Consider the following 230,686-nt stretch of genomic DNA (forward strand, 5'->3'; position numbering starts at 1 on the left):
TCAAAAAATCGAAAAGGCTTATTTTGAAGATTTTGTGGTTTTTCAGGCTAAAGTCGAACCTTTGAACGTGATGCTTGTAAATGTTACAGAAGGAGGATCTGTAAAAGAAATTTTTGTCGAAAATGGTGCAATAGTTACAAAAGGGCAATCGCTGGCACGTTTGTACAACCCGAATACCGAATTGAATTATCTGACTCAGGAAACGGCGATTATTGAACAAATCAACAATTTGAATACCGGAAAACTGAATATCAGAAATCAGGAATTGAGCTTAAATAAAGATTTGGTTTTGATCGAACACGATTATAATGACGCGAAAAGATTATACGATATGAATGCGAAATTATATGAAAAAGATGTGATTTCGAAAAATGACTGGAATACTTTTAAAGAAGGTTTGCGTTTTCAGGATGAACGCAAAAAAACGATTCAGCAAAGTATCCAGAAAGAAAAACAAACGAATCAGGTTCAGATTTCTCAAATCAACCGTTCGATTCAGACTATGGAAAAAAGTTTGGATATTTTGAGAAACAACAAAAAGAACTTTTTGATTACAGCTCCGGAAACTGGTCGATTAACATCATTTGAACCGGTTTTAGGAAAAACATTTCAGGCCGGAGAAAGCATAGGAAAAATCGATTCGAAAAAAGGATATAAACTTGCTGCCGAAGTAGATGAATTTTATTTGGAAAAACTTCGCGAAGGTTTAAAAGGTCAGGTAGAATTTAAAGGAAAAACACTTGAAGTTTTGGTTACCAAAGTAATTCCGGAAGTAAAAGGGGGACATTTTACAGTAGAACTGGCTTTTACATCTAAAGAAGAAATCGTTTTGCAAGATGGTTTAAGTTTTGGAGTAAAACTGATTTTATCTGAAAAAAATAAAACGCTGGTTGTACCAAAAGGAAGCTTTAATCAGGAAACAGCAGGAAAATGGATTTTTGTAATAAAAGGAAATAAAGCAGAAAGAAGAAACATAAAATTAGGAAGAGAAAATCCTTCGTATTATGAAGTTCTTGAAGGATTAAAAGAAGGCGAATCTGTAATTACCTCATCCTATTCTGACTATAAAGATGTTGAAGAGTTGTCGATTAGTTCAGAGTAGCAGTTTTCAGTAGCAGTTTTCAGTTAAAAAAGTTCGCCACGAATTCCACGAATTAGCACGAATTTTTTATTCTTGAAGTGAGAAAATTAAAAAATTAATTCGTGGAAATTAGTGTAATTCGTGGCAAAAAATAAAAAATTTTCACACAATCAAAATTAACAATTCATAATTTATAATTTATAATTAACAATTATCAACGTTTCAATCATCAATCAAAAAACGTAATTATTAACAACTAAAACTTTTAAAAAAATGATCACAATACAAAATTTAACCAAAGTTTTTAGAACTGAAGAAGTAGAAACATCAGCTTTAAGCGGCATTAATTTAGAAATAAAAAAAGGAGATTTCCTGACCATTATGGGACCTTCCGGCTGCGGAAAATCTACTTTATTGAATATTATAGGTCTTTTGGACAGTGCATCTGACGGAAGTTATAAATTATTAGACCAGGAAATGATTGGCCTGAAAGAAAAAGGAAGAGCCAATGTGAGAAAAGAAAATATTGGATTCATTTTTCAGAATTTTAACTTAATCGATGAACTTTCTGTTTATGATAATATCGAATTGCCTTTGCTTTACAACAATGTGAAATCATCGGACAGAAAACAAAAAATTGAAGCTATTGCCGAAAAATTGAATATTTCTCACCGATTAAAACATTATCCGCAACAACTTTCGGGAGGACAACAGCAAAGGGTTGCCGTTGCAAGAGCTTTGGTTAACGACCCAAAAATTATTCTTGCTGATGAGCCAACCGGAAATCTGGACAGTAAAAACGGTAATGAAGTAATGGAACTTTTGACTGATTTGCACGCAAAAGGTGCTACAATTTTGATGGTTACCCACTCTGATTATGATGCTTCGTTTTCGCAAAAAACGATTCACATGAAAGACGGTGTTATATTTTCTGAAAGATTAAATCAGAGAAATGTGGATGTTTTTATGGACGCTAAATAATTTAAAAATGATCAATTTTATTATAACTGCAATTACAATCCTGGTGGGATTTGTTTGTAAAGTATTGACTATTATCTAAAAACGAATCAAAGAACTATAAAAAAATAAGCAATGATTTTCAACTGGTTTAAAATATTTATTTATCATTTAAAGCAAAGCAAATTGTTTTCGTTTTTGAATGTTTTGGGCTTAAGCATTGGTGTTGCCGGTGTTATTTTTGCCATCTTATATTGGAATAACGAAAACTCATACGATCAATGGAATCCTGAAAAAGAAAACTCTTATCAGGTCCTGAATAAAATTGGAGGAACGGCAGACATTTGGGCTTCAAGCTCAATTCCGTTTGGAGAAACCTGCAAAGCGACAATACCAGAAATCGAATCTATTTCTTTCTTTAATACCTGGTATGATAATGCGCCTGTTAAATATCAGAACCAAAAAGTGATGGATGAAAAGATCATGGTTTCTGACAATAGTTTTTTTGATATTTTTCCGTTTCCAATCGTTAAAGGAGCTAAAACCAATATCTTAAAAGAAAACAACAGCGTTGCCATATCTGAAGATGCTGCCAAATTATTGTTTAAAGAGGAAGATCCAATAGGGAAATCAATTAATTACGGAAGCAAATTTTACACTGTAAAAGCTGTTTACAAATTAATGAAGCCTTCTTCTATAGAACCACATTATGTTTTTGGCGGCGTACAGCGGGAAGGCGACAAAACCAGCTGGGGAAATTTTAATTATGGTTTATTAATTAAGATTAAAAAAGGCGCTGATCCTGTTGCTGTTTTAAAGAAAATGCAAAATGTAAATTTTGTAAACAGAACTGTAAAAGACGCTAAAGAAAGTGGTCAGACTGTAGCACAATATGTAAAAGAAAACGGCGAAACGACTGTTATTATCGATCAAATAAAAACAGCCCGTTTACACGGAACAAAATCTTCGCAAGGGCGCAATATGCCTGAAGGAAAAGGTAATTTGCAATTGCTTTATATCATGGCCGGTTTATCTCTTTTAATTTTGGTTTTATCGTTGGTAAACTATGTTAATCTGGCAACGGCTTCGGCTATAAAACGCGCTAAAGAAGTTGGTGTCCGTAAAATTGTAGGTGCTACTAAAAATCAAATTATCGCTCAGTTTATATTTGAAACTGCGATAATTGTAATCTTGTCGATTTTATTTGCCCTTGCAATTGTAGAACTTTCATTACCATACTACAATAATTTTTTGAAGAAAGATTTGACTATGAATGGCAGTGAATTTTACCTGCAGCTCATTTTTATATTTGGATTAGTAATCATTCTTGCGGGTATTTTCCCTGCCATTTATATCTCAAATTTTGAAACTTTAAAGGTTTTAAAAGGAAATTTTTCAAGAAGTAAAAGCGGTATCTGGATCCGAAATTCAATGCTTATTTTTCAGTTTGGTATTGCGGCATTTTTTATCATTGGTGCATTAATCGTGAATTCGCAGGTTAATTATATGATGAATAAAGAACTTGGTTTTAGTGGCGATCAGGTCATTAGAATCGCCTATAATACTCCGGACAGAACTAAAAGAACTGATAAATATTTAGCTGCAAAACAAGAAATCAGCAAAATTCCGGGAGTTCAGGGAGTTTCTACTTTTGCAGGTTCTTTTGGAAACAGCACCAATTCGAGTTCAGGATTTACTCATAATGGTATTTTTGTTCAGCCAAGAAACGTCGAAATGGATTTTGGTTTTCTGGAACTAATGAAAATTAAAATCGTACAAGGACGCGATTTATCACCTCAATATGCTTCTGACACGATAAGCAATATGTTGATGAATGAAACGCTGGTGAAAACTTTAAATCTTAAAAACCCTATAAACACGATTATTACATCTGGCTGGGGAAATGAAAAAGGAAACCTGAAATTTAAAGTCGTAGGTGTTGTAAAAGATTTTCATATTACAGGATTACAAGACAAGGTGCCGCCAATGGTTTTTATTAATCTTTCGACCGTAAAATGGAATAATTTCAATAACGTTTACATCAAAGTTTCTCCTGATAATTTAACCGAAACTCTGGAAAAACTAAAAGCATATTGGGAGAAAAACGTAAATCCGGATTATCCTTTTGATTATGAATTTGTAAACAAAGGATTTGCCAAAACGTATCAGGAACAAGTAAAACAAAAAGACTTGTTTTTTATTCTTAATCTTGTTGTAATTATAATTGCCATTTTTGGATTGTTTGCTTTGGCTTCTTTCTCTATGGAAAGACGATTAAAAGAAATTGCGATCAGAAAAACTTTGGGTGCAGAAACTGATATTTTATTAAAAGAATTATCAAAACAGTATGTTATTTTCTGTTTAATGGGATTTGCAATCGGGATTGTTCCGGCTTATATTTTATTGCAAAAATGGCTGGAAGATTTTGCTTTCAGAATTGGAATTTCTGTTATTCCGTTTGGTATTGCACTAGTTTCTTTATTGGTTTTAACTTTAATGATTGTTTTGGCAAAAGCATATCAGGTAACTAAAATCGATATCTTAAAATATTTAAAATACGAATAAACTTGTAGGCCATTTTTTTTAAGAAACCCGCCAAATTTTAATAATCTGGCGGGTTTCTTTTTTATTTTGCAACAACAGAATCTGAGTAAAGCAATTTATCTAAACGTGAATCCCGATCATAAACATCCGGATAAAAACCAATTTCTCCGTCCTCATTTACCCAAGCCGTAAAATAACCAATGTATATTGGAATTTTGTTTTTTAGCATACATGTAGTTTCTTTTTCGCCGCTCATTGCCTTATCTATTTTATCAACCGGCCAATCCGGATTGTCTTTTAACATTTCAAGCGCAAGTCCTTTGGCTTCTTTTACATTAATACAGCCGTGGCTAAAAATTCGTTTTTCAAACTCAAATAAACTTTTGGCAGGCGTATCGTGCAAATAAATATCATTCGGATTTGGGAACATGAATTTCACCAATCCAAGAGAGTTTTTGGGCCCGGGTTTTTGTCTTACGTTTCCACCGTTCCATTCCATATTATGATCCGCTAAATAATTTTTATCTTCAGCCATTTTGAGTTTCAATTCATTTTTAATAATACTCTGCGGCACATACCAATACGGACTAAATACAATTCGGTCTATATTTCCGCTAAAGATTACGGTTTCTGTCATTCTCGTGCCCACAAAAACATCCGAAACCAATGCATATTTTCCGTTTTTAACATAAGCCAGTCTAAACGATGGAATATTGACCATTACATATTCATTTGCTTTTGCGAGTTTTGTAGGTATCCATCGGCAGCGTTCCATATTGAGCATTATGGTTTTGATTCTCTTGCTAATGGGTTCGTTCAGCTGGTCGATATGTTCTTTTGTCAAAGTATAATTTAATTTAAGACCGTATCTTTTTTTATATTTTAAAATTCCGGCCATCATTTCTTCATCATAAACATCTCGTTTAGAATCCTGTGCCAAATCTCCAATTACAAACAAACGCGCTCTAATTTGTTTTACTGCAACACCGCTGTCAAAAGGTTTTAGATCTTTATAATTTATACTATCAATATCGATCTTTTTCCATTGGTTATTTTTTTCGATAGTTCGATATTGTTTTAATACGGCCTCAAGTTTATAATATTGATCGTATAAAAGCTGATCATCTTTGTTTAAACGTTCCGGATCTCCCATAAGTGAATCTAATATTCTGGTGTACGAGATATTTTTTGCAGGCAAATACCAGCCAATTTTTTTTAAAGTTGCTGCGTCAACGCCCGAATATACATTGCTGGCGTAAAACACATACATATTCGACAAGAGAAGTTCAGTATCTGTTCGAGGAAGTTTATCCGATACATTTTCGTTAAAAACATCGTCTACCAAATCCATATACGGCATTTTGGCGTCAATTCCCTGTTCATTTAACAGGCTGACTTTTTGATATAATAACGCTCCAAATTCGCTGACGCTTTTATCATCATACCAAATCAAATTGTATTCTTTCTTTTTATAAAGATCCTCAACATCTTTTTGGTATTTTTTTAGTTTGGGATATTTTTTATAGAAATTATTTATTGATTCAGCATCAATTAGAATTTTAGAACTGACGTTTTTAATTTCAAAAACAGCTTTAAAATCTGCCAATCCGGTTTTTATTTTTCTTTCATTATGAAAAGAATCAAAAGAAAATAGAACAAAACTACAGGCAATTATTACAGACAAGAAGGTAAAATTTCGCATATACTTATTTTTTAAATTTTTTAGCAATTAACCTGATTTAAAAAATAGCGAAAACTTATCATACACCTCAAAAACAAGCTCACGCATATTTTTTCAAACATTTGGGAATCATAATTTGGGTACTCAAATATAAGCAATATTGTGCACAATTAAATTATTAACCTTCTTACATTTATCTTAAAATTTCGAATATTTTGACATTATAAAAAAATGTCAGAAGTTGTTTTTTATTAGAAATGTCAATTTATCTGCAACAAGAAATCAAACTGGTAAGATGAGAATCATTTTGACTAATTTTTATATCAATAAATACAATTTAAAAGGGTTTGAATACGAACAGAATCTGTTATCTTTGTAGCCTGAAATCAGTTTAAATAAACATAATAGCTAAATTGATTTCTATCAATTGATAATCGTACATTAAAATGAAATTAGATAGAAAAGAAATTCTTAAAGCTTTAGAGACAATTACTATAGCCGGAGAAGGAAAAAATATGGTTGAAAGCGGAGCCGTTTCCAATGTAATTACTTTTGGTGATGAGGTGGTTGTAGATTTACTTTTGCACACGCCTGCCATGCACATAAAAAAAAGAGCTGAAGACGATATCAGGAAAACAATTCACGATTTGGTATCTCCTGAAGCAAAAGTTAAAGTAAACATTAAGGTTGAAGCAAAAGAAAATCCTAACGAAATAAAAGGAAAAGCGATTCCCGGAATCAAAAATATTATTGCTGTTGCTTCTGGTAAAGGCGGAGTTGGAAAATCTACTGTTACGGCAAATCTTGCGGTAACACTTGCAAAAATGGGTTTTAATGTTGGCGTTCTTGATGCCGATATTTATGGGCCATCGATGCCAATTATGTTTGATGTTGAAAACGAAAAACCAGTTTCGATTACCGTTGACGGAAAATCAAAAATGAAACCAATTGAAAGTTATGATATCAAAATACTTTCTATCGGTTTCTTTACAGCGCCAAGTCAGGCTGTAATCTGGAGAGGTCCAATGGCTGCAAAAGCGTTAAACCAAATGATTTTTGATGCTGATTGGGGAGAATTAGATTTCATGTTAATCGATTTGCCTCCAGGAACCGGAGACATTCACCTTTCTATCATGCAATCGCTGCCAATTACAGGCGCTGTTGTAGTAAGTACTCCTCAGGCTGTGGCTCTTGCCGATGCTAAAAAAGGAGTTGCAATGTTCATGCAGGACAATATCAATGTTCCGGTTTTGGGAATTATAGAAAATATGGCGTACTTTACACCAGAAGAATTACCTGACAATAAATATTATATCTTTGGTCAGGAAGGAGCTAAAAATCTTGCTGAAGATTTAAATGTTCCATTCTTGGGAGAAGTACCAATTGTACAATCAATTCGTGAAGCGGGAGATTATGGCCGTCCGGCAGCAATGCAGACAGCATCGCCAATTGAAGCTGTTTTTGAAGAAATCACCAGAAATGTTGTGCAGGAAACAGTAAACAGAAATGATAATTTACCTGCAACAGAAGCCATTAAAATTACAACTATGGCAGGTTGTTCGGCAGTAAAGAAATAATTAGATAATTGAGATGATAAGACTAATGAGATAATTTGATAATTAGATAATTTGATATTTTTTACGCAAAGTAAATTTTCTAATTTTCTAATTGACACATTTTCTAATTGATAAAAATTATGACAACAGAAGAATTAACAAGCAACGTATTATTGGCTTTAGACGAAATCAGACCTTTTTTAAATTCTGATGGAGGAGATATAACGCTAATTTCTATAGACGATGACAAACATGTCAAAGTTCGTCTTGAAGGAGCATGTATTAGCTGCAGCGTAAACCAAATGACCCTAAAAGCAGGGGTTGAAACAACAATAAAAAAATATGCACCGCAAATAGAAACTGTGGTAAATATAATGTAATTGAAAGGCCGTCATTTTTCCGCTTTTTATTCTTACAAATTAACAGGAATAATACGCCCTATAGCCATTTGATTCGGAAAATTTCAAAAAAGGATTCAAAATAAAGTACTTTATTGCGGATTTAACAAAAAACAATACAAAGATTTAGGAGTTTTAGTTAAGTAATTGTTACATATTTAACTTAAATTTGTAACATAACCCTAAATCTTAAATTTATGAAGAATTATTACGCTCTTTTATTATTGCTATTTGTATCTGTGAATTATGCCCAACAAGCCCAAACGCTGGTTGCTGATAAGGCATGGGTAAACGAAGCAGAAGAATGGTCTGATTTTCAATATTCAGGAAAAGTAGTTTTTTCGACTAATACAAATACTGAAGAAGGTACGCTGAGAGTTGGAAATTATGATTTTTTATATGACTTTTGCGAAGGAAAAGCAAAATTCTCTAATAAAGCCACTTACAGTTCAGCTGAATTTGCGCACCCAAGAAAAATCTCTGCTCAAACAGACAAACAAGGTGTTTTAAATTCAACTTACGAAGGAACATTAATCTTTCAATCCGATAAAGATTATTATTCTGTTATGGCAATTGTTACCATATTAGAAAAAGGCGGCAATATTCTGGGTGTAAAAATGCGCCTTAAAGAAGGAAACAAAAAAGAATACGCGTTTAGCTTGAAATCGGCTAGCTAAACATAATTAATTTAGGATTTTTTCACGTTATCAGATCCTAAATCAGCAAAATTCCAAATAATTAAAATGGATGTATTAATAAAGATTAAAGATCGAGAAGGAGTTATACACGAGTTACAAGCTCCAACTGATATGGCAATGAATATAATGGAGTTATGCAAAGCATACGAACTTCCTGTTGAAGGAACCTGTGGAGGAATGGCCATGTGTGCCTCTTGCCAGTGTTATGTTCTTAATGATGTTGCATTACCTGAAATGGGAGATGAAGAAGAAGCCATGCTTTCGGAGGCGTTTTATGTTAAATCTAATAGTCGTTTAGGCTGTCAGATCCCAATTACTACAGAATTAGAAGGCTTAGAATTAGAATTAGCCCCAGAATATTAAATAAAAATATCAATATTTTAAAATTCCAAATTCCAATGAAGCAAGACGCTGATTGGAATTTGGAATTTTTTATTTGGAGTTGATACAAAAACACTGGATCATAAGTATCCAATCTTTTCTTATCTAATCGTATTTATTTATTAGTTCTTCTAAATCAAATTCTTTTAGCAGCTTATCCAGGTATTTGCCTCTGCTGCTGGTTTCACGCTGATAGGGCGCAAAAAGGCTTGTTACAGTATTAAATTCTTCGTTAAGTTCTTTTAGGCGATTTATATCTTCCTCAGTTATGGCTGAACCTTTCGTTTCAATAAAATTTAAAATTCTTTTTATTGCGATTTCTTTCTCAATAATAGCTTCTTCATTACTTTCTAAAGTACAGATACCATAAATTCCTTTACAAAAATAATCCCATTCTTCTTCGAATGCTTTATCTGCTTTTTCCGAATCTATTGCTCCATTTTCATCAAAAATATTTCCGTAAGCGAATGTTTTATACTTGTGGTTTTTCAAATTAGACAAAAGATTTTCTCTAAAATCCTTTTTGAATTTTCCGGGATTATGATGCAAAATATTATCTGCAATAAGTGTCAATATATTTTTTGGAAAATATTTTTTAGAAGAAATAACCTTATAACTATCATTTAAGGAAGAACTTATCGTTCTCTCCGAATTAATGGTATAAGAGGGTTCCGGTGCAAGCTTATATTCAATAAGCTGATTTAATTTATCAGAAGTAAGATTCATTATACTTACAATTTCTTCAAATTCCAGATAATTTTCTTCTATATATTTTATGTTTATGTCTTTCATTTTTGAATTTGGATTACAAACAAATATACTATTAAAAACCACAAAAAAACCGTAATTGCATTGCTGCAATTACGGTCTTTTCTTTATAACAATTTTCTTTAATCTCTAAACTATACCAAACCTGCCTGAATTAAATATTCAGCGATTTGAATTGTGTTTGTCGCAGCACCTTTTCTCAGGTTATCAGCAACGATCCACATGTTTAATGTATTGGGCTGGCTTTCGTCACGACGGATTCTTCCAACAAAAACATCATTTTTACCTTCGGCATATAATGGCATTGGGTATGTAAAAGTATCTAAATTATCCTGAACCACTACTCCATCAGTATGGTGTAGAATTTCGCGAACTTCATTTACATCAAAATCATTTGTAAACTCAACATTTACCGCTTCGCTATGTCCGCCAACAACAGGCACACGAACAGCAGTAGCCGTAACTCTGATGGTATTATCACCAAGGATTTTTTGAGTTTCGCGAACTAATTTCATTTCTTCTTTCGTGTATCCGTTTTCTTCAAAACTATCGCAGTGTGGAATCGCATTTCTATGAATTGGATATTTATACGCCATTTCGCCCTGAATTCCAGCGTACTCGTTTTCTAATTGTCTCACCGCTTTTACACCAGTTCCGGTAATCGATTGGTAAGTAGAAACGATGATTCTTTTAATATTGTATTTTTTATGCAATGGCGCCAAAGTCAAAACCATTTGAATAGTCGAGCAATTTGGGTTTGCAATAATTTTATCTTCTTTCGTTAAAGTATTCGCATTGATTTCCGGAACGATTAACTTTTTTGTAGGATCCATTCTCCATGCCGATGAATTATCAATAACTGTTGTTCCGGCTGCAGCAAATTTTGGCGCCCATTCTAATGAAGTATCTCCACCTGCTGAAAAAACAGCAATATCAGCTTTCATATCAACCGCCGTTTGCAATCCTACAACTTTATATTTTTGACCTTTATATTCAATTTCTTTTCCAACTGATTTTTCAGATGCAACAGGAATCAATTCTGTAACAGGGAAATTTCTTTCCGCCAGAACTTTTAGCATTACTTCGCCAACCATACCAGTGGCACCTACAACGGCTATTCTCATTTTTATATTTTTATAGTATGAATTAATCTAAATTGTACTGCAAAAGTATACAATATAAAAGTCAAAACAAGACGCTTCACAAAAAATAACAAAATGTTATAAATCAAACAAAATAAAAAAACCGCCCCAATTAAGGAACGGTTAAGTTAGAATTAGTGTAGCGGTATAGTGTATTATTGTTTATTTTTTAATAGATCTCTAATTTGCGTCAATAGTTCTTCTTGAGTTGGTCCGGCTGGCGGAGCAACAACTTCCTCTTTCTTTTTAGAATGGTTAATTGCCTTGATAATAAGGAACAATACAAAAGCAACAATTATAAAGTTAATTACTGCAGACAGAAACAAACCATATTTTACACCTCCAAAAGCCGTTAGCTCTTCAATTGTAGATAAATGTGCGGCGTCTAAAGCCGGTTTTAATAACAACGGCGTAATTACATTCTCAATAAATGAGCTTACAATTTTCCCAAACGCAGCTCCAATGATAACCCCCACAGCAAGATCAACCACATTGCCTTTCACTGCAAATTCCTTAAATTCAGAAAAAAATCCCATACTTTGTTTTGTTTAAATTTATATCAATATCGAAATTACATAATTTTCTTTAAATATTGTCTGAAATTACCTAAAAAACACCCGTTTTACACGCTGCGAGATACTGGTCATGATTTCGTACGGAATCGTTTTTAAGGCTTCTGCCATTTCCATAACGGTTGGGCTTTCGCCGAAAATAATAACCGAATCCCCTTCTTTGCAATCAATATGACTTACATCGACCATTAACATATCCATACAAACGCTGCCAACAATTGAAGCTTTTTGATTTTTAATAACCACATAACCAACCTGATTCCCCCATAATCTCGAAATTCCGTCCGCATAACCAATTGGAATTGTCGCAATTTTAGTTTCTTTTTCTGCCATAAAACGACGGCCGTAACCAACGCTGTCGCCTCTTGGAATTATACGAACCTGAGAAATAATGGATTTTAATGTTCCTACGTTTTCTAAATATTTTTGTTCGGCTGGATCATTCGAAACTCCGTATAAACCAATTCCCAAACGTACCATATTATATTGTGCCGAAGGAAAATTGCTAATTCCGGAAGTATTCAGAATATGACGAATTGGATTTATATTTAATTCAGTCATAAATCTTGAAGACAATTTTTCGAATAAATTAATCTGCGAAATCACAAAATCATAATGATTCAGATCATCGCTTGTTGCCAAATGCGACAAAACGCTTTTGACTTTTACTGTCGAATTTCCTTTTAAAGTCTGAATTAATTCATCCAGCGTATTTTCTTCAAAACCCAAACGATGCATTCCCGTATCGAGTTTTATATGAATTGGGAAATCTTTCAAATTCTTTTCTCTCGCAATTTTCAAAAAGGCATTTAATCCTTTTATACTATAAATTTCAGGCTCTAATTTATACTGAATAATCGACGGAAAACTGGTCGATTCAGGATTCAAAACCATAATTGGCAATTTTATTCCGCCGTTTTTAAGCGAGATTCCTTCATCGGCGAAAGCCACACCAAGATAATCTGCTTTATGATGCTCGAGTAATTTTGCTATTTCCAAACCTCCGTTTCCATAACCAAAAGCTTTCACCATCACCATGATTTTTACATCATCGGCCAGTTTTGATTTGTAGTAATTTAAATTATGACTAATAGAATCGAGGTTGATTTCAAGAACGGTTTCATGCGTTTTTTCTTCGAGCAGCGAAACAATTTGTTCGAACTGAAATGATCTTGCACCTTTTATTAAAATCGTTTCATTATTAAAATTCAAACATTCGATTTGAGCAATAAATTCGGCAGTATTTTGAAAAGTAATACAATTCGAAAATTTAGCCGAAAAAGAAGAAATCGTAGCACCAATTCCTATAACCCGATTTATTTTATTGTCTGAAATAAGCTGTGCAACTTTGGTATATAATTCTTCATTTGAAAATCCGCTCTGGAAAATATCCGATAAAATGATGGTTTTTGAAGCATTTTTCTTCTGACTTTCTAAGAAATCCAATGCAATTTTAAGCGACTGAAAATCGGAACTGTAACTATCATCGATAATGCTGCAATTGTTGATTCCGTTTTTAACCTCTAATCGCATTTGTACCGGATACAGCATTTGCATTCGGTTTTGAATCGCATCAGAATCGTATTTAAAATAAAGCAAAACCAACAAACACGAAATAGCATTTTTTATAGAAGCCGAATCGCTAAACGGAATTTCCAGATTAAAAGTTTTGTCTTTATATTGATATTGAATAAGGGTTGAATCGCTTTTATTTTCTTTTTTCAGAATAAAAACATCGGCAGAATGATCGGTAAAACTCCATGAAAAAATTTCCCTTTCACTTAAATAATACTCCTTCAAAAATCGATCTAAACACAAATCAACAATTTCATTTTTTTGATAAATGATGACTTTTGAATTTCTGAAAAGCAATAATTTCTCGTTGATTTTTTGTTCCAGATTTAGAAAACCTTCATCGTGCGCAGAACCAATATTGGTTAAAACGCCAATATTAGGTTTAATAATTTTTTCGAGATTGATCATTTCGTTAACCGTCGAAATTCCGGCCTCGAAAATGCCTAAATTATGTTTCTCATTAATGGCAACCACAGACAACGGAACTCCAACCTGCGAGTTATAACTTTTAGGGCTTCTGATGATATTATAATCCGGGCTCAGTAAAAAGTTAAGCCATTCTTTTACAATCGTTTTTCCGTTACTTCCGGTCAGGCCGATGACAGGTAAATCGAAAAGATCACGATAATAACCTGCAAATTCCTGAAGAGCATCCAACGTATTTTTTACAACTAAAAAATTCGCTTTTCCCAAATAATTATCCGGAATATATTGCACGACAAAATTCTGAACACCTTTTTCTATCAGTTCCGGAATATACAAATGAGCATCGTTATTAACGCCTGATAAGGCAAAAAACAGAGTTTGAGATCCGTTTTGCAGCGAGCGGCTGTCAATCGAAATATGATCAACAAAAATAGCAGTGTCTGAACCAATCCATTCGGCATTAAGAACCGAAATAAGGCTTTTTAAGTTTATGCTCATTTAGAAAGTTTCTTTTGTCAAATTTAAAAAAAGGTTTGCCACGAATTACACCAATTTTCATGAATTATTTTTGATTTACGACAGATGAAAAAGATTCTGACAGATTCATAAAAAAGGTTTGCAACAAATTTCACGAATTAGCATGAATTATTTTTTCACGCAGATTTAAAAGATTTAAGCAGATTCACACAGATTCTTATATATTAAATCTGTAAAAATCTTTGTGAAACAAAACTCAAGCAGATTTTAAAAATAAAAATTCGTGATAATTCGTGAAATTGGCGGTAAAACAAACAAGTTTTCGCTCCATTAAAATTTGTGAAAATTTGTGTAATTTGTGGCAAAAAACATTATTATATTTGTTCAATACCACAATATAAAGCATTTTGAAAAAAATACTCCCGCTATTTTCCTATATATTACATCCGATTTTTATCTCGATGTATGCCACTTTGTTTTATCTGTTTTGCAAAAATGACATTTTTACGAATCAGGAAAAATATTATGTTTTATTTCAAATCCTAATTATTACTATTCTTGTTCCAATATTGTTTTTTTTATTATTGAAATCAACAGGACATGTAAAATCAGTAATGGTTCCTGAAACTTCGCAACGCTTAATTCCTCTTGTTTTGCAATGTTTTTTGTATATTTTATTGGTAAAACGAAGCATCGTTATCACGCGTTATCCTGAACTGCATTTCTTTTTTCTCGGCGCTTTGTTCAGTACAATTTTGGCTTTGGTTTGTTCGCTTTTTAAAATAAAAGCAAGCTTGCACATGATGGCCATTAGCGGATTATCGATTTTTGTTATTGGATTATCGATTCATCTTCAAATGCAAAACCCGTATTGGGCTGCTTTTTTAATTTTAATGACTGGCGTTGTAGCTTCATCACGATTAGAAATGGAAGCGCACTCGCCTAACGAATTGCTAATTGGGACGTTTATCGGAATCTTACCGCAGTTATTATTTTTGTATTTGTGGTTATAAAATGTAGAATATCAATCCTGCATTCAGCGTTTGCACAGCGATATTTTGTCCGGAAGTGGTTTTTAAATCTTTTTTAAACAATGTATTTAAGCCATAATTAACATACACATTCCAGGTATTATAACCCGCAGCCAGATAAACGCCGTATTGAAATTTATTAATATCCGGGTTATTGTTGACTACATAAGTTTCTTCCCCATTGTCTAATACGGATTTATTTGAGATCACATAACTGAATTTTATTCCGGTATAAATCCTCCAGAATTTATAGCTTTCATAAGTCGAATTTCTCCATCGAAACTCTATTGGAAGATCGACCAAATATTGACGGTATTTATTTGATGTAATATCATTATAATCACTTACTGCATACGCCCGTGTTCCGTCCGGGACTTTAGAAATCGTCAGATTCTGAAAATAATTCTGATAACTCAATCCCAAACCGGCTGCAATTGCAATAGTTCTTTTTTTATTGATGGGCATATCACGCAGAAATCCGGCAGAAAGTCCGGCAGAAAATTTATTTTGCTTAAGCCCTTGCGGAATCTGGGTCAAAAGATTATAGGTAACCGAAAGATAAAACTGATCTTCACGGTACAAAGAATCGATTTTTACGATTGGTGCAATTTTTGGCTTTGTCTCTTCTTGCGAAAAAACATTGAAAAACGATACTAAAAACAAACAACTAAAAAGAAATCGCATATCGTATTTTGGTTTTAAAGAGTTTTTCAAGTAAACGTTTTTTAGGGTAGATTTATTTCACTTACAAATATAATATAATGCTAGTTCAGGAGACGATTAGAAACTAATTATTCTCTTTTTCGCCACAAATAAAACCATTCGTTGAACTTTTTTCAATAAAATAGCAATAGATTCTAAAAAACAGCGCATTTTTTCATTGCTCTTTTATACCTTTGTCTTGCATGAAAAAAAAGCAGCTCATATTAAGTGTTTCTTTCGCACTGACAATATTGTTCTCGATATTGTTTCAGTCGATACACAGTTATGAGCATATTGTAAAGCAGCTTTCAGAAAAACAATGTCATCACGATTATAGTGATCCAAGCGGCGAAATAACGCATCAGCATCATAATTATGATTTGTGTTATGTATGTCATTTTGCTTTTGGAAGTTATATTGTTCCTGAAAATTTTTCATTTCAGTTTCGTACTTTTCATAAAGAAATCCCTTATTTCTTTACCCTTCCTGAAAAAATATATTCGGTTTCAGAAAGTGCTTATTTATTACGCGGTCCCCCACAAACTATAGTTTCTTAAATTTCGAAATATTCGAAATAAAATCAAATTCTTTTTACAATCTAATTCAAAAGTTAGTTATTTCCCCTATTCCGAAACTTTCAGGATTGGCAATTTTACTATTCTTTTTAGTTTTTATTTAAAAGAAAAAATCAATTAACTATAGCATCATTTTCAAATGAAAAAAATAATATTAGCCCTTATTTTAGGGTTTTCGGGCCTGCTTTCGGCTCAAAATTCTATTTCAGGAACCGTAACAAATCTTGAAAACAAACCTATGCCGGGTGTTTCTGTTTATGCAGCAGAATTACACAAAGGAACTACAACTGATGAAAACGGAAAATACGAATTTAAAAACCTGCCAAACGGAAGTTTGCGACTGGCTTTTACTTTTGTTGGATATACCACTCAAAATAAAACGATTAATAAATTATTAAAAGAAAACTCACTTGATGTAACACTGACAGAATCTATTTTTGAAATGGATGAAGTGGTAGTTTCAACACCTTTTAACAAATTGCAATCGCAAAACGTAATGAAAGTTGAGCATGAAAGCATCAAAACTTTACAGCAAAAAGGAACTTCGACTTTGATTGAAGGTTTGGCTACGATTCCAGGAGTTTCGCAAATTTCTACCGGAACTTCTATCGGGAAACCGGTAATTCGCGGACTGAGCGGAAATCGCGTTTTGGTTTATTCACAAGGCGTTCGTATCGAAAATCAACAATTTGGAGACGAACATGGTTTAGGTTTAAACGATGCGGGAATCGAAAGTGTCGAAGTTATAAAAGGACCGGCTTCGTTATTATATGGTTCTGATGCTCTTGGTGGAGTTTTGTATTTTAATCCTGAAAAATTTGCTGATGCGAATACGTTTAAGGCAAATTTCAGTCAAAAATATTTTACGAATACGCAAGGAAGCAATTCTTCTATTGGATTAAAAACCTCTACAGATAACTGGAAATTTCTGGCTCGCGGAAGTTTCAACACGCATTCTGATTATAAAATTGCTGATGGTGAACGCGTAACGAATACACGTTATAACGAAACCGATTTTAAAACCGGAGTTGGATACAGCAATTCTAGTTTTTCTAGTGTTTTGAGATACAATTACAATAAACTCGATCTTGGAATGCCGGATAACGGAATTGGAGAACAATCAACAAGCAAAAACACAGAATTTCCAAGACAAGGAATCTTCAATCATTTATTGAGTTTAAACAACGTGGTTTTCTTCGAAAATTCAAAATTAGATCTTGATTTGGGTTATATCTCAAATGACAGAAGCGAATTTGAAGACAGCAACAACGCTTCTCTTCATATGAAACTGAAGACTTTTAATTACAATGCAAAATATCATTTTCCGAAATTTGGAAAAATCGAAACTATTTTAGGCGTTCAGGGAATGCATCAAACGAACGCGAATTCTGGAGAAGAATATTTAATTCCGGATGCAACGACTAATGATATTGGTGCTTTTGGAACTGCAAATTACGAATGGGGAAGTAATGTGTTGCAAGCCGGATTACGTTTTGACAACCGCAACATTACCTCACAAGCGCACGGAACGGAAGACGAAGAAGGTTACTTTTTACCTCTTGACCGATCTTTTGACAGTTTCAATGCTTCTCTTGGCTATAAAACAAAATTGGCTGAACCTTTAACGCTTCGACTGAATGTTGCTTCTGGATTTAGAGCACCAAATTTAGCCGAATTGACTTCTAACGGAGTGCACGAAGGAACAAACCGATATGAAATTGGAAATGCTGCCTTAAAAACAGAACAAAACGTTCAGACTGATTTGAATCTTGAATTCAAAAGCACGCATTTCGAGTTCTTTATCAACGGATTTTACAATCATGTAAACAATTATATTTACACTTCGCCAACCGGAGAAACCCGCGATGATAATGACGTTTTTGCTTATATCCAGAATAATGCAAATTTATACGGAGGAGAAGTTGGTTTGCACTTTCACCCGCATCCGCTTGATTGGCTGCATTTTGAAACCAGTTTTGAAACCGTTACCGGTAAAAAACAAAACGGTGATTATTTGCCTTTGATTCCTGCAAACAATTGGAATAATACTTTAAGAACGGAGTTTAAAATTAAAAACTGGTTCGAAGAAGGATATGCTTCTTTAAACGTTTCTTCGACTTTTAATCAAAATAATGTAAGTGGTTTTGAAACGGCTTCAAACGGATATACGTTAGTAAATCTAGGCTTTGGCGGAACCGTTAAACTAGGTAAACATGCTTTTGATGTGAACCTGAACGGAAACAATTTATTCGATAAAAAATACATTGCACACCTTTCAAGATTAAAAACAGACGGTATCCCGAATATTGGCAGAAATATCGTTTTGGGAGTTAACTTCAATATCTAAACTTTTTAAATTAAACCATGTAAGCCTGATATCAGTTTATTTTGTTTTTGGTTAAACTTGTATCTCTTACGTGGTTTATTTAATTAAAAAGCTTTAATTCTTTATTAAACCATATAAGTTATAAGTAAATATTAGCCAGATGCTAAATTAAATGAACTTATATAACTTATATGGTTTAGTTTTTTACCACTTTTCTTTTCACAACAAAAAACGCTATTTTTGTTACAACTGTTAAACTTAAACTATGAAAAAAACATTTTTAATAATGGCTATTACAACTGCAGGAATTTCATTTGGTCAAAACAAAATTCAATATCCCGAAACTAAAAAAGGCGAAACTATAGATACTTATTTTGATACCAAAGTAAATGATCCGTATCGCTGGCTTGAAGATGATAAATCTACTGAAACAGCTGCGTGGGTAAAAGCTGAAAATGAAGTAACATATAGTTATTTGGATAAAATTCCGTTTCGTGAAGAATTAAAAAAACGAATGGAAACACTTTGGAACTACGAAAAAATTGGAGCTCCATCTATTGAAGGAAAATTTACATATTATTCAAAAAATAACGGTTTACAAAACCAATCTGTGATTTACAGAAAAGGGCAAGACGGGAAAGAAGAAGTTTTTCTTGATCCGAACAAATTTTCTAAAGACGGAACTTCATCACTTGGCGGATTGGATTTTTCGAAAGATGGTTCTAAAGCTGCCTATTCAATTTCTGAAGGCGGAAGCGATTGGAGAAAAGTAATTATTATAGATGCTTTGTCTAAAAAAGTTTTAGAAGATACTTTGGTAGATGTAAAATTTAGCGGAATTTCCTGGCGAGATAATGACGGTTTTTATTATTCTAGTTATGAAAAACCAAAAGGAAGCGAATTGTCTGCGAAAACTGATGAGCATAAATTGTATTTTCATAAGTTGGGAACTGCTCAAAAAGACGATCAGGTTATTTTTGGGGCAGATAAAAAACGCAGATATGTTGGTGGTTATGTTACCGAAGACAATCATTATTTGGTAATTAGTGCGGCTAATTCAACTTATGGAAATGAATTGTATATTAAAGATTTAACAGTTGCAAACAGTCCAATTATTACTATTGTAGACAATTTTAATACTAACAATTCGATTATTGAAAATGAAGGAACTAAACTATTTATAGAAACAGATTTAAATGCGCCAAACGGTCGTGTAGTTACTGTTGATTTTAGCAATCCGAAACCGGAAAACTGGAAGGATTTTATTGCTGAAACCAAGGATATTTTATCGCCTTCGACTGGTGCCGGTTTCTTTTTTGCCAATTATACTAAAGATGCTGTTTCGTTTGTACAGCAATACGATTATAACGGAAAGTTAGTTCGCGAAATCAAACTTCCTGCGGTAGGAACTGCGGGCGGATTTGGAGGAAAAAAACACGATAAAACATTGTATTATAGTTTTACAAATTATACAACTCCGGGATCGATATTTTCGTTTGAACCAAAATCAGGTAAATCAGAAGTATATCAAAAACCTAAAGTTGATTTTAAAAGCGAAGATTACGAATCTAAACAAGTTTTTTATACTTCTAAAGACGGAACAAAAATCCCGATGATTATCACGTATAAAAAAGGATTAAAATTAAACGGGAAAAACCCAACGATTCTTTACGGTTACGGTGGATTCAACATTAGTTTAACGCCTGCTTTTAGTATTTCGAATGCGGTTTGGATGGAAAACGGCGGCGTTTATGCTGTTGCCAATTTAAGAGGCGGCGGTGAATATGGTAAAAAATGGCACGACGCAGGAACGAAACTGCAAAAGCAAAATGTATTTGACGATTTTATTGCTGCAGGCGAATATTTAATTGCTCAAAAATATACTTCATCTGATTTCTTAGCGATTCGCGGAGGTTCTAACGGTGGTTTATTGGTTGGTGCAACAATGACGCAACGTCCTGATTTAATGAAAGTAGCGTTGCCGGCAGTTGGTGTTATGGATATGTTGCGTTATCATACTTTTACAGCCGGTGCCGGTTGGGCTTATGATTACGGAACTGCGCAGGACAGTAAAGAAATGTTTGATTATCTTAAAGGATATTCGCCAGTTCAAAACGTAAAAGCTGGTGTTCATTATCCTGCAACTATGGTTACAACGGGAGATCACGATGACCGTGTTGTTCCTGCACATAGTTTTAAATTTGCTGCTGAATTACAGGAAAAACAAACGGGGGATAATCCGGTTTTGATTCGTATTGATGTAAAAGCGGGTCACGGAGCAGGAAAATCTGTTGCGGCTACGATTCAGGAGAATGTAGATATTCAGGCGTTCACACTTTATAATATGGGATTTAAAGCTTTGCCTAAAAAGTAAACTTTAGTCTATAGTTTTTTAATAGCCACGAATTCACGAATTATTTTTGTGAGTTTGTGGCTTTTGCTTTTTGCCACGAATTGCACAAATTTTCACTAATTATTTTTTTAAGTCTGCTTAATTGTTTCATGCAGATTCTGCAGATTAACCAGATTCTATGTGGAAAAAATCTGCTTAATCTGCAAAATCTGTGTGAAAAAATAATTCGTGAATTCGTGGCTAACTTTTTTCTCTTAAATTTGAGAAACTAAAATACCAAAAAATGAAAATTGTAAAATGGGGAATTATAGGCTGTGGTAATGTAACCGAAGTTAAAAGTGGTCCGGCTTTTCAGAAAACACCTAACTCAGCTTTAGTTGCAGTTATGAGAAGAGATGCGGCTCTTGCCGAAGATTATGCCAAACGCCACAATGTTCCTAAATGGTATTCGAACGCTGTTGATTTAATCAATGATCCGGAAGTTGATGCTGTTTATATTGCTACTCCTCCATCCTCTCATAAAGAATACACTATTTTATGTGCGAAAGCGGGAAAACCGGTTTATGTAGAAAAACCAATGGCTTTAAATTTCGAAGAATGCAACGAAATGATAAGTACCTGCAAAGAACATAATGTTCCCCTATTTGTGGCGTATTACAGAAGAAGTTTGCCTAGATTCTTAAAAATAAAAGAACTAATCGATCAGAATAAAATAGGAAAAGTGAGGCATGTAAATTGTGTTTTGTATCATCCTTTTGAAGCAAGATATGACGATGATATCAATCTTCCGTGGACGGTTTTACCACACATTTCCGGCGGTGGAATTTTTGTTGATTTGGCTTGTCATACTTTAGATTTTCTTGATTTTGTTTTGGGTCCGATTAAATCTGTTCGCGGTCATGCGAGTTCACAGCTTCTTGCTTATCCTGCGGAAGATTCGGTTTCGATGTCATTTTTATTCGAAAACGGAATTCATGGATCCGGTTTATGGAATTTTGCCAGTTTTGAGCGCTATGATAATACCGATATTGTAGGTGATAAAGGAAAAATCTCTTTTTCAACTTTCGGAAATGATCCAATACATGTTCAATATACAAATGGTGAAAAAGAAAGTATTACTATCGAAAATCCGCTTCATATTCAGCAGCCTTTTATTGAAACTGTTGTTGAAGAGCTTTTAGGCAAAGAAGGATTTTCGCCTTCAAAAGGAAATTCTGCTGCCAGAACAACCTGGGTTATTGATGAAGTTTTGAAGGAGTTTAGGAATTCTAAAATAAATTAAGGTTTTGAATTTCGAGACGGATTATCACATAATCTTGTCATTTCGACCGAAGGGAGAAATCGCACTCGTTGATCGACAAAGATTGACTTTCTTTGTCGAGTTTCTTGTGTGTCCTTCGACTTTTCGCTCAGGATGACAATATTGCGCAAAAAAAAGAGGATATTCATATGAATATCCTCTTTTTTTATAAAGTATAATTTTGTTTAGAATTATAGGCTGTATTTAAGACCTAAAGTCAAACCTAAACCTGAGATTCCAACGTAAGAACTTAACTCGTCCATTTTATCATTAGGACGTGTAGTGTCTTTTGTATCTGAAGTAGCAGTATTAGGATTAAATAAAGGATTATTTGAATTAACATCTAATCTATCTCTATAAGTTGTATATCTTTGAGAAGTTGTTCTAGAAGCTAACATATCATTACCATTAACTGTGAATTCTGTAGTTTCTTTAGTTTTTCCATGTACTGTAAAGTTACGGTACTCTAATTCAGCAAAAGCAGAAATATGTTTTCCTAATTTATAAGAAGTTCCTAAAGCAGCAGAAAATCCTAATGTAGGGTTTGGTTTTACTTTATCAACACTGTGAACATTTCCAAAACAGGAGCTCCAGTACCTGGGTTAACTCCAACTGGTGCTACGGCATCAGAAGTAATTTCTAAATCTCCATGAATTGGAACTAAAACCCCAACTTTAGTATATGGTTCAAAACCATGAGATTCTCCTAAAAACATTACCAATGCAGGAGCAATATCAAAAGCAGTAATTTCACCTACTGATTTAAAATTATAAGTTCCACTCGCTGGAATATAAGGCACATCAGTTGTTGTTTGCGCCATTGTTTTAGAATTACTAGAATAGTAATTAGCTCCTAACTCAACTCCTAAACGTGCAGAGAAACGGTAACCAGCAGTAATTCCAGTTCTAAATCCTTGTCCGAATGAACCAGTAATACTTTTTTCAGAAACTAATTTTCCTCCTACATAAGTTCTATCTAATGCTGGATTTCCTCCAACTGTTGGAAATTCTGTCGAAGCAGTCTGGTTGAAATAAGATCCACCCAATTTAAAATACCAGCTTTCTGGTTTATCTGCTTTTTCTGTTTGTGCCATAGTGGCCATAGAACAAACTAATAGCCCTAATAAAAATAGGTTCTTTTTCATAATTCTGATTTTAATTGTTTTTTACAAACTTATAATATTTTAACATATGTCTAAAGTTTGGTTTGTTATACTTAGAACGAAATCGTTGTAATTTTGAGCAATATTACTAAAAAAGTATTATGCATGCATATTTTTAACTAAAAAAAAATGCATTCTTTCAAATTTTAACTGTTAAAATTTAATTTAGCTTAAAATTGACCTGCATTTTCTCTAATTCGAGCAGTAATTCCGTCGAAATTTTGACTTTTAGTCTTCGGCTCGGCATTGTCAATTTGGTCACTACTTTTATCTCTTCTACTTCATTTACCTCCTGAATTTTAGTTTCTTCAAGTGGCGCATCATTATCTTCGCTTTCGTTTTCTTCCACAAAGACGGCATCGTCGGATTCCTCAAAATCAGTAGGCGTTTCGACCGCTACCAGTCGTTTTACCTTTTCTAACTCCATGATTTCAAAAGCGACGGTATTATCTCCTTTGTTCTCATTAAACAAATGACTCAATCTATGAATAAATTCGGTTTGTAAATCTTTTATATTTAATAAGAGGATCAGCTTTTTGGCGAAAGCTTCTAAAATATCCTGCAATTGCCTTACTTCAACAAACTGCATTCTTGGTTCAGATTTTTTACCTGTATCGTGATTTACCCAACCGTCTTTTATTAAAATTTTCAGGAAGGCAAAATTATTCTGAATCAGGAAATGGCGGAATTTTAAATATTCTTCTCCAAAGATTTTAAATTCAAAACTTTCGTCATAACCTTCTAAATTAAATACTGCCCATCCTTTTCCGTTTTTGGCCACGCGATGCTGAACGTTATTGATGATTCCGGCAAAATTTAGATTTTTACCCACATATAATTCCATGCTTTTTAGGGCTTCCAAACGGGCATTGCAGAAATATTTCATTTCAAATCTAAAATCGTCAAGCGGATGTCCTGAAATATAAATTCCTACTACTTCTTTCTCTTTTGCCAGTTTTTCCATTGTGCTCCAGTCTTCGCATGGCGGCACAACAGGTTCTGCAATTTGTACTTCGCTTGCTTCTCCAAACAAACTTACCTGAGACGAGTTTTCGTTTTCCTGATACTTCGATCCGTAACGCATTGCTTTTTCGTAAAACGTAATTCCATCGCCATCATCATGAAAATATTGTGCTCTTGTTGTTCCTTCAAACGAATCAAAACCTCCGGCAAGCGCCAGATTTTCGATTGCCTTTTTATTGGCTGCACGCAAATCAATTCGCTTAGCCAAATCAAAAATTGATTTATATCTTCCGTCTTTTCTGTTTTCTACAATTGTGGCAACGGCTCCGGAACCAACACCTTTAATTGCACCCATCCCAAAACGAACGGCGTAATTATCGTTTACCGTAAATTTATAGTACGATTCGTTTACACAAGGCCCTAAAACTTCAAGTCCCATACGTTTGCATTCTTCCATAAAAAACGATACTTGTTTGATATCATTCATATTATTCGAAAGAACCGCCGCCATATATTCTGCAGGATAATGCGCTTTTAAATAAGCAGTTTGGTACGCAATCCAGGCATAACAAGTCGAGTGCGATTTGTTGAAGGCGTAACTCGCAAATGCTTCCCAGTCTTTCCAGATTTTCTCTAAAATTTTGGCATCATGACCTTTTTTCGCCGCTTGTTCGACAAATTTAGGCTTCATTTTATCCAGAACGTCTTTTTGTTTTTTACCCATCGCTTTACGCAAAACGTCGGCCTCACCTTTTGTAAAGTCAGCCAGCGATTGCGACAAAAGCATTACCTGCTCCTGATAAACCGTAATTCCGTAGGTCTCTCCTAAATATTCCTCACAGGCATCTAAATCGTATTTGATTTCTTCTTCTCCGTTTTTTCTTCGAACGAAAGACGGAATATATTCCAAAGGTCCCGGACGATAAAGTGCATTCATGGCAATTAAATCTCCAAAAACCGTTGGTTTCAGATCCTTCATGTATTTCTGCATTCCGGGTGACTCGTATTGGAAAATTCCAACCGTTTCTCCTCTCTGGAAAAGCGCATAAGTTTCCTGATCGTCAATTGGGAAAGTATCCGGATCCAGATCAATATTTGTTCTGTATTTTACCAGTTTTACGGTATCTTTTATAAGCGTAAGGGTTTTCAAACCCAAAAAGTCCATTTTAAGCAATCCGGCGCTTTCTGCAACCGAGTTATCAAACTGGGTTACATATAAGTCTGAATCTTTTGCGGTGGTAACGGGCACGAAATTCGTAATATCCGATGGCGTAATAATGACACCACAGGCGTGAATTCCGGTATTACGCATTGATCCTTCCAGGATTTTTGCCTGCTGAATTGTTTCTCCCGCCAAATCATCTTCATTGGCAATGGCAATTAATTCTTTTACATTGTCAAATTCATCAGAACGAAGGGCTTTTTTAACCTCATCTTCGTTTTCAGAAATAAAACGCGCCAGATTCCATTTTGAAGGCATCATCGCCGGAATCAATTTTGCAATTCTATCGGCTTCAAATAAAGGTAAATCCAATACACGAGCCGTATCACGAATCGCTGATTTGGTTGCCATTTTACCATAAGTAATAATTTGCGCAACCTGATTTTTACCGTATTTATTGATTACATAATCCATTACACGACCACGACCCTCGTCATCAAAGTCAATATCAATATCGGGCATGGATACACGATCCGGATTCAGGAAACGCTCAAAAAGCAAATCATACTTAATAGGGTCAATATTGGTAATTCCTAAACAATAAGCAACGGCAGAACCCGCTGCAGATCCACGTCCCGGCCCTACGGAAACGTCCATATTTCGGGCTTCGGCAATGAAATCCTGTACGATCAAAAAGTAACCCGGATATCCTGAATTTGAAATCGTTAATAATTCAAAATCCAGACGTTCCTGAATCGATTCGGTAATTTCACCATATCGTTTTTTTGCACCAACCATTGTAAGGTGGCGCAAATATTTATTTTCACCACGAACGCCGCCATCTGCTTCATCTTCGGCAACAACAAATTCTTCCGGAATATCAAATTTAGGAAGCAATACATCACGGTAAAGCGAGTAAATTTCGACCTTATCGACAATTTCCTGAATGTTGATAATCGCATCAGGCAAATCAGCAAAGAGTTTTTTCATCTCTTCTGATGACTTATAATAATATTCCTGATTGGGTAATCCGTAACGATATCCGCGGCCGCGGCCAATTGGCGTGGCTTGTTTTTCACCATCTTTTACACACAATAAAATATCGTGTGCATTGGCATCTTCCTTATTTAAATAATAAGTATTATTGGTCGCAATTAATTTGACATTGTGTTTCTGAGAAAACTCAATCAGGGTTTTGTTGACACGATTTTCATCTTCCTGATTGTGGCGCATAATCTCAAGATAAAAATCATCTCCAAATTGTTCTTTCCACCAAATCAAAGCTTCTTCTGCCTGGTTTTCACCTATGTTCAGAATTTTACTCGGAATTTCTCCGTATAAATTTCCGGACAAAACCATGATATCTTCCTTGTATTTTTCGACAATTTTTCGGTCAATTCTTGGAACATAATAAAAACCGTCTGTAAAAGCAATCGACGACATTTTTGCCAGATTGTGATACCCGTTTTTGTTTTTGGCCAATAATACAACCTGATTTCCGTTGTCTTTTTTGCTTTTGTCCAAATGGTTGTCGCAAACATTAAATTCGCAGCCTACAATTGGTTTCATTTCGGTTTCAGTTGGTTCTTCTCCAGCTTCGACCAAAGCTTTATTTTTCCCAGAAGCCGCTTTATTATGATTCATTACGGCGCTCACAAAATGGAAAGCTCCCATCATATTTCCGGTATCTGTCATCGCAACAGCGGGCATTCCGTTTTTGGCTGTAGCCGAAACAATATTTGCAATTCCTATCGTAGACTGAAGAACTGAAAATTGTGTATGATTGTGTAAATGCGCGTATTTTGCGGCTTTAAAATCTGCTCTGTCAGAATGTGAAACCGTAGCTCCCTTGTCAATAGATTCTAAAGCTTTTAATTGCTCTCTGATCTTATCAGAAGCCGCTTTTAAATTGATGTGTTTTAAACCAATTAAAGGAAATTCTTGTGGATTTCTATCCTGAAATTCTTTAAAATAATCCTTCGGAACATCAAGTTCTTCTTTGGTAAAAACTTCTCTTCTGATTAACTCCAAAAAACAACGCGTCGTTGCCTCAACGTCGGCAGTTGCGTTGTGCGCTTCTGCGAAAGGTTTATTGAAAAGATAACTGTGTAATTCTGTTAAGGTTGGCAGTTTAAATTTTCCTCCACGACCTCCGGGAAGCTGCAATAATGAAGCAGTAACTTCGGTACAAGTATCTAAAACCGGCATTGAACTCATAGGAGAATCAACACCCAATCTATGGAATTCGGCTCCCATAATATTAACGTCGAAACCTAAATTCTGACCAACAATAAACTTGGTTTTGCTTAAAGCGATATTGAATTTCTCTAAAACTTCGGCTAAAGTAATTCCATCGGCTTCAGCCAATTCAGTCGAAATTCCGTGAATACGTTCGGCATCATACGGAATATTAAATCCGTCAGGTTTAACTAAATAATCCTGATGCTCGATCAATTGCCCCATTTCGTCATGGAGCTGCCACGCAATCTGAATACAGCGAGGCCAGTTATCAGAATCGGTAATTGGAGCATCCCAGCGTTTTGGTAATCCGGTTGTTTCGGTATCGAATATTAAATACATAAGTTTGAATAGCAAAAATTAAAGCTCCAAATTCTAATTTCACCAATATAAATCTCTGATTACATGGATTATAAAAAATTGCTTTATAGAAAATGGAGGAAGTTCAAATTTACGCTTTTTTTAGAGAAATAACGAAGTGAAAGTTGTTAACAAAAGCATTAAATAAACTCGTTAGCTATAATTCGTAAAAAAAATAAACACATAGAAACATAGGGCTTAGTTTTATAAAAAAGAAAATAAAAAAAATCTAGATTTTTACACATAGCTATGCGTGTTTAAATAAGTGAAACGCCATTTTACAGTCATAAATCTATGTTTTTATGTGTTAAAAAACATAAGCAAAGTTTTCTAGCTGTTATATAAAATAGTCATATTCTCTTTTTTTAACCCTCAAAACTTCGATTATTCATTTTGGATACTCATTGCACCAAAATGAACACTTTTAAACGCGGCTCCTGCCTGAACTTTGCTTCATCAAATTAAAACAAATTATTATGAAAACAATTTTTATCACAGGCGCTTCTTCAGGATTAGGAAAAGCAACAGCAAAATTATTCCACAACCAAGGATGGAATGTAATCGCTACAATGAGAAATCCTGAAAAGGAAACAGAACTTTCTACTTTAAAAAATGTAACGCTATTGCCATTGGATGTTACCAATTATGACCAAATACAAAGCACTGTTCAAAAGGCTATTGCATTGGGCGATATTGATGTTGTTTTTAACAACGCAGGATATGGGTTGATTGGTCCTTTGGAAAGTTTTAGTGACGATCAAATTACTAAACAACTTAACACTAATTTGTTGGGCGTGATTCGTGTTACGAATGCGTTTATTCCGTATTTCAGAGAACGAAAAAGCGGATTATTTATCTCCACTACTTCCATTGGCGGATTGATTGCTTTTCCTTTAGGGTCTGTTTATCATGCAACCAAATGGGCATTGGAAGGCTGGAGCGAAAGTATGGCTTTTGAATTAAATTCATTTGGAGTACATATTAAAACAGTTTCTCCGGGCGGTATCAAAACCGAATTCCTGCACGGCTCGCTTGATTCAGGAACTAAACCTGAATACGAAGCCATGACAAACAGCTTGTTTGCAAGTGTTGACACTATGTTTGAAATGGCATCGACTGCTGAACAAATTGCCGATGTTGTATTTGAAGCTGCTACGGATGGAAAAACCAAACTGAGATATGTCGCCGGAGAAGATGCCAAAGCACTTTACAAACAAAGACTTGAACAAGGAGACGAAGTTTTTCGTGCTGCATTGGGAAAACAATTTTTGGGAGCCTAATTTATTCTAATACCGTTCAGGTTTTGATAATCTGTGCGGTATTCGTTTTTGATTTTTTATATCTTTATATCATGGAAAAGAAAAACAATAATCCGTCAAAACTTTCTTCTATATCGCAATTTCATAGTTTATTTAACTTATCAAAACCACTTCATCCGCTTATTACTTTGGTTGATAATACTAAACTGGTTATAGATGCTGACTTAACGAATAACCATTTCCTGCTCGATTTCTATAAAATATCTTATAAATATTCGACCAACGGAAAAATGGGCTACGGTCAGGGTTATTATGATTTTAATGAAGGCGGACTAATGTTCACTTCACCCAATCAATTGATTTTTACCGATAATCAGGAAGGAGTTGAATATTTTGGGTACACATTGCTTTTTCATCCTGACTTTATTAGAAACTATCCTTTAGGGAAAAACATCAAAAAATACGGTTTCTTCTCCTACGATACTAATGAAGCTCTGCACCTTTCTGATAGCGAAAAAACAACGATTACAGGATTATTAACCAGTATTGATAATGAGCTTCATACCGCGATAGACGAGATGAGCCAGGATGTAATCGTTTCCTATATTGACGTTTTACTTAATTACAGTAATCGCTTTTACAAACGCCAATTCATTACCCGAAAAACCGTTAGTAGTGATTTATTACTTAAAGTAGAAGACACTCTCGACAATTATTTCAATAATGCCGAAACCTTAAAAAACGGATTACCAACAGTCGATTTTCTGGCTTCGCAAATTAACGTTTCCACTCATTACCTGAGCGATATGCTCCGAAATCTAACCGGACAAAATGCACAACAGCATATTCACTCTAAACTTATTGAAAAATCAAAAGACTTCCTGATTTCTACCAATCTATCGGTGGCAGAAATAGCCTATCAATTGGGTTTTGAATATCCTCAATCGTTCAGTAAATTATTTAAAAAGAAAACTAATCTAACTCCATTAGAATTTAAAAATTCACTGAATTAATCTGGAAAATTATTCTGAAAACATCCTCATCAAAAACTTAGTTTTTATTTTAAAAACATAAAATTTCATAAAAATACACTTCTTGGATGTCGTAGTATTTACATCATTTATTTACTATAAATAATGATTCGAAAAGCACTTTAAAAGTCTTCAAAAACCAAGAAGAAATCATTTCAAAAACCAAATCAAAACTAACAATTATTACTATTTTAATTCATTTTGTTACATTTTTTTAAATAAAAACCTATATTTTATAGTGATTTTGAGATAAATTTGCCAACTATTAAAAATAAGGCAATTAAATCAAAATTGACGTAAAAAGGAAAAAGAAAATCAATTTATATTCATTCTGCAGCCAAATCTGATATCAAAAAAGCCAATCATAATTTGTATTTTGCTTTGGGTATCGTATATAATGAAATATTGAAATTGACGCCCTTATATCTTTTTTTAATTTTGTTTTCCTATTATAATAAGCAGGAATTGCTGTGGTTATAGAATTACAATTAAAAAAAATAAAAAATGAGTAAGACATTATTTGACAAAGTATGGGATTCACATGTAGTGCGTAAAATTGAAGATGGACCAGATGTGTTTTTTATTGATCGCCATTTCATTCACGAAGTGACGAGTCCTGTTGCTTTTCTAGGATTAAAAGCCAGAGGCGTTACCGTTTTATACCCGGAACGTACTTTTGCAACTGCAGATCACAATACACCAACCATAAACCAACATTTACCAGTTGAAGATGCTTTATCTGCCAATCAGCTTAAAGCGCTTGAGGATAATGCTGCCGAATACGGAATTTCGCACTGGGGTTTAGGTCACATTAAAAATGGAATTGTACACGTAGTTGGTCCTGAAAACGGCATTACTTTGCCAGGTGCTACTATTGTTTGTGGTGATTCACATACGTCTACTCACGGTGCCTTTGGAGCGATTGCTTTTGGTATCGGAACTTCTGAGGTTGAAATGGTGCTTTCTACGCAATGTATTATGCAGCCAAAACCAAAGAAAATGCGTATCAACGTAAACGGTCAATTAAGCAAAGGTGTTGGTCCAAAAGACGTTGCACTTTATATTATTGCCCAATTGACTACTTCTGGAGGAACAGGTTATTTTGTTGAATACGCCGGAGATGTTTTCGAAAATATGAGTATGGAAGGTCGTATGACCGTTTGTAACTTAAGTATCGAAATGGGTGCTCGTGGTGGAATGATCGCGCCTGACCAAAAAACTTTTGATTTCCTTGAAGGAAGATTATATGCTCCAAAAGGTGAAGCCTGGACTAAAGCAGTTGAATACTGGAAAACGCTAAAAACGGATGATGATGCTGTTTTTGATGCTGAATTAAATATCAAAGCTTCAGACATTGAACCAATGATTACTTACGGTACTAACCCTGGAATGGGAATTGGTATCTCAAAACATATTCCGAACGCCAATCAAGTTGAAGGCGGCGAGGAAACTTATAAAAAATCGCTTGCTTACATGGGCTTCCACGAAGATGATGTGATGATTGGAAAACCAATTGATTACGTTTTCTTAGGAAGTTGTACAAACGGACGTATTGAAGATTTTAGGGCTTTCGCCGAAATTGTAAAAGGTAGAAAAAAAGCAGATAATGTTACCGCTTGGTTAGTTCCGGGTTCTCACGTTGTTGAAGCTCAGATTAAAGAAGAAGGTATTTTGGATATTTTGACAGAAGCTGGTTTTGTATTACGTCAGCCTGGATGTTCAGCGTGTTTGGCCATGAACGATGATAAAGTTCCAGCCGGAAAATATGCTGTTAGTACATCAAACAGAAACTTTGAAGGTCGTCAGGGTCCTGGTTCAAGAACGCTTTTAGCAAGTCCAATTATGGCTGCCGCTGCTGCTGTTACAGGAAAACTAACGGATCCAAGGGAATTATTTTAATTCCTGCTGTAAGCTTTAAGCAATAGGCTTTAAGCTAAAATTCAATACTAAAATAAACGCTGTAGAAAAGCTTAAAGCTTATTGCCTACAGCCTAAAGCAAAAACAAAAATGGCATACGATAAATTTAATATACTTACCAGCAGTGCAGTGCCGCTGCCAATTGAGAACGTAGATACAGACCAAATTATTCCGGCTCGTTTCCTGAAAGCTACAAAACGTGAAGGTTTTGGAGACAATCTTTTTAGAGACTGGAGATATAACGGTGACGATTCTCCAAAAGCTGATTTCGTTTTGAACGATTCAACTTATAGCGGAAAAATCCTTGTTGGAGGAAAAAACTTCGGTTCAGGATCTTCAAGAGAACATGCTGCGTGGGCAGTTTACGATTACGGTTTTAGAGCTGTGGTTTCAAGTTTCTTTGCCGATATCTTCAAAGGAAACTGTTTAAATATTGGTGTTCTTCCAGTTCAGGTTAGTCCAGAATTTGCCGACACAATCTTTAAAGCAATCGAAGCTGATCCTAAAACAGAATTGGAAATCAATCTTCCAAACCAAACAATTACTTTATTGGCAACTGGACAATCAGAATCTTTTGCGATTAACGGATACAAAAAAAACAACATGATTAATGGCTTTGATGACATTGATTATTTACAAAATATTAAAGAAGATATTGTGGCTTTCGCCGATAAACTTCCTTACTAAAAGATCAGGTTCAGTCCTATGAGACCCGGCAGGTTTTTGAAATCTGCCGGGTTTTTATAAGTTAAACCAAAACAACACAACTAAAATTTACTTCTAAAGAAATTTAGAATATCAATATGGAAAAAAGAAAAATTGAAATAATGGATACAACACTCCGTGATGGTGAACAAACCTCGGGAGTATCTTTTTCTGCTGCAGAAAAACTAACCATTGCACAATTGTTGTTGGAAGAATTAAATATTGATAGAATCGAAATTGCTTCTGCACGCGTAAGCGAAGGCGAATTTCAGGCCGTAAAAGGCATTACATCCTGGGCAACCGAAAAAGGGTACATTAATCGGATCGAAGTGCTGTCATTTGTTGACGGTGGCGTTTCAATCGACTGGATGAAAAAAGCCGGGGCAAAAGTGCAAAATTTATTGACCAAAGGTTCAATGAATCATTTAACGCATCAATTGAAAAAAACGCCGGAACAGCATTTTTCTGAAATTGCACAAATTATTGCTTTAGCAAAAGAAAATGATATTGAAACCAATGTTTATCTGGAAGATTGGAGCAACGGAATGCGAAATTCACCAGAATATGTTTTTCAATTTCTGGATTTCTTAGCCACGCAGCCTGTTAAAAGAATTTTACTTCCGGATACTTTAGGCGTTTTAATTCCGTCTTTAACTTTTGAATTTCTTTCAAAAATAAGAGCTAAATATCCACAGATTCATTTTGATTTCCACGCACATAACGATTACGATTTAAGCGTTGCCAATGTCATGGAAGCTGTAAAAGCCGGTATAAACGGACTTCACGTAACTGTAAACGGAATGGGGGAACGCGCCGGAAACGCGCCACTAGAAAGTACGGTTGCCGTAATAAATGATTATTTACCGGAAGTTAGCATCAACATCAAAGAAACTTCTCTTTATACAGTAAGTAAACTGGTGGAAACTTTTACAGGATATAGAATCCCCGCAAATAAACCTATTGTTGGCGATAATGTTTTTACGCAAACTGCCGGAATTCATGCTGATGGTGACAATAAAAACAATTTATATTTTAATGATTTGCTTCCGGAACGCTTCGGAAGAAAAAGAAAATACGCTCTTGGAAAAACTTCGGGCAAAGCCAATATCGAAAAAAATCTTCAGGAATTAGGGTTGAAATTAAACAATGAAGATTTAAAGCTGGTTACCCAAAGAATTATCGAACTGGGCGATAAAAAAGAAACCGTTACCAAAGAAGATCTTCCGTACATTATATCCGATGTTTTGGACAGTCATACTTACGAAGATAAAATTACAATTGAATCCTATATATTAGTACATTCAAAAGGAATGCGCCCGTCGACTACTTTATGTTTAAAAATTGATGGAGAAATTATTGAAGAACATGCACAAGGCGACGGTCAGTTTGATGCTTTTATGAATGCTTTGTCTAAAATTTACAAAAGCAAAAAATTAACGCTTCCAAAATTGATTGATTACGCCGTGAGAATTCCTCCGGGAAGTAGTTCTGATGCATTGTGCGAAACCATAATCACCTGGACAAACAACGGAAAAGAATTTAAAACCCGAGGATTGGATTCTGACCAAACCGTTGCAGCGATTATCGCAACGCAAAAGATGTTGAATGTGATTCCATAAGATTCTAAGTTGCTAAGATTCTAAGGTTCTGAGATAAAAAACTTAGAATCTCAGCAACTCAAACTTTAGAAACTTAAAACCTAAAAACAATTATAAATTAAAATTCTGGCTTACTAAGAAAAAAACTTAGAACCTTAGAAACTCAGAATCTTAGAAACTTTAAAAAAAACATGAAATTTAACATAGCCCTTTTAGCAGGAGACGGAATTGGACCTGAGGTAATTAATGAAGCCGTAAAAGTATCTGATGCTATTGCAAAAAAATTCAATCACGAAATAACATGGACACCAGCTCTTACCGGAGCTTGTGCAATTGACGCCGTTGGAGTTCCTTATCCTGATGAAACGCATGAAATTTGTATGGCTGCTGATGCTGTTTTATTCGGAGCAATTGGTCATCCAAAATATGATAATAATCCAAGCGCGCCAGTTCGTCCAGAACAGGGATTATTGTTGATGCGTAAGAAATTAGGGTTGTTTGCAAACGTACGCCCTACATTTACTTTCCCTTCTTTAATCGATAATTCTCCTTTAAAAAGAGAAAGAATCGAAGGAACTGATTTGGTTTTCTTAAGAGAACTGACAGGCGGAATTTATTTTGGAGAAAAAGGAAGAAGAGACGATGGAGAAACTGCTTTCGACAACTGTGTTTACACAAGAGCAGAAGTGCAGCGTTTGGCTAAAAAAGGTTTTGAACTTGCCATGACACGTAGCAAAAAATTATGTTGTGTTGATAAAGCAAATGTTTTAGAAACTTCTCGTTTATGGAGAGAAACGGTTCAGGCAATGGAAAAAGATTATCCTGAAGTTACGGTTTCTTATGAGTTTGTTGATGCTGTTGCAATGCGTTTGGTTCAATGGCCAAATTCTTATGACGTATTAATTACAGAGAATTTATTCGGAGATATCTTAACTGATGAAGCATCTGTAATTTCAGGTTCTATGGGATTAATGCCTTCTGCTTCTGTTGGAGAGCATACTTCATTATACGAGCCAATTCACGGATCTTATCCACAAGCAACAGGATTAAATATTGCAAATCCGTTAGCGACTATTTTATCAGCAGCAATGATGTTCGAAGATGCTTTTGGATTAAAAGACGAAGCCGAAGCGATCAGAGCCGTTGTAAACAAATCATTAGAACAAGGAATTGTTACGGAAGATTTAGCTTCAAAAGGATCAAAAGCTTACAAAACCAGCGAAGTTGGAGACTGGCTTGTTGCTAACTTATAGTTTTATTTTGTTTCAGGTTTCAGGTTTCAAGTTATTGTTGGAACCTAAAACCTGAACTTATAGTTAATTTCGTTTCATTTAGAGTCGCACTAAATGCGTCTTCGCTTTGTGTTAGATGCACTGCTGTGCATCTCTACGGAAGAATATCCTTAAAAATGGCAAACAAAAGTGTCAGGTTTTCCAACTTGAAACCTGAAACAAAATAAACCTGAAACAAAATAAACTTCAAACCTGAAACAAAATTTTACATAAAAAAAGGGATCAACTTTCGTTGATCCCTTTTATATATTTAGAAAAAAATATTAATATCCTCCTCTGTTACCACCACGGTCATTTCCACCACGGCTGTTTCCTCCACCATAACCTCCGCGTGAATCTCCACCACGGCTGTTATTGTTGAAGCTTCTTCTTTCACCTTCAGGTTTCGGTTCAGATTTATTAACTACAATTGCACGACCTTGAACAGTAGCTCCGTTCAATTCATCAATTGCTTTTTGAGCTTCCGCATCGTTTGGCATCTCAACAAAACCAAAACCTTTGCTTCTTCCAGTAAATTTATCTGTAATAATTTTAACTGAATCTACTGCTCCGTAAGCCTCGAAAGACTCTCTTAAATCTGCTTCCTCAATACTGAATGGAAGGCTTCCAACAAAAATGTTCATATGTACTTATTTATAATAATGTAGCAAATGTAGTCTTATTTTTCTCTAATCTACTATATATTAGTTTATTTATGTTTTTATTTTGATTTAAAAAATCAAATTGCAACAAAACCTACCCATCTCAAATGAAATTTTTACTGAAGTATTATATTGTTTGGTGTAACCGGAACTTTATAAAACACCCCTTCTGTAAAAGTGATTTTTGGATTTTCAGTATCACTTGTGTTCTCGTTTATGGCATTAAATTTAAATGTTCCTGAAATAGTATTGCTTTCTGTGTTATATTCCGTAATAACAATTTGTCCGTTTAGACCTTGAGTGCCTGTAGAATAAACAACAGACTCACTCGGAAAAGTATTTGAAAAAGACGCTTTTGAAGCATTATTAACCCCCAGAATATAAGTCCCTTTTGTTGGAGATGCTGTTTGCAGCATTACTTTTTCATATCCCAAAGAGCCTTCAATAATCATACTGGCATTGGGTCCGCCGTATGCTTTATAACTGTTTGCCCTCCAAAAAACATTATTCTTTAAGGTTTGAAATGCCGGATTATTGAATTTTACATCTTCAGTACATGATGTAACAAGAAAGATAACGAATAAAAAACAGAGGTATTTTTTCATGCAGATTAAATTTGGGGCAAAAGTACCGCATTTAAGATAAATAATTAAAAAATTGAAGTCAAAAACAACAAGGAATCGTAAAAATCCAACTCAAATACATTTAATATTGTTTTAAACGCATAATTCATAAAAAAATTATATCTTTGCGCCCTTAATTAACAGAGGTCGAGTACCTCAAAATTTAATCATACGATTATGTCAGTAAAAATTAGATTACAAAGACACGGTAAAAAACAAAAACCTTTTTACTGGGTTGTAGCTGCGGATGCACGCTCAAAAAGAGATGGTAAATACTTAGAGAAAATCGGTACTTACAATCCAAACACAAACCCTGCAACTATCGAATTAAACATTGATAGCGCGGTAAAATGGTTGCACAATGGTGCACAGCCAACTGATACGGCTAGAGCTATTCTTTCTTACAAAGGAGCTTTATTGAAACACCACCTTGATGGAGGTATCCGTAAAGGTGCTTTAACTCAAGAGCAAGCTGATGCTAAATTAGCTGATTGGTTAGATGCTAAAGCTGGAAAAGTTGATGCTAAAAAAGACGGTTTAACAAAAGCGCAAGCTGATGCTAAAGCTAAAGCTTTTAAAGCAGAACAAGAAGTTAATGCTAAACGTTTAGCTGCTGCAGCTCAGGCTGAAGCTGATGCTATCGCTGCTGCAACTCCTGCAGTTGAAGAAGAAGTTGCTGAAGTTGAAGAATCAACTGAAGAAGCTCCTGCTGCTGAAGAAAATAACGAAACAACTGAAGCATAATTTTAGCTAGCGAGAATGCGTAAAGAAGAATGTTTTTATTTAGGTAAAATCGCTAAAAAATTTAGTTTCAAAGGTGAAGTTCTGGCTTATTTAGACACGGACGAACCTGAGTTATACGAAAATCTGGAATCAGTGTTTATTGAATGCAATAAACACCTGGTTCCTTTTTTTATTGAAAAAAGTTCATTGCATAAAAACGACTTTCTTAGAATCCGTTTTGAAGATATGAATACCGAAGAAGATGCAGATGCCATTATGGGCAATGCTATTTATCTTCCTTTAAGTATGTTGCCAAAACTTTCCGGCAACAAGTTTTATTTCCATGAAGTTATTGGTTTCGAAATTGAAGATCAGCGTTTAGGTGTTTTCGGAAAAATTGTTGCCGTAAACGATACTACTGCCCAGCCTCTTTTTGAAGTATTGAATGGCGAAGTCGAAATGCTAATTCCGATGATCGATCATTTCCTTGTAAAAATTGACCGTGAAAACAAAAAAGTCATCATGAACCTTCCGGAAGGATTGGTGGAGATGTACCTTTAATTAGACCTTTAGACTTCTTAGATTGTTGGATTTTTAGATTATATTTAATCTTTAAAAAATCCAATTGCAAACCTATTAATCATAAATCAAAATGTTCCAGTTTAAACAATTTTCTGTTAAGCAAGACAAAACCGCGATGAAAGTAGGTACAGATGGTGTTTTATTAGGCTCTTGGGCTCCAATAAACCATAATCCGTTTAGTGTATTGGATATTGGTGCCGGAACTGGAATTATTGCTTTGATGCTTGCGCAACGCACTCACGCCGAACAAATTGATGCGCTTGAAATTGATGAAGAAGCTTACGAACAAGCCGTTGATAATTTCGAAAACTCACCTTGGGGCGATCGTTTATTTTGTTTTCATGCCGGATTAGATGAATTTATTGAAGAGCCGGAAGACGAATATGATTTGATTGTTTCAAATCCGCCTTTTTATTCAGAAGACTATAAAACAGAAAACGAACAACGTGATTTAGCGCGTTTTCAGGATGCAATGCCTTTTGAAGAATTAATCGAGGCTGCCGATTTATTACTTTCGGAAAACGGAATATTTTCTGTAATTCTTCCTTATAAAGAAGAGGAAAATTTTATTGGTTTAGCGAAAGAATCAGAATTGTATCCCATAAAAATTACCCGCGTAAAAGGAACTCCTAAGTCTGAAATCAAGCGTAGTTTATTGGCTTTTAGCCGAAATAAAAATTCAAAAATTGAAATCGATGAATTAATTATCGAAATCGACAGACACGTTTATACTCCTGAATATATTGAATTGACTAAAGAATTTTATTTGAAGATGTAAAAAACATCTTTGTCAAAGTTTTGAACTTTGACAAAGATTATAAAAAATTACTCTTTTTGAAGACATAAACCTCTTTGAAAATCCATTCCGTCAGGATGCTCTTCATCATAATAAAGTATCGATAAAGTAACACAGGTATCATCAGTATATGTTATTTCAGAGATACTCCTATCTCCAACTTTAACATATTCTGATCCGAAATTTTTAATACAAACTTTTTCTAGTTTACAATCACTAAGCCATTTTACACTCCAAACCGTTTCTAGTTTTCCATCCATATAACAATCTTCAACAGAATCTTTTCTGATCATATATTCATTTGGAAAAGCAGGAGCAGCGAATTTTCCGTTTTTAAATTTAGTACAATCTAATTTTTGCGAGTAGGCAAAACTTCCCAAAAGCAACAAGCTCATAAAGAGTATTTTTTTCATGCTATTTTTCTATAAATAATTATTTCCCGTTTTTAGCAAAAAGAATTGCTCGGTCCAGAATCTCATCTTTTCCTTGCTGAATTCCTAAAATAGTAGGTTTTATTTCAATATCAGGAACAATTCCGATACGTTGGGTTTCTTTTCCATTTGGATAAAAGATGCCAAAACCAGTAAATACCGTATTGTAACCTTTTATAATTTCATATTTACAAACTCCGCCATCAGCACCTGCTGTTTGACTTCCAATAATTTTAGCATTTGGAGCAGCCTGCAAACACATTACTAGATGTTCTCCGTGACTTTGAGTAAATTCATTTTCTAAAATAATTACCTTTCCTTTATAGTAATCCGGATTTGTTTTTCCGGTTTTTTGATCCTCTCTCCAAATAAAACGTCCGGGATAAGTTAGATCCACATCGATAAATTTTGCATAAGCTTTATTTTCCGGATATAAATATTCTGCAAGTGCTTCTTCAATATTAGGTTCCTGAGGATAATGCCTGGCATCATAAATAATAGCTGTTGTGTTCTTAAATTGTTCCATAACACCTGGAAGTTCTTTTTCATTAATTGACTCAACATCAATATATCCAATGTTATTTTCCAAAAGTTTCCATTTTTCCTTATCCGGAAATTGAATCCTTAAATCACGATATTTATATCTTTTAATTGTTTTGTTTGAAGTTTTATTTTCCCTAGTAAATTCAATTTCAATTGATTCAGTTTTTCCATTAAAAACGGCCCAATAAATATTTTTTAAAATTGCTGGTTCGTTTGATCCTTCCGCGTATTTCAGATTTTCATTAATTAAATCCGCAACCGTTTTTCCATCTACTTTTGTGATGACATCTCCAACTCTCACATCATCATTTTTAGACAATGAATCATTCTTAAACTTAACAACAACAGCCTTGTTGTCAATAAATGCAACATCAAAAGCAACGAATTTATCTCCAAAATAATCATAAAGCTTATTTGTAGAAGTAGAAGCATGGGTGTCGTCTAATTTTATTGAAATTTCACGCATTGCCAAAACAAAATTCATCTCTGATTCTGACGTTATAAATTTTGGCAGCATTTCAATTAAAACAGCATCCCATTTTTGATCCATTTTATATTTGTATGGAAAAAAATATTCCATTTGATTCCAATATCTAAACAAAGCTAATAATCGAAGGTTTTTATCTGTCCATTTGAAATCAGGATATTTAACTTCGTTTTGAACTTTTATATAAGGATCTGATGTATAATAATATTGCTTTCCCTGAATTCTGTTTTCTTCAATAAATTTTAATTTTTTTGAAAGTGATTTAGAAAACAAATCATTTTTTGAGAACCAGGATAAATCGAAGTTTTTATCAAAATATTCAACTTTTGAAGTTGGTTTTACAGCTTTATAGGCTTTCACTTCTCCTAATGAAGTAATCCAGTTTTCGATTACTAAAGAAAATGCTTCTGCTGATTGTGCCTCTTCAATTTTTGGCAAAACCTGAAACAATTGTTCATCCCAATTTTTACTTCCATCAGCTACATTTGGATGATAATATTTCAAAAATCCCCAGACTTTGCAGGTTGCAGCAAGTTTTTGAGTTTGGGTTATAGGTTTTGAAAATGCATTTTGAAATAATAAAACAAGAGCAATCAGTACAATTTTTTTCATTTGAATAAAAGTCGGTTTAGTTCTTCTAAAGAAAAACAAACATATCATTATTTTTAGAAATTCACCTTATTTAATCGAAATAAATTAAGAAGAAAAGTAATAATAATTTACACAATTAGTAAAATTAATTACTTAAACCTGCTCAAAAACACTTTTAAACTGATATAATATTCTCTCGATTAATCGCAAATCTTCGGTTACGATTTCGGCACTTCCTTTCATTTCCTGCTGAAATATGATTCGCTTTTTATAAGAAGTCCGTAATCCGTTTGGAAGCGCAACATCCAATAGTAAATTCCCGTCTTTGTCCGGAACCAATGATATGTTTTGGATTTTTCCTCGCAGGACACCAAATTCCCTGTCCGGGAAATTCGCCAGTCGGATGTTTACTTTTTGCCCTACTTTTATTTTTCCTGAATTCAATGCCGGTGCTTTTACCTTTCCGATAAAACCATTTCTGGCATCAGGAATAATAGAAAAAACATTATCTCCCGCATTTATGGTCTGATTTTCTGTCCAAACCTGCAAAAAAGTAACCACACCGCTAACGGATGTTTTTAAGGTATAAGCCAGTTCCCAGTCTTTTATCACTTTTTTGAGCTGATAAAAAGACTGTGCCATGTTTCTTCCCAGGTTAACTTCCTCTTTAGTGCTGTTTACATGCGAATTCTGGCTTGATTTTGTATTGTCGATCAAAGAGGACTTTAATTGAGAAATTGATGATAAAAGGCTCTTGTAATTCTTCTGTGCCTGAAGGTAAGTCAGTTTCTTGTTTTCCATCTCCTGGGTCGAAACAATTCCTTTGTTGAATAAAGTTTCAAAACGGGCAATTTCATTTTTTTGAAGCTGTAATTCGCTTTCGTTGATTATTTTTTGCTGCTGCAGAATTTCCAGCCTTTCCTTTATCTGGATTTTTTCAGAATTCTGTGCCCGGTTTTCAATCTCAAAAGGCTGTAAATCCTTGTTTAATTCCTGCGCCTGATAATCTTTCTGAAAAACAGCATAAGCGCTTTCAATCTCTCCCAATTGCGTGTTTTTCAATAAAGCAAATGGAAAATCTTTTTTGGAATCATTGACATTATAGGCATCAACAATGCTTTTTAACAGAAATACATCTTTATAATTAGCCGTGTTTTCGATAATGGCAAGGGTTGTGTTTTTTGGGACTATTTCCTTGTTTTTTACCAAAATGGCCTCGATACGGCCCGAGGTTTTCGAAACTATTTTCTCGGGCGGAATATTGGTTGTAATGACAATTTCAGTATTTACAACATCCGGATATTTGATAAACCAGGACACGAAAAAGAGCATAAATATGATGGTAAAGATCACAACGGTTCCCCAGCGTATCATCCAGTGTGGTACTTTGGTCAGAATGTCCTGAACTTCTTCGCTTCTTAATTCAAATGTATCTTCGGCCATGACTAATTTCCTAATTGTAATTGATTTTTAACCAGCTCAAAATAATTTCCTTTTTGTTCTACCAATGCCGAATGGTTTCCGATTTCGATGATTTTTCCTTTATCCAAAACCACAATCTGGTCCGCATTCATAACCGTACTCAATCGATGGGCAATAACCACAACGGTTTTATCCTTGAAGAAAATATCTAGTTTCTGCATAATTTCTTTTTCATTATTGGCATCCAAAGCAGAAGTTGCTTCATCAAAAAATAATATTTCAGGATTTTTGTAAACGGCCCTGGCAATCAACAAACGCTGTTTTTGTCCGGTACTCATTCCTGTTCCTTCGGCGCCAATTTTTGTGTTATAACCTAATGGCAAACCACTGATATATTCTTTTATATTGGCTACGTCTGCCGCGTAAACCAAACGTTCCTTGTCGACTTTATCTACGCCAATGGCAATATTATTGGCAATGGTATCGCTAAAAATAAAACCTTCCTGCATAACCGCGCCAATATTGGACCTCCAGGCTTTTTGCGAAATGTTTTTTAGCTGTGCGTTCCCAATATTGATTTCCCCTTTTTCGGGTTCATAGAATTTGAGCAGCAATTTCATCAGTGTTGTTTTTCCGCTTCCGCTAACGCCTACTATCGCCGTTACCTTATTGGCGGGAATGGACAAATTCAAATCAACTAAAACCGGAATATCCGATCCCAGATAACGATACGAAAGATTTTTTATCTCAATATCGGCATCATACGGAACTTCATTGGTTTGATGTGCCTCCTGCTCGGTTTCATCTTCTTTTTCATGAATTTCAGATAATCTGGCCAATGATATTTTGGCATCCTGAAGTTCTCTTACAAACTCTATAAGCTGTGTGATGGGTCCGTTTAAACTTCCTACAATCGAACTGATGGCGAGCATCATACCCAGAGTTATGGAGCCGTCGATTACCAGTTTTGCCGATAAAAATATGATAAAAATATTCTTGAGTTCGTTAATTACAGAAGAACCTATGGTTTGTGTCTGCTCTAAAACCAATCCTTTTATCGAAACCCTGAAAAGTCTTGCCTGAACATATTCCCAACCCCAGCGTTTTTGCTTTTCGGCATTGTGGAGCTTGATTTCCTGCATGCCGTTAATGAGTTCCATTACTTTGCTCTGTTCCTGGGAAACCTCAGCGAATCGTTTGTAATCCAGGATTTCCCTTCTTTTTAAAAACAAAGTAATCCACCCGAAATAAAGCACGCTTCCGGCAAAAAAAACAAAGAATATCTGAAGATTAAAATACGCCAGAACACCTCCCATAACAAACATATTGATCACGGAAAACAATACGTTTAACGATGAAGTGGTCAGGATTTTTTCGATCCTGCGATGATCGTTGATGCGCTGCATGATATCGCCGGTCATTCGGACATCGAAAAACGAAATGGGCAGGTTCATCAATTTAATGAAGAAATCTGAAATAAGCGAAATGTTGATTCGTGTAGAAAGATGCAGCAAGATCCAGCTTCTGATAAGTTCCAGACCTGTTCGTCCGGCAAAAAGAAATAGCTGTGCAAAAAGAATCAGATAAATAAAATGGATGTTTTGATTCTGGATTCCGACATCAACAATACTCTGGGTCAGAAACGGAAAAATCAACTGCAGTAAACTACTGGCCAATAAACCAATACTTAACTGAACCAGAAATGATTTGTATCGAAGGACATATTGCGATAACAGTTTAAATCCTAATCCCTTATTTTCTTCCTTATCAAATTCTGACTGAAAAAATTTTGGTGTGGCTTCCATTAACAGCGCTATTCCCTCTTCTGTCGATTCGTCTGCGTTATTTCCGATCCAAAATTTTAGAAAATCTTCTTTGTTATATTCAATTAGCCCAAAAGCCGGGTCAGAGATATAATAGATTCCTCTTTTAATGTTATAAAGAACCACATAATGATTTTTATTCCAATGCAAAATGCAAGGCAAGGGTGCTTCCGTTAATCTTTCCAGATTTAATTTTACCCCTAAAGTCCTAAAACCAATTTTCTCTGCTGCATCGCTTAAAAAAAGCAAATTGCTTCCCTCACGAGTTGTTTCGCTAATGTCCCGCAACTCCTGAATGTTGATTGTCTTGCCGTAATGTTTAGCTATTATTTTTAAACATGTTGGTCCACAATCTTTGTAATCAGCTTGTTTATAATTGATGAATTTTTTCAAATTTAATTAGAAATTAAATCATTAACATTTATATAGTTTTATTCTCTGTCTTACAAAAATATGATATTTACTCCCTATAAATTTTAATTTACTTATTTTTCCCATTAAAATTTTTCACTTTGAAATATCATGACAACGAACAAAACTAAGTACATGAAAATCAAAAATTTATAGATTAAAAATCTTCTGCCTTAGAAATTTAGAATAAAAGCAAAATGTTTATAATTTAATTTCCCCCTTTATTAACCATTTTTGAACATCATTAAAAACGCGATCCCAATGGTAACTGCTCTCAATTTCATTACCTTTCTTATCAATCTCTTTTTTATTATAATTATGGTCTAAGTCTGGATAGACAAACATTGTTAAATTTGTTTTTCTTAACAAAAAAGGAAGTAAATCATTATTTAATGAACCTATATCCTCTGTTCCATAGCTAATAAGAATAGGATTTTTAAACTTTAGTAAACTTTCAAAAGACAATACGCTATTGTAACTCATCCAATTATATTCGTTGTAATCATTTTTATATACTTCTATATTTTTTGGAATATTTTTAAAATCGCTAATTTCTTTTTCAATTTCTTTTTGAAGCAAACTATCTGAGGATGTAGATAAACTCTCGATCCTGGATTTTAAGACGTACTCAGCAATTCTATTAAATGGATTGGCAGACATACAAACCAATTTTGATATTTTTTTATTATTTTCTGAAAGTTTTGCTGCTACTCTATAACCTTCTGAATGACCGATAACAAATATAGAATCTTTTTGTACCCATTTTTGTTGATATAGATAGTCAATAACGGATTTTGCCTGAAATACTCTATATTTTAAATTATCGTTTTTAATATATTCCGTTGGGACTTTACCAATTTTATTTAAATAACCATTAGTGTCTTTTTCATAAGATCCAACTAATGGAATTCCATGTCGAGCAATTACAACGAAATTAAATTTCTTTAAATATTTTTCAATTTCAAATGGAAAAGCAGTAACACTTGCTCCTGTTGAATCATGAAAAATTATTGGTTTGGCTAATGAACCTTGTAAAAAAACAATGGTTGGTCTAGGTTCTTTTTTGTTCGCATTTGTTGTTAAAAAAGAGATTGTGTCGTTTTTTGAGATTATGTTTATCTTAAAAAATCCATTTTGTCTGATATATTTACTTTCTTCTGTTTGTGAAAATAAATTCAAATTAATTAACAAAAAGGTCGTAAATAATATTTTTGTTTTAAAAAGCATATTCATTTTTTAAATCGTTGAATGTTTTACTTTCCAAAATTGGCAAGAATATTTTACAAAAAATAATATTTTGTAGGATTATTTCAGATTATTTTTATAAAGTGAAAAATAATTTTTAAATATTATTAAGAAATAACTGCATATTAATTTTTTAATAATTTGCAGATGGAACACGGAAATTTAATAAAAGCCAGAAAAGAAAAAGGATTAACACAAAAAGAAATGGCAGACTTGCTTGCTATGGAACAAACGACGTATTCTAAAAAAGAAAGAGGAATATCCAGAATACGTGAAAACGAATGGACACGTTTCGCTGAAATTTTAGATAAAGATGTTGACGAACTTAAAAGGGAAAATGAAACGAACCAGTATAATGAAAACATAGATCATGAAATGTATTTAAATATTATCGAAACAATTATTAAATACAACCAAAAATTGGAAGAAGAAAATTTTCTTTTAAAAGAACAATTAAAAAAGTAAAGCAAAAATTAATAGGCATAAAAAAACAGAGAGGAAATATTTTTCCACTCTGTTTTTACTATTTAAAAACTTTATTAACAGTAATACAAATTTCTGTAGGACATGGCACTGGTTAACCCTAACCAAATAAAATCAACTCAGTGACCAATTCTCCTAAAGAATCCCTAAACACCAATCATCAATGTCGGGAATTTGCTCAATGTTCCACGATCGAGCGCCTACAAATTAAAAAAAACATGACTAAATTCTAAAAAAGGCTATACCGTATTACTTTCCTAAAAAAGTTTAAAAATTAACAACAAAGACGACCTGTGTCACAAATACCCGGCAATGTATCAAGAGGACAATTCCCCCCAACCGGAATCAAAACACAACCTGCTTCGATTGCATATATCCAACATTCAGGAATTCCTCCCTGCATGGTTTTTTGCTCACTTTTGGTTATTTCCTGAGCATTTTCCAGATTCAAAATTTTCTTTAACATTTTTTAATTTTAAATGTTATCTGTCTAGCATGCGTCTCCTACAATTGAGCATCTATTATTGCCTAAATAAACAGGTCTGTAATAGGGGTCATAATTCAGGCATACTGTTTCGTTTGCATACCAGGTAACGTAACCACAAATTGGCTCTACGGGATAAGCACCACCATGAATGGTTTTTTTCTCAATAACACTTAATTCTTGAGATCCTTCCAGGTTTAAAATTTCTTTCAACATAGTTGTTCTTTTTTGGGTTAATACTACTTTCAATTGTTTTCAAAACATTTAAAATTTCTGTCAAATGTCAATTAGGCTATTTTTTCGAAAACTTCAACTTCTTCAACAAAATCGTTTAAGAAATATTTTAGTTCATTTAATTCATATTCATTGGGAAATATCTTTTCATTTACAATTTTGATTGGCGTATAATTAAAATTATTTTTAGAACACCACTCATATTGTTTATTTATTTCCTGCGTAATCATCATACTAACAGTATCTACATGCCATTTTTTTAACCATTTTTTCAGATTCATTTTTTTAATATGCCAGTCTGAAATGGCTTCAACTGTTTTTCCCGGTGTTGATCTGTTTATTGTTAAAAGTCTTTCGACAACTACTTTATATTGATTGTCATTGTTTTCAGGATTTATATTGAACAAAACATTCAAAAATATTCTGTCAGGAAATCTCAAAACCAAATCAAATGCTTCCTGAAACGCTTTATGACAATGCTCACAGCTTGGACTTATAATTACTGAAAGTTTTACTGCTGCATTTCTGTTTCCGAAGTTCAGGCCTCTTAAATCTTCAAATCCATTTGTGTTTGGAACTTTTTTTGATAAAAAATTCAACAATGAATAGTTTCTTTTGAATTTTTTCAATTCTTTAAGGGAGCTTTCACTATTCAGAATATTTTTGATCATTGGCTGTACAATTAACCAGATTGAAGTAATCAGAATCAGCGAAAATAAAAATGGAAACACACTTGTAAAATTAAAATCCAGCGTAAACAAATCTGATGAAAACCATATAATACTCTGCGTAAAAATCAAAAATGAAACGGCTAAGCACATTACACACCATTTTTGAATTTCAAATTTTTGAATCCAAATTGATGATACAATAATTGGAATGCTTAACAAACTTAAAAATCCTATGAAAATGGCTGAATTTAAAGGCTGAACTAAAATAGCAATGAAACTTGATGCAAAGAAAATCAAAGGTAAATCTGAAAAGTTAAACCATTTTTTTTCATCTTTTCCGTTAGGATCAATAACAGAACTGCAAGAAGAATTAGTACTAAGGTTGCAAAACTTTGAAATAATGCTGTTTTTGAAACCTAATTTTTGCTGTAGTATAAAAATGCTAACAATTAAGCCTAAAATTGATGTTGTTAAAAAAACTAGGCTAAATACATCATAAGTATTATAAAAAAATGACAGACCTATTAACAATATAAAAGGTAAACTATATTTTAACCAATTAAATTCTATTTTTAAATTTTCTCTGGCAATAACATTGTTGGGTTCGATTGCAACAATTACGCCGTTCCAGTCTAAAAGGAATTTTTCATATGACAATTTTTGACTTCCTTTTTTCATCGTATTAATACGAACAAAATTTTTAGCTCTTTCAACCAGTATAAGTTCTTCTTTAAAATAAGCCAGAAAATTTGATGGTAAATCAACGATTTGCTCTTTCGGAACTCTTACTGCGGCATTCTCAATAGACAAGATATCAAACGAATCCGTGATCGCAAATAAACTCGGATAATTAGGATGAGAAAGGAATAAATCCTTAAACTCATTTTTAATTTCTGAGTATTTGTTTATTTGAAGAAATTTTTGGACTAATTTTAACATCTTTTTGGATTGCTTTAATCGTAATTGCAATACAAATATTGGTGTTTTTATTCGAAATATAATCTTAAAAGCAGACATTTTATCAATTATACTACATACAATTTATAAATTATACCAGGCAACATGAATCATTCAAGTTATTGATTTTAAACACATTACAATGAAACAAAGATCGCTAAAATCCTCAAAACCCCATTCTCGATTAAGCGTTTTGCTTTTTGTCTAGTTTTGATAAAACAATAACCCTAATACGTAAAAACATGGCAAATCAGAAATTAAAATTCGAAGATTTTAAAGTAGAAAAATTATCTAAAGCGCAACAAAAAACTGTTCGCGGTGGTGACGAAGTAGTATGTACACCTCCTCCACCAGTTGTACCCGAAATAGATCCTGGAAAATCAGGTGGACAGGTTGGATAAATTGTCTCTTCTTTAATTAATATTATTCGCAAACTGAACCGGAGATACTCCGGTTCTTTTGCGAAATGATTTAGCAAAAGAACCTGCATTTTTAAAACCTACACTCTCTGCAATAAACTGAGTCGATTTTTTGCGATATGCCTCATCGGCAATCATTTCGTTAATAGCGTAGTTAATTTTTAATTCATTAGAGTATTCTCCAAAAGATTTTCCGAATCGCTTATTGACCACATACGATAAGTAGGTTGTATTTGTTTTGATTCTTTTGGCCGCATACGACAATGTAAAATCTGTATTAAGATATTCAAGATTGTTTTCGAGATCTAGCAGTTTTTCAATAATTCTATTCTCTTTAGATTCATCAATACTAAAATTGATATTTTCTTTTTTTAATGAAAGCTTTTCTTCATCAACTAATACATCCTTGATTTCAATGTTGTTTCTCTTTCCAACATTTGTTTTAAATTCTTGTATTAAGAAATTTATCTTGTTATCCGCCTTGTTTTTGTCTCTGCTGTTTTTTATCAATAGTATGATAATTGCTATTAACAAAAGTAAATACAGCACTTTGAGACAGCTATTAAAAAAAACTTCTTTTTCATAGTTTTTCCCAACAGAAACCATTTCTCTAGTGAAATTATCGATTTCCTGTTTATTATTTATTTCTAAAGCCTCTTTGCTTAATTTTGCATCATATTTCTTTTTATTATCCAAATAAATCCGTGAATGCTTGTAGGCCAATTCCGGTTGTTGAAGAATGGTGTAAATCTTAGACTGGTTATAATTCGACTTTAAGTAATCTAGCTGATTTAAATTGCTTAAAAGTGCAATAGAATCACATTTTTTATAAAACACCAATGCTTTATCGTATTTTTTAAATGTAAAATAAACATCTGCTAAATTATAATAGATGAGGCATAATAAACCTTTTTGATGATGCTGTTGAGATAAAATCAGAACTTCCTGATATGTTTTTTCAGCTCTTTTATACTCGTGTTTCCAATTGTAAATATTTCCTAAGCTTAATGTTGCTGAGATTTTAGTATCTACAAAATCATCAGAATATGCTATTGTTTTTTTATAAAAATATTCGGCTGAATCTAAAAGGTATCTTTTATTTTTATTTGCTATAAAATAACGTTCGTATTCACTTCCTAAATTAATATTAATGGAGCTTTTTCTGTTTAAAAATTCTTCTTTAGAAAACAAATCTTCATTCTCATAGAGAAAACTACTAAGTTCTTTATCATTTTTAATCGCTGTTTCATAATTGCCAATTGCTTCATTAACCCTCCCGATATTCATTTTGAATTTAACAAGCTGACTAATATCATTTATTTCTTTAGAAATTTTCATTCCCTTTTGATAGTGATCCAGTGCAGCAGTAAAATTTCCCCTCTTCAAATCTGCTGTTCCGGCAAAATTTAATATGTAAGTGTTTAGCTGTCTCTTTTTGCGGGATTCAGGTAGATTATTTAGATAATAGATTGCTTTTTTATAGGTGCTTTTAGATAGTTTCGTGTTTCCTTTATTTTGCCATAATGTAGACATGGCTGCATTTGCAAAAGCCAAATGCTCATAATTATTTGATTTCGCCATTTGATGGGCATATACAAATGCACTATCGGCATTTGAATTAAAATTTGATCGGATTTTATATCTTAAAACTACATACTCTTCTTCCGTAATTGCCTTTGTAAGCTGAGCAAATGAGGTATTCAACATAAAAAAGAACAGAAAACAGCTGATTAACCTCATTTAGTTTGTTTTTGGAATCTCAAAAATAGTTTATTCCTGTTTCTAAACTAAATATTATTTGCAAATTGAGATGGCGATACTCCGGTTCTTTTACGAAATGATTTTGCAAAAGAATCTGCATTTTTAAAACCCACACTCTCAGCAATAATCTGGGTAGAATTTTTACGATAGCTTTCATTGGTAATCATTTCATTTATCACATAATTTATCTTTAACTCATTGGCATATTCTCCAAAAGGTTTTTCAAATCGTTTGCTGACTATGTAGGATAAATAAGTCGTATTTGTTTTAATTTTTTTGGCTACATAACTAAGCGTAAAATCCGTATTTAAATATTCCTGATTTCTTTCCAATTCTAATAATTTCTCTACAATTTCGTTTTCTTTCGCCTGGTCGATACATAAGCTGGAGTTTTCTTTTTTCGATTTAATCTTCTCAGATTCGCACAAAACTGCCTCAACTTGAGAACGATTTTCTTTGTCTACATTTAATTTAAATTCTTTAATTAAAGCATTCATTTTTTCATTTGCCTTTTTCTTATTTCGTATATAATTTATCAAAACAGCAATAATTACAGCCAATAAAAGTGCATACAAAACTTTTACACATCTTTGATAAAAAACTTCTTTTTCATAATTTTTCTTAACAGAAATCATTTCTCTCGTCAAATTATCTACTCCTTGCAGGTAATTTACTTTTGATGTTTCCTTGTTTAAGCTTGCTTCATATTTTTGTTTAATATCCAAATAAATTTTAGAATGCTTGTATGCCAGCTCAGGTTTTTTGAGGAACTCATAAATTTTGGATTGATGATAATTAGACTTTAAAAAAGCGTATTGATTTTGGTTTGTTATATATGCAACTGAATCGCTTTTTTTATAAAGCAATAGTGCTTTATCATACTTTTTATTTGTGTTATAAACATCTGCTAAATCATAATAAGCAATGCACATCGAAAATTTATTGTTGTTTTGTTTCGACAAAATCAAAACCTCATGATAGGTTTTTATAGCATTTTTATAGTCATTTCTTAAATTATAGATATTGCCTAAACTTAATTTTGAATCGACTATATTAGAAAGAAACTTGCCAGAATAAGCAATAGATTTTTTATAAAAATATTCTGCCGAATCCAGCAAATACCATTTTTTTTGATTTGCCATAAAGTAAGCTTCGTAAGAATTACCCAAACTAAAATTGACATTGCTCTTTCTATTTATAAATTCTTCTTTAGGAAACAAATCCTTGTTTTCATGAAGAAAATTACTAAGTTCCCGTGCATTTTTAATCGATAGTTTATAGTTGCCTACTCTTTCATTGACTAAAGTAATATTGGCCTTAAATTTACATATCTGATTAATATCTTTTATTTTTTCTGAAAGCTTAATCCCCTGCTGAAAATTTTCAAGAGCCGCACCATAATTTCTTCTGCCCATCTCTGCTAATCCGCCATAATTATAAATATAAGTTCTTACTTGTAATTTATCATGCGAATCAGGTATCTTACTCCAGTAATAAAGCGCTTTTTTATATTTTTCCTGAGATAATGCTGTTTTACAATTTATTTGCAGCAAACTGGACATTGCCGCATTTGCAAAAGCCAAATGTTTATTATTATTGGATTTAGCCATTTGATTGGCATATATAAGTGAGCTATCAGTATTTGAATTATAATGCAAACTGATTTTATATTTTAGAATTAGATATTCCTCTTCGGTCAACTTTTTTTTATCTTGAGAAAACGTATTATTAAAGGTGAAAAAAAATAGGAAACAGATGATTAGCCTCATTTAATTTGTTTTTGGAATCTCAAAAATAGTTTATTCCTGTTTCTAAACTAAATATTATTTGCAAACTGAGCCGGAGAAACCCCTGTTCTTTTTCGAAATAACTTTGCAAAAGAATATGCGTCTTTAAAACCTACACTTTCAGCAATAATCTGAGTAGATTTTTTACGATATATTTCATTAAAAATCATTTCATTAATGGCGTAGTTAATTTTAAGTTCGTTAGAATATTCTTCAAATGATTTTCCAAATCGCTTATTGACAACATAAGATAAATAAGTAGTATTTGTTTCTGTTTTTTGAGCGACATAAGCTAATGTAAAATCTGTTTTTAAATATTCAAGATTGTTTTCAAGGTCTAATAACTTATGAATTATATTAGTTTCTTTAGCCTGATCGATATTTAAATTGATATTTTCTTTTTTCAATGAAAATTTTTCACTTTCCAGGGATATCTCTTTCTTGTCAGAATGATTTTTCTTTTCTGTGTCTTTTTTAAATTCTTGTATGAAAGCGTTTGTTTTTTTTCTGACCTTATTTTTATCTTTTTTGTTTTTGATTAAAAAAACAATACTTATGATAAATAAAAACAAGTAGAAAAAATTTAGAATTTTATTTATAAAAGCCTTTTCTTCATAATTTTTCTCAACAGAAATCATTTCTTTGGTCAAATTGTCTACTCCTTGTAAATAATTGGCCTTTAATGTTTCTTTATTTAATTTTGCTTCATATTTTGTTTTAATATTCAAATAAACTTTAGAATGCTTATACGCCAGTTCAGGTTTTTTGAGGAACTCATAAATTTTGGATTGATGATAATTAGACCTCAAAAAACTGTATTCGTTTACATTTGATAAAAGCGCAATTGAATCACATTTTTTATAAAACAACAATGCCGTATCATACTTTTTAACTATTCTATAGACATCTGCTAAATTATAATTAACAATACACAATATCTCTTTATTATTATTTTTTTGGGATAAAAGCAAAACTTCATGATAGGTTTTTATAGTATTTGCATAATCATCCTTCAAATAATATATATTGCCCAAACTTAATTTTGAGCTGATTTTATTTGAAATAAAGTTACTTGAATAATCAATACATTTCTTGTAAAAATATGCTGCTGAATCCAGTAGATATTTTTTACTCTGATTGGCCATAAAATATCCCTCATAAGAATGCCCTAAACTAAGATTGATACTACTTTTTCTATTTACAAATTCCTCTCTACCAAACAATTCTTTATTCTCATGGAGAAAATCGTTAATTTCTCTTGCATTTTTAATCGCTAGTTTATAATTGCCAACTGCTTCATTTAGTAACGTAATATTTGATTTAAATTTAAGGATTTGGTTAATGTCGCCTATTTTTTCAGAAATTTTAAGTCCTTGTTGATAGTTTTCAATGGCCGCACCATAATTTTTTCGCTGAAATTCAACTATTCCTCCATAATTATAGATGTAAGATTTCAATTGTAATTTATCTTTAGAGTCCGGTATTTTACCACAATAATAAAGGGCATTTTTATATTTTGCTTTAGATAATGCTGTTTTACCTTTTATTTGCAACAAACCGGACATTGCTGCATTTGCAAAAGCCAAATGTTTATTGTTGTTGGATTTTGCCATTTGATTGGCATATACAAGTCCGCTATCGATATTTGAATTAAAGCTAAAGCTAATTTTATATTTTAGAATTAGATATTCCTCTTCGGTCAACTTTTTTTTATCTTGAGAAAACGTATTATTAAAGTTGAAAAAAATTAGGAAACAGATGATTAGCCTCATTTAATTTGTTTTTGGAATCTCAAAAATAGTTTATTCCTGTTTCTAAACTAAATATTATTTGCAAACTGAGCCGGAGAAACCCCTGTTCTTTTTCGAAATAACTTTGCAAAAGAATCTGCGTTTTTAAAACCTACACTTTCAGCAATAATCTGAGTAGATCTTTTACGATATATTTCATTAAAAATCATTTCATTAATGGCGTAGTTAATTTTAAGTTCGTTAGAATATTCTTCAAATGATTTTCCAAATCGCTTATTGACAACATAAGATAAATAAGTAGTATTTGTTTCAGTTTTTTGAGCGACATAAGCTAATGTAAAATCTGTTTTTAAATATTCAAGATTGTTTTCAAGATCTAATAATTTATGAATTATATTCGTTTCTTTAGCCTGATCGATATTTAAATTGCTATCTTCTTTTTTCAATGAAAATTTTTCACTTTCCAGGGATATCTCTTTCTTGTCAGAATGATTTTTCTTTCCTTTGACTTTTTTAAATTCTTGTATAAAAGTGCTTGTTTTTTCTCTGACCTTATTTTTATCTCTTTTGTATTTAATAAAAAAACCAATACTCATAATAAATAAAAGCAGATAGAAAAAATTTAGAATTTTATTTATAAAAGCCTTTTCTTCATAATTTTTCTCAACAGAAATCATTTCTTTGGTCAAATTGTCTATACCCTGAAGATCATTTGCTTGTGAAGTTTCCTTCTTTAATTTTGCATCATACTTTTTTTTACTAGACAAATAAATTTGAGAATGTTTATAAGCCAGTTCAGGTTTATTAAGGATAGTGTAGATTATAGATTGATGATGATTCGATTTCAAATAATCCAAATCATTTAAATTTGTTAAACGTGAAATTGAATCACTTTTCTTATAAAAAAGCAATGCCTTATCATACTTTTTCATGGTATGATTAACATCCCCTAAATCATAATACGCAGTACACCATAAATTCTTCTGATTGTTTTGTTGCGCCAGAAGTGCAACCTCATAATATACTTTTTCAGCTTTTTTATAGTCATTTTTCCAATTGTATATATTGCCTAAACTTAATTTTGAAGTGATTCTATTGTCAATAAAGTTCTCGGAATAATCAATACATTTCTTATAAAAATATTCGGCTGAATCAAGTAAATATCTTTTACTAGTATTTGCCATAAAATAGCCTTCGTAAGAATTGCCTAAACTATAATTGATGTTGCTTTTTCTCATTAATAATTCCTCTCTGGAAAATAAATCTTTATTTTCATGAAGAAATTTATTAACTTCTCTTCCACTTTTAATTGCTAGTTGGTAATTACCAACTGCTTCATTCACCAAAGCAATATTGGCTTTGAATTTTACAATTTGCTTTATGTCATTAACTTGTGTAGATAATTTGATTCCCTGTTGAAATTTTTCAATCGCTCCTCCATATTTTTTACCAGCCCAATCTGTTAATCCCCCCAAATTATAAATGTCTGCTTTTAAATATATTTTATCCAGAGAATCAGGTACTTTGTCCAGATAATAAAGTGCTGTTTTATATTTTTCTTTAGATAATGGTGAGTTGCCCTTCAATTGTAAAAAAAAAGATATTGCTGCATTTGCAAAGGCCAAATGCTTATTGTTATTAGATTTTGCCATTTGGCTGGCATATACAAAAGCACTATCAGTATTTGAATTAAAATATAATCGGATTTTATATTTCAGAAGAATATATTCTTCTTCACTCATTTCTTTTTTATTCTGAGCAAAAGAGGTATTTATGGTAAATAAGAGTAGAAAACAGATTATAAGTCTCATTTAATTTACTGTTGAAAAATCAAAATGCTTCATTTTCTAAATTAAATATTGCTTGCAAACTGAGCTGGAGAAACCCCTGTTCTTTTTCGAAATGATTTTGCAAAAGAGACTGCATTTTTAAAACCTACACTTTCTGCAATAGCTTGAGTAGAATATTTACGATACATATGATTGGTAATCATTTCGTTGATTACGTAGTTAATTTTAAGCTCGTTAGAATATTCTCCAAATGATTTACCAAATCGTTTATTGACAACATAAGATAAGTAAGTCGTATTCGTTTTGATTTTTTTGGCTACGTAAGGCAATGTAAAATCAGCATTTAAATATTCATGCTTGCTTTCGAGAGCCAATAATTTTTCGACTATTTTATTCTCTTTCGCTTCATCAATACTTAAATTGATATTTTCTTTTTTAAGCAGAATTTCCTCTTCCGGTTCTAATATTTCTTCTTTTTCTTCGGGTACAAATTCAGGATTATTTTTCTTCTCTATATTTGCTTTAAACTCTTCAATTAAAGCATTCATCTTTTTATGTGCTTTGTTTTTATCCCGAATATTTTTGATTAGGAAAAAGACAATGGTAACAACCAGTAAAACGTAGAAAATTTTGAGCCCTCTGTTCAGAAAAACATCATATTTATATTTTTTTTCGATAAGAACCATTTCATCCGTCAAATTACCAACTCCTTGTTTGTAATTTACTTCCAGGGCTTCCTTATTTAATTTTGTTTCGAATTTTTCGTAATTATCAAGATAGATTTTAGAATGTTTATACGCCAATTCAGGCTGTTTAAGAATATTATAAATTTTGGCCTGATAATAATTAGACTTCAAATAATCTAATTGATTGATATTTGTTAAGGCAGCAATCGAATCACATTTTTTAAAAAATACCAGTGCCTTATCATACTTTTTGGTCGTAAAATAAATGTCGGCTAAATTATAATTAGCAATGCAAAGTAAATCTTTTTTGTCATTTTGCTGAGACAGAAATACAACATCATAATACGTTTTCTCTGCATTTGTATAATCAGCTTTCCAGTTGTAGACATTTCCTAAACTTAATTCTGAACTAATTTTAGCATAAGGATTGTTTTTAGAATACGTAATGGCTCTTTTATAAAAATATTCTGCAGAATCAAGCAGGTATTTTTTACTTTGATTTTTCATGAAGTAGCCCTCATAGGAACTGCCTAAATTAAAATTGATGCTGCTTTTTCTATTTAAGAAATCTTCTTTTGTAAATAAATTTTCATTTTTATCAACAAAATCATTAAGCTGTCTGTTATTTTTAATAGACAATTGGTAGTTACCAACGGCTTCATTAATAACTGCCATGTTAGTTTTAATTTTAACAATTTGTGGCAGATCGCCTATTTCTAAAGAAAGTTTTAGGCTTTTCTGGTAATATTCAATTGCTTCACTAAAATTACCTCTCTTCCATTCTGCATTTCCGGCAAAATTTTGAATATAAGATTCTAATTGAGTTTTATCTTTTGATGGTTGTATTTTGCTTAAATAATTAACCGCTAAATTATACTTTTCTCTGGATGCTTTGGTATTTCCTTTTAATTGTAGTATAAACGATAATGATCCATTTGCAAAAGCTAAATGTCTATAATTATTCGATTTTGCCATCTGATTAGCATATACAGCCGCACTATCGACGTTTCCATTAAAATTTAGTCGAATTTTGTCCTGCAATATCAAAAACTCCTGTTCTGTTAAGACCTTTTTTTGTGCAAATGAGGTATTCAGAACAAAAAAGAGTAAAAAAGAGATGATCAGCCTCATTAATTTATTTTTTGGAATCTCAAAAATAGCTTATAAATTATCAATAAACTACAATTAATTTGAGTTATTACTATTTTTCTTCTTTATGTTGTAAAAAAATATAACAATTTAACTTTGTTTTGTTATATTTTTATTACGTAAATTTGTTTTTGTAAAACTAACAAAAATGAAACCAGACTTATTTCAGGCTCCAGATTATTACAACCTTGACGATTTATTGACAGACGAACACAAATTAGTTCGCGAATCTGCTCGTGCGTGGGTTAAAAGAGAAGTTTCTCCTATTATTGAGGAATATGCTCAAAAAGCAGAATTTCCAAAACAAATTATAAAAGGACTTGGAGAAATTGGTGGTTTCGGACCTTATATTCCTGTTGAATACGGCGGTGCAGGATTAGACCAAATTTCCTACGGTTTAATTATGCAGGAAATCGAACGTGGCGATTCTGGTGTAAGATCTACTTCATCTGTTCAGTCTTCATTAGTAATGTATCCAATTTGGAAATACGGAAACGAAGAACAACGCATGAAATATTTGCCAAAACTGGCAACTGGAGAATTCATGGGCTGTTTTGGTTTAACGGAGCCCGATCATGGTTCTGATCCGGGAAGCATGATTACCAATTTTAAAGATATGGGCGATCATTATCTTTTAAATGGTGCAAAAATGTGGATTTCGAATGCGCCTTTTGCTGATATTGCCGTTGTTTGGGCAAAAAATGAAGAAGGCAGAATTCACGGATTAATCGTTGAACGCGGAATGGAGGGTTTTACAACTCCTGAAACTCATAATAAATGGTCGCTTCGTGCATCATCAACCGGAGAATTGATTTTTGATAATGTAAAAGTTCCTAAAGAAAATCTTTTGCCAAATAAATCAGGTTTAGGCGCGCCGCTTGGCTGTTTAGATTCGGCTCGTTACGGAATTGCCTGGGGCGCAATTGGTGCTGCAATGGATTGTTATGATACTGCTTTAAGATATGCCAAAGAAAGAATTCAGTTTGGAAAACCAATTGGAGGAACCCAATTACAGCAGAAAAAACTGGCAGAAATGATTACCGAAATCACAAAAGCACAATTATTAACCTGGCGTTTAGGTGTTTTGAGAAATGAAGGAAAAGCCACAACATCTCAAATTTCGATGGCAAAACGTAATAATGTAGACATGGCGATTCATATTGCACGCGAAGCCAGACAAATGTTGGGCGGAATGGGAATTACGGGCGAATATTCGATTATGCGCCATATGATGAATCTTGAAAGTGTGATTACTTATGAAGGAACCCACGACATTCATTTATTGATAACCGGAATGGATGTTACTGGTATTCCAGCTTTTAAATAATCAATAACTATTAAAATATATACAAAAACAATACGAAAAGCTTCTTGATAACAAGAAGCTTTTTATATTTGCACAAAAATTACAAAAATGAATATTGAAACTATACACAATAGCATTCAACCTCAAAAAGATCAACTTTTACAACATTCTTTATACAATAAAATCCAAAATATTGATGACTTACATATTTTTCTTGAAAGTCATATTTTTGCCGTTTGGGATTTTATGTCATTATTAAAAGCGCTCCAAGCCAAACTTACTTGTACGACAACACCTTGGTTTGCTACAAAAAATCCTGAAACAAGATATTTAATCAATGAAATTGTTCTTGCCGAAGAAACGGATTTAAGCATCGACGGAAGAAGACAAAGCCATTACGAAATGTATATTGAAGCAATGGAAGATTGTGGTGCTGATACAACCGGAATCAACACCTTTTTATCTGAAGTAAATTCGCTGCACAATATTTTTGTTGCCATAAAACAAAGTTCATTACACCCAAATGTAAAAGCTTTCTTAGATTTTACTTTTAGAGTTATCGAAGAAGGAAAACCACATCAAATTGCCGCTGCATTTACTTTTGGACGAGAAGATTTGATTCCGAGTATGTTTACCGCGATCTTAAAAAACTTTCAGGAAAACTTACCGGAAATCGATTTAAGCAAATTACTTTATTATTTTGAAAGACATATTGAATTAGACGCTGACGAACACGGGCCAATGGCAATGCAGATGATTGCTGATTTATGCGAAGATGATGCTCAAAAATGGAAAGAAGTTGAAGAAATTTCGATTCTGGCATTAGAAAAACGAATCGGACTTTGGAATGCAATTGAAGAAGAAATCATCATGAAAGCCGAAATGGTGTAAAAAACCAAAACAAGTTATTTACCGTAACTATTTGTTTAAAATGACCCGAAACTTAATTTATCAAAATTATGAAACCACATTTCAAACAAGTAGTTACCATTATACTTTCTATATTTCTTTTGAGCTGCAGTTCTGAAGAAATGGCAGAAAATCCAGTTACGCCAACATTACCGGTTACTCCTCCTGTAACGCAAGTTCCCACAACTCCTACAACTCCTCTTCCAAACACTATAAATTATCTGGCTTTAGGCGACAGTTATACTATTGGTCAAAGTGTTTGCGAAACTTGCCGTTATCCTGAACAGTTAAAAGCCAGCCTAAAAGCAATTTACCCTCAAACTAACTTTTCATTAAAAGTAATTGCTACTACTGGGTGGACAACTTCCAATTTAATTTCGGCAATAAACACACAAAATCCGGATTCTAATTATGATTTGGTTACCCTTTTAATTGGTGTCAATAATCAATATCAGCATAAAGATTTTTCTATTTATGAAAAAGAATTCCCTGAATTAGTAAAAAAAGCCATTATGCTGGCAAAAGGTGATAAGAAAAATGTAATTGTTATTTCAATTCCTGATTATGCCTATACGCCTTTTGGCACAACTCAAATGCAAGGTGACGGTCCCAAAATTTCAAGTGAAATAAATCAATACAATACTTTTGCTGAGAATTATTGCATGACAAATGAAGTAGCCTATATTTCAATAACCGATATTACTCGTCAGGGTCTTATCAATCCTAATTTAGTCGCTCAGGATGGTCTGCATCCTTCTGCAGCAGCTTATACTTTATTTACAGAACGTATTTTACCTAAAGTAAAAATGATTTTGCAGGATTAATATTCTTTAAATTTCCGGATAAATCATAAGATAAAAAGTTAAAACTAATACAATTCATCAGGCTTTAAACCGATGAAAATTTATCTTTGAAAATTCATTAATCTACAGAATAACCTCAATAATGGAATTTTTCAAAACCAAAAATGAAGATATCGATGCCGTTTTCGATATTTATAATGCTGCTACGTCTTATCAAAAAACAGTCAATAATAAAAGCTGGAGAGGTTTTGAAAGAGCACTTATAGAAAAAGAAATCGATGAAAATCGTCATTTTATAATCAAAGAAGGAGCTGAGGTTGCCTGTACATTTGTATTAACTTTTGATGATTTGATTATCTGGAAGGAAGCCAGCGCAGATCCTGCCGTTTATTTGCATCGTATTGCAACGAATCCAAAATTTAGAGGACAATCGTATGTCAAAAAAATCATAGAATGGACGAAAGTTTATGCTAAAGAAAACCACAAATCATACATTAGACTTGACACACATAGCGGAAACGAAAGAATAAACAAATACTACACAAGCTGCGGTTTTGACTACAAAGGAATCAGCACTATCGAATGGACAAATGAATTACCGGAACATTATAAAGAAGGTTCTTTTAGCTTGTTTGAGATTAAACTTTAGGTTTTTATCTATCTAAATACAAAAACACAGATTTATGATCAAAAGTAAAATTGGTTTTTATTATTTATAAGAAAAAGCTTATATAAAAAGATTGCGAATTTTGAGTGTTTTCTTTATTTCTGAATTATAATTTCATTTATTATATTTAAAATAAAGACATTAAATTCAGTTAGATTACATTTGGATAAATGCGCAAGAAATCTATGAGTCCAAAAAAATTATTCCGCCTGAAATTACCACTTTTCCAGAACGGAATAAAGCGAATCATAACGACGAATTATTGATTCTCAATAAAAAACTTACACGACAAATAGAAGAACGAAAAAAACGCGCCGCTGAACTTGTTATTGCAAATGCTGAACTCGCTTTTCAAAACGACGAAAAAGAAAAACGTGCCGCTGAATTGGTTATTGCAAATGCAGAACTGGCTTTTCAGAATAACGAAAAAGAAAAACGTGCCGCTGAATTGGTTATTGCAAATGCAGAATTGGCTTTTCAGAATAATGAAAAAGAAAAACGTGCTGCTGAACTTGTTATTGCAAATGCAGAACTCGCTTTTCAGAATACTGAAAAAGAAAAACGTGCCGCCGAATTGGTTATTGCGAATACAGAACTGATTTTTCAGAATAACGAAAAAGAAAAACGTGCCGCCGAATTGGTTATTGCAAATACAGAACTGATTTTTCAGAATACTGAAAAAGAAAAACGTGCCGCCGAATTGGTTATTGCAAATGTAGAACTCGCTTTTCAGAATACTGAAAAAGAAAAACGCGCCGCCGAATTGGTTATTGCGAATACAGAGCTGATTTTTCAGAATAATGAAAAAGAAAAACGCGCCTCTGAACTCGTCATAGCAAATACAGAGCTTACTTTTCAAAATCAGGAAAAAGAAAAACGTGCTGCTGAATTGGTTATTGCAAATACAGAATTGGCTTTTCAGAATAATGAAAAAGAAAAACGCGCCGCTGAACTCGTTATAGCAAATAATGAACTTACTTTCCAAAATCAGGAAAAAGAAAAACGTGCTGCTGAACTAATTCTTGCAAATAATGAACTTGAAGCCTTTACTTATATTTCAAGTCATCATTTACAAGAACCTTTGCGAAAAATACAGGTTTTTTCAGATCGTATTTCAACCGATGAACATGAAAATTTAACAGATAAAGGAAAATATTATTTTGAACGCATCGGAGTTTCTGCTTCTCATATGCAAACACTAATAAATAATTTATTGACTTATTCCCGTACTAATGTTACTAAAAAGATATTCGAAAATTTGAGTCTTAATGACATTATAAATAAGGTATTGGAAGATTTAAAAGACGAAATAACAGCTAAAAAAGCAGTTATCGAAATATTTGGAGATTGTAAAGCTTATATAATTCCGTCACAATTTGATCAGCTAATATGCAATTTAATCAGTAATTCTCTTAAATTTTCGAAACCAGATATAGCGCCGCATATTACAATAGAAACTTATTATACAAAACCTTATTCTAAAAGTCCGTCTTTAACAAACGATTATTGTCATATTACAATTAGTGATAATGGTATTGGGTTTGATCCTGAATTTGAATATCGTGTTTTCGAAATGTTTCAACAACTTCACAGTAAATCAGATTATAAAGGAACCGGAATTGGTCTTACACTCGTAAAAAAAATTGTAGAAAACCACAAAGGAATTATTACTGCGACGGCAAAATTAGATCAGGGAGCAAAATTTGACATTTATATTCCTATAGCACAATAATGAAAACCGTATCTTACAAAAACAAGTCTGTTTTTTACTAAAATCTATTTTTCTCAAAAAATTTTAAATATCTTTGATTTATGAGCGAAATAACCAAACCATATCATATAGGGCGAAAAATAAGCCGTATTCGTGAACTTAAAGACATGAAACAGGAAGCACTTGCACAGGCTTTGGGAACAAATCAGCAAGCAATCTCGGCAATGGAAAACAGCGAAAACATAGACGAAGAGAAACTGAAAGAAGTGGCAAAAGTCCTTGGAATGACTGTTGAAGCAATTAAAAATTTTTCAGAAGAAGCTGTTATCAATTATTTTAACAACATTTACGATCATGGAGCTTTTAACAAGCATTATAATGATTGTACTTTTAATCCTCTTGACAAAGTTGTTGAACTTTATGAACGTTTAGTTCAGGCTGAAAAAGATAAAAATGAATATCTGGAAAAATTATTAAAAGAGAAATAAGTCCTTTTATAAAATAATAACAAAAACAAAAAACCCGCAACTTCAAAAATGAAATTGCGGGTTTTAATTTTGCAGAGAGGAAGGGATTTTATTTCCCCCAAATCTAAAAATTAACTATCTAAATGTCAGTTATTTAAATTTTAAAAAACACTCGCTTTTGGTTATTTTTGACACAAATTTGACACAGGATAAAACCTGAAAACGTTATATAATACAAGGCTTAACACCTGCTTACAATAGTGAAACGGTTGTATAAAAACTCATTTTAAATAAATAGTCCAGTGGTTTTATGATGTATTTGCGACAGCAAATAAGGAATAAAATTACTGGACTATTTATTTAAAATAACCTTATTAAACACCCTTGTACTGTAATTATTCAACAGTTCTATTTTTACACCTCGGACAGTAATTATTCAAAAGCTTTATTTTAATACCCTTCAAAAAAGATCGTGGAACACATTGTATGTACGCCTTTGTACGGTGATATTTTACCCCCGCCCCCTTTTTCAGCCTCCTAAATTCCCGATTTTTGCTTCTTCCTTTTTTTCCTTTATATCCTATATTCTTTCTTTTATAAAAAAAATATAAACATTATAAACAATTGTAAAATAAGCAACAAAAACAAGGCTTCAAGCCTGTTTATAAATTTGTTTACATATTTTAATGTTTACAAAAAAAATGTAAACATTAAAAAGATAAAAAATAAACTGAATTAATAGTTAGTGCATAGAATTTATTCTAACACTTGCCTTTATTAGTGCTAGTCCTTTTATATTTTTAATATGAAATTCTGTTGGTTGGTGGTGTCGATTTTCTGAAACAAGTTTAACAAAATCTTTTCCCTGTTCTGATCTTTGTAGCCACTTAATCATGATGAATTCATCACCATAGTCATTTATTATTGATACTAAATACATCTCGCCCCAAAAAATTGACTCCAATACATTTTCTACCTTTTTATACATTATTATATCTCCGGATTTCAATAACGGATACATACTATCTCCACTAACATAAATAGCACCGTCACATTTTGGAAGGTTTGGGATTGTAATGTGGTCTATAGGCTGTTGACTATTGTGATCTCGAAACAAAGCTATTACAGAAGCTGATGCTTGAACGTCATAGAGTGGAACAGATTGTTTTTGTAATAGACCATCTGTTTTCATTTTAAAAACTTTTGTTTGATCTTCATTTTTTTGATTATCGTCTTCAAAAGTCATTGAATCATGCAATAATTTCCCTTTTCCAGTTAATAAATAATCAGCAGAAACATCTTCAAAGGTTATTAGAATTTTGCTTAGAATTGCGCCTGAAACATTAGAATTTCTATTGATAATAGTTCCTATAGAATTATTTCCTGCACCTATTTTTTTTTCAAAAGAAGAAATATTCATTTTTTTAATATCTATTAATTCTTTGATTCTCAATGGTATACTGTTCATATTTATAAATACCTCTAAAATAATTAGAAATTTGCTTGTTATTTAGAAAAATGCTTATATATTTGTTCTCGAAAGCGGATGTAAAACCACTTAAAAACGACTTAAAAGCAACCTGCAATATACACAAAAAATGTGTTGCAGTATAATTGCAATTTTTGTTGCAATTCATAAGGATTAAGTATTCAAAAGGAGTGCCAAACTTTAAGAATATTGGCTTTGTTCATAGAAATATTGAACCCTTATAAAAAAAGCGGCGCAATGCCCCGCCTCGTTTTGTTACAAGCCAATCAAAATGAATATAAGGGTTTCTTTTTCTAAGAAGTAGATTTATTTCGATTCCTGGACAAAGCGCCGGCGCAGATCTAAGCAAAATAAGTCTACAATTTTATAAGGTCAAACAACTATAAAGTATGGATGTAGATAAAAAGAAGGAATGTCGAAGATATAGATTGCATCAGAAAATAAAAGGTTTTTACCGCTTTGACAAAAAGGATAAAATAATTTATGTGTCTGCTTTTGACAATTTAACCAACAAGTATTTAATAGAATTATCCGAAAAATTTAATTATTCAATTCAATTTGAAATCCCGTCCTAATGATAAACTGCAACCAAAAGAACACAATAATTTTAGTACTGGGAAAACAGTATTCGCCAAAGATTATTGCGCATTTGAACCAAAAGAAACTTTTCAATTCAAACGGTAATTCTTATTCGAGTGCATCCATTCAAAAAATAGTTTCGGGAATTCAAAAAAATGATATTGTCGAATTGGAAATTGTAAGTCTGGTAAATGCCACAAAAAAGCGTAATGAAAAAACCGCAAAAAAACTTCAAACCTTACTCTAGTTGATTACAAACCATTTCATAAAAACACTTTAATTATGGCAATTTTTACCACAATAGAATTAATCGCTTACACACAAAGAATGGAGTTGCAAAAAGATATTCTACCACTTGCAACAGTTTTTACACCTAACCAAAAAACCGAATTAGATAGCCTTTACGATAAAATATTAGAAATCTGTTACGCAACAGTTGTTAAAGAAAAAGAAGTAATTGACCCCATTTGTTTATAACGAATAAATTACTGCTTACCTACACCAAACCGACAAAACCTAATAATGGCTAACTATAAATTTAACGTTGAAACCCTTTACGAAAAAACTGATAACGGTCTTGATATCCTAAAAAAATATCTTGACAATTGTGACGGTTTCAGCAAAGCGTTAGAAAACGACAAAAACGCATTTAGATACAGGGATACAGATAAATCTGCGTCCTGCTATTTAGTAAAAAATGACAAAGGTCTTAAAGGTGGTATCGGGGTTAATTATTGGCGTGTAAAGGATTTTGGAGGCGATTTTTTCACACCTATAGGAATTGCAATGGAGCAAAGCGGTTTAGATTTCTACCCTTGTTTAAAAATGTTGTACGAATGGTTTAACCTTGACGGAAACAATACTTTTTTTACTGCTACAGTTGAAATAACAACCATTGACGATAAAGACAAACGCCCGTTAGACTGGTTTAACGTTGTGACCAAAAAACACACACAGCTTGATATAATTGGCACTTACGTGACCCCTGAACTAGCCAAAGAATATGATTTTTTAAGTGTCGAATACTACGAAAAAATCTTCATCAACAAAAAAACAAACCAAAAAAATCACATCAAAGTTTCGGCAACTGAAAGCTTCCCGATTTTTTGCTATATGCCTGAAAAAACATGGTGTAAAACCTATGCGCCTTTTTCAAAAGATAAAAGCTTTAAACATGGATATTTAGGCAAAAAGCCAGTTCGACACGTGTACGGACTGCAAAAAATCATCAATAAATACAATTCCAAAATTGATGATTTCAACAAGCAAATAAAAAAGTCAAAAGACGATGCAACAACCAATAAATTAATTGACGAACGTGACGCTTATAAAGTGCCCAATTGCATTGTTGCTTCGGGCGGTTCTGATGGGTTAAACGTTGCGAGTTTAGAATATGACGTGATTTGGTACAATTCAGAAAGTGAACAAATCAACTATGCAGAATACAGCCAATTAAAGGAAATATGTAAAAACATATACAACCTTCCTGATGTTGACGAATCGGGCATTAAGTACGGATATGAAGTTGCTGAAAAATTTTGGAACATGAAAAGTATTTGGTTGCCAAAAGAAAAAATCGGTAACAACGGAAAAGATTTCAGGGACTGGATGAAATTTTATAAAAAATCTGATCTAAGTGCAGTAAAGTTCCAGTTCGGAAACCTTCTAACGGGCGCGCTGAAAATGAAATTTTTCGAAAAAAACGAAAAATCAAAACGATGGTCTGTAAAAACGTCTTATCTGCATTATTTCCTTAAAATTAAAGGTTTCAATTTGTATTATCCTGAAAAGAAATACACCGAAAAAACAGGAGTACAAGAATTTATTTTCATCAGGATAAACGAGCATATTGTAGAGCAATATTTTCCTAATGATATTAGAAAATTTACTGAAATGTACCTGATTGAAAAAGGGCAACCGATTGAAGTTATTGACCTTATTAAAAATACGGAGCAATTTAATGAACCAAAGCTTTTATCGATGGATAAAATAGTTTTGGATTTTAAAAATTTTACAGAGGAAACACAAACATTCTATTACAAAAATCAATTTGCAACCATTTCAAAAGACGGTATAGAATTGAAACCGTACAAGGATTTGAAAAATTATGTTTGGGATTACAGAATAGTCAATAAAACCATTTTTGCAGAGAAACCAAGCTTTAGACACTTCAAAGACGAAAATTGCAATGATCGTGTTGAAATACTGCAAAACGATTGCGATTTTATGAATTATTTAATCAATGGCTCTCGTATGTCTTGGCGAAAAGAGTTAGAAGAACCTTTCGGAGATTTTACAAATAACAAAGAACTAAAAGAAGCAAAACAAAAATACCACAACGAGAACCGTTTTAATTTATCGGCTGAATGTTTGACGGAAAATGAGCGATTAATACAGGAAAAACATTTCTTAAATAAATGCTTTGGAATTGGCTATTTATTGCACCGTTACAAAATAGAATCTTTTGCAAAATTTATTTATATAATGGATGATGCGCCCAAAGAAAGCGAAGAGGACAGTAACGGGCGTTCCGGTAAATCAGTCCTGTTAAATGGCATAGATAAACTATTGAATAATCATTATTACATCAATGGAAAATCTAAAAACATCACTACAAATTCGCACTTACTGGACGGCTTTACAAAGGAAAACGATTATTTGAGAATTGAAGATATTGACCAATATTTAGGAGTTGAATTTTTCTATAACTGGGTAACGGGTCCGATTTCTGTAAATCCAAAAACAAAGAAGCCTTACAACGTTGAGTTTCACGATGCGGGAAAAATGGCTGCAACTTCAAATTTTGGTATTGGTAAAATTAATCAATCCACATTAGGGCGTTTATTTTTTATTTCATTTTCAGATTACTATCACGTAAAAACCGATAAGTACAATGAAGAGCGTAAAATCTCGCACGACTTCAATAATAAAGATTTGTTTTCAAGCTACTGGGATGAAAAGCAATGGAATAAGTTTTATTATTTTTTAATGGAGTGTTGCCAGTTGTATTTGTCAAACAGAGACAACGAAATTCAAGCCCCGCAAACGAATATTCATTTAACCAATATACAGGCTTCTATGGGTGAAAACTTTATGAATTGGTGTGATAGTTATTTTACTCATTCAATGGTTGATGAAGACAGCGAGACAAAAGAGATTGTAAACGGTACGCTCAATCAATTTCTATTGCGTGATGATGTGCAAAAAGCCTACACGGTTCATGCAGGGGAGAAATACAAAAAAACAGCCACTAACTTTAAAAAGAGTTTGGGAGAATATTGCAAAATGAAAGGATGGACTTTCAACCCTGTTGAGTATTTAAGTGCCGATAAAAAAACCATCAAAAAACCACACACCAACGAAAAAGGCAAGCGTAATATTCTGGAATTTTTCTATGTGCGAACTAATGAAATTGAAGTTGCAACACCGGAACAAAAAAAATTGAATTTAGGCAACCGCCTTGATGATTTACCATTTTAAAAACTATCACTATGAAACGATATGTATTTATGAAAATTCGAGTAGCCCAAAAAGAAGACTTTGCTGACCAATGGGGACGAAAAAGAATTGGCGCAATTTATTTCACTCAATCGGTATCGGGTGCAATTTGTAGCCAGCCGTTCTATTTTACAGAAGAAACCGATTTATCGACATTCAGGGAATTGTACACGCATAATCAAATATACGTACCTCTAAATCTTTTTGATGATGTTGAAATAGCAGAAGAAAAACAGGAACTAACACGATAAAAATTGCAACCATGAAAACATCGAGACTACGCAGGTTATCAATTTGCATCACCGATTTAGAAAACATACCGCCTGAGAAAATAACAGTTGCAGGAAATGGCAAAAAATATACAAGTCTGACTACATGGGATTACGGAGACGAAAATATAAACGACCATGATTTCAGCGTGTCGGTTACACGATCACCACAGGAAAAGCAGGACGACATTGCGGTTATGTATGTCGGAGGCGGTCTTATAATTGGATATTAAAACATAAACTAACCTCTAAAAAGTAGATTTTTTTGCGAACCTGGAAAAACTGCAGCTGCGAATCCGGACAAAAAAAATCTACAAATTCAAAACAACATGATAAAGAAAAGTACTTACATCCGAAGTTTTACGCCCGATCAACAAAAGCAACTTGAAAAGGTTGCAAAGGAGCAAAATTTTAAAACTACACCTGAAATATTGTTTTTTGGTCTGGATAAATATTTACAGCAAAAAAAGGAAATCGAAAAATTGAATTCGACAATTCAGTCGAAAAGAGACGAAATTTTTCAACTGAATCTAAAAATTGATTTTTATAAATCAGCTTCTAAAAGAATACATGAATTAAGTGATTTCCTGAAAAAGGAAAAAAATAAAATATCAATCATCAATCAATTATCGAGCAGTAAATCAAATTTATAAACCTATCAAAACCTAAATTATATGAATCTCAAAACTTTAAATTATATCAGAAACAAAGCCCAATTACAAGACTTGTTTATAAGCCAATTTACAGCCGATTATATTCGAAAAGAAATACACGAAATTTTAAAAGAGACCAGAAAAAATGCAACCGAAGGAGCAAGACTTTTTGCAAAAAACATTTCCACAAAAGAGCTAATCATTTTTATAGATAGAAATGGAAAACCTGATGGCTATATACTTTCAGCTGAACTAAAAATTATGCTTCAAGATCACAGAGAAGAAGAATTTAATACTAGAAAATTTCAAAATCAACTATAAAAACTCATGGCAAAGAAATCAAACAATCCGACAAACGCAGTAATAAATCAAAATTTTATCATTCGTGTTTTGGAAAACCCAAAAGAAAACCCAGTTAAGAACACCAAACTAACTTCTGCAAATAAGCTTTCTAACTATATTAATGATGAAGAAATCAAAATAAAGCTATTTAAAAAGGTTTTAGAAGATGGTAAGGACAAATATACTTTCCTGATAAGAAGTAGGCTTAAAATTGATTTTCAGTCAAAATAGCAATAATTCCAATTAGAATTGGAATTATTGCAGATATTTAATTATTACTTTTGCTTTTTGCGCTGGAATCAAATCTAATTCTTTTTCTAATTTTTTAATTTTTTTCTCAATGTTTTCAATCTCTACAATTAATTTTTTTTGATCATTTAGCGAAAAAAATGGAACTTGATAAGTTTCGATAAAAGATTTAGGAACTCTTCTGTGACCTGAAGCTCCAGTCATTTCTTTTTCAGCATTTGTTCTAAATTCAAAAGATTGAGTAAAATAAAATAATATTTTTGGTAATAACATTTCTTTATTAACTCTTAAAACAAAAAACTCAGTACTTCCAAAACCAATATTATTTTCAAGATCAGAAACTAGAGCCCCTTTCCCATTTTCCATACATGGTGTTATTTTAGCAAAAAGAACATCATCTTTTTGAAAGAAAGTAAAACCCGTTTTAACATCTTTAAGAGCTCTTCTTTGTAAATTTATTATTTCCCCATCATTACTAACATCTGCCATGCTTAAAAAAGAAACATCAACAAGATCTTCTAAATTTGAAATACTGTCGGTTTTATTTGGATTAATATCTTCTAATAAATTTTTTAGAATAGTTCTATTGTTCGTAGAATTTAAAATAGTATAAATGTTTTCTTTTGACTTTTGAATTTGATCAAGTAGTATATTTTCTTGTTTTTCAATAGCATCTATTTCTTTTACAATATTTTCTTGAACATTTTTTGGGGGAATTGGAATTTTAATCTCATTTACAACAGCCGAAAGATTATTTATATTTGATCCACTTCCTATATCTCTAATAGTTTGTCTTAACAAAGTATTTAGTAATTGATAAATGTATTTTGGCTCATTTTCATTATTTACCCGAATTATCCCCATAAATCCACCTGCATATAAATTTGTATTTTCAGTTATAAATGCAACTTTGCCTAAATGCTGTTTACTTCCACTTGAAAAGCAAATAAAAATATCATTCTTTTTTAATTTCTTTTCCTCGTTAATTTGATAATCATTATATAAATAAACTTTTTTAACTATTTCTAATTCTAACTTACCTGCTAATGTAATGTTATCGGCTGTTAAAATTATAGTATCCGTTTTTTCATTAGACTGATCTCCTTTTGAATAAGTAACACCTTTTACGATTTCAGCTACTTTATCAAATCTTTGATCTGGCCATTTGCTTTCAATCTTTACTTTTTTTTTAACAGATAATGAAATGTTTTTTTCAAAAACAATTCTATTAAATGTTAGCATATCTACCAAATTATGGTAACTGATGTTCTTTTTTAAACTTTCAGGGACATCTAGATCAAATTCGCCCTTAAATGCTTTGTAGATATATGTACTTGCTTTGTCTGGATTAATAGATGAATCAGCATCATATAGATGTGTGCATTCATCAATTGCCTTACCTCTTTTAATAGGATGTATGCCTTCACTTCCTCTACGATTACTAAATTCGTAACCCAAAAATCTTTTTTCTTCCTTTTTTTCACCTGTTTTTAATAGTACTAATCTTTGCGGCAACGAAATAATAAAGTATAATAGTTTGTCCTGTTCTAAAGCAAGAATTGAATTCCATTTATCTAAATCATTTTTTGATTTTATTTTACTCTGATATTCTAAATAGATTTCATGCTCTTTTATTACTGAATTTGGTTCTTTTTTCAATAGAGAAATATAATCTTCAAAATTTATATCATTCCAAACATGAGCAATGAATTTTTGAATTGGTTTTTCAATCCCATTTATTGTTACATCTAGTAAATTTGTAAAAAACTTTTTAATAGCCTCCTCGATGTTGAATACATCTGCATTGTTTCGTCTCCTTAAAAATAATGTCACAGTATTAGTACCTGTAGCCATAAATGTTCCTGAACCAAGCTCTGCAATACCTAAAATATCAAAGTATCTCAAGATAATCTCTCGTGTTTGCGTATATATTCCTGTATTACTTAAGATGCTACTCGGCAAAATAATACCTGCCACTCCTCCATCTTTTAAAAGTTGTTTTGTTCTTTCAATAAATAAACATTCGATTTCACTGCTTTGATCAGTTAATCTAGAGTATAAATCAAAGGCTTTCTTTGCTTTTTCTTCGGTTACCATTGAACCTTTAAATGCAGAAACAGAATACGGCGGATTTGAAATAATGACATCAAATTGTTTATTGTCTTGTGGGTAAGTTTTATCTGTTTCTTTTAATAGATCTTTAAATTCAGTAGAAGTTGAAAAATCTCCGAGACCATCACCATGAATTACTTTAGCTAAACCATCACCGTGCAAGTAACAGCTCACTTTCGCAGTTTTCACTAAACGATAGTCCTTTTCAATTCCATATACGTATGTTTCAGCCCAGTCAAACTGATCTTCTTTCCATTTTTTTATAGATTTTTTTGTAGTTGGATTAAATTTATTCTCGTCTAAACCATCAATGTAATTCTGAATTACTTCCATTGATTCGGTTATAAAATGCCCACTACCTGCTGCGTAATCAATTATAGTTGGTAATAAATCATTTTTATTACCTGCCTCAATCTTTTGTTCGGTTATTTCTTCAAAAGGTAAACTTTTTATTATAAAACGAGCTATAGGAACCGGTGTGAAAAATTGTCCTGATTCTTGTTTTAGACCAGTAGTTAATAATAATTCAAAAAAATCACTTAAAAACTGCTGACGATAATTATATCTAATTTGGTAAACTTGAAGAAGCTCTACAACTTCCTTAACAACTTTTGCATTTTCTTCAAATGACTCATCGTCATATACTTCTTTAATTGCAAATTCATTATTTTTTTTAAGTCTTATCTCTGTTAGAATTTCTTTGAATTTATCTTTGTATTGGTCTTCTACTTGTAGAAACTGCTTATCAAATTCACTGTCACTAACATCTGTTACCTTTTTCTCTAAAAGCTCCAGCATGCCTCTATTATAAAGATCGGTTAACCTTTTTTGAAAAGAAATGTGACTGTCTTCTCCTTCTAACCATTGAAAATGTAACTGGTCATCAGCATTTCTATTTTCATCAACTATTTTACATAGAAAAAGTGTGAATATTTTATTAAAAGCATTCGGTTTGTCTGAAACCACATTGTGTCGAAGTATTTCTAAAAAACGATTAAATATAAAACTACTATCTTCTTGTTTCAAAACTTTTAAATCATCTTTCGTAAGTGCTTTACTCTGGAATTCATAAACAGATGCCCAAGTATCGAAAACACCATTTGATTTTGGAAGTTTGTTCCAACGTTCGTAAAAATCTTTGACATTACCTGCTTGTCTATAATCCTCTTCAATTTTAATTATTTCATTTCTATATTTTAAATCTGAACCATCTAAATCAGATGAGTATAGCATTAAAATTTCAGCATTCTTATCTTGTTGAAAATATGTAAAAAGTTGTCCTCCGTTTTTTTCTAGATTTTTAAATTCTTTATCAAACTCAGTTCCCCATGTTTTGCATTCAATCATTAAATAAGCTGAATTGTTCTCACGACTAACTAATATATCTAATCGTCCACTAGTGCCATGTCCGGTTTTCCATGTTTTTTCTAAAGTGATATACTGAGGTTGATATCCTTTTTCTAATAATCTATCAACACATTCTAAGATAACCCAATTTTCAGCTTGCGAAAAATTTTGAGTTGATCTACTTTCCCCTTTTATTTTTTCTCCAAAATTGATTACTTCTTTTTCAAAATCAATTTCAATAGAATAATTATTTGATTTAGTATATTTCTTTTGAAATATACCAGATGTTTTTTCTTTAGGTGTAAATCCTAATTTCTGTATGAGGTTTTTGTATTTCATAATAATTAGAACTTAAGTTTTCCTTGTTTTACATTCATTTCCCTTAGGTAATTAGCTTGAATTTCTGCAACAGCAAAAACACTTTCAGAACAATTGTATTGAAAGGCTTCTTTTGCAAATTTATCAGCAAAATAAAGATCTTTTACAGTTTTATAATCAATTTCAAAAAGTGATGAAAGAAATTCTAGCTTATTAACTGTAATTTGTTTTTTATCGTTTTCAATACGACTAACAGCCGGAGTATTGATTTTAATCAATGCCCCAAATTCAGTTTGACTCCAACCTTTTTTCTCTCGTTGAGTTTTTATAAACTTGCCAAAACTTGCCATTTGATGGTTTTACTTAAAATTATTTTACCCAATTTTAGCAAAAGTACAAATTTCAATAGATTATTAGCATTTTTTTTATTTAAACAAGAAAATAAAAATCATAACAATCTATTGTTTAATTTCAAACATAAATTCAAATGTTTTCATAAAAGCTTTGCAAAACCTTTGCAAAGCCTTTGCAATCATAAGAAATGTTTCTGCAATCCTCCGCAATCCTTAAACGCTTCTTTTCTTCTGTTTCATATTTGTAATCGAAAAGCCTAACAACCTAACACAAGACGAAATGAAATAAATGGATATTGATAACTTGTTACAGAGGAAAATCTTAGGCGGACAGGAGTACGAACCGTTGTTTCCACGTGTTAGCTGTGATAAGACTACACTGGGCAACGGTAATACTTTTGATACCGTTAGAATGATTAAAGACATGGTTGTAAAATACAATCATCAGACAAAGGAAGTTGCAAAGCTTTTGCAACAAAGTTCATTGAAAGAAACGTGTGATAGGATTTACTGGTTTTTATACAATCATATCCAGTATAAGGCAGATGGCAGGGAACAATTACTTAGAAGTCCCGCATGCGCTTTTAAACAGCGTATAACGGGTGTTGATTGTAAAACTTATTCCATCTTCGCAAGCTGTTTATTGGCTAATATGGGTATCAAACATTACATCAGGCAGATAAAGCAACCAAGCTTTCGCCCTGATTTATACACCCATGTTTATGTGATAGTGCCACTTAATCAACAAACTGGAGATATTAAGGACGGCTATTTTATAATAGACGGTACAACAAGTAATAACAGAGAACCTATATACACTATGGCACACGACACACTGGTCAATTTACCACATTATGGACTTAATGCCCCTGCAAAGGGCAATCGCAAAATTGTTGCAACAAAATCCCAAAACGTTGCAAAGCAATCTAACAAACCCGTGCTTCTGACAATAGGGGCGGTTATAGCAGGTTTGTTTTTATTTGGAAAATCTAATAACTAATTTAAAAAAGAGAAGAGGATGACGTACGATGAATTATATGCTGACCCCGAGGGGCTGAATGGTTTTTCATTAAAGAAAATCAGGCTTAAAGATGTAAGTCTTAAAAATGCGGTAAAAGTTGCAAAAGTGGCTATACCCATAGCAACGAGTTTTATTCCTGCGGGTGGCGGGTTAATCTCAGGTGTAGCTTCAAAAGTGCTTAAAAATAAAGCGGGCGGTGCAAATTTGGTCGGCAGGATTGCCAATTCTGCAACTGCAATTTCCAAAACAAAAGTAGGGGCTTTGGTTACTACTCAGGCAAAAAAGGTAATCAACAATACCGTAAAGCCACAAAGCCAACCACAAGTACAGGCAGTTAACCAAATCACGCCCGCTTCGTTTAGCTATAGTGAAAGTGAAAGTTCACAAAGCGAAACATTAGAGCCAGTCGGGGAATTAACACCCGTAAAGCCTGCTATGACAGCTAAAACGGCAATTGCTCCGGTAGCAGAAAAGAACAATACAATGCTGTGGGTCTTAGGAGCGGCAGTCGTTGGAGGAGGAATTTATTTAGCAACAAAAGACGATAGTAAAAAGTAAAAAGTATGAATAAAGAAGTAGTAGTTTTTGGAGGTGCTGTCATTGGTGGAATGACGGCTAATGGTGTAACGTCATTACTTCCTCAGTCTGAAAGTCCAATTATAAACATCGCATTTGCAGGGGCATCCTTATTTGGAGCAACAAAAGTAAACGGAGCAACAAACAAATCCAACCTTTTAAGAGGTGCTTTACTGGGTAGCGCACTGGTGCACAGTTTTATCGCTGTCAAAAAAGTAGCCGATAAATATTTAGCCCCAAAATTACAGGGCACAGGAAAAGCGACCTTGTTTGCAAAATCAGCCGTTGGATTGGCGTGTCCTTGTGACGAAGGCTTAAACGGTCAGTTTATGGGTGGCGATGGTCATATTTATGAACTTGACGAACATGGCTTAAACGGTCAGTTTATGGACGAATCGGGAAATGTTTTTGAGATTGCCGATAACGGATTGAATGGTCAGTTTACAGATGGTCAGGGCAATATTTACGAGATTGAAGAAAACGCCCTTAACGGTTCTGTATCGGATGCCTACGGCGAAGAAGACGAAGGCTTAAACGGAGCAGAAGAAGCGGAGTTCGAACAATTATACCATTAACAAGATAACAAGCCCGCTTAGGGCTTTACAAAATCAATCATCAATTAAAAAACAATCAAAAATGAACAGAAAAAGTCAATTATTAGGAGCAGTTGCAACACTAAAAGGAAAAGCACAGGCGGGAATTCCAAAAGTAGATGGTGTAGCCATAACTGACAGAACATTATACATTGCCGTTCCGATTAAAGGACAAGGCGGGACAATAGATGTTGTGGACGCAAACACAAAAAGAGAAGTTGGGGTGACCAATCTGGATGGGAACAAATTAAATGCAGGGCGTGATTACGTAATCGACGGAATCAGGGTTTTAATTGATACCGCAGACAGTGAGAATCTTGGTTCAGGACGTTGGGAAGCATCAGAAATTAATGGTTTTCCACCGGCTTTCCAAAATGCAGAATTGCAGATTGAGCAGGATGGAAATGTGTTGGTAGATATGCCAATGACTGATATTGTAGACAGCAAAGGTTTTGAAAAATTCAGAGAAATTTCTACTACTCCACTGATTCGTTCAAACTTAGAGTTTACAATTAAAATTGTCTATCCTAAAGGGGTTTCAGTAAGTTCTGCAGCTGTTTCAAATGTTCGTTTTGAATTTAGAGCACATCAGGCAAAAAGATAAGCAGTAAACACTTTTTATACAATCAAAAAGCCGTAATACGTAAAGGTTACGGCTTTTTTTAAACAATCAATAAAATGGCAGTAAAAGAGAAAGTGATTAATTTAATTATTCCCTTAGGCGAAAAAGAAGTTTCGTTTACAACAGCACTAGACAATGGTTTTGTTCTTGGTGCTGAATTACACACCAATCATGCAGATATTGACAACTTTGCAGATTTTGGCATTTTTGATGATAGTGGCGCATCGTTTTCAAAACCTACCCACATCAATCATTGGAAAAGAAGAGATGGATCAGGCTTTGATGATAGCTACAAACCGTTATTATTTTCAACGGATTCAAAAACATTTACATTTCAGGCGAGAACAAAAGCAGTTGTAACCAAAGAAACCTATTTTTCTTTGATCCTGATGTACAAACTTGATCCTGACCACTGCTCTTAAAATCTAATCAAATGCCACAAGAAATCATATTATTACAAACAGGAGTTGTTTTTTTAAAGATAAAGGACGACAAAGAAATTTCAATCGATCAGGTCACAACACTTCAAGTTGTCAATAGTGGTTTTGTGAGTGTGTTTGTGAATGAATTTGAAGTTGCAAGCGGTCAGAATTTCACCTTAGTACCACCGGACAATACACTCTCTAAAGTTGATCTTTCAGTACGTTTTGCCCAGATTGATACAGGAGTTGAAAAGGATTTTGCAAAGTTCAGTTGGAACAAAAAAGAGTTAACTATTATTTACAAAAAATTAATCAAATGCAAGAATTAGAAAACTTAATGGAAAAATTAAACAGCGATGTGTATTCGGCTGTATCGGTTTTTGACAAGAGTACTAATCGATTTGTTTTTCGTAATAAATCCCACTCTGAAATTATAGGGGAATTTGGAAACTCCGAAGATTTCTTCGAAGACCTTTTCGCCAAAGGGCATCGTCATTTAACCCTGACCCTAAAGCGAAAAAACGGAAGCACCCATAAGATCGACGGGCAATCTTTTGATGTTAATTTCTCGGCTTCCAATACCCCTGAGGCGATACCTGTTCAGCACGTACAGCAACAACCATCACCGCCACAACATCAGGACGTTTTTTCAAACTCTTTCGGCTTGGGAGCACTTGATGTTATGAATTTAATGGTTGCAAAAAATGATGCTTCAAGGCTTCATACAGAATGTGAAGTTCTAAAAGCTGAAAACAAGGAACTTAAAACCAAGTATGAAACCATCAGGGAAGAACAATTGTTATCCAAATACAATGCGGATAAGGAAAGCGGGCTTTGGGGCGCGGTTCAGGGGGCACTTGCAAACGCTCCCGCGCTTATTTCAACTTTCAGAGGTGTTGCACCCGTAGGGCTTGCCTCACCAGTTGAAGCCTTTGCAAGCGAAGCCAAACAACACTTTGCAACAACTTTGCAACACATTGACGATAGTGTTGTAAATGTTTTGGATAGCATCAACAACGGACTAAATACAAACCAACAGTTCTCGGGTGAATTAGCAGAACTTTTAAAAAAATACCAACTATGGGAGGCGTAAACACAACAATAGAAATTGAGATTAAAGCGATTAATCCTTTTGAAGTAAAATCAAAAACAACCGCAATAAAAGATTTGGCAAAACTGGACAATGATGTTTTGTCAAAACTGGCTGAACTATCCAAAAGCCCAAAAGCCATTGAGCAATTGAAAGTCAATTTTCCAATGATTAAAGGTTTTTTGTCTAACTAAAAACCAAGGACATGAAAAAAAAAGGATTAGGAAATCCCGCAGTAATAGCCAGTGTCCTGACCAGTCCACAGGGGCAGGCTGTGATTAAAAAAACACAGGAAGACTCTCAAAAAGCTGTCAAAACAGGATTTACAATTTTAAAAGTTTTATTGGTGGCTGGTGTTCTTGGATTTGTGTATATTAAATTTTTCAGCTTTAAAAAACTAACAGAAGATACACGCTACAAACCCAGTAATATAAACATTACACAAGCCAAAGCAAGGGCGGAAGCGATTTACACCGCTTTACTGGGTTTTGGCGCAAATTACCAAGCCGTTGAGAATAATTTAATAGGTCTAAATCATAACGGATTTATCAGGGTTTACAACGAATTTGGAGAAAGAAGAAGCGCAACACTCAGTAAAATGAATTTAGTAGAATGGTTGCAGGATCAATTTAGCGTTGATGATATTGTAAAACTGAGATTCATAATAAAAGGATTTTTCTAATGATGACAACAAAGAAAAAAGTAATTATAGTAAGTGCATCGGTAGTTCTTTTAGGACTGGGAGTTTATTTTTTAACCAAGACCAATAAAAACGGAAATTCTGTTTTAGGCGGTAATAAAAAATACATCGATGAAGGTGACGTAAACCTGATTCCGACATTTTCCGCTACTCAAAAAGTAGCTTTGTTGTATGATGCCATGAACCGCTACACGGGTACAGATGAAAATTTAATTTTTGAAACCTTAACAGGGGTAAGTCAGGCACAATTTGGCTTGATTCAAAAAGCCTTCGGACTTAAAAACTACAATCGAATTTTAGGTTACAACACTATTGGCGGAACAAAATTACCTCTTAAAACGTGGTTAAAAGAAGAGTTAAACGATCAGGATTATAATTTGCTCAGAAAGCGATATCCGGCGTATTTATAAATCTAAAAGTAGATTTTTTAGCGAGCCTGGACAAACTGCAGCTGCGGATCTGATCAAAAAAAATCTACAATTAAAAAAGGAACTATGAAATTGAAAAATGAAGATAAGGTAATTATTGGCTTAGGTGTACTGGGACTTGGAACAATTGGCTTTTTTTATTGGAGAAACAAAAACAAGCAAAAAGAACAAGACGAACTAACAGCAGATATTTCCGAGCCACCGACGATACTAGCAACGCCAATCCTTACGGATAATGTACCTGTAGCAGGCGCAACTTTAAATAAAAACAAAGTTTTAGCCAAAGGAAGCAAAGGGCTTGAAGTTAGGGAACTTCAAAGGGTTTTAGGCGTTGCAGTTGATGGGGATTTTGGTTCTGCAACACTCAAAGCTTTGCAAGCCAAAAAAGGTGTTTCTTCCATCAGTTTAAACGCATACCTGACAAACAGCGTTAAGACCAAAGTAACCATAAAAGCAAATCCGACGGCTTTGGTAACACCAAAGGCAGGGCAAAAACTTATGGCAAACGCCAACGACGTAAGCCTTTTCAATGCCAAGAAAACAGCTAGCGGAACTTACTTTAATGATGGTTCAAAACCACTTATAGGAGGCTCTTTCGATTATGGTGAACATATCGGAACCTTTGAAGCTGTGAAAACTGGAAACCAGTATTTAATCAAGCGTGACGGGGTTTATTATTTTGTAAATGGCAATCAGGTAAAAGCCTATTAGCATGACACAAAACACCCAAACAACACTCGCAATCGGGGCAATAGCAGTACTGGCAATCCTGTTGCTATTGCCAAAAGAACAACCTAAAAAAGTGATATTATGAGTTTTATATTTGATAACAGCGGTTTGTTTTTAAAAACATTCCAGAAATACGGGATTACTTCCCCGCTCAGGATAGCACACTTTTTGGCTCAGGTTTCCCACGAATCGGGAAACTTTACAAGGCTTTTGGAAAGCCTTAATTATACGCCTCATGGGCTTTCCGAGACAGTGCCTTTTAACTCGCGTCTGACTACAGCCCAAAAAAACCTTTACGGGCGCACCAGTGTGCACGTTGCCAATCAAAGTATGATCGCTAACATTGCTTATGCCAATTCAAACGGCAACGGAAATGCAGCGAGTGGCGACGGATGGAAATACAGAGGGCGTGGCTATATGCAGTTGACAGGACGGGCAAATTATCAAGCCTATAAAAAGTATTCGGGCTATGATGTTGTGAGTAATCCTGACCTGCTTTTGCAAAATGACATTGCCATAGATTGTGCGGGTTGGTTTTTTGCAGTGTATAAAAACCTTAATTCTTTGGCTGATGCCAATTTAATTACCAAAATAACAGAAAAGATCAACGGGAAGCAAAACGGTTTAAGTGACCGGATAGCGAAGTTTAATTTCTATAAAAGTCAAAACATAACCCTTGACTTATTAAAAAAAAAGCGAAGCCCCTACCTAATTTTAGCAGTATCAGCAGTTACGCTTTTAATTGGCTATCACCTTTTAACACAAAAACCACATGAGAGAATTATTATTTGAAATTAAAATTTGGAGAGATTATTTTTTACTAGGGCTTATTATCATTGCGGGGATTTTTACAAAAATTTACAATGCAAGCCAAAAAGGTAAAAAGCCAACATTGAGTTTTGTTCTTGCCGAGGCAATCGTAAGCATTTTTGTAGCGGTTTCGGTTTATGCCTTTACAAGTGAGTTCCTGCATTTAAGCAAGTTAGTGACTTATGTTTTTTGCGCTTGGGGCGGTTCGCTTTCGACCCTTATTCATAGTGAAGTTGAAAAATTAATAAGCAGTTTTTTCGATGCCCTGAAAGGTTTCATCAAAACAAAATTAAGATAATGACATGAGTGTAAAAAAAGTAGTTATAGGTGTTGGAATATTAGCCATAGCAGGTTATTTATTTCTGGATTATAAAGTTAAAAAAATCATTGAAAAATTTCAGTTTGTAAAGATTTATCCGACCTCGATTAAGAACTTCAACGTAAAATGGAATGACGGACAGCCGTTAATTTCTTTTAATTTGGATATAAAGTTTACCAATCCCACAACAGAGGTTTTTTCGGCAAAAATAATAGCGGTAAAGCTTAAAAGAATCATTTTTTATGATAAGAGCAATGTTCAGTTAGGTACTGCAACGGTGAACGCTGATGCGCTTACTATTCCGGCTAATGGGAGCACAACTCTATATAATATCCCGATTCAATTGCAATTACAAACCGTTGCTACTGCTATTGCCTCAGCGATTCAAAAAGATTTCGGTTTGAAAGACATTAGAATTGAAACTATAGTAAGCGTTTTAGGTACTGAATATAAAATATAATCAAATGACTTTAGCACAAGAATTCAATAGCTTAAACGGTCTGATTGTTTCCCGCAAGACGTTGGAGGATTTACTTTTGAGAGCCGAAAAGCAAAAGGACACCATTATTTCAAAAAGGGTTATCAAGGTATTAGAGGCGTTTGCTGATGATACCTTTTTAATCGAAATAAAAAATCTGGTCGAGCCTTATGGCTTAAATGGTGCTAAAAAATCCAATTCGAAAGTAAGGGCGAAAAGACCGATCATTAAAAAAGCAATAGCCGTAAAACCAAAGGCTAAAACAGTAAAGATCATTAAAAAAAGTAGTTTGTCTCAAGTGGTTACAAAGCCGATAATCAAAAAAAAGGAAATCAAAAAAAATGTTGCAAAACCCGTTGCAAAGGAAAAAACAATTGTTGCAAAACCAAACCTTAACAAAAATTCCTTAGCCTATAAAATGGCGAACAAACCCAAAAATGTCACTTATTTTAAAATTGCGAATAGGGATATTGCTGATTTTTTAGGCAAAATTGAGCGTCAGGAAAAAGAAAGTGTCGTTATCACTTTAACGGGTGGTCAGGGTTCAATGAAAACACGAATGTGTTTCCAGTTCATAAATACCTTTGCGCAAAATTACAAAGTCGGTCATGCCAGTATCGAAGAACATCCCGAGAGTTCTTTATATTATGATAAGGCAAATGAATACCTGAACAATCAGGCTTTGATTGATACCGAAGCACCCGAAATAAAAAGTGTATCCGATTTAGACAAGCTAATAAGAAACAATGATGTTATTGTAATAGACAGTTTTTCGAAAATGCAGGAAATGCAAAAAGGTTTTGAAGTTGATAAAGACCTTAGAAAAAAATACGATGGAAAATTATTCATTGTAATTTTTCAGCAGACCACAGACGGGAAAATGCGAGGCGGTTCCAAAAGTCAATTTGATGCCGACATTGTACTGTACACCGAGAAGAAATCCAACTATCGCGACAATTACATTTTTGCCGATAAAAACAGGTATCAGGATAAGCCTCTGGATGAATTGAAATTTAATATTTATAGTAAAAGACTTGTGAAGATAATACCTGAGAATATCACAGAATCAAAACCAATTAAAAAATTATCGTTTACGGTAAACTAATAAATCCAAAAGTAGATTTTTTTAATCGCCGGCGCTTGATTTCTCCAGGAAAAAAGGCATCAAAAATCTACAATTTATTCATCAATCTAAATCAATCAAAAAATGGCAACAACAAGAAAAACAGCAGTAAAGAAACCAACCGTTAGAGGATTAAAGAAAATTTGCAGCGGAGTTGTAAAGGCAACAGGACTAAAAGCCGACGGAACATTAAAGAAAGGATTCAAATATGTTGCAGGTGGCAAAATTGTAAAAGTAGCACCCAAAGCACCCATAAAAAAGAAAGTGGTTAAAAAGAAGCCAGTAGCAAAAAAGAAACCCGCTAAAAAATCTAAAAAATAATTATGGCTGTTTCTGTTTTTTACTTTGTAAAGGAGGTTAACGGTACTGTATCGGTTATCGATAATCAGGGTGTTGAACAGGATATATTTTTCCTGTCCAACCAAGATGTAATTCAGCAAGGCGGTGGCATGTTTTCACTTGCCAACGGTGTGGATTTTTCGGGTAATACAGTTTTGGAGAAGTCTTATTTTATAGGGGATTTTCAAAATAATTTGTGCGTACCACCTATTGAAGCCAACAATGACAATGAATTTTTTGCAGAACTTGCCTTGAAATTCTTCTCATCTGCACCCATTGTTGAACCGATAGACCGCAGAATCATAAAATTTGTAAAAGATGAAAAAGGAAACGTATTGCTTAAAAAGCTCGACGATACCTTAATTACTTCGTTTAATCCCGCTCAAAATTTGCTTAGAATCCCCGAAGAGGCAAACAGGTTTAAAATCCAGTCCCTTTCAGCATTCGCAGGCAATGCCTTTGTTTTGGATTATACGCAGGTTAATTGTGATCTGTGCGAGCCTGCTATTGGAGCGCAAAACTTTAATGATTTTTTGGTTGAATTATCAAAGAAGTTTTTTTTTTTAGAAAGTGATTCTGATTCAGGTACTATTGTAATCCCTAACAGATTTGTGGCAAACTCCGGCTATTCACCAAGAAACAACGGAGGAAGGCGTTTGTTTGATTATATTACCGGAAACGGAGACAGACAAATATTTGTATCAGACCCTAACGGCAATATCAATAGCGTCCTTGGAATGATTGACACCGATGGTCAGTACAAATATTTGTTTAATCTTCAAGCGCAACTTTATGTTTTTGAATACAGTACAGTAAATTTTGATTTGGAAACCGGATTGAATCTCGTTTCCCTGCCTAACGGTACGCAAGGCGAAGTAATAGAAGTTTTAAACATCAGGGATAGTCAGGGCGAAAATATTCCCTTTAGATTTAAAGGTGTAGAATATTGGCGTAGTGCACGTATAGATATGGATAATTCCTTGTATAATGCATCAATTACGCTTATATCTAAAACTTACAAATACGTTCCCGTAGCAATCCAGTAGGCTATGAAAGTATTATATACCTATGTTGCAACCGATATAAGCAGGGAATGGGTAAAGCCTGATTTTCAGGATTTATTTTTACGAAAATCTATTGCAGATGCAAAGCGGTATTATGCTGAAATTGAATTTTATACCGATGCCGTATTTGCTAATAAAATAAAAGACATAAAAGGCATTCATATTGTTATTCAGCAAAGTAAATCCTTCAACATTGAATTGTGGTCATTGCCTAAAATAGTTACTTACGAGGCGCAAAAAGCGCCTTTTTTGCATCTCGATTTAGATGTAATCCTAAACCACAAACCAAGTTTTGATAAAGTACTGGTCGAATCGATTGACAAAGGCGAAGCTTTTAAACAGATATATCCTTTGGCAGAGGCAAAATATACAAAAGCCTATAATATGGGCGTGTATGGTTGCAATGATTTAGAATTTAATACCCTTTATTGCAAAAATGCTCATGCCTTTATTGCTGATAATTACCAAAGCTTCAAAGCAAAAGGAATTTTGCGTTTTATGCCTGTTTATTTTGAACAATTGATGCTCGCTGAGACTTTGGAGCAATTCAAAATCACGCCCGATTTAATTCAAAGTCCGGATTATGTCCATTTAAAAGATCAGAAGTTTGATTTGGAAATTTATAAAAAACATTTTAGGTAAGAAAATACCTCATATTATTTTTTTTTTAATATCTTTGTGTTTATTATAAGTTTTGCAAAAGTATTACAGTGATTTTGCAAACTGGAAAAGCCACTCGAAAGAGTGGCTTTTTGATTATTAGGCTTTTAAGAATGTTGACTGGCAAGTATATTATATAGTTTTCTTTATCTGTTTATTTTTTACGAGATAAAAAATAGTACCGATAATCAGAATTGGTAAAACAAAATAATAATAACTCACAAAATGAAAAGTGCCATTATAGGTTGCTAAATAAAAAGAACCAGTAAGATAAAGATAGGCAAACAACGAAATACAGATTCCCACAAAAATGATATAGTTTTTAGTAACTGATTTAATGTTCAGGTATGAAAACGGTGATAGAAATATCAATAAATATTTTCCGGATTTTCTTTCCGGATATTCTTCTAAACTCTTTATTAAAAGTTTTCTCAAATAAAAAACAGAACCGATTATAAAAGCAATGGCTACGAAGAAGAAATAATTTATAAGATAATAAGTGTCATACAAATTAATTGTATAGTAATATTGGCTAAAGTAAAAATAGACAAACAACAAAATGCAGATTAACGCAAAAATCAAATAATTCCTAGTTAATGTTTTCATTGCTGTTTTTCTTTTATAAATCTGAATATTCCCAATCTACTTGATATTTAATTAATTTGTCATTGCCGATTTTTTCTAATACGTAAACTTTAAAATACGGATGAATGGCAGTAACTGGGAACGGAGCAACAAATCCCGACTTCTTATAAGCATCAGTTTTTTTAATTTCTTTTTGGTAATACAAAACTTCATTTTCTCTGAGTTTAGCACTGTCATTTAATTTTATCTTCTTTAAAAGGCTAACAGCGGAAGTTTCCGATTTATTTTTGTCTTTATCAAAAACAAATCTTTCAGACTTTATTTTGAAATATATTTTCCCGTCCTTTTGAGTTTTTGTATCCTCTTTTGGGTTAAATAGTACGTATTTTAAAGGTTTTAAGTGTTTGTCTCCTCCTTTAGAGAAAGTATAATAATCACTTTCTTTTGTTTGTCCACTTATCAAATTTACTAGCAGAAAAAATAGTATAGTTATATTTGTTTTCATAATTAGTTACTACAGGTTGATGGTCCTTTATATAAGTTCTCATTTATTAAATTAGTAATTGCTGTCTGTTCAGCAGGAGACAAATTATCCCACGCAACAGTGGTTAAGGCACCTCCTAATTTCCCTAAACCAAGCCACGTTACAGATTCGTATGTCGAGCGAGGGAGGCGATTATTATCAAATTGTTGTATAACATCCGCAATAGTTCCTCGATAATGACTTGCTATCATATCATGATTCCAATTAGGGTGATTTCTGTTGTAATAATAATCCATCAAGCCCGGATAATTATTTTTTAAAGAATTCACATAGGCAACTTGTTGTTGAGTAGTCATTGTAGCGGGGTCTAAACTTCCATTTTGTGCAGCTGACAACATTTTTCTAAAAATCTCTGCGTGAATAACTTCATGAGCAAATACGACTGCATTTCCTAAATCTGATAAAAGTGCTAATTTAGTATTGTCAAATTGAATTTCCGTTATATAATTTACAGGAGCGACTGTAATAGCAAAAACATTTGCGTCCAAATTATTATTAATAGTCAATTTAAGATGACTTACAGCAAAATCACCGTCAAACTTTTTTATAGCAGTACTAAATATAGTAGAAGCCATTAATCTTTCATAAATACATTTGGCTTTTCCTGTTAGCTGATCGAATATTTTTTTATCTAAAATACATTGATTCAATTTTTTAACATAACCGTCTGGACAACTGGTTTCCGATGGTGTAGTTGTACTACCACCGCCACCACCGCCATAACCCGGACCCGGTGTTCCACTTCCAGGTGAAGGGGGTACGTTTGATCCGCCACCATAACAACCAACTTCGTACAGTGCTTCAAAATGTCCATCTTCATACCAATAGCCATAATAAACACAAACTTCTTCATCATATCTTGAAGTTATTGAACGTTGCATTTTTTTTCCATTCTTAAACTCGAGTTTGCTTCCTATGTCTGTTGCTAACTCCTGTACAAGAATCTTGCCATCAAAATTATCCTTAATGCTGTAGTAGTTGAAATCTTTATCAATTACAGTATTTTTTTTATCTGTAGTGAAAATTTGAACATTGAAAAGTTTGAAACCCTTATTTTCATCTTTCACAAACATTAAGCGATGATGGTCATTATATAGGTCGGTTTCTTTATTAGTTGCGCTTAGGTTCGCTAAAAGGGTGAAGGGTACCTCTATTACTTCCCCAATCTCTCCATTGGAAATAATAGCATCTTGCCATTGAAGTTCTTTTACATATTCGAAAACGTTTGTATTATAATTACTTTTATTGGCATCAAACCAAATTTTAGCTTCAGTTGAAGACTGACTTACGGTTTGCAGAGTGGTTTCCTCTGTGGCACAATTTGTCATTAACAAAAGAAAAGCTGATAAAAACAAGCTTTTAAATACTGTTGTAATTTTTCTCATATAATTAATTTCTTACAACGAAAGTAAAAAATAAAAATTATAATCAAAGAAAAAACCTATAAAAATGTTAATATTTAATATTGGAATGTAGATTTATTTCAATTCCGGAATAAACTGCAGATCCGGATCTGATTAAATAAAATCTACAATTAGTTTTTGCGATAAGTAGATTTATTTAAGAACCTGGATAAAGCGCCGGCACAGATCTGAGCAAATAAAATCTACTTTTTTATCGTTTAATGATTTTTTTTAATTCAAAAAAATTAATGTTTATAAATTTTACAGAATGTGTTTATAAACAAAAAGAGTCAAAATACAAGTTTATAAACGTTTTATAAACACATTAAAATACTGATTAATAGTGCTTTGTGTAAATAAATTTAATTGTTTACAATGTTTACGTTTTTTTTGTATACCCTATCTTGCTGTGTTGCTAAATAATTTAAAAAGTAACATTTGCACCTTGAATTGTTGTATCACAACCCTTATTTCTAGGTGTATATAATTCTGTAATTTTAATATCATAATGGCGTGCCTGATCTCTAACTTTTATTGCGGGCACACCACTATTTAATAAGTCTGTGATTCCAGTATCTTTAAAAGAATAAAATTGATATTTGTTTTCCAGTTCAAGTTCTTTTCTAACTTTTTCCCAAGCTGTTGCAATTTTACGAACCGGCATTTGTATTGTACCAATCTTAAAATTATCGCCAGAAAATAAATAATCTTGTGATTTTGCATTTCCGATATGGCTTTTTAATATTTCTAGAAATTGAGAAGGAATTGTGACAAACTCATTTTTTTTGTTTTTCGAAACATCTTCCGGCAAAAAAATAGAACTCTCTTTGAGGTTAACCATACCAACTCTAAGTTTTCCCAACTCCTTATTTCTTATAAAACAAAAATAAGTTGCCATACACAGGCAGTAAAAACTATTATCATAAGATTGTAATTTCTCACTTATTGTCTTTTTCATGTTTTCGGGGAAAACCTGCCTAATTTTAGGTGTTGTTCTCATTGGTTTAATAGCAGTTGTCGGATTCTCTTTTAAAACTCCTTTATCTACTAGAAAAGAACAAAATAATTTTATAAATATTAGGTGATTGTTTCTAGTTCTTGGAGAATTACCTCTATCGATATATACCCAGTCTAAATATTTTTTACAAAGGTTTTGATTTATTTCAACTGCAAATGTGATTTTTATATTTTTCTCGACTAAAAACTGTTGAAATAAATTCAAATTTGAATTATAAGTTCTAAGTGTATCAGGACGAAGAACATTATCCTTCAGTTGTTTTTTTAAATTATTTAAAAAGGCATTAACAACTTCTTTGAAGGTTTTGTAATTTTTTCCTGTCTGCTCCATATAGGGAGACCAACCATCTGCTAATTTATTATTAATCTCTAAGACAATTCTTTTAGCATGAATGGTTCTGTCAGTAAGACTATTCAAACAAGGCACACGTAACCTTTGACGTTCGAGCGCTCCGGTTGCTGGATGTTTTGCATAATAAACAATCATCCATTCTTTGTTTTTTTTAAGCTCTGCGGGTTTATAATCTATAAAAGCAATGCTTTTATTACGTGAGAGAGTAGATTTTTCAGAATTTTGCATTTTTTTTTATTGCTTAAAAAACTCACATTTTTTAAACTATAAATATTTGACACAAATTTGACACAGTAATTTTTATAAAAACCTGCTATCCCTTTATTTTCAAGGGATAACAGCATTTTAGCAGAGAGGAAGGGATTCGAACCCTCGATACAGTTACCCATATACTAGCTTTCCAGGCTAGCTCCTTAAACCACTCGGACACCTCTCTTTATTGGTCTGCAAAGAACACAAAAAAAATTGAGTTACAAAAACAAAATCATACATAGTTTACATGCTTTTTCTAAATTCTTCCATAAACAGTTTTACAGCCTTTTTTTGGTATGCGCCTTCTATCGTTAACATAAACGAATCTCTTTGTGTAGCAACTCCGGTAATATTAATTGCTTTTATAGTATTCCAGCCTTGTAAAGCCTTCTCTGTTACTATTGTAGCCCAATAATCGCTGTCGCCAACCAATCGCAATAAAGCATGAACGGCGTTTAATTCAATCGAAACTTTTGGTTTCATATTATTTTTTAAAAACAATTCGTCTAAAAACTCTCTCGAATTAAATCCTTTTACGGGTAAAATAAGCGGAAGATCTTCTATTTTTTTAAAAGAAATTTTATCCAAAACCGCTAAAGGATGCATATTTGAAACCGCCAAAACCAATTTTGACCGAAACAATGGCTCTTTTTGAAAAGGAAGTTCGATTTCGTTAGAAGAAATTACTAAAACCAAGTCTAATTCGTTGTTTAATAGTTTTTGTTCCAAAGGTTCTGTTGTGCCATATTCAACAACAATTTTTAAATTAGGATATGTTTTAGCGAACAAATTGACAACCGGCAAAACCAAAAGTCCAAAAATATACGTGACGCCAATTCGCAATTCACCGCCAATCATTTGATTCAAATCATCAATTGCCTGTTTCCCGCTTTGCACATTTTCAATAATTTGTTTCGCATGCGTAAGAAAAACAGAACCTGCTTCGGTAAGTTGAACTTTTTTGCCAATCCTTACAAATAAAGGCATACCGAGTTCTTCTTCCAGCTTTTTTATTTGCTGAGATAATCCGGATTGTGTGACAAAACACAATTCGGCTGCTTTTGTAAAGTGAAGAATTTCAGCAGTTTTAATGAAATATTCTAATTGATAAATTTCCATATCGATAAGTTTTAATACTTGTTATCAGTAAAATTATTAATTTTTCTAATGAAATCATAATTCCGACCTTTGTAAAAAAGATTTAGAATCATGTTTAAAGCGCTAAAATCAAAAAACTTCAAATTATTCTTTTACGGACAATCGGTTTCTGTAATAGGAACCTGGATGCAAAAAACAGCTGTAAGCTGGATGGTTTACAGCATTACAGGATCTGTTTTCTTACTGGGATTAGCTACTTTTTTAAGTATGATTCCGTCTTTATTCCTGGCTCCTTTGGCCGGAAGTATTATTGGGCGTTACGACAGACATAAGGCTATGATGGTATTGCAGTCTCTTGCAATGCTTCAGGCCGGAGCTTTGGCTTTGCTGATTTATTTAAAAATATACAATATCAATTATATTTTGGCTTTAAGCCTTATTCAGGGAATTATAAATTCTTTCGACATGACATGCCGACAAACCATGATGATCGATATTGTAAACCATAAAGAAGATTTGCCAAATGCCGTTGCGCTAAACTCAACCTTAAATAATTTTGCCCGAATTGCCGGACCTGCTTTAGCCGGAATTATTCTGCACAATTATGGTGAAGACATTTGTTTTATTGGAAATTTTCTGAGCTATATTCCGGTTTTGATTTCTTTATTGATGATGAAAATTACGCCGCATATTAAAGCAACTGATAAGTTTAAAATGCTTGAAGATTTTATCGAAGGTTTAGATTACGTTAAAAAAGAAACCGAAATGGCAAAAATGCTTTTGATGTTAATGTGCAGCAGTTTATTCGTGATTTCTTTTAATACTTTGATGCCTGTTTTTGCAAAAGATATTTTTAGCGGAAACGCCCAGACTTTTAGCTGGTTCGAAAGCGCTGCCGGAATTGGATCGATTCTATCCGCTATTTATCTGGCTAATCTAAAAAAAGCAGATAATATGGGCAAAATCATGATTGCTGCGAGCTTATTACTAGGTTTTAGCATCATCATATTAGCGTATTCAAATAGTCTGAGTATTGCCCTTATTTGTATGGCTTTGAGCGGTGTAGGAATGATGGCACAAACATCGGCAATAAACATTTATGTTCAGACGCAAAGTACCGTAAATATGCGTTCAAGAAGCATTAGTTATTATATGATGGCGTATCAGGGAATGATTCCTGTGGGAAGTTTGATTATTGGTTATGTTTCGCACATTATAGGAACCAGAAATACGGTTGCGATTCAGGGAATTATTTGTATTATTTCGGTAATTGTTTATGTTTATTATAAAAGACATAGTGCCGAAGAAGATTTGGAAACTTGTCCGGTTCCGTATAGAAATCCCAAAATTTAAATTCCAATTATCCCCAATCTTGTCATTTCGAGGAACGAGAAATCTCCACGAGAAACTCGACAAGGACTGAAACATTAGGAAGGGAGCTACTTGCGGAGAATTCTCGTTCCTCGAAATGACAAACTAAGCTAATTTTGAGTTGGGCCTGTCAGTTCGAGCGGAGTCGAGAACCTTTGCGGCATCTCGACTCCGCTCGATGTGACAAACTAAATCAAATTCATTTTAAACTTTCTTCTAAAATGAACTTATATCACTTATATGGTGAAAAAACTATAAAGAAATTTCCCCGCGTAAAGCTGTCTCAAAGACATTTTTAAACTCAGCTTGCGGAATATTATGACCTAATAAATACATTAGTTTTGTAATGGCAGCTTCGGTAGTAATATCTTTTCCTGAGATAACGCCAAGAGATTTTAGTTTTGTGCTGGTTTCGTATTGTCCCATATTTACACTTCCGCCAGAACATTGCGTAACGTTAACGATGTATAAACCAGATTGAATTGCTTTCTGAATCAAGTTCAAAAACCAATCTTCTGTTGGAGCATTTCCGGAACCATATGTTTCCAGAACAATTCCTTTTAAATCTTTAATGGCTAAAATTGAGGATAAAACAATTTCGCTCATTCCCGGAAACATTTTTATAATCGCAACATGATTGTCTAAATTCTTATGAACGATCAGTTTAGCGTCTTTCTTTACAGGAAGAAATAAATGCGAATTCAATTTTAGATGAACGCCTGATTCTACCAATTCAGGATAATTTGGTGCTGTAAAAGCTTTAAAATGTTCCGCATTTACTTTTGAAGTTCGGTTTCCGCGGTACAATTTATATTCAAAATACAAACAAACTTCGTTAATAACCGGTTTTCCGTTTTCCTGAAGAGACGCAATCTGAATGGCTGTAATCAGGTTTTCTTTTGCATCAGTTCGCAAATCACCAATTGGCAATTGAGAACCTGTAAACACGACTGGTTTTGCTAAATTCTCCAGCATAAAACTTAATGCTGAAGCCGAATATGACATCGTATCTGAACCGTGAAGTACTACAAAACCATCATAAGAAATGTAGTTTTCTTCGATAATTTCAGCAATTTTCGTCCACATTTCAGGATTCATATTGGATGAATCTATCGGATTTTCAAATGAAACCGTTTCAATCTCACAATCTAATTGTTTGATTTCAGGGATTTTTTGCAATAATTTACCAAAGTTGAACGCTTTGAGAGCGCCAGTTTCAAAATCTTTACTCATACCAATAGTTCCACCGGTATAAATCAAGAGTATTTTAGGTTTAGATGACATCTTGGTATTTTAATTTATTGACAACCGGATTTGCATACATCGCCAAGAATCCTTGTCTTGTAACAGGATTATCGCAGCCAATACGCATTTCTAAACGACGCTCAAACAACGATTTTTCATTCTCTTTATACAAATGAGAAAATTTATCAGTTTCATTTAAAATATCGTACGCAATAAAATTAGTTGGCCACAATTGGTAATTCTTCAAAATCGAATCGTCAATTACTTGTGCCAAAGCCTGAACTTGTTTGTTCGAATTGTCGTTTTCAGCAACAATCTGGTCAATTTCAGTATCTAAAACATCTCCAACAGAAATGTGTATTCTTTTTTTAGTTCCCATAATACCACTTATGATGGTCATGAAATCTTCATTTTTATCTTTAACGTAAACTTCGTTGTTTGCTTCTGCCATTAATTGTGGCATTTTCAAGACATCTGTAGGATCATATTCGTATGAAATTGAAACGGGAACGATTCTTAATTTCTTAAAATAATCCATTAAATTGGCTTCGTCAGAACCCATCCCGATCATTTTTAAAACGCCTGGATTGGTTTCGTCATTTCCGTCTTTTGTGCGTCCTTCTCTTTGTGCAATCCAAACCGAACGATTTTCGCGAAGCAATAATTGCCCCATATATTCGGCCAGTAATTTAGAACTTTGCAGCATTTCTCTTGGCGTTAAACCTCTTAAAACCAAAAAGTTTCTGTTTAGTTTTGCCAAAGTACTCAGGAATGCTTTTTTAACCAAATTATCTCCAATTGCAGATGCGGTCATCACCAAACCATGTTCGAAAAGGCAAACATTTAATAAGGTTGTATCTAAAAGAATATCTCTATGATTCGAAATAAATAAATAAGAGGTGTTTTTTTCCAGTTTCTCAAATCCTGAAGTTGTAAGGCCTTCAGAGCTTTTCTCTAAAACCTTTTGTATGGTATTATAAATAAAGTTGCACTGAAAATCACGAATCGAATGTGTTTTCTTTAGCTGCTCTTTCCAAACCTCATCTTCTACTTCCGGAAAAGTAAAGTTCATCATGGTTTTCATCATCGGATGATTGACAACATCATGAAGTGCTTCATTTATTTCAGAATCATAAAACGGTCGAATGGCATCAAATTTCTGCATTATAAATATTTATTTAAGGTGGGCAAAAGAACAAAAAAAAAATTAAACTATTGTAAGGTATAAATTAAATCCCAAAAACGTTTATAGAATTTTGTGTTGTTCGTTGTGCAATTTCTTCTTCAGAAACATCATAAATATCGGCTAATTTGGCTACAACATTTACTAAATAACTGCTTTCATTTCGTTTTCCTCTGTACGGAATTGGCGCTAAATAAGGAGAATCTGTCTCCAAAACAATATGTTTTAAATCAATTTGATTCAGAAATTGGTCTATTTTTCCGTTTTTAAAAGTCACAACTCCTCCAATTCCTAACTTCATATTATAAGAAATCGCCTGAAGAGCTTGTTCGTGAGTTCCGGTAAAACAATGAAAAATCCCAAATAAATCAGCTGATTTTTCTTCTTCCAGGATTTCGAAAATTTCATCAAAAGCTTCTCTGCAATGAATTACGATTGGTAATTTATATTGTTTGGCTAACTGAATTTGTCTCTTAAAAGCAATTTGCTGTTCTTTAAGATGGGTTTTATCCCAATATAAATCAATTCCGATTTCGCCAACGGCATAAAACTTTCGTTTTGCCAGTTCGGTTTCTACATGTTTTAACTCGTCTTCGTAATTATCTTTCACGTAAGTGGGATGCAAACCCATCATTAAAAACACATAATCCGGATAATTTTGTTCTAAATCATACATAGATTGCGTTGCAGCGGCATCTATAGCAGGAATAAAAAAACGGGTTACTCCGGCGTTTATAGCGCGTTGCATCATTTCGTCACGATCCTGATCAAATTCTTCTGAATATAAATGTGTGTGCGTGTCGGTAATTATTGGTGTTGAATTCAATTTTGTAATTTTTAAAGGTTCAAAATTACGATAATATTAAAAACTTTCCCAATTTGAATGTGATGGCACGCGGATGACACGGATTCACTTCGTGAAACGCGGATAAAAACGGATTTTTTCTATCATTTTTGTTGGACTGAGTGTAGTTGTATGGCGGAAAATGTGACGCGGATGACACGGATTCACTTTGTGAAAACGCGGATAAAAACGGATTTTTTCTTGTCTTGCTTTTATTTATAAATGAAAACCTTTGTCAACATTTAAAACTTTGACAAAGGTTTTCGCAATCTTATCATTTCAATGAAACGACAAATTTGTACTATTTTCCGGTTTCAATAAACAATAAAGCGCGATCTAAAACCTCGTCTTTTCCTTCCTGGATTCCTTTTATGGTTGGTTTAATTTCAATGTCCGGAACAATTCCTATTCTTTGGGTTTCTTTTCTATTTGGATAAAAAACGCCTAATCCGGTAAATCTTGAATAAAATTCTTTTATGGTATCAAAATCACTAACATTGCCATCTGCACCAGCGGTTTGGCTTCCAATAATAGTTGTGTTTGGAGCAGTTTGAAAACACATTGCGGTCCATTCTGATTGACTTATGGACTCTTCGTTTAATAAAACTATCACCTTGCCTTTGTAATTATCCTTATTGTTTTCTGTTCCTGAACTTGTTCCTCCGTCCCATTTGTATTTTCCCGGATACTTATAATCTGGCCGTATATAAATGGCAAATTCTTTTTCCTGAGCATTTAAAAAATTTGATATTTCTCTAAAAGTTCCGTTTGGATAATTTCTCATATCAAAAACAATAGCTTTAGACGATTTTAGCTCATCAATCATGGGTTGCACATTAAACGGTTTTAAATTTCCCATATTTACGTAACCAATATTATTATCCAGCATTTTAAAACGTACTTTTTTTACCGTACTTTTTTTAAACTCGTTTCTGCGAGAATCATGATAACCGTACCATTTCATAGTTTGTGAAGTGTACTTGCCATCTTTTAGAAATTCTAATTTAATAGTATCTTCATATCCCGACTCAATTTGTTTGACGACATTTCGTAAATAAATTGCCTCGTTTGAAGCGCTCACTAAATCTCTGTTTTCTACAAGAATTTCACGAATTGTTTTATCATTTACTTTTGTAATTACATCTCCTATTTTAATACCATCTGCTTCAGCAAGACTATCTGCCAGTATTTCTGTAACGATTATTTTTTCGTCGATTATTTTAGATTTAAAGGGTAAAAATCTTCTTTCTTTATTAAGGTCAGCCTCTTTTTTGGTATATCTAAAAAATACAACATGACTGTCATTAAGCCTGACTGTCAATTTTTCCATCGCAGTATAAAATTCATCATCATTTTTAGCGGCAACAAAATCCGGCAGCAATTCTTCTAAACTTTTATCCCATTTTTTATCCATTAGATATTTATACGGATAAAAATATTCGATTAAATTCCAATACATAAACATGCCAACAAGTCTTGAATTCTTCTGATTATAATTAAGAACATTTAAATTTTCATTTTTCACAAAAACATTTTCAACATGATCAAATCCAGACACATAATATTGTTCTCCCTGAAATCTGTTATCTTCTATAAATTTCAATTTCTTCGAAAGTTTCTTCGAAAACAACTTATTATTAAACCAGCTTAAATCGAAGTTTTTATCAAAAAACTCAACATCTTTTGGCGTTGCGATTGGTGCTATTTCCTTTACCGGACCAAGATCATCAATCCAGTTTTCGAGAATCAGCGAAAACTCTTCTTTGGTTTGTGCTTTTTCTATTTTTGGTAGTTTTTCTAAAAGCTGATTGTCCCAATTTACTTCTCCATTGGCAACTTTTGGATGATAATATTTTAAGAAACCCCAGACTTTGCAAGTGGCGGCAAGTTTTTCGGTTTCGGTAATTTTGGTGCTGCCAAAAATGATTTGTGAAAAAATAATAAAGAGAAGCAGAATAATTTTTTGCATGCAGTAAAGGTTAGAATTGTAAATAGTTTTGGCTGTTTTGGCATAAAATAAAAACCGAATTTAGAACTAAAATTCCAGACTCGATTACGGCTTTACGTAAAATTGAATTTTGGTGAGAAATGGGAACGCGGATGAAACGGATTCACTTTCGTGAAAACGCGGATGAAAACGGATTTTTTTCTTTTTGTCTGGCTGAGCCAAAATCATGTTGACTAGAAATGGAACGCGGATGACACAGATTCACTTTCGTGAAAACGCAGATGAAAACGGATTTTTTTCTTTTTGTCTGACTGAGCCAAAATCATGTTGACTGGAAATTGAACGCGGATGACACAGATTCACTTTCGTGAAAACGCAGATGAAAACGGATTTTTTTTTCTTTTATTCGTGATTTTTGTCTGACTGAGCGAAGTCGAAGTCTACGCACAGTAATTCAACTTGTTTATGTTAGCTTCTTTCGAGACTTCTACTTCGCTCAGTCTGACAAATTGGACGCAAAAAAAATTCGCAAAGCTTTTAAAAACTTTGCGAATCTCTGTGTAATTTCAGTGCATCTCTGCGAAATAAACTATCCCAATTCGTCCAGAAGTTCCTGAACATCATCGTAGTTTTCGTAATCCTGCGAAATAGTCTGCAGGATTTCTTTGCATTCCTTGTATTTTTTCTGTTTTAGTTTTGATAACGCTAAATTCCACTTTGCTTTTTCTTTATATACAGAAGTTCCTGATTTTAATTCATTAAAAACCGTTTCAGCTTTTACATATTTACTTTCTTCTAATAATGAAACGCCATAAAAATATTGAATTTCAGGTGTGTTTTTTTCTTTTAAAATTTCTTCAAAAAGCGGAATTGCAGCTTCATATTTTCTTTCGTTAAATGCTTTTTCTGCTTGTTTTAAAGTGGCATTTACATCACCTCTTTCGGTAAAAGATGCTGTTTCGGGATGATTAAAATCGTTAAAAGTTGGGTTCTGATTATAATCAAAAAAGAACAATCCAAATAAAATCGCAACGGATGCCGCTGCCGCATAATACCACGGTTTTAGCAATACCACTTTTGGTTTGTTTTTATTAAAATGGCTGTCTGAAATCTTCGTCAGATTTTCTTTGAACGCTTCTCTTTCTTCTTCATATCCAAATTTATTTTCTAATTGAGCATGAATATTTTTGAACGTTTCAAATTCCGAAGCAAATTCTGGATCTTCAGCTATTTGGTTTTCAAAACTATTTTTTTCCTCAATATTCAGTTCGCCTTGAAGATATTGATCAAATAATATGTAGCGTTCTTCATTCATGACTAATTGTTTTTTAGAGATTTAAAATTTTTGGCTTCCTGAATCCACTGCGTTAACTGGCCAATACATAACGATTTCTTTTTACGAACATAGCCATAAGTTACGTTTAGTTTTTCGGCAACTTCTTCCATCGATTTAATGGTAAAACTCAGCTTTAATAATTCCTGGCATTTCTCTCCTAATTTCTGAAACATGGTGTCAAAAAGCTGCTGTTTTTCATCAAATTCTTCTGTATGTGCAATCAATTCCAGTGCAGATTCATTCATAGATACTGCATCTTCATTAATTGTTACCCCTTTATTTGATGTTTTTTTAAACTCATTAAGCCATTTTCTTTTACACAATAAAAAAAAGTAAGCATCAAACGGGCAAGTCAATTTTAATGTATTGGCTTTGGCTTGGTTAAAAAGCAAAATCATGACTTCCTGGACCACATCCTGTGCTTGTTCCTTATCGCCGGAATTGTTCATGACGAACATAACCACTTTGGGAACGAACTTTTTATAAATAGACTGAATGATTGCCGAGTCATTTGCAGCAAGTCCTTCAATATACATTTGGTCAGGATGAATTTTAGTTTGGCCCATAAAAACTTTTTGTAGCTAATTTAGAAAACAATTGTAAATAAATTTCACAAAATGGGGTAACAATTAACAAATCAAGTTGATATAGTATTAAATAATATGTTTTTCGCAAAATTATTTATTGCAGAAATAGCCCACAGATTAAACGGATCAACGGATTGACACTGATATTTTTTGATTCTTTAATTTAAAATTCGTGCTCATTTGTGCAATTCGTGGCGAAAATCAATTAAAAATTAAGAGCAATGGAAACGTATCAATTTATAAACAAAAAAATCTAGTTCAGTTTAACCAAATGATTTCGGCCAGAACCCGAAATGGTTTTGTAATCGTGGAGCACAACGAGAAATTACCGTATATCGTTTTATCCAAAGAAAAAAAAGCCATTAATCACACTCTACATCTCTTTCTTACCTGCCTTACACTCGGGTTTTGGTCAATCGTTTGGATTTGCTTAATAGTTACGCTTTCGCGGAAAACAAACATTCTCGTTGCCGTAGATGAAGACGGAAATTTGTTTGAAGACAAATGCCTTTCAGCCTAACAAAAAATAAAAACAGGGTAACAATTTTATAAGCCAGTTGATATAACATCAGCATACAAGTTGAAAAATAAATTTTAAAAACAAGGGTAACAATATCAAACCCAAATTGATATAAGAATATAAAACTAACCAGAATCTGAAAAACCGCTTGAAACAAATCAAGACAGATTTATAAAAACTAGAAATCATGAACACAAATTTTAAAAAATTAGCCCTTTTATCTTTATTGTTAATCACTTTAGTAAGTTGCGACGACAACACAGATGGTGATGGAAACAATATTGTTCTTCCGCCAACCGGAGCTGCCTTTAAAGGCATTAGTGAAAAAGGTGTATCTGCAAATACACAAAGATTTACCGTTAATGCAGGAAATGGTGTTGTAACTGTTACCTCTAAAAAAGGAGTAAAATTAAACATCAACGGAGACTGTTTAACTAAAAACGGAGTTGCCGTTACCGGAGCAATTGACATTGAATACATCGAACTTTTTGATAAAGGAACGATGTTAATTACCAACAAACCAACAATGGGAATTACTGCTGACGGAAAGAAAAATTTATTAATTTCAGGTGGAGAATTCTTTATCAAAGCCACTCAGGGCGGTGTTGAACTTAAAACTTCTTGTACGATGAGTTTGGTAGTTCCTGCAGCTTTGACTGATGCTGTAGACAACACCATGACGTTATGGAACGGTACTATTGATGACAACGGAGAATTGGCCTGGAGAGAAAATAAACCAGATGCTACAGGAGCAAATGGCGGCGGAAAAGGCGGTGTACAAGGCGAAGGAACTAATTATTATGTAACTTTTGGAAACTTTGGATGGACAAACGTTGACCGTTTTTACAGCGATCCAAGACCTAAAACCACTATTCTTGCAGACGCTCCTGATGGTTACGACAACAACAATAGCGCAATTTATTTATCATACGATGGCGAAGGAACAAATGCATTGGCTAAACTAGACACTTACACTGCCGCAGGATTATTCAGCGAGCACTATGGTCAAATCCCGATTGGTTTAGCTTGTCACGTGATTTTCGTTACCGAATCAAATGGTCAATGGCGTTATGCGATCAAAGCTGTAACCGTTGCTGCCAACGATGTTTACACCTTTACTTTAGCCGAAACAACAGTTGGTACAGAAGCTCAACTGGTAGCAGCAATCAATGCTATTCAGTAACTTACAAAATACTTTTAAGAAAAAGTGATGATTTGCTCATCACTTTTTTTTACATTTAATCCTGTTTTAAAATTAACGCTGATGATTTTAAAACCCAAAACTGTCTAGTTATGAAACCACTATCGTCTATTTTCTTTATTCTATTTTCTATTTTCGCAATAGGACAAACCAAAGTAAAAGACACCATAACCCGAAAAGCCAATATTGTTTTTATCCAAAACGGAAATGCTGTTACCTATAAACCGGAAACGCCGCCATTAATACCAATTGCGGGCGCACCAAAACCAAGTTATTCTTATCTATGGGAACTGGGCGACGGACATTATAGCAAGGAAGCCGAACCCAAACACGTTTATAAAAACAAAGGAACTTATACCGCAAGACTTGCCGTAACCAACAATTATGACAACGGAAAACCTCCTGCAACCCGACCAAAAAAAGTAGCTGTAAACGATATTACCGATACAAATTATAAAGACATTGCTTCAATTGCAGATCAAAATGGATTTGCTATTATAAAAAACTGTGATCCCATTCCGGATCAGGAAATGGTAGTCGTAGTGGGTTATCAAAATTTGGAGAATTATGTCGCAAGCGGAAAATTGTATTTGTTTTATAATGAGAAACAATTCAAAAGCAATAATTTCGAATTGGTCGATTTTAGGACTTATGCAAACGAACGTGAAATAAAGGAAAATACAGTCGCATCTGTAAATGATCTTGATGATACAAAGTCTTATTTGGCTTCCGCCGAAAGTAATTTCAAAACTAAAAAATACAGAAACACAACTACTGAAGAAGATCTTGACGCTTCGTTATTAGACGCTCATAAAACCTATCATAATGTTTCGGTTTTAGAATTTGATGATGTAAATCCGAATGAAACACACAATGTTTTTTATACGTTTAAAACTACTCCGGAAATGATCAAGGATACAAGCGCAACCGTTACCATGCGCGGGATTTTTGTTCCGAACAGAAGTTATAAAAACCATAAAATAAAAAACCTGGAAATGGAAATCGTGACGTCTCACGATCCAAACAAAATGGGTTCTAACGGAAGTTTTATTAATTATAGATTGGTGCGTTTTAAACGAGTAAATTTTAAAACCCGTTTCCAAAACAATGGCGAAGGTCCGGCAAGAATGATCCGACTTGAAACTGATATTCCGGATATGTTCGACAAGAAAACATTTCAGGTTGTAGATATGTATCCAAAATGTCCGATTTGTCCAAAAGGTGAAGAACCAACCGTAAGTTGTCTTGATACGATTATCAAACAAAAACAGATTTTCTTTACCTTCAAAAACATTTATTTACCCGGAAGCGAGCAAAAAAATGTTCATGAAAAAGACAGTACAAAAGGATTTGTAAAATACTCCATGAAATTTACTGAAGACTTTCATAAAGTAAAAACCAAAAGCAGAACCGCGATTATTTTTGACAAAAACGAACCAATTATTACCAATTATGCCACTACCCGATTTCTTCCCGGAATTTCGATTGGTGCCAAAGCGGGTTATAATTTTTATCCTGATCTGGAAAAATCGACGAGTTATTTTGTGGGCGCGACGATTTCGCCTTTTAAATCGTATCGTTTTTATTGGCAGGCAGAATGGGTTAATGCTTTGAATAAATACGAAAGTGCTGCAACAGTTGTCGAAGATAATGTAGTAAGTCCGAATGGCGTAAAACAGTTTCAACGTACCACAACCACAATCGAAAACAAAAATGTAAACTGGGAAATTCCCATTTTGATTCGATACAACATTAACAATTATATTGGCGTTGGAGCCGGAATTCAGGCTAATTTTGATGTTTCATCTGAACAAAACACAAACAAAAAAATTGAAAGTTTTGAAGGCGGAACAGATCAGTTTTTAATGGATACAAGAACTGAATCCAGTTCGGTCACCAACTCTTTTGTCCATCTTAAAACGGGAGTTTTATTTGATTTAACGGCTGGTTTTGCCAGAATTGGACCGAGTTTGGGCGCGCGTTATGTGATTAACTTTGAACAGAATTTCAACTATTTTCAGCTTTACGGAATTTGGAAGTTTTAGATATCATTAATTATAAAAAGTTAGCCACGAATTCACGAATTTTTTTCTCAATCATTCGTGAATTCGTGGCGAAAAAACTTTAATATGATAAAACTATATTGTTACATTTTCTTCTTCTTCACTCTGATTTCATTCGGACAGAAATCCATATCTCCGGAAGATCAGATATATAATGCAATTGATGTTTTTGTCGCGAATCCTTCGGCGAAAGCCATAGAAAATTTAAACCATATTGAAGCTGATTTTTGGAGAAATCCTAAAGTCAAAACTAAAGATGAATTACTGGCCATTGTGGTTTTAAATTGCAATAAAGCCTATTATGAAAACCAATTCGGGCAAACCGAAAAAGCCATTTCGAGTTATGAAAAAGCCTGGCAAATTTATCAGAAAAAGAAACTCAGTAATTATGATATAATTGAATATTGCCTGAAACCTTTGGGCAATTTATATACGGTTTTGGGCGATTATGACAGCGCCGAAAACACGATTAAACAATACTTTTTTATTGTAAATACTGCTAAAAATTATCCTGACGCGGCAAAACAAAAATTTGCAGCGATTTTGAATTTATCGAATGTTTATCAGAGTTCCGGTAAAATTACTTTAGCAATTGAATTATTAGAAACTACTTTAAAAACAGAGCAATTATCGAATTCTCAGAAAGGAATTTTACTGAATAATTTGGGAAATAATTATCTGTTAAGTTCCGGAATGAATTTATTGCCTCCAGAATTTTATCAAAAAGCCGAGAATGCTTTTATGTTGGCCTTAAATTATCTTAAAAATGAGAAGGAACAATCAGAAACTTTGTCTAATTCTTATCGAAATTTGGCAATGCTAAATCGTCAATGGCATCAGTCTGACATTGCTGCTTCTTATTTAGAAAAAGCAGAAAAGCTCTTTTTTGCAACACCAAATCAACAACCCAGAAAACTTGCAAAACTATATTATGAAAAGGCATTGTTACTTTTTGATGAAAGAAAATATGATGAAAGTGCGAAACAGATTCAAGCTATTTTTAAAGTTTTAATTTCTAATTACAATTCAAAAAATATGCTGCCTAATCAAAATCAATTGTATGCAGAAACAGTTTTAATTGATGTTTTAGATTTACAGTCCGAATTATTTTTCAAACAAAATCAACTCAAAAAAGCGCTTGAAGCATTTAACCTTTCATTTCATATCGAAGATTTATTGATGAATGGTTTGGTTTATGAAAACTCTAAAATCATAACCCAAATTAGAGCGAGAAATCGAACTGAAGAATGTATTTCTATTTATGATCGTTTGTATAAAGGAGAAGGCAAAATTGAGTATTTAGAAAAAGCATTTCAATTAGCTGAAAGAACAAAATCCGGAATTCTAAAAAGTTATCGTTCGAATATTAAAAGCGCTTCCGCGAAAGAAAAACAGCTTTTACACGAACTTCAAACTTTAAATAATAACATTGCGAAAGAACAGCAAAAAGGAGATTTGGCAAATATTTCGAATATCAATTCTGCCATAAAAAAGCAAAATGAATTGATGATTTCTTTAAAGAAAATCCAAATTGAAAATCCAAATTATATTCCTGAGAATTGTGATCTAAAAGCATTATTATCAAAACTTCAAAAAGATAAAGCTATTATGCTTTATTATTTTATGGGTTCAGAAAGACTTTATTATTTCGTTTTGCAAAATAATCGGATTATATTAAATCAAGTACCAATTGGAGATGGGAAAATTTATAATATTATCCATTTCATAGATTACTTTAACGATGCAAATTCAATTATAAACGACATTTCTGGTTATAATGATTCCGGAAAAGCAGCTTACGATTTATTAAACTTACCAACTAATTTTGTCTACAAAAACCTCATCATTGTTCCGGATGGTATTTTGAATTTTCTGCCTTTTGAAGCTTTAATTACGCAGAAATCATCAACAACAAATTTTGCTAAAATACATTATTTATTAAATGATTTCAGGATTGCGTATAATACTTCTGCTAGTTTTTATTTGAATTCAAAACCGGTTTCAAAATCAAAGAAAACAGTTTTAGGTGTTTTTCCAGTTTTCGAAAAAACGGCTTATGAATTGAGTTATTCAAAGAAGGAACTGGAATTTATTAGAAGTAATTTCAAAGGAAAATATTTAGAAAATTCAGACGCTAGTTTTTCTAATTTTAAAAGTAATGCTGCCAATTATTCGATTTTGCATTTGAGTACGCATGCTTCTTCGGGCGATATTGAAACTCCGGCAAGTATTAAATTTTATGATCAGGAAATTTTATATTCTGAATTGTATAACCTCAACATCAATCCGGATCTGGTAGTTTTAAGCGCGTGCGAAACCGGAATTGGAAAACTCTACAAAGCCGAAGGCGCTATGAGTGTTGCAAGGGGTTTTCAGTTTGCGGGAGCTCAGAATCTATTATTTTCTTTATGGAAGGTAAACGATTATACGACATCGGTTTTTATGGCTGATTTTTATAAAAATATTAAAAATGATGTTCCTTATTTTGAAGCAAATGCTAACGCCAAAATTGATTTTCTGAATAATAAATCGATTCCGAATGCCAAGAAATCGCCTTATTACTGGAGTTCATTTGTGTATTACGGTTCAATTTCTGTTGAAGAAAAATCAGGAAATTATATCTATTATGTAATTAGTTTATTGATTGTAATTGGCTTATTTTTGGTTTTCAATCCTTATCGAAAATGGAAAATCTTCACGCTATTCTCAAAAAAGAGAATTACAAAAAAATAAAATTCAAAGTTACCAAAACCCAGCATCTATTAGTAAAAGCTAAAATCAATGGCATTTCAGGGAATTTCATTTTAGATACGGGAGCATCAAATTCTTGTGTTGGATTTGAAAGTATCGAACGTTTTGAATTGACTGCAAAAAAATCTAAAACAAAAGCTTCCGGAGCTGGAGGAACGGGAATGAGAACACAAATTTCAGCACATAATCATTTACAACTTGGAAGCTGGAAAAATACTGATTTGAGTATTGTTATTTTTGATCTTTCGCATGTAAATGAAGCATTGGAATCTTTTAAAACAAAACCCGTTGATGGGATTATTGGCGCTGATGTTTTGCTTGACGGGAAGGCAATTATAGATTATTATAATCATTATTTGTATTTAAAATGAAAGTTTCATTTTAGGTTCAAATTTTATGCATTTACGGGAAGCCGTAACTTTAACAATATTTATTGTGTTACATTTGTTAAGTCCATTTTAACAAATCTAATACTATGAAAAAAACATTACTTTGTTTTCTTTTTTTATTTACAACTACTTTTTATGCCCAGTTAAGCTACGTCAATATGTGTAGCGGGGAGCCTTTTAATCTGACTTCGATGAATTCAGTTTTTATTGGCAGTTTAGACCCGGCTACACCTGTAATTTATTTTTTAAGTCTGGACGACGCACTTAATAATACAAATGAAATTACAAACCCAACCAATTATTACGGTCCTGTAGGTACTACAAAAATTTACGGGAAGCTTAATAATAATGGGACTTATGCGATAAACTTTTTTAATTTAACTGTATTTCAGCCTTTAACGGTAACAACTTCTCTTATCCCGGTAACATGCAAAGGTGGGCTGGCTACACTAACTGTTAATGTCGTTCCTGGGGCTAGTTATAATTATTCATTAAATGGTGGTGCTTTTACCAATAAGAATATTTATACGAACATACCAGCCGGAGTTTACAATATAAGAATACAAAGTCCTAATGCGATTTGTCCGGATACTGTGATTAATTACACAATAACAGAACCAAATGCGATAACTGCAGTCTCAACGATTTCAGGTCAATCTGTAACGGTTACTGCTGCCGGAGGAACTGCTCCTTATCAATATTCTAAGGACGGAACCACTTATCAGAGCAGTACTGTTTTTAATGGTTTAGCTTCAGGAAATTATAATTTCAGAGTAAAAGATTCTCGAGGTTGTACCTATGTTATGCCTGTCACTACTATTGTTGTTCCAGGCAGTTTAGCTGCTACGGCAGTTATTACTAAACAATTAGATTGTATTAGCGGCGCTACAATAGTCGCGAATGCTACAGGTGGGCAAGCCCCATACACCTATTCAGTAAATAATGGATCGACATATCAAACCAGCAATACTTTTGCTAATATACTTACCGGAACTTTTACAATAAGAGTAAAGGATGCTGTAAATACGATTTCAATTTCAAATCCAGTTACGATAACTCCGCCTACAGCGGTAAACGTAACTACGGCCGTTACACTACCGGATTGTAATAATAGCAATGCTACCATAACGGTCCTTGCAACAGGAGGGCAAGCGCCTTACATTTATTCTAAGGATAATGGGGGAACTTATACCGCTAGCAATGTTTTTACTAATGTTATACCCGGTACTTATAGAATTGTTGTAAAAGACAGCAAAGGTTGTCTTTCGCCATATCTAAATACAGCAATACAGCCTTACAGCCCTTTAATTGTAAGTGCTTCAAGTACTTCGATACTATGTAATGGAGAAACTGCTTCTTTAACAATTAATGCTACTGGAGGAAGATCCCCTTATCAATACTCTATAAACAATGGCAGTTCCTATACAAGCAGCAATACTTATAGCGGACTTAGCGCTGGAACTTATACAATCAAAGTAAAAGATGCTCTTGGTTGTATATCAACAATTGATCAAGTCATCAATCAGCCAACTGCTTTAATTGCAACCTTATCTACTTCAGGTGCGAATGTAACGGTGACTACATCTGGAGGAACTGCTCCTTATCAATATTCTTTAGATGGAGGCCCTTCTCAGAGTAATAATATTTTTACCGTTTTAACTTCAGGAAATTATACGGTACAAGTAAGAGATTTAAACGGTTGTGTAAAAACATTTGTGACATCTATCGTGGTTCCTGCACCTTTAACCTGTTCAGCAATTATCACTAAAGAAACGGATTGTATTAGTGGTGCTACAGTAGCTGTTAATGCTTCTGGTGGTCAAGCTCCATACCTATATTCAATAAATGGAGGAATATCTTATCAGACATTTAATACTTTTACTAATATTCCGGCCGGAACATATACTATAAAAGTAAAAGACCTTGCAAATACAATCTCAAATTCATATACAATTACGGTAAGTACACCTAGTCCTGTAAGTGCAACTACGGTTGTTACACCAGTTGATTGTACAAATAAGGGAACCATAAGAGTGCAGGCAATAGGCGGACAAGCTCCTTATGTTTATTCTCTTAATGGCGGAGCTTATACATCTGGCAATACTTTTAATAATGTTTCTCCCGGCACTTATACCATATCTGTAAGAGATAGCAAAAATTGCGTTTCCTCATTTTTAAGTGTAACAGTACAACCTCTTGTGCCTTTGAATGTAACGGGTTCAAATACACCAATATTATGTATCGGCGGAACTGCATCGTTAACAATGAATATGAATGGCGGGCAAGCTCCGTATCTATATGCTATAAATAATGGTCTTTATACAAGCAGCAATACTTTTACCGGACTTAACGCCGGTACCTATACTATTAAAGGAAAAGATGCTCTTGGGTGTTCATCAGAACTATATTATACTATAACTGAACCAACTGCTTTAACTGCTGTTTTAAATGTTGAAGGTCAAACTTTAAATATTATTGGTGTTGGAGGAACTACTCCTATTTTATATTCTGTAGATGGCGGAAGTTTTCAGCCTGGGAATGTTTTTACAAATTTAAGTCCTGGAGAGCATCATATATTACTAAAAGATGTAAATGGATGTGAGTCTAATGCTTTTTCAGCTACAATCGAAGAACCATATTCGCCTTTAATTGTTACTGCAAATATTTCCAAACAAATAGATTGCACGAGTAATGCATCTATTCATATAAATGGATTGGGAGGAAAAAATCCTTATACCTATTCTATAGATGGAGGAGGAACTTACGGAGCAGATAATATTCTTGATAATTTGACGGCAGGAATATATAATATAGCTGTTAAAGACGCTGCAAATACGATTGCCAATACAACAATCGTAATAAATCCGTTCGTTCCAATAAGCGCAACTGCTCTTGTGACTCCTACAGATTGTACAAACAATACAATAACTGTTCAGGCAACAGGAGGACAAGCTCCTTATATTTATTCTTTTGATGGTGGATCAACTTATAGTTCTGACAATGTTTTTACCAATGCTAATGCTTTTTTTGGTACTTATAATATAGTTGTCAAAGATAACAATGGTTGTGATTCACCAATGCTATCGACAATAGTTCAATCTCCTTCGCCGTTATTTATAACCGCGTCAAATACTTCAGTATCCTGTAATGGCGGTACTGATGGCTCATTAACTATTAATACTGTTGGCGGACAAGGTCCTTATCAATACTCTATAAATAACGGTGCTTATAGTTTTAGCAATATTTTCACTGCACTAAATGCCGGAAATTATACGATTAAAGTAAAAGATGCTCTTGGCTGTTTATCAGAACTGGAATATGAGATAAATCAACCACCTGTTTTAACTGCTACTTCAACTACATTTGGTCAAAATATAGTACTTACTACTACTGGCGGAAAAGCACCTTATCAATATTCTTTAGATGGTGTTAATTATCAGGATAGCAATGTTTTTCTGGATGCAACTAGCGGTACTTATTCTGTAACTATACTAGATTCTCAAGGATGCAGTTTTACACTTATGGTGAAACTTGAACCATCTGAACAGCCTTTAAGTTCAGGAGCAATGATTGTTAAAGCAGTAGACTGCAGAGGCAATGGTGCTCTTCGTGTTATTGGTTACGGAGGACAACCTCCATATGAATATTCAATAAATGGCGGATCAACTTTTCAGGCAAATGATACTTTTGATGATCTAGTTGGCGGAATCTATCCTGTAGCTGTAAAAGATAGCCAGAACACTATTGTTAATAATCTTTCAATGGGATTAAACCCATTTATTCCCGTAACCGGAAGTGTAATAGTCACGAATTCTTCTGCTTGTGGAAACAATGGTAAAATAGAGATTGCTGCAAATGGAGGCCAAATATCTTATTACTATTCAATTGACGGAGGAAAATCATATAGCGCAAATAATACTTTTTCTAATTTACCAGCCGGTGATTATACTGTATTTGTAAAAGACAGTTATGATTGCATTTCTCCAGCTATATCTGCAACAATACAAGCTTCTTCGCCTTTAGTTATAACTGCCTCAAATGCTTCGGTATTATGTAATGGTGGTACTGACGGCTCATTAACTATTAATGCTGTTGGCGGACAAGCTCCGTATCTATATGCTATAAATAATGGTATTTACACAGACAGCAATACTTTCACCGGACTTAACGCTGGAAATTACACGATTAAAGTAAAAGATGCTCTTGGCTGTTCATCAGAAACACCGTATGTAATTACAGAACCAACTGCTTTATCTGCTAATTTAAATGTTGAAGGCCAAACTGTGACAATTCATGGTTTTGGAGGAACTCCACCTTATCAATCTTCTATAAATCATACTGATTTTGTGTATGATAATGCTTTTACAAATTTGAGCCCCGGAGAACATACGGTATTCTTAAAAGATGCAAATGGATGTGAGTCTTCATACAATGTAACGATTCCAGATCCAACACCTTTAAGTTCTACAGCAGCTATTACCAAGCCGCTAAATTGTGGTGTTAAAGCAACAATAACGGTTACTGCTGCCGGAGGAACAGCACCTTATCAATATTCAATTGATGGCGGATTAACATACAAAACGACCAATGTTTTTACTACTCTAAATGCCGGAACGTATAATGCAGTCGTAAAAGATGCTGCCAATACAATTTCGAACACAACTGTTATAGTAATCGATCCGCTTATACCATTAGTTGTTGATGTTGCTATAATTAGACCTCTCGATTGTACCGGTAGTGCTACTATTAAAGCTACTGTAACTGGCGGAGTTGCTCCATACCTATATTCGATAGATAATGGTCCTAACAGCCTTGCAAATACATTTAATGTATATGCAGCCCGTAATTATACCATAAATATTTTGGATAATGCTGGCTGTATTGTTAGAAAAGTAATTACTATTGCGCCATATACTCCAATGGCTGTGAGTACTGCAATTACAAATGTTTCCTGTAATGGTACTGTTAACGGATCAATAAGAATTACTGCAACTAACGGAATTGCTCCTTATACGTATTCAATTGGTGCAGGATATCAGTCCGGCAGTATCTTTAGTAATTTAGCTCCGGGCAATTATACTGTTTCAGTAAAAGACAACCAAGGATGTATTATTACTAAATCTGCGGTGATTACTCAGCCTACAGCCCTGACATCTACTATTGATATTACAAATGCAACCTGCTTTAATTCGGCTACCGGAACAATTACTATAAATGCTTCTGGTGGTACAGTTCCTTACAGCTATTCTATAAATGGTGCTGCTTATTTTTCAAATAAAACTTTTACTAATTTAAGTGCTGGAATTTATAATGTATCTGTGAAAGACAGTAAAGGATGTTCTATGTCATTTTATACGACAATTTCTCAACCTAATGCTTTAGCGATTAATTTAACTAAAACGGATATTAATTGTAACGGATCTCAAGATGGATCCATAACTGCAACAGCAACCGGAGGAAATGCGCCTTATACGTATTCTATAGGAACGGTATATACTACATCGAATGTCTTTAGTAATTTAGCTCCCGGGCAATATAATGTGAGTGTAAAAGATGTTTTTGGATGTATCACTACATCTTCGATAACAATAGCGCAGCCAACTGTTTTATTATCTTCGGTGAGCGTTATAAATCCTACATCTTCAAATAATAGTGACGGAAGAATAACTGTTACTGCTTCCGGTGGAATTCAGCCTTATTATTATGCTCTTCAAAATAGTAATGGAATGGAAGTAGTTCCTTCACAAAATTTTAATGTTTTTAATAATATTGTGGCAGGATCTTATGTTGTAAAGGTTACAGATTCACGTGGATGTACATTTTTACAGCCAGGAATTACCATCGTATCTCCGCCAGCACTTGTTGCCACGACGAGTGTAATCCCTTTAACGTGCAATTCTAATGGAGTTATAACGGTAAGTGCAATTGGAGGAACTGCTCCGTATCAATATTCATTTGACAACGGAATTACTTATACAACTTCTAATGTATTTACTACCGCTACACCCGGAAATTATACGATAAGAGTGCGCGACTACCAATATAATACGACTACACTTGTTGTAACAATCGATCCTGTAAATCCTTTACTAGTAATGGCAACTATTGTTTCGCCGATAACTTGTACGCAAAATGGATCATTTATAGCTAATGTTGTTGGCGGGCAGCCACCTTATGTTTATTCATTAAATGGTGGTCCATTTCAAAATAACAGCTTTTTTAATGTACCTGCAGGCACTTACACCGTATCAGTTAGAGATAGTTATGGATGTACAGCTATTTCGATTGTAGATATGACTGCGCCAGAACCTATTGTTGCCTCTGTAACTGTAGAAAATCAAAGCGTAACAATTACCGCAGTTGGTGGTTCAGGTAATTATACATATGCTGTTTCAACTAATCTGGATGTTTTTACAACAAATAATACGTTTACAAATTTAGAAGCCGGCGACTATAGTATAATTGTTATGGATGCAAGCGGATGTTATGTAATCATATATTTTGTTATCGATCCGCCGGCTCCATTGATGGAAGGTAAAGATGCAGTAACAGTTGAATTTAAACCTGGACAAACTCTGGCAGATTTAATTGTTGAAGGAGAAAATATCAAATGGTATGATACTCATCAAAATCCTGTAGAAGGAAAAACGAGTAAAGCAAATGAAACTCCATTGCCATTAACTACTGTTCTTGTTGACGGAAAAACGTATTATGCGTCACAAACTATAAACGGAATCGAAAGTAAGGATCGTCTTGCGGTTACTGCTAAATCAAACGGAACGCTTTCGACATCTGATTTTGTTTTGCCGAATTTTAAATTTTATCCAAATCCGGTACTTCATAATTTAACGATAAGCAATACTGCTGTTATTGATGAGGTTGAAATATACTCAGCTTCGGGAACCACTATTTTATCTAAAAAAATAGATAGTGATCATTCTGAAATTGATTTATCGAATGTTTCTTCAGGGTTTTATTTCTTAAGAGTAAAATCTGAAGGAAAAGTGAAAATTGTCAAACTTGTGAAAAAATAAGGAACTAAAATTCCAATCCCGTTTTGATCCCGAAATTTCGGGACTGGATTGGAATTAATCAATAAAAAATCCAAACTCTAATTCCGAATCGTCGGCAAGGAGTTTGGATTTTTTTTGATTGTTTAAAAGAAGCCGAATGTTTTAGGATTAGCCCCGATAAAGGCGGTATCCTTTTTTGAGGCGTCCCGAGACTTCGGGATCTTCGTCTCAAAAAAGATATAGCCGAAAGCGGGAACGATGTTTATTAAAAAGCGAATTGTATGGCTCCTAAACTTTATAAATTCTAATGTAAAATTAAATTCCAATTGTGAAGTTTTATAAAAAATCAAAAAAAATCCCAAACTCCGTGAGGAATTTGGGATTTCTTCAATCTAAATTAAATCAAAAATTAATGGTTATGTTTAGGATTAAAACCGTCTTCACTAACTTCGGTTGGCGTATAATCAGCAACCATTTCAGCTTCGTAATCGATTTTATCTCCTTTAGAGAATTTATGAATAATTTTCTCCATGATATTATAAATTACAGGAACTACGATCAGGGTTAGGAATAAAGAAGAAATTAATCCTCCGATGATTACCCAAGCCAATCCGTTTTTCCACTCAGCTCCTGCTCCGGATGCTAATGCAATTGGGAACATACCAAATACCATCGCAATAGTTGTCATCAAAATCGGACGTAAACGAGCATGATTCGCCTGAATTAATGCCGTTCTGATTGATTCTCCTGCTGCTCTTCGCTGGTTGGTGTAATCGACAAGCATGATCGCATTCTTACACACCAGACCAATCAACATGATGATACCTAAAATCGTAAAGATGTTTAATGAGTTATTAGTCAAAGCTAATGCTAACATCGCACCAATAAACGAAAGTGGAATTGCAAACAATACGACAAACGGGTGAACGAAACTGTCATAAAGTCCAACCATTACAAGGTAAACCAAGATAATAGCGGCTAATAAAGCGATTCCTAAAGTACCAAAACCTTCACTTTGGTTCTCTTGTTGACCACCCCAAATATAATTTACACCTGCTGGTTTTTTTATTTTTTCTAATTTAGGTTCCCATTGCGTAACTACTGTACCGGCCGGAACCCCAACATTTTGTCCCTGAACTGTAACCGAAGCAGATTTATCTCTACGCTCTAACTGGCTAGGTCCTGAACCTTCTGTAATTGTTGCAAATTGAGATAACTTAATTTGTTGACCAGCAGCATTGATAAAAATCAAATTACTAACATCAGTAATACTTTTTCTATCAAAAGCATTATATCTAATGTTGATGTCATATTCGTATTCACCTGCTCTGTATTTACCATCTGTGTTTCCGCTAAAAGCAGTTTGCATGGTTAAACCAACTGTTTGAAGTGTTAAACCTAAAGCAGCCATTTTATCACGATCAACTTTAACGTTGATCTCAGGATTTCCGTCTTCAACTGTTAATTTAATCTCTGTTGTTCCGGGAATTGTACGTAATTCAGCTTCAGCCTGTTTAGCAAAAGCCATCGCCGCTTCTGTAGAAGGACCTGTTACAATTAAGGCTATAGGAGCCTCTTCTGCTGTTCCTAAAATACCAACCGGAACTGTTTTAACTTTTGCTCCAACTAATACTTTTTCTAACTTAAGCTTGATTTTTGCTGCATAAACAGACGCATCATCAGTACGGTCTTTCTGTTCGATCATTTTAACATCAATCTCAGCTTTGTATGCTGTAGCTTGCGTTCCGCTAAAACCTTCAGAAGTTTGTCCCACAGTTGTAATTTGACTGTGAACATATTCTTGTGTTTTCAAGAAAGCTTCTGCTTTTTGCGTCATGAAGTTCGTTTGTTCTAACGAAGCATCTTTCGGCATTTCAATTTGAACTAAAAACTCTCCACTATCAGAAGAAGCAAAAAACTCTCCACCAATGAAACCACCAGCCATTAATCCTATTGTTGATCCAAAGAATAATACAAGTACAACCAAAATGGTTTTAACATAATGATCTAAACACCATGTCAATAATTCAGAAATCCAGTTTGTAAAACGTGTTAAATAATTTTCGAAACCAAGAATGATTCTTCCAAATAAATTTTTTCCTTCAATATGCTCTAGTTTACCATAACGAGATGATAACCAAGGGATAATTGTAAATGAAGCTAAAAGCGACAATAAAGTTGAAATAATTACCGTAACACAAAATTGTGTAATGATATTAGAAACCAAACCAGAACTCATCGCGATTGGCAAGAACACTACCACAATTACCAATGTAATCGAAGTTACCGTTCCACCAATTTCGGCAGTACCGTCGTATGATGCACGAATTCGGCTTTTACCCATTTCCATATGCCTGTAAATATTCTCGAGGACCACAATCGCGTCATCGACCAGAATACCAACCACCAGAGATAATCCTAATAAACTCATTAAGTTTAAGGTATACCCCATTAAATAAATACCAATAAATGTCGCAATCAAAGATGCCGGAATCGAAACCATTACAATCAATGAGTTTCTAATACTGTGCAGGAAGAACAACATTACAAATGCTACCAGAATTACCGCAATCAATAAATCGTGAACAACAGAATCTGCTGCTTCAAGCGTAAAGATTGTACTGTCTTTTGCAACTTCCAATTTTAATTGCGTATTTGCATAATCCTTTTCAAGAGTAGCAATTGTTTTCAATAATTGCTCACTTACCGCAACCGCATTTGCGTCAGATTGTTTAATAATTTGTAAAACAATCGCGCTTTTTTGATCTACACGAGATATTTTCTCTGCTACTTTTTGAGTATCCTGAACATCGGCAATATCACTTAAACGAACCTGAATTCCGTTTTGAGAAGAAACTACTAAATTTCTTAATTCTTCGACACTTTTATATTTACCCGCTAAACGAATTAATATTTTTTGATTACGAGTCTGAATATTTCCTGTTGGGAAATCTAAATTCGAAGTCAAAATATTTTGCTGTACCTGTGGAATAGATAATCCATAACCCTGCATTTTTAATGCATCAAGATTTACCTGAATCTCACGTTCAGAACCACCGATAATATTTACCTGAGCAACACCTTGTACACGGGATAAAATAGGAGCGATTTTTTTGTCAATTAAGTCATAAAATGCTGCTTCGTCCATTTTTCCGTTAGCACCAAGTGTCATAATTGGCAAATCACTCAACGAGAATTTGGTCAATGCCGGTGTTTTAACATCGTCTGGTAAATCACTTATGATCGCATTGATTTTTCGTTGTGCGTCATTCATAGAGTAATCGACCTTTGCATTTGATGTCAGGGTAATTGAAACGATGGATAAACTTTCGTATGATTTCGAGTCAATTTTTTTAACGTTCTCTAAGGATGCAATCGCATCTTCAATTTTCTTGGTTACGGTATTTTCTACCTCACTTGGAGAAGCTCCAGGATAAATAGTAGAAATTGTAATAACGTTTTGTTCAAATTTCGGGATCAGCTCATAACCTAATTGGCTGTAACTGAACAATCCACCAAGTGTCAGAATTGTAAACAATACAATTACTAACGACGGACGTTTTATGGATATTTCGGCTAATTTCATATATTTTGCTTTAGGCTGTAGGCTTTAGGCAATAAGCTTATGGCTTATGGCGTATAGCTTAATGCTGTAAATTATTTAATAATTTCTACTGTATTACCGTCTTGTAAGTTAATTTGACCTGTAGTAATTACAACTTCTCCGTCAGATAATCCGTTGATGATTTCTACCTGATCTCCTAAAATTCTTCCGGCAGTTACTTTTTTCAATTTCGCAATACCGTTTTGAACCACAAAGATTTCATTACTGCTTACACTTCCTACAAAAGCATTTCTAGGTACAACCATCAAGTTTTGTTTTTGTTGGTTTGATGCAAAATTTGCAGTTCCGTACATACCCGCTTTTAAGTCGTTATTTGTATTATTTGCGATTTCAATTTCAACAGGAAAATTTAAAGACTCATCCGCTTTTGCAGCAATAAAAGTAATTTTTCCGGAAAAATTTTTATCAGGATAAACACTAGCCGTAACATTAATAGTATTGCCTACTTTTAAACTCGCCACTTGGTTTTCGTTTACTGTAACTACTAATTTTAATTTAGAAACATTTACAATATCAAACAAAGCAGTTGCAGGCATTCCGGTTAAAATAGATCCCGGCTCAATATATTTTTTATTGATAAATCCGCTTATTGGTGCTTTTACTCTTGTATCACCAACATTAATATTTGCTTGTTTCAAACTAGATTCAGCATTAGTTAACGCTAATTTTGCCTGATCTAATTGTTGTTTAGTAACGCCGCCCGTTTTAAAAGCATTTTCATATCTCGCATAATCAGATTTTGCGTTTGCGTATACAGCCTGAGCTTGTTGTGCATTTACATTAATTACATCTCCTCTTACTGTCAATAAAGTTTGACCAACTTTTACGTAATCTCCTTCTTTAGCCAAAACGCTGATTACTTTTCCTGATTTTTCAGCAGAGAAAGTCAATTGTTGAATGGGTTGGAAATTTCCGTTTGCAACGAAATCCAATGAAATTTCTTCTGTTTTTACAGGAGTTACTTTTACTGAAACGGCTGCATTTTTCTCTGCAACGATATCTGTTTTTGCTTTATTCTCCTTCTTATTATTATTTAAGACATATCCAATCACGCCTAAAGCTGCGATTATGATTACGATAGTTATAATAGTTTTCTTCATTTTGTTCTAGTTATTTAATAAGAGTTTTAAGTTCGCCTTTTGATTTGATTAGTGCTACTTCGGCAATTTTGTAATTCAAGACTGCTCTGGTATAGTTATTTTGAGCTTCAAGTGATGCATTTTCAGCATCTAACAAATCTGTTAATGATGCTAATCCCTGAAGGTAATTGTTTTTTGTATTGCTTAAGATTTCACTCGCTAAGCGCATATTTTCTTTTTGATTCTCGATAGTTACAAGGTTGTTCTCGATTTGAGCCATTGCATTTCTATAATCTAAATCAAGCGAAAGTTTTGTGTCTTTGATATCTTCCTGAAGTGATCTGATGTCAACATCAGCTTGTCTTACTCTGGCACGCGTTCCGAAACCGGTAAAAATTGGCACTCTTAAATTCAATCCAATTCCTGAATAATCTGACCAGTAAACACCAGAAGATGGTTTTTCGAACCAAGGAAATTCAGGACCCTGACCAATATAGTTGTAACCAGCAGTTAAAGAAAGTGTTGGATAATATTCTGCCTGAACCGCTTTCTTTTGAAACACCAATAATTCTTCTTGTTTTTTCAAAAGCAAATATTCTGTTCTGTTTTCAATATTTGGCAATTCTGTTAAAGCAGCAGGAACAACTTCAAATTCTTCTTTTGGGATCTCGATTACAGTTTCAATAGGCATTCCCATATAAAACTTCAAAGCATTTTCCTGTAAAGTAATTTGATTTTTAATTTGTTGACGTTCTGTATCAATGTTAGACATTTTAACGATAATACGGTCTAAGTCAATTTTTTTGGCCAGACCATTATCAAATTGTCCTTTTACGATATCACGAACTTTAGTTGTATTTACATAATTACTGTCTAATAATATCAATCTTTCGCGTTGTACGTAAACAGAATAATAATTATTGGCAACTCTTTCAATTACATTTTCCTCTGTTAACTGATCGTTTATCTGGTAAAATTCACGAGTAGATTTTGCAGCTCTCAATCCTGTAAAAACAGCCTGATCAAACAAAGCCTGAGTCAATGAAATTCCGGCTGTAGAAGTCCATTTTTGACCAAAAGTTGCCTGAATACTTGTTCCTGGCTGTCCAAAACTTGCTCCGTCAATTACACTTGTCTGTAAAATTGGGTTATAACTCAAGTTTCCATTTGCAGTAATTTGAGGCAATGCTCTTGAACGTATTTCCTGAATTTGATATTCACTGTTTTCAACCTGCAATTTTGCTTTTTTAGCGTCGGCTTTGTTTTCAAGCGCGTACGTAAGAGCGTCCTTTAAGGTTAAAGTCTTGACTTGTGCGTTGGCCGACAAGCCAATTGAACACAAAAATATAAGAATTATTCTTTTCATATAGATTGATGATTAAATAGTAATTTTTTTAAGTTGTTTTTCTAATTCGATTATTCCTTTTTCCGTTGCCATAGCTCTGGTGTGATATTCCAGCGCTTCCAACTCTATTTTTTGTGCTTCTCTTTCTGAAATCGTAGTTTCATTTATATGAAAAATCAAAGTGTAATAAAACTTTACATACAAATCTATATTCAAATCTGCTCTGTATAAATCTTCGCTGATCCCTTTCATTATATTATCTTTAAAATAATGATTGCACTGATCAATTTCATGCGTCATTACGTTTTGGTAGATTTCCGGATAATGCTTTTTTAACTGATAAAGAGGCGAAGTATCGGTTGCATTTTTAAACATATCACGAAACATTTCCCTAATCTCAAAATTCTCGTGAATGGCATTATAATTTTTTGCTACAATAGTATCAATCACTTCATGCACTTGTTTATGAACCGTTGATGTACTCTCTTCTATCAGTACTTCTTTATTACAGAAATATTTGTAAATCGTTTTTTTAGAAATACACATTTCACCTGCAATATCATCCATTGTAACACTTTTAAAACCGAGTTTTAAAAATAATTCACTCGCTTTTGATATAATTTTCTCTTTCATCTTGATTTTCAATTGCATTACAAATATACTTAGGAAACTAAAATCAGAAAAATAGTTTCCAATATATTTGTAATAATTTTACATTAATTTATTCATTATGTAAGATTTATATACTGAATTCTAAGTTGGCAATAAGTTTAATATCTTTTCCTAAAGCCAAACCACCATTATGATTGTATGAGTTATAATCTAAACCAAAATCCTGACGCTTGATGTCTCCTTTAATTTCAAAAGCAACTTTTTTCTCGCCGTTGTACGTATTGATTCCGATAAATTCGGCATCCAGTTCAACCACTTTTGTAACATCTTTTATGGTTAAATCACCTTTAAAGAAATTAATATTATTGTTTACTTTTTGAAATGAAGTCGATTTGAAACTGATAATCGGATGTTCGTTTACATCAAAAAGATCCTGAAGTTGTAAATACGTATCAATTTGCTGAAAACTATCATTTTTATTATTGATGTCCAGAGAAAATTCTACAGATGCATTTTCAATTTCATTGTCTTCAATGTCTACAAAGCCATCAAATTTATTTGTCGTTCCTCCCATATAGGCAATTATCGAGTGTCTCATTTTAATCAAAACGTCTGATTGACTAGAATCTAAGGTCCATGTTGTTTTCATAATTGTTTGGTTTTGTTTAGTTTATAAATCATCTAAACGTTCTATGGAAACTTTTACAGTGTTTCGAGTTTCCGATTAACGGTGCAAATATAGACAGGAAACTCTAAACACCAAAAGAGTTTCCAAGTTTTTTTAAAAATAATTTTAAAAGATTAAAAAGCGCACCATTTCGTTTGGTTTTAAATCTTAATTAGCATTTACTATTTTGAAAGGGATAATTCATATTTGAATTGTATCTTTGAGCCTCGCAAATCAGATTATTCATTTTATGCACGATATTAGTCAGTACCAGGATTTTTTTATTAGTTATTTAAAAGACCAAAACATCAATAAAGAGCCTAAAAACCTTTATGAACCTATTGAATATATTTTAGGCCTTGGCGGAAAACGCATGCGTCCCGTTTTGACTTTGATGGCTGCAGAAGTTTTTAATACTGATTATAAAACAGCACTTCCGGCTGCAATGGCGGTTGAAGTTTTTCATAATTTTTCATTGGTTCATGATGATATTATGGATGATGCGCCTTTGCGAAGAGGTCAGGAAACGGTGCATGAAAAATGGAATATCAATACCGGGATTCTTTCCGGTGATGCAATGCTGATCCTTGCTTATCAATATTTTGAACAATACGAACCAACCGTTTTTAGGGATTTAGCAAAATTATTCAGCAAAACTGCTCTTGAAGTTTGTGAAGGTCAACAATGGGATGTTGATTTTGAGGAACGAAATGATGTTACGATTCCCGAATATCTAAAAATGATTGAATATAAAACGGCTGTTTTAGTTGCTGCTGCCATGAAAATGGGCGCTATTGTAGCTAAAACTTCTGAAAAAGAAGCGGATTTAATTTATGATTTCGGACTGAATTTAGGATTAGCTTTCCAGCTTCAGGATGATTATCTGGATGCTTTTGGAGATCCTGAAACCTTTGGAAAACAAGTTGGTGGAGATATTATCGAAAATAAAAAAACGTATTTATACCTAAAAGCTATTGAATTTTCTTCGGAAGAAAAAGCAGCAGAATTGCAACAATTATTCAGTTTGCAGCTTGAAGATAATAGAGAAAAAATAGAAATTGCCAAAACAATTTTTAATGAATCCGGCGCTTCAAAAGAAACGCAGCAAGCCATAGAAAAATACACTTTTAAAGCTTTCGAAACATTAGAAAAAATGGATATCAATGACGAAAAGAAAAATATCCTGAGAACTTTTGGCGAGAATTTAATGGGACGTAAAGTATAAAAACAATAGCAATAACAATTTCAAAAATCAATTATAAAAATATTGAAAATTGCAATTGACATTGAATTTTGAAATTGATAAAATATGTTTGTAGCACCAATAAATACAGAATCGTTATTTGCCGAAGCTCAGGCAGAAACTTTATATCTCAGCTTGATTGAACAAATCAATAAGGATTTTAATCTGGCAAACGAAGGAATCGATTTTCCGCTCAGTATTTCTCCCGACGAATTAAAAATCCAGCTTCACGAAAAAATATACCGAATGATTCAGTACAAATTTGCTGAATATTTGAACCTGCTTTATATTATTGACGTTTCTGAAATTGAAATAAAAAAACTTGACGGCTCAGATTTGGTTATTCTGGCCGAACAAGTTTCGTTTTTAATTCTAAAAAGGGAATGGCAAAAGGTTTGGTTTAGAAAAAACTTTTAAACTTTTTCCCCTGATTCTTATATTACAAGATTAACTCGCTTATTTTGAGTTGTTTGCTTTTCCCGGTATGCAGTTGTTTGCTGTAATATTTATATAAATAATCGTAAACAACCATTTCGTGGATTCTGTGTTTGGTTAGAAAAATCCTGTTGCAAATCATGTGTATATAACTCAACATTATATTGTCAAGATACGTTGGCAAACGATGATCGCCGGCCATTTCTTTTATTGCTTTTACGGCAGGAGCATTTTTTTGGGAACGTTCTTCAAGAATTTCCATCAAAGGCTCATACATTTCATCCATCTCTGCAGGATTTAAAAACGATTCAATATCAGATTCATGACCCGCAAACATTTCATTAATTTGTTTGTTTAGTCTTCCCGAACGGTTAAATTCTTTTCCGAAACTTGTTTTTGCTGCATTAAACAATTTGATTTTTCCTTCGAGTTTTACATCAAAATCATTTAAAAAATGGTCTATGGACAATAAACAAAACAGCCATCTTATTTTTTCGCCTGAATCTCCTTCGATCATGTCAGTAAATTTTAACGTGCTTTCGCTATCATTAAAAAACAAGGTTTCTGTTTCTTCGATAGCTTCATAGCCATATCGCTGCAATTCACGAAGATAATTGTCGGTTTGTGTCTTCCAGATAATTCGCATTTGCTCGAGAGGTTCAATATGCTGTTTTATAATTTGAATACAATCTGTAAACAAATTGCTGTTTTTTAGCAAAATGCGAAATCTAATGTGATGTCCCTGCGCATCATAATAGCGAATAAAAAACCATTTGTCTATTAATCCTTTTGCTTTTAATTCTTCAACAACAGGATTAATGGCTGTTTTTAATACCTCTTCTCCGGCTCTTTCTCCGCAATAAAATTTATAATAAAGCCATTTTTCGCCAATTGAAAATGAAGTTGTTACGCCTTCTTTATTTTCTTTTGAAACAAATTGATTTTCAACACTAACCTCAACTTTTTTCTCTACATTTTTATGTGCTGTAAAGATCACTTCGTTACAATAATTGTCTGTAATTGTATCTTCTGAAAATAAAAACTCTTTTAGCTGAATAAAGCTTTCGCCTTTCATCATATAATAAAAAACATTACAGCTTAGTTCATTATTGAAGTTTATAAGCACTTCATTGTCGCCTTGAGAAATGTATACAACATCAGGAATGTTTCTTTTTTCTCTGAAATTACGAACAAATTCAACTCTTTTTGATTCATCAACAGCAAGAATGCTGTCAATTTCTGTTTTATTGATATTCCAGGTAGCTCTGCTTAAAACCGTGTCTTTGTAATTTACTCTTGGCAAATAATCAAACTCATTTTGAAGTCCGCCCCAGCCAAATCCAAATCCGAAAGAATTTTGATTTTGCAGATCACAAAGAAAATGATAGATTGGCAGCGCATTCGAAGCAAAATTATGTGCGTTACTCAACCGCGGAATTATCTCTTTATTGAGTCTTTTGGAACGTAAAACCACTTTTCCGCCTTTTACAGAAACATATAAATCATCGATCATGATTTGATGTTCTCTGTCTACAGATGCATTTCCCAAATAAGGAATTTCATATGCTCTCTGAAAGTTTCGGTATAAAATATTTCCGGTTCTTGCTTGTGGCAAATGCACGATTTCTGCAATAATTTTAGTTGGATTTAGTTGATTTTCTATATCCGTGATTTCATTGCATAAATCTAGAATTTTAGTATCTAAATGACTAAATCTTCCAATTAAACCGTTTGCAGAAGGACCGCTTGCTGTTTTTAGATTGATTTTTTCAACTCCGTTTTCATGAAATACATTTACAAATGCTGAGAATGTATCCGGATACGAAGCTTCATTTTCTTCGAATTTGTTGATTTCTTCATCTAGTAATTCAATAGTCTGCAAATTGTTTTTTGTGGCATGAAGCAGTTTTTTAAACAAAAATGACTTTTTAGCGTCCATTGCAATTTGCGTTACATCTGAATGACCACTATTAATTAATAAATCGTCAACCAAGATAGCTTTTGCTCCTGTTGATTTTGCATAACCAATTCCTATATCCGGATCAAGAACGCTTACTAAAGGCTGTTCAAATTCTTCAAATCGCTCCAGGAATTTTCTCTTAAATTCTTTTAAATTACCATTTTCAGAACCAGAATGTAATTTATTTAAAACCGATAACGCCGGACGTAAATTTTTTAATGTTTTAAAACTGATTGAGCCGTTATCAATTTTTCTAAAACTATCTACCTGAAATAATTTTGAAATATCGACATGGTTTAACTCTTCGTTCACTAATTCATGAATCTGAGTATATAAAGCAGGATCGTTACTATTATTTTTATCAAGGAAATTTATTTTTGTTTTTAAATTTGTGATTAGTTCTTTAATGACTTCGGCTTCATAAAAGTCGAATCTTTCTTCTGAGAATATTTTGAGCAGTTTTTCAAAATAATCTTCTCCGGTAATGGTAAATTCTAATTCGCTTACAATAAACTGACTTTCTATAAGTGTGTCAATAAATTCATTGGCATCTTTTAAAGAAATTTCATCTGAAACCAGTAAACCGGCCAATTCACTTAATAAAACCCCATTTTTTGCTTTTTCGAATATCAGCGTTAAATACTCGCTTATTTCAACTTCTGAAATTTTATGAAACCTGACATTGTCTTTAAAGTAATATTCGACATAACGGTATTTATCAAAAACGGTATAAATTGAGTTGTTGCTGTAGTATTTTAAAGCTTCTCTTATGGCGTCATTTTTTACGATAACAGGCAAAAAACTTCCCAGGAAATACATGTCAAATTTGGTGAATCTTCCAAAAGTGCTTTCCGCAATATTAAGATTGGTTTCGGCATTTAAATCTACTGCAGCAACGGTAGAGAACATCCCAAAAGGCGTGCTTCTGTTAGACAATCTTGAAGCATATTTGTACAAAGATCCTTTTAGGTTTTTAAGTTCTTCTTCGGTCTGAAAACCTTCACCTGTTTCCCACATTACAAGTGCTTTGTAAATGTTTGGAGAACCGATAAATAATGCTTCCCTATTTTCTTCTTTTGAAAAAATTGCTTTAATTTTTTCCCACGTAAGATCCATTTGTTTTTCTTCAATTGGAGTTCTCACAATTGCCGTTTTTGTAAAAGAGTAATTTTTCATTTTTGTTAAATTTCCTTATTAAACAATTATATTATTCCACATTTTATAATAGTATTCTTTTTTATCCAAAAGCTCATCGTGCGAGCCTGACTCAATAACTTCTCCTTTTTTGAAGGCATAAATAACATCTGCTTTTTTAATATACTGAAGCTTATGCGCAATCACAATTATCGTTTTGCCTTGTTCGTTTAGTTCTTCTACTAACTTTTTGATCACCAATTCAGATTCAGAATCCAGTGCCGAAGTTGCTTCGTCCAGAATAAGGACTTCCGGATCTTTATAAAGCGCTCTTGCAAAGGCAATTCGCTGTTTTTCTCCTCCGGATAAATTCGCACCAAATTCTCCTAAATAGGTGTTGAAACCGTTTGGCAGAGATTCAATAAAGTCGTAAGCGCCTACTTTTTTACTTACTTCAATTATTTTTTCCATATCAGGATTTGAATCTCCAATAGAAATATTAAAAGCAATCGTTCCGTCAAAAAGTTCCACATTTTGTGGTACCGTGGTAATAAGCGAATTAATACTGTCTTTTGATATGTAATTCAGGTCGTATTCGCCAATTAATATTTTACCTTCTTTTGGACTGTATATATTTTGAATGAGTGACGCAATCGTACTTTTTCCGCTTCCGCTTTCTCCAACAAATGCTGTAAATTGCCCTTTTTTAATCGTAAGATTTAAATCTTTAAAGATATATCGGCCTAATTCATAAGAGAAATCAATGTTTTTGAATTTTATATCATCAAAGTTATTCTTCGTTAAATTTACCTTAGATTCCATTTCTTCCCTGTCAAGATCCATAATCCCAAACAATCTGTCTGAAGCAATCATCGCATTCTGAACCGCCTGGTTTGTACCTATTAATTGTGATGCAGGTCCGGTAAAATATCCTATTATGGAGTAAAATGAAAACAATTCGCCAGGCGTAATATTTCCGTCAATTACATAATAAGTTCCTGCCCATAAAAGGATAATGGTAAATAATCTGGAAATAAAATCAGAAGAAGTTCTTGCGAAAATTCCATTTATTCCTGATGTATAAATGCTTTTAAGTAAATCTACAAATTTTAGCTCTGTTCTGGTTTTGCAGAAATCTTCTAAAGACAATCTTTTTACTGTCCCGATATTTTTTATAGATTCTACCAATTGTGATTCCAGAAGCGCATTTTTTTCCATTATTGAACGTTCTGCTTTTTTATTCAATTTATTGGTTATCAAATAAATAATAACATAAAACGGAATAATCAAAGAAATAATTAAGGCCAGTTTCCAATAGAAAGAAAACATAAAAATGAACGAAAATATTACGATCAATATATTTACCGAAATACTTAAAGCGGTTTCGTTTATCAAGGCACGTATTTTTACAGCATCCCCAATTCTTGACATGATTTCACCAATTCGCATGGTATCAAAAAACTTTTGAGGCATCGTAAAAAGATGTTTGTAATAACCCAAAATCAATCGGGAATCAATTTGCTGGCTTGTTTTTAAAATAAACACATCTTTTAAAACGCTGTATAATATTTGAAGCAGCAAACATCCAATAACAATAATACTCATTAAGTTTAATAAACTTTTATTACCGCTTACGAGTACAAAATCTGTAATCTTACCTACATATATTGAAACCGAAAAACCCAGTAAAGTGTATAAAACAGCGCCAATAATTGCCTGTAACAAGATGTATTTATGCGGTTTTAGCAAAAATAATATTCTTCTGAGATTTGATATTTTTTCGTTTTTTTCTTTAAAAATATCATCGTCCGGAACGAGTATTAAGGCATAACCTGTAAATATTTGTTCAAAATCGGCAAGTGGTCTTTTATCCAGTTTACCGGTAGAAGGATCCATTACCTGAATGTATTTTTTGGTTATTTTGTAAGCGACAACATAATGCGGGAACTCATGCCCGTCTTGTTTTATCATAACATGCAAAAGCGCTGGCATAGGGACATCTATTAATCCTTCAAAATCTACTTTTACTCCTTTTGCAAGAAAGCCTAATTTTACGGCTGCCTCTCTTAACCCTAATAATGTTGTTCCTTTTTGGTTTGTGCTTGCATATTGTCTGATTCTCGAAATAGGCAGGCTTAAATTATAATGTTCTGAAATTGAAGCTAAACAAGCTGCACCACAATCTGAAAAATCATGTTGTTTTATTTCTATTTTACTCATTTTTGCTGTTGTAAGGATTAAACCAATCTTCTACTTTGTCAAATAATAACTGAAATGCTGTTCTTTTAGTCAGGAAAAAACGACTTGTTAAACTCATTCCTTTTTTTAGATTGCCTTTGGCGCCGTTTTTTAAGGTTAAACTATCCGTATGAAGGTTGCTTTTTATTTTATAGTAAGGTGCATTATTCACAATAAGAACATCTTTGCTTATTTCGAAGATTCTCCCTTTTGCAAATCCCCATTGATTCGAATTAAAGGCATCTATTTGATAAATAGCATCGCCGCCTTCTTTTAAATATCCTATTTCGGATGGGTTTACAAAAGTCTCTACAATAATATCCTTATCGGGAGAGATTTCTACAATTGAATTTCCTGTTGCGATTCCGCTTCCTTTATGAAATCCCTGCATGTTGACTAATTCACCATCGATAGGAGAAATTATGATGTAATTATTCTCTTCTTCCTTAAGCTGTTTTTGATTCGAATGAATGCTTTTATTGGATTGGCTTAACTGCGTATATTCTTTTTGCCAGGATAATTCTGTTTGTTTGATTAGGTTAGTTCGGTCATTTTTGATTTTATTCAGTTCTAATTCTATTGCTTCAAATTCTGATTTTGAGATTACTTCTTTTTTATAAAGCCGTTCTTTTCGATCAAAGTCTGACTGCGTATTTTTAATTATAATATCCAGATTATACAAATCCTGCTGGTGTTTTAAAAGCTCTTTTTTATACTGATCTGATTGTATCTGGCTATAATTTCGCTGAATTAAATTCTTTAGATCATTTAAATAAACCGAATTTTCTGAGCTCTGGATCGTGTTTAAATTCTCTTTTTCTTTTAAGATGTTATGATCTATTATAAGGAGCGTATCTCCTTTTTTGATCTTTTTGTTTTCCTCAATATTAAAGAATGATATTTTACCGCTAATAGGAGAATAAAGTGTAAGCTTCTTTTCCTGCGGAATTATAGTTCCTCTGCTTGTCGTATAAATATCTATATATATAAAAGGAAGCGAGATAAAAGCAATTAACAGCGCCAAAAAAGTAATCACAAATAAGCGTGATGTTTTTTTATTGTGTTTAATAATATGACTTTCAACAGTGTTGTTTAAAATCTCTTCTGGGAAAATTTCTTTATCGTTCATCTTTATCAGTATTAATTTCAGTGACAAATGAACCTATTATTTAAGGAATAAAAAAATGAAAAATACCGATTTTTATAAAAAATCGTGGTCTATTTTACATTTTAAAACACTAATTATCAGGTATATATGATTGATTTTCCAATATTTAAAACCAAAACTTCCTACAACTCGTTTTTATGATTTTTAAGCATAAAAAAAGCACTATCAGCCTAAACTGATAATGCTTTTTTTGAGAGAACATGTACGGGAATTAAATTAAATGTATCGTTTATGATACAATTCGAATGCAAGAAGGCTGAGCTTCCACCATCAACATTATGGCATTTGATTGAAATTTAATTTCGTAACAGCTATTTATTTAAATACAGCTTGTGTGTTCACGTTTTTGTTTTGCAAATTATTTGGCAGCAATTGTAATGGTTAGACCAATGATCACTCCGATACAAAGTGGGCTTGTTCCGCCGTCTACATCATGCATTTGTTTGTCGTTCAATTCTGTAACAACTGCTTTGTTGAAAGCAAGTTTGTTGCTTGGGTTTTGTTTTTTCATGATTTAAAATTTTAAGGTTTAGTTAATTATTTGGCTGCAATTGTAATGGTTAAACCAATGATCACTCCGATACAAAGAGGGCTTGTTCCACCGTCTACATCGTGCATTTGTTTGTCGTTTAATTCTGTAACAACTGCTTTGTTGAAAGCAAGTTTGTTGCTTGGGTTTTGTTTTTTCATAATTTTAATTTTTAAGGTTGGTTGAATTAATTATCTGCGTAGATTGTAATGGTTAAACCAATGATTACTCCGATACAAAGAGGGCTTGTTCCACCGTCTACATCATGCATTTGTTTGTCGTTTAATTCTGTAACAACTGCTTTATTGAAAGCAAGTTTGTTGCTTGGGTTTTGTTTTTTCATAATTTTAATTTTTAAGGTTTAGTTAATTATTTGGCAGCAATTGTAATGGTTAAACCAATGATTACTCCGATACAAAGTGGGCTTGTTCCACCGTCTACGTCATGCATTTGTTTGTCGTTTAATTCTGTAACAACTGCTTTATTGAAAGCCAGTTTGTTGCTTGGGTTTTGTTTTTTCATGATTTTTAATTTTTAAGGTTTAGTTAATTATTTGGCTGCAATTGTAATAGTTAGACCAATGATCACTCCGATACAAAGAGGGCTTGTTCCACCGTCTACATCATGCATTTGTTTGTCGTTCAATTCTGTAACAACTGCTTTGTTGAAAGCAAGTTTGTTGCTTGGGTTTTGTTTTTTCATAATTTTAATTTTTAAGGTTTAGTTAATTATTTGGCAGCAATTGTAATGGTTAAACCAATAATTACTCCGATACAAAGAGGGCTTGTTCCGCCATCTACGTCATGCATTTGTTTGTCGTTTAATTCTGTAACAACTGCTTTATTGAAAGCAAGTTTGTTGCTTGGGTTTTGTTTTTTCATAATTTTAATTTTTAAGGTTTAGTTAATTATTTGGCAGCAATTGTAATGGTTAAACCAATAATTACTCCGATACAAAGAGGGCTTGTTCCGCCATCTACATCATGCATTTGTTTGTCGTTTAATTCTGTAACAACTGCTTTGTTGAAAGCCAGTTTGTTGCCTGGGTTTTGTTTTTTCATGATTTAAAATTTTTAAAGTTTAGTTAATTATTTGGCTGCAAGTGTGATTGTTATACCAATGATCACTCCGATACAAAGAGGGCTTGTTCCGCCGTCTACGTCGTGCATTTGTTTGTCGTTTAATTCTGTAACAACTGCTTTGTTGAAAGCAAGTTTGTTGCTTGGGTTTTGTTTTTTCATAATTTTAATTTTTAAAGGTTGGTTGATTAATTATTATCTGCGTAGATTGTAATGGTTAGACCAATAATTACTCCGATACAAAGTGGGCTTGTTCCGCCATCTACGTCATGCATTTGTTTGTCGTTCAATTCTGTAACAACTGCTTTATTGAAAGCTAGTTTGTTGCCTGGGTTTTGTTTTTTCATAATTTTAAAATTTAAAGGTTGATTGATTAATTATCTGCGTAGATTGTAATGGTTAAACCAATGATTACTCCGATACAAAGAGGGCTTGTTCCACCGTCTACATCATGCATTTGTTTGTCGTTTAATTCTGTAACAACTGCTTTGTTGAAAGCAAGTTTGTTGCTTGGGTTTTGTTTTTTCATAATTTTAAAATTTAAAGGTTGATTGATTAATTATCTGCGTAGATTGTAATGGTAAGACCAATGATCACTCCGATACAAAGTGGGCTTGTTCCGCCATCTACGTCATGCATTTGTTTGTCGTTCAATTCTGTAACAACTGCTTTGTTGAAAGCAAGTTTGTTGCTTGGGTTTTGTTTTTTCATGATTTTAATTTTTAAAGGTTGGTTGATTAATTATCTGCGTAGATTGTAATAGTTAAACCAATGATCACTCCGATACAAAGTGGACTTGTTCCACCGTCTACATCGTGCATTTGTTTGTCGTTTAATTCTGTAACAACTGCTTTGTTGAAAGCAAGTTTGTTGCTTGGATTTTGTTTTTTCATAATTTTAAAATTTAAATGTTGATTGATTAATTATCTGCGTAGATTGTAATAGTTAGACCAATGATTACTCCGATACAAAGAGGGCTTGTTCCACCGTCTACATCATGCATTTGTTTGTCGTTTAATTCTGTAACAACTGCTTTGTTGAAAGCAAGTTTGTTGCTTGGATTTTGTTTTTTCATAATTTTAATTTTTAAGGTTGGTTGATTAATTATTATCTGCGTAGATTGTAATAGTTAGACCAATGATTACTCCGATACAAAGCGGGCTTGTTCCACCGTCTACGTCGTGCATTTGTTTGTCGTTCAATTCTGTAACAACTGCTTTGTTGAAAGCAAGTTTGTTGCTTGGGTTTTGTTTTTTCATGATTTTAATTTTTAAGGTTGGTTGATTAATTATTATCTGCGTAGATTGTAATAGTTAGACCAATGATTACTCCGATACAAAGTGGGCTTGTTCCACCGTCTACGTCGTGCATTTGTTTGTCGTTCAATTCTGTAACAACTGCTTTGTTGAAAGCAAGTTTGTTGCTTGGGTTTTGTTTTTTCATCTTAAATTAAACTCAAGTCTATTATTGAGTAAACGATACTAGTAATAACAGTACCTCCATTTACGTCTTGTAATTGTCTTTCATTCAATTCTGTAACAGCTGCTTTATTGAAAGCGAGCTTGTTATTTGGGTTTTGTTTTTTCATAATTATTAATTTTAATAGTTTTTAGTTATTTTCTGCAAGTGTTAAAATTGTTACCATAACAAGGCTGGTAGTACCGACTGTAAATGCTGATGTTCCACCATTTATATTTTGCAATTGGTTTTCATTCAATTCTGCAACAGCCACTTTATTAAAAGTTAGCTTGTTGTTTGGATTTTGTTTTTTCATATTTCTAAAAAATTAAGGGTTAGTAGATTAATATTCTTCCGGGAAAAATGTGATTATGATAGTTGGTAAAAGCGTAGTGTTTGAACCACCACCGCCATTTATCTCTTTTAACTGAGTTTCATTCAATTCTGCAACAGCTGCTTTATTAAAAGCAAGCTTGTTGTTTGGGTTTTGTTTTTTCATATTTTAAAATTTAATAGTTGTTGATAATTACATTAAATCGAATGTTACTTTAAGACAGCAGCAGCCTGTGCAAGTGTCTTCACCACCAATTATTGATGTTCCGCCTTTAACTTCGTTCAATTGAGTTTCGTTTAATTCTGCAACAGCTGCTTTACTAAAAGCAAGCTTGTTAGGATTTTGTTTTTTCATGTTATTTGTTTTTTAGTTGTTTGTTATTAAAATCAATTCTTCAACACAATTTGCAGCTAAACAATATTTAGCGCATTTTGATCTGTTTTTTAAGCATACTTGTGCTTCATGTTAGTACCTGAACTACATACATAGCCAGATAGCAACAAATTTTGGTTTAACCATCTGATTCAAAATCAGTGATCCATTTAATTGAAGCCGGGTGAAGTGTCTAAAAAGTACTTTAGAAAGTGTAAAAAAACTGAATAGAAAATGTTTTTTTACTTTTGCAGAAGCAATTTGCAGATAACTTACGGCATTACGTTTTTGTTAAATTCTATTATAAAAAGAGTCTCCACACTCTGTTTTATATTTGTACCGAATACTTATGATTTTAATCACATATAAGTCGGTTTTAAAGGCCAAATCATTAAGAAACCATTAACCAGGTACCATATCCGGTAGCAATAACAATAGCTCTTATTATTTCATTTGTGCCCCCATTGATGTCGTTTAACTGATCATCATTCAATTCTGCAATAGCGACTTTATTAAAAGCCAGCTTATTGTTTCGATTTTGCTTTTTCATATTACCAATGTTATAATTACATCTCTTGTAATATCGTGCTTATTTGCAAACAGCAGCATCCCGTGCAGGTTTCACCGCCTATTATTGTCGATCCGCCATTGATTTCTCTAAGAAAACTATCGTTTAATTCTGTAACATCTGCTTTTTTAAAATACAGTTTGTTATTTAGGTTTATACTTTTCATTAGAATTGATTGGCTTTAATTACAGTTATTTTTGTGAAGAAAGGGTCGCACACACAACCAGAGTTTGGGTTGGTATCACCGTCAATTCCTTTTGTTCCGCCATTAACATTTTTTAATTGTTGGCCATTTAATTCTGTAACAGCAGCTTTGTTGAAAGCTAATTTGTTTTGGTTTTGCTTTTTCATTTTTGTTTAGATTTAATTATTAATATTTATTGCAAATAGTTATCATTTTAATCGTTGATTCAAAAAATAAGGCATAAGTCGGACAGGCTAAAAAACTTTAGTGGAATTAAATCATTACATGAATTTTGAAATAGGGAATTCAATTTTAATTTTTGACAATGACCCAAAAAAAGAGCGTCAGAAATTAGTTCAGAAAAAAATCCGGACCTATTTAAAAAGTTTTGTAATGCGTTTTTTGATTTTATAAAACAAAGATTTTGATTGTTTTGCACCATCATGATCTTCAATTTTAAAAATTGAATTTTTGCTGAGCCTTTTTTGGCCTGATTGATTACTGTTAGTCATAATTCTTTTTTTAAGCTAACAAGTGGTGCTTTGGAAGTACTTTTAGAAATAGTAAAAAAAAGTTTTATTACACACATTTTTTTTTACTTTTGTAGAAGTAATTTCTGGCAACTTGTTAGGTATTACGTTTTTGTTAAAACACCTTATAAAACAGAGTCTCCACACTCTGTTTTATTTTTTTGGTTGAAGTGGCTACTCATTTTCATTTTCGCCACCCTTCAAAACCAAAGTTGAAACTAATCTGATATTCGGATTAATTCTGAGACAAAGTAAAATCTTTTTTTCCTGTAAAAAAAATAGAAAACCCCCATATTTATAAAATAAGGGGGTTATTTTTTAGGTATAAAATATTGATTTTTAATTAGTTACGACAAAACTAACTGTTTTCGCTTTCCTTCATTTGATTTATCTTTTTTATATAAATTGAGGGGCTAATTCCAGTTGCAATCTTAAAATATTTGGTAAAAGATTCAGGACTTTTATATCCAATTTCTTCTGCAATTGCATTAATTGAATACGATCTTAGTTTGGCATTATTCTTTAATTCAATAATAATATAATTAATTCTCAGCTCATTTACATACGAACTAAAGTTCTTATCCAACTCACTATTCACAATTTTAGATAAATAGGCCGTATTTGTTTTTAGTCTTTTCGCAACATTATGCAGCGTAAAGTCCTGCTTTAAGAACAGTTTCTTCTCTTCTAACTTGATTAGCTTGTCTAAAATTTCTGTTCTCGTAGCATCTTTTATAATAAAGTTGGTATTATTTGTTTCTTCAACCTCACCGCTATTATGCTCATGAAGTGTATCATCCTGAAGTATTTCATCCTGAATTTCGTCATTGAGTATTTCATCATTACCCGCAGTATTAATGCTTACAAAACTGTTTTGAGTAAGTTCAGATTCAAATTCTTCTTCTAATTCTGCAGGTTTAGTACTTTCATCATTATTTGCCGAAATATTATTTTGCTGAGTTTCATCAGAGGTTTTTGTGTTTTGGTTTTCAAAATTTTGAATTTTGAGTAGTAATTCCTCAAATTTTTCCTGATTTTGCCTGCCTTCTTTTTTTCTTTTAATATAAAAACCAATAAACAAAAGAATTAAAAAACTTGTTGAACCAAGCAATATCCATTTTTGGTTCTCCTGTTCTGTTTCTCTTTCTTTACTTTCATTAATATCAATTTTATGCAGGTGATCGATGGCTTCGATCCTTTTTTCGCCAATTTTCTTTGATTTTTCGATAAACTGTCCATAATAATAGTTTGATTCAGAGTAGTTTTCTATCGATTTATAGTTTTCGGCAAGTAAATAATAGATTTCAGATAAATTCTCTGCCGGTATATTTGATTGTGTTTCGTCTTTAATAATAGACTTTAAAAGCGTAATAGCTTTATTATAATCTTTTTGAAGAGAATAGAGTTTAGAGATCTTAATATTGATTTCTGTAATCAAATTATTGCTTTCAATTTTTTGCGCAATAACCAGGGCTTTATCAAAGGTAAATTTTGCCTTCGAAAACTCCTTTTTATCAATATAAATTAAGCCCAATTGTGACAAAAAGTGAATTTCATGCTCTTTTAGGTTGTTTTTTTGTGATTCGGCTATACCACTTTTTATAAAAACATAGGCGGAGTCCTGTTTATTTAGATTAATATATGTTTTTACCAGACCCAATTTTATATCCAGTTTGCTCACATTATCAAAACCTTTTTTAGACAGGTTCTCTTTGTAAATTTTTAATGCTTCCTGATAGCGTTCTAATTCATAAGCAATACTTCCTTTTTTTATCGAAATATAGTTGTAAGCACTGATATCATTGAGTTTTTTAGACAAAATGGTACATTCTTCATAAAGCGTTAAAGCTTCCTGAAAATCAAATTCATTAAATAAATAATTGGCTTTATTGATTTTGAAAACCATTTCGAGCTTTTCATTATCGGTAGAGTTTGCTTTTTGAATTGCTTTATCAAAATAATAAAAAGCACTGTCTTTTTGAGTTAAAGCGCCACTTAAATCGGCCAGAAAACAATATGATTTTGCCTCTTCTACCACTAAATCATTGGCCTTAGCGTATTTTAATAATTTATGACAATAGTATTTTGCTTTAGTGGGATTATTGTACAATAAACTTTTAACCGAATCTTTATAAGTTTCAATTTTATTCTGACAAAAAGTAAAATTTATCGTCAACAATAAAATTACGCTGGATACCTTCGTTAATGCCTTCATTTGATTTGTTTTTGAAAATAAAATACTGATAATCAGTTATTTATACGTGGTATAATATAGGCTATTTTTATAAATCTGGGGATTTATGAGTTTTTTTGATGGTTTTTTTGAAATAAATTCACATTATAATTTTTCAACCAATTCAAAATCAATTCAAAACAACTTCAAAACCCAAAGATTATGAAAAAAATTAACTTAAAAAAATTAGTGTTAAAAAAAACTAACATTATAGAACTTAATTCTGAGCAGGCAAAATTAATTGTAGGAGGAAGTCTTAATATCGCAGCTCCGGAACAAACAGATCCAAGAAGTATGTTTTCGATGTTTTGCGTTTAAAATGTAAACTTTAAGAAAACAAAAAGAGCGGCTCAATGAGCCGCTCTTTTCATTTATAGCTTTTTTTAATTAAAAATAAACCCTTACAAAAGGCATAAAACCTGATCCATATAAACTAGTTTCTGCGTTATACAAAATATCATAACGCGCACCAATAGTTACACTTCCGGTTCTGTAACCTGCTCCGAGATATAAAGCGGTATTCCAATAATTATCTGAATATGAAGGCCTGTAAGGCGTCGCATCGTAATCTGTATTTACACGAACTTGTTCTAACTCTGCTGACAATTGAATTTGCGGAATTGGATTTACAAGTCCAACCAGACTTCCTCCGTAAACAAACGAATCATAATAATCTTTTGATGATAAATAGCCAAATTGAAGCCCAACTCCAACCGCCACAATTTCATTGATATTATAGATTGCACTTGGCATAACGGAGATATCTGTGTAACCAGAACCAATTCCAAGACCAAGGCCTCCACCAAACTGAACCTTATCCCAAAAATGATTACTGTTATCTATAACATAATTTTGTTGGGCAATTGCAAAATTAGAAAATAAGACTGCCAAAATCACAAAAAAAGGTTTGAAAACGATTGAAATTTGATTTTTATTCATAGTTGAGTCTACTTTTAACAAATTTTTACGTAAAAGTACGTAAAAAAAGGATTTAAATAAATGCGATTGTTGTACTTTTGCCATTCTATTTAACAAAAAGTATATTCACTAATATTATGGATAGGTTTTCATTTTTAAATGCAGCGCATACAGAGTTTTTCGCACAATTATATGATCAGTATTTAGTAAATCCAGACAGCGTTGAGCCTAGCTGGAGAAGTTTTTTTCAAGGTTTTGACTTTGGACAAACGACTTATAATGACGAAAATCCAGTTCAACGGATTGTTGAATATGTGACTAACGACAACGCAGATTGTAGTCTGGTTTCTGATAAACTACAAAAAGAATTCAATGTATTAAAGTTAATCGATGCTTACCGTACACGCGGACATTTGTTTACAAAAACAAATCCGGTTCGTGATCGCAGAACATCTTCTCCAACTTTAGATATCGAAAATTTCGGGTTAACAACTGCTGATCTTTCAACGGTTTTTGATGCTGCTCAGGCTATCGGAGTAGGACCTTCATCTTTACAGGACATTGTAACGCGTCTTAAATCTATTTATTGCCAGCATATTGGTATTGAATATATGTACATCAGAAATCCTGGTGTTGTAAAATGGATTCAGGATAAACTGGCTATCAATGTTAATCAGCCAAATTTCTCTTCTGAAGAAAAGAAAACGATCTTAAATAAATTAAATCAGGCGGTTTCTTTCGAGAATTTCCTTCATACCAAATATGTAGGTCAAAAAAGATTCTCATTAGAAGGTGGAGAATCTATCATTCCGGCTTTAGATGCTTTGATCGAACAAGCTGCTGAAAAAGGTGTTGAACAATTCGTAATGGGAATGGCTCACCGTGGCCGTTTGAACGTTTTGGCAAACATCTTTGGCAAATCTACTCAGGATATTTTTGGTGAGTTTGATGGTAAAGATTACGATCAGGAATATTTTGATGGTGACGTAAAATACCACTTAGGTCTTACTGCCGACAAAAAAACAAGAACAGGAAAAAATATCAATATCAATTTAGCACCAAACCCTTCGCACTTAGAAACGGTTGGAGCTGTAATTGAAGGAATCACAAGAGCAAAACAAGAGAAATATTATCCAAATGATTTTTCTAAAGTATTGCCAATTGCCGTTCACGGAGATGCTGCAATCGCAGGTCAGGGAATTTTGTATGAAATTATTCAAATGTCATTGCTTGACGGATACAAAACCGGCGGAACAATTCATATTGTAATTAATAATCAGGTTGGTTTTACAACTAACTATTTAGATGCTCGTTCCTCTACTTATTGTACAGATGTTGCCAAAGTAACACTTTCGCCAGTATTACACGTAAATGCTGATGACGCTGAAGCTGTTGTACACGCAGTATCTTTTGCATTAGACTACAGAATGCAATTTGGCCGTGACGTATTTATTGATTTATTAGGATATAGAAAATACGGTCATAACGAAGGTGATGAGCCTCGTTTTACACAGCCAGTTTTATATAAAATCATCGCAAAACATAAAAATCCAAGAGATATTTATGCTGAAAAATTATTGTCAGACGGCGTAATTGATGCATCTTATGTAAATGCTTTAGAAAAAGAATACAAATCTACAATGGAGGAGAATTTAGAAGCTTCCCGTAAAAAAGATTTGACTATTATAACGCCATTCATGAAAAACGAATGGGACGGATTTGTTCAGGTAACTGATAAGCAAATGTTGGAAAACGTAGATACTTCTTATCCTAAAGAAGGTCTTACTCAAATTGCAACTGCGATTTCTAACTTACCGGAAGACAAACAATTTATTAGTAAAATTCAAAAATTAATCAACGACAGAAAAACAATGTTCTTCGATACCAATTTATTAGATTGGGGAATGGCAGAACATTTGGCTTACGGATCATTACTGCAAGAAGGATATGATATTCGTATTTCAGGACAAGATGTTGAGCGTGGTACTTTCTCTCACCGTCATGCTGTTGTAAAAGTGGAAGATTCTGAAGAAGAAGTAATCCTTATTAATAACCTTGAAGGCAAAAAAGGTAATTTCAATATCTACAACTCATTATTATCAGAATACGGAGTTTTAGGTTTTGATTACGGATATGCATTAGCGTCTCCAAATGCCTTAACAATCTGGGAAGCCCAATTTGGAGATTTCTCTAATGGAGCTCAAATTATGCTTGACCAATATATTTCATGTGGAGAAGATAAATGGAACAACCAAAATGGTATTGTTTTATTATTGCCTCACGGATATGAAGGACAAGGTGCTGAACACTCATCTGCAAGAATGGAACGTTACTTACAACTTTGTGCAAGACAAAATATGTATGTTGCAGATTGTACAACGCCGGCAAACTTCTTCCACTTGTTGAGAAGACAAATGAAAACGAAGTTCCGTAAACCACTTATTGTATTTACTCCAAAAAGTTTATTACGTGATCCAAGATGTGTATCTACAGTTGAAGAACTTGAAAAAGGAAGCTTCCAGGAAACTATCGATGACAATGCAGTAGACAAAAAAGCAGTAAAAACATTAGTTTTCGTTACTGGTAAATTCTATTATGATATCGTTGCAGAAAGAGAAAACAACGGAAGAAAAGACGTTGCGGTTGTTCGTATTGAGCAATTATTCCCTTTTCCAGTAGAGCAATTAAAAGCAATTATCGCACAATATCCAAATGCTGATGATTATGTTTGGGCTCAGGAAGAACCTAAGAACATGGGAGCTTACAGCTTTATGTTAATGAACTTTGATCTTGTAAAATGGAGATTAGCTTCGTTAAAAGCTTATGCTGCACCTGCATCAGGAAGTTACACACGTGCAAAACGCCGTCATGCAGATGCAATTAGAATGGTTTTCGATAAAAATTTATTCAGATAAAAAAAAATGTTTCAAGTTTGAAGTTTCAGGTTTAACCAATGAAACTTTAAACCATACAAACCTTAAACAAAAACAAAGATGATTTTAGAAATGAAAGTCCCATCACCAGGGGAATCAATAAAAGAAGTTGAAATTGCAACTTGGTTAGTAAAAGACGGAGATTATGTAGAAAAAGATCAAGCTATTGCTGAAGTTGATTCAGACAAAGCAACTCTTGAATTACCAGCAGAAGCAAGCGGAACAATTACGCTAAAAGCAGAAGAAGGTGATGCAGTAGCAGTAGGAGCTGTAGTTTGTTTAATTGATACAAGTGCAGCAAAACCTTCAGGGTCTGCTCCGGCAGCACCTGCAGCTGAAGCGCCAAAAGCAGAAGCACCTAAGGCAGAAGTAAAAGCTGAGGCTCCAAAAGCAGCACCAGCTCCGGTTGCAGCGCCTGCAGCAACATCTTATGCATCTGGAACTCCATCTCCTGCAGCAAGAAAAATATTAGACGAAAAAAATATAGCACCAGCAACTATTTCAGGAACTGGTAAAGACGGAAGAATCACGAAAGAAGATGCTGTAAATGCAGTACCTTCAATGGGAACTCCAACTGGTGGAAGCCGTGGAACTGAGCGTACAAAATTATCAATGTTACGTCGTAAAGTAGCAGAGAGATTAGTAGCTGCTAAAAACGAAACTGCAATGTTAACGACTTTTAATGAAGTTAACATGACGCCAATCAACTTGATTCGTAACGAATATAAAGATGCTTTCAAAGCAAAACATGGTGGTCTTGGTTTAGGTTACATGTCTTTCTTTACAAAAGCAGTTACAAGAGCTTTACAATTATATCCAGATGTTAACTCAATGATGGATGGTGATTATAAAATAGCATACGATTTCGCAGATATCTCAATCGCGGTTTCAGGACCAAAAGGTTTGATGGTTCCTGTAGTTCGTAATGCTGAACTTTTAACTTTCCGCGGAATTGAAGCTGAAATTAAAAGATTAGCACTTAGAGCTCGTGACGGTCAAATTACTGTAGATGATATGACTGGTGGAACTTTTACAATTACGAATGGTGGTGTTTTTGGAAGTATGTTAAGTACGCCAATTATCAATCCTCCTCAATCAGGAATTTTAGGAATGCACAATATTATTGAGCGTCCAATTGCTGTAAACGGTAAAGTTGAAATTCACCCAATGATGTATGTTGCGCTTTCTTACGATCACAGAATTATCGACGGACGTGAGTCTGTTGGTTTCCTGGTTGCTGTAAAAGAAGCTTTAGAAAATCCGGTAGAATTATTGATGAACGGCGATGCTAAACGTGCTTTAGAATTGTAACTGTAATCATTTTCGCATTAATACAAAACCTGTTCATTAGTTTGAACAGGTTTTTTTATGCAAAATTTGCTTAAGATTTGCTTAAGATGTTAATTTTTTAAAGAAATGTGAATTTTACCTTTTAAAAAATATTTTATTTAGAATAAATAAGAATAGCTTGTTTTGTTATTGTTCAAAACTTAAATTTGCACTATTAAAATCAATTCTAAATAAGATGAAATATAAAATTACAATTTCTTTTTTAAGTTTTTGCTTTTTTCTGTTAGCGAGTATCTCAATTTCTGCACAAGAAAAAGCAACCCTGAAAGGTAAAATAACTTTAAACAACAATGAATCACCTGAAGGTATTTCTATTGCTTTAAAAGGAACACGATTTGGAACAATAACAGATCAGGACGGTAACTACAAAATTAAAAATATTAAACCGGGAACTTATACTTTAAAAGTTACTGCTGTTGGTTATACAACTACTGAGAAAAAAATAACGCTTACTGAAGGTCAGGAGTTAACTGAAAATTCAAATCTTATTTCAAATTCAGAAGAATTAACTGAAATCGTGGTGAATGGTCGTAAAAACCACTTTGTTCGTAAAGAAACCCGACAAGTGGCAAAATTACCGCTTAAAAATCTTGAAAACCCACAATCTTATACTACCATTACAGGAGAATTACTAAAAGAACAAGTAGTTACTAATTTTGATGATGCTTTAAAAAATGCATCTGGTATTACACCACTTTGGGCTGCAACAGGACGTGCCGGAGACGGAGCTGCCTACTATTCCTTAAGAGGATTTCCAGTTCAGCCAACAATGGTGAATGGTTTGCCTGGTTTAACAAACGGAAGTCTGGATCCGGCAAATATTGAAAGAATTGAAATCATCAGAGGTCCATCCGGAACTTTATTTGGAAGCAGCTTAATCTCTTACGGAGGATTAATCAATACCACTACAAAAAGACCTTACAAATCATTTGGAGGTGAATTAAATTACACGGTTGGAAGCTACGGTTTACAAAGAGTTACTGCAGATCTTAACCTGCCATTAAACGATCAAAAAACGTTAAACTTTAGAGTTAATTCCGCATACAACAAACAAGATAGTTTTCAGGATGCTGGTTTTAGAGAATCATTTTTTATTGCTCCCTCATTATCTTATGAAGTAAACGACAGATTATCATTTTTAGTGAATACTGAGTTTATGAGCAACGAATCTACAAACCCAACGATGTTGTTTTTGGATAGAGGTGCTCCATTAAGAGTTCATAATATTAATGAGTTAAAATATGATAACGAACGTTCTTATACCAGTAATGAACTTACTATGAAGACACCTTCTTATAATATTCAGGCTCAAATGTTTTATAAACTTTCAGAACAATGGACTTCACAAACTATATTTTCTACAAGTTCAGCAAAATCTAAAGGAAACTATACGTATCTGTATGAAGGAACACAATATACTCCAATTACAAACGGAATCGTATTGTCCCGATATTTTACAGATCAGGACAATCAAAATCTAACGACTGATATTCAACAAAATTTTAATGGCGATTTTAAAATTGGAAGTTTAAGAAACAGAATCGTTGTAGGTTTTGATTATTTCAAAAGAACTGCTACAGATCATAGTTCAGGATACTTTGGAAATGGCGCTATTTATATAGGAGATGATTTGGCCTCTTTCAACGCCTATGTTGGAAAAAATACAAACGGTGATACCGGAAATTTAACAAAAGCCGGATCTGATGCAATTGTTGCAGGTACACCAAGAAATAACAATAATACGAAACAAGAAACTTATAGCGCTTACGCTTCTGATGTAATCAACTTTACTCCAGGATTATCTGCTATGTTAAGTTTGCGTGCTGACCGTTTTATGAATGCTAAAAATGACGGATATAACCAAACTGCTTTTTCTCCAAAATTTGGTTTAGTGTATCAGCCAATTCTGGATAAAGTTTCGATTTTCGCCAATTACATGAACGGATTCGTTAACGTTGCTCCGGGACAAAACCGTACCGCAACTATTGTAACACCGGTAATACTTAGTCCTGAACATGCAGATCAGTTTGAGGTAGGAACAAAATTGAATCTTTTTAAAGACAAACTTTACGCTACTTTTAGCTATTATGATATTAAGGTTTCTGACCAGACTTATGTGGTAGAAACTCCTTATGTAGATCCTGCAAACCCAACTGTTCCTCAGCCAAATAATCAGACTACTTATCAGGATGGAGCTCAAAAAAATAAAGGTTTTGAAGCAGAATTTGTTGCAAACCCAATTAGCGGTTTAAACATTGTTTTGGGATACAGTTATAATGATGCCGTTTTAACAAAAGGAGATCCTGACTTTGTAAACCACAGATCTGAAAATGCAGGACCTAGAAACCTTGCAAACCTTTGGGCTAGCTACAAAGTTACCGACGGTTTATTAAGAGGTTTTGGTTTAGGTTTTGGAGGAAATTATGTTGGTGATAATATGATCATGAACAGAACGGTTGCGGGAACTTTTACAATTCCTGAATACACAGTTCTTAACTCATCTTTGTTTTACAGTGCTGAAAAATTTACAGTTACACTTAAATTAAACAACATTGCAAATAAGGAAATCTACGATGGCTGGTCAACAATTCATCCAAAAGATCCAAGATCTTTAATAGCAAGTTTCTCTTATAGATTCTAATAAAAATAACAAAAACACCTTTCTCTAATGTATTGAAAGGTGTTTTTTAAATTCTATTAAATTATGATAACAATAGCCAGTCTCATCGTTTTTTTAGCATTTTATACTTTGTATTATACGTCAAAAAGAGCTGCTTTATCTTATGATTTAGGTTTTGAAAAATGGATGAAAAAAAATCCAAAACAAACCAAAATTACCGGATTAGGTCTTTTGCTGACAGCATATACTTTATGGCTTTTTACACAATCATTAGGTTGCGGCACGCTGATGTTTTTTATTCAGCTAATGACTATTGGCAGTTTGATTATCATTTTAAAACCATTAAAAAAAATAAGCAATAAAGCCATTATTGCCCTTTTTATAATCGTTGCCTTATTAGAATTTTATTACAACTACTAACTTATTTCTAACCAAAATATGCCAGCAAATCCTAAATATTTAACCCAATCAAAATGGCAGCGTTTTGCCAAAATTACTGCGGCTATTCTTGGCGGCTATTTTGTTTCTGTTACTTTTCATCTGGCATTGGCTTCGTGGTTGAATCGTGCAAATGTATTAATGACGATGGCTTTTAGTGGTTTTATTCTTTGGGTTGCACTTATGGTTGTTGCATTTTTAGCAAAAAGCGGATGGAAAATCTGGGGTTTTTATATCCTTCTCACATTACTTTTTTGCCTCTTTATTTATCTTGGCCAAACCTATAATCAAACGGCGCAATAACGAACCTATGAATAACCGTAATTATAATATCTATTTTCACACACATACCGTTAGCGGAATTGTGATTAGTGTAGTGCTTTTTGTGATTTTTTTTGCAGGATCTTTTTCTTTTTTCAGAGATGAAATCATCAATTGGGAAAGAAGTGAATCCGCTCCTGTTTCAAAAGAAATACAATTAGACTATAATTCGACATTAAAGAAACTGGATAAAGAATACGTTTTACACGGAAGAAATATTACGATTTCTAAACCCGGTAATGAAAGAAGAGTTGCCGTTTATCTTGAAGCTACAAAAGATACTTTGGCTCAGGCCAAACAAAAAGAAGGAACATTTTTTTATTTAGATACTAAAAACTTCAAAACCTTTACTTATGAAGAATCGTATTCGTTAGGTGAATTTTTATACCGCTTGCATTTCCTGGCTCAAATCCCTTATCCTGTTGGTTATTATCTTTCCGGGTTTACAGCCTTATTCTTTTTATTTGCGATTGTAACCGGACTTTTACTGCATTGGAAAAAAATTGTTTCTAATTTTTATGTTTTCCGTCCAAAGGAAAAATTAAAAACATTGTGGACAGATGCCCACACGTCATTAGGAATGATTGGTTTGCCTTTTCAGTTTGTTTATGCGGTAACCGGAGCATTTTTTATGATTAAACTGTTAATTGTTGCTCCAGCTGTAATGGCATTATATAAAGGCGATCAGGATAAATTGTACAAGGAATTAGAATACAACGATCCCGATTATAAATTTGATAATAAAAAATTAGCAACACCTTTTAATATCGATCAATTGGTTGCAAAAGCAAAAAGCAATTGGTCAGATTTTGAAATTACACGCGTTTTTATCCAAAATTATGGCGATACGAATATGCACGTTTTGGTTGAAGGAGAATTATTGAGCGACAAAAAATTTACCGGAATTGGAAAAATCGTTTACCGAATTGCTGACGGAAAAGAAATCGCAAGAAAAAACCCCGTTACGCAAAATAATTATTTGGACATTGTTAAAAATGTGCTTTACAGAATACACTTTGGAGATTACGGCGGATATGCTTTAAAAATCGTGAGTTTTATTTTAGGAATTATTACTTGTTTTGTCATCATTTCGGGTGTTATGATTTGGCTTGTCGCCAGACAAAAAAATAATATGCCCGAAAAGAAAAGACGTTTTAATGCAGCAGTTGTTCGTATTTATTTAGCCATTTGCTTAAGCATGTATCCTGTTACGGCACTTGCTTTTATTGCTGTTAAAATATTTTATCCGCTAACTCAGGATAATCTATATCTGGTTTATTTTGGTGTTTGGCTCTTATTAATACTATTCTTTATCATCAAAAAGAATGACAATTTCACGAACAAATTCTGTTTAATATCCGGAAGCATTCTAGGGTTTTTGATTCCGGTTACAAACGGAATAATTTCCGGAAATTGGTTTTGGAGTTCGTTTATGCAAAACAAAACTCAGGTATTTTTTATTGATGTTTTCTGGATTGCTTTGGCTTCGATAACACTTTATGTTGCGTATTCCTTAAAATCTAAAAAAGTGATTACTTCTTAAAAATAATTTAAATAATTTGCCCCCTCTTGATTAAAGGTTACTTTTGCCTTTTATTCGAAAATGAGGTTCAAAAAAAAAATACGTTTTCTACATAAATGGCTCGGATTAATTTCCGGGCTTATTGTTTTTATAATCAGTATCACGGGTTGCATTTTTTGTTTTCATGACGAAATAAAAGACATTACCCGAAAAGAATGGCGTTTGGTCGAACCTCAAAACAAACCCTTCATTTTACCATCCGTTTTACAGGAAAAAGCCAAAGAAATTGCTCCAAAAAATAAAGCAAGCATGGTTTCGTATTACGGAAAAAATCGATCTGCAATAGTTTACACCTATTCTGACACAGAAAATTTATACCTCTATTTTAATCCGTACACGGGAAAATATTTAAAAACTGAAAATCCCGAAACTGACTTTTTTATCATTGTTGAATACATTCATTTGTATTTGCTTCTTCCGGATTATATTGGAAAACATATTATTGGCGGCGCCACAATCATTTTTATTTTGTTGCTTATTTCGGGAATTATTCAGTGGTGGCCAAAACGAAAGCATGATATCAAAAGAAGTTTCACCGTAAAATGGTCTGCAAAATGGCGTCGCGTAAATTATGACTGGCACAATACCTCAGGATTTTACATTTCGATTATTGCTCTTATTTTTGCAATTACTGGTCTGACTTTTACTTATGAATGGGTTGGAGACGGGATCTACAAAACCTTCAACTTTGGAGGAGATAAAACTGCCGAAACAAAAGCGCCTGTAATCGATACTACGAAATTCACGAATAATTCAGTTGTTGCTATTGATCGTGCTTTTATCGAAACCATGAAACTTCAGCCAAAAGCCGAAATGATTTTTGTGACTTATCCACAGCAAAAAGGCGATATTATTAACACCGGAGCATATCCGCACACTTTAAGATACGATCATCAAAGCAATTATTATTTTCATCCAAAAGACGGAAAATTAATTCAGAGCCAGACTTTTGATAAAAAAAGTTTAGGCTTGCAGGTTGTCGAAATGAATTATGGAATTCATACTGGACAAATTCTGGATTTACCCGGAAAAATTATTGCCTTTATCGTCAGTTTAATTGCGGCAGCTTTGCCCGTAACAGGTTTCTTAATTTGGTATGGAAGAAGAAAAAAGGCCTGCAAAAAAATAAAGACATAAAAAAACCGCTCAATAAAAAGCGGTTCTTTTAATTAACTGAAATTGTATTAATTTCTATTTGCTAAAGCATTTTTTTGTAAATTTTTAACTGAGGCAATTTTGCTGTTTTCATAAGCAACTTCGCAAAGATTTTTTTCATTGAAGAAAACCCATTTACCAGTTTTCAATCCGTCTGTGTACTCTCCTACGGCAACTTTATTTCCTTTTTCATCATACGATACCCAAACGCCGTCTAGTTTACCATCTTTAAAAAAGCCTTCTTGCTGTACATTACCATTTGCATAGTAATAAGTAGCTTTTACTTTGTTTCCAACAGCTTCTAATTCAGGATTTACTTCTTGTGCAACTAAAATTCCAGAGAACAATATTGCAACTAAAATTACACACTTTTTCATATTTTTGGTTTTAATGTTATCAAATCGTTATCAAATATAGTTAAATGTTTACATTAAACAAACTTTTACTTAACAATTTGGTAACATTGAATAAAAACTTAACATTGGAAATGTATCTAAAACAAAAAAACCAACGCCGAAGCATTGGTTTTACTGGTATTATATAAAAAAATTAATTTACGATAACGTTGTAAATTTCGTAAATAATTTAGTTCAATAACGAATCTAATTGTGTTTGAAGTTCTGGATATGAAGGTCTTGCTGCATCAGCATTAACAACATTTCCTTTTGGATCAATTAAAATAAAACGCGGAATTCCGGTTACACCATAACTGGTTACAAACTCAGATTCCCAATCTTTATCAGCGAATAATTGCGTTCCGCCCAAGTTTTTATCAGTCACAAATTTTTTCCATTTTTCGTTGTCCTTTAGTTTATCAATAGAAATACTTACGAACTCAATGTTTTTGCCGTGATATTTTTCTTCAATTTTTTGCAGGTAAGGAATCTCTGCTCTACAAGGCGCGCACCATGTTGCCCAAAGATCGATATAAACATATTTACCTTTTAAGTCCGCCAGTTTAGTTTTGCCGCCTTTAAAGTTTTCATAATCAAATTCAGGCGAAGCTTTACCAACCAGTTTATTAGCTTTTACAGCTCTCTCATATTCTTCTGCAGCATATTGATTCGCACTTTCAAAATTACGTGTAATAGCTGCTTTAAATTCTGGATCAAAATCTCCTTTTGCTAAACTTTCAGCATCTGATTTTTTCTTTTGTTCTAATAAACTTGCAAACTCAGCCGGTTCTTTTGTAAAAGCTTCGTTTTGAAATTTTTCATCTTTTAAAGCTTGTTGGGCAAGAAAATTACTTTCATTCACCCCTTTTCCTTTATAGACAATAGTTTCATCAAACTCTTTGGCATTCATGGTTAAGTTTACATCAGAATCTGGTTTTAAATATAAACGAGAAGATTCAGTACCATCAGAAAAAACATAAAATCCTTTTGGCGCATCAAAATTAGCAGCAAAAATCTCTTTTTTATTAATTGGAATAACCTGTTTAAAATTATCCTTTCCTTTAATGACTAAAGTATCGCTATTTCTATTTTCGATTTTAGCCGTAAATTTAATTTGATTTTTGGCTTGACCTATGACATTCAAAGCGCTAAAAATCAACAGACCAGTTACAAAAAGTTTGTTCATATAAATTATAATTTGTTTTTAGTGATTCAAATCTAAAGAAATTAGAGCTGCAAAATTTAAGAATTAACAAAATATTTCAATTTGTTAAATAGAATATTGCCACTTTGTAATCCGTATTGCATTTAAAGTCAGAATTTGATGCCATAAAACGATATTTTTCTTTTACAGTAAATTCTAACTTTAAATGGTATAATTTGAATTTTGTGTTTACTTTTGCAGTCTAAAATTTTGATCATGTATAGAAGTCATAATTGTGGCGAATTGAACGCCTCAAATATTAATACGGAAGTTACACTAGCGGGTTGGGTTCAAAAATCACGCGATAAAGGATTTATGAATTGGGTTGATTTACGCGACCGTTACGGAATTACACAACTTATTTTCGACGAAAGCCGTACTGATAAAACTGTTTTTGAATTAGCAAAAACGCTTGGTAGAGAATTCGTAATTCAGGTAAAAGGAACTGTAATTGAGCGTGAAGCCAAAAACAAAAATATTCCAACTGGTGAAATCGAAATTTTAGTTACTGAATTAACGATTTTAAATGCTGCATTAACGCCTCCTTTTACTATAGAAGATGAAACGGATGGTGGAGAAGATATCCGAATGAAATACCGTTATTTAGATATTAGAAGAAATCCTGTAAAAAACAGCTTGCTTTTTCGTCATAAAGTCGCAATGGAAGTTCGTAAATATTTATCTGATTTAGATTTTTGCGAAGTTGAAACACCTTATTTAATCAAATCGACTCCGGAAGGCGCAAGGGATTTCGTTGTACCAAGCCGTATGAACGAAGGACAATTTTATGCGTTGCCACAATCGCCACAAACTTTCAAACAATTATTGATGGTGGGCGGAATGGATAAATATTTTCAGATTGTAAAATGTTTCCGTGACGAAGATTTACGTGCAGACCGTCAGCCTGAGTTTACACAAATCGATTGTGAAATGGCATTTGTGGAACAAGAAGATATTTTGAATGTTTTTGAAGGACTGACCAGACATTTACTAAAAGAAATTAAAGGTGTAGAAGTAGACAAATTCCCTAGAATTACCTACGATTATGCCATGAAAACATACGGAAATGACAAACCGGACATTCGTTTTGGAATGGAATTTGGCGAGTTGAACGAATTTGCACAACACAAAGATTTTCCGGTATTCAATGCTGCTGAATTAGTAGTAGGAATTGCTGTTCCGGGAGCAGGAAATTATACCCGTAAAGAAATTGACGGATTAATTGACTGGGTAAAACGTCCGCAAGTTGGCGCATCAGGAATGGTGTATTCAAAATGTAATGACGACGGAACTTTTAAATCATCTGTAGATAAATTCTACGATCAGGACGATTTAGCACAATGGGCAAAAATTACAGGAGCAAAACCTGGCGATATGATTTTTGTACTTTCTGGTCCTGCTAATAAAACACGCGCGCAGCTTTCTGCACTTCGTATGGAATTGGCAACCCGATTAGGATTGCGTAAACCGGAAGAATTTGCTCCGTTATGGGTTGTAGATTTTCCTTTATTAGAACTTGACGAAGAAACAGGCCGTTATCATGCCATGCACCACCCATTTACATCTCCAAAACCGGAAGACATGCAATTATTGGAAACAGAACCTGGAAAAGTTCGTGCCAATGCTTATGATATGGTCCTTAACGGAAATGAAATTGGCGGAGGTTCTATTCGTATTCACGATAAGGCAACACAACAACTAATGTTTAAATATTTAGGCTTTACGGAAGAAGAAGCAAAAGCACAATTTGGTTTCTTAATGGATGCTTTTCAGTTTGGGGCACCACCTCATGGAGGTTTAGCTTTTGGTCTGGACAGATTGGTTGCTATTTTAGGAGGTCAGGAAACAATTAGAGATTTTATTGCATTTCCTAAAAATAATTCAGGACGTGATGTTATGATCGATGCTCCTGCAAAAATTGATGATGCACAATTAAAAGAATTACACATCAAATTAGATACGATATAATTCTTATAAATTAAAAACATAAAACGGCAGCTAATAAGATTTAGCTGCCGTTTTTTTATACTTTTTCTTCTGGTCTGAATGTTAAAAAAATGAGACCTAAAAATGCGAAGCCAGTAAACACAAGTATTCTCTCACAGAAACTCATATTTACAGAACAGGTTTGGCATAATATACAAATTTTTTGTAAACTATAAGCTACTTTTTTAACTTTTTATTCTTACAATTAATGATTCTCAAATAAAGTACTTCTGTATCAAAATTGATGCAATATAAATAGCGAAAACACTGTGAATCAATAATTTTTACAAAAAATTAACACCTTATTGTCTTTTGTATGAATTTATATATTACATTTGCTTCATTATAAATTATTATTACAATTACAATGCGTACAGGTACAGTAAAATTTTTCAATGAGTCTAAAGGTTATGGATTCATTACAGACGAAGAAACAGGAAAAGATATCTTCGTTCACGCTTCAGGAATTAACGCGGAAGAATTACGCGAAGGTGACCGTGTAAGCTACGAAGAAGAAGAAGGAAGAAAAGGGAAAGTTGCTGCTAAAGTAGCAGTAATCTAAGAAAAATATAGCAATTTATTTTTTTTGCCTCTGAATGGTTTAAAAACGTTTCGATTTATTTCGAAACGTTTTTTTTTGCTCAAATCTTAAAAAAATATTAAAATATCACAATCTTATTTATAATCAATAAAAATTAGACACAAACGCCGTTTCATAGTCCACTTAAATCATTTTTTAGCTTGTGATTTACAGAGTTGAAAGTTATCTTTGTGGCTTATTCTTTAAGTAAAAAACCTAAGTTTATGCAATCTGATCAATACAGTTACATTCCTATTTTAATGCAAGCAATTTTAGCTATTGGTTTTGTGGTAGGAACAATCATTATTTCCGGAAAATTAGGACCAAAAAGAAACTCTGAAGTTAAAGACAAAAACTTTGAGTGTGGTATCGAATCTGTTGGTAATGCCCGTATTCCTTTTTCAGTAAAATACTTTTTAGTGGCGATCTTATTTGTATTGTTTGATGTAGAGGTTATTTTCCTCTATCCTTGGGCAGTAAACTTTAAAGAACTGGGAATAGAAGGAATGCTAAAGATGATTGTATTTATGGCATTGCTTTTAGTTGGCTTTTTCTACATCATCAAGAAAAAAGCATTAGACTGGGAATAACAATTTATGATTTGAGATTTCAGTTTTTAGATTTCTCAAATTCAAAAAAGATTTAATGATATTAAATTGATTTTACTTTTTTACGATTTACCCAAATCTAAAATCTAGAATCTAAAATCTAAAATAAAATGAGCGATTCAAATGTAAATATGGTTGCGCCGCCGGAAGGAGTTGTAGGAGAAGGTTTCTTCGCTACAAAACTTAATGATGTTGTAGGTTTAGCAAGAGCTAATTCCTTATGGCCATTGCCGTTTGCAACTTCATGCTGTGGTATCGAATTCATGGCAACAATGGCTTCACATTACGATTTAGCACGATTTGGTTCTGAGCGTGTGAGTTTCTCTCCTCGTCAGGCAGATATGTTGATGGTAATGGGAACTATTTCTAAAAAAATGGCCCCTATTTTAAGACAGGTTTATGAACAAATGTCTGAGCCTCGCTGGGTAATAGCAGTTGGAGCTTGTGCTTCATCAGGAGGAATCTTCGATACTTATTCCGTTTTACAAGGAATTGACAAAGTAATTCCTGTTGATGTTTATGTACCAGGATGCCCGCCAAGACCAGAACAGATTGTCGATGGAGTAATGAAACTTCAAGAATTGGTAAGAAGCGAATCTGTTAGACGCAGAAGTTCTCCAGAATACCAAGAATTATTGGCTTCATATAATATTTCATAAGATGGCATTAGAAAATACCCTGATTCAGGATAAACTTACAGAAACATTTGACGCAAGTGTTTTTAACTTTCAACAAGAAAGAGATATTTTTTCACTGGAAACTACAGCTGACAAAATCACAGCTTTGATTCTTTTTCTGAAAAACGATTCTGATCTTCGTTTTCATTTTTTAACTGATTTATGCGGAGTTCACTATCCGGATAACGAAACAGAACGTCAGTTTGCAATAGTGTATCATTTACACAACTGGTACGAAAACAAACGTATAAAAATCAAAGTTTTTCTTAATGGCGAAAAACCAGAGATAAAAACCATTTCAAACATTTTCTTAAGTTCAAACTGGATGGAAAGAGAAACTTACGATTTCTTCGGAGTTAACTTTATAGGACATCCTCAGTTGAAACGTATTTTGAATATGGATGAAATGATATCGTTCCCAATGCGAAAAGAATTCCCAATGGAAGACAGCGGAAGAACTGATAAAGATGACAGATTCTTTGGAAGAACAACAACAAATTGCTAAAAAATAAATAATTCAACATTATAAAATGTCAGAACTATTATTACCACCAGAGCATCGCTATGCTAAAATAATTAAGGAGAAACTAAACGAAGACGGAAGCGAGCTTTCAGTACTAAATTTAGGTCCAACACACCCAGCTACCCACGGTATTTTTCAAAATATCTTATTGATGGATGGTGAAAGAATTCTGGAAGCTGAACCAACTATTGGTTACATCCACAGAGCTTTCGAAAAAATTGCCGAAAATCGTCCATTTTACCAAATTACGCCACTTACAGATCGTATGAACTATTGCTCCTCTCCTATTAATAATATGGGATGGTGGATGACTTTAGAAAAACTATTAAACATTGAAGTTCCTAAAAGAGCTCAGTATTTAAGAGTTATCATAATGGAATTGGCCCGTATTACAGATCACTTAATCTGTAACTCGATTTTGGGGGTTGATACTGGTGCGTATACTGGTTTCCTTTACGTTTTTCAATTTAGAGAAAAAATCTACGAAATCTACGAAGAAATTTGTGGAGCTCGTTTGACAACAAATATGGGAAGAATTGGTGGTTTTGAAAGAGATTGGTCTCCAGCCGCTTTCGAAAAACTAGACACTTTCCTTAAAGATTTTCCAGTTGCCTGGAAAGAATTCGAAAACTTATTCGAAAGAAACAGAATTTTCCTTGACAGAACTGTTGATGTAGGTGCTATTTCAGCTGAACAAGCAATGGCTTACGGATTTACAGGTCCAAACTTACGTGCTGCCGGAGTTGATTACGACGTTCGTGTTGCACAGCCTTATTCTTCTTACGAAGATTTCGATTTTATTGTTCCTGTTGGAAAATCAGGTGATACTTATGATCGTTTCTGTGTTCGTAATGCTGAAGTTTGGGAAAGTTTAAGCATTATCCGCCAAGCATTGGAAAAAATGCCAGCAGGAAACGAATATCATGCAGAAGTTCCTGATTACTACCTTCCTCCAAAAGAAGATGTTTACACTTCTATGGAATCTTTAATTTATCACTTTAAGATCGTAATGGGAGAAGTTCCTGTACCAGTTGCAGAAATTTACCACCCGGTAGAAGGAGGAAACGGAGAATTAGGATTCTATTTAGTCACAGACGGAAGCAGAACTCCATATAGATTACATTTCAGAAGACCTTGTTTTATTTATTACCAGGCATATCCTGAAATGATTAAAGGTTCTCTATTATCTGATGCAATTGTTATTCTATCAAGTTTAAATGTTATTGCCGGAGAATTAGATGCCTAAAAAATTTAGATTTTAGTCCCGAAGTCTCGGGATAGATTAAAAATTTGTGACTTTGCGCCTTAGTGGCAAAAAAAGAATAAAATGGAAAGAAAACATTACAAACAAGAAATAAACATGACTGAAGCATTGATGACTCGCATCAATGAATTAATCAGTCATTATCCTGAAGACAAAAGAAAATCAGCTTTACTGCCTGTTTTGCACGAAGTGCAGGATGCGCACGATAACTGGTTAAGTATCGAGTTACAGGATAAAGTTGCCGAAATTTTGCATATAAAACCAATTGAGGTTTACGAAGTGGTTACTTTTTATACCATGTATAACCAAAAACCAATTGGAAAATACATGTTCGAATTTTGCCAGACATCTTGTTGTTGTTTAAATGGTGCTGAAAATTTAATGGATTATACTTCTGAAAAATTAGGCATTAAGATGGGAGAAACAACTCCAGACGGAATGTTTACAATTGCCGGAGTAGAATGTTTAGGTGCTTGCGGATATGCTCCGATGATGCAATTAGGCGATTTTTACAAAGAAAAATTGACAGAAGAAAAAATCGATCAGTTAATCGCTGATTGTAGAGATGATAAAATAATATTACACGATAAATAAGATGTCACAGAAAATATTATTAGATAAAATCAACGTTCCGGGTATTAAAACCTACGAAGTATATCGCCAAAATGGTGGTTACGCTTCTGTAGAAAAAGCTTTGAAAACACTTACACCGGACGAAGTTGTTGAAGAAGTAAAAAAATCAGGTCTTCGTGGTCGTGGAGGTGCAGGTTTCCCTGCCGGAATGAAATGGAGTTTTATTGATAAAAAATCAGGCAAACCAAGACATTTAGTTTGCAACGCCGATGAGTCTGAACCAGGAACTTTCAAAGATCGTTATTTGATGGAATATATTCCTCACTTATTGATCGAAGGAATGATTACTTCAAGTTTTGCCTTGGGCGCTAACTTATCCTATATCTACATTCGTGGAGAATATATGTGGGTTTTTAAAATTTTAGAAAGAGCAATCGCCGAAGCAAAAGCTGCCGGTTGGTTAGGAAAAAATATATTAGGAACAGGTTACGATTTAGAATTACATGTTCACTGTGGAGCTGGTGCTTATATCTGTGGAGAAGAAACTGCACTTATAGAATCACTGGAAGGTAAAAGAGGAAATCCTCGTATTAAACCACCTTTTCCTGCGGTTTCAGGACTTTGGGCAAATCCAACAGTAGTAAATAATGTTGAAACTATTGCAACTGTGCCTTGGATCATCAACAATTCTGGTGATGATTATGCAAAAATTGGAATTGGACGTTCAACGGGAACTAAATTGATTTCTGCTTCAGGACATATCAAAAATCCAGGAGTCTACGAAATTGAATTAGGCTTAAGTGTTGATGAATTCATGAATTCTGATGAATATTTAGGAGGAATGTCTTCTAGCAGACCTTTGAAAGCATTTGTACCAGGAGGATCTTCAGTGCCAATTTTGCCTGCTGAATTGATTTTTAAAACAGCAAACGGCGAAGACAGATTAATGACTTACGAATCGTTAAGTGATGGTGGTTTCGCTACCGGATCGATGTTAGGTTCAGGAGGATTTATCGTTTACAATGATACTGCTTGTGTGGTAAGAAATACTTGGAATTTTGCTCGTTTTTATCACCACGAATCTTGCGGACAATGTACACCGTGCCGTGAAGGAACTGGATGGCTGGAAAAAATATTGTGGAGAATCGAAAACGGTCAGGGCCGTGAAGAAGATATCGAATTATTGTGGAGTATTCAAAGTAAAATTGAGGGTAACACAATTTGCCCGCTTGGTGACGCAGCTTCATGGCCAGTAGCCGCAGCGATTCGTCACTTTAGAGATGAGTTTGAATATCACGTTCGTTTCCCTGAAAAAATAAAAAACAGAGATCATTTTGTTGCTGAACCTTTCTCGCAAGTGAAACATTTAGTAGGCGGTAAAGTAATAATATAGTTTAAAATAGTTTCAAGTTTCACTTTATTTAGTTTCAGGTCTAACAGCATGGAACTTTAAACCTGAAACTAAAAAAACAAAGCAAAGAGATGAAAGTAACCATAGACGGTCAAAGTATAGACGTAGAACCAGGAACAACTATCCTGCAGGCTGCACGTATGATTGGTGGAGATTTAGTTCCGCCAGCCATGTGCTATTACTCAAAATTAAAAGGCAGCGGCGGTAAATGTCGTTGTTGTTTAGTTGAAGTTTCTAAAGGAAGTGAAGCCGACCCAAGACCAATGCCGAAACTTATGGCATCTTGTGTAACAGGATGTATGGACGGAATGGAAGTGAACAGCAAATCTTCTGATCGTGTGACAGAAGCCCGAAAATCTGTAACGGAATTTCTATTGATCAACCACCCGTTAGATTGCCCAATTTGTGATCAGGCTGGTGAATGTGATTTGCAAAATTTAAGTTTTGAGCACGGAAACCCGAAATCACGTTTTATTGAAGAAAAAAGAACATTTGAACCGGAAGATATTGGTCCAAATATTCAACTACATATGAACCGTTGTATCTTATGTCAAAGATGTGTACAAGTTGCAGATCAATTGACAGACAACAGAGTTCACGGCGTATTAGATCGTGGAGATCACGCTAATATTTCAACTTGCATTTCAAAAGCAATCGACAACGAGTTCTCAGGAAATATGATTGACGTTTGTCCGGTTGGTGCCTTAACGGATAAAACTTTCCGTTTTAAATCAAGAGTTTGGTTTAATAAACCTTACAACGCTCACAGAGAATGTACAACTCCGGGATGTTGTGGAAAAACAACCGTTTGGATGTTTGGTGGTGAAATTCAACGTGTGACTGGTCGTAAAGATGAGTACCATGAAGTGGAAGAATTCATTTGCAACTCTTGTCGTTTTGATCACAAAAATGTAAATGACTGGGTTATTGAAGGACCAAGAGAATTTGAAAAAGATTCTGTTATCAATCAAAATAACTACACTCAAAAATTAGAGAAAGTAGAAATCGATACTGAGAAAAATATCCTTTTAGGAAGAGATATCGACCGTAAAAAAATTAGTATGGCTGAAATTCCATTAAACACTAACAACAAAAATTCTTAATGATGGTAGATGGTGCGTTTGTTATAGAAAAGAGTGTTGTAATTGTTGTGGTTTTTGCCGTAACAATGATTATGGCAATGTATTCTACCTGGGCTGAACGTAAAGTTGCGGCTTTTCTTCAGGATCGTGTAGGTCCAAACCGTGCAGGTTGGGGTGGATTATTACAGCCTCTTGCAGATGGTATGAAATTATTTTCGAAAGAAGAATTTTTCCCAAATACGCCTAATAAATTTTTATTTATTGTAGGTCCGGCAATTGCCATGAGTACAGCTTTGATGACTAGTGCTGTTATTCCGTGGGGAGACAGATTGCATGTTTTTGGACGTGATGTTCTCTTGCAGGCTACAGATGTAAATATTGCTTTATTATATGTTTTTGGAGTAATCTCTGTTGGAGTTTACGGAATCATGATTGGTGGATGGGCTTCAAATAATAAATTCTCTTTGATGGGAGCTGTTCGTGCAGCTTCACAAATGGTTTCTTATGAAGTTGCTATGGGATTATCCATGATTGCTTTATTGATGATGACCGGAACTTTGAGCTTAAAAGAAATCTCTGAGCAACAGGCAGGAATGAACTGGAATGTTTTTTATCAACCTTTATCTTTCCTGATCTTCCTGATTTGTGCTTTCGCAGAAACGAATAGAACACCTTTCGATTTAGCAGAATGTGAATCTGAGTTGATTGGTGGTTATCATACAGAATATTCATCAATGAAAATGGGATTCTATTTATTTGCTGAATATGCAAATATGTTTATTTCGGCAACTATTATTTCTGTTTTATTCTTTGGAGGATACAATTATCCGGGAATGAGCTGGATGGTAGAAAATGCAGGAGTAAATCTTGCCAACGTTTTAGGAATCGCAGTATTATTTGCTAAAATATGTTTCTTCATATTTTTCTATATGTGGGTACGCTGGACAATTCCGAGATTTAGATATGATCAATTAATGAATTTAGGATGGAAAATTTTGATTCCGCTTTCGATCATTAATATCATGATTACCGGAGCTGTTATATTAAGACACGATATCGCAGCTGCTCTGGGATTCTAAGAACCGTAATGCCTATCCCTGATAGAAGCGGCATCCTTTTATAGTGGTCCCGAAGCCTCGGGAACAATAAAAGATACAGCGGATAGCAGGATTAAGCTTCAAATAAAAAATAAAATAGATTTTGAATTTGATGATCTCAAATTGTAAATCGTTAATCATACATTAAAAAATGTCAATAGAAACTATATCATTATCGGGTAGAAAAAAGTTGGTCTCTAACAAAGAGATGACTTTTTGGGAACGATTGTATCTTGTGGCGATTGTGAAAGGATTGCTTATCACTCTTAAACACTTATTCAGAAAAAAAGTGACGATTCACTATCCTGAACAAGTTCGTGAAATGAGTCCGGTTTATCGTGGTCAACATCAGTTGAAACGTGATGAACAAGGCCGCGAAAACTGCACGGCTTGCGGATTATGTGCCTTATCTTGTCCTGCTGAAGCCATCACAATGAAAGCTGCGGAACGTAAAGCTGACGAAAAACACTTATACAGAGAAGAAAAATACGCTTCGATTTATGAAATCAATATGCTGCGTTGCATTTTTTGTGGTTTATGTGAAGAAGCTTGTCCGAAAGATGCAATCTATTTGACAACTTCAAAAGTTTTAGTTCCTTCTAGTTATGAAAGAGAAGATTTCATTTTTGGAAAAGACAGATTAGTGATGCCTCTAGATGTGGCGATCAAAAACGCTCAACTTAATAATGCTAACTAAATGATACATATTCCTGATTTTGCACACGCTACTACTGTACAAATTATATTTTGTTTCTTAGCGTTTATAACGGTTGCAACCGCTTTTTTGACCATTTTTAGCAGAAATCCAATTCATAGTGCTATTTACTTAGTAATTTGTTTCTTTTCAATCGCTGGTCACTATTTATTATTAAACTCTCAATTTTTGGCAATTGTTCATATTATTGTCTACTCGGGAGCGATTATGATTTTGTTCCTGTTTACAATCATGTTGATGAACCTGAACGAACAACGAGATGTTCACAGACCAAGAATTACACGTTTAGGTGCGATTGTTTCTTTCTGTTTGATTCTTATTGTATTAATTGCCCTTTTCATCAACTCTAAACCAATTGTTGGTGAATACGATTCGACTGGTGAGGATTTTCAATCAATCAAAGTATTGGGTAAAATATTATTGAACGAATATATGGTTCCGTTTGAATTCGCTTCGATCTTGCTTTTAGTAGCGATGATTGGAACTGTATTATTGTCTAAAAAAGAAAAATTAAATAAATAATGGGTAATATATTAAATCAAATAGGTATCGAAAACTACATCTTTTTAAGTGTTGTACTTTTTTGTATTGGTATTTTTGGTGTATTGTACAGACGAAATGCTATTATCGTTTTCATGTCTATCGAAATCATGTTGAATGCTGTTAACCTTTTATTTGTTGCTTTTTCAACCTATCATCAAGATGCACAAGGGCAAGTTTTTGTGTTCTTTTCAATGGCAGTTGCAGCAGCTGAAGTTGCAGTAGGATTGGCTATTTTAGTTTCGATCTTTAGAAATTTAGGTTCGATTAGTATCGATAATTTAAAAAATTTAAAAGGATAAAAAGAAATGGATACCAATTTAGCTTTAATTTTAGTTTTATCTCCTTTCTTAGGATTTTTAATCAATGTTTTCTTTGGCAAAAGCTTAGGAAAAACAGTTTCCGGAATCATTGGGACTGTTGCCGTAGCGGTTTCTTTTATAGTTACCCTTGTCCTTTTTAATCAAATTACACAGACAAAACAAGCCATTCAGGTTACTTTATTTGATTGGATTCAAATTAGTAATCTTCATATTAATTTAGGATTTTTATTAGATCAGTTATCCATACTATGGTTGCTTTTTGTAACCGGAATTGGATCATTGATTCACTTATACTCTATTAGTTACATGCACGACGACGAGAATATGCACAAGTTTTTTGCATATTTAAATCTGTTCGTATTCTTCATGATTACACTTGTAATTGGAAGTAACTTATTAGTTTTATTTATTGGCTGGGAAGGTGTTGGACTTTGCTCGTACTTATTGATTGGATTCTGGCATAAAAACCAGGATTATAATGATGCTGCGAAAAAAGCTTTCATCATGAACCGAATTGGAGATTTAGGTTTATTAATCGGAATGTTCATTATTGGTTCAATGTTCTCGACTTTGGATTATGCAACTTTAAAAACTGCAATTGCCGGAGCTACTGACTTAAATATTCCGTTGCTTTCATTAGCTGCATTGTGTTTATTTATTGGTGCTTGTGGTAAATCTGCACAAATTCCGCTATATACCTGGTTACCTGATGCGATGGCTGGACCAACTCCGGTTTCTGCATTGATTCACGCTGCAACGATGGTTACGGCTGGTATCTTTATGGTAACAAGATTAAATTTTGTATTTGATTTAGCACCGGATGTTCAAACTGTTATTGCCGTTATTGGCGCTATAACTTCATTAGTAGCAGCTACAATTGGTTTGGTACAAACGGATATTAAAAAAGTATTGGCCTATTCTACCGTTTCTCAATTGGGATTAATGTTCCTTGCTTTGGGATTTGGTGCTTATGAAGTAGCTGTTTTTCACGTAATCACGCACGCTTTCTTCAAAGCTTGTTTATTCTTAGGTTCAGGATCTGTAATTCATGGTTTGCATGGAGAACAGGATATGCGTAAAATGGGTGGTTTGCGTAAAGCAATGCCAATCACTTTCTGGACAATGATGATTTCTTCATTGGCAATTTCAGGATTTCCTTTACTTTCAGGTTTCTTCTCTAAGGATGAAATTTTAATGACTGCTTTCCACCATAATATTTCGCTTTATGTTGTTGGATCTATTGCTTCAATAATGACTGCTTTTTATATGTTCAGATTGATGTTTTTGACTTTCTTTAAAGATTTTAGAGGAACTGAAGAACAAAAACACCACTTACATGAAAGCGACGGATTGATTACTTTCCCATTAATGATTTTAGCAATTTTAGCTGCTTTTGGCGGACTTATCAGTCTTCCTGGAAATAGTTGGCTGAATGAATATATGGCTCCGCTTTTCACGAAAGTGGCAGGCGAAGAACACCATTTAGGAACAACAGAATATGCCTTAATGGGCGTTGCAGTTGCAGGCTGTTTATTAGGTATGTTGATTGCTTACATCAAATACTTCAAACAGGACAATATTCCTGAAGCTGATGAAAACATAACTGGATTAACTAAGGTTTTATACAACAAATATTACGTAGACGAAATCTATGATGCGGTATTTGTTCGCTCTATAAACGGATTGTCAAGATTCTTTAGAGACTATATTGAAACAAGTTTATCTGCACTTGTTTTCGGATTAGGAAAAGTAACTAATGAATTGGCTTTTCAGGGTAAAAAACTGCAAAGTGGAAGTATCGGATTATATCTTTTTGCTTTCGTTTTAGGTCTTTGCGCCATTGTTTCTTATATATTTTTAGCTCAATAATTTTATAACTATGAACGTTTCCCTTATATTAATTATACTTTTAATTGGTGCATTTGTCACTTATTTTGTTGGTGACAAACTAGCATCTAAAGTAGCTTTGTTCTTTAGTTTGGCAGCTTTAGGCTGTTCGGTTGTATTGTTAAATCATTTTTTAGCTGGCGAGAATATCAGTTTAATCAATGCATGGATTACACAACCTAAAATTTCATTTGCGCTAAATGCTGATGGATTAGCAATTGCAATGCTTTTGTTAACCGTGGCTCTAACGCCAATTATTATATTCTCTTCTTTTGGGAATGAATATAAAAATGCTAAAGGTTTTTATGCTTTAATTTTATTTATGGCTTTTGCAATGACAGGAACTTTCCTTGCTGCAGATGGTCTTTTATATTATATTTTCTGGGAGCTTGCTCTAATTCCTATTTATTTTATTGCCCTCATTTGGGGTAACGGAGATGCTGAAGAACGCAGAAAAGCAGTAGTTAAATTCTTTATCTACACACTTGCTGGTTCATTATTCATGTTGGTTGCTTTTATTTATTTATACCAAAAAGCTGGAAGTTTCTTAATTGAGGATTTATATAAAGTAAATCTATCAGCTACAGAACAACTTTGGATATTCTTAGCTTTCTTTTTAGCGTATGCAATCAAAATTCCAATTATTCCTTTCCATACATGGCAGGCAAATGTTTACCAAAAAGCACCAACTGTTGGAACAATGCTTTTATCTGGTATCATGCTAAAAATGGGATTGTATAGTGTTATTCGTTGGCAATTGCCAATTGCACCTCTTGCTGCAAAAGAATACATGAATATCTTTATTGCTTTAGGAATTGCCGGGGTAATCTACGGATCAATCGTTGCTTTAAGACAAAAAGATTTAAAGAAATTATTGGCTTATTCATCATTAGCCCACGTTGGATTAATTGCTGCAGGAACTTACACTTTAACGATTGACGGTTTACGTGGAGCTGTTTTACAAATGATCGCTCACGGTTTTGTGGTAGTTGGATTATTCTATGCCGCAGAAATTATTTTCAGAAGATTCGAAACTAGAAATATTTCTGAAATGGGTGGTATTCGTACGCAATCTCCAAAATTTACTTCTATGTTTTTAATTTTGGTTTTAGCTTCGGTAGCTTTGCCAAGTACCTTTAATTTTGTTGGAGAATTCACCGTTTTATATAGTTTGTCTCAGGTTAATATTTGGTTTGCAGTTTTAGGCGGAACAACAATTATATTAGGAGCATATTATATGTTGAAAATGTTCCAAAATGTAATGTTGGGAGAAACCAATTCTAAAACTTTTGCAGATGTTTCTGTAAACGAAGGTATTTCATTGGTTGTAATTATTGCGGTTTTAATATTCTTCGGATTTTATCCAAAACCAATTACAGATTTGATTACGCCAAGTTTAGAAAATATTTTAAACGTTATCAATAAGAATTAATATTTAAATAAAAATAAATTAGGGCATCAGTAGTTTTTGATTTCCTAAATCAAAAAAACAAAAATGAATACATTAATAGCTATAACAGGATTGGGTATTTTTTGCCTATTGTTTGAAATTCTTAATTTAAGGAAAGCCATTATTCCTATAACCATTATTGGATTATTGGGCGTTTTGGTACTTAACTTTTACGAATTTGGATCAACAGCAAGTTATTACAACAATATGATCACAGTGAGTAAATTCTCAACTGCATTTTCATCATTGTTTATTATTCTGACCATTTTTCTGGTAGCCTTAAGTCATAATTTTTACGAAAATCACCAAACAAAGATTTCCGATTATGTTGCCATAAAAGTATTTTTATTAGCCGGAGCAGTTGCAATGGTTTCTTTTGGAAACTTAGCAATGTTCTTTTTAGGAATCGAAATTTTATCAATCGCATTATATGTTCTTGCAGCAAGTGACCGATTGAATTTAAAAAGTAACGAAGCAGGTATGAAATACTTTTTGATGGGATCTTTCGCATCTGGAATTATTTTATTCGGAATCTGTTTGATTTACGGAGCTATGGGAAGCTTTGACGTTGTTGAAATCAGCGAAAGCTCTTTATCTGCCGAATTACCAATCTGGTTTCCAATCGGGATGATTTTAATGACAATCGGAATGTTGTTTAAAGTAGCTGCAGTTCCATTTCATTTTTGGGCTCCGGATGTTTACGAAGGTTCACCGGCATTAACAACTGCTTTAATGAGTACATTAGCAAAAGTGGTTGCAATTGCGACACTTTACAAACTTATTTCAGCTTTAAATTTAATTCCTTCTCTTGATAATCAAGATCTTTTAGGCACATTTGAAACTATTGTTGTCATCATTTCAATAGCATCTATGACGGTTGGAAATATAATGGCATTGCGTCAGGTAAATGTAAAACGTATGTTGGCATTCTCAGGAATATCTCACGCAGGTTTCATGTTGATGACTTTATTAACTGTTGCAACATCAGCAGGAGTTTTATTATATTACACAGCTGCTTATGCACTTGCCGGAATTGCTGCTTTTAGCGTTATTCTATATGTATGTAAAAATCAGGATAACGAAGATGTTACCAACTTTCACGGTTTAGGAAAAACAAATCCGTTATTGGCTGCAATACTTACAGGTTCGTTACTATCTATGGCCGGTATTCCAATTTTTTCCGGATTCTTTGCTAAGTTATTCTTATTTAATCAAACTATTCAGGCAGGTTATATTGCTTTAGTAATTGTTGCTGTTATAAATTCAATTATAAGTGTAGGATATTATTTCAAATTAATTTTGGCTATGTATTCTAAAGAACCTAATCAGGAACGTACAGGGAAACCTTTTCTTATTTATGCAGTTGCTATTATTTCGATTGGTTTAAATATTCTTTTAGGTTTATTCCCATCATTAGTTTTAGACTTATTGAAATAAAAAATTCAATCCTAAAATAGAAAAATCCATTCGTTATCGCGAATGGATTTTTTGTTTTACGGCTATTCTGTTACGACTAAAAATTCATGTTAAAAATTTAACGGAAACAATTACACATCAAAAAAACTCCATATATTTGGGTACAATTAAATGTATTAGAAATATGAACTTCAATTCAAAAAATCCATTTTTAAGCGACAAGCGTTTTTCATCAAATGCTGTTTCAAAAGCTGAAGAAGTACACGAAGCACAAATTATTGATTACAATCAGGAAATGACTTTGTCAGGTACTATTAATAAAACAGCTATTTTGTTTTTAATATTATGTGCATCATCTATGGTTACGTGGTGGATGGCATTTAACGGAATGAATCCTCTTTTGCCTGCTATTGGAGGCGCAGTTATTGGTTTCATTCTTGTATTGGTTTCTGTATTTAAACCTCAGGCTTCTCCGTATTTAGCTCCGGGTTATGCTTTATTTGAAGGTTTATTTATAGGAGGAATTTCGGCAATATTCGAACTAAAATATCCGGGAATCGTAATTAATGCAGTTAGTGCAACATTAGTAACATTTTTGGTTTGTTTAGGTTTATATAAATTCAAAATTGTAAAAGTAACAGAGCAATTTAGATCTGTAGTTATAGCAGCTACATTAGCAATAGCAACCTATTATTTAATTTCCTGGTTAGCATCTTTGATATTCAATTTCACTCCGGTACATTATGGAAATGGAATGATGAGTATTGGAATTAGCGTTTTTGTAATTATTATCGCAGCCTTAAACTTGTTTTTAGATTTTGATCAAATTGAAAGAGGGGTTCAGGAAAGAATGCCAAAATTCATGGAATGGTATGGTGCAATGGGATTAATGATCACACTAGTTTGGTTATATATCGAATTTTTAAGATTACTATCTAAATTAGCAAACAATAAATAGTTTTCTACAACAAAACAGAGAAAGCCTTTTTGAAAATTCAAAAAGGCTTTTTTTATGCTCAAAAATCAATCAAAACAGCAGGGCTTTCATTCTATTAATTTCCCCCTATTTTAAATAATTAATTCTTCAATTTTAATAGTCAGAAAATATCTTAACGCCATTATAAAATTAAAAAATTCAGCCTTTTTTGATCAAAAAATTACCTTCAAATTAATTATCAAAATACATTTTAGAATAAATATTTAATTGAATTTTAAAAAATTAACAGCTTTTATCTTATAATTATGAAATTTATTTTTTCAACTTAAAAAAAATTAAAAAATAGATTTTTATCAGGAAATCGCTTCATTGTAAAATCATAAAAAGCTAATAAAATTAGCATCTTACAATCCTTTCTTACATTATGTAATAAGTTGCATTTAGTGTAATTAATTACATAATTGATATTTAATAAACTATAATTTTATATAATTAATTATTTTATTAGAAAAAAAATACACAATTCTAAAATTATATATATTTTTGTGTAATCGATTACAATTTAAAATTGATTTTGTGATATCCAAAATCAATCATTATTTACTAACTAATGTCAAACCACACATTATGAAAAAAAACCTACTTTTATTGACCGCATTTTTTCTTACAATGCAAATTTGGGCACAGCAAGTTCAAATTAATGAAGCTTCGGGCTGGCTGGAATCTGCATTTGTAAAATGGCAGCCTGTAAGCAATGCACAATCCTACAATGTTTATTATACAGGCGGAGGCTTTACAGACAAAAAAATAGATGATCAGCTTATCAGAAGTTATGGAAGTTACTTCAGAGCAGATATTCCAGGATTAAAATCCGGAACTTATACCGTAAAAATAAAACCTGTAATTTCTGGCGCTGAAGGAACCGGATCTACAACAAGCAACTTAACAGTTTTAGCACAGGATCGTAATGGTTTTGCTTTTGATGGGGGTCGGGTTCCAGGTGGATACAAAGCTGATGGAACTCCTAAAGATAACGCCGTTATTCTTTACATTACACCAAACACGAAAAATACAATTTCAATAAATATTACTGGTGCCAGCGCAAATCCTTGTGTCGGTTTGCAAAATATTCTTTATGCCATCAAAAAAGGAAAAGATACAAGACCGTTTATCATTCGTTTAATCGGAAATATAACTGATATGACTGTAATGGAAGGTGGAGATGTTACAATCGAAAATGCAAATAATGCATCGAGTTATCTAACTCTTGAAGGAGTAGGAACTGATGCCGTTGCAAATGGATGGGGTGTTCGTCTTAAATCTGCATCAAATATAGAAGTTAGCAATATCGGTTTTATGAATTGCAATAGTACTGCTGGCGATAATGTTGGAATGCAGCAAGATAATGACCATATTTGGGTTCATAATTGTGATTTATTTTATGGAAATGCGGGCAGTGACGCTGACCAAATTAAAGGTGATGGAGCATTAGATAACAAATCATCAACTTATATTACACTTTCTTACAATCACTTTTGGGATAACGGAAAAGCAAGTCTTTTGGGATTAAGCGAAGGAACTACAACCGGATTGTATATAACGTATCACCATAACTGGTTTGATCACTCAGATTCGCGTCATCCTCGTGTTCGTTATTATTCTGCACACGTTTACAACAATTATTATGATGGAGTTTGCAAATATGGCGCGGGATCTACTTTGGGGTCATCACTTTTTGTGGAAGGAAATTATTTCCGAAACAGTAAACATCCAATGCTAACTTCTTTACAGGGTTCAGATATTTGGGACGAAACCAATCAGGTCAATAATGCCGGAACTATGGGAACTTTCTCAGGTGAAGCGGGAGGTTCTATCAAAGCATTCAATAACACTTTTGATGCTGATATTGCTACCAATAATATGCGTTTTGTTGCTTATGGCGATACAAACCCCTTATACAACATTTCAGGAAAAATTAGTTCCACAACAGATTTTGATGCTTATCTGGCAACTTCAAGAGGTGAAGTAGTTAGCAGTAATGTTAAATCAAAATCTGGTGCAAATACGTATAATAACTTCGATACGGATGCTGCCTTATATGTAAAAAACTTAGTGATAGACCAGCCCGCAGCTGCCAAAACTAAAGTAATACAATATTCAGGACGTGTTTCAGGAGGAGATTTAAAATGGACATTTGACAATAGTGTAGATGACAAATCCTCACTTGTCATTACAGCTTTAAAAACTGCGTTAACAAACTATACAGGATCTTTAGTTGCTGTTCAGGGCGAAGGAAATCCTCCGGCAAGTTCTCAAACACTTACTTCAACTACAAACAACAATCAAACAGTTACAAGTGGTACTGCTATTGGAACAATTGTTTTTACCTGGGGAGGTGACGCAACAGATGCAACAGTAACAGGATTGCCAGCGTCAGGAATTAGTTTTGTGAAAAATGCTACAGCAAAAACAATCACAATTACAGGAACTCCAACTGCAACTGTTTCTTATTCAATTGCAACTACAGGAACTGGAACGCCGGCAACAGGATCCGGAACTATTACAGTTACGGCATCAGGAGCTCAAACCTTAACATCGACTTCAAATAATAATCAAACTGTTGCTAGTGGAACTGCAATTTCTTCAATAGTTTTTACCTGGGGAGGAACTGCAACAGATGCAACAGTGACAGGATTACCGGCATCAGGAATTAGTTTTGTAAAAAATACAACTGCTAAAACCATCACAATTACCGGAACACCAACAGCTTCTGTATCTTATTCAATTGCAACAACCGGAACCGGAACAGTTGCAACAGGATCTGGAACTATTACAGTTACAACCGGAACACCAAGTGGAGATCAAATTCATAATTTTACAACTTCAGGAAAAACAAGTTCATTTTACGCCATTACCGGTAATATGAATTCAACTGCAGGATCTGTAACTTATGCAGGATTAACATTGACAGCACGCTTAAAAATTGAATCAAGCACAACAATTACATACACCACTACAAGTGCATCAACCTTAACTTTGGTTTTTGATTCTAATTTTACAGGAACAATAAAAGTTAATAATGTCCCTTATACTGCAACTGCAGGAATTGTTACAGCTTCAATTCCAGCCGGGACAAATACGATAACTAAAGGATCTGTTGCAAATCTTTTTTACATTAGTACACACTATAGTGGAGGAACTTTACGTGTGGCACAAACTTTAGAAGCAACAGAAAATACAGAAACCGCTAAAGCAATTTTGTATCCAAATCCTGTAACAGACGTTTTATATTTGTCAGATTCGAATCAGCAAGTAGAAAAAGTTTTAATCTATGATTTGTCAGGTACATTAATTCAAACTGCTCAAAAAGGCATACAAAGTATTGATATGACGAGATTAACTCGCGGAACTTATCTAGCAAAAGTATATACGGATAAAGGAACATTCAATCAGACTATTCTAAAAAAATAAACTTTAAGAATATTCCATAAAATAAAAGGCTTCCAAATTTGGAAGCCTTTTGCATATAATAGATTTTTTAAAAAGAATTTTACAAATCAAATTTAATTCCTTGTGCCAAAGGCAGACTTGTAGTATAATTGATGGTATTGGTTTGACGACGCATATAGATTTTCCAGGCATCAGAACCAGATTCACGACCTCCGCCGGTTTCTTTTTCTCCACCAAAAGCACCGCCAATTTCAGCACCGGATGTTCCGATGTTCACGTTTGCGATTCCACAATCAGAACCTGTAACAGATAAAAACCTTTCGGCTTCACGAAGATTATTCGTCATAATAGCAGATGATAATCCTTGTGCAACTCCGTTTTGAAGTTCAATCGCATTATCTACTTCTCCTGAATATTTAATCAAATATAAAACCGGAGCAAATGTTTCGTGCTGCACAATTGCAAACGAATTTTGCGCTTCTGCAATGGCAGGTTTTACATAACAGCCGCTTTCGTAACCTTCTCCGGAAAGAACGCCGCCTTCAACCAAAATATTTCCGCCTTCCGCAACGACTTTATTCAAAGCCTGAGCATACATTTCAACTGCATGTGTATCAATTAGCGGCCCAACGTGATTGTTTTCGTCAAGCGGATTTCCGATTCTTAATTGTTTGTATGCCGCAACTAAAGCATCTTTTACTTTATCATAAATACTTTCGTGAATAATCAATCTACGAGTTGATGTACAACGTTGTCCTGCCGTTCCAACAGCTCCAAAAACAGCACCAATAACGGTCATTTTGATATCAGCATCCGGAGTTACAATAATAGAATTGTTTCCTCCTAACTCTAACAATGATTTCCCTAAACGTCCCGCAACAGCCTGTGCAACGATTTTTCCCATTCGGGTTGAACCTGTAGCAGAAATTAACGGAATTCGCGTATCAGCCGTCATTAATTCTCCTATTTTATAATCACCATTAATCAGGCATGAAATACCTTCTGGCAAATTATTTTCTTTGATAACCTGAGCGATAATATTTTGACAGGCAATTCCGCAAAGAGGTGTTTTTTCAGAAGGTTTCCAAACGCAAACATCTCCCGAAATCCATGCTAAAGCGGTATTCCAGGACCAAACTGCAACCGGAAAGTTAAACGCCGAAATGATTCCCACAACTCCTAATGAATGATATTGCTCATACATACGGTGCCCGGGTCTTTCAGAGTGCATGGTTAATCCGTGTAATTGGCGCGATAAACCAACAGCAAAATCACAGATGTCGATCATTTCCTGAACTTCTCCGTATCCTTCCTGCAATGATTTTCCCATTTCGTAAGAAACCAATTTACCAAGAGCTTCTTTATTTTCGCGTAATTTTTGTCCAAACTGACGTACAATTTCTCCACGCTGTGGTGCAGGAATTAAACGAAATGTTTTAAAAGCTTCTGTCGCTGACTGCATTACTTTTTCGTAATCCTGAGACGTTGACATTTTTACCGAAGCAATTAATTTACCATCAACCGGCGAATAACTTTCTAAAATCTCTCCTGAAGAAAAGTTTTGTAATCCTGTTGATGTTCCTTCATTTATCGTTTTGATGCCCAATTTTTCCAGAGCCTCATTCATTCCAAATTGCGATGCTATTGTTGTCATTGTAACTTTTTTAGTTAAAATTGTTATATTTTTATGTAAAGATATTATTTCGAGTTGAATTTCAATCAAATTGGGTAGTTAAAATCAAAGTAAATTTAGCATTAATTAACAGCAATTAGCAAAATAGACCGCAATTTATTCCCGTTAATTCATGAAATTTGCAATAACAAAATTACTTAAACATGACCATTTTAAATCGTCTTCTGCTTTGCTTCCTTTTAATTTCGGTAAATGCATTTTCTCAAAAAGAACAAAAATCTGCTTTTCAGGTTGTTCCTTTAGGAGTAAAAGGCGGAATCGACGAAAAGAACCTTTCGGCTTATTTATTAGCGCCAGCCAATACAAACGATTATATCTGTCTGGATGCCGGAACGGTAAATGCCGGAATTGAAAAAGCGATTGAAAACAAAGTCTTTAAAGTTTCGACAAGTGAAGTTTTACGAAAATACATTAAAGGATATTTTATTTCGCATGCGCACTTGGATCACGTTTCGGGATTAATTATTAATTCACCTGCTGATTCTTCAAAAACAGTTTATGCGACTAATAAATGTATGGAAATGGTGGAAAACCATTATTTCAACGACCAAACCTGGGCAAATTTTGGTGATGCAGGACCGGGTTTCCCATTGAAAAAATATCATTTTCAGACTTTAACGATTGGTGAAGAAACTTCAATTACAAATACCACAATGACAGTAAAAGCATTTCCGTTAAGTCATGTGAATCCATTTGAAAGTACTGCATTTTTAATCAAAAACGGAGATAATTATGTTTTATATTTAGGAGATACCGGACCTGATGCTGTTGAAAAAAGTACTGATTTGCATGATTTATGGGCAGCAATTGCGCTTCTTGTCCAAAAGAAACAATTGAAAGGTATTTTTATTGAAGTTTCTTTCCCGAATGAACAACCCGATAAATTTTTATTTGGACATTTAACTCCGAATTATTTAATGAAAGAACTTCATGTGCTGGAAGAGTTAGCAGGAAAAGATTCTTTGAAAGGTTTTAATATTATCGTGACGCACTTGAAACCTCCCACTAAAAATATTGCAAAAATTAAAGAGCAATTGAAGACTCAAAATGATTTAGGATTGAAGATTATTTATCCTGAACAAGGGAAACGATTTGAGTTGTAAAGCTTAATTAGCCACCGATTTTACGGATTAAACGGATTTTCACAGAAATAACAAAGCTCATCTTTCTTTATACAATAGCTATGTCAGGCTGAGCGAAGTCGAAGCCACGTGACGCCCTTCGACTTCGCTCAGGGTGACAATCTTTGTGTTAAAATCTTCCTGGTAAGGATGATAATAAAGATGTGAAAATTTCTTTTGAAAACGAGTGCCCTAGCCCCGATAGAAGTGAAAATCCTTTTGTGCCGGCGTTCGGCACAAAAGATTGAAACGAATAGCGGGATTAGCTCCTAAAAATATCTCAAATTCCAATATTGAAATTGCTTCGCCTGTTCGCTATAGCTCGAGTCCAAATTCCAAAAATCTCGACTTCGATCAGATTGACAATGAAATTACTTCTTCGCCACAAATCTAGGATCAGTTTCCATTACGGTTCCGCAATTATCGCAAGTTCTTAGTTCTTCTGAATTATAGAAATGTTCGAAATGTGGCAGGAAATCTTTTTCGATATTATGAAGTTCAAAAAACACTTCGTACAATTTATGGTTGCAATTGTCACAATGCCAAAGCAATCCATCTGTATATCCTTTTCCGGCACGTTTGCGCTCGATTACCAAACCTATTGAACCTTCTGAACGAACTGGAGAATGTGGCACTTTTGCTGGATGAAGGTACATATCGCCGGCATTTAATTCCATTTCTTTGCGCTCGCCATCTTCCTGAATTACAACTTTTATGCTGCCTTCAAGCTGATAAAACAGTTCTTCGGTTTCGTTATAATGATAATCTTTGCGGGCATTTGGACCTGCAACAATCATCACAATATAATCGCCGGAATCTACATACAGGTTTTTGTTTCCAACTGGTGGTTTAAGTAAATGACGGTTTTCATCGATCCATTTGGTAAGATTGAAAGGTTTTGCTATTGACATTTTTTGAGGTACTAAGTTTCTAAGTAGCTAAGTTAAGGAAAAGTTTCCAGTCGCAGTGACAGTTTTCAGTGGCAGTTTTCAGCTGTGACTGAAAACTGCGACTTATTTCATTTCTTTAATCAGATAAATATAAACCGGAAAGTGATCGCTAAAACCAACTTCGGTTAAAGTATGCCGTAACGGATATCCTTTATATTGTCCGAGATTTTGAACGAGATATGGTTTATTGAAAATCCCAGCTTTCCAAAATTTAAAGGTTGAAAAATCGGGTTTTATAAGAGATTCTGTCATTATAATTTGATCAAAAATATCCCAGGAATCCCTAAATGCAATTGTTCCCATTCCTTTATTTGCCATTTCTTCGAACGGATTAAACATACCAAATTCCGGGACTTCGGCTTTTTTTGATTTTGCTCCTAAAGCTACTTTTACACTTCTGTTAAACGGACCATCATTTAAATCGCCCATTGTCATAACTTTTGCATTGGGATTTATACGCTGAAGTGAATCAATTATCTTTCGGTTTAATTGTCCGGCTGCTTCACGAAACGGGCTGCTCACCTTCTCTCCTCCTGATCTTGATGGCCAGTGATTGACAATAATATGTATTTCTTCGCCGTCTAAAAAACCGGTTATTAAAAGCTGATCTCTTGTGAAAATTCGATTGTTTTTTGGTGTTATTTCTACTTCATCATCGAGTGCTTCTGTTTTATCTTCTTTTAACTCCACATTCTTTTTGTAGATATATAAAGGAATATTAGCATAAGAAGTGAGTTTAAAATATTTCTTCTGATATAATAATGCGACATCGATTCCGCGTTTGTCGGGCGAATCAAAATGAATAATTCCGTAATCGAAACCAAGCAATTTGGGCTCTTTTATTAAATCTTCGATAACGCCACGATTTTCAATTTCTGAACCTCCAATTATAGTTGGCGCATTTGGATTTTCCGGCGTTCCTATTTCGGATAAAACCCTGGAAAGATTTTTTAGTTTTTGCCGGTATTTTTCCTGAGTCCAATGCTGTTTGCCATTTGGAGTCCATTCGTCATCATTCGTATTTGGATCATCATTGGTATCAAAAAGGTTTTCGAAATTATAAAATGCAACCGTATGAATAACATATTTTTTGGATTGGGCATGTACACATGACAATGAAAAAGATGCCATTAAATAAAATGTAAACAATGTAATTCGCATAATTAGTGATCTTAAAAAGCTCAATGTAAGAAATTAAATTAATTGTAGGAAATTTCTAGTTTTTATTTCAATTTAGTTTTTTGATTATCGAAGAATGTCTCGTAACTTGCTTACTGAATTTACTCTAATCAAAAAATGAAAAAAATATTTTTTTACGCATTCTTATTCGGCATTTTCAACAATTTATATGCGCAAAAAAGCAGTTCGTTTGCTGATAGCATCAGAGTAAAGTATAATATTCCGGAGTTGGCTTACGCCGTGGTTTCATCAGACTCTGTTTTAGAAATTCAGGCTTTGGGATATCAGCGTATAAACTCAAAATATAAGGCTAAAATTGATGATAAATTTCGTTTGGGTTCTATCACAAAAACAGTCACCAGTTATCTTGCCGCAGTTTTAGTTAAGGAAGGAAAAATAAAATGGGACACTAAATTTTTTGATTTATATCCGGAACTAAAAGCCAAAAGCAATCCTGCAACTTACAATTTTACGTTACAGGATTTTATAACTTTTCGAGCCAAAATCAATACTTGGTCTTACGGAAATGAAACGCCAACGCAAAAAGAAATTAAAGGAGATAATCAGCAGCAGCGTTATGAATTTATCGCCTGGTTTTTGCAGCAAAATCCTGTTACAGAAACACAACCTGTTTATTGGTCAAATCCAAGTTATGTTGCGGCCGGACTTATGCTCGAAAAAGCTACCGGAAAAAGTTATGAAACTCTAATACAGGAATTGGGCAAAAGTTTAAATATCGATTTTGATTTTGGGCAGCCTAATTTAAAAGATAAAAATCAGCCTTGGGGACACGACGAAGATTTGAAACCTGAAAAACCTGCCTTAAATTACAAATTAAACTGGCTGTCGTCAGCAGGGAATATAAATGTTAGTCTGCCTGATTATTGCAAATTCACACAAATGCAGCTTCAGGGTTTACAGGGAAAATCTAAATTATTTACGGCAGAAGAATTCAATTATATGCATTTCGGTTTACCCGAATTTTCGTTTGGATGGAATTCAGAAATCAATGAAAAAAGTCAATTAAAATATTCTTTTCATAACGGAAACCCCGGAACTTTTTTAACCAAAGTGTATATTTGCAAGGACATCAACAAAGTTTTTATTCTTTTTGCCAACGTACAATCTGAAGAAGCGGACAAAGGATTACTTTTAATTTTAGCAGCATTAGAACATAAATATGGAGGATGATCCCGGAATCAAAATCAGATTTAAAAAATAATTTATAATTTTAAGCAAAAAGAAAATATGAACATAAAAAGTTTCCCACAATTCAAGAAACGCTTTGCTTTTGGTAAATTCGTATTCCTTATTTTTGCTTTACAATCATTCATCTGTCAATCCCAACAAAACATGATAACACCACCTTATTTACAAAAAGGAGATACAGTAGCCATTTTGGCAACGGCCAGAAAAAATATAGACGATAACCTAAAACCTACGATAGATTTATTGCACAGTTGGGGTCTTGAAGCTGTTGTTGGAACTACAATTGGACTTGATTTTAACCAACTTGCAGGAACTGATGAACAGCGTGCTGCCGATTTTCAGCATCAGTTAGACAATCCGAATATAAAAGCTATTTGGTGTGTTCGTGGCGGATATGGAACGGTAAGAATGGTTGATTTGTTAGATTTTACTAAATTCAAACAGCATCCAAAATGGATTATTGGTTTTAGCGATGTAACCGTTTTGCACAATCATTTGAATACGATGGGCTATAAATCGATTCACGGTGTAATGCCAGTTACGATTCCGCGTGCAACTCCTGCCGCTATAAGTTCAATGAAATCGAGTTTGTTTGGCGAGCCACTTTCCTACTCAATTGGTCCGGATAAAATGAACCGTTTTGGAAAAGCAACCGGTGAATTAGTGGGAGGAAATTTATCTATTTTATATAGTTTGCTTGGTTCACAATCAGCAATTGATTGCAAGGATAAGATTTTATTTATCGAAGATCTCGATGAATACTTATATCACATTGATCGTATGATGATGAATTTAAGACGTAATGGCTGCATCGAAAACCTAAAAGGAATTATTATTGGCGGAATGACAAAAATGAAAGACAATGAAGTTCCGTGGGGAAAAAATGCGCTTGAAATCATTGATGATGTAACCAAAAAATACAATATTCCTGTGATTTTTAATTTCCCGGCAGGGCATATTCAGGATAATCGTGCTTTGATTATGGGAAATACTATTTCTATTGAAGTAAATGAAACTGGAAGCACTGTTGTTTTTCAAAAATAAAACTATCTTTTATTTTATATAAGAAAAAAAATACCACACATACAAATCTTGTGAAGACTCGAAATTACTGGATGGATTAAAATCCATCTCTACAAAATTAGTCGAGCCAAAGGCTCTTTCCTGAAAAGTTCCAGAGGAACGATTTAGCAACGGATTTTAATCCGTTGAAAAAGAATCAAATATTTCACGCAAAGTCGCAAAGACGCAAAGTAAATTGGATTAAACTTTACGTCTTTGCGACTTTGCGTGCAAATTGCTCGTTACAGCATAAAAATACAATTCATTAATTCACAATTAAAAAAATGGCTGAACACAACGAACTCGGCAAAAAGGGCGAAGAACTTGCTGTGGAACATCTTAAGCAGAATGGGTATAAAATTCTAAACAGAAACTGGACTTATCAAAAGGCAGAAATTGATATTATTGCCCAAAAAGAATCTGTTTTGGCTATTGTTGAAGTAAAGACCAGATCGAGTGTTGATTTTGGTTTACCGCAAGATTTTGTCAAGTCAAAAAAAATTCAGCTGCTTATAAAAGCAGTAAATGCCTACATAAACGATAGGGAAAAGGATTTTAATGAAGATTGTGAAATTCGATTTGATATAATTGCAGTCCATAAAAGTGGCGAAACATTTGCAATTGAACATCTTACCGACGCATTTTACCATTTTTAACATAAATTTTTATTGTTATAATTGTAACAAATTGTTTTTTTATTTATATTTGCATAGTTTTATAACACCACCAATTAACTAAACCAACACAATTAAGTTACAAAAAAAAAGAAAAAAAATTATGAAAACCGTTTCTTCAATCGTCGAAAATTACATCAAAACAAAACCCTTTTTATTAAACGCGTTATCGCTTGGAATTATCAACCTTACTTCTCTTTCGCGGAACATTATGACCGAACTGGAAAGTGAATTTGGTAAAGAAGTAAAACAAGGCGCTGTTGTAATGTCGCTGAAACGGCTCACCGAGGAACTTGATTTCAAATTAAACCATAAAATCAATAAAGTAATTAAGAATATTGGTGAAATCACAGTTCGATCTGAATTAACGGATTATACTTTTGCGGCTTCGGAAACTGTTTTGAACAAACAGGCTGATTTAATTTCTGATATTAATGCTTTATCTGATATCTTTTACACCTCATCTCGTGGTGTAAACGAAACGAATATTGTAGTAAGCAGCAGTGTTAATCACTTGGTTGAAAAGCATTTTATGCGTGAAAAACTAATTCAGAAATTAGATAATTTGGCTTCGATTACTGTAAAATTACCAAAAGAAAATATTGTTGTTCCTGGAATTTATTATTTCATTTTTCAGCGTTTGGCCTGGGAAGGAATTATTATAAATGAGGTAATTTCGACTTCAAATGAATTTACGATTTTAGTTGGAGAAGATCAGGTTGATGTTGCTTTTAAAGTGATTAAAGATTTGAAAAATTAATACATTTTAACAAATAGAGTTCTAAAAAACTCACGATTTTAACGATCCTTTTATCTTTATTATAAAAAAGATAAAAGGATTTTTTATTGACTAAACTTATTACATCATTGTCAATTATTCGTTTTTGAAATAAGAATATTCTCAAAAAATCAAATTCATTATGATTATTTTATAAAATATCAGTTAAAAACTTACCAACCTGATAAAAAGCATTTTATCAGTATTTCTGGTACTTTGATACATAAAACTTATCTATAAAAATAGAATTAAGTTTTTTTTAATACTATTTGTTGCGAATAATATTTTTATATATTTGCTAACCAGTCAACAAATTAGAGTACCAATTTTGATAGTATCATAATATAATTAGATTTAAATCAAGACTAATTAAATTAATGTTGGAAACAAACAATCATAGCGACAAAATATTGGTGAGTGAACTCAAAAATGGCAACGAAAAAGCATTTCGTCAGCTTTTTGATTTATACTACCAGGATATCTATGGTTATAGCATAAGCCTTTTAAAATCAAAAGAAGCTGCAGAAGAGAACGTACAAGACGTTTTTATGAAGGTTTGGCAACATCGCGAAAACTTAAATCTGGAACAATCTTTTAAAGCTTATATCTTTACAATTGCCAGAAATCAGGCCTTTAATTCCCTAAATAAAGCGGCTAATGATTTAGCGCTAAAAGAAGCTGTTTTTTACGAAAGCCAGAAATCACATGATTATGGCGATTATTCTATTCGTGAAGAAGATTGCAAAAAACTTCGGAAGCAGGCGATGAAACAATTGCCTCCAAAACGAAAGCAAATTTTTAAAATGTCCCGAAAGAAAGGCATGAGTTATGAAGAAATTAGTCAGGAACTCGGCATCTCTATAAATACTGTCCGGAACCAAATGAGCAAAGCATTAGAATCGATGCGGGTCTTTTTTCACGTTCATGACGAGATTATCTAAACCAAAAAACCACGTTAACCATCAAAATCACTCTAATCGGGTGATTTTTTTTGTTTTTAACCTCAAAGGGTATAAGACTTACGGACGGAACGTAATGTTTTAAAATTTTAACGATGGCTATCTTATTTCTGTGAGTTCGAGCGTAGTCGATTATCACGATTGCATTTCGACTTCGCTCAATGTGACAAATCATTAAATATTTTAAAATAAATAAAATGTTTTTTTAAACGAAAAACTCAGTAAAATCAATACTTAACAAGGTTTTTTAGTTTTTTAAAATGTTAAAATTAAAAAATTTACAACGTTTGAGTAGTACTCAACTTCCTTTCAACTGTATTATATCAGAACCGGACCTAAAAACAATTCGTAATGAATTCAAATTCTGAAATGCAATCCCTTTTACAAAAGTTTGTTTTGAACCAATGTACACCCGAAGAAACAAACGAGGTAATTGCCTATTATAAAAAAAATAAACTTACAGATGATTTTCCTTCTGTAGAAGATGTTCAAAATCTTTTGGGCGAAATGCCTAAAATGAGTCAGCAAACTGCCGATGCTATCTTCATGAACATCTTAACCTCAGCTAAGGAAAACGAAACTACAATTGAAATAACTTCAGAGAAATCGAATTTTAGAAAATACATTTCGATTGCCGCTGCTGTTTTAGTTTTGCTTGGAGTTGGTTTTGCATATAAACAAGATGCTTTTACTAAAACCGAACAGCAAAAATTCGATTTTAAAAGCAATGACATTGTTCTGCAGTTAGAAGACGGTAGTGTTCAGATTATTTCAGAAAATAATTCCTCTCAGGTTAAGGATCAAAAAGGAAATATTGTTGGAAATCAAAACGGAGATAAGATTGTTTACGAAAACAATTCAGATTTAGAGAAAGTAACTTACAATACAATCAAAATTCCTTATGGCAAAAAATTTAGATTGCAATTGTCTGACGGAACGCTTGTTCACTTAAATGCAGGTACAACTTTTAGATATCCTGTAAAATTTATAGCCGGCGAAAACAGACAGGTATTTTTAGATGGTGAAGCGTTTTTTGATGTTTCAAAAGATAAAAAACATCCATTTATCGTAAATGCAGACAAACTGAATGTACGCGTTTTAGGAACTCATTTTAATGTTTCAAATTATCCTGAAGATGATGCAACAGATGTCGTTTTGGTTGAAGGTTCTGTTGGAATGTATAATACAAGCGAGGAATTTGATGCAGCTAAAAACACAATTCTGAAACCTGGTTTTAAAGGAAGTTTTAATAAAGGAAATGATATGATTTCGACCAAAGCAGTTATTACTGATATTTATACTTCATGGATAGACGGCGGATTGACCTTTAGAAATATGACTTTTAGAAATATCATTACAAAACTGGAAAGAAGATACAATGTTACCATCATCAACAAAAACGAAAAACTGGCTGCAGAAAAATTCAATGCAAGTTTCAAAGATGAATCTATAGAAAATGTTATGAGCTATTTTAATGATATTCATGGTATTAATTACACCATAAAAAACAATCAAATACTAATTAAATAACCACTAAACCAATGAAAAAACATGATGAAGTAAAATTACAGGAATAAAAAAATCGGAAAGAGCTGCGAACAATTTCCGATTAACTAAGTGATTGAATATAACGAATTAACTACAATCAATTAACAAAATTATGAAAAAAAAATCAAAGAATGCTGGGTTTTTATACCGAGTGTTCCAAAATGACCTAAAATTGAAACTAACTACACTACTTATTTTGGTCGCCATGTTTAATGTTAAAGCGAGTACTTATGCCCAAAAGACAAGAGTAACCCTGGAATTAAACAATTCAACAATCGAAAAGGTTATTGAGACCATCGAGCAAAAAACAGATTTCAGATTTATTTACAAACTGAATGATATCGACTTAGACCGAACGATTTCTATTTCTGTAAAAGATCAGTCGATATATGTTGTTTTAGACAGACTTTTTAAAGGAACTCCAACTGAATTTAAAATCAGGGACACTCAGATTATCCTGAAAAAACCTGAACTTAAAACGGAAGTTATTGAGTTTCAGAAACAAACTGTAACCGGAATTATTACCGATGAAAATGGTTTGCCTTTGCCCGGAGCTTCGGTTCTTGAAGAAGGAACCAGAAACGGAATGGTAACTGATTTTGACGGGAAATACAAAATAACTGTTGAAAGTGCAGCTTCTGTAATCATTGTAACTTTTGTAGGATACAAAGAGAAAAAAGTAGTTGCAAGCCAAAACGTTATCAACATTCAACTTCTTCCTGACGCCACAGATTTACAGGAAATAGTGGTTGTAGGTTATGGTTCTACAGCTAAAAAAGATGTTACCGGAGCGGTTTCTTCAATTGCTGCAAAAGACATGAATCAAGGTGCAATTGTTAATCCTTTACAATTAATTTCTGGTAAAGCTGCCGGTGTTAATATCACGCAATTAGGCAGTGAACCGGGTTCAGGACCAAGTGTTCGTATTCGTGGAATTTCTTCCTTAATTGGAGGAAGTGATCCTTTAGTGGTTGTTGATGGAATACAAGGAAATATGGATTTATTAAACCAGGTTCCACCAAGTGAAATTGAAAGCTACGACATTCTAAAAGATGCATCTGCAACTGCAATATACGGTTCTCGCGGTGCACCGGGTGTACTTATTATTACCACTAAAAAGAATAAAGCGGGGAAAACCACTATGGACTATATTGGTTCAACATCTTTAGATTTTATTCCGAAGAAATTAGACATGCTAAATGCAGACCAATGGTGGGCAGCAGCTCAAAGTGTTGGTGTTCCGGCATCTGCTAATCATGGTTCGAATACAGATTGGTACGGTCTTTTGACACAAACCGGAATTACGCAAACGCATACTTTATCTTTTGGCGGCGGTACGGATAAATTTAATTACAGAGCTTCTATAACTGCTATTTTACAAGATGGAGTTGTAATTAATTCAAGCAACCAAAAATATATTGGCCGTATTCAGGCTACTCAGTCAGCGCTTGATGATAAATTAAAATTGACTTTTAATTTAAATACGGGTGTTAACAACACAACCAGCAGCATTCAAGATATTGGAACAGCAGCTTATAGATCAAATTTAATTACAAATGCATATTTAGTAAGACCAACAGATCCTGTTTATAATACTGACGGAACATACTTTTCAGATCCTAATGTATTTCAATACCTAAATCCATATGCAGCAGCACAAACCACTACAAATGAATCTCAAAATGATAATTTATTTGGAAGTTTAAAAGCTGATCTGGATTTGGCGAAAGGCTTAACAGCAAACTGGTTTGGAAGCTGGAGAAAAACAAATGTAACGTATGGGTATTTCCAGCCGGTAGAATCAACCGTTGCTTTTGCAATTGATCAAAAAGGTTTTGCGAATATCAACAATCAAAGACAAAATGAAAAATTAACCAACTTTAGTCTTAATTACAAAAGAACATTTGGCATACACAGCATAAACGTATTAGGTTTATACGAGTGGCAAAGTCAAACCTATCAGGGAAGTTATGCGCAGGCAAGAGGTTTTATCAATGACAAAACAACTTACAATGCACTTCAATTGGGTGACATGTCTAATGTTCGCCCTGGTGATATCACTTCTTATAAAAATGACAGAAGCTTAGTTTCTTATTTAGGAAGAGTAAATTACTCTTTATTAGACCGTTATTTACTTACAGCGAGTATTCGTCGTGACGGTTCATCTGTTTTTGGAGCGAACAACAAATGGGGAGATTTCCCATCGGCATCTGTTGCATGGCAAATCAATAAAGAGTCCTTTATGGGCGACCAAAGTTTATTTAATGAATTGAAAATTCGTGCCGGATACGGAGAAACCGGTAATCAGCAAGGTCTTTCTCCACAGCAATCAATAGCATTGGTGGGAAATTCAGGAACTACTTATTTTGGTGGTCAGCAAATTACAAATTACAGTGTGAGTCAAAATGCAAATGCCGATTTGCAATGGGAAACTAAAAAACAAACCAATTTAGGTCTTGATTTTGCTCTTTTAGACAATAGATTAAGAGGAACTGTCGATGTTTACACTTCTAAAACAGAAAATTTATTATTTAATTATGTAGTACCTCAACCTCCATTTCCACATGATCGTATCATGGCAAATGTTGGAAGTATTTCAAACAAAGGTCTTGAGGTTTCTCTTGCCTATGATGTAATTAAAACCAATAACAGCACCCTTACTTTGGCAGGAAACGTTTCATTTATGAAAAATGAAGTGCTTAATTTAAGCGGAAGTATAAACGGAGTTCCGTTAAATACAGACTACGTGGGCTGGGGAGCTGAAAACTCCTATTTAGTAAAAGGAAAACCAGTAGGTGCTTTTTATATTCTGGAGCATACCGGTAAAAATGAAAATAATGTTGAAACCGTTTTGGATCGTGACGGAAACGGAATCATTGATCAGGGTACTAAAAGTCCGGACCGTTATTATGCAGGTTCTGCTTTACCAACATACACTTTTGCCTTTAATCCTTCTTACAGATATAAAAACTTCGATGCATCGATGTTAGTGAGAGGTTCAGGAGGGAATAAAATTTACAACAGTTTACGTTCTAATTTAAGTCGAATGGAAAACATTGGTAAATCAAATGTTTTGGCAAGTGCAGTAGACGAAGGAATTTACACATCTCCTTACGGTTCTGATTTATGGTTGGAAGATGGTTCATTTATTCGTTTAGAAAATCTTACTGCGGGATATACTTTCCGTTTTACAGACAAATATGTTGATAATATCAGACTTTCACTTACAGGAAACAATTTATTCCTGATTACTGATTATACAGGTATTGACCCTGAATTAAATGTGAGCGGCAGCGGAGATAGCTTTGGTGGAGATAAAGGAATTTATCCTCGTACCAGAAGTGTGGCGTTTGGTTTAACTGTAAAATTTAAATAGTAAAAAGATGAAAATTAAAAATATAGTAATAGCAGGAAGCGTTTGTTTCCTGACCCTTTTTAGCTGTACTGATATCAGCGAAAATGTATACGATAAATATCCCGCAGATGAATTTTACGGAACTCCTCAGGGAGCAGATATTGCTCTTGCGAGCGTATATGCACAAATCCCGGGTGAATTCGCAAGAGAAGGAGCTTCTGGCGTAGGTTATGCAGGAGCTGATAACGGCTGGTATGACATGAACTGTATGTCATCTGATGAGCAGGTTATTCCGCATAGAAATACCGGTGACTGGCAGCAAGATTTTGCCCGTTTGCACAAACACGAATGGCTGCCTACAGATTTTATTATTAACAATACATGGAACTGGTTATACAAAGCTGTTTTCAATGCCAATCTAGCGGTAAGTTTATTAGAAAAATCAAATGCCGAAGCTTCAAAAATTGCCGAAGCAAAAGTTTTAAGAGCTTTCTTTTATTATTTATTGATTGATGATTACGGAGATGTTCCTTTTTTCACAGACAATAATATTACAGTAGATAAAATTCCGCAATCAAGCCGTAAGGAAGTGTATGATTTTATTGTAAAAGAATTGACAGAAAACGTAGACTTACTTTCTGGTACTAAAGGAGGAAACTATTACGGAAGATTCAACAAATGGGCTGGTTATACTTTATTGGCAAAAGTGTATCTAAACGCCGAGGTTTACACCGGAACTTCAAAATGGAATGAATGTTTAGCTGCCTGTAACAAAGTTGCTGAAGGCGGATTCACACTTCATTCTGGAGCTGCAGATGCTTCAAATCCTTTGGGAAGTAAATATTATGAATTATTTGGAGATGTGCTGCCGGAAGACGAAACCATCTTATCCATTTATGCAACTCTGGATATAGTTTCCCGTAACGTTTATGCGGTTCGTAGTTTATATGGTGCCCACGCACAAGCTTTGTTTGGCTATAGCGGCTGGAATGGTACAATTGTTCCGAAAGAATTTTTCCTGAAATACGATGCAAATGATATCCGTAGAAAACAATTTTTGTTTGGAGAACAACCGGGAGGTTTCAATTATACGCTTGACGTAGCTTCCTTAGATAATCCCGGCGCAGATCCGCAGGCTGGTGTCCGTAACGTTAAGTTTTACCCTGCAACACCTAGGACCGGTGGTGGAGCTTCTAACGATTTTCCGATTTTTAGATATGCTGATGTAATTTTAATGATGGCTGAATGTAATGCCCGTTTAGGAAATCCTGGCGCTGCAAAACCTTTTGTTGATCAAATCAGACAACGTGCCGGTTTAACAGCTTTAGCTGCAAACCCTACTCTTGATGATATTTATAACGAAAGAGGATTTGAATTAAACTGGGAAGGACACAGAAGACAAGATATGATTCGTTTTGATAAATTTTTATTGGCAAACGAATTCAGACCTGCATCTCCTGCTTATAGAAAGTTGTTCCCAATTCCAACATCTGCTTTAGATGCAAATCGTGGACTAAAACAAAACCCGGGTTACTAAAAACAAAACTATCATGAAAAAATATATAAATAAATTATTGATATTAGGAAGCTTGCTTTTTTTAGGCGCTTCCTGTGACAGTGAAGCCGAATTAACGACCTTAAAGGCAGTAAGTTTTCCTTCTCAGGTTGTTGCTTCGTCCAGTACTATCGTGTTAACAGAAGACAATGCTGATGATAATGCATTACTTCTTTCATGGCCGGAAGTAACCTTCCCGATTGAAGCTCCTGTTTCTTATGCGATTCAATTTGATTTAATTGGCGATACAAGCGGTGCCAATGCGTGGCAAAAAGCAAAACGTATTGAAGTAGGTCAGGATGTTTTAAGCAAATCATTCATTGGAAGAGACTTAAACAAAATTGCGGTAGACTTAGGTCTTGAACCTAGCGTTGCAGGAAAATTAGTAATTCGTGTAGAAGCTGCTATGGACAGAAAAATCTATTCTGATCCTATTACAATAACCATTACGCCTTACGAAAAAAGTGTTGTTTTTGGCGAAATTTATATGCCGGGAAGTTATCAGGGCTGGGCTATCGAAACTGCTGCTGCATTAACTGCCATTCAAAAAGGAATTTATCAGGGCTACATGACGGTTCCGGTTGGTGCAGGTCCTGGATTCAAATTGAATACAGCCAGAAACTGGGCACAATTTTATGGTGCTGGTGATACTAATTTTGATTTGAAAAACATGAGTGATACTGACTTTACACTTCCGGGTTCAGGTTCTTATCAAATCAAAGTAAATTTAAATACCCTAAAATGGAGTTTTGCTCCGTATGCATGGGGAATTGTTGGACCAGCTTCAGCAACTGCAGATCAAACTGCCGGTGATGCTAATTATGGTTGGAATCATTCTGTACCAATGTCATACGATCATCAGACCAAAACATGGAAAGTTACTGCCAATTTATTACCTGGAGCGTTAAAATTCAGATTGAATGATAATTGGGATGTAAACTACGGTCCTGCAGATCCATCAACCAATACGATCAATAAAGATAATGGTGGTGCTTATACTATTAGCGAAGCAGGAACTTACGAAATAACGTATACTATAAACGAAGTAGATCCGGCAACCTCAGGTTATCCTGCAACTGCAACTTGTACGATCGTTAAAAAATAATCTAACATTATTAAAAATAAGCTAGATTAGTTTGAGTGATACCTGCCTTTTTTGAGCGAAAGGCAGGCTATCTTAACTTCTAAATTAATGCTAAGCTTATTAAACCAAATTCAATAAGATATGAAATCAAATATAAAAATCGTCTATGCCTTACTACTTGCACTAGCATTTGTTTCGTGTAGTTCATCGGATAGCGATTCAACTCCAGATTCTCCTTATACACAATACGGAGCATCTTTCGATAAAATGCCTAAAAAAGAAGATGCTATAATTTATCAGGTAAATATTCGTGCTTTTAGTCAGGCAGGAACCCTTAAAGGTGTTCAGGAAAGACTTACCCAAATTCAGGAATTGGGTGCAAATGTTATTTATTTAATGCCCATTTATCCTGTTGGAAAAGTAAAAGCCTCAGGAGCATTAGGTTCTCCTTACGCTGTTCAGGATTACAAAGCTGTAAACCCTGATTTTGGTACTTTGCAGGATCTTCAGGTTTTAGTTGAAGAAGCACATAAAAAAAATATGGCCGTAATCCTTGACTGGGTTGCCAATCATACGGCGTGGGATAATGCCTGGATTACACAACATCCAAACTGGTACCAAAAAGATGCTGCCGGAAATATTATTATTCCTCCGGGAACGAATTATAATGATGTTGCACAATTAGATTTCAATAATACCGAAATGAAAAATGCGATGATCGATGCCATGTCCTATTGGGTTTACAATGCAAACATTGATGGCTTTAGATGTGATTATGCTGATTTTGTGCCACAAAACTTCTGGACAGATGCAATTACGAAATTAAGAAGCATCAAAAAAAATCAAACCATTTTAATGTTGGCCGAAGGATCAAAAGTAAATCACTTTGCTTCTGGTTTTGATTATACTTTTGGATTCAATTTCTTCAGCACTTTAGAAAAAGTTTTCAAAGAAAGTAAACCTGCAACTACCATTCAGGATTCTAATGCTACAGAATATGCAAACAATTATAACGCTGAAAACAGAATTGTAAGATACACCAGCAATCACGACGTAAACCTTTCAGAAGAAACGCCTTTGGAACTGTTTGGAGGTAAAAAAGGATCCGTTGCAACTTTTGTTGTAGCTGCTTATTTAAAATCTGTCCCAATGATTTACAACGGACAAGAAGTTGGATATGACAAAAGAATCGATTATTTCGCAAAAACACCAATCGACTGGTCTGTTGCTGATGCTTCTATGTTAGCCGAATATAAAAAAATAATCGCTTTTAGAAACACCAGTAATGCCATTAAAAAAGGAACTTACACCGGATACAGCAGTGATGCAGTAAGTGCTTTTACAATGGTAAACGATGCCGAAAAAGTTTTGGTACTTTCTAATTTAACAAATAGTACTGTAAAATATCTTGTTGCGCCAACTTTAAAAGGAACATGGAAAGATGCTTTTACAGGAACTGCAGTTACTGTTGAGGCCGAAATTACATTACTTCCGTTTCAATATTTAGTATTGAAAAACTAATACATACGCAACTTTAATAAATAAAATTAGATTTGCAAAAAACTAAATAACATGAATTTTCAATCCCAAAAAATGCTGCTTCAAATTCGTTTGGGCAAAAAAATAGCGCTGTTGCTTTTTGTGTGCTCAAATTCCTTATGGATTCAGGCGCAGGAAATCACTTCGCCAAACAAAAATCTTTCTTTAAAATTTGAATTGAAGGAAGGCGGAATTCCATCTTACCAATTATCATATAAACAAAAAGCAGTTATAAAACCAAGTTCTTTGGGTTTAGAACTTCAGAATATGCCTTCGTTTATGGATGGTTTTACCATTACAAATACAGCACAATCCTCAGTTGATGATACTTGGAATCCTGTTTTAGGTGAAGAAAAAACAATTAGAAATAACTATAACGAGTTGGTTGTTACTTTGGCTCAAGCCAAAAATAACAACAGATATATTCGAATTCGTTTCCGTTTATTCAATGACGGATTAGGTTTTAGGTATGAATTTCCGAAGCAAAATGATTTGAATTATTTTGTAATAAAAGAAGAACGTTCTGAATTTAATCTGGCTGGGAATCATAAAATTTTCTGGATTCCCGGAGATTATGACACCAATGAATATGCGTATACGACTTCGAAAATTTCTGAAATTCCTTCGTTGATGAAAAAAGCGACGATCGAAATCAATTCGCAATGGCCTATTAAAGAATTAGCAGTGCAAACGCCATCTATGATGAAATCTGATGATGGTTTATACATCAACATTCACGAAGCGGGATTAATCAATTATCCGGCCATGTATCTTGAAGTTGACGCTGTAAACAACAAAATGAGAAGTCATTTGGCACCAGATGCCGTTGGTGCAAAAGGTTATATGCAAACCGATGCGCAATCGCCTTGGAGAACCATAGTTGTAAGTGATAAAGCAACTGAAATTTTAGCTTCAAAATTAATTCTGAACCTCAACGAACCAACAAATTATAAAGATGTTTCGTGGATCAAACCGGTAAAATACATCGGTATTTGGTGGGAATATTTTGTGGCCGGAAAAAGTACATGGGCTTTTGGAAAAGAAAACAACGTAAAACTAACGGATGATTTTTCTAAGCTTACGCCGAATGGAAAACACGGAGCTACAACAGAAAGAGCAAAAGAATATATTGATTTTGCTTCTAAAAATGGTTTCGATGCCATCTTGATCGAAGGTTGGAATATTGGTTGGGAAGACTGGATCAACAACTGGAAAGAGGAAGTTTTTGATTACGTAACCGCTTATCCTGATTTTGATGTAAAAGCTGTTCATGCATATGCTGCTTCAAAAGGTGTAAAAATTATCATGCACCACGAAACTTCTGGATCTGCAACTAATTATGAGCGTCGTTTAGACCGTGCTTTTCAGTTTATGAATGACAACGGTTATGATGCTGTAAAAACAGGTTATGTAGGGAAAATTATTCCGCGTGGTGAACATCATGATGGACAATGGATGGTCAATCATTACATTAATGTAGCCAAACGTGCTGCCGATTATAAAATCATGATTGATAGTCACGAAGCAGTTCGACCAACAGGTTTAAACCGAACTTTTCCAAACTGGATTGCTCAGGAATCTGCACGTGGAACTGAGTTTGAATCTATGGGAGGATTAAATCCGGATCATACAACCATTTTGCCATTTACACGTTTGATGGGCGGCCCAATGGATTTTACGCCGGGAATTTTCCAAACTGATTTGTCTTATTACGGAACCGGAAGTTCGCAACGTGTCAATACGACTTTGGTAAAACAATTGGCGTATTACGTTACGATGTACAGTCCGTTGCAAATGGCAGCTGATATTCCTGGGAATTACGAGCGTTTTCCTGATGCATTTCAGTTCATCAAAGATGTTGCTGTAGATTGGGATAACAGTTATATCCTTGAAGCTGAACCGGGAGATTATATCACGATTGCCCGTAAAGCAAAAGGAAAAAACGAATGGTTTATTGGAGGAATTACCGATGAAAACGCAAGAACTGCCAACATTACTTTTGATTATTTACCTGCCGGAAAAAATTTCATCGCCACAATTTATGCTGACGCCAAAGAAGCAAATTGGAACAAAAATCCACAAAAATATACCGTGACTAAAGTTGTTGTAACCTCAAAAACAATTTTAAAACAGTATTTAGCTCCGGGCGGAGGTGTTGCCATCAGCATCAAAGAAGGAAATGCATCAGAATTAAAGGGATTGAAAAAGTTATAAGAGGTTACAGAATGTAATCTAAAATTTTCCGCCACGAATTCACGAATTATTTTTTTAAATCTTAAACAGATTAATAATTCGTGAATTCGTGGCAGAAAAACTATTGCCCAATTTTATGGACAAAAAATAAAATTTTACTACTTGAAAACTATTAACCACAAAATGTTTGTCAAATTTAAAAACAATGCGAGTGAGAATGAATTTTAGTTAGAGATGCTGACAAGCATGCAAAAAAACCGAAATTATGGAAATTAAAATTACCACTAGATTATTTCTTTTCACGAAAGCACTAGTCTGTTTTCTATTATTATTTGCAAGTTCAGTGTATGCGCAAGATCCCGCTCAGTACGGAACGCCTTATACGGGAGTACCAGACCCAAGAGACGCCAATATTTATCAGGTACACATTCGTCCGCATAGTGCTTCCGGAACTTTAGCCGCAGTTACTTCTGATTTGGACCGAATCAAATCACTTGGTATCAACGTGCTTTATTTAATGCCTATTTATCCTTATGGAACCGATTCCAGAAGTTCAAATTCTCCTTATTGCATCAAAGATTATAAATCTGTAGGTTCTGAGTATGGATCGCTTACCGATATGCGTAATTTGGTAGCTGCTGCTCATACCAAAGGTATGGCTGTAATGCTGGACATTGCTGTAAACGGAACTTCCTGGGATCATCCCTGGACGGTATCTCATCCGGAATATTATCAAAGAACCGGAACAACAATTAATCAGTTGGCAAACTTTAGTGATATCGCCGCACTGGATCTTAACAATACGGCACTTCGTGCAGCAATGAAAGATGCGATGCGTTACTGGATTTTTGCAGCCAATATCGATGGATATCGTTGTGATTTTGCTAATAATCCTCCTATTGATTTCTGGACAGAAATTATCAGTAATTTAAGAGGTATCACTTCTCATAACTTATTAATGCTTGCCGAAGGAGATCGTTTACAAAATTTCCAAGCTGGATTTGATATGAATTTTGGTGATAAATGGTTTTATGATGCCTTGAAAAATGTTGCAGGCGGAGGTCCGGTTTCAACAAGATTCCAAACCACAAACGACATGGAATATACGTATGCAACAGGAAGTCAGCAAGAAGTGAGATGGACTGCCAATCATGACTCAGAAAACAACAGTGATACTGCTCCTTTTACCGTATTTAAAAGTAATGCCGGAGTTGTTGCAAATTTCTTAGTTTCAGGTTATATGAAAGGCGTTCCTTTTTTAACCAGCGGACAAGAAGTAGCCTTTAATCAGGTAATTCCATGGCCTTATACCAGTGTAAAAATCAACTGGAGCAATACAGCTGCTACGCCAGAATTTGCCAAAATACTTAACTTTAGAAATAGTAGTGCCGCCATTCGTCGTGGTACAATGACACCTTATGCAAGTGATGATATCTGTGCCTTTACAAAAACACTTGGAACAGAGAAAGTTATTGTCATGACCAATCTTAGAAATGCCAGTAAAACATTTGTGATTCCGGCAGCATTAGCAGGAACCTACAAAGATGCTTATACTGGTGCTACGGTAACTTTGGTTTCTGGCGCTACACAATCTTTTAATGCTTTTCAGTATATAGTTTTAACCAATACAAATGTGGCTACTGTAGCCGTTACAGGAGTTTCGGTTAGTCCAACAACAGCGACTGTTGGTTTAGGATCTACACAACAATTGAGTGCTACATTAGCTCCGGCAAATGCAACAAACCAAAACGTAACCTGGACATCAAGCAATACAGCCGTAGCAACTGTAAATGCATCCGGATTAGTTTCAGCAGTTTCAGCGGGTACAGCAACTATTACAGTTAAAACTGTTGACGGAAACAAAACAGCAACTTCGGCCATTACGGTTGCAGCAATTCCTGTTAGCTCAGTAAGTGTTTCGCCAACAACTGCAAGTTTGTATGCAGGAAACACACAACAACTTTCTGCTACAATTGCTCCGGCAAATGCTACAAACAAAACAGTAACCTGGAGTTCAAGTAATACAGCAATTGCAACTGTAAATTCATCTGGATTGGTAACAGCCGTTTCGGCAGGAACAGCAAATATTACTGTAACCACTCAGGATGGAAGCAAAACTGCAATTGCAGCAATTACGGTAAATCCAAATACTAATTTTACCGTTTATTTCTATAAACCATCAAATTGGGGAACCGGAATTAAAATCTATTATTGGAGTGCATTGCCAACAGGCGTTTTAGCAGATGCATCATGGCCGGGCGTAAACATGACCGATGCCGGAAATGGCTGGTACAGCTATACATTCACCAATGTAACCTCAACTAATTTAATCTTTAATGACGGAACAAGCCAATCTGCTGATTTAACCCGAAACAAAACAGGTTGGTACATGAACGCAACTTGGTACGATTCTAACCCGGGAACTGTTGTAGCGGTTACAGGAGTAACATTATCTCCAACAACGACAACCTTATTGGTGGGTGCAACACAACAATTAACGCCAACAGTTTCGCCTTCAACAGCGACAAATAAAACCGTTAGTTACAGTTCAAGCAATACTGCTGTAGCAACTGTAAATGCATCTGGATTAATTACAGCTGGAGCTGCTGGAACATCAACTATTACAGTAACAACTCAGGATGGAGCAAAAACTGCAACTTGTGCTGTAACGGTAAATGCTACAAACGTGGCAGTAACAAGTGTAAGTTTAAGTCCAACTTCGACATCATTATCTGTTGGAGGAACACAACAACTTACACCAACAATTCTTCCTGCAAATGCTACAAACAAATCTGTAACGTACAGTTCTAGCAATACGACTGTGGCAACTGTAAATACATCTGGTTTAGTTACAGCAGTAGCTAACGGAACTGCAACAATAACGGTAACAACCGTTAGCGGAAGCAAAACAAGTACAGCTTCTATTACAGTTTCGACTGCTACAGGAACATATTACACGATAAAAAACAGATGGACAGGCGCTTATTTATCTGATGCCGGTACAAATGTGGGTTACGGAACAACTGTTGCTAACAATAGTTATAAATGGCAAAAAATAGCCATCGATGCTACTTATTTTGTGCTTAAAAATGCTGCAACTGGTGAATTAATAAATATTGAAGGTCAAACCGGAAGTGTTCAGGCTAATATAACAGATACCACTTTTTGGAGTGCACAATGGTCTAGCGATTATATCGACGGAACCTGGACAAGATTAAGAAACAGATGGCAAACCGGAAATATTATTCATGTTGAAAATCAAACCGGATCTGCACAATACGGGAATTCTCAAGATGGCTGGTACAGTGCACAATGGCAATTGGAAACTACATCACTTGGAACAAGTAAATCTGCCCTAAAAATTGACGAAGCTTCAGAAACTGAAAACGTAATTGGTATTTATCCAAATCCTTCAACAGACAATGAATTTCATGTATTATTACCTGAATTAGCATCTGGAGATGTGGCTTCTATTACTGTTTCTGATATAAACGGAAGAACTGTTTTAACAGAAAAACTTTCAAGTTCAGGGCAAATTAATCATCATTTATCTTCTGGTATTTATATTGTAAACATTAATTCTACAGCTTTTAATGTGACAAAGAAACTGATTGTCAAGTAATTTTTTTGCCACGAATTAGCGCGAATTAATATTGCTTAAAAGTAAGGCCGGATGAAATTTCATCCGGCCTTTTATTTTATATTAGTTTTTTAAAATGAATAGTTAAGCGCAATAGCAAAATTATTTTCAGATGTTAAAGTATTTATATTTATTGAAGGTTTAAAAGCCAATTTTTCGCTTACATTAAATTGAGACAAAGAAGCATCGATATTGGCATCAATGATATTTAAAACATAAAAACCAACGATAAACAAAGCGGATAAATCTCTATTTCGTTGAAATTGTTTTTGGGCACTTAAAAGCTGAGTTTCACTTAATCTCGCCAAATATTCAGAATCACTTTTCCTGCCTTCAAGACGGTTTTTATATTCGTCTCTGTAGATATTATAGTTTTTTTGACTATCAATATAAAAATAAGCGCTGGTTCCTATTGCGCCATAAACTAAAGGAAGTTTCCAATATTTCTTATTATAAATTTGTCCTAAACCAGGAAAAATAGCCGAATAAAAAGCTGCTTTCGCGGGACGCAAAGGATCTATTGTTTCTGATTTTAGGGAATCATTTGAAACGATTTGTTTCTTTTCCTGAGCAAGAACTGAAGTTAATCCAAAAAATAAAAAGAGTATAATAAAGTAATAGTGCATAGAGAAGTTTGCGTTAAAATTTCTCTCAAAGAAAACTTATTAATTCTAAGGTTTTTCTTAAGTAAAAGATAAATAAAACTTAAGATTTTTTTGCCACTAATTTCACTAATTAGCACGAATTAAAATTTCGCATTACAATAAAATTTGCGAAAATTCGTGAAATTAGTGGCAACTTTTTTTCTTTTACTCCCCCAACATTTCCATTAATTCCAAAGCTCTTTTGGTTGATTTTACATTCTCAAAAGTCAGTAAAAGACGCAAACCATTTGGAGTTTCTTTTTCTTTCATCGTGCAAATATTACTATGTGTCTGCACAAATTTTATTACTTTATGAAAACGTTTCGATTGGTAATAATCAGACTGTTGATCCGAAACGAAATAACCTATCATTTTGCCTTTTTTCATGACCAGTTTCTCAATTCCTATATTGGTTGCAATCCATTTGATGCGAATACTATTCATCAAGGCATTGGCGCGCGGAGGCATTGGTCCGAAACGGTCAATTAGTTTATTTTGAAAGATAACCAGTTCTACTTCATTTTTCACAGAACCCAACTCGTTGTATAAACTCAGACGCTCTGTAACATTATTGATATATTCATCTGAGAATAACAACTCAAAATCAGTATCGATTTGTAAATCTTTTACGTATTCTTTCGTTTCAATATCGTTCTCTGCCGGGTATAAATCTTTGAATTCGTTTTCTTTTAATTCTTCAATCGCTTCATTCATGATTTTTTGGTACGTATCAAAACCAATTTCGTTTATGAAACCGCTTTGTTCGCCACCTAATAAATCCCCTGCACCACGAATTTCAAGATCTTTCATGGCAATGTTGAAACCACTTCCTAACTCGCTAAACTGTTCCAAAGCCTGAATACGTTTTCTGGCATCTTCGGTCATGGATGAATACGGCGGACAGATAAAATAACAGAATGCTTTTTTGTTGCTACGCCCTACTCTGCCTCGCATTTGATGTAAATCAGACAATCCGAAATTGTTCGCATTATTAATGAAAATAGTATTGGCATTTGGTACATCCAAACCGCTTTCGATGATTGTGGTTGCTACCAAAACATCAAAATCTCCGTTCATGAAACCTAACATTAATTCTTCGAGTTTAGCACCTTCCATTTGTCCGTGACCAATTCCAACTCTTGCATTTGGAACCAAACGCTGAATCATTCCGGCTACTTCTTTTATATTTTCGATTCGGTTATTGATAAAGAAAACTTGTCCGTTTCTTTGAATTTCATACGAAATCGCATCACGAATTATTTCTTCATTAAATCCAACTACATTTGTTTCTATCGGATAACGATTTGGCGGAGGCGTTGTAATTACAGATAAATCTCTTGCTGCCATCAACGAAAATTGTAACGTTCTCGGAATTGGCGTTGCCGTCAATGTCAGCGTATCGACATTTGCCGCAATTGTTTTTAGTTTGTCTTTTACGTTTACACCAAACTTTTGTTCCTCATCGACAATCAATAAACCAAGGTCTTTAAAAACCACATTTTTATTGACCAATTGATGTGTTCCAATGACGATATCAAGTTTTCCTTCGGCTAAATCTTTTAAGGTTTGTGCCTTTTGTTTTGCAGTTCTAAATCGGTTTAAATAGCCAATAGAAACCGGCATATCTTTTAATCGTTCCGTAAAAGTTCTGTAATGTTGGTATGCCAAAATAGTTGTAGGAACTAAAATCGCCACTTGCTTGCTATTGTCAACGGCTTTAAAAGCAGCACGAATGGCAACTTCCGTTTTTCCGAAACCTACGTCACCACAAACCAAACGATCCATTGGGCGATCGCTTTCCATATCGGCTTTTACTTCTTGTGTCGATTTGGTTTGATCCGGCGTATCTTCATAAATAAATGAACTTTCTAATTCGTTTTGCAAATAACTGTCCGGCGCAAACTGAAACCCTTTTTCCAATCGGCGTTTTGCATACAACTGAATCAGGTTGAAGGCAATATGTTTGACGCGCGCTTTGGTTTTTTGTTTTAAAATTTTCCAGGCGTTCGATCCTAATTTGTATATTTTGGGCGGCGTTCCGTCTTTTCCGTTGTATTTGGAGATTTTATGCAGCGAATGAATGCTTACATAAACGATATCATTATCGGCATAAACTAATTTTATAGCTTCCTGCGTTTTGCCTTCGACCTGAATTTTTTGCAAGCCGCCAAACTTCCCGATTCCGTGATCGATGTGCGTTACATAATCACCAACCGAAAGCGACGTTAATTCTTTAAGCGTAATATTCTGCTTTTTAGAATAACCATTTTTGATGTTGAATTTATGATAACGTTCAAAAATCTGGTGATCGGTATAAGCCGTAATCTGGTTTTCTTCGTCGATAAAACCTTGATAAAGTGGCAATACAATTGTATGATATTGTTTTCGAATATTCTCAGAATTGGCTTCGTCTAAAGTCTCGAAAATATCATGAAAACGTTTTGCCTGCGTTTCATTCGAACAGAACAAATAATTTTTGTATCCGTTAAAATGATTGTCGCTCAGATTATTCAGCAACAAATCAAATTGCTTGTTGAATGACGGTTGCGGCTGAATATGAAATTCAAATTTTTTGGTAGTTTTGAAAATAGGTTTTGAAGCCAATTCTACTACCGAAAAATCTAATGCTCGTTTAATAAACGAACTCTGATTTAAAAATAATTGTTCGGGAGTTGCGTGTTTTATTTCTCCCGAAAGTTTCGAAAATGCTTCTTCTGCCCTTGCAAATTGTTTGTCTAACTGACTAAAAAGTCCGTCGGTATTTTGAATAAAGATGACCGTTTTTTCGGAAATATAATCTAAGAAGCTTTCGCGATTTTCCTGAAATATCTTGTTCTCAACATTCGGGATAATCGTGATTTTTTTATGTGTTTCTACAGATAATTGTGTTTCTACATCAAAACTTCGGATACTATCTACTTCGTTACCAAAAAACTCAATTCGATACGGATGATCGTTTGAAAAGGAGAATACATCGACGATTCCTCCACGAACCGAAAATTCTCCGGGTTCTGTAATAAAATCAACTCTTTTAAACTCGTATTCAAACAAAACTTCATTGATAAAATCGATCGAAATTTTATCGTTCAAAGCGACTTTCAGTGTGTTTTTATCCAATTGCTGACGTGTCACCACTTTCTCAAAAAGTGCTTCAGGATACGTAACAATTATGGCTGGTTTTTTTCTGGAATTTATTCGGTTTAAAACCTCAGCGCGAAGCAAAACATTTGCATTATCGGTTTCATCAACCTGATACGGACGGCGAAATGATGCGGGATAAAATAAAACATCCTGTTCGCCAATCATTTGTTCCAGATCATTCAGGTAATAAGCTGCTTCTTCTTTATTGTCTAAAACAATCAAAAAAGGCAACTCACTTTTCCTGAAAACAGCGCGTATCACAAATGAAACTGCAGATCCTAACAAACCGTTAAGATGCATTTTTATCTGATTTTGTTCTAATAATTGTGTGGCAATCTGCTGATTTTTTGGCAGATTATCATACATAGTATATAAGGCGTTTTTACTCAATTTTTTGTCGATTTTGATCCATATTTGGTGCTGGAAGCGGAACTGTTTTCGAATTCGGAATCGCACGCGTTGTATCTAACATTCTCAGGAAATCTTCTTCTCCTTCTTCTTTTGGTATTTTACTTCTTTCGACAACTTTATCCATTTGTCTTTCCAGAGAAATGATTTCTTTGTTGATTTCTCCAATTAAAAACGTCACTTTTTCGTCAGGAATCTGATTCAGATGAATAAACAAATCCATCATTTTCACTTTTGTAATCAAAATTGAAATTCGGCTTTTTATCGCAGGAATATTAAATTCTACAGGAATATTATCGTTTAATGCCAAAGCTTTTTTTGAAATCACAGTCGATTTTTTCTGAAATGCTCCAATAGTTTTTCTTGGTTTATCGCCAATTTCCTTTAAAAACTCACGCCATTCATTCCATGTTGCTACTTTTTGTTCGGCAACTTCATTAATAGGTTCGTCTATAAATGTCCAGGATTTATTAATATTACTGAAGATTTTTTCCTTCTTTTTCGCTTCTTTTTCGTTTTCAGCAAGACGTTTTTCATCTTGATTCTGACATGAATTCAACACAAAAATTAAAAGCAAAAAAAGAGATATTTTATATTTCATTTGGTAAAACATTAAGCTACAAAGTTACAAAGTAAATTTACAATTACGAATTCTGATTTTCATTACAAAACGTAAACTTTAACTACTATTTAATAGCCACGAATTCACGAATTTTATGTTTTACTAATTAAGCCCGAAGAAAGAAAATTCGTGAATTCATGGCTAATGCGTGTGAGCATGTACAGCGAATAATCCAAAAAAGCATCTTTATCATTATTAAATTTACAATTTGTCGCTCTAAAAAGTGAAAATATTTGCGAAAACGTTATATTTGCAACACTAAATCTAAACAAATGAATCCAAAAATATTGATCATTGGCGCTTGCGGTCAAATTGGGACAGAACTGACTCAAAAACTGCGTAAGTTATACGGAACAGAAAATGTAATTGCTTCTGATATTCGAAAATTAAATACTGACGTTGTTAATTCCGGTCCTTTTGAAGTGGTCAATGCTTTAGATTTCAATCAAATAGAACATCTTGTTGAAGTACATCAAATTACGGATATTTATTTGATGGCGGCACTTTTATCGGCTACAGCCGAAAAAAATCCTGCATTTGCCTGGGATCTGAATATGAATTCATTGTTTCACGTTTTGAATCTGGCTAAAGCCAAAAAAATAAAAAAGATATTCTGGCCTTCAAGCATTGCCGTTTTTGGACCAACAACTCCAAAAGAAGATACGCCTCAATATACTATTATGGAGCCTTCTACGGTTTACGGAATTAGTAAACAAGCGGGAGAAAGATGGTGCGAATACTATCATAATATTTATGGAGTAGATGTTCGAAGCATCCGTTATCCTGGTTTAATTAGCTGGTCTACACCTCCTGGCGGCGGAACTACGGATTATGCTGTTGATATTTTCTATAAGGCTATTGCCGATAAAAAATATGAGTGCTTTTTATCATCAGAAACTAAAATGCCAATGATGTATATGGATGATGCGATTGAAGCAACTATTAATATTATGAAAGCTCCGGCTGAAAACATCAAAATACATTCTTCATACAATTTAGCAGCGATGAGTTTTACGCCAACTGAAATTGCTAATGAAATTAAAAAACATATTCCTGAATTTACGATTACTTATGAGCCTGATTTCCGTCAGAAAATTGCAGATAGCTGGCCAGCAAGTATTGATGATTCTGAAGCGAGAAAAGATTGGGGATGGAAACATACTTTTGATCTTGAATCGATGACAAAAGACATGTTGGAACATTTGAAATAATAGCACTACAATTACTGTTTTTGGTTTGAAATTTTGTTATTTTTGATATTGATGTCTTACTGAATATCACTTCGTTAATGCCCTTAAATTTCAAACCAAAAACGATATGAAAAACCCCTTTATTTTTTCTTTTGCCTTACTTTTTGTTCTTTTTAGCTGTAACAAAAAACAAGACAATACTGATACTTCTTCCGGATCCGGCGATGAAGCTTTTCTAAATTTATCCGAAAAATATATTACTGAAAGTCTTGAGTGGAATCCGCAAATGGGGGTTTACCTGGGATTACACGAATATGACGGCAAACTAGGTCATTACAGTAAAACCGATCTTGACAAACGAGTTGCTGCCCTGAAAAAATTCGATCAGGAATTTGCTGCAATTGATTCTTCGGCGTTAAGCAAAAAAACATATTACGACTGGAAAATCATTAAATCAAATGCTAAAAATGAATTATACAGCATTGAAGATTTAAGGGTTTACACCAAAAATCCAATGGCTTATGCGGGAATGATTGATGTTAATATTTATATTCAACGCAATTTTGCTCCTATTGAACAACAGATAAAATCGATTATCGCAATTGAAAAAGAAGCGCCAAGGTTGTTTAAGGAAGCTAAAGAAACTTTGCAGGATTCTCTTGCATTACCACATATTAATTTGGCGATTGACATTGCAAGAGGTTCGGCTTCGTTTTTAGGAAACGATCTTTTGATAGCTTTAAAAGATGTCAAAAATGACAGTTTAATGAAGGCTTTTAACGAGACAAATAAAAAAGCAATTGTCGCCATTAACGATTATGCTTCTTATTTAGAAAAAGAAAAATTACCTAAAGCCAACAACAAATATGCAATTGGAGTAGAAAATTATAAAAAAATGCTGCTGTATCAGGAAGAAATTAAATTATCTCCTGACGCGATTTTAGCGATTGGTTTGAAAGAATTGAAAAAGGAACAGGAATCTTTTAACAATGCTGCAAAAATCATTGATCCGAATAAAAAACCGGTTGATGTTTATAATGACATGCAAAAAGAACATCCAACAGCTGCAGATTTGATTCCGCACGCAAAAAAGAATATTGAAGCAATTCGTCAATACGTAATCGATCATAAAATTACAACAATGCCATCTGAAGTGCGTGTTAAAATTCAGGAAACTCCGGCTTATGCAAGAGCAACAAGTACGGCTTCAATGGATTCACCAGGTCCTTTTGAAACAAAAGCAACTCAGGCTTTTTATTATATTACGCCTGTAGACCCAAAATGGACTGCAAAGCAACAGGAAGAATGGCTGGCTCAATTTAATTATTATACTACTGATATTGTTTCGATTCACGAAGCTTATCCCGGACATTACACTCAGTTTTTACATTCGAATGCGGCTAAAACTTCTAAAATTCAAAAGGTATTTATGAGTTATGCGTATGTAGAAGGCTGGGCACATTATACGGAAAAAATGATGATTGACGAAGGATATGGAAATACCGGAGATCCTATTAAAGCTGCAAAATATCGTCTGGCACAATCCGGAGACGCTCTTTTGCGCATTTGCCGTTTGTGCGTATCGATTAAAACGCATTGCCATGGAATGACTGTTGATGAAGCGACTAAATTTTTTATGGATAATTGGTATCAGGGCGACAAACCTTCGCGACAAGAAGCCATGCGCGGTACTTATGATCCGGGTTATTTGTTTTATACTTTAGGGAAACTGCAAATTTTAAAACTCCGCGAAGATTATAAAAAACAAGAAGGAAGCGATTATAGTCTGCAGAAATTTAATGACGCGATGCTTGATAACGGAACGCCGCCTATCCAGATTTTAAGAGAAATATTATTGAAAGATGAAAAAACCTGGGGTGCTATTTTATAGAATTTCAAGGTCAATTTTTTTTTAAAACTAAGTTAGATTAATGCTCCAGCGGAGCATCATATTTATAGTCAGGAATAGGATTTAAAAACAAGCTCCAGCGGAGCGATATCCTATTTTATATCGACTACAAAAGATACCACCCCGATGGGGTTCTGTCAAACAATAGGATTTGTGTTTCTATAAATATGTTGTCCCGCTGGGACTTAAATATTAAGATCAATTGAAATCAGATTTACAAATAAAAATCCCGTTTAAAATCTTATGAAAAGAAATTAAACGGGACTTTTATGTTTTAAAACGAAGGATTATTTCACTTCATAGACATTATTGGCAGCTTTAATATCAGCCATTAATCCGCTTGGATCAATCGTGATTTTTTTGATCGCCGTTTTGTTTTTGTCTATTGTAAAACTGTAATTTGATTGTGCCCAGGCCCAGTCTTCCAGAACAGTTCTTTTTACATTAGGATTAGGATTTGGTTTAATGAAATTCATCATTCTTAACGGAATGTAGAAACTTTCAGAAGTTCCGTCTGTGTATTCAACTGTTAAATCTATTGGCATAGGCATTCTTCCAATTCTTTCTAAACTCACCGTTGTTTTACCTGAATTATCTACAACATCTTTAATTCCGTAATCAATTGTATTTCCTGTTTCAGCCCAATCAACCAAATACCAATCTAATTCAGCGCCAGAAACTCTTTCAGCTGTTCTTTTGATATCGTTTGGAGAAGGGTGCTTGAATTTAAAATCATTGTAATATCTTTTTAAAGTTGCATTTACATTCTCTTTTCCAATTACATATTCTAATTGCGATAAAAAGATGCTTCCTTTTACATAAGATGAAATACTGTATGGTCTGTTTTCATCATAACGATCACCATGAGTTGTTTGTGGCTGTTCTTTTCCTGAATTAACCAATTGATAATAAGCTTTGTAATTTCCTGTAAAAGGATTCTCTACTTTTTTATCTCCTTTTAATTCATTGAGAGCCATGTCTTCGATGTAGGTTGTAAAACCTTCATCCATCCATGGATGTTTTGATTCGTTTGAAGCCAGAACATGCTGAAACCAAGAATGTCCCATTTCGTGCGTTGCCGTTCCCAAAATTCCTTCAAGAGTTCCGCTTCCTAACATTAAAGTACACATTGCATACTCCATTCCGCCGTCTCCACCCTGAATAAATGAATATTGTTTGTACGGATATGCACCAACTTTATGATTGTAAAAATCCATTACTTTCACCATTAAAGGTTCTAATTGTTTCCAATTTGCAGTCGTTTTTGGATCATTTTTATAGAAAAAATGCAAGTCAACATCATTTGGACCTTTTACAATATCATGTGTATATTGTTTGTCTGCAGCCCATGTAAAATCGTGTACCATTGGCGCAATAAAATGCCATGTTAATGTTTTTGCTTTTTTTGGATAAACTACCGTTACACCAGCATCTTCATAACCATGACCAATTTGGTTTTTATCTTGTAAATATCCTGAACCGCCAAGTGTATAATCTTTGTCGATTGTAATTTTTACATCAAAATTACCCCAAACACCGTGAAATTCTCTTGCAATATAGGGATCAGCGTGCCAGCCTTCAAAATCAAATTCGGCTAATTTAGGATACCATTGTGACATAGAAAGTTCAACCCCTTCAGAATTATTACGTCCTGAACGACGAATCTGAACTGGAACTTGTCCGTCAAAATCTAACGTAAAAGTAGTTTTTGAGTTGGGTAAAATTGGCTTAGCCAAAGTAACTTCCAAAATTGTTCCAGAGGTTCTGGTTTGAGCCGTTACACCATCTTGTTTAAGATTTGTAATTTTAAGAAATCCTATTTCGTTAGGTTTTAACGTTTCAATTCGGCTTTGTTTTACATCCTTACCATCGGCACCTTTTACTTTATTGACCATTCTTCCGTCAGGATCTTTTATAGAATGTAAACGTGCATCCATTTCGCTTCCTGGCTGAAAAGCATTTGGATATAAATGATAAAAAACTTTTCTTAAGGTATCAGGAGAATTATTAGTATAAACCAATTCCTGTTTTCCTTTGTATTGATAATTTTTTACATCCATCGATACTTCCATTTTGTAATCGACATGTTGTTGCCAATAAGGAGCATTTTGTGCCATTGCTGAGTTTAAACCGAAACTCAAAAAAGATAGTAAGATAATTTTTCGCATGATTGTTTTAATAAAAATGGAAGAGTTGCCACTCTTCCATTTGATTAATATTCTATAGTTGTTTTATTTTTTTGACATTTTTTCAGCCATCAATAAAGCATTATAAGCATTCACCATTTTGCCTGTTCTTGAAGATTCAACAGATGAAACTGGTACCGGTTCTTTATCGCGATCTGGATTTTCGCCCAAAACTACCATTGATGGAAGCGCAACTCCGGAATCCATTAAAATGTGTTTTACTTGTGAAGCTGTTAATTTTGGATAATACGAACGAATTAAAGCGGCAACTCCGGCTGCGTTTGGTGAAGCCATTGACGTTCCTTGCAAATATTTGTATTTATTGTTTGGAACTGTTGCGTAGATTTCTTCTCCAGGAGCAAAAACATCAACATTTATTTTTCCGAAGTTTGAAAATTCTGCAACTACATTTGGTCCGTAAGCTTTATTAATTGCCCCAATTGTAATTACGTTATCTGAAAATTCTTTGATGTTATCTGCAGAGTCATTTGGGTAATTGATGTTTTTTGTTTCATCAATATTATAACCGTCATTACCTGCTGCATGCACAATTAAAACATCTTTTTTAGCAGCATATTTTATAGCATCGTAAACCCATTGTTTGTGTGGGGAAAAACTTTTCCCGAAACTTCCGTTAATTACTTTCGCTCCGTTATCAACTGCGTAACGAATTGCCAATGCAATATCTTTATCGTACTCATCGCCATCAGGAACAGCTCTTACGGTAAGAATTTCAACATTATTAGAAATTCCGTCTCCACCCAAACCATTTCCGCGAATTTGCGCTATGATTCCGGCAACGTGAGTTCCGTGAAGTGCTTTTTCTTTATCCGGACCAAAAACTACATTATTACCATAATGATTGTTTTTAATGTCTTCCGGATTGTCTCCTACTACTTTTCTTCCGTCATACTCTTTATTCAGATTATAATCGAATTGGTCGTAAACAGATTCTCTGTAATCTACTAATTCTGCTTCCGGATCAAAAGTTGCTCCTGCATTACCAAAAATCTGAGTCATCACTGCTTTACTTTTCAAAACTTTTGGATCTGTTGAAGTAATTGTGCTTAAATCTTCTAATTTATAGGTCGTTTTATTTAGTTCTTTTTTTAGCGTATTATGAACATCCATTAAAAAATCTACTTGTTGTTTATCTTTTAAGAGTTTAGCAGATTTCTCTTCATATTGTGCCAACGCAGCTTTATATTCTGCAGAACCGTCATCGCCTTTTTTAACGATACGTGTTAATTCAAGATTTTCGTGAACGGCGTTGCCAAGGAAATTCCATCCGTGAACATCATCGATAAATCCGTTTTTATCATCATCGATTCCGTTACCCGGAATTTCTTTAGGATTTGTCCAGATCATTCCCTGTAAATCCGGATGTTCGATATCAACACCGGAATCTACAATTCCTACAATTACTTTTTTGCCAGTTTTGCCTTGCAGTAATTCGGCGTAAGCCCTGTCTACGCTCATTCCGGGAATACTATCTTTAACTAAATCAAGATGGCTCCATCTTTTTAAATCGTTCTCAGAAAGTGGTGCTTTTTTAACAATCGCTAAAGGCGCAGTAATTGCTTGTTTAGGAGTTGAAACTTGTGCTTGTACCGATGCACTACCCGCTAAAACAAGTAATACCCAAGCAGATAAAGTAAATGGTTTTATATGACTCATGTATTTATATATAATTGTAAAGTTAAAGATGGGTCTAAATTATGATTTTTTGTTACAAAAAACTAACGATTAACAATGCGTTATGAAATTTATTTGTTTTTATGGTTCATCAAAATACTGACAATGTCCTTGTTAATTAAAGATTTCTCCGATTATTTACTAAAAATTTCTTTAATAATCATTTTAAATATTTAAATGAAATTTAATAAAACAAGCGCTTCTTTACGTCTTCCCGTAAGGAAAACTCAATAAAAAACTATATACTTGCGCGAATCTTAAATCGTCTCTATGAAAACAAAACTACTCTTGTTGCTTTTATTGGTTAATTTTTCTATTTATGCGCAAACAGCAAACGTACCATCGTCTGGATTGCTTTTTTATTATCCATTTAATGGAAACACTTCTGATGAAGGCGCAAATGGAATTACTGCAAATGCACAAAACCTTACTTTGAGTTCTGATCGATTTGGAAACGCCAATTCTGCTTATTCTTTTAACGGAATTAATAGCAGCATGACTCCTTTATTAGTTAATATTCCACAAGCAAATAATACAAGAACCATTACTGGTTGGTTCAAAGCTGCTAAACCGGTTAGTGGAAGCCTTGATTTTGCCATAGTAAATTATGGAAATAATCCGGATGCTGCTTTTAAAATAAGTCTTTATTCTAAAGGTTATTTAGATGTTACTTTTGATACTCAAACATTTTCATCTCAAAAAGATTACTTCAATAATCAATGGACATTTTTTGCCGTGACTTTTAATGATGATACCAATTTGTTTTCGTTATACATTAATAATGTTCTTGAATTATCCGGAACTGTTGATTTATTTAAAAATGGATTTGGAGATTCTATTAGAATAGGCAAAAACAATGAAAAGGATTATTTTGAAGGTGCGATAGACGATATTGCCGTATGGAATCGTGTGCTGACTCCGGAAGAAATTTCGGCTTTATACACACCCGGAAAACCTGAAATTGCTTATACCTTAATTCCCGACGCCAATTTTGAGAAAAAATTAATTGATTTAGGAATTGACACAGATGGTTTAAACGGAAAAGTTCTTACTTATAATATTAGCACTGTAAGGTTCTTAGACCTTGCCAAAAGTAATATTTCAGATTTAACAGGAATACAAGATTTTGTATCATTAACTGATTTGTATTGTGGTCAAAATTCATTAACAACATTAAATGTAAGTAAAAATACCGCTCTGACTACTCTAGACTGTAATAACAATAAAATAACCTCTTTAGATGTAAGCAATAATATTGCTTTAATTAATTTAAGCTGCTATGCAAATCAATTAACAGCGTTAGATGTTAAAGTAAATACCGCGTTAACAAAATTAGATTCGGGTTCAAACAAATATACTGCTTTGGATGTAAGTTCAAATACTGCGTTAACATTTTTGGGCTGTAATACTAGTCAATTAACCAGTTTAGATGTAAGTAAAAATACAGCTTTAAATCTGCTGGATTGTCGCGAAAATAAATTAACCCACTTAGATGTTTCTAAAATCGCTACTCTAACAGAGCTATATTGTCAATCTAATCAATTAACAAATGTGGATATAAGCAAAAATAAAGCTTTAGAATTTTTAAATTGTTCAAAAAATCAGCTAACCACTTTGGATGTTAGCGTAAATACTGCGTTAGTAGGTTTATATGCTAATTCTAATCAATTAACGAGTCTAAATTTGAAGAATGCAAACAATGTTAAATTTGCATATCTAAATCTTAAAGACAATCCAAATCTAAGCTGTATTCAAGTTGATGATAGTAATTATTTTAACACAAATTGGGCTGATAAAAAAGATGTTGCTGCTTCTTTTAATGTTTTGTGTGAACCCGCTTATACTCTAATTCCAGATATAAATTTTGAAAAAGCCCTTATTGCAAAAGGAATTGATTCGGGAACTCCTGACGGAAAAGTGCTGAAGTCGAAAGTAGTTTCGGTAACGGATTTGTTTATTAGTTCAAAGTCTATTAGTAATTTATCCGGAATTCAGGATTTTACCTCTTTAATAAATTTAGAATGTGACGGTAACCAATTAACAGATATTGATGTTTCTAAAAATACTACTTTAAATTATTTATCTCTTGGAGATAATAAGGTAACAAAATTGGATGTTTCTAAAAATATTGCTTTAACAGATTTATATTTTCACAATAACCAAATAACGAGTATTGATGTCTCTAAAAATACTAAATTACAAATGCTGTATTTTACTGAAAACGCCATAACAACTTTGGATATTTCTAACAATTTAGCTTTAACTCATTTAAATTGTAATTCTAATTTATTGACTGCTTTAGATGTTTCTAAAAACATTGCTTTAACAGATTTAATTTGTGATCACAATCAATTAACAAGTTTAGATATTTCTAAGAATACGCTATTAAACGGTTTGTATTGTGGAAATAATCAATTAACAAATTTGGATACTTCTAAAAATACTGATTTGGTACGAATAGAATGTGAATCGAATAAATTAACAAGTTTAGATACTTCTAAGAACCCGTTGAGTGGTTTAAATTGCAATTCTAACCTGTTAACAAATCTTGATATTTCTAAAAATACAGCTCTAGATTACTTAAGATGTGCTTCTAATCAGTTAACAAGTCTTAATTTAAAAAACGGCAATAATGCTAACTTTACAAAGATGGATAATAATTTAAAAAACAATCCAAATTTAACTTGTATTCAGGTTGATAATGTTAGTTTTTCAAATGCAAATTGGTCAATCGCAAAAGATAGTACAGCTTCTTTTAATACGAATTGTACAATAGAATATGTGTTGTTGCCAGATAATAATTTCGAACAAAAATTAATTGATTTAGGAATTGATACTGATGGTTTAAATGGAAAAATAACAACTGCAAATATTAGTTCTATTACTAGTTTAGACCTTTCAAACAGTAATATTAAAAATTTAACCGGAATTGAAAATTTTACATCGCTAACGTATTTAAACTGTAGTAATAATCAATTGACCAATTTAGATCTCAGCCATAATGTTCTTTTAGAAACATTAGATGCGTCTTCAAACCAAATTACATCATTAGATTTATCTAAAAATAACAAGCTTACTATTGTATATGTGGTATCAAATCCTTTGGTATTTTTAAATCTGCAAAATGGAAATAATAAAAATATAATCATACTAAATGTTACCGGCAAAAACACCGCAAACAATATCACTACCACTTTTCTTGGCCTTAACAAACTTAGTTGTGTAAAAGTAGACGATGCTGCTTTTTCAAATGCAAATTGGTCCAAAATTAAAGAGTCGAATACTATTTATTCTGCAACTTGTTCGTTAGGGATTGAAGATAATATTTTTGACAAAGCTGTTGTTTATCCAAACCCAACAAAAGGTGAAGTTAGCATTAGTAATATTACTTTAGAAAAAGCAACTGTTTACAATACATTAGGACAATTGGTAAAATCATTTACTTTAAATTCAACTAATACAAATAACACAATCAACTTATCCGGTTTACCAAAGGGAGTTTATTATGTGTATTTAATCAATGAGGATGCTGCTTCTGTTAAGAAAATTATCGTCGAATAATTATTATTAGTTCAAACAAAAAAATCCCATTTTCATTCAGTTGAAAATGGGATTTTTTGTTTTTGGCTTTTTGCCTTTATTAAATCGATTATTAAAAAAAAGCCCGCTTTACGTCTTCCCGTAAGGAAAGCTCGCTTAAAGAATGTACACTTGCCCGACAGAAATCATAAACTTAATCTATGAAAACAAAACTACTCTTGTTGCTATTATTAGCAAATTTTTCTATTTATGCCCAGACTAACTTAGTCCCGAATGGCGGCTTTGAAACCTGGACTTCATCGTCTCAACCGGACAATTGGTATCGTTATTTCAGCGGGTTTGTTTCCCAGAGTGAAACAGCTCAAAATGGCGCATCAAGCACCAATATGATGGTTGCCAGCGGAACTTTCAATTACATTAATAGCGAATATTTTCCAGTTATAGCAAACAAAACCTATCGTGTAACTTTGTATCACAAAACAGTGAAGGGAACATTTTCTTCTATTGATTTTAGTTTATATCATAAACCAGGCACTTTTAAAGAAGAAATAATCAAAAAATCAGACATAACTTTTTCTACCACAGAATGGAGAAAAATTGAGTTTGAGTATACTCCAACTGCTTCTGAAAATGTAGAAGTAGACATCTGGACAACAGGATCTCTTAATTCTGAAATTTTGGTTGACAATGTATCGGTAGTAGATATTAATGATGTGAATGCACCATATACAATTATTCCTGATGCAAATTTTGAGAAAAAATTGATCGCTTTAGGAATCGATTCTGGTACAACTGATGGAAAAGTATTAACCAGCAACGTTGATAAATTAACTTCATTAAATATTTCATCTAGTTCAATTAGTGATTTAACAGGAATTGAAGATTTTAGTAGTTTAAACTCCCTATATTGTAATAACAACAATTTGACAAGTTTAGATCTTTCAAAAAATTTATCACTGTTAAATATTGACTGTGGCCATAATCAAATAACTAGTATAATTATTAACAAAAAAGCAAGTATTCTTAATGCTGCTGTTAATAAGCTGGAAAATGTAGATTTTTCACAAAACACTTCTCTATACTCCTTAGATTTAACTAGTAATTTATTGACTGATTTAGATGTTTCCAAAAATGAGAGTTTAGGAACTTTACAGGTAAATTATAATAAATTAACTTCATTAAATATTTCAAAAAATAAAACACTGACGTATCTTAAATGCTCAGGAAACCAGCTAAGTACTATAGATTTATCAAACAATATTTCTTTAGAATATTTACAGATTGAAACTAATTTACTTACTACATTAGATTTGTCCAAAAACACAAAACTAAAAAATGCAGATTGTTCTTTTAATCAATTGACAAGCCTGAACATTGCTAACGATATCTCTTTAGAAAGTTTAGATTGTGCCTACAACAAATTGATAAGTTTAGATCTTTCTGACAACATTGGTTTAACTAAAGTCGAAGCTCAATCAAATGTAATAGAAACTACAAATCTGGCAACCAATATAAAATTAAATTATTTTGATTGTAGTTACAACCAGCTTAAAACTTTAGATGTTTCTAAAAATGTTAATCTGACTTATTTTAATAGTAATGGAAATAAATTATTAAGTGAGTTAAACTTAAAAAATGGAAATAATACCAAAATAAAGAGTACTGATTTATCCATCAAAAGTACTCCAAGTTTATATTGCTTAATGGTAGATGACGTTACATATTCAAATACAAATTGGTCATCGAGTATCGATGCTTACACAACTTTTACTGATGCTCCATGTGCCCCGGCAAAATACACCCTTATTCCGGATCTTAATTTTGAAAAATCTCTAATAACGAAAGGTATTGACGCAATAGAAGATGGGAAAGTATTGACCAGCAAAATTGCTATTGTCAAGACTTTAGATTTGAGCGATTATTACACTAATCTAAAAATTGAAGACCTAACAGGAATTGCAGATTTTACTGCACTTGAAGAATTAAAACTGCCTTATAACGGTAATGGTCTTATAAAAAGCATTGATGTATCTAAAAATTTAGCATTAAAAAAACTAGACTGTTATCAAAATAAATTAATAGCTCTGGATGTTTCTAATAATTTAGCATTAACAGAATTAAATGTTTACAGAAATAATTTAACAACTCTTGATGTATCTAAAAACTTAGCATTAACTAAACTTGACTGCTCTGTAAACAGACTGACAAGTTTAGACGTTACTGCAAACAAAAAACTTAAAAGTTTAGCTTGTGCAGCATCCAATGTAGAAGGCAATTATAGCCCACAACAAGGTTTACTAACAAGTTTAGACCTTTCTCAAAATCTTGAATTAGAATATTTGGACATCAGTAGTAATAATAAAATTGTTAAACTTGATATTTCTAAAAACATAAAATTGACCACATTGAGCGTCAGCAATAATAACTTGAATACTGTTAGTTTTCCTGAAAATAAATTATTGAAAAACTTATCCTGCGAATCTAATAATCTGACAACATTAGACATTTCACTATATCCTGAACTGGAAATTTTAAATTGTGGCTACAATAAATTGACATCTCTAAATGTGACCCAGCATCCAAATTTTAAAAGATTAATGTTTCCATTAAATGAGATTACAACTTTAGATCTCTCTAATAACCCACAATTAGAAATTTTATACGCTTCAAACAATAAACTGACCGCTTTAGACCTGTCCAAAAATCCAAATTTATTTCAAATTATTTGTGACAATAATAATCTAATGAAACTAAATCTGAAAAATGGCGGTAATACTAAATTGGACAGTTCCTATTTTAATAGTTTTTCCAGCAACCCAAATCTATCCTGTATAACTGTTGATGATGTTGTGTATGCTAATACTAAATGGGCCAAGTACAAAGATGCATTCGCAAGTTATAATACAGAATGCAGCTTTAGCCTGCCATCAAAAAACTTTGCTGTTGAAACAAAAGGAGAATCTTGTCTTGGAGAAAACAATGGTGAAATTAACATTACAGCAACTGCACAATTACCTTATACAGCAACTGTAAACGGAATCCAAAAAACATTTACAAATAATAGTTTAAAAGTTACCGCTCTTACACCCGGAACTTATGCTGTTATCATCTCAGTTCCCGGAGAAGTTTATGAGCAAACTTTTAATATTACAATTGCAAAAGGCGCTGCTATTACAGGAAAATCAACTACGACTTCTAAGAAAGTTAATGTAGAAATTACAGAAGGAACAGCTCCTTTTACAGTTTTCATAAACGGAACAGAACAGTTTCAAACAAATGATTCAAACTTTAATGTAGATTTAAATTCAGGCGGATTATTAGAAGTTGCTACTGCAAAAGCTTGCGAAGGTGTATTTTCTAAAAAAATTGCAGCATCAGACGTTTTAGGAATATTAGCTGCTTATCCAAATCCAACTTCGGGAAGTTTTGAAATCGAAATTCCAAGTGATAAAAATGAAGTTAAAATAGAATTATACAGTTTCGCCGGTCAATTAGTTTCTACTAAAACATATACCATCGAAAACGGAAAAGCGCAATTAAATCTTGAAAACCAACCTTCAGGAATTTATGCTGCCAAAATCTATTTAGAAACTCCGGAATATGTAAAAATTATAAAAATCTAAAAATGAAAAAGTATATATATGTATCAATCCTTGGTTTATTAATTGCAGCTTGTGGCGGCGGAAGTGACGATCCTGAAACGCCAGAAGCAAACGAAGCACCAAGTGTACCAACCTTAACAACTCCGGCAGATAATAAATTATGTGTAGACAATACCGTAAATTTTCAATGGAATGTTTCTACAGACCCAAATAAGGATATTATAACCTATCAGATCCAGGTTGCAAAAGACAATGCATTCTCGCAAATTGCAAAAACTGTCGAAGTAACAACAAATAATACAGCTGTAGGATTAGAAAAAAATACGGCCTATTACTGGCGAATAAAAGCTACTGACAGCAAAGGTTTATCAAGTACTTTTTCCGCAACTTTCAAGCTTTATACTTCTGGCGAAGCAGTAGTAAATCATTTGCCATTTGCTCCAGAATTATTAGAACCAGTTCTAAATGCTGCTTTAAATACTACAACTGCCACTTTAAAATGGAAAGCAACAGATGTTGACGCAACAGATGTTCTTACTTATGACGTCTATTTTGGAACAACAAATCCGCCTGCATTAAAAGTGAGCGAAAACACAAGTACAACTTCATTTGATGTAACACTTGAAGCTACAAAAGAATATTTCTGGAAAATTGTCGTAAAAGACAATAAAGGAGGAGAAACAGTTGGTCAGGTTTGGAAATTTAAAACCAATTAAAATAGGTTAGATTAATTTGTTGATTAAAAATCCCATTTTCATTCAGTTGAAATGGGATTTTTTTATGTTTTTAAATTCTTTTAAAGAATGTCTTCGCAAGTAAAAACTTCTTTCAGCCGAACACCTTTTTCAGTATGTTCAACCGTTATAATTTGATTGTGCGCATCATGTTCCAGAAACAAATAATGATTATGATCAGCGGCAGCATTCAAAAATTTAGCTTTTTCCGGCATTGTCAATAAAGGTCGCGTGTCGTAACCCATAACATATGGCAACGGAATATGTCCGGCTGTAGCCAATAAATCGGCACAAAAAATAATCGTTTTATCCTGATATTTAATATGCGGAATCATTTGCTTTTCGGTATGGCCATCAACATAATAAATTCCGAAATTTAATTCTTCAGAAAAGCCAAAATCACTTTCAGGACGTTTTATAAAATTCAATTGTCCGCTTTCCTGCATTGGTAAAATATTCTCAGCAAGAAAAGAAGCTTTTTCACGCGGATTTGGTTTTGTTGCCCATTCCCAATGATTTTCATTGCTCCAGTATTTAGCATTTTTAAAAGCAGGTTCATAACCCGTTTTATCAGAGTTCCATTGTACACTTCCTCCACAATGGTCAAAATGCAAATGCGTCATAAAAACATCCGTAATATCATCTCGGTGAAAACCATATTTTGCCAGCGATTTATCTATAGAATGTGATCCCCAAAGCGAATAATATCCAAAGAACTTCTCAGATTGTTTATTTCCCATTCCGGTATCAATCAAAATCAGGCGATTCCCATCTTCAATAAGCAAACAGCGTGCAGCAATATCAATTAAATTATTGTCATCTGCAGGATTGGTTTTATTCCAAATTGTTTTAGGCACAACTCCAAACATCGCACCTCCATCTAATTTAAAATTTCCTGATTCTATTGGATAAAGTTTCATAAAAGTATATTTCTAATTGAAAACAAAGCTAGGAAATACAACTGCTTTATGCTAGTGTTTCTCTTTCAGATATGAAAATTACCCACAGATTTAACGGATTAAACGGATTTTCACTGTGTTTTTTATTTCTACCAAAGTATAAACCTTCAGCGTTAAAATTAATAAATGAATCTGTGCAAACCTGTTTAATCCGTTAAATCCGTGGGCTAAAATATTCTTATTCTAAAGTAATCGAAGCGCTTCCCATGATTTCCTGTTTGTCGAAGAAGTTGACAAAATAGGTTCCTTTTTTAAATTGATTTTCATCAGAATTTAAAATTCCGTAAACATTTGCAGGTTTTCCCTGAAAATCAGTACTCACTATAAAACTGTAAACCAAAGCTTTATCATTTCCGAATTCGATCAATTTATTTTCACCCAAAACGGTATTTTTTTGATCTAAAACCTGAATATAAAATACTTTTCTACCTGTTTTTGCAACCGTATTTCCATTTACCAAAAAACTAATTTTAAGCTTATTGGTACTTTTGGCTTTAGCTGTTTCTTCCTCTTTTCCGGATTTTTTTTCTCTCAAAGCAATTACTTTAAAATTATTCAACGATAATCTTGAAGCATCTTTTAAAGTAGATTCGAGTTTTTTTTGTTTTGAAATTAAAGTGTCATTTTCAGCCTTTTGTTTATACATGACAACATTTTGGCTTTCGATTTCGGTAAGTAAATTTTTATTCTGGGATTTTAAATTTTTAATTTCAACAACTTTCGAATCTAGGGAAGTTTTTAGACCTGTAAGTTGTTTTCGAAATGCCTGAATTTGCAAAGTCGAAGGATTTTTAGAAAGTTTAATAATTTCTATCAAATTTTCTACGTTTCTTTTTTCAACTTCCAATTGTTCCGACAAAGCCGTTTTTTCGCGAATAGCCACTTCATAAGCGACTTGCAAAGTGTTTAAAGAATCTAATATATTTTGCTGGGCAAGGGCTTCCAGGCTTAATTTTAAATTTTCCTGACTTCTGGATACATCTTTAGTCTTTTCAACAACTTCATCTGACTCACCACTAAAAATAAAGACTGTAGCACCTAATCCAAAAACAAAAAAAACTGCCAAAAGTGTTTTCAGCCAATTATTTTTATACTGTTTTTTCATAATTACTCACAATTTCATGCAAAAGTACCAATAAATAATGGCTAACAATACGTATAAATACGCATTTTTAACATAAAAAATACAGTATTGATACTTAAATCCTACAAAACAGATTATTTTTGAATATTTAATTAAAAATCATTTTTTAGTTCTCAAAAACACTAACAATTAGAATAATGAATTCCTTAAATAAGTATTATCTATTTTAACATTTGTTATAATAATGTGAACCGTTATGGAAAAAGGTTTTTAAGTCGTATCTTTGCAGATAATTTCATTTTAACATTGAAGTACAGGACTTTAAAATGTAATAATTTAATTACTATTTTAAAAGTATATTCAGTTTAAAGTTAAAAACAAATACCATAAATAATGATAAAAGTTTCTGATACAGCCAAAAAGAAGATCATCGACTTAATGAAAGATGATGGTTTTGATGCCGCAATCGACTACGTAAGAGTAGGCGTAAAAAGTGGTGGATGCTCTGGTTTGTCATATGATTTAAAATTTGACAAAACCAAAGGCGACGACGATAAAATATTTGTAGACAACGACATAACAATTGCAGTTGAAAAAAAATCATTTCTATATTTAGCCGGAACAATTTTAGAATTCTCTGGAGGATTAAACGGAAAAGGATTTGTATTCAATAATCCAAATGCAAGCAGAACTTGTGGTTGCGGTGAATCTTTTTCACTATAAATTAAAAAGAATCTAAAAGCAAAATTTAAACGCTTTAATTCATTTTAAAGCGTTTTAAAAAACTAAAAAATGTCAAAATACACAGAAGACGATTTAAAAATCGAACTCGAAACCAAAGAATACGAATACGGATTTTATACCGATATTGAATCGGAAACATTTCCTATTGGCTTAAACGAAGATATCGTAAGAGCTATTTCTCTTAAAAAAGAAGAACCGGAATGGATGACCGAATGGCGTATTGAAGCTTTTCGTGCGTGGAAAGAAATGATCGAACCGGAATGGGCAAATGTTCATTATACAAAACCGGATTTTCAGGCAATTTCATACTATTCAGCTCCAAAACAAGTAGATCCAAACAAAACTTTGGATGATGTAGATCCGGAACTTCTTGAAATGTACAAAAAGTTAGGAATCTCTGTAGACGAACAAAAAATGATGAACAATGTCGCAATGGATATTGTTGTCGATTCTGTTTCTGTTGCTACAACATTCAAGAAAACATTAGGAGAAAAAGGTATTATTTTCTGTCCAATTTCTGAAGCGATAAAAGAACATCCGGAATTGGTTCGTAAATATTTAGGAACTGTTGTACCTCAAAAAGACAACTTCTACGCAGCATTAAACTCAGCGGTTTTCTCTGACGGAAGTTTCTGTTATATTCCAAAAGGCGTTCGCTGCCCAATGGAACTTTCAACTTATTTCAGAATCAATCAGGCAGGAACAGGACAATTTGAAAGAACGCTTGTTATTGCAGATGCAGGAAGTTACGTTTCATACCTTGAAGGCTGTACCGCTCCTAGTCGTGACGAAAACCAATTGCACGCTGCGGTTGTGGAATTAATTGCTTTGGATGATGCTGAGATTAAATATTCTACTGTTCAAAACTGGTTTCCAGGAAACAAAGAAGGAAAAGGTGGAGTTTACAACTTCGTAACCAAAAGAGGTTTATGCGAAACAAACGCTAAAATTTCATGGACACAGGTGGAAACAGGTTCTGCTGTAACCTGGAAATATCCTTCTTGTGTACTAAAAGGAGATAATTCGGTAGGAGAATTTTATTCAATTGCCGTTACCAATAATTACCAACAAGCCGATACAGGAACTAAAATGATCCATTTAGGAAAAAATACTAAATCGACTATTATTTCTAAAGGTATCTCGGCTGGTAAATCACAAAACAGTTACCGTGGATTAGTGCAAATTAGCCCTAGAGCTGACAATGCAAGAAACTTTTCGCAATGTGATTCTCTTTTAATGGGAAACAATTGCGGGGCACATACTTTCCCTTATATCGAAAGTAAAAATCCATCGGCTAAAATAGAGCACGAAGCAACTACAAGTAAAATTGGAGAAGATCAGGTTTTCTACTGTAATCAAAGAGGTATTCCGACTGAAAAAGCGATTGCCTTGATTGTAAACGGTTTCAGTAAAGATGTATTGAACAAACTACCAATGGAATTTGCTGTTGAAGCTCAAAAATTATTAGAGATTTCTTTAGAAGGATCTGTAGGTTAAAATTTGTTTCAAGTTTAAAGTTTCAAGTTGTTGGTTTGAACAAAAATGAAAATCTTGAACTAAAAAATAGACATTATGGATTTAATACTGAAAAATGTTAAGAAAAAAGATCTGCCAGTTTTAAAAGCTTTAGCAAAACGTCTTGATTTTAAAATTGAAGTGCAAGAAAAGCCATATAACCCTGAATTTGTGAAAGAAATTTTGGAAGCTGAACAAAGCATTAAAAATGGAAAAGGGATTAAAATGAATAAAGAAGATTTAGAGAATTTGTGGAAATAACATAAAGTGATGATGATTAAAACATTTGACCTAAAATTAATAAATGCAACAGAATTTAATGACTATTTAAACTTGTCTGAGAAACCAATGTATTTAAATATTGATGAAGGGAAAATGAGTCAGATTATTACGCTTGGAAAAATTAGTGAACATCATTTAGGATTACTTTTTTTAGATATTTCAAAAAAAGATTTTATCAAAATAGATTCTTTAAATATTTTAGCAACTGAATTAAGAAAACATAGTTTTATTTTTGATCAAAACTGGGGAAGAAGAGCTGAGTTCATACAAAGCTTGCTTTATCCTTAATTCAAAAAAGAAAAATATCATTTAAGAAAAAACAATATAGAAATACTAAATATTCTTTCTTTGAAAGGGCATTATGAATAAGTATTAATGGAAAACAAAAAAGTAATCATTTTAGGTTCAGCCAGAAAAAACGGAAACACAAGCAGAATTGTGGACGAGATTTCTAAAGAAACCGGAATAGACGTAATTAATTTAAGTGATTATAATATTTCTCATTATGATTACGAAAGTAAAAATATTGAAGACGATTTTTTGCCTTTGATCAAGAGAATACTCGAAAAGTACGACACTTTAATTTTTGCAACGCCCATATATTGGTATAATATGAGTGGAATTATGAAGGTTTTCTTTGATCGTTTTTCAGATTTAATCCGAATTGAAAAAGAAACCGGACGAAAACTTAGAGGAAAGAAAATTGGCGTGATATCAAATTCTCACGACAATGAAATTGAAGAAAGTTTTTACATTCCGTTCAAAAAAACAGCCGATTATTTAGGCATGGAATATTTAGGGCACGCGCATTTTAATGCTAATGTTCTGGACCAAACAACAAAAATAGAATTGACATTTATATAAAATAAAAAAAACAATGTTATCAATAAAAAACCTTCACGCCTCAATTGGTGATAAAGAAATCCTGAAAGGAATTAATATAGAAGTTAAAGCTGGCGAAGTACACGCTATCATGGGACCAAACGGTTCTGGAAAAAGTACACTTTCGGCTGTAATTGCCGGAAACGAAAACTACGAAGTTACTGACGGACAAGTTTTCCTTGACGGAGAAGATCTTGCTGATCTTGCTCCTGAAGAAAGAGCACACAAAGGAGTTTTCCTTTCTTTTCAATATCCTGTAGAAATTCCTGGAGTAAGTGTAACAAACTTCATGAAAACTGCCATCAACGAAACTCGTAAAGCAAACGGTCAGGAAGAAATGCCGGCTAACGAAATGCTAAAAGTAATTCGTGAGAAATCTGAATTGTTAGAAATCGATCGTAAATTTTTATCTCGTTCTTTAAACGAAGGTTTTTCGGGAGGAGAGAAAAAAGAAACGAAATCTTTCAAATGGCAATGTTAGAACCAAAACTAGCAATCCTTGACGAAACCGATTCGGGTCTTGATATCGATGCGCTTAGAATTGTGGCTAACGGAGTTAACAAATTGAAAAGCGAGAAAAACGCAATTATAGTAATCACGCACTACCAACGTTTGTTAGATTATATCGTTCCTGATTTTGTTCACGTTCTTTACAACGGAAAAATCGTAAAATCCGGAGGAAAAGAATTAGCATACGAACTGGAAGAAAAAGGATACGACTGGATTAAAGCAGAGAATTAATATAGTCAGAAAGTCGAAAGTCTTAAAGTCAAAAGTAGAGCATGAGTAAATTTAGATCTTTTGAAGAAATAAATTCCTGGCAGAAATCTAGAATATTCAACAAGAAAATATATCTGGCAACTGAAAATTCTAATTTTAAAAAAGACTTTGATTTCGTTAGACAAATAAGACGCGCATCACTTTCTATATCATCAAATATAGCAGAAGGTTTTGAAAGAAATACAGATAAAGAGTTTGTTTACTTTTTATATGTAGCGAAAGCTTCAGCAGGAGAAGTTAGGTCTCAATTATATTTGGCTTTTGATTTAGAATATATTATAAAAGAAGAATTTGAAATGCTTTTAAATTCGGTAACTGAAATATCGAAATTATTAAGCGGTTTCATAAAATATTTGGAATCTAGTCGTAAAGTTTAAAAGAGAAAAAGTAAGATAACACACAGGTTTCGAGCTTTAAGACTTTAAGACATTCGACTTTAAGACTAAAAAAGAACAATGGATTTAAAAGAAAAATTAGTATCGTCTTTTATGGCTTTTGAAGAGCGTGTCGATGTACATTCAGATTTGCATGACATACGCACAAATGCCTTAAAAAACTTCGAAAATAAAGGTTTCCCAACCAAAAAAGAAGAAGCTTGGAAATATACATCGCTAAACGCCATCTTAAAAAATGACTTTACGGTTTTTCCTAAGCAGGAAAATGCAATTGAATTTAACCACGTAAAAAAATACTTTTTACACGAAATCGACACTTACAAATTAGTGTTTATCGATGGTGTTTTCAGTTCGCATTTGTCTTCCACAACGCATGACGGAATCGATGTTTGTTTGATGTCATCGGCATTGACCAAACCAAAATATAAAATGGTTATTGATACGTACTTCAACCAAATTGCAAGCAAAGACGAAAGTTTGACTTCGTTGAATACTGCTTTTGCAAGTGAAGGAGCATTTATCAATATCCCGAAAAAGAAAGTAGCTGACAAACCAATTGAGATCATGTATTTCTCTACAGGAAACGAAGCTGCATTAATGGTTCAGCCAAGAAATTTGGTTATTGTGGGTGAAAATTCACATGTTCAGATTATCGAGCGTCACCAAAGTTTGAATGAAAATCCAGTTTTAACCAATTCGGTTACAGAGATTTTTGCTCAAAAACGTGCCATTATTGATTACTATAAAATTCAGAATGACAATAGCGAAGCAAATTTAGTTGACAATACTTACGTTTCTCAACAACAAGAAAGTCACGCTTCAGTTCATACATTTTCATTTGGAGGAAATCTAACGCGTAACAACTTAAACTTTTATCACTTTGGTGAAAGATTGACAAGTACGCTTAACGGAATCACAATCCTTAATGACAAACAACACGTTGATCATTATACTTTGGTAAAACATTCAACACCAAACTGTGAAAGTTTCCAGGATTATAAAGGAATTTTTTCTGATCGCTCAACAGGCGTTTTCAACGGAAAAGTTTTGGTAGAAAAAGAAGCTCAAAAAACAAATGCTTTCCAAAAAAGCAACAACATTTTATTGAGCGACAAAGCCACTATCAACGCAAAACCACAATTAGAAATTTTTGCAGATGATGTAAAATGTTCTCACGGTTGTACTGTTGGTCAACTTGACGAAACTGCCATGTTCTACATGCAATCTCGTGGAATCCCGAAAAAAGAAGCAAAAGCTTTATTGATGTACGCATTCTCAAATGCTGTTATCGAAAGCATCAAAATACCAGAATTAAAACAACGAATTACTAAAATCATTGCCATGAAATTGGGAGTGAATTTAGGATTTGATTTGTAGTTTAGTTTTACCGCAAAGACGCAAAGGTTTACGCAAAGTTCGCAAGGTTTATTACAAAACTTTGCGAACTTTGCGCTTTTTACTTGGCGCCTTCGCGGTTAAATTTTATTTTTTTTACTCTAAAAAGCAGTATAACTCCGAGAAAAGACAGACTCAATCCGAGGCAAAAAGAAATTGTATTTATTGGATGCCCCATTGCTGTTGTAAATCCAAAACCCGCGAGAAGCCAACCAAAAAACATAATACAAATGGGTAACCAATAATTTTTCATTATAAATTTTATTTTTTCACTGAAGAAATTACCTCTTTCAAAAACCCATTAAAATCAAAGCTTTTATCTCCTTCTCTCACTCCCATTCTCACAACTACCATATCTAACGATGGAATAATTGCCACCATTTGTCCTTGATATCCGTTGCAATAAAACATATCACGCGGAACGTCCGGGAATTTCCCACCGGCGTTTAACCAAAATTGTGCTCCGTAATTTCCTCCCGAAGTATTTGTTGGCGTTGCTGTATATTTTACCCAGCTTTCATTCAGAATTTGTTCTCCGTTCCAGTTTCCTTTATGGAGGTATAATAATCCAAATTTAGACCAATCTCTTGGCGTTGCCCATGCGTATGAGGAACCCACAAAAATCCCCGACATATCTTGTTCGACAATCATCGAGTTCATTCCGATTTTATCAATAACGGCGCTGTACCAAAAATCAAGGTATTCCTGCTGTGTTTTAAACTGACTTCTTAAAATTCGGCACAATAAATTAGTCGTTCCTGACGAATAATACCAATGCGTGTCTGGCTTAAATTGTGCCGGTTTTTCCATTTGTACTTTTCCCATATCTTCAGCCTGAAAAAGCATTTTTGTGGCATCGCAAATCGTGCTGTAATTTTCTTCCCATTCTAAACCGGAATTCATATGAAGCAAATCGTTTATCGTGATAATTTTACGATCATCATTTTTCCATTCAGCAATTGGGGCTGGTTTATAAATATCAATTTTTCCCTGTTTTGCCAAAGCTCCAAAAGCCGAACTCGTGATGCTTTTTGTCATCGACCAGCCTAAAATTTTACTGTCTTTATTAAAACCGGTATCGTATTTTTCGGCAATCAATTTATCTTTATATAAAACAACAACTGCACGTGTGCGTTTTTCTTTAGCATCATTTTTATCAAAAGCATTGTCAACCGCTTTCTTCAATTTTGAATAATCAACATTCGAAAACGAAGTGTCTTTTGGCTCATTATTCCCGTAAGGGAAAGGAAGATTATTAACTAATTTCGTTCTTTTTGGGAGCAAATAAGGTTTAGAAATATCATAATCATCATTAATTAAAGTAGCTCCCAAACCTTCTCTATAAATCGCTTTTCGTTCTTTTAATCCATAAACATTTGAAGTAGCAAATTTTCCCGCATCATTAATCGTGTTTGTTGCCAAATCGATCATATCGATATCATTGTCGGTTTTTTCGATTAACTCTTTTGAGCGATTATCAATAAAATGTCCCGACGCAATACTTTTGGCTGAAAAACCCGAAATTAAATCAAGTTTTGGATAAGTTGTAAATCCAAAATAAAGAAATGCGAGCACTAAAACGAGAACGAGTAATTTTAGAATTTTTTTCATAAATGATGCAACTATTTTTAATGCAATATAATTAATTTATGGTCACGATTTTAGAACATAATTTTGAATTGCGCTTCGTAAAATTGACTAAACAGAATTAAAAATTGCATAATTAATATTTCTCTGTAATTGATGGTGCTATAAAAGGAAATTATAGTTTTCGTGGAGAAACCAATTTAGTTTTAGTACTTTTGTAAATAGAATTTTTCTAAATAAGACATGCTAGATATCCAAAAAATAAGAGCTGATTTTCCAATTCTTACCCAAAAAGTAAACGGAAAACCTTTAGTATATTTCGACAACGGGGCAACTTCGCAAAAACCACAAATTGTGATTGATGCCGAGGTCAAATATTATCAGGAAATAAATGCCAATATTCACCGTGGCGTTCATACTTTAAGTCAATTAGCGACTGATGCTTACGAAATTTCTCGTGGTAAAGTGCAACAACATATTAATGCCAAATTTGCTCACGAAGTTCTTTTTACTTCGGGAACAACATTCGGAATCAACTTGGTAACCAACGGTTTTGCTTCCATTTTAAAACCTGGTGACGAAGTTGTTGTTTCTGCTTTAGAACATCACAGTAATATTGTGCCCTGGCAAATGTTATGCGAAAAAACCGGAGCAACTTTAAAAGTGATTCCGATAAACGAAGACGGAGAATTAATTTTAGAAGCTTTTGATGCTTTGCTTTCAGAAAAAACTAAAGTCGTTACCGTAAATCATATTTCGAACGCATTAGGAATCATCAATCCGATAAAATACATTATTGAAAAAGCACACGCTGTTGGCGCTGCAGTTTTAATTGATGGTGCGCAGGCTGTTCCGCATTTAAAACCGGACGTTCAGGATTTAGATTGTGATTTTTATGCTTTTTCAGGCCATAAAATGTGCGGTCCAACCGGAACCGGAATTTTATACGGAAAAGAAGAATGGCTAAACAAACTTCCTCCTTATCAAGGTGGCGGCGAAATGATTAAAGAAGTTACTTTCGAGAAAACAACTTATGCTGATCTTCCTCATAAATTTGAAGCCGGAACCCCAAATATCGCTGGCGGAATTGTTCTGGGAACTGCTATTGATTATTTAAACAATATTGGTTTTGAGAATATTCAGCAATACGAAAACGAACTTTTAGATTACGCTACAAAACGATTATTGGAAATTGAAGGTTTGAAAATTTACGGAACCGGAAAAAATAAGGCATCAGTAATTTCGTTTAATATTGACGGAATTCATCCTTATGATGTAGGTTCCATTATTGATAAATTAGGAATTGCAGTTAGAACGGGACACCATTGTGCACAACCAATCATGAATTTCTTTTGTATTCCGGGAACTATTCGTGCCTCATTTTCTTTCTATAATACCAAAGAAGAAATTGACGCGATGGTTGAAGCGGTTAAAAAAGCAAAAACCATGTTAAGCTAAAAAAACATTTTTATGAGAATATTATCTTTATTGCTATTAGTTATTTGTATTGGAACAGGCTGTTCAAGCCAAAAAAAAACAGATATGACAGGAACACAAATTGAATACACTGCCATGTCACGCGGACTATATAAAAGAATTGTCGTTCAGGATCAAAAGGTTGCCATTACAAACGGAAGAGATACCGAAGCTATTGTAAGCCAAATAGATAATGCGAAATGGAATAAAATTGTATCTGAATTTGAAAAAATAAATCTGGATAGTCTCCCAACTTTAAAAGCGCCAACAGAAAAACGTTTTCATGATGGTGCCGCAATTGGGAATTTAAAAGTGATTCAGAATCCTAAAACTTACGAAACAGCAGGTTTTGACAATGGTTTTCCTCCAAAGAAAATCGAAAAACTTGTAAATTTGCTGGTCGATTTTATGAAAGAATAATTATGACAATAAAAGAAATACAAAACGAAATAATAGACGAATTTTCGATGTTTGATGATTGGATGCAGCGTTATGAATACATCATCGAATTGGGAAAAAGTCTTCCGTTAATCAAGGAAGAATATAAAACCGACGAGAATTTAATCAAAGGATGCCAATCGAAAGTTTGGCTGCAGGGTGAACAAAAAGATGATAAAATTGTTTTTACTGCAGATAGTGATGCTATTTTGACCAAAGGGATTATCGCAATTTTAATTCGTGCTTTCTCCAATCAAAAAGCAACTGATATCTTAAATGCCGATATGGATTTTATTGACGAAATTGGTTTAAAAGAACATTTATCAGCAACTCGTGCAAACGGTTTGGTTTCGATGATAAAAAACATCAAAATGTACGCTTTGGCTTTTGATGCAAAAAATAAAAATTAAGATTCTTCTGCCACAAATTTCACGAATTCGCACGAATTTTTTAATACGCAAAATGTTAATTCGGGGAATTTGTGAAATTCGTGGCGAAAAAATAACAAACAAAAATATGGAACAAGAAATAGACACAAACGAATTAGGAGAATCAATTGTAAAAGTTTTAAAAGGCATTTACGATCCGGAGATTCCTGTAGATATTTATGAGTTAGGATTAATTTATGATGTAATGGTCAATACTGATTACGAAGTAAAAATCTTAATGACTTTAACGTCTCCAAACTGTCCGGTTGCGGAAAGTTTACCAAGAGAAGTGGAAGAAAAAGTAAAAACAATAGAACACATAAAAGATGTTGATGTTGAAATTACTTTTGATCCGCCGTGGAGTAAAGATTTAATGAGCGAAGAAGCAAAATTAGAATTAGGAATGCTTTAATTAGTCATAAAGCCGAAAGTCATAAAGTCGTAACGAAACATACTTTATGACTTTCGACATTCGACTTTAAGACTTCATGTATGGAAGAAATAATCAATAAAGTTGCCAATAGCGCTTTAGAAGTTTTTGATCTGGAAGATTATTATCCAAAGGGAATGCGTGTGCAAATTGACATTTCACAATGGCTTCTGGAAGGATTTTTATTGAAAGAAAAAGACTTTAGAGAACATTTAAAAAATCACGATTGGTCTCAATATCAAGATCAATACGTAGCTGTGCATTGCAGTACAGATGCTATAATTCCGGCTTGGGCTTTAATTTTAGTAGCGGTACAATTGGCGCCTTTTGCCAAAAAAGTAGTCAATGGAACTATTGAAGATTTAGACGCCAGTTTATACGAGGAAATTTTAAAAAATCTGGATTATTCCGCTTACACGAATAAACCGGTTATTGTAAAAGGGTGTTCTAAAAAACCGGTTCCTATGCGCGCTTACATTTTGGCAACGACTTATTTGCAGCCTTTTGCAAGAAGTATTATGTATGGAGAAGCCTGTTCAGCAGTACCTTTATACAAGGAAAGCAGGAAATAACCTACTTTATTAAGAATTAATCCTGAATTTTTTAACTGTTTTTAGTATCTTTGTTCTTACACATTTAAACTAAACAAACATGAGAAAGATAACGTTATTACTTTTCATCTTACTAAATTTGACTTTTGTTCAGGCCCAAAATTCTGAAAAGGAATTGATTCAGAATACTGAAAAAGCTGTAAAAAAGATAAATGATACTATCGAAGGAGAAGGTTGGAAAGCAAAAGGTACTGTTTCTCTTTTATTAAATCAATCAAGCTTTAATAATTGGATTGCCGGAGGAGAAGATAGCTTTTCAGGAACTTTAGGAATCAATTACGACTTCAATTACAAAAAAGACGATATCACCTGGGATAATAAAGTTTTAGCTTCTTATGGACTTTTGCAAACTAAAAATGCTGACTTCGGAAAGAAGACAGATGACCGTCTCGAGTTCAATTCAATTTTAGGAAAAAAAGCTTTTGGACAATGGTATTATTCTTATTTCCTGAATTTCAGAACCCAGTTTACTACTGGATACATTTATGGCCAGGATGCAAACGGTAAAGAAATCAGAACTGAAAGTACCAAATTTATGTCTCCGGGATATCTTACTACAGGTCCTGGTATTTATTGGACAAAAGACGATAATCTTAAAATAAACTTTGCGCCGTTAACTTCAAAATTCACTTTTGTAGACAGCGCTTATACGACAGGAATAGATCCCAATACCGGTTTGCCCTATGTAGATGGCGATTATTTTGGTGTTGATGCCAACAAAAGCATACGTTACGAATTAGGTTTCTATGCTTCTGTTTATTATAAGCTTGCAATAATGACGAACGTAACGGCCGAAAATACTTTGAATTTGTATTCTAATTATTTAGAAGATCCGCAAAATGTTGATATCAACTATTCCTTGAATATTATCATGAAAGTAAACAAGTTTTTATCTGCAAATCTATCATTCCAGGCTATTTATGATGATAATGCTTTTCAGGGTTTCCAAACCAGAGAAGTATTTGGTTTAGGAATTAACTTCGGATTCTAGAATAAACTACTATATAATTAAAAGTCCCGCAAATATTCGAATTAACTGAATACTTGCGGGACTTTTAATTTTTACTTATTTGGCTAAAGGATTATGTGTTGATTTAATATTTAAGGTATTAAACTTGTTTTGAAGTTTTTTTCCCATTTCAACAAGAGTTTCTCCATCTTCTTTTTTAAATCCATTTTTGATTAAGGCTTCTCCTTCTGTAATTGTTTTTTCTGGCTGGTCCAGATACAAATAAATTTTAGCCAGATTGTAATAAGCAGAATATCGAATTGTTTTATTTGCCTTATTAGATCCGGAATATTTTTCTTTTAAAGATTCTAAATATTTTACAGAAGGCTCTAATTCACTTTCAAGATTCGTAATTGGCACATCTGGTTTCATTTCAGAAAGTTTCTTTACAACCTGATCAATTACAGTTTTATATGCATCGCCTTCTTCTTTTGAAATTAATATCAAAAGTTGTTCATTAAGATTAATCGCTGCTAAACCAAATTTATCATTCAATTTATTTTTAACCTGATTAAGTGAACTTTCTACATATTCTGCCTGTCTTTTATTAAAAAGAGCTGTTTCATTTTTTTTATTATAATCCTGAAGATAAGGCAGATCATGATTTTCTACAGATTTGTAGGGAATCGTTTTAGAAAAATTAAGGACCTCATTTACTACTGGTACTTTTGAATCTGCTGCATAATATACAATTTTAGCATTGCCATTTGTTGTATAATTCGTAACAATGGTAAACATTTCAAGTACCCTTTCCGGAACTCCGTATCGGTTTTTTTCCTCAACGCTATTCTTTTCTATTTCATCATTCTTTTTCTGAAAATCCAGTAATTGTACTTCTACATTTACAGTTCCGGAATCAGCAACTCTTTTCCATCCGTATAATTTAATGAAATCAGATAACAATTTTGTGTTCTTAAAGTTTTCAATAGAACCGGCTGTTTTAACTTTTACATTAAAAGTTCTAAGCTCAACAGGAACAAATACCGAAGGAAGATCCTGATAATTGACATAAAACTCAACAGGAGTTAATTCCATTTTTTGAGCATAAATCAAACTGGAAAACAGAAAAAATAAAAGAAATGGTTTTTTCATAATTTGGTCTGAATTTCTAATATCATAAAAAAATAATACTATTTATAAAGTCAGACCAAATTATAAAATATATCTTAAAATTCTCAATAAATTTTATTCTTCTTCTTTTTCGATTGCATCTTTATAATCCGGATACAAGAATTTATTATATGGGAATCGGGTAATGTGAATCTGACGAACTGCTTCGTAAACTCTTTCTCTAAATTCTTCGAAATTCTCTTTATTAGTTGCAGAAATAAACAGTGCATTATCTTCTCCTAAACGATGCATCCAAGTAGTTTTCCACTCGTCAAGCGTATAATGTCTCGGTGTTTTTTCTGTCATTAAATCATCTTCGTCAATCGTCAAATGTTTATAAGCATCTATTTTATTGAAAACCATGATAACCGGTTTTTCATGTGCTTTAATATCCTGCAGCGTCTGATTTACAGATTCAATATGATCTTCAAAATCAGGATGAGAAATGTCTACAATGTGCAATAATAAATCGGCTTCACGAACCTCATCAAGTGTACTTTTGAAAGAATCTACCAATTGAGTTGGTAATTTTCTAATAAAACCTACGGTATCAGAAAGTAAAAATGGCAGGTTTTTAATGACTACTTTTCGAACTGTTGTATCTAATGTTGCGAATAATTTATTTTCAACAAAAACGTCACTTTTACCAATTGCA

General features: G+C 33.5%; 205 protein-coding genes, 1 tRNA gene and 1 pseudogene (2 of these 207 running past the window's edge). 121 read left to right on the forward strand and 86 right to left on the reverse strand.

All coding sequences use genetic code 11. The annotated features are described in order from the left end of the window. The 3 genes from ACZ0AH_RS21720 to ACZ0AH_RS21730 form a co-directional block, all read left to right on the forward strand. On the forward strand, nt 1-1,102 hold the 3' portion of the coding sequence (locus ACZ0AH_RS21720; protein WP_463477824.1) for an efflux RND transporter periplasmic adaptor subunit. The gene continues 143 nt to the left of window position 1, outside the view; 1,102 of the gene's 1,245 nt are visible here — the last part of the coding sequence; its start codon lies beyond the left edge, outside the window; its stop codon occupies nt 1,100-1,102. Between the two features lie 252 nt (nt 1,103-1,354). Then, nucleotides 1,355-2,062 (forward strand): ABC transporter ATP-binding protein, encoded by a 708-nt coding sequence (locus ACZ0AH_RS21725; protein ID WP_463477825.1) that lies wholly within the window; start codon nt 1,355-1,357, stop codon nt 2,060-2,062. A gap of 111 nt (nt 2,063-2,173) precedes the next feature. Further along, nucleotides 2,174-4,603, forward strand: a complete 2,430-nt coding sequence (locus tag ACZ0AH_RS21730; RefSeq protein WP_463477826.1) for an ABC transporter permease — start codon at nt 2,174-2,176, stop codon at nt 4,601-4,603. A 61-nt stretch (nt 4,604-4,664) separates the two neighbouring features. On the opposite strand, the gene ACZ0AH_RS21735 is transcribed toward ACZ0AH_RS21730, so the two are convergent. Beyond that, the gene (locus ACZ0AH_RS21735; protein WP_463477827.1) at nt 4,665-6,284 is read right to left on the reverse strand and encodes a L,D-transpeptidase family protein; all 1,620 of its coding nucleotides are present in this window, start codon (nt 6,282-6,284) and stop codon (nt 4,665-4,667) included. Nucleotides 6,285-6,709: 425 nt separating this feature from the next. Between ACZ0AH_RS21735 and ACZ0AH_RS21740 the strand changes: the two genes are divergently transcribed. The 4 genes from ACZ0AH_RS21740 to ACZ0AH_RS21755 all read left to right on the forward strand — a co-directional run bounded on the left by ACZ0AH_RS21740 (nt 6,710) and on the right by ACZ0AH_RS21755 (nt 9,278). Continuing rightward, nucleotides 6,710-7,840 carry an Mrp/NBP35 family ATP-binding protein gene (locus ACZ0AH_RS21740; protein ID WP_463477828.1) on the forward strand — a complete coding sequence of 377 codons (1,131 nt, stop codon included), beginning with the start codon at nt 6,710-6,712 and terminating at the stop codon, nt 7,838-7,840. Nucleotides 7,841-7,959: 119 nt separating this feature from the next. Beyond that, on the forward strand, nt 7,960-8,199 hold the full coding sequence (locus tag ACZ0AH_RS21745) for a NifU family protein (RefSeq protein ID WP_026982674.1): 240 nt from the start codon (nt 7,960-7,962) through the stop codon (nt 8,197-8,199). Between the two features lie 215 nt (nt 8,200-8,414). Next, the gene (locus ACZ0AH_RS21750) at nt 8,415-8,894 is read left to right on the forward strand and encodes a hypothetical protein (RefSeq protein ID WP_463477829.1); all 480 of its coding nucleotides are present in this window, start codon (nt 8,415-8,417) and stop codon (nt 8,892-8,894) included. A gap of 66 nt (nt 8,895-8,960) precedes the next feature. Further along, a complete protein-coding gene (locus ACZ0AH_RS21755; RefSeq protein WP_026982672.1) occupies nt 8,961-9,278 on the forward strand; it encodes a 2Fe-2S iron-sulfur cluster-binding family protein in 318 nt (105 codons plus the stop codon). A 123-nt stretch (nt 9,279-9,401) separates the two neighbouring features. On the opposite strand, the gene ACZ0AH_RS21760 is transcribed toward ACZ0AH_RS21755, so the two are convergent. The 4 genes from ACZ0AH_RS21760 to ACZ0AH_RS21775 all read right to left on the reverse strand — a co-directional run bounded on the left by ACZ0AH_RS21760 (nt 9,402) and on the right by ACZ0AH_RS21775 (nt 14,277). Beyond that, complete coding sequence (locus tag ACZ0AH_RS21760) at nt 9,402-10,088, reverse strand: DUF6058 family natural product biosynthesis protein (protein ID WP_463477830.1); 687 nt, start codon at nt 10,086-10,088, stop codon at nt 9,402-9,404. Between the two features lie 110 nt (nt 10,089-10,198). After that, complete coding sequence (locus ACZ0AH_RS21765) at nt 10,199-11,188, reverse strand: aspartate-semialdehyde dehydrogenase (protein ID WP_463477831.1); 990 nt, start codon at nt 11,186-11,188, stop codon at nt 10,199-10,201. 173 nt (nt 11,189-11,361) lie between these two features. Continuing rightward, entirely contained in the window at nt 11,362-11,742 is a 381-nt protein-coding gene (gene mscL / locus ACZ0AH_RS21770) for a large conductance mechanosensitive channel protein MscL (RefSeq protein ID WP_463477832.1), read from the reverse strand. A 66-nt stretch (nt 11,743-11,808) separates the two neighbouring features. Further along, nucleotides 11,809-14,277: a bifunctional UDP-N-acetylmuramoyl-tripeptide:D-alanyl-D-alanine ligase/alanine racemase gene (locus ACZ0AH_RS21775; protein WP_463477833.1), complete on the reverse strand. Its 2,469-nt coding sequence runs from the start codon at nt 14,275-14,277 to the stop codon at nt 11,809-11,811. A 386-nt stretch (nt 14,278-14,663) separates the two neighbouring features. Here ACZ0AH_RS21775 and ACZ0AH_RS21780 point away from each other — a divergent pair, with 386 nt between their 5' ends. Further along, on the forward strand, nt 14,664-15,269 hold the full coding sequence (locus tag ACZ0AH_RS21780; protein ID WP_463477834.1) for a hypothetical protein: 606 nt from the start codon (nt 14,664-14,666) through the stop codon (nt 15,267-15,269). Here the strand turns inward: ACZ0AH_RS21780 and ACZ0AH_RS21785 are convergent. After that, the gene (locus ACZ0AH_RS21785) at nt 15,264-16,001 is read right to left on the reverse strand and encodes a porin family protein (RefSeq protein ID WP_463477835.1); all 738 of its coding nucleotides are present in this window, start codon (nt 15,999-16,001) and stop codon (nt 15,264-15,266) included. The two genes, ACZ0AH_RS21780 and ACZ0AH_RS21785, sit on opposite strands and share 6 nt — an antisense overlap. A gap of 191 nt (nt 16,002-16,192) precedes the next feature. Between ACZ0AH_RS21785 and ACZ0AH_RS21790 the strand changes: the two genes are divergently transcribed. The 4 genes from ACZ0AH_RS21790 to ACZ0AH_RS21805 all read left to right on the forward strand — a co-directional run bounded on the left by ACZ0AH_RS21790 (nt 16,193) and on the right by ACZ0AH_RS21805 (nt 22,525). Further along, nucleotides 16,193-16,546, forward strand: a complete 354-nt coding sequence (locus tag ACZ0AH_RS21790) for a hypothetical protein (protein ID WP_463477836.1) — start codon at nt 16,193-16,195, stop codon at nt 16,544-16,546. Between the two features lie 157 nt (nt 16,547-16,703). After that, a complete protein-coding gene (locus ACZ0AH_RS21795; RefSeq protein ID WP_463477837.1) occupies nt 16,704-18,911 on the forward strand; it encodes a TonB-dependent receptor in 2,208 nt (735 codons plus the stop codon). A gap of 244 nt (nt 18,912-19,155) precedes the next feature. After that, nucleotides 19,156-21,264, forward strand: a complete 2,109-nt coding sequence (locus tag ACZ0AH_RS21800; RefSeq protein WP_463477838.1) for a prolyl oligopeptidase family serine peptidase — start codon at nt 19,156-19,158, stop codon at nt 21,262-21,264. Nucleotides 21,265-21,526: 262 nt separating this feature from the next. Continuing rightward, on the forward strand, nt 21,527-22,525 hold the full coding sequence (locus ACZ0AH_RS21805; RefSeq protein WP_463477839.1) for a Gfo/Idh/MocA family protein: 999 nt from the start codon (nt 21,527-21,529) through the stop codon (nt 22,523-22,525). Nucleotides 22,526-22,734: 209 nt separating this feature from the next. Here the strand turns inward: ACZ0AH_RS21805 and ACZ0AH_RS21810 are convergent, their stop codons facing one another. From ACZ0AH_RS21810 to dnaE, 3 genes are all read right to left on the reverse strand, one after another. After that, nucleotides 22,735-22,941 (reverse strand): hypothetical protein, encoded by a 207-nt coding sequence (locus ACZ0AH_RS21810; RefSeq protein ID WP_463477840.1) that lies wholly within the window; start codon nt 22,939-22,941, stop codon nt 22,735-22,737. 152 nt (nt 22,942-23,093) lie between these two features. After that, entirely contained in the window at nt 23,094-23,687 is a 594-nt protein-coding gene (locus tag ACZ0AH_RS21815) for an outer membrane beta-barrel protein (protein ID WP_463477841.1), read from the reverse strand. A 178-nt stretch (nt 23,688-23,865) separates the two neighbouring features. Then, entirely contained in the window at nt 23,866-28,410 is a 4,545-nt protein-coding gene (gene dnaE, locus ACZ0AH_RS21820) for a DNA polymerase III subunit alpha (protein WP_463477842.1), read from the reverse strand. 494 nt (nt 28,411-28,904) lie between these two features. Here dnaE and ACZ0AH_RS21825 point away from each other — a divergent pair, with 494 nt between their 5' ends. From ACZ0AH_RS21825 to leuB, 6 genes are all read left to right on the forward strand, one after another. Beyond that, nucleotides 28,905-29,708, forward strand: a complete 804-nt coding sequence (locus ACZ0AH_RS21825) for an SDR family oxidoreductase (protein ID WP_463477843.1) — start codon at nt 28,905-28,907, stop codon at nt 29,706-29,708. Between the two features lie 71 nt (nt 29,709-29,779). Then, a complete protein-coding gene (locus ACZ0AH_RS21830; RefSeq protein WP_463477844.1) occupies nt 29,780-30,700 on the forward strand; it encodes a helix-turn-helix domain-containing protein in 921 nt (306 codons plus the stop codon). 522 nt (nt 30,701-31,222) lie between these two features. Next, nucleotides 31,223-32,617 (forward strand): 3-isopropylmalate dehydratase large subunit, encoded by a 1,395-nt coding sequence (gene leuC, locus ACZ0AH_RS21835; RefSeq protein WP_463477845.1) that lies wholly within the window; start codon nt 31,223-31,225, stop codon nt 32,615-32,617. A gap of 109 nt (nt 32,618-32,726) precedes the next feature. Next, on the forward strand, nt 32,727-33,323 hold the full coding sequence (gene leuD / locus ACZ0AH_RS21840) for a 3-isopropylmalate dehydratase small subunit (protein WP_039113809.1): 597 nt from the start codon (nt 32,727-32,729) through the stop codon (nt 33,321-33,323). Nucleotides 33,324-33,439: 116 nt separating this feature from the next. Then, the gene (locus ACZ0AH_RS21845) at nt 33,440-34,960 is read left to right on the forward strand and encodes an alpha-isopropylmalate synthase regulatory domain-containing protein (protein WP_463477846.1); all 1,521 of its coding nucleotides are present in this window, start codon (nt 33,440-33,442) and stop codon (nt 34,958-34,960) included. Between the two features lie 170 nt (nt 34,961-35,130). Further along, the gene (gene leuB / locus ACZ0AH_RS21850) at nt 35,131-36,192 is read left to right on the forward strand and encodes a 3-isopropylmalate dehydrogenase (RefSeq protein WP_463477847.1); all 1,062 of its coding nucleotides are present in this window, start codon (nt 35,131-35,133) and stop codon (nt 36,190-36,192) included. A 302-nt stretch (nt 36,193-36,494) separates the two neighbouring features. Here the strand turns inward: leuB and ACZ0AH_RS21855 are convergent, their stop codons facing one another. Together ACZ0AH_RS21855 and ACZ0AH_RS21860 are read right to left on the reverse strand one after the other, a co-directional pair. Continuing rightward, nucleotides 36,495-36,854, reverse strand: a complete 360-nt coding sequence (locus ACZ0AH_RS21855; RefSeq protein WP_026982652.1) for an RNA recognition motif domain-containing protein — start codon at nt 36,852-36,854, stop codon at nt 36,495-36,497. A gap of 134 nt (nt 36,855-36,988) precedes the next feature. Beyond that, nucleotides 36,989-37,477, reverse strand: a complete 489-nt coding sequence (locus tag ACZ0AH_RS21860; RefSeq protein WP_463477848.1) for a DUF6252 domain-containing protein — start codon at nt 37,475-37,477, stop codon at nt 36,989-36,991. A 195-nt stretch (nt 37,478-37,672) separates the two neighbouring features. Here ACZ0AH_RS21860 and ACZ0AH_RS21865 point away from each other — a divergent pair, with 195 nt between their 5' ends. The 3 genes from ACZ0AH_RS21865 to ACZ0AH_RS21875 all read left to right on the forward strand — a co-directional run bounded on the left by ACZ0AH_RS21865 (nt 37,673) and on the right by ACZ0AH_RS21875 (nt 39,578). Then, on the forward strand, nt 37,673-38,239 hold the full coding sequence (locus ACZ0AH_RS21865) for a 30S ribosomal protein S16 (RefSeq protein WP_463477849.1): 567 nt from the start codon (nt 37,673-37,675) through the stop codon (nt 38,237-38,239). A gap of 15 nt (nt 38,240-38,254) precedes the next feature. After that, on the forward strand, nt 38,255-38,779 hold the full coding sequence (gene rimM / locus ACZ0AH_RS21870) for a ribosome maturation factor RimM (protein WP_115844181.1): 525 nt from the start codon (nt 38,255-38,257) through the stop codon (nt 38,777-38,779). Between the two features lie 91 nt (nt 38,780-38,870). Then, nucleotides 38,871-39,578 carry a tRNA1(Val) (adenine(37)-N6)-methyltransferase gene (locus ACZ0AH_RS21875; protein WP_463477850.1) on the forward strand — a complete coding sequence of 236 codons (708 nt, stop codon included), beginning with the start codon at nt 38,871-38,873 and terminating at the stop codon, nt 39,576-39,578. Nucleotides 39,579-39,625: 47 nt separating this feature from the next. On the opposite strand, the gene ACZ0AH_RS21880 is transcribed toward ACZ0AH_RS21875, so the two are convergent. From ACZ0AH_RS21880 to ACZ0AH_RS21900, 5 genes are all read right to left on the reverse strand, one after another. Beyond that, nucleotides 39,626-40,009 (reverse strand): hypothetical protein, encoded by a 384-nt coding sequence (locus ACZ0AH_RS21880; RefSeq protein WP_463477851.1) that lies wholly within the window; start codon nt 40,007-40,009, stop codon nt 39,626-39,628. A gap of 19 nt (nt 40,010-40,028) precedes the next feature. Further along, nucleotides 40,029-41,669 (reverse strand): S41 family peptidase, encoded by a 1,641-nt coding sequence (locus ACZ0AH_RS21885; RefSeq protein ID WP_463477852.1) that lies wholly within the window; start codon nt 41,667-41,669, stop codon nt 40,029-40,031. Between the two features lie 132 nt (nt 41,670-41,801). After that, nucleotides 41,802-43,091 carry an HlyD family secretion protein gene (locus ACZ0AH_RS21890; RefSeq protein ID WP_463477853.1) on the reverse strand — a complete coding sequence of 430 codons (1,290 nt, stop codon included), beginning with the start codon at nt 43,089-43,091 and terminating at the stop codon, nt 41,802-41,804. 2 nt (nt 43,092-43,093) lie between these two features. Beyond that, nucleotides 43,094-45,286, reverse strand: coding sequence for a peptidase domain-containing ABC transporter (locus ACZ0AH_RS21895; protein WP_463477854.1), 2,193 nt, complete (start codon nt 45,284-45,286; stop codon nt 43,094-43,096). A gap of 219 nt (nt 45,287-45,505) precedes the next feature. Further along, nucleotides 45,506-46,531 (reverse strand): acyl-CoA thioester hydrolase/BAAT C-terminal domain-containing protein, encoded by a 1,026-nt coding sequence (locus ACZ0AH_RS21900; protein ID WP_463477855.1) that lies wholly within the window; start codon nt 46,529-46,531, stop codon nt 45,506-45,508. A 165-nt stretch (nt 46,532-46,696) separates the two neighbouring features. On the opposite strand from ACZ0AH_RS21900, the gene ACZ0AH_RS21905 reads away from it, so the two are divergent. After that, complete coding sequence (locus ACZ0AH_RS21905) at nt 46,697-47,014, forward strand: helix-turn-helix domain-containing protein (RefSeq protein ID WP_463477856.1); 318 nt, start codon at nt 46,697-46,699, stop codon at nt 47,012-47,014. Nucleotides 47,015-47,306: 292 nt separating this feature from the next. On the opposite strand, the gene ACZ0AH_RS21910 is transcribed toward ACZ0AH_RS21905, so the two are convergent. From ACZ0AH_RS21910 to ACZ0AH_RS21920, 3 genes are all read right to left on the reverse strand, one after another. Then, complete coding sequence (locus ACZ0AH_RS21910) at nt 47,307-47,498, reverse strand: hypothetical protein (RefSeq protein WP_463477857.1); 192 nt, start codon at nt 47,496-47,498, stop codon at nt 47,307-47,309. A gap of 24 nt (nt 47,499-47,522) precedes the next feature. Further along, nucleotides 47,523-47,732: a hypothetical protein gene (locus tag ACZ0AH_RS21915; RefSeq protein WP_463477858.1), complete on the reverse strand. Its 210-nt coding sequence runs from the start codon at nt 47,730-47,732 to the stop codon at nt 47,523-47,525. A 71-nt stretch (nt 47,733-47,803) separates the two neighbouring features. After that, nucleotides 47,804-49,360 carry a vitamin K epoxide reductase family protein gene (locus tag ACZ0AH_RS21920; protein WP_463477859.1) on the reverse strand — a complete coding sequence of 519 codons (1,557 nt, stop codon included), beginning with the start codon at nt 49,358-49,360 and terminating at the stop codon, nt 47,804-47,806. Between the two features lie 260 nt (nt 49,361-49,620). Between ACZ0AH_RS21920 and ACZ0AH_RS21925 the strand changes: the two genes are divergently transcribed. Then, nucleotides 49,621-49,779 carry an rSAM-modified peptide gene (locus tag ACZ0AH_RS21925; RefSeq protein ID WP_463477860.1) on the forward strand — a complete coding sequence of 53 codons (159 nt, stop codon included), beginning with the start codon at nt 49,621-49,623 and terminating at the stop codon, nt 49,777-49,779. Between the two features lie 12 nt (nt 49,780-49,791). Here the strand turns inward: ACZ0AH_RS21925 and ACZ0AH_RS21930 are convergent, their stop codons facing one another. From ACZ0AH_RS21930 to ACZ0AH_RS21950, 5 genes are all read right to left on the reverse strand, one after another. Further along, nucleotides 49,792-51,537: a tetratricopeptide repeat protein gene (locus ACZ0AH_RS21930; RefSeq protein WP_463477861.1), complete on the reverse strand. Its 1,746-nt coding sequence runs from the start codon at nt 51,535-51,537 to the stop codon at nt 49,792-49,794. Nucleotides 51,538-51,584: 47 nt separating this feature from the next. Further along, nucleotides 51,585-53,168 (reverse strand): tetratricopeptide repeat protein, encoded by a 1,584-nt coding sequence (locus ACZ0AH_RS21935; protein ID WP_463477862.1) that lies wholly within the window; start codon nt 53,166-53,168, stop codon nt 51,585-51,587. Nucleotides 53,169-53,374: 206 nt separating this feature from the next. Then, the gene (locus tag ACZ0AH_RS21940) at nt 53,375-54,931 is read right to left on the reverse strand and encodes a helix-turn-helix domain-containing protein (protein ID WP_463477863.1); all 1,557 of its coding nucleotides are present in this window, start codon (nt 54,929-54,931) and stop codon (nt 53,375-53,377) included. Nucleotides 54,932-55,164: 233 nt separating this feature from the next. After that, complete coding sequence (locus ACZ0AH_RS21945; protein ID WP_463477864.1) at nt 55,165-56,907, reverse strand: helix-turn-helix domain-containing protein; 1,743 nt, start codon at nt 56,905-56,907, stop codon at nt 55,165-55,167. A gap of 41 nt (nt 56,908-56,948) precedes the next feature. Beyond that, entirely contained in the window at nt 56,949-58,703 is a 1,755-nt protein-coding gene (locus ACZ0AH_RS21950; RefSeq protein ID WP_463477865.1) for a helix-turn-helix domain-containing protein, read from the reverse strand. Nucleotides 58,704-58,869: 166 nt separating this feature from the next. Here ACZ0AH_RS21950 and ACZ0AH_RS21955 point away from each other — a divergent pair, with 166 nt between their 5' ends. The 6 genes from ACZ0AH_RS21955 (at nt 58,870) to ACZ0AH_RS21980 (ending at nt 64,605) form a co-directional block, all read left to right on the forward strand. Further along, nucleotides 58,870-60,048, forward strand: coding sequence for an acyl-CoA dehydrogenase family protein (locus tag ACZ0AH_RS21955; protein ID WP_042563298.1), 1,179 nt, complete (start codon nt 58,870-58,872; stop codon nt 60,046-60,048). An 87-nt stretch (nt 60,049-60,135) separates the two neighbouring features. Beyond that, the gene (locus ACZ0AH_RS21960; RefSeq protein ID WP_463477866.1) at nt 60,136-60,918 is read left to right on the forward strand and encodes a DUF3050 domain-containing protein; all 783 of its coding nucleotides are present in this window, start codon (nt 60,136-60,138) and stop codon (nt 60,916-60,918) included. A 68-nt stretch (nt 60,919-60,986) separates the two neighbouring features. Continuing rightward, nucleotides 60,987-61,760 carry an SGNH/GDSL hydrolase family protein gene (locus ACZ0AH_RS21965; protein WP_463477867.1) on the forward strand — a complete coding sequence of 258 codons (774 nt, stop codon included), beginning with the start codon at nt 60,987-60,989 and terminating at the stop codon, nt 61,758-61,760. A 121-nt stretch (nt 61,761-61,881) separates the two neighbouring features. Next, complete coding sequence (locus tag ACZ0AH_RS21970; RefSeq protein WP_463477868.1) at nt 61,882-62,388, forward strand: GNAT family N-acetyltransferase; 507 nt, start codon at nt 61,882-61,884, stop codon at nt 62,386-62,388. Between the two features lie 280 nt (nt 62,389-62,668). Then, entirely contained in the window at nt 62,669-64,138 is a 1,470-nt protein-coding gene (locus tag ACZ0AH_RS21975; RefSeq protein ID WP_463477869.1) for a sensor histidine kinase, read from the forward strand. 80 nt (nt 64,139-64,218) lie between these two features. Next, the gene (locus ACZ0AH_RS21980; RefSeq protein ID WP_463477870.1) at nt 64,219-64,605 is read left to right on the forward strand and encodes a helix-turn-helix domain-containing protein; all 387 of its coding nucleotides are present in this window, start codon (nt 64,219-64,221) and stop codon (nt 64,603-64,605) included. Between the two features lie 721 nt (nt 64,606-65,326). Here the strand turns inward: ACZ0AH_RS21980 and ACZ0AH_RS21985 are convergent. Then, the gene (locus ACZ0AH_RS21985) at nt 65,327-66,052 is read right to left on the reverse strand and encodes a S24 family peptidase (protein WP_463477871.1); all 726 of its coding nucleotides are present in this window, start codon (nt 66,050-66,052) and stop codon (nt 65,327-65,329) included. A 595-nt stretch (nt 66,053-66,647) separates the two neighbouring features. Here ACZ0AH_RS21985 and ACZ0AH_RS21990 point away from each other — a divergent pair. The 8 genes from ACZ0AH_RS21990 to ACZ0AH_RS22025 all read left to right on the forward strand — a co-directional run bounded on the left by ACZ0AH_RS21990 (nt 66,648) and on the right by ACZ0AH_RS22025 (nt 71,645). Then, on the forward strand, nt 66,648-66,899 hold the full coding sequence (locus ACZ0AH_RS21990) for a hypothetical protein (RefSeq protein WP_463477872.1): 252 nt from the start codon (nt 66,648-66,650) through the stop codon (nt 66,897-66,899). Nucleotides 66,900-66,934: 35 nt separating this feature from the next. Continuing rightward, complete coding sequence (locus ACZ0AH_RS21995; RefSeq protein WP_463477873.1) at nt 66,935-67,129, forward strand: hypothetical protein; 195 nt, start codon at nt 66,935-66,937, stop codon at nt 67,127-67,129. A gap of 45 nt (nt 67,130-67,174) precedes the next feature. After that, nucleotides 67,175-70,132: a primase-helicase family protein gene (locus tag ACZ0AH_RS22000; RefSeq protein WP_463477874.1), complete on the forward strand. Its 2,958-nt coding sequence runs from the start codon at nt 67,175-67,177 to the stop codon at nt 70,130-70,132. An 11-nt stretch (nt 70,133-70,143) separates the two neighbouring features. Continuing rightward, the gene (locus ACZ0AH_RS22005) at nt 70,144-70,401 is read left to right on the forward strand and encodes a hypothetical protein (protein WP_463477875.1); all 258 of its coding nucleotides are present in this window, start codon (nt 70,144-70,146) and stop codon (nt 70,399-70,401) included. Between the two features lie 11 nt (nt 70,402-70,412). After that, nucleotides 70,413-70,652 carry a hypothetical protein gene (locus ACZ0AH_RS22010; protein WP_463477876.1) on the forward strand — a complete coding sequence of 80 codons (240 nt, stop codon included), beginning with the start codon at nt 70,413-70,415 and terminating at the stop codon, nt 70,650-70,652. A gap of 96 nt (nt 70,653-70,748) precedes the next feature. After that, nucleotides 70,749-71,072, forward strand: a complete 324-nt coding sequence (locus ACZ0AH_RS22015) for a hypothetical protein (protein WP_463477877.1) — start codon at nt 70,749-70,751, stop codon at nt 71,070-71,072. A 21-nt stretch (nt 71,073-71,093) separates the two neighbouring features. Further along, a complete protein-coding gene (locus ACZ0AH_RS22020; RefSeq protein ID WP_463477878.1) occupies nt 71,094-71,393 on the forward strand; it encodes a hypothetical protein in 300 nt (99 codons plus the stop codon). Nucleotides 71,394-71,399: 6 nt separating this feature from the next. Then, nucleotides 71,400-71,645, forward strand: coding sequence for a hypothetical protein (locus tag ACZ0AH_RS22025; protein WP_463477879.1), 246 nt, complete (start codon nt 71,400-71,402; stop codon nt 71,643-71,645). A gap of 24 nt (nt 71,646-71,669) precedes the next feature. On the opposite strand, the gene ACZ0AH_RS22030 is transcribed toward ACZ0AH_RS22025, so the two are convergent. Both ACZ0AH_RS22030 and ACZ0AH_RS22035 read right to left on the reverse strand, forming a co-directional pair. Beyond that, on the reverse strand, nt 71,670-75,461 hold the full coding sequence (locus tag ACZ0AH_RS22030) for an N-6 DNA methylase (protein WP_463477880.1): 3,792 nt from the start codon (nt 75,459-75,461) through the stop codon (nt 71,670-71,672). A 5-nt stretch (nt 75,462-75,466) separates the two neighbouring features. Continuing rightward, nucleotides 75,467-75,790, reverse strand: coding sequence for a helix-turn-helix domain-containing protein (locus ACZ0AH_RS22035; RefSeq protein WP_463477881.1), 324 nt, complete (start codon nt 75,788-75,790; stop codon nt 75,467-75,469). 292 nt (nt 75,791-76,082) lie between these two features. Between ACZ0AH_RS22035 and ACZ0AH_RS22040 the strand changes: the two genes are divergently transcribed. The 18 genes from ACZ0AH_RS22040 to ACZ0AH_RS22125 all read left to right on the forward strand — a co-directional run bounded on the left by ACZ0AH_RS22040 (nt 76,083) and on the right by ACZ0AH_RS22125 (nt 86,749). Further along, entirely contained in the window at nt 76,083-76,793 is a 711-nt protein-coding gene (locus ACZ0AH_RS22040) for a transglutaminase-like domain-containing protein (protein WP_463477882.1), read from the forward strand. An 18-nt stretch (nt 76,794-76,811) separates the two neighbouring features. Beyond that, the gene (locus ACZ0AH_RS22045; RefSeq protein WP_463477883.1) at nt 76,812-77,372 is read left to right on the forward strand and encodes a hypothetical protein; all 561 of its coding nucleotides are present in this window, start codon (nt 76,812-76,814) and stop codon (nt 77,370-77,372) included. 5 nt (nt 77,373-77,377) lie between these two features. After that, nucleotides 77,378-77,965 (forward strand): hypothetical protein, encoded by a 588-nt coding sequence (locus ACZ0AH_RS22050; RefSeq protein WP_463477884.1) that lies wholly within the window; start codon nt 77,378-77,380, stop codon nt 77,963-77,965. Between the two features lie 61 nt (nt 77,966-78,026). Beyond that, nucleotides 78,027-78,587: a hypothetical protein gene (locus tag ACZ0AH_RS22055; RefSeq protein ID WP_463477885.1), complete on the forward strand. Its 561-nt coding sequence runs from the start codon at nt 78,027-78,029 to the stop codon at nt 78,585-78,587. Between the two features lie 74 nt (nt 78,588-78,661). After that, entirely contained in the window at nt 78,662-79,027 is a 366-nt protein-coding gene (locus ACZ0AH_RS22060) for a hypothetical protein (protein ID WP_463477886.1), read from the forward strand. A gap of 11 nt (nt 79,028-79,038) precedes the next feature. Then, nucleotides 79,039-79,356, forward strand: a complete 318-nt coding sequence (locus tag ACZ0AH_RS22065) for a hypothetical protein (RefSeq protein WP_463477887.1) — start codon at nt 79,039-79,041, stop codon at nt 79,354-79,356. Further along, nucleotides 79,344-80,120, forward strand: coding sequence for a hypothetical protein (locus ACZ0AH_RS22070; protein WP_463477888.1), 777 nt, complete (start codon nt 79,344-79,346; stop codon nt 80,118-80,120). The genes ACZ0AH_RS22065 and ACZ0AH_RS22070 overlap by 13 nt, the downstream gene beginning before the upstream one ends. Next, on the forward strand, nt 80,108-80,311 hold the full coding sequence (locus tag ACZ0AH_RS22075; protein ID WP_463477889.1) for a hypothetical protein: 204 nt from the start codon (nt 80,108-80,110) through the stop codon (nt 80,309-80,311). The genes ACZ0AH_RS22070 and ACZ0AH_RS22075 overlap by 13 nt, the downstream gene beginning before the upstream one ends. Nucleotides 80,312-80,322: 11 nt before the next feature. Next, nucleotides 80,323-80,799: a hypothetical protein gene (locus ACZ0AH_RS22080; protein ID WP_463477890.1), complete on the forward strand. Its 477-nt coding sequence runs from the start codon at nt 80,323-80,325 to the stop codon at nt 80,797-80,799. Beyond that, nucleotides 80,799-81,227 (forward strand): hypothetical protein, encoded by a 429-nt coding sequence (locus tag ACZ0AH_RS22085; RefSeq protein ID WP_463477891.1) that lies wholly within the window; start codon nt 80,799-80,801, stop codon nt 81,225-81,227. The genes ACZ0AH_RS22080 and ACZ0AH_RS22085 overlap by 1 nt, the downstream gene beginning before the upstream one ends. A gap of 84 nt (nt 81,228-81,311) precedes the next feature. Beyond that, the gene (locus tag ACZ0AH_RS22090) at nt 81,312-81,956 is read left to right on the forward strand and encodes a peptidoglycan-binding domain-containing protein (RefSeq protein ID WP_463477892.1); all 645 of its coding nucleotides are present in this window, start codon (nt 81,312-81,314) and stop codon (nt 81,954-81,956) included. 99 nt (nt 81,957-82,055) lie between these two features. After that, nucleotides 82,056-82,766 carry a glycoside hydrolase family 19 protein gene (locus tag ACZ0AH_RS22095; RefSeq protein WP_463477893.1) on the forward strand — a complete coding sequence of 237 codons (711 nt, stop codon included), beginning with the start codon at nt 82,056-82,058 and terminating at the stop codon, nt 82,764-82,766. Next, nucleotides 82,747-83,082: a hypothetical protein gene (locus ACZ0AH_RS22100; RefSeq protein WP_463477894.1), complete on the forward strand. Its 336-nt coding sequence runs from the start codon at nt 82,747-82,749 to the stop codon at nt 83,080-83,082. Before ACZ0AH_RS22095 ends, ACZ0AH_RS22100 begins: the two co-directional genes overlap by 20 nt. 4 nt (nt 83,083-83,086) lie before the next feature. After that, nucleotides 83,087-83,563: a hypothetical protein gene (locus tag ACZ0AH_RS22105; RefSeq protein WP_463477895.1), complete on the forward strand. Its 477-nt coding sequence runs from the start codon at nt 83,087-83,089 to the stop codon at nt 83,561-83,563. A 4-nt stretch (nt 83,564-83,567) separates the two neighbouring features. Further along, nucleotides 83,568-84,686, forward strand: coding sequence for a P-loop NTPase family protein (locus ACZ0AH_RS22110; RefSeq protein WP_463477896.1), 1,119 nt, complete (start codon nt 83,568-83,570; stop codon nt 84,684-84,686). 102 nt (nt 84,687-84,788) lie between these two features. Beyond that, nucleotides 84,789-85,025 carry a hypothetical protein gene (locus tag ACZ0AH_RS22115; RefSeq protein WP_463477897.1) on the forward strand — a complete coding sequence of 79 codons (237 nt, stop codon included), beginning with the start codon at nt 84,789-84,791 and terminating at the stop codon, nt 85,023-85,025. Between the two features lie 2 nt (nt 85,026-85,027). Beyond that, a complete protein-coding gene (locus ACZ0AH_RS22120) occupies nt 85,028-86,089 on the forward strand; it encodes a hypothetical protein (protein WP_463477898.1) in 1,062 nt (353 codons plus the stop codon). A gap of 3 nt (nt 86,090-86,092) precedes the next feature. Further along, nucleotides 86,093-86,749 (forward strand): DUF6734 family protein, encoded by a 657-nt coding sequence (locus tag ACZ0AH_RS22125; protein ID WP_463477899.1) that lies wholly within the window; start codon nt 86,093-86,095, stop codon nt 86,747-86,749. A 150-nt stretch (nt 86,750-86,899) separates the two neighbouring features. On the opposite strand, the gene ACZ0AH_RS22130 is transcribed toward ACZ0AH_RS22125, so the two are convergent. The 6 genes from ACZ0AH_RS22130 to ACZ0AH_RS22155 all read right to left on the reverse strand — a co-directional run bounded on the left by ACZ0AH_RS22130 (nt 86,900) and on the right by ACZ0AH_RS22155 (nt 92,039). Further along, entirely contained in the window at nt 86,900-87,373 is a 474-nt protein-coding gene (locus ACZ0AH_RS22130) for a hypothetical protein (protein ID WP_463477900.1), read from the reverse strand. A gap of 13 nt (nt 87,374-87,386) precedes the next feature. Further along, nucleotides 87,387-87,857: a hypothetical protein gene (locus tag ACZ0AH_RS22135; protein WP_463477901.1), complete on the reverse strand. Its 471-nt coding sequence runs from the start codon at nt 87,855-87,857 to the stop codon at nt 87,387-87,389. A 2-nt stretch (nt 87,858-87,859) separates the two neighbouring features. After that, entirely contained in the window at nt 87,860-89,281 is a 1,422-nt protein-coding gene (locus ACZ0AH_RS22140) for a hypothetical protein (RefSeq protein WP_463477902.1), read from the reverse strand. Nucleotides 89,282-89,723: 442 nt separating this feature from the next. Beyond that, nucleotides 89,724-90,896: a tyrosine-type recombinase/integrase gene (locus ACZ0AH_RS22145; protein ID WP_463477903.1), complete on the reverse strand. Its 1,173-nt coding sequence runs from the start codon at nt 90,894-90,896 to the stop codon at nt 89,724-89,726. Nucleotides 90,897-91,017: 121 nt separating this feature from the next. Beyond that, nucleotides 91,018-91,104 (reverse strand) — tRNA-Ser (locus ACZ0AH_RS22150). Between the two features lie 59 nt (nt 91,105-91,163). Further along, nucleotides 91,164-92,039 carry a LysR substrate-binding domain-containing protein gene (locus ACZ0AH_RS22155; RefSeq protein WP_463477904.1) on the reverse strand — a complete coding sequence of 292 codons (876 nt, stop codon included), beginning with the start codon at nt 92,037-92,039 and terminating at the stop codon, nt 91,164-91,166. A gap of 90 nt (nt 92,040-92,129) precedes the next feature. On the opposite strand from ACZ0AH_RS22155, the gene ACZ0AH_RS22160 reads away from it, so the two are divergent. Next, nucleotides 92,130-93,371 carry an MFS transporter gene (locus tag ACZ0AH_RS22160; RefSeq protein ID WP_463477905.1) on the forward strand — a complete coding sequence of 414 codons (1,242 nt, stop codon included), beginning with the start codon at nt 92,130-92,132 and terminating at the stop codon, nt 93,369-93,371. Nucleotides 93,372-93,641: 270 nt separating this feature from the next. Here the strand turns inward: ACZ0AH_RS22160 and ACZ0AH_RS22165 are convergent, their stop codons facing one another. The 6 genes from ACZ0AH_RS22165 to ACZ0AH_RS22190 form a co-directional block, all read right to left on the reverse strand. Next, nucleotides 93,642-94,673, reverse strand: a complete 1,032-nt coding sequence (locus tag ACZ0AH_RS22165) for an asparaginase (protein WP_463477906.1) — start codon at nt 94,671-94,673, stop codon at nt 93,642-93,644. Then, entirely contained in the window at nt 94,663-95,799 is a 1,137-nt protein-coding gene (locus ACZ0AH_RS22170; RefSeq protein ID WP_463477907.1) for a 1-acyl-sn-glycerol-3-phosphate acyltransferase, read from the reverse strand. The genes ACZ0AH_RS22165 and ACZ0AH_RS22170 overlap by 11 nt, the downstream gene beginning before the upstream one ends. A 64-nt stretch (nt 95,800-95,863) precedes the next feature. Continuing rightward, complete coding sequence (locus ACZ0AH_RS22175; protein WP_463477908.1) at nt 95,864-96,643, reverse strand: TatD family hydrolase; 780 nt, start codon at nt 96,641-96,643, stop codon at nt 95,864-95,866. 319 nt (nt 96,644-96,962) lie between these two features. Further along, entirely contained in the window at nt 96,963-98,630 is a 1,668-nt protein-coding gene (locus tag ACZ0AH_RS22180; RefSeq protein WP_463477909.1) for a S41 family peptidase, read from the reverse strand. Between the two features lie 568 nt (nt 98,631-99,198). Further along, a complete protein-coding gene (locus ACZ0AH_RS22185) occupies nt 99,199-99,924 on the reverse strand; it encodes a CDC27 family protein (RefSeq protein ID WP_463477910.1) in 726 nt (241 codons plus the stop codon). 2 nt (nt 99,925-99,926) lie between these two features. Next, nucleotides 99,927-100,511 carry an RNA polymerase sigma factor gene (locus ACZ0AH_RS22190; RefSeq protein WP_463477911.1) on the reverse strand — a complete coding sequence of 195 codons (585 nt, stop codon included), beginning with the start codon at nt 100,509-100,511 and terminating at the stop codon, nt 99,927-99,929. 728 nt (nt 100,512-101,239) lie between these two features. Between ACZ0AH_RS22190 and ACZ0AH_RS22195 the strand changes: the two genes are divergently transcribed. The 5 genes from ACZ0AH_RS22195 (at nt 101,240) to ACZ0AH_RS22215 (ending at nt 114,490) form a co-directional block, all read left to right on the forward strand. Then, complete coding sequence (locus tag ACZ0AH_RS22195) at nt 101,240-102,235, forward strand: hypothetical protein (RefSeq protein ID WP_463477912.1); 996 nt, start codon at nt 101,240-101,242, stop codon at nt 102,233-102,235. 110 nt (nt 102,236-102,345) lie between these two features. Further along, nucleotides 102,346-104,298, forward strand: coding sequence for a DUF7849 domain-containing protein (locus tag ACZ0AH_RS22200; RefSeq protein WP_463477913.1), 1,953 nt, complete (start codon nt 102,346-102,348; stop codon nt 104,296-104,298). 84 nt (nt 104,299-104,382) lie between these two features. After that, nucleotides 104,383-107,049 (forward strand): CHAT domain-containing protein, encoded by a 2,667-nt coding sequence (locus tag ACZ0AH_RS22205; RefSeq protein WP_463477914.1) that lies wholly within the window; start codon nt 104,383-104,385, stop codon nt 107,047-107,049. Continuing rightward, entirely contained in the window at nt 107,001-107,438 is a 438-nt protein-coding gene (locus ACZ0AH_RS22210) for a retropepsin-like aspartic protease (protein WP_463477915.1), read from the forward strand. Before ACZ0AH_RS22205 ends, ACZ0AH_RS22210 begins: the two co-directional genes overlap by 49 nt. Before the next feature lie 104 nt (nt 107,439-107,542). Then, entirely contained in the window at nt 107,543-114,490 is a 6,948-nt protein-coding gene (locus ACZ0AH_RS22215) for a T9SS type A sorting domain-containing protein (protein WP_463477916.1), read from the forward strand. Nucleotides 114,491-114,878: 388 nt separating this feature from the next. Here the strand turns inward: ACZ0AH_RS22215 and ACZ0AH_RS22220 are convergent, their stop codons facing one another. The 5 genes from ACZ0AH_RS22220 to ACZ0AH_RS22240 all read right to left on the reverse strand — a co-directional run bounded on the left by ACZ0AH_RS22220 (nt 114,879) and on the right by ACZ0AH_RS22240 (nt 121,779). After that, entirely contained in the window at nt 114,879-118,055 is a 3,177-nt protein-coding gene (locus ACZ0AH_RS22220; protein WP_463477917.1) for an efflux RND transporter permease subunit, read from the reverse strand. 71 nt (nt 118,056-118,126) lie between these two features. Beyond that, on the reverse strand, nt 118,127-119,194 hold the full coding sequence (locus tag ACZ0AH_RS22225) for an efflux RND transporter periplasmic adaptor subunit (RefSeq protein ID WP_463477918.1): 1,068 nt from the start codon (nt 119,192-119,194) through the stop codon (nt 118,127-118,129). A 10-nt stretch (nt 119,195-119,204) separates the two neighbouring features. Continuing rightward, nucleotides 119,205-120,539, reverse strand: a complete 1,335-nt coding sequence (locus tag ACZ0AH_RS22230) for a TolC family protein (RefSeq protein ID WP_463477919.1) — start codon at nt 120,537-120,539, stop codon at nt 119,205-119,207. Between the two features lie 12 nt (nt 120,540-120,551). Continuing rightward, nucleotides 120,552-121,151, reverse strand: a complete 600-nt coding sequence (locus ACZ0AH_RS22235) for a TetR/AcrR family transcriptional regulator (RefSeq protein ID WP_463477920.1) — start codon at nt 121,149-121,151, stop codon at nt 120,552-120,554. Between the two features lie 106 nt (nt 121,152-121,257). After that, entirely contained in the window at nt 121,258-121,779 is a 522-nt protein-coding gene (locus ACZ0AH_RS22240; RefSeq protein WP_463477921.1) for a YceI family protein, read from the reverse strand. 268 nt (nt 121,780-122,047) lie between these two features. On the opposite strand from ACZ0AH_RS22240, the gene ACZ0AH_RS22245 reads away from it, so the two are divergent. Further along, complete coding sequence (locus tag ACZ0AH_RS22245) at nt 122,048-123,022, forward strand: polyprenyl synthetase family protein (protein ID WP_463477922.1); 975 nt, start codon at nt 122,048-122,050, stop codon at nt 123,020-123,022. Between the two features lie 84 nt (nt 123,023-123,106). Further along, entirely contained in the window at nt 123,107-123,457 is a 351-nt protein-coding gene (locus ACZ0AH_RS22250; RefSeq protein ID WP_463477923.1) for a hypothetical protein, read from the forward strand. 22 nt (nt 123,458-123,479) lie between these two features. On the opposite strand, the gene ACZ0AH_RS22255 is transcribed toward ACZ0AH_RS22250, so the two are convergent. The 26 genes from ACZ0AH_RS22255 to ACZ0AH_RS22380 form a co-directional block, all read right to left on the reverse strand. Further along, entirely contained in the window at nt 123,480-126,611 is a 3,132-nt protein-coding gene (locus tag ACZ0AH_RS22255) for a lantibiotic dehydratase (RefSeq protein ID WP_463477924.1), read from the reverse strand. An 18-nt stretch (nt 126,612-126,629) separates the two neighbouring features. After that, the gene (locus tag ACZ0AH_RS22260) at nt 126,630-128,789 is read right to left on the reverse strand and encodes a peptidase domain-containing ABC transporter (RefSeq protein ID WP_463477925.1); all 2,160 of its coding nucleotides are present in this window, start codon (nt 128,787-128,789) and stop codon (nt 126,630-126,632) included. Continuing rightward, nucleotides 128,782-129,936: an HlyD family secretion protein gene (locus tag ACZ0AH_RS22265; protein ID WP_463477926.1), complete on the reverse strand. Its 1,155-nt coding sequence runs from the start codon at nt 129,934-129,936 to the stop codon at nt 128,782-128,784. Before ACZ0AH_RS22265 ends, ACZ0AH_RS22260 begins: the two co-directional genes overlap by 8 nt. Nucleotides 129,937-130,333: 397 nt before the next feature. Beyond that, nucleotides 130,334-130,486, reverse strand: a complete 153-nt coding sequence (locus tag ACZ0AH_RS22270; RefSeq protein ID WP_463477927.1) for a class IIb bacteriocin, lactobin A/cerein 7B family — start codon at nt 130,484-130,486, stop codon at nt 130,334-130,336. Between the two features lie 26 nt (nt 130,487-130,512). Continuing rightward, nucleotides 130,513-130,665: a class IIb bacteriocin, lactobin A/cerein 7B family gene (locus tag ACZ0AH_RS22275; RefSeq protein ID WP_463477927.1), complete on the reverse strand. Its 153-nt coding sequence runs from the start codon at nt 130,663-130,665 to the stop codon at nt 130,513-130,515. Between the two features lie 26 nt (nt 130,666-130,691). Next, nucleotides 130,692-130,847 carry a class IIb bacteriocin, lactobin A/cerein 7B family gene (locus tag ACZ0AH_RS22280; protein ID WP_463477928.1) on the reverse strand — a complete coding sequence of 52 codons (156 nt, stop codon included), beginning with the start codon at nt 130,845-130,847 and terminating at the stop codon, nt 130,692-130,694. A gap of 26 nt (nt 130,848-130,873) precedes the next feature. After that, the gene (locus ACZ0AH_RS22285) at nt 130,874-131,026 is read right to left on the reverse strand and encodes a class IIb bacteriocin, lactobin A/cerein 7B family (protein WP_463477927.1); all 153 of its coding nucleotides are present in this window, start codon (nt 131,024-131,026) and stop codon (nt 130,874-130,876) included. A gap of 27 nt (nt 131,027-131,053) precedes the next feature. Then, complete coding sequence (locus tag ACZ0AH_RS22290) at nt 131,054-131,206, reverse strand: class IIb bacteriocin, lactobin A/cerein 7B family (protein ID WP_463477927.1); 153 nt, start codon at nt 131,204-131,206, stop codon at nt 131,054-131,056. Between the two features lie 26 nt (nt 131,207-131,232). After that, nucleotides 131,233-131,385, reverse strand: coding sequence for a class IIb bacteriocin, lactobin A/cerein 7B family (locus ACZ0AH_RS22295; protein ID WP_463477927.1), 153 nt, complete (start codon nt 131,383-131,385; stop codon nt 131,233-131,235). A 26-nt stretch (nt 131,386-131,411) separates the two neighbouring features. Then, nucleotides 131,412-131,564 (reverse strand): class IIb bacteriocin, lactobin A/cerein 7B family, encoded by a 153-nt coding sequence (locus tag ACZ0AH_RS22300; RefSeq protein WP_463477929.1) that lies wholly within the window; start codon nt 131,562-131,564, stop codon nt 131,412-131,414. 27 nt (nt 131,565-131,591) lie between these two features. Further along, complete coding sequence (locus ACZ0AH_RS22305) at nt 131,592-131,744, reverse strand: class IIb bacteriocin, lactobin A/cerein 7B family (RefSeq protein WP_463477930.1); 153 nt, start codon at nt 131,742-131,744, stop codon at nt 131,592-131,594. Between the two features lie 26 nt (nt 131,745-131,770). Next, complete coding sequence (locus ACZ0AH_RS22310; protein ID WP_463477931.1) at nt 131,771-131,929, reverse strand: class IIb bacteriocin, lactobin A/cerein 7B family; 159 nt, start codon at nt 131,927-131,929, stop codon at nt 131,771-131,773. A gap of 26 nt (nt 131,930-131,955) precedes the next feature. Beyond that, on the reverse strand, nt 131,956-132,111 hold the full coding sequence (locus ACZ0AH_RS22315; protein ID WP_463477928.1) for a class IIb bacteriocin, lactobin A/cerein 7B family: 156 nt from the start codon (nt 132,109-132,111) through the stop codon (nt 131,956-131,958). A gap of 26 nt (nt 132,112-132,137) precedes the next feature. Further along, nucleotides 132,138-132,293 carry a class IIb bacteriocin, lactobin A/cerein 7B family gene (locus ACZ0AH_RS22320; protein WP_463477928.1) on the reverse strand — a complete coding sequence of 52 codons (156 nt, stop codon included), beginning with the start codon at nt 132,291-132,293 and terminating at the stop codon, nt 132,138-132,140. 26 nt (nt 132,294-132,319) lie between these two features. Next, the gene (locus ACZ0AH_RS22325; protein ID WP_463477928.1) at nt 132,320-132,475 is read right to left on the reverse strand and encodes a class IIb bacteriocin, lactobin A/cerein 7B family; all 156 of its coding nucleotides are present in this window, start codon (nt 132,473-132,475) and stop codon (nt 132,320-132,322) included. A 26-nt stretch (nt 132,476-132,501) separates the two neighbouring features. Continuing rightward, nucleotides 132,502-132,657: a class IIb bacteriocin, lactobin A/cerein 7B family gene (locus ACZ0AH_RS22330; RefSeq protein WP_463477928.1), complete on the reverse strand. Its 156-nt coding sequence runs from the start codon at nt 132,655-132,657 to the stop codon at nt 132,502-132,504. A 25-nt stretch (nt 132,658-132,682) separates the two neighbouring features. After that, nucleotides 132,683-132,841, reverse strand: a complete 159-nt coding sequence (locus ACZ0AH_RS22335) for a class IIb bacteriocin, lactobin A/cerein 7B family (protein ID WP_463477932.1) — start codon at nt 132,839-132,841, stop codon at nt 132,683-132,685. 25 nt (nt 132,842-132,866) lie between these two features. Next, nucleotides 132,867-133,025: a class IIb bacteriocin, lactobin A/cerein 7B family gene (locus ACZ0AH_RS22340; RefSeq protein ID WP_463477932.1), complete on the reverse strand. Its 159-nt coding sequence runs from the start codon at nt 133,023-133,025 to the stop codon at nt 132,867-132,869. A 1-nt stretch (nt 133,026) separates the two neighbouring features. Next, nucleotides 133,027-133,170 (reverse strand): class I lanthipeptide, encoded by a 144-nt coding sequence (locus ACZ0AH_RS22345; RefSeq protein ID WP_463477933.1) that lies wholly within the window; start codon nt 133,168-133,170, stop codon nt 133,027-133,029. A gap of 21 nt (nt 133,171-133,191) precedes the next feature. Continuing rightward, entirely contained in the window at nt 133,192-133,356 is a 165-nt protein-coding gene (locus ACZ0AH_RS22350) for a class I lanthipeptide (RefSeq protein ID WP_463477934.1), read from the reverse strand. Nucleotides 133,357-133,383: 27 nt separating this feature from the next. Next, complete coding sequence (locus tag ACZ0AH_RS22355; protein ID WP_463477935.1) at nt 133,384-133,539, reverse strand: class I lanthipeptide; 156 nt, start codon at nt 133,537-133,539, stop codon at nt 133,384-133,386. A gap of 27 nt (nt 133,540-133,566) precedes the next feature. Next, complete coding sequence (locus ACZ0AH_RS22360; protein ID WP_463477936.1) at nt 133,567-133,728, reverse strand: class I lanthipeptide; 162 nt, start codon at nt 133,726-133,728, stop codon at nt 133,567-133,569. Nucleotides 133,729-134,137: 409 nt separating this feature from the next. Then, nucleotides 134,138-134,296: a class I lanthipeptide gene (locus ACZ0AH_RS22365; RefSeq protein WP_463477937.1), complete on the reverse strand. Its 159-nt coding sequence runs from the start codon at nt 134,294-134,296 to the stop codon at nt 134,138-134,140. Nucleotides 134,297-134,312: 16 nt separating this feature from the next. Continuing rightward, nucleotides 134,313-134,480, reverse strand: coding sequence for a class I lanthipeptide (locus ACZ0AH_RS22370; RefSeq protein ID WP_463477938.1), 168 nt, complete (start codon nt 134,478-134,480; stop codon nt 134,313-134,315). Beyond that, complete coding sequence (locus tag ACZ0AH_RS22375; RefSeq protein ID WP_463477939.1) at nt 134,480-134,665, reverse strand: class I lanthipeptide; 186 nt, start codon at nt 134,663-134,665, stop codon at nt 134,480-134,482. The genes ACZ0AH_RS22370 and ACZ0AH_RS22375 overlap by 1 nt, the downstream gene beginning before the upstream one ends. A gap of 721 nt (nt 134,666-135,386) precedes the next feature. Next, on the reverse strand, nt 135,387-137,243 hold the full coding sequence (locus ACZ0AH_RS22380; protein WP_463477940.1) for a helix-turn-helix domain-containing protein: 1,857 nt from the start codon (nt 137,241-137,243) through the stop codon (nt 135,387-135,389). Nucleotides 137,244-137,423: 180 nt separating this feature from the next. Here ACZ0AH_RS22380 and ACZ0AH_RS22385 point away from each other — a divergent pair, with 180 nt between their 5' ends. Beyond that, nucleotides 137,424-137,579 (forward strand): class I lanthipeptide, encoded by a 156-nt coding sequence (locus ACZ0AH_RS22385; protein WP_463477941.1) that lies wholly within the window; start codon nt 137,424-137,426, stop codon nt 137,577-137,579. A gap of 69 nt (nt 137,580-137,648) precedes the next feature. Here the strand turns inward: ACZ0AH_RS22385 and ACZ0AH_RS22390 are convergent, their stop codons facing one another. Further along, nucleotides 137,649-138,200 (reverse strand): hypothetical protein, encoded by a 552-nt coding sequence (locus ACZ0AH_RS22390; RefSeq protein WP_463477942.1) that lies wholly within the window; start codon nt 138,198-138,200, stop codon nt 137,649-137,651. A gap of 116 nt (nt 138,201-138,316) precedes the next feature. On the opposite strand from ACZ0AH_RS22390, the gene ACZ0AH_RS22395 reads away from it, so the two are divergent. From ACZ0AH_RS22395 to ACZ0AH_RS22425, 7 genes are all read left to right on the forward strand, one after another. Beyond that, the gene (locus tag ACZ0AH_RS22395; RefSeq protein ID WP_463477943.1) at nt 138,317-141,094 is read left to right on the forward strand and encodes a 2-oxoglutarate dehydrogenase E1 component; all 2,778 of its coding nucleotides are present in this window, start codon (nt 138,317-138,319) and stop codon (nt 141,092-141,094) included. A 78-nt stretch (nt 141,095-141,172) separates the two neighbouring features. After that, a complete protein-coding gene (odhB, locus tag ACZ0AH_RS22400) occupies nt 141,173-142,423 on the forward strand; it encodes a 2-oxoglutarate dehydrogenase complex dihydrolipoyllysine-residue succinyltransferase (RefSeq protein ID WP_463477944.1) in 1,251 nt (416 codons plus the stop codon). Nucleotides 142,424-142,637: 214 nt separating this feature from the next. Next, complete coding sequence (locus tag ACZ0AH_RS22405) at nt 142,638-145,103, forward strand: TonB-dependent siderophore receptor (RefSeq protein WP_463477945.1); 2,466 nt, start codon at nt 142,638-142,640, stop codon at nt 145,101-145,103. A 63-nt stretch (nt 145,104-145,166) separates the two neighbouring features. Next, nucleotides 145,167-145,502 (forward strand): hypothetical protein, encoded by a 336-nt coding sequence (locus ACZ0AH_RS22410; RefSeq protein ID WP_463477946.1) that lies wholly within the window; start codon nt 145,167-145,169, stop codon nt 145,500-145,502. A gap of 18 nt (nt 145,503-145,520) precedes the next feature. Then, entirely contained in the window at nt 145,521-145,823 is a 303-nt protein-coding gene (locus ACZ0AH_RS22415; protein WP_463477947.1) for a hypothetical protein, read from the forward strand. A 7-nt stretch (nt 145,824-145,830) separates the two neighbouring features. Then, nucleotides 145,831-147,384, forward strand: coding sequence for a PepSY-associated TM helix domain-containing protein (locus ACZ0AH_RS22420; RefSeq protein WP_463477948.1), 1,554 nt, complete (start codon nt 145,831-145,833; stop codon nt 147,382-147,384). Between the two features lie 60 nt (nt 147,385-147,444). Then, a complete protein-coding gene (locus tag ACZ0AH_RS22425) occupies nt 147,445-148,560 on the forward strand; it encodes a PepSY-associated TM helix domain-containing protein (protein WP_463477949.1) in 1,116 nt (371 codons plus the stop codon). Nucleotides 148,561-148,607: 47 nt separating this feature from the next. On the opposite strand, the gene ACZ0AH_RS22430 is transcribed toward ACZ0AH_RS22425, so the two are convergent. Further along, nucleotides 148,608-148,955, reverse strand: a complete 348-nt coding sequence (locus tag ACZ0AH_RS22430) for a toxin-antitoxin system YwqK family antitoxin (RefSeq protein ID WP_463477950.1) — start codon at nt 148,953-148,955, stop codon at nt 148,608-148,610. 208 nt (nt 148,956-149,163) lie between these two features. Next, a complete protein-coding gene (locus ACZ0AH_RS22435) occupies nt 149,164-150,159 on the reverse strand; it encodes a TlpA family protein disulfide reductase (RefSeq protein ID WP_463477951.1) in 996 nt (331 codons plus the stop codon). 234 nt (nt 150,160-150,393) lie between these two features. Here ACZ0AH_RS22435 and aspS point away from each other — a divergent pair, with 234 nt between their 5' ends. From aspS to ACZ0AH_RS22525, 18 genes are all read left to right on the forward strand, one after another. Then, nucleotides 150,394-152,145 (forward strand): aspartate--tRNA ligase, encoded by a 1,752-nt coding sequence (gene aspS / locus ACZ0AH_RS22440; protein WP_463477952.1) that lies wholly within the window; start codon nt 150,394-150,396, stop codon nt 152,143-152,145. A gap of 385 nt (nt 152,146-152,530) precedes the next feature. Then, nucleotides 152,531-152,725 carry a cold-shock protein gene (locus tag ACZ0AH_RS22445; RefSeq protein ID WP_007137066.1) on the forward strand — a complete coding sequence of 65 codons (195 nt, stop codon included), beginning with the start codon at nt 152,531-152,533 and terminating at the stop codon, nt 152,723-152,725. 242 nt (nt 152,726-152,967) lie between these two features. Then, entirely contained in the window at nt 152,968-153,333 is a 366-nt protein-coding gene (locus ACZ0AH_RS22450; RefSeq protein ID WP_463477953.1) for an NADH-quinone oxidoreductase subunit A, read from the forward strand. 128 nt (nt 153,334-153,461) lie between these two features. Further along, complete coding sequence (locus ACZ0AH_RS22455) at nt 153,462-154,010, forward strand: NADH-quinone oxidoreductase subunit B (protein ID WP_029271568.1); 549 nt, start codon at nt 153,462-153,464, stop codon at nt 154,008-154,010. Between the two features lies 1 nt (nt 154,011). Continuing rightward, nucleotides 154,012-154,533, forward strand: a complete 522-nt coding sequence (locus ACZ0AH_RS22460; protein ID WP_463477954.1) for an NADH-quinone oxidoreductase subunit C — start codon at nt 154,012-154,014, stop codon at nt 154,531-154,533. 25 nt (nt 154,534-154,558) lie between these two features. Next, nucleotides 154,559-155,797: an NADH-quinone oxidoreductase subunit D gene (locus ACZ0AH_RS22465; RefSeq protein WP_463477955.1), complete on the forward strand. Its 1,239-nt coding sequence runs from the start codon at nt 154,559-154,561 to the stop codon at nt 155,795-155,797. An 81-nt stretch (nt 155,798-155,878) separates the two neighbouring features. Next, nucleotides 155,879-156,409 carry a complex I 24 kDa subunit family protein gene (locus ACZ0AH_RS22470; RefSeq protein WP_029271565.1) on the forward strand — a complete coding sequence of 177 codons (531 nt, stop codon included), beginning with the start codon at nt 155,879-155,881 and terminating at the stop codon, nt 156,407-156,409. Between the two features lies 1 nt (nt 156,410). Beyond that, nucleotides 156,411-157,781, forward strand: coding sequence for an NADH-quinone oxidoreductase subunit NuoF (gene nuoF / locus ACZ0AH_RS22475; RefSeq protein WP_463477956.1), 1,371 nt, complete (start codon nt 156,411-156,413; stop codon nt 157,779-157,781). 89 nt (nt 157,782-157,870) lie between these two features. Next, on the forward strand, nt 157,871-158,902 hold the full coding sequence (locus ACZ0AH_RS22480) for an NADH-quinone oxidoreductase subunit G (protein WP_463477957.1): 1,032 nt from the start codon (nt 157,871-157,873) through the stop codon (nt 158,900-158,902). Beyond that, the gene (gene nuoH / locus ACZ0AH_RS22485; RefSeq protein ID WP_463477958.1) at nt 158,902-159,960 is read left to right on the forward strand and encodes an NADH-quinone oxidoreductase subunit NuoH; all 1,059 of its coding nucleotides are present in this window, start codon (nt 158,902-158,904) and stop codon (nt 159,958-159,960) included. The genes ACZ0AH_RS22480 and nuoH overlap by 1 nt, the downstream gene beginning before the upstream one ends. A gap of 169 nt (nt 159,961-160,129) precedes the next feature. Then, on the forward strand, nt 160,130-160,675 hold the full coding sequence (locus ACZ0AH_RS22490) for a NuoI/complex I 23 kDa subunit family protein (RefSeq protein WP_463477959.1): 546 nt from the start codon (nt 160,130-160,132) through the stop codon (nt 160,673-160,675). Further along, nucleotides 160,676-161,215 carry an NADH-quinone oxidoreductase subunit J family protein gene (locus tag ACZ0AH_RS22495; protein WP_463477960.1) on the forward strand — a complete coding sequence of 180 codons (540 nt, stop codon included), beginning with the start codon at nt 160,676-160,678 and terminating at the stop codon, nt 161,213-161,215. Beyond that, the gene (nuoK, locus tag ACZ0AH_RS22500; RefSeq protein ID WP_017494599.1) at nt 161,215-161,535 is read left to right on the forward strand and encodes an NADH-quinone oxidoreductase subunit NuoK; all 321 of its coding nucleotides are present in this window, start codon (nt 161,215-161,217) and stop codon (nt 161,533-161,535) included. Before ACZ0AH_RS22495 ends, nuoK begins: the two co-directional genes overlap by 1 nt. A gap of 6 nt (nt 161,536-161,541) precedes the next feature. Then, nucleotides 161,542-163,425 (forward strand): NADH-quinone oxidoreductase subunit L, encoded by a 1,884-nt coding sequence (gene nuoL / locus ACZ0AH_RS22505; RefSeq protein ID WP_463477961.1) that lies wholly within the window; start codon nt 161,542-161,544, stop codon nt 163,423-163,425. Between the two features lie 10 nt (nt 163,426-163,435). Then, complete coding sequence (locus tag ACZ0AH_RS22510; protein ID WP_463477962.1) at nt 163,436-164,875, forward strand: complex I subunit 4 family protein; 1,440 nt, start codon at nt 163,436-163,438, stop codon at nt 164,873-164,875. Between the two features lie 63 nt (nt 164,876-164,938). After that, nucleotides 164,939-166,330 carry an NADH-quinone oxidoreductase subunit N gene (locus tag ACZ0AH_RS22515; RefSeq protein WP_463477963.1) on the forward strand — a complete coding sequence of 464 codons (1,392 nt, stop codon included), beginning with the start codon at nt 164,939-164,941 and terminating at the stop codon, nt 166,328-166,330. A 163-nt stretch (nt 166,331-166,493) separates the two neighbouring features. Further along, complete coding sequence (locus tag ACZ0AH_RS22520; protein WP_463477964.1) at nt 166,494-167,267, forward strand: Bax inhibitor-1/YccA family protein; 774 nt, start codon at nt 166,494-166,496, stop codon at nt 167,265-167,267. A gap of 606 nt (nt 167,268-167,873) precedes the next feature. Further along, on the forward strand, nt 167,874-170,717 hold the full coding sequence (locus ACZ0AH_RS22525; protein WP_463477965.1) for a pectate lyase family protein: 2,844 nt from the start codon (nt 167,874-167,876) through the stop codon (nt 170,715-170,717). Between the two features lie 79 nt (nt 170,718-170,796). Here ACZ0AH_RS22525 and amaB read toward each other — a convergent pair whose 3' ends face one another. Next, complete coding sequence (gene amaB / locus ACZ0AH_RS22530) at nt 170,797-172,350, reverse strand: L-piperidine-6-carboxylate dehydrogenase (protein ID WP_463477966.1); 1,554 nt, start codon at nt 172,348-172,350, stop codon at nt 170,797-170,799. A gap of 182 nt (nt 172,351-172,532) precedes the next feature. Between amaB and ACZ0AH_RS22535 the strand changes: the two genes are divergently transcribed. Then, nucleotides 172,533-173,492, forward strand: coding sequence for an MBL fold metallo-hydrolase (locus ACZ0AH_RS22535; protein WP_463477967.1), 960 nt, complete (start codon nt 172,533-172,535; stop codon nt 173,490-173,492). A gap of 389 nt (nt 173,493-173,881) precedes the next feature. On the opposite strand, the gene ACZ0AH_RS22540 is transcribed toward ACZ0AH_RS22535, so the two are convergent. Further along, nucleotides 173,882-174,421, reverse strand: a complete 540-nt coding sequence (locus ACZ0AH_RS22540; protein ID WP_463477968.1) for a 3-hydroxyanthranilate 3,4-dioxygenase — start codon at nt 174,419-174,421, stop codon at nt 173,882-173,884. A 102-nt stretch (nt 174,422-174,523) separates the two neighbouring features. Continuing rightward, nucleotides 174,524-175,591, reverse strand: a complete 1,068-nt coding sequence (locus ACZ0AH_RS22545) for an endonuclease/exonuclease/phosphatase family protein (protein ID WP_463477969.1) — start codon at nt 175,589-175,591, stop codon at nt 174,524-174,526. Between the two features lie 165 nt (nt 175,592-175,756). Here ACZ0AH_RS22545 and ACZ0AH_RS22550 point away from each other — a divergent pair, with 165 nt between their 5' ends. From ACZ0AH_RS22550 to ACZ0AH_RS22605, 12 genes are all read left to right on the forward strand, one after another. Beyond that, on the forward strand, nt 175,757-176,830 hold the full coding sequence (locus ACZ0AH_RS22550; protein ID WP_463477970.1) for a serine hydrolase domain-containing protein: 1,074 nt from the start codon (nt 175,757-175,759) through the stop codon (nt 176,828-176,830). A gap of 162 nt (nt 176,831-176,992) precedes the next feature. Then, on the forward strand, nt 176,993-177,892 hold the full coding sequence (locus ACZ0AH_RS22555) for a S66 peptidase family protein (protein ID WP_463477971.1): 900 nt from the start codon (nt 176,993-176,995) through the stop codon (nt 177,890-177,892). Nucleotides 177,893-178,194: 302 nt separating this feature from the next. Then, complete coding sequence (locus ACZ0AH_RS22560) at nt 178,195-178,566, forward strand: YraN family protein (protein ID WP_463477972.1); 372 nt, start codon at nt 178,195-178,197, stop codon at nt 178,564-178,566. A gap of 121 nt (nt 178,567-178,687) precedes the next feature. Beyond that, on the forward strand, nt 178,688-179,344 hold the full coding sequence (locus tag ACZ0AH_RS22565) for a hypothetical protein (RefSeq protein ID WP_008466087.1): 657 nt from the start codon (nt 178,688-178,690) through the stop codon (nt 179,342-179,344). Nucleotides 179,345-179,739: 395 nt separating this feature from the next. Then, a complete protein-coding gene (locus tag ACZ0AH_RS22570; RefSeq protein WP_463477973.1) occupies nt 179,740-180,303 on the forward strand; it encodes an RNA polymerase sigma factor in 564 nt (187 codons plus the stop codon). A 369-nt stretch (nt 180,304-180,672) separates the two neighbouring features. Next, nucleotides 180,673-181,851, forward strand: a complete 1,179-nt coding sequence (locus ACZ0AH_RS22575; protein WP_463477974.1) for a FecR family protein — start codon at nt 180,673-180,675, stop codon at nt 181,849-181,851. Between the two features lie 190 nt (nt 181,852-182,041). Continuing rightward, nucleotides 182,042-185,245 (forward strand): TonB-dependent receptor, encoded by a 3,204-nt coding sequence (locus ACZ0AH_RS22580; RefSeq protein ID WP_463477975.1) that lies wholly within the window; start codon nt 182,042-182,044, stop codon nt 185,243-185,245. 7 nt (nt 185,246-185,252) lie between these two features. Further along, a complete protein-coding gene (locus ACZ0AH_RS22585; RefSeq protein WP_463477976.1) occupies nt 185,253-186,761 on the forward strand; it encodes a RagB/SusD family nutrient uptake outer membrane protein in 1,509 nt (502 codons plus the stop codon). A gap of 13 nt (nt 186,762-186,774) precedes the next feature. Then, nucleotides 186,775-187,884 (forward strand): SusE domain-containing protein, encoded by a 1,110-nt coding sequence (locus tag ACZ0AH_RS22590; RefSeq protein ID WP_463477977.1) that lies wholly within the window; start codon nt 186,775-186,777, stop codon nt 187,882-187,884. A 120-nt stretch (nt 187,885-188,004) separates the two neighbouring features. Continuing rightward, entirely contained in the window at nt 188,005-189,384 is a 1,380-nt protein-coding gene (locus ACZ0AH_RS22595; RefSeq protein ID WP_463477978.1) for an alpha-amylase family glycosyl hydrolase, read from the forward strand. A 51-nt stretch (nt 189,385-189,435) separates the two neighbouring features. Beyond that, nucleotides 189,436-191,616, forward strand: coding sequence for a glycoside hydrolase family 97 protein (locus ACZ0AH_RS22600; protein WP_463477979.1), 2,181 nt, complete (start codon nt 189,436-189,438; stop codon nt 191,614-191,616). Between the two features lie 244 nt (nt 191,617-191,860). Further along, nucleotides 191,861-195,217: an Ig-like domain-containing protein gene (locus ACZ0AH_RS22605; protein ID WP_463477980.1), complete on the forward strand. Its 3,357-nt coding sequence runs from the start codon at nt 191,861-191,863 to the stop codon at nt 195,215-195,217. Nucleotides 195,218-195,306: 89 nt separating this feature from the next. Here the strand turns inward: ACZ0AH_RS22605 and ACZ0AH_RS22610 are convergent, their stop codons facing one another. The 3 genes from ACZ0AH_RS22610 to ACZ0AH_RS22620 all read right to left on the reverse strand — a co-directional run bounded on the left by ACZ0AH_RS22610 (nt 195,307) and on the right by ACZ0AH_RS22620 (nt 200,029). Next, the gene (locus tag ACZ0AH_RS22610) at nt 195,307-195,861 is read right to left on the reverse strand and encodes a DUF5683 domain-containing protein (RefSeq protein WP_463477981.1); all 555 of its coding nucleotides are present in this window, start codon (nt 195,859-195,861) and stop codon (nt 195,307-195,309) included. Nucleotides 195,862-196,044: 183 nt separating this feature from the next. Continuing rightward, nucleotides 196,045-199,410: a transcription-repair coupling factor gene (mfd, locus tag ACZ0AH_RS22615; RefSeq protein WP_463477982.1), complete on the reverse strand. Its 3,366-nt coding sequence runs from the start codon at nt 199,408-199,410 to the stop codon at nt 196,045-196,047. Continuing rightward, nucleotides 199,403-200,029, reverse strand: coding sequence for a hypothetical protein (locus tag ACZ0AH_RS22620; protein ID WP_463477983.1), 627 nt, complete (start codon nt 200,027-200,029; stop codon nt 199,403-199,405). The genes mfd and ACZ0AH_RS22620 overlap by 8 nt, the downstream gene beginning before the upstream one ends. Before the next feature lie 293 nt (nt 200,030-200,322). Here ACZ0AH_RS22620 and ACZ0AH_RS22625 point away from each other — a divergent pair, with 293 nt between their 5' ends. Together ACZ0AH_RS22625 and ACZ0AH_RS22630 are read left to right on the forward strand one after the other, a co-directional pair. Then, on the forward strand, nt 200,323-201,261 hold the full coding sequence (locus ACZ0AH_RS22625) for an L-threonine 3-dehydrogenase (RefSeq protein WP_463477984.1): 939 nt from the start codon (nt 200,323-200,325) through the stop codon (nt 201,259-201,261). A 106-nt stretch (nt 201,262-201,367) separates the two neighbouring features. Further along, entirely contained in the window at nt 201,368-203,131 is a 1,764-nt protein-coding gene (locus ACZ0AH_RS22630) for a DUF885 domain-containing protein (protein WP_463477985.1), read from the forward strand. Nucleotides 203,132-203,436: 305 nt separating this feature from the next. Here ACZ0AH_RS22630 and ACZ0AH_RS22635 read toward each other — a convergent pair whose 3' ends face one another. Together ACZ0AH_RS22635 and ACZ0AH_RS22640 are read right to left on the reverse strand one after the other, a co-directional pair. Next, nucleotides 203,437-205,317, reverse strand: a complete 1,881-nt coding sequence (locus ACZ0AH_RS22635; RefSeq protein ID WP_463477986.1) for a M1 family metallopeptidase — start codon at nt 205,315-205,317, stop codon at nt 203,437-203,439. Nucleotides 205,318-205,380: 63 nt separating this feature from the next. Beyond that, nucleotides 205,381-207,012 carry a S8 family peptidase gene (locus ACZ0AH_RS22640; RefSeq protein ID WP_463477987.1) on the reverse strand — a complete coding sequence of 544 codons (1,632 nt, stop codon included), beginning with the start codon at nt 207,010-207,012 and terminating at the stop codon, nt 205,381-205,383. A gap of 288 nt (nt 207,013-207,300) precedes the next feature. Between ACZ0AH_RS22640 and ACZ0AH_RS22645 the strand changes: the two genes are divergently transcribed. From ACZ0AH_RS22645 to ACZ0AH_RS22655, 3 genes are all read left to right on the forward strand, one after another. Further along, nucleotides 207,301-210,591 carry a LamG-like jellyroll fold domain-containing protein gene (locus ACZ0AH_RS22645; protein ID WP_463477988.1) on the forward strand — a complete coding sequence of 1,097 codons (3,291 nt, stop codon included), beginning with the start codon at nt 207,301-207,303 and terminating at the stop codon, nt 210,589-210,591. Nucleotides 210,592-210,770: 179 nt separating this feature from the next. Next, complete coding sequence (locus ACZ0AH_RS22650) at nt 210,771-214,193, forward strand: T9SS type A sorting domain-containing protein (protein ID WP_463477989.1); 3,423 nt, start codon at nt 210,771-210,773, stop codon at nt 214,191-214,193. 2 nt (nt 214,194-214,195) lie between these two features. Then, entirely contained in the window at nt 214,196-214,888 is a 693-nt protein-coding gene (locus ACZ0AH_RS22655; protein ID WP_463477990.1) for a fibronectin type III domain-containing protein, read from the forward strand. A gap of 80 nt (nt 214,889-214,968) precedes the next feature. Here ACZ0AH_RS22655 and ACZ0AH_RS22660 read toward each other — a convergent pair whose 3' ends face one another. Both ACZ0AH_RS22660 and ACZ0AH_RS22665 read right to left on the reverse strand, forming a co-directional pair. Next, nucleotides 214,969-215,826, reverse strand: a complete 858-nt coding sequence (locus ACZ0AH_RS22660) for an MBL fold metallo-hydrolase (RefSeq protein ID WP_463477991.1) — start codon at nt 215,824-215,826, stop codon at nt 214,969-214,971. Nucleotides 215,827-216,043: 217 nt separating this feature from the next. Then, on the reverse strand, nt 216,044-216,970 hold the full coding sequence (locus tag ACZ0AH_RS22665; protein WP_463477992.1) for a hypothetical protein: 927 nt from the start codon (nt 216,968-216,970) through the stop codon (nt 216,044-216,046). A 372-nt stretch (nt 216,971-217,342) separates the two neighbouring features. Here ACZ0AH_RS22665 and ACZ0AH_RS22670 point away from each other — a divergent pair, with 372 nt between their 5' ends. From ACZ0AH_RS22670 to sufD, 8 genes and pseudogenes are all read left to right on the forward strand, one after another. Then, nucleotides 217,343-217,672 (forward strand): HesB/IscA family protein, encoded by a 330-nt coding sequence (locus ACZ0AH_RS22670; protein WP_089350107.1) that lies wholly within the window; start codon nt 217,343-217,345, stop codon nt 217,670-217,672. 69 nt (nt 217,673-217,741) lie between these two features. Continuing rightward, nucleotides 217,742-219,190, forward strand: a complete 1,449-nt coding sequence (gene sufB, locus ACZ0AH_RS22675) for a Fe-S cluster assembly protein SufB (RefSeq protein WP_463477993.1) — start codon at nt 217,742-217,744, stop codon at nt 219,188-219,190. A 75-nt stretch (nt 219,191-219,265) separates the two neighbouring features. Further along, nucleotides 219,266-219,469, forward strand: coding sequence for a DUF2683 family protein (locus tag ACZ0AH_RS22680; RefSeq protein WP_463477994.1), 204 nt, complete (start codon nt 219,266-219,268; stop codon nt 219,467-219,469). Nucleotides 219,470-219,478: 9 nt separating this feature from the next. After that, entirely contained in the window at nt 219,479-219,778 is a 300-nt protein-coding gene (locus tag ACZ0AH_RS22685; protein WP_463477995.1) for a hypothetical protein, read from the forward strand. Between the two features lie 87 nt (nt 219,779-219,865). Beyond that, nucleotides 219,866-220,354 carry a flavodoxin family protein gene (locus tag ACZ0AH_RS22690; RefSeq protein WP_463477996.1) on the forward strand — a complete coding sequence of 163 codons (489 nt, stop codon included), beginning with the start codon at nt 219,866-219,868 and terminating at the stop codon, nt 220,352-220,354. Between the two features lie 13 nt (nt 220,355-220,367). Continuing rightward, a pseudogene (gene sufC / locus ACZ0AH_RS22695) lies at nt 220,368-221,113 on the forward strand (Fe-S cluster assembly ATPase SufC). 41 nt (nt 221,114-221,154) lie between these two features. Next, entirely contained in the window at nt 221,155-221,529 is a 375-nt protein-coding gene (locus ACZ0AH_RS22700) for a four helix bundle protein (protein ID WP_463477997.1), read from the forward strand. 78 nt (nt 221,530-221,607) lie between these two features. Continuing rightward, a complete protein-coding gene (gene sufD, locus ACZ0AH_RS22705) occupies nt 221,608-222,924 on the forward strand; it encodes a Fe-S cluster assembly protein SufD (RefSeq protein ID WP_463477998.1) in 1,317 nt (438 codons plus the stop codon). Nucleotides 222,925-223,203: 279 nt separating this feature from the next. Here the strand turns inward: sufD and ACZ0AH_RS22710 are convergent, their stop codons facing one another. Then, nucleotides 223,204-224,553: a serine hydrolase domain-containing protein gene (locus tag ACZ0AH_RS22710; RefSeq protein WP_463477999.1), complete on the reverse strand. Its 1,350-nt coding sequence runs from the start codon at nt 224,551-224,553 to the stop codon at nt 223,204-223,206. Nucleotides 224,554-224,772: 219 nt separating this feature from the next. Here ACZ0AH_RS22710 and ACZ0AH_RS22715 point away from each other — a divergent pair, with 219 nt between their 5' ends. From ACZ0AH_RS22715 to ACZ0AH_RS22740, 6 genes are all read left to right on the forward strand, one after another. After that, a complete protein-coding gene (locus ACZ0AH_RS22715) occupies nt 224,773-225,987 on the forward strand; it encodes an aminotransferase class V-fold PLP-dependent enzyme (RefSeq protein WP_463478000.1) in 1,215 nt (404 codons plus the stop codon). A gap of 12 nt (nt 225,988-225,999) precedes the next feature. Continuing rightward, nucleotides 226,000-226,425 (forward strand): hypothetical protein, encoded by a 426-nt coding sequence (locus tag ACZ0AH_RS22720; protein ID WP_463478001.1) that lies wholly within the window; start codon nt 226,000-226,002, stop codon nt 226,423-226,425. A gap of 2 nt (nt 226,426-226,427) precedes the next feature. After that, on the forward strand, nt 226,428-226,853 hold the full coding sequence (locus ACZ0AH_RS22725) for a SufE family protein (RefSeq protein WP_463478002.1): 426 nt from the start codon (nt 226,428-226,430) through the stop codon (nt 226,851-226,853). A gap of 106 nt (nt 226,854-226,959) precedes the next feature. Continuing rightward, a complete protein-coding gene (locus ACZ0AH_RS22730; protein WP_053472865.1) occupies nt 226,960-227,283 on the forward strand; it encodes an SUF system Fe-S cluster assembly protein in 324 nt (107 codons plus the stop codon). A gap of 80 nt (nt 227,284-227,363) precedes the next feature. Then, nucleotides 227,364-227,873, forward strand: coding sequence for a DUF2480 family protein (locus ACZ0AH_RS22735; protein WP_463478003.1), 510 nt, complete (start codon nt 227,364-227,366; stop codon nt 227,871-227,873). A gap of 79 nt (nt 227,874-227,952) precedes the next feature. Beyond that, complete coding sequence (locus ACZ0AH_RS22740) at nt 227,953-228,903, forward strand: DUF3078 domain-containing protein (protein WP_463478004.1); 951 nt, start codon at nt 227,953-227,955, stop codon at nt 228,901-228,903. Between the two features lie 75 nt (nt 228,904-228,978). Here the strand turns inward: ACZ0AH_RS22740 and ACZ0AH_RS22745 are convergent, their stop codons facing one another. Both ACZ0AH_RS22745 and hflX read right to left on the reverse strand, forming a co-directional pair. Further along, nucleotides 228,979-230,013, reverse strand: a complete 1,035-nt coding sequence (locus tag ACZ0AH_RS22745; protein WP_463478005.1) for a hypothetical protein — start codon at nt 230,011-230,013, stop codon at nt 228,979-228,981. Nucleotides 230,014-230,106: 93 nt separating this feature from the next. Continuing rightward, nucleotides 230,107-230,686: the final stretch of a GTPase HflX gene (gene hflX / locus ACZ0AH_RS22750; protein ID WP_463478006.1), read on the reverse strand. The gene runs 650 nt beyond the window's last position; 580 of the gene's 1,230 nt are visible here — the last part of the coding sequence; its start codon lies off the right edge, out of view; the stop codon is at nt 230,107-230,109.

It is taken from the genome of Flavobacterium sp. AC105 (assembly GCF_979258495.1).

Coding starts and splice junctions, on each gene's coding strand:
- ACZ0AH_RS22200 (WP_463477913.1), top strand. CDS start 102,346: ATGAAACCACTATCGTCTATTTTCTTTATTCTATTTTCTATTTTCGCA.
- ACZ0AH_RS21825 (WP_463477843.1), top strand. CDS start 28,905: ATGAAAACAATTTTTATCACAGGCGCTTCTTCAGGATTAGGAAAAGCA.
- ACZ0AH_RS22370 (WP_463477938.1), bottom strand. CDS start 134,480: ATGAAAAGTATAAACCTAAATAACAAACTGTATTTTAAAAAAGCAGAT.
- ACZ0AH_RS22130 (WP_463477900.1), bottom strand. CDS start 87,373: ATGAAAACATTAACTAGGAATTATTTGATTTTTGCGTTAATCTGCATT.
- ACZ0AH_RS21735 (WP_463477827.1), bottom strand. CDS start 6,284: ATGCGAAATTTTACCTTCTTGTCTGTAATAATTGCCTGTAGTTTTGTT.
- ACZ0AH_RS22645 (WP_463477988.1), top strand. CDS start 207,301: ATGAAAACAAAACTACTCTTGTTGCTTTTATTGGTTAATTTTTCTATT.
- ACZ0AH_RS22425 (WP_463477949.1), top strand. CDS start 147,445: ATGAGGTTCAAAAAAAAAATACGTTTTCTACATAAATGGCTCGGATTA.
- ACZ0AH_RS22060 (WP_463477886.1), top strand. CDS start 78,662: ATGGCAGTAAAAGAGAAAGTGATTAATTTAATTATTCCCTTAGGCGAA.
- ACZ0AH_RS22600 (WP_463477979.1), top strand. CDS start 189,436: ATGAATTTTCAATCCCAAAAAATGCTGCTTCAAATTCGTTTGGGCAAA.
- ACZ0AH_RS21775 (WP_463477833.1), bottom strand. CDS start 14,277: ATGAGCATAAACTTAAAAAGCCTTATTTCGGTTCTTAATGCCGAATGG.
- ACZ0AH_RS22575 (WP_463477974.1), top strand. CDS start 180,673: ATGAATTCAAATTCTGAAATGCAATCCCTTTTACAAAAGTTTGTTTTG.
- ACZ0AH_RS22495 (WP_463477960.1), top strand. CDS start 160,676: ATGATACATATTCCTGATTTTGCACACGCTACTACTGTACAAATTATA.
- ACZ0AH_RS22555 (WP_463477971.1), top strand. CDS start 176,993: ATGATAACACCACCTTATTTACAAAAAGGAGATACAGTAGCCATTTTG.
- ACZ0AH_RS22000 (WP_463477874.1), top strand. CDS start 67,175: ATGGCTAACTATAAATTTAACGTTGAAACCCTTTACGAAAAAACTGAT.
- ACZ0AH_RS22090 (WP_463477892.1), top strand. CDS start 81,312: ATGAAATTGAAAAATGAAGATAAGGTAATTATTGGCTTAGGTGTACTG.
- ACZ0AH_RS22220 (WP_463477917.1), bottom strand. CDS start 118,055: ATGAAATTAGCCGAAATATCCATAAAACGTCCGTCGTTAGTAATTGTA.
- ACZ0AH_RS22715 (WP_463478000.1), top strand. CDS start 224,773: ATGCTAGATATCCAAAAAATAAGAGCTGATTTTCCAATTCTTACCCAA.
- ACZ0AH_RS22565 (WP_008466087.1), top strand. CDS start 178,688: ATGAAAACCGTTTCTTCAATCGTCGAAAATTACATCAAAACAAAACCC.
- ACZ0AH_RS22260 (WP_463477925.1), bottom strand. CDS start 128,789: ATGAGTAAAATAGAAATAAAACAACATGATTTTTCAGATTGTGGTGCA.
- ACZ0AH_RS22240 (WP_463477921.1), bottom strand. CDS start 121,779: ATGAAAACAACATGGACCTTAGATTCTAGTCAATCAGACGTTTTGATT.
- ACZ0AH_RS21855 (WP_026982652.1), bottom strand. CDS start 36,854: ATGAACATTTTTGTTGGAAGCCTTCCATTCAGTATTGAGGAAGCAGAT.
- ACZ0AH_RS22255 (WP_463477924.1), bottom strand. CDS start 126,611: ATGAAAAATTACTCTTTTACAAAAACGGCAATTGTGAGAACTCCAATT.
- ACZ0AH_RS22610 (WP_463477981.1), bottom strand. CDS start 195,861: ATGCACTATTACTTTATTATACTCTTTTTATTTTTTGGATTAACTTCA.
- ACZ0AH_RS22095 (WP_463477893.1), top strand. CDS start 82,056: ATGAGTTTTATATTTGATAACAGCGGTTTGTTTTTAAAAACATTCCAG.
- aspS (WP_463477952.1), top strand. CDS start 150,394: ATGTATAGAAGTCATAATTGTGGCGAATTGAACGCCTCAAATATTAAT.
- ACZ0AH_RS21980 (WP_463477870.1), top strand. CDS start 64,219: ATGAGCGAAATAACCAAACCATATCATATAGGGCGAAAAATAAGCCGT.
- ACZ0AH_RS22670 (WP_089350107.1), top strand. CDS start 217,343: ATGATAAAAGTTTCTGATACAGCCAAAAAGAAGATCATCGACTTAATG.
- ACZ0AH_RS22345 (WP_463477933.1), bottom strand. CDS start 133,170: ATGAAAAAACAAAACCCAAATAACAAGCTCGCTTTCAATAAAGCAGCT.
- ACZ0AH_RS22450 (WP_463477953.1), top strand. CDS start 152,968: ATGCAATCTGATCAATACAGTTACATTCCTATTTTAATGCAAGCAATT.
- ACZ0AH_RS22110 (WP_463477896.1), top strand. CDS start 83,568: ATGACTTTAGCACAAGAATTCAATAGCTTAAACGGTCTGATTGTTTCC.
- ACZ0AH_RS22280 (WP_463477928.1), bottom strand. CDS start 130,847: ATGAAAAAACAAAACCCAAGCAACAAACTTGCTTTCAATAAAGCAGTT.
- ACZ0AH_RS22105 (WP_463477895.1), top strand. CDS start 83,087: ATGAGTGTAAAAAAAGTAGTTATAGGTGTTGGAATATTAGCCATAGCA.
- ACZ0AH_RS22100 (WP_463477894.1), top strand. CDS start 82,747: ATGAGAGAATTATTATTTGAAATTAAAATTTGGAGAGATTATTTTTTA.
- ACZ0AH_RS22595 (WP_463477978.1), top strand. CDS start 188,005: ATGAAATCAAATATAAAAATCGTCTATGCCTTACTACTTGCACTAGCA.
- ACZ0AH_RS22050 (WP_463477884.1), top strand. CDS start 77,378: ATGAATAAAGAAGTAGTAGTTTTTGGAGGTGCTGTCATTGGTGGAATG.
- ACZ0AH_RS21805 (WP_463477839.1), top strand. CDS start 21,527: ATGAAAATTGTAAAATGGGGAATTATAGGCTGTGGTAATGTAACCGAA.
- ACZ0AH_RS22335 (WP_463477932.1), bottom strand. CDS start 132,841: ATGAAAAAACAAAACCCAAGCAACAAACTTGCTTTCAACAAAGCAGTT.
- ACZ0AH_RS22025 (WP_463477879.1), top strand. CDS start 71,400: ATGGCAAAGAAATCAAACAATCCGACAAACGCAGTAATAAATCAAAAT.
- ACZ0AH_RS22735 (WP_463478003.1), top strand. CDS start 227,364: ATGGAAGAAATAATCAATAAAGTTGCCAATAGCGCTTTAGAAGTTTTT.
- ACZ0AH_RS22340 (WP_463477932.1), bottom strand. CDS start 133,025: ATGAAAAAACAAAACCCAAGCAACAAACTTGCTTTCAACAAAGCAGTT.
- ACZ0AH_RS22550 (WP_463477970.1), top strand. CDS start 175,757: ATGAAAAAAATATTTTTTTACGCATTCTTATTCGGCATTTTCAACAAT.
- ACZ0AH_RS21765 (WP_463477831.1), bottom strand. CDS start 11,188: ATGAGAATAGCCGTTGTAGGTGCCACTGGTATGGTTGGCGAAGTAATG.
- ACZ0AH_RS22310 (WP_463477931.1), bottom strand. CDS start 131,929: ATGAAAAAACAAAACCCAGGCAACAAACTAGCTTTCAATAAAGCAGTT.
- ACZ0AH_RS21740 (WP_463477828.1), top strand. CDS start 6,710: ATGAAATTAGATAGAAAAGAAATTCTTAAAGCTTTAGAGACAATTACT.
- ACZ0AH_RS22230 (WP_463477919.1), bottom strand. CDS start 120,539: ATGAAAAGAATAATTCTTATATTTTTGTGTTCAATTGGCTTGTCGGCC.
- ACZ0AH_RS22005 (WP_463477875.1), top strand. CDS start 70,144: ATGAAACGATATGTATTTATGAAAATTCGAGTAGCCCAAAAAGAAGAC.
- ACZ0AH_RS22720 (WP_463478001.1), top strand. CDS start 226,000: ATGAGAATATTATCTTTATTGCTATTAGTTATTTGTATTGGAACAGGC.
- ACZ0AH_RS22205 (WP_463477914.1), top strand. CDS start 104,383: ATGATAAAACTATATTGTTACATTTTCTTCTTCTTCACTCTGATTTCA.
- sufD (WP_463477998.1), top strand. CDS start 221,608: ATGGATTTAAAAGAAAAATTAGTATCGTCTTTTATGGCTTTTGAAGAG.
- ACZ0AH_RS21760 (WP_463477830.1), bottom strand. CDS start 10,088: ATGAAAGACATAAACATAAAATATATAGAAGAAAATTATCTGGAATTT.
- ACZ0AH_RS22535 (WP_463477967.1), top strand. CDS start 172,533: ATGACCATTTTAAATCGTCTTCTGCTTTGCTTCCTTTTAATTTCGGTA.
- ACZ0AH_RS22510 (WP_463477962.1), top strand. CDS start 163,436: ATGAACGTTTCCCTTATATTAATTATACTTTTAATTGGTGCATTTGTC.
- ACZ0AH_RS22515 (WP_463477963.1), top strand. CDS start 164,939: ATGAATACATTAATAGCTATAACAGGATTGGGTATTTTTTGCCTATTG.
- mscL (WP_463477832.1), bottom strand. CDS start 11,742: ATGGGATTTTTTTCTGAATTTAAGGAATTTGCAGTGAAAGGCAATGTG.
- ACZ0AH_RS22365 (WP_463477937.1), bottom strand. CDS start 134,296: ATGAAAAAGCAAAATCGAAACAATAAGCTGGCTTTTAATAAAGTCGCT.
- ACZ0AH_RS22020 (WP_463477878.1), top strand. CDS start 71,094: ATGAATCTCAAAACTTTAAATTATATCAGAAACAAAGCCCAATTACAA.
- ACZ0AH_RS22625 (WP_463477984.1), top strand. CDS start 200,323: ATGAATCCAAAAATATTGATCATTGGCGCTTGCGGTCAAATTGGGACA.
- ACZ0AH_RS22435 (WP_463477951.1), bottom strand. CDS start 150,159: ATGAACAAACTTTTTGTAACTGGTCTGTTGATTTTTAGCGCTTTGAAT.
- nuoL (WP_463477961.1), top strand. CDS start 161,542: ATGGATACCAATTTAGCTTTAATTTTAGTTTTATCTCCTTTCTTAGGA.
- ACZ0AH_RS22055 (WP_463477885.1), top strand. CDS start 78,027: ATGAACAGAAAAAGTCAATTATTAGGAGCAGTTGCAACACTAAAAGGA.
- ACZ0AH_RS21745 (WP_026982674.1), top strand. CDS start 7,960: ATGACAACAGAAGAATTAACAAGCAACGTATTATTGGCTTTAGACGAA.
- ACZ0AH_RS22700 (WP_463477997.1), top strand. CDS start 221,155: ATGAGTAAATTTAGATCTTTTGAAGAAATAAATTCCTGGCAGAAATCT.
- ACZ0AH_RS22315 (WP_463477928.1), bottom strand. CDS start 132,111: ATGAAAAAACAAAACCCAAGCAACAAACTTGCTTTCAACAAAGCAGTT.
- ACZ0AH_RS22570 (WP_463477973.1), top strand. CDS start 179,740: ATGTTGGAAACAAACAATCATAGCGACAAAATATTGGTGAGTGAACTC.
- ACZ0AH_RS22085 (WP_463477891.1), top strand. CDS start 80,799: ATGATGACAACAAAGAAAAAAGTAATTATAGTAAGTGCATCGGTAGTT.
- ACZ0AH_RS22115 (WP_463477897.1), top strand. CDS start 84,789: ATGGCAACAACAAGAAAAACAGCAGTAAAGAAACCAACCGTTAGAGGA.
- ACZ0AH_RS21860 (WP_463477848.1), bottom strand. CDS start 37,477: ATGAAAAAATACCTCTGTTTTTTATTCGTTATCTTTCTTGTTACATCA.
- ACZ0AH_RS22730 (WP_053472865.1), top strand. CDS start 226,960: ATGGAACAAGAAATAGACACAAACGAATTAGGAGAATCAATTGTAAAA.
- ACZ0AH_RS22225 (WP_463477918.1), bottom strand. CDS start 119,194: ATGAAGAAAACTATTATAACTATCGTAATCATAATCGCAGCTTTAGGC.
- ACZ0AH_RS21865 (WP_463477849.1), top strand. CDS start 37,673: ATGTCAGTAAAAATTAGATTACAAAGACACGGTAAAAAACAAAAACCT.
- ACZ0AH_RS22620 (WP_463477983.1), bottom strand. CDS start 200,029: ATGAAATATAAAATATCTCTTTTTTTGCTTTTAATTTTTGTGTTGAAT.
- nuoH (WP_463477958.1), top strand. CDS start 158,902: ATGATGGTAGATGGTGCGTTTGTTATAGAAAAGAGTGTTGTAATTGTT.
- ACZ0AH_RS21755 (WP_026982672.1), top strand. CDS start 8,961: ATGGATGTATTAATAAAGATTAAAGATCGAGAAGGAGTTATACACGAG.
- ACZ0AH_RS21955 (WP_042563298.1), top strand. CDS start 58,870: ATGAAACCAGACTTATTTCAGGCTCCAGATTATTACAACCTTGACGAT.
- ACZ0AH_RS22350 (WP_463477934.1), bottom strand. CDS start 133,356: ATGAAAAAACAAAATCCAAACAACAAGCTAACTTTTAATAAAGTGGCT.
- ACZ0AH_RS21995 (WP_463477873.1), top strand. CDS start 66,935: ATGGCAATTTTTACCACAATAGAATTAATCGCTTACACACAAAGAATG.
- ACZ0AH_RS22210 (WP_463477915.1), top strand. CDS start 107,001: ATGGAAAATCTTCACGCTATTCTCAAAAAAGAGAATTACAAAAAAATA.
- ACZ0AH_RS21900 (WP_463477855.1), bottom strand. CDS start 46,531: ATGCTTTTTAAAACAAAAATATTATTTACGACCTTTTTGTTAATTAAT.
- ACZ0AH_RS22180 (WP_463477909.1), bottom strand. CDS start 98,630: ATGCAAAAAATTATTCTGCTTCTCTTTATTATTTTTTCACAAATCATT.
- ACZ0AH_RS22145 (WP_463477903.1), bottom strand. CDS start 90,896: ATGCAAAATTCTGAAAAATCTACTCTCTCACGTAATAAAAGCATTGCT.
- ACZ0AH_RS22125 (WP_463477899.1), top strand. CDS start 86,093: ATGAAAGTATTATATACCTATGTTGCAACCGATATAAGCAGGGAATGG.
- ACZ0AH_RS22040 (WP_463477882.1), top strand. CDS start 76,083: ATGGATATTGATAACTTGTTACAGAGGAAAATCTTAGGCGGACAGGAG.
- ACZ0AH_RS21845 (WP_463477846.1), top strand. CDS start 33,440: ATGGAAAAAAGAAAAATTGAAATAATGGATACAACACTCCGTGATGGT.
- ACZ0AH_RS22650 (WP_463477989.1), top strand. CDS start 210,771: ATGAAAACAAAACTACTCTTGTTGCTATTATTAGCAAATTTTTCTATT.
- ACZ0AH_RS22270 (WP_463477927.1), bottom strand. CDS start 130,486: ATGAAAAAACAAAACCCAAGCAACAAACTTGCTTTCAACAAAGCAGTT.
- ACZ0AH_RS22490 (WP_463477959.1), top strand. CDS start 160,130: ATGTCAATAGAAACTATATCATTATCGGGTAGAAAAAAGTTGGTCTCT.
- ACZ0AH_RS21800 (WP_463477838.1), top strand. CDS start 19,156: ATGAAAAAAACATTTTTAATAATGGCTATTACAACTGCAGGAATTTCA.
- ACZ0AH_RS22680 (WP_463477994.1), top strand. CDS start 219,266: ATGGATTTAATACTGAAAAATGTTAAGAAAAAAGATCTGCCAGTTTTA.
- ACZ0AH_RS22165 (WP_463477906.1), bottom strand. CDS start 94,673: ATGTCATCTAAACCTAAAATACTCTTGATTTATACCGGTGGAACTATT.
- ACZ0AH_RS21915 (WP_463477858.1), bottom strand. CDS start 47,732: ATGTTGAAAGAAATTTTAAACCTGGAAGGATCTCAAGAATTAAGTGTT.
- ACZ0AH_RS22360 (WP_463477936.1), bottom strand. CDS start 133,728: ATGAAAAAACAAAATCCTAACAAGCTTGCTTTTAGTAAAGCAGCTGTT.
- ACZ0AH_RS22710 (WP_463477999.1), bottom strand. CDS start 224,553: ATGAAAAAAATTCTAAAATTACTCGTTCTCGTTTTAGTGCTCGCATTT.
- sufB (WP_463477993.1), top strand. CDS start 217,742: ATGTCAAAATACACAGAAGACGATTTAAAAATCGAACTCGAAACCAAA.
- ACZ0AH_RS22545 (WP_463477969.1), bottom strand. CDS start 175,591: ATGGCATCTTTTTCATTGTCATGTGTACATGCCCAATCCAAAAAATAT.
- ACZ0AH_RS22605 (WP_463477980.1), top strand. CDS start 191,861: ATGGAAATTAAAATTACCACTAGATTATTTCTTTTCACGAAAGCACTA.
- ACZ0AH_RS22445 (WP_007137066.1), top strand. CDS start 152,531: ATGCGTACAGGTACAGTAAAATTTTTCAATGAGTCTAAAGGTTATGGA.
- ACZ0AH_RS22070 (WP_463477888.1), top strand. CDS start 79,344: ATGCAAGAATTAGAAAACTTAATGGAAAAATTAAACAGCGATGTGTAT.
- ACZ0AH_RS22395 (WP_463477943.1), top strand. CDS start 138,317: ATGGATAGGTTTTCATTTTTAAATGCAGCGCATACAGAGTTTTTCGCA.
- dnaE (WP_463477842.1), bottom strand. CDS start 28,410: ATGTATTTAATATTCGATACCGAAACAACCGGATTACCAAAACGCTGG.
- ACZ0AH_RS22590 (WP_463477977.1), top strand. CDS start 186,775: ATGAAAAAATATATAAATAAATTATTGATATTAGGAAGCTTGCTTTTT.
- leuC (WP_463477845.1), top strand. CDS start 31,223: ATGAGTAAGACATTATTTGACAAAGTATGGGATTCACATGTAGTGCGT.
- ACZ0AH_RS22305 (WP_463477930.1), bottom strand. CDS start 131,744: ATGAAAAAACAAAACCCAAGCAACAAACTTGCTTTCAACAAAGCAGTT.
- ACZ0AH_RS21935 (WP_463477862.1), bottom strand. CDS start 53,168: ATGGCTAAATCCAATAATAATAAACATTTGGCTTTTGCAAATGCGGCA.
- ACZ0AH_RS22660 (WP_463477991.1), bottom strand. CDS start 215,826: ATGAAACTTTATCCAATAGAATCAGGAAATTTTAAATTAGATGGAGGT.
- ACZ0AH_RS22560 (WP_463477972.1), top strand. CDS start 178,195: ATGGCTGAACACAACGAACTCGGCAAAAAGGGCGAAGAACTTGCTGTG.
- ACZ0AH_RS21790 (WP_463477836.1), top strand. CDS start 16,193: ATGAAAAAAAAGCAGCTCATATTAAGTGTTTCTTTCGCACTGACAATA.
- ACZ0AH_RS22045 (WP_463477883.1), top strand. CDS start 76,812: ATGACGTACGATGAATTATATGCTGACCCCGAGGGGCTGAATGGTTTT.
- rimM (WP_115844181.1), top strand. CDS start 38,255: ATGCGTAAAGAAGAATGTTTTTATTTAGGTAAAATCGCTAAAAAATTT.
- ACZ0AH_RS21985 (WP_463477871.1), bottom strand. CDS start 66,052: ATGAACAGTATACCATTGAGAATCAAAGAATTAATAGATATTAAAAAA.
- ACZ0AH_RS22170 (WP_463477907.1), bottom strand. CDS start 95,799: ATGCAGAAATTTGATGCCATTCGACCGTTTTATGATTCTGAAATAAAT.
- ACZ0AH_RS21885 (WP_463477852.1), bottom strand. CDS start 41,669: ATGAAAAAAATTGTACTGATTGCTCTTGTTTTATTATTTCAAAATGCA.
- ACZ0AH_RS21730 (WP_463477826.1), top strand. CDS start 2,174: ATGATTTTCAACTGGTTTAAAATATTTATTTATCATTTAAAGCAAAGC.
- ACZ0AH_RS22140 (WP_463477902.1), bottom strand. CDS start 89,281: ATGAGAAAAATTACAACAGTATTTAAAAGCTTGTTTTTATCAGCTTTT.
- ACZ0AH_RS21875 (WP_463477850.1), top strand. CDS start 38,871: ATGTTCCAGTTTAAACAATTTTCTGTTAAGCAAGACAAAACCGCGATG.
- ACZ0AH_RS22030 (WP_463477880.1), bottom strand. CDS start 75,461: ATGAAATACAAAAACCTCATACAGAAATTAGGATTTACACCTAAAGAA.
- ACZ0AH_RS21910 (WP_463477857.1), bottom strand. CDS start 47,498: ATGTTAAAGAAAATTTTGAATCTGGAAAATGCTCAGGAAATAACCAAA.
- ACZ0AH_RS22525 (WP_463477965.1), top strand. CDS start 167,874: ATGAAAAAAAACCTACTTTTATTGACCGCATTTTTTCTTACAATGCAA.
- ACZ0AH_RS22420 (WP_463477948.1), top strand. CDS start 145,831: ATGAATAACCGTAATTATAATATCTATTTTCACACACATACCGTTAGC.
- ACZ0AH_RS22010 (WP_463477876.1), top strand. CDS start 70,413: ATGAAAACATCGAGACTACGCAGGTTATCAATTTGCATCACCGATTTA.
- leuD (WP_039113809.1), top strand. CDS start 32,727: ATGGCATACGATAAATTTAATATACTTACCAGCAGTGCAGTGCCGCTG.
- ACZ0AH_RS22385 (WP_463477941.1), top strand. CDS start 137,424: ATGAAAAAAATTAACTTAAAAAAATTAGTGTTAAAAAAAACTAACATT.
- ACZ0AH_RS22410 (WP_463477946.1), top strand. CDS start 145,167: ATGATAACAATAGCCAGTCTCATCGTTTTTTTAGCATTTTATACTTTG.
- ACZ0AH_RS21920 (WP_463477859.1), bottom strand. CDS start 49,360: ATGTTAAAATTAGTCCAAAAATTTCTTCAAATAAACAAATACTCAGAA.
- ACZ0AH_RS21990 (WP_463477872.1), top strand. CDS start 66,648: ATGATAAACTGCAACCAAAAGAACACAATAATTTTAGTACTGGGAAAA.
- ACZ0AH_RS22655 (WP_463477990.1), top strand. CDS start 214,196: ATGAAAAAGTATATATATGTATCAATCCTTGGTTTATTAATTGCAGCT.
- ACZ0AH_RS22430 (WP_463477950.1), bottom strand. CDS start 148,955: ATGAAAAAGTGTGTAATTTTAGTTGCAATATTGTTCTCTGGAATTTTA.
- ACZ0AH_RS21950 (WP_463477865.1), bottom strand. CDS start 58,703: ATGAGGCTGATCATCTCTTTTTTACTCTTTTTTGTTCTGAATACCTCA.
- ACZ0AH_RS21905 (WP_463477856.1), top strand. CDS start 46,697: ATGGAACACGGAAATTTAATAAAAGCCAGAAAAGAAAAAGGATTAACA.
- ACZ0AH_RS22725 (WP_463478002.1), top strand. CDS start 226,428: ATGACAATAAAAGAAATACAAAACGAAATAATAGACGAATTTTCGATG.
- ACZ0AH_RS22635 (WP_463477986.1), bottom strand. CDS start 205,317: ATGCGAAAAATTATCTTACTATCTTTTTTGAGTTTCGGTTTAAACTCA.
- ACZ0AH_RS21970 (WP_463477868.1), top strand. CDS start 61,882: ATGGAATTTTTCAAAACCAAAAATGAAGATATCGATGCCGTTTTCGAT.
- ACZ0AH_RS22465 (WP_463477955.1), top strand. CDS start 154,559: ATGTCAGAACTATTATTACCACCAGAGCATCGCTATGCTAAAATAATT.
- ACZ0AH_RS22300 (WP_463477929.1), bottom strand. CDS start 131,564: ATGAAAAAACAAAACCCAGGCAACAAACTGGCTTTCAACAAAGCAGTT.
- ACZ0AH_RS22690 (WP_463477996.1), top strand. CDS start 219,866: ATGGAAAACAAAAAAGTAATCATTTTAGGTTCAGCCAGAAAAAACGGA.
- ACZ0AH_RS21925 (WP_463477860.1), top strand. CDS start 49,621: ATGGCAAATCAGAAATTAAAATTCGAAGATTTTAAAGTAGAAAAATTA.
- ACZ0AH_RS22520 (WP_463477964.1), top strand. CDS start 166,494: ATGAACTTCAATTCAAAAAATCCATTTTTAAGCGACAAGCGTTTTTCA.
- ACZ0AH_RS22415 (WP_463477947.1), top strand. CDS start 145,521: ATGCCAGCAAATCCTAAATATTTAACCCAATCAAAATGGCAGCGTTTT.
- ACZ0AH_RS22275 (WP_463477927.1), bottom strand. CDS start 130,665: ATGAAAAAACAAAACCCAAGCAACAAACTTGCTTTCAACAAAGCAGTT.
- ACZ0AH_RS22190 (WP_463477911.1), bottom strand. CDS start 100,511: ATGGGCCAAACTAAAATTCATCCTGACCAAATGTATATTGAAGGACTT.
- nuoK (WP_017494599.1), top strand. CDS start 161,215: ATGGGTAATATATTAAATCAAATAGGTATCGAAAACTACATCTTTTTA.
- ACZ0AH_RS22355 (WP_463477935.1), bottom strand. CDS start 133,539: ATGAAAAAACAAAACCCAAACAACAAGCTTGCTTTTAATAAAGCAGCT.
- ACZ0AH_RS22185 (WP_463477910.1), bottom strand. CDS start 99,924: ATGAATGAAGAACGCTACATATTATTTGATCAATATCTTCAAGGCGAA.
- ACZ0AH_RS22160 (WP_463477905.1), top strand. CDS start 92,130: ATGTTTAAAGCGCTAAAATCAAAAAACTTCAAATTATTCTTTTACGGA.
- ACZ0AH_RS22470 (WP_029271565.1), top strand. CDS start 155,879: ATGGAAAGAAAACATTACAAACAAGAAATAAACATGACTGAAGCATTG.
- ACZ0AH_RS22745 (WP_463478005.1), bottom strand. CDS start 230,013: ATGAAAAAACCATTTCTTTTATTTTTTCTGTTTTCCAGTTTGATTTAT.
- ACZ0AH_RS22245 (WP_463477922.1), top strand. CDS start 122,048: ATGCACGATATTAGTCAGTACCAGGATTTTTTTATTAGTTATTTAAAA.
- leuB (WP_463477847.1), top strand. CDS start 35,131: ATGAAATTTAACATAGCCCTTTTAGCAGGAGACGGAATTGGACCTGAG.
- ACZ0AH_RS22320 (WP_463477928.1), bottom strand. CDS start 132,293: ATGAAAAAACAAAACCCAAGCAACAAACTTGCTTTCAACAAAGCAGTT.
- ACZ0AH_RS22390 (WP_463477942.1), bottom strand. CDS start 138,200: ATGAATAAAAATCAAATTTCAATCGTTTTCAAACCTTTTTTTGTGATT.
- ACZ0AH_RS21725 (WP_463477825.1), top strand. CDS start 1,355: ATGATCACAATACAAAATTTAACCAAAGTTTTTAGAACTGAAGAAGTA.
- ACZ0AH_RS22585 (WP_463477976.1), top strand. CDS start 185,253: ATGAAAATTAAAAATATAGTAATAGCAGGAAGCGTTTGTTTCCTGACC.
- ACZ0AH_RS22215 (WP_463477916.1), top strand. CDS start 107,543: ATGAAAAAAACATTACTTTGTTTTCTTTTTTTATTTACAACTACTTTT.
- ACZ0AH_RS22540 (WP_463477968.1), bottom strand. CDS start 174,421: ATGTCAATAGCAAAACCTTTCAATCTTACCAAATGGATCGATGAAAAC.
- ACZ0AH_RS22295 (WP_463477927.1), bottom strand. CDS start 131,385: ATGAAAAAACAAAACCCAAGCAACAAACTTGCTTTCAATAAAGCAGTT.
- ACZ0AH_RS22235 (WP_463477920.1), bottom strand. CDS start 121,151: ATGAAAGAGAAAATTATATCAAAAGCGAGTGAATTATTTTTAAAACTC.
- ACZ0AH_RS22065 (WP_463477887.1), top strand. CDS start 79,039: ATGCCACAAGAAATCATATTATTACAAACAGGAGTTGTTTTTTTAAAG.
- ACZ0AH_RS22035 (WP_463477881.1), bottom strand. CDS start 75,790: ATGGCAAGTTTTGGCAAGTTTATAAAAACTCAACGAGAGAAAAAAGGT.
- ACZ0AH_RS22250 (WP_463477923.1), top strand. CDS start 123,107: ATGTTTGTAGCACCAATAAATACAGAATCGTTATTTGCCGAAGCTCAG.
- ACZ0AH_RS21930 (WP_463477861.1), bottom strand. CDS start 51,537: ATGAGGTTAATCAGCTGTTTTCTGTTCTTTTTTATGTTGAATACCTCA.
- ACZ0AH_RS21890 (WP_463477853.1), bottom strand. CDS start 43,091: ATGGCCGAAGATACATTTGAATTAAGAAGCGAAGAAGTTCAGGACATT.
- ACZ0AH_RS21795 (WP_463477837.1), top strand. CDS start 16,704: ATGAAAAAAATAATATTAGCCCTTATTTTAGGGTTTTCGGGCCTGCTT.
- ACZ0AH_RS22630 (WP_463477985.1), top strand. CDS start 201,368: ATGAAAAACCCCTTTATTTTTTCTTTTGCCTTACTTTTTGTTCTTTTT.
- ACZ0AH_RS22375 (WP_463477939.1), bottom strand. CDS start 134,665: ATGAAAAAGCAAAACCAAAACAAATTAGCTTTCAACAAAGCTGCTGTT.
- ACZ0AH_RS22665 (WP_463477992.1), bottom strand. CDS start 216,970: ATGAAAAAACAGTATAAAAATAATTGGCTGAAAACACTTTTGGCAGTT.
- ACZ0AH_RS22080 (WP_463477890.1), top strand. CDS start 80,323: ATGAAAAAAAAAGGATTAGGAAATCCCGCAGTAATAGCCAGTGTCCTG.
- ACZ0AH_RS22155 (WP_463477904.1), bottom strand. CDS start 92,039: ATGGAAATTTATCAATTAGAATATTTCATTAAAACTGCTGAAATTCTT.
- ACZ0AH_RS22195 (WP_463477912.1), top strand. CDS start 101,240: ATGAACACAAATTTTAAAAAATTAGCCCTTTTATCTTTATTGTTAATC.
- ACZ0AH_RS21830 (WP_463477844.1), top strand. CDS start 29,780: ATGGAAAAGAAAAACAATAATCCGTCAAAACTTTCTTCTATATCGCAA.
- ACZ0AH_RS22290 (WP_463477927.1), bottom strand. CDS start 131,206: ATGAAAAAACAAAACCCAAGCAACAAACTTGCTTTCAACAAAGCAGTT.
- ACZ0AH_RS22460 (WP_463477954.1), top strand. CDS start 154,012: ATGGCATTAGAAAATACCCTGATTCAGGATAAACTTACAGAAACATTT.
- ACZ0AH_RS22380 (WP_463477940.1), bottom strand. CDS start 137,243: ATGAAGGCATTAACGAAGGTATCCAGCGTAATTTTATTGTTGACGATA.
- ACZ0AH_RS22740 (WP_463478004.1), top strand. CDS start 227,953: ATGAGAAAGATAACGTTATTACTTTTCATCTTACTAAATTTGACTTTT.
- nuoF (WP_463477956.1), top strand. CDS start 156,411: ATGTCACAGAAAATATTATTAGATAAAATCAACGTTCCGGGTATTAAA.
- ACZ0AH_RS21945 (WP_463477864.1), bottom strand. CDS start 56,907: ATGAGACTTATAATCTGTTTTCTACTCTTATTTACCATAAATACCTCT.
- ACZ0AH_RS21810 (WP_463477840.1), bottom strand. CDS start 22,941: ATGTTAGCTTCTAGAACAACTTCTCAAAGATATACAACTTATAGAGAT.
- amaB (WP_463477966.1), bottom strand. CDS start 172,350: ATGACAACAATAGCATCGCAATTTGGAATGAATGAGGCTCTGGAAAAA.
- ACZ0AH_RS22455 (WP_029271568.1), top strand. CDS start 153,462: ATGAGCGATTCAAATGTAAATATGGTTGCGCCGCCGGAAGGAGTTGTA.
- ACZ0AH_RS22265 (WP_463477926.1), bottom strand. CDS start 129,936: ATGAACGATAAAGAAATTTTCCCAGAAGAGATTTTAAACAACACTGTT.
- odhB (WP_463477944.1), top strand. CDS start 141,173: ATGATTTTAGAAATGAAAGTCCCATCACCAGGGGAATCAATAAAAGAA.
- ACZ0AH_RS22685 (WP_463477995.1), top strand. CDS start 219,479: ATGATGATTAAAACATTTGACCTAAAATTAATAAATGCAACAGAATTT.
- ACZ0AH_RS22480 (WP_463477957.1), top strand. CDS start 157,871: ATGAAAGTAACCATAGACGGTCAAAGTATAGACGTAGAACCAGGAACA.
- ACZ0AH_RS22120 (WP_463477898.1), top strand. CDS start 85,028: ATGGCTGTTTCTGTTTTTTACTTTGTAAAGGAGGTTAACGGTACTGTA.
- ACZ0AH_RS22075 (WP_463477889.1), top strand. CDS start 80,108: ATGGGAGGCGTAAACACAACAATAGAAATTGAGATTAAAGCGATTAAT.
- ACZ0AH_RS22405 (WP_463477945.1), top strand. CDS start 142,638: ATGAAATATAAAATTACAATTTCTTTTTTAAGTTTTTGCTTTTTTCTG.
- ACZ0AH_RS22330 (WP_463477928.1), bottom strand. CDS start 132,657: ATGAAAAAACAAAATCCAAGCAACAAACTTGCTTTCAACAAAGCAGTT.
- ACZ0AH_RS21965 (WP_463477867.1), top strand. CDS start 60,987: ATGAAACCACATTTCAAACAAGTAGTTACCATTATACTTTCTATATTT.
- ACZ0AH_RS21880 (WP_463477851.1), bottom strand. CDS start 40,009: ATGAAAAAAATACTCTTTATGAGCTTGTTGCTTTTGGGAAGTTTTGCC.
- ACZ0AH_RS22285 (WP_463477927.1), bottom strand. CDS start 131,026: ATGAAAAAACAAAACCCAAGCAACAAACTGGCTTTCAATAAAGCAGTT.
- ACZ0AH_RS21960 (WP_463477866.1), top strand. CDS start 60,136: ATGAATATTGAAACTATACACAATAGCATTCAACCTCAAAAAGATCAA.
- ACZ0AH_RS22135 (WP_463477901.1), bottom strand. CDS start 87,857: ATGAAAACAAATATAACTATACTATTTTTTCTGCTAGTAAATTTGATA.
- ACZ0AH_RS21750 (WP_463477829.1), top strand. CDS start 8,415: ATGAAGAATTATTACGCTCTTTTATTATTGCTATTTGTATCTGTGAAT.
- ACZ0AH_RS22640 (WP_463477987.1), bottom strand. CDS start 207,012: ATGAGTCATATAAAACCATTTACTTTATCTGCTTGGGTATTACTTGTT.
- ACZ0AH_RS22325 (WP_463477928.1), bottom strand. CDS start 132,475: ATGAAAAAACAAAATCCAAGCAACAAACTTGCTTTCAACAAAGCAGTT.
- ACZ0AH_RS21815 (WP_463477841.1), bottom strand. CDS start 23,687: ATGAAAAAGAACCTATTTTTATTAGGGCTATTAGTTTGTTCTATGGCC.
- ACZ0AH_RS22015 (WP_463477877.1), top strand. CDS start 70,749: ATGATAAAGAAAAGTACTTACATCCGAAGTTTTACGCCCGATCAACAA.